The sequence below is a fragment of the Brevibacterium sp. W7.2 genome (assembly GCF_018137945.1).
Classification (GTDB): Bacteria; Actinomycetota; Actinomycetes; order Actinomycetales; family Brevibacteriaceae; genus Brevibacterium; species Brevibacterium sanguinis.
In genome coordinates this window covers 807402-1038087 of the sequence record NZ_CP073089.1, presented here as the reverse complement: position 1 = coordinate 1038087, position 230686 = coordinate 807402, and the positions used below count along the sequence as shown (strand labels likewise).

Sequence of the window (230686 nt, the reverse complement as noted above, 5' to 3'; positions counted from 1 at the left end):
TCCGATGAACTCGACGTGTCGGCGCTGGTCATCGGCCTGTTCCGCCGCGAGCACCTCCCCCGAGTCGGTGTCGACGAGCGCCACCGAGGCGGCCTGTGAGGTGTCGATTCCGAGAATGATCATGCGTGGTCCTCCTTACGACCCGTCGTCCCCGGGAGCATCGGCGACGTCGAATCCGGCGGTGCGGATCGCCGTGGCGAGGCCACCGAGGCGGCGCTCCCATCCGGGCCCGTGGCCGACGACGTCGACGGTGCGGTTCTCATCGACGAGGTAGTCGTCATCGGCGGGATCGTCGAGGTCGAAGTCGCCGGTCGCCTCGGCGCTGCCTGAGTCAGCGCTGCCCGCCCCGGCGTCCAACGAATCAGGGTCGTCCGCATCGGCGGTGCCGGGATGGGTGATCGTGAGATCGAGATAGTCGGCGCTCAGCTGCTCGGCCAGTCCCTCGCCCCACTCGACGACGGTCACCGACTCCTCGAGCTCCGAGTCGAGGTCGAGGTCGGAGAGCTCCTCGGCGGCACCGAGGCGGTAGGCATCGACGTGGACGAGCGCGGGCCCGCCGTGGGTCGACGGGTGCTCGCGCGCGATGACGAACGTCGGCGAGGTGATCCGCCCCGCGACTCCGAGGCCGGCGCCGAGGGACTGCGTGAACGTCGTCTTCCCCGCCCCGAGATCGCCGGTGAGGATGAGCAGGTCACCGGCGCGCAGCTGCCCGGCGACCGCCTCGGCGAGGGCGCGCATCCGCTCCAGGGAGGTGACGCGGATCCTCATGCCGCCCCCTCACGCCCGCCGGCGACGATGTCGACGCCGCTGCCGTCGACGTCGACATCGGCTCGGGTGACGTCGACGCCGAGGCGGTCGACGCGGGCGCTGATGCGCGTGACGATCTCGTAGTTGATCGTGTCCGCCCACGCACCCCACTCGTCGGCGCTCGGGCCGTCGGGGCCGAAGATGACGACCTCGTCGCCGACAGCCACCTCGGCGTCGCCGACGTCGACGATGAACTGGTCCATGGCGATGCGCCCGATGACGGGGAAGCGCTGCCCGCGGATCGTCACCGCGGCGCGGTTCGACGCCGACCGCGGCAGACCGTCGCCGTACCCGCCGGGGACGAGAGCGAACCGCGTGTCGGTCTCCGCGGTGTAGGTCAGCCCGTAGGAGGCCCCGTGACCTGCGGGGATGTCTTTGACGTTGACGACCTCCGAGACGAGGCGCATGACCGGGGTGAGCCCGAGATCCCGAGCCGACCGGTCCTCGAGCGGGGAGAGCCCGTAGAGGGCGAGCCCGACCCGGGCCGCGGTGCCGGGCACGGGCCGGAGGGTGAGCGCGGCCGGAGAGTTCGCGATGTGGATGTCGAGATCGTCGACTTCGCCGAGGCGACCGCCGGCGGCGTCGAGGACGGCGACGAGGTCGTCGCGCACGGCGTCGAAGACCTGCTGCTGCTGCGCGGTTTCGGGGCGGTCGGGTTCGTCGGCGACGGCGAAGTGGCTCATGACCCCGGCGACGACGAGGCGGGGGCGGTCCGCGGCGGCGCAGTCCCTGAGCTTCGCGAGCACGGCGGCGACATCGTCGGGCGTCAGCCCGTTGCGTCCGAGCCCGCTGTCGATCTTGAGGTGGATCCGCGCGGTCGTGCCCGTCCGCTCGGTCGCCTCGAGGATCCGGTCGAGGGCCCCGAGCGTGGACACACCGAGGGCGATGTCGGCGTGCAGCGGGGCGTCGAGGTCGGACTCGGGACCGTAGAGCCAGGCCATGATGTCCGCATCGGGACCGAGGAGGTCGCGCAGATGCAGCGCCTCGTCGAGGGTGGCGACGCAGAACTCCCGGTGTCCGGCGGCGTGGAGGGCGGTCGCGACGATGTCGACGCCGTGCCCATACGCATTGGCCTTGACGACGCATTTGAGTCTGGCCGGCGCGATTCCCGCAGCGAGGACGGCGGCATTGGCGCGCAGGGCGGCCGCATCGATCTCAGCTCTGACGACAGAGCCCTGGGATTCGCGAGAAGTCACTGGACAAGGATACCGTCCCCGTGGACGAGGGCGGTCGTCACCGTGCCGGTCGCGGTGACGAGCTGTTCGGCGTTGATCGACAGCTCCCCGGCCGCATTGTGGAGCAGCACGCCGAGGCCGGCCGTGTGCGCGGCGGCGCGCGCAGGCATCGGTCCGTCCTCGCCACGGGTACGCCGCTCGGCCTGCGCCGCGGCGAGCAGGGTGCCGATGATGCCGGTGAGGACGTCGCCGGACCCGGCCGTCGCGAGGCTCGCCGGCCCCGGCGACGGGAGCACCGCGAAGCCGTCGGGACACGCGATGACCGTCTGCGCGCCTTTGAGGAGGACGACGTGCCCGGTCACCGCTGCGGCCTTCCGCGCCCAGTGCAGGGGGTCCGCCGCGACCCGTCGGGAGGTGATGATCTCGCCGAGGAGGCGGCTGAGGAGGCGGGAGAGCTCACCGGCGTGCGGCGTGAGGACGACCGGTCGGTTCGCATCGGGCTCGTCGTGTCCGACGAGGTCGAGGGCTCCGGCGTCGAGGACGAGCGGCACCGTCGTCTCGGCGATCGCGCCGAGCGCGGCCTCGACGAACCCCTGCTCGGGATCCCCCGACCCGACGACGAGGGCATCGATGCGACCGGCGGCGAGGACCACCTCGGCGTGCCGGTCGAGGATCCGATCCCCGACCTCGCCGTCGCCGAGGTAGCGGACCATACCGGCCGCCGTGTTCACCGCCGCACCCGAGGTGAGCACGCCCGCGCCCGGGTACATCGCGGACCCCGCGACGACGCCGAGGACCCCACGGGAGTACTTGTGATCGGCGGCGACGGGGCGGGGGAACTCGGCGATGAGGTCGCCGATGTCGAGGACCTCGGCGACCGCCTCGGCGGGGTCGAGATCGAGCCCGATGTCGACGACATCGACGGCCCCGGTGAAGGCGGCGGCCCGGGGGTCGACGAGATCGGCCTTGAGACCGCCGAACGTCAGCGTGGCATCGGCGTGGATGCGGGAATCGGGCGCGGAGTCGGCAGAGGTGTCGAGGTCGGAGGGGACGTCGACGGCGATGACCGAGCCGGTCGGGTCGCCGGCCCGCCAGTTGCGGATGAGCGCGGTGACGGAGTCCGGCAGTCCGCGGCGGCCGCCCGTGCCGAGGATGCCGTCGAGGACGAGGTCGGCGCGATCGAGTGCCGTGAGCGCCTCCGCGTGGGCGGTCTCACCGGCGGCGAGGACAGCTGCTCCCGCACGCTGTGCGGCGGTCAGTCCCTCGGCATGGGTGCGGTCGAAGAGGGTGATGACATCGACGAGGGCACCGCGGCGGGCCAGGGAGGCGGCGGCGAAGAGCGCGTCGCCGGCGTTGTTGCCGGGGCCGGCGAGCACGCACACCCGCGATCCGGCGATCTGTCCGCGCGTCGAGCGCAGGGTCTGCGCGGCATACCGAGCGAGAGCACCGGCGGCCCGCGCCATGAGCGGGACGCCTGCCTCGAGGAGGGGCACCTCGGCGTCCCTGATCACCTGACTCGGATACGCGAACGTGCTCATCGTCGACTCACTCCCCCGCCAGCTGCTTGAGCTTCCGCCCGGCGAGGTGGGCGAGGAAGAGCGCCTGGTCGGCCAGGCCCTCGTCGCTGTGCCGGGCACGCGGTGAGTGGTTGGCTTCGCGCTCGGCGACGGGCAGGGTGGGCAGGGCGACGCCGAAGTGCCCGTAGGCGCCGGGCACCTCGGCGAGCACACGGGAGAAGTCCTCGGACCCCGGCAGCGGGTTCGCCCTGGTGACGGTACGGTCGGCGCCGAAGAGGTCGGCGAAGGTCGCGAGGAAGAAGTCCGCCTCGGCGTCGTCGTTGATCGTCGGCGGGAGGATCCGCTCGTAGTCGACGTCGGCTTCGAGCCCGTGCGCAGCGACGAGCGTGGTGACGAGGTGGGGCAGCTCCGCCTCGGCGCGGGTCGTCACCTCGTCGGAGAACGTGCGCACGCTGACGACGAGGGTGGCGTAGTCGGGGATGACGTTGGGGGCGGTGCCGCCGTTGAACTGGCCGACGGTGACGACTATGGGGTCGAAGATGTCGAAGCGGCGGGTGACGTACTCCTGGAGCTGGCCGACGAGCATCGCCCCGACTTCGATGGGATCGCGGCCGCTGGCCGGGCGGGAGGCGTGCGTGCCCAATCCGCGGACGGTGATCGTCATCTTCGCGAACGCGGCCATGTACGACCCTCGCCGGGAGGAGCCGACGCCGAGGTCCTGATCAGCGGAGACGTGGATGCCGTAGGCGGCTCTGACCCGCGGTCCGGCCGCGTCGAGGACGCCTTCGTCGAGCATCCGCCCGGCACCGTCGTAGCCCTCTTCGCCGGGTTGGAACATGACGACGACGTCGCCGGGCAGCTCGGCGCGCGTGTCGTGGAGGAGGCGCAGCGCCCCGACGAGTCCGGCGGTGTGGAGGTCGTGGCCGCACGCGTGCATGTTCCCGTTCGTCGCGGCGAAGTCGAAGCCGGTCGCCTCGGTGATGGGGAGGGCGTCCATGTCACCGCGGAGGAGGACCGCGGGCACGACGCCGGTCGAGTCCGCGGTGCGCTTGCCGCCGCGGAGGACGGCGACGAAGGAGGACAGCGCGTGGCCCGCGGTGAGCTCGACGTCGAGATCGGCGATGGCGTCCCTGACGAGGGCCTGCGTCGCGGGCAGGTCGAGGCCGACCTCCGGATTCGCGTGGAGGGCCCGGCGCAGGGCGACGAGGTCGCCGGCGATGGCCGCGGCGTCGGCGGGGGTGGGGAGGCCGGCTGCGGCTGTGTCCGAGAGGGGCTCCGCCGAGGTGTTCGGGAAGGCCGCCGAGGTGGTGGACGCGGGGGTGTCCGGGAAGGCCGCCGCGGGGGTGGACGCGGCGGAGGAGTCGGCGGACGCGGCTTCGGTGGCGGACGCAGGGGATTCGGGGTCGCGGGAGTCGGCGGCGGAGGTCATGGGATGAGTCTATTCCTCCCCGCGGCGAGCTCCGGGACCGATTTCAAGGACGCAGAGTGTCGATGTGCGAGTCGGAGATCGACACTTTGCGACCTCGATTCGGTGGCACCGGCCGGACGCCGGGGCGCAGGGGCCCGGGGCGCGGGCGCCGGCGACTGCGGGCGCCGGGCCGAGCGTCTAGCCGAAGTGCTTCGCGTCCCACTCGACGCCGGGGCTAAGCGACGGCCCCTCACCCTCGGCGATGACGAAGGTCATCGTCACGTTCGCGTCGTGGGTGATCGAGAGGTGGAGGTTCGTGCCGCCGATGAGGCGGAAGTGCTCGAGGACGAGCCCGCGCAGGCGGAACGAGGGGGCACCGGAGCGGGCGGGAACCACCTCGGCGGACTGCCATGGCAGCCAGCCGGGGAACCCGATCGCCTTCTTCAGCGCCTCCTTCGCGGAGAACCGCGCCGCCAGGGATGCGTCCGTGCGGCGCTTCCCGTTGCGCTTGAGCTGTTCGGCAGGGGTGAGGAGGCGGTCGAGGAGTTCCGGCACGCGTTCGATGTGCTCGGCGAAGCGCGGCACATCGGCGATGTCGGTGCCGATTCCCAGAATGGCCATGGCCTCCCCTGTTCTCCAGAGTGACAGTTCTTCGATCCGACGTTCTCCGGTCCGACGTTCTCCAGTGCGGATGTTCTCCAGTGCGGCCCGGATGCGGGCCGTCCTGCACGAATGCGTGCCGTGCGACTGATCAGCGTGCGCCCGGTCAGTGTGCGACTCGAGCCCGGGCCGCATCATGCGCGGCCCGGGCTCGAGGATGCGTCATTCGACGGTGACGGACTTCGCGAGGTTGCGGGGCTGGTCGACGTCGAGTCCCTTCGCCGTCGCGAGCTCCATCGCGAAGATCTGCAGCGGCACGGTGGTCAGCAGCGGCGCCATGAGCGTCGTCGTCTCGGGGACGTAGATGACCTCGGACGCGAACTCGCGCACCTCCTCGTCACCCTCCTCGGCGATGACCACGGTGTTCGCACCGCGGGCGCGGACCTCCTGGATGTTCGAGATCACCTTCGCGTGGAGCGAGTCGCGGCCGCGCTTCGACGGCACGACGATGATGACGAGCTGGCCGTCGTCGATGAGCGCGATCGGGCCGTGCTTGAGCTCACCGGCGGCGAAGCCCTCGGCGTGGATGTAGGCGAGCTCCTTGAGCTTGAGCGCGCCCTCCATCGCGACCGGGTAGCCGACGTGGCGGCCGAGGAAGAGCACCGAGCCGACGTCCTCGTTGCGCCGCGCGAGCTCGAGGACCTGGTCCTTGCCCTCGTCGAGGATCCGCTGGATCTTCTCCGGGATCGTCTGCAGCTCCTTGAGGATGAGCGAGATCTCGTCGCGGAACTTGTTCCCGCGCAGCTGCGCGAGGTAGAGGCCGAGCAGGTAGCAGGCGACGACCTGCGAGAGGAACGCCTTCGTCGAGGCCACGGCGATCTCCGGTCCGGCGTGCGTGTAGAGCACGGCGTCGGATTCGCGCGGGATCGTCGAGCCGAAGGTGTTGCAGATCGCGATGACCTTCGCGCCCTGCTGGCGGGCGTGGCGGACGGCCATGATCGTGTCCATCGTCTCGCCCGACTGGGAGATCGCGACGATGAGCGTCTTCTCGTTGACGACGGGATCCCGGTAGCGGAACTCGTGGGCGAGTTCGACCTCGACGGGGATCCGGCACCAGTGCTCGATCGCGTACTTCGCGACCTGACCGGCGTAGGCGGCGGTGCCGCACGCGACGACGACGATTTTGTCGATCGTCTTGAGCACGGCCTCGTCGATGTTCATCTCGTCGAGGGAGAGCTTGCCGTCGGTGTCGAAGCGCCCGAGCAGGGTGTCGCCGACGGCCTGCGGCTGATCGTGGATCTCCTTGTCCATGAAGGAGGAGAATCCGCCCTTCTCCGCCGAGGCGGTGTCCCAGTCGACCTCGAACTGCTCACCGGGCACGACCTTGCCGGCGAGGTCGGTGATGACGACCGAGTCGGGCGTGATCGTCACGACCTCGTCCTGGCCGATCTCCACGGCTGTGCGCGTGTAGTCGATGAATGCGGCGACGTCGGAGCCGAGGAAGTTCTCCCCCTCGCCGAGGCCGATGACCAGCGGCGAGTTGCGGCGCGCGGCGACGACGGTGCCGGGCAGGTCGGCGTGGACGGCGAGCAGGGTGAACGCGCCCTCGAGCTGCTGCGCGGTCTCGCGCATCGCGGCGGTGAGGTCGCCGGTGGCGCGGTAGTTCTTCGCGAGTTGCGCGGCGGCCACCTCGGTGTCGGTCTCCGAGGTGAACTCGAAGCCCTCGGCGACGAGCGGAGCCTTGAGCTGCGCGAAGTTCTCGATGATGCCGTTGTGGATGAGCGCGAGGCGCCCTCCGTCGGCGACATGGGGGTGGGCATTGACGTCGGTCGGTCCGCCGTGGGTCGCCCACCGGGTGTGTCCGATGCCCGTCTGCGCGAGCGGCAGCTCGTTCGCCTCGAGGTCATCGGTCAGGTTGGAGAGCTTGCCTGCCTTCTTCGCCGTGGCGAGTTCGCCATCGGGGGTGACGAGGGCGACTCCAGCGGAGTCATATCCTCGGTATTCGAGCCGTTTGAGACCGGCGAGCACAACGTCGAGCGCAGTATGGTCGACATCGGCGACCGGCGCACTGGAGACATAACCTACGATTCCACACATGAGCAGAATTTTACTGGGCCGCGTCAAGCCCACCGCTCACCGGGTCCCCCGCTCTCCCGCCGAGGTGACCGGCCCCACTGCGCGGCCGTGACCGGGGGCACTGCGGGGGCGTGACCAGGGGCACGACGCGGGTGTGAACGGGGGCATCCCACCGAGGCGACCGCCCGACCGCACGGCCGTGACGACCGCCTCCCCCGCCTCGGCGAGGACGCTGCCGATGACCGGGTGCGCACGGCACCTCACATGACGCATGACACAATTGTCCCCATGCCTCATGTCGACCCCCAGCTGGACCGTGCGCGCCGCCTCGCCGGACTCAACACCGCGAAGAAGATCGAGGACCAGCCGAGCTCGCCGTTCTGGGAGTTCGACCGCGAGGTGTGGGGGAAGCTCGCGCAGTCGACGCCGCTGCCGCTGACCCAGCGCGACATCGAGCGGCTGCGCGGCCTCGGCGACCGCATCGACCTCGACGAGGTGGCTCAGGTCTACCTGCCGCTCTCCCGCCTGCTCAACCTCTACGTCTCCGCCCGGCAGGGCAAGCACCAGATGACGCGGGAGTTCTTCTCCCCCCTCCACGAGCTCGGGCTCGAACCGCAGGACGCCAAGCGCACCCCGTTCGTCATCGGCGTCGCCGGGTCGGTCGCGGTCGGCAAGTCGACGACGGCGCGCGTGCTCCGCGAGCTCCTCGCCCGGTGGCCCGACACCCCGCGCGTCGAGCTCATCACCACCGACGGCTTCCTCTACCCCAACGCCGAGCTCGAACGCCGTCACCTGGGCGGACGCAAGGGCTTCCCCGAGTCGTACGATCGCCGCAGGCTCCTCCGGTTCCTCTCGGCCGTGAAGTCCGGTGCCCCCGAGGTCCGCGCGCCCGTGTACTCCCATCACACGTACGACATCGTTCCCGGCGCCGAGGTGGTCGTCCGCTCCCCCGATGTCCTCATCGTCGAGGGCCTCAACGTCCTCCAGCCGGCCCGGCCCCGCCCCGATGGCACCGTGGGCCTGTCGACGAGCGACTACTTCGACTTCACCGTCTACGTCGATGCTCGTTCCCGCGACATCCGCGAGTGGTACGTCTCCCGCTTCCTCAAGCTCAAGCACGGCGCGTTCCAGGACCCCGACTCCTACTTCCACCGGTACTCGAAGCTCAGCGACGACGAGGCGGTGACGCTGGCGACGGAGATCTGGGACTCGATCAACTTCCCCAACCTCCGGGAGAACGTCCTGCCCAGCCGCGGCCGCGCCGACCTCGTCCTCCACAAGTCCGCCGACCACACGATCCGCAAGGTGCAGCTGCGCAAGCTCTGACCGCCTCGGCGGGGCATCTCCTGCGATTCTCGGAAATAGAATCGCCGCGCAAATAGTTGCACAGGGTGCACAGTTTGAGATCTCCGAGGAGGCGATGCGCCTTCGCCCGGGCCGCTGCGCGATCACGAGCACGCGACGCCGAGGGGCGAGAAGAGGAAATGAGGCCACGATGAGCATGCAGTCAGCCCACCGACTGATGTACACCTCGGTGAAGAACAAGCGCACCCCGGACACGAAGATCCAGCCGGGCACCTACCGGCGGATCGTCGGCTTCGCCAAGCGGCACAAGAAGAAGCTCGCCGTCTTCCTCACCCTCTCCGTCGGATCGGCGATCATCGGCGTGCTCAACCCCGTCCTCGCCGGTGACGTCGTCAATGCGATCACCGGGGGCGGCCCCGTCGCCACGGTCGTGTGGATCGCCGTGGCCATCGGGGCCCTGGCGATCGCCGATGCCGCGATCAGCATCTCCAACCGCTACCTGTCCTCGCAGATCGGCGAGGGCCTCATCTTCGACCTGCGCACGGCCGTCTACGAACACGTGCAGTCGATGCCGATCGCGTTCTTCAACCGCACCCGCACCGGCGCACTCGTCTCCCGCCTCAACACCGATGTCATCGGTGCGCAGCGGGCGTTCTCGAACACCCTGTCGGGGATCGTGTCGAACATCGTCTCGCTCATCCTCACCGTCGGCGTGATGGTGACGATCTCCTGGCAGGTCACCGCCCTGTCGATCCTCCTGCTCCCGCTCTTCATCATTCCCACCAGGCTGCTCAGCGGGAAGCTCGCGTCCCTGCAGTTCCAGGCCGCGGAGAACAGCGCGGACATGTCGACGCGGATGACCGAGCGGTTCTCCGCGGGCGGCGCCACCCTCATCAAGCTCTTCGGCAATCCGGCCACGGAGAACCGAGAGTTCGCCGATCGCGCCGGTCAGGTCCGCGACATCGGCGTCAAGGTCGCGATGCTCCAGTCGACGTTCGTCTCCTCGCTCACCCTCGTCTCCGCCCTCGCCCTCGCTCTCGTCTACGGCATCGGCGGCGCCCAGGCCGTCCTCGGCAATCTCAACGCCGGTCAGGTCGTCACCCTCGCGCTCCTGCTCACCCGGCTCTACACGCCGCTGACGATGCTCGCGAACGCCCGACTCGACATCATGAGCGCGGTCGTCAGCTTCCAGCGGGTCTTCGAGATCCTCGACCTCGTGCCCTTCATCAAGCAGCCGACCCAGCCCAAGGAGCTGCCGGCGACCGGCCTCGACATCCGCTTCGACGATGTCAGCTTCGCGTACCCGAGCGCGCAGCAGGTCAGCCTCGCGAGCCTCGAGGACGTCTCCGTCCTCGACTCCCGCGGCGGGCAGGAGGTCCTCCACGACCTCGACTTCACGATCCCGGCCGGGCACACCGTCGCCCTCGTCGGGTCCTCGGGGGCCGGCAAGTCGACGATCGCCTCCCTCCTGCCGCGCCTCTACGACGTGACGAAGGGGGCGATCACGATCGGCGGCGTCGATGTCCGCGAGCTCTCCGCCGAGACGCTGCGCCGCACCGTCGGCGTCGTCACCCAGGACGGTCACGTCTTCCACGAGTCGATCCGCTCGAACCTGCTCCTCGCGAAGCCCGATGCCACCGAGGCGGAACTCGCCGACGCCCTCGACCGGGCGCAGCTGCACACCGTCATCGCGAGCCTGCCCGACGGCCTCGACACCGTCGTCGGCGAACGCGGCTACCGCCTCTCCGGCGGCGAGCGCCAGCGCCTGACGATCGCGCGGATGCTGCTCGCAGCCCCGGAGATCGTCGTGCTCGACGAGGCCACCTCGGCGCTCGATTCGACGAACGAGGCGGCCGTCCAGCAGGCGCTGACGCAGGCGATGTCGGGGCGCACCGCGCTCGTCATCGCCCACCGGCTCTCGACGATCCGGCAGGCCGACACGATCCTCGTCGTCGAAGACGGTCGCATCGTCGAATCCGGCTCGCACTCCGAACTGCTCTCCCGCGGCGGCCGCTACGCGGAGCTCTACGCGACGCAGTTCTCCGCCAGCTGAGGCCCGGGAAGGGGCCCGAGCGGTTAGCAGAGCGAGGGGTGCCCGGACGAGTTAAAGAGTGCGGAGTTGCGGAGCGGGGAGCCCGGGCAGGTTGCGCGGCGCGCTGTCGCTCAACATTTCGCGTGAATATCAGCGCTTCCCCGAGCCCGAACTCCCTCGCTCAGCAGTTGGCGCGAAAATGTGGCCTTTGGAGACCACATTTTCGCGTTAACTGTTGATTGAGCAGAGCACGGGCAGCGGCACTCAGCCTGCGGTTGAGCGTACAGGCCGCGGTGGTGTCCGTCGTTCGATCGCCGCTTTGATTCGGAGAAACTGGGTCGCGGCGAAGAGGTCCTGCCACGTCAGTCGAAATACCTCGTATCCGAGATTGCGGAGGGCGTACTCTCTGCGCCGCTCCTGCTCGAATGCCTTCTTCGGGTCCACACCTTTGAGGTGGTACTTCCCTGCGCCATCGAACTCGGCAACCACCTTGGCCTGCCTGTTCGCGAAGTCGGTGCGTGCGACGAACCGGCCGTTCTCGTCGACGATGACGACCTGCGGTTCGACCCCCGGAACGGAGAACTCCACGAAGCGGACTGCGGTGATCGACTCTCCCACCGATTCGCGACGCCCGTCGACGTTCTCCATCACTGTGTCGATCCGTCGCTGCCGGGTGCGCACGGGATGGTCGGCGACGTAGGTCTGGAGCTGTGCCTCGGTGATGACCGATCGATGCAGAGCGTCGTCGATCGCAGCGACAGCGAGGGCGAGCGGATAGTCCCGCGCGAGATCGAACAGAGTGCGGAGGACTGAGGTGACCGGAATCCCGTCGACACGGACGATGTCTCGCTCGTCGAGCGAGCGGCGCCTCACCTGCATCGACGGCCTGCGCAGACCACACCGTTGATGGACTGACTCGGCGAACACATCACGCTCATGCTCGATGTAGGGGACAGCGAGTCCGTGGATGATGAGCGCACTGCGGTGGGAGAACACCGCGTGCGGCAGAATCTTGCCGACGTACGACCGGACCAGGATGCGCAGATCTTCGTTGCGCTTGAGCTGCCCTTCTGTCTCGCGAGGGAGGTCGGTGGCGTCATCCGCAGCGACGTTCGAGACGAACCGGTGAGCATCCACCGCACATGACTTGGTGACGACGTAGATTCCCCGGCGGACGCGCCGCAGGCAGCACTTCTCGGCTCTGAGAATGTCGTACTCGCTCAGGCCTGCCGTTCTCAGCTCCGCAGCGCTCATGCATATGAACATGCATCAAGAGTGATCAAAAGACAGCACTGTGACAATACCTCTGGATCAATCTGTGGATAACTTGTCACTTGAGTGCACAGGTCGCGCAATTTTCAGGGCTGGTAGTGGGCTTCGGTGCAGGCTGTCGCTCAACACTTCGCGTGAATGTCAGCGCTTCGCCGAACCCGAAGTCCCTCGTTCAACAGTTGGCGCGAAAAAGCGGCCTTTGGGGACCATTTATTCGCGCCAACTGTTGAACGAGCAGAAGAACCCGGGAGGAGGTGTGCGGAGCTGAAGGCACCGGGCGGCGGGGTACGGCGCGGACGGCCCCACGCGGGAAGCCCGGCCGGGCTGCGGCGCCGGCGGCCGGGCTGCGGCGCGTTGGGAGCCCCTCAGTCGCGGAGGCCGAGGTACTGCGGGATCTCGGCGACCGAGGGCAGGGACTGCGCCCCGTCCTGCGCCGCGAAGTCGGCGGCGGTGAGTTTGCCGGTCTCGACCCCGAGGACGACACCGGCGCCGGCGGCGGCTCCGGCCTCGACGTCGACGACGGTGTCACCGGCGACGAGCACCGCGGCCACGTCCTTCGTGCCGGTGCGCTCCATCGCGCGCTGGATCATGTACGGGTAGGGGCGCCCGGCGGCGACCTCATCGGAGCAGACGACCGCGTCGAGGTTGCCGTCCTCCCCCGTCGCCCAGCCGAGTCCCTCGAGCAGAGGCCCGGCGACATCGGTCGAGAACCCCGTCGTCAGCGCCACCTTGACGCCGTTGCAGCGGAGTTCGGCGAGCGCCTCGGGGATGCCGGGCAGCGGCTCGGGCGGGGTCGCTGCATAGAAGTCGCGGAGTAGCGCGCGGAAGCGGTCGAACGAGGCCGCCACCGTCGCCTCGTCGCCGGCGTGCCCGCCGAGGCGGAGCAGGCTGCGGATCGCCTCGACCTTGTCCGCGCCCATCCACGTCTGGAGGTTCTCGTCGGAGACCTCGACGCCGTTCTCCTCGACGCTCTGGCGCAGTGCGCGGTAGACGTCGCCGTGTTCGTTGAGGGTGGTGCCGGCCATGTCGAAGACGGCGAGTTCGATGGTGGTCATGGGTGTGCTCCTTGAGTGAGTGTCAGGTGTCGGGAATGAGGCGGACGACGGAGTTCGCCGCCCCCGCGGTGTTGTTGATCGTGAACGTGACCTGGTCGGGCAGATAGTGGTCGTCGGAGTACTCGACGGGCACGCCCGACCCGGTCGAGGTGATGCGCCGTTCGCGCAGCAGCGGCGAACCGACGGGGACGTCGAGAAGTTCGGCGTCGACGTCGCCTGCGGCGATCGCGTCGAAGGTGTGCCGGGCGGCGACGAGTTCGACGTCGTTGGCTTTGAGGTGGGCGAAGATCGACCCGCTGTCGGTGTCGAAGTCGAAGAGGTGGCGTCCCGCGTCGAGGGTGAACGCCGTGCGCTCGACCATGACGGGCACCTCGTCGAGGAGGCGGAGGCGGATGATCTCGACGACGAGCTCTCCGACCGGGACGCCGAGGTTGAGCGCGACGTCCTGGTTCGCCGCGCGCTTGGCGAGTTCGACCGTGCGCTGGCCCGGGGTCCGGTTCGTCGAATGCGCCCACTCGGAGAACGAGAGGAAGCTCGTCATCGACTGCGTCGGGATCGAGCCGACGACGTGCGCGACCGCCCCCTGTCCGCCGGCGATGATCCCCTCGGCCCGCAGCGCCGACAGCGCCTGGCGCACCGGGCCGCGGGAGACGGAGAACTCACGACACAGCTCGGCTTCGCTCGGGACTGCGGCTCCGATCGGCAGGCGGCCATCGGTGATCCGCGCGCGGAGTTCGTCGCCGATGACCCGGTGCAGCGCGGTGCGCGGCTCCATAGGTGAACGAGAACTTGTCATCATAGGTTCGACCCTAACCCACTCCCCACGTCCCGACCGGCATCTCGTTTGAACGCCGGGTGAACAGATTCTGACTCTGCGGGATCGTATATGAACGGCTCAACAACTTATATATACATGCCCCGAATCGGCTTGTCCCAGACGTTCCCGACACGGCAGTCTCGAGGCATGAACCATTCTCACATCATCGTCGTCGGGGCCGGCATCGTCGGTCTCGCCCACGCTCGGGCCGCTGCCCGGCGGGGGCATTCGGTGACGATCCTCGACGTCGACACCGCCCCGCGCGGTGCCTCGGTGCGCAATTTCGGACATGCCTGCATCACCGGTCAGACCGACGAGTTCGCCGAGCTCGCCTCCGCCGGCCGCGACCAGTGGATCGCCGCGGCCGCCGAGTCCGGCTTCTGGGCCGCGGAGACCGGGGCGTACGTCGTCGCCACCTCCCACGCGCAGATGGCCGTGCTCGAACAGGCACGACTGTCCAAGGCGCCCGGCGCCATCGACCTCCTCACCCCCGAACGGCTCGCCACCGCCGTCACCGGTGACCCGCACGCTCGCCTGCGCGGCGCCGTCGGCGGCGCCCACCTCACGGCCGACCTCCGGGTCGACCCGCGCACCGCGGCACCGCGGATCGCGCAGACCCTGGCGGCCGCCTCGGCGATCGAGCTCCGCACCGGAGTCCGGGTCGGTCGGGTGGGCGACGGCGTCGTCGAGACCAACCGGGGCACGTTCACCGCCGACCACGTCATCGTCTGCACGGGGCACCAGCTGCCCGCGCTCTTCCCCGAGCTCGCCGCCGAGGCGGGCCTCGTCGAATGCGCGCTGTCGATGGCCCTGGCCGCGACCCCGGAGCACATCCGCACCGATGCCGCGATCCTCTCCCGCACCTCGCTGCTGCGCTACGACGCGTTCGCCACGATGCCCGCCGCCGAGGCGGTCCGCGACGAGGTCGCCCGCAGCGCTCCCGAACTCCTCGCGGTCGGCGCGAACGTCATGTTCGGACCCCGGCCCGACGGGACGATCATCATCGGCGACTCCCACGTCTACGGGGAGAACGTCGACCCGTTCCTGCCCGAATCGACGACGGAGGTCCTGCTCGCCGAGGCGGCCGCCGTCCTCGATCAGCCCACCGGGTTCTCGATCCGCCAGCGCTGGCAGGGGGTCTACGCCTCGAGCGAGTCCCGCCCGCTCATCGTCGAGTCCGTCGATGAGCGGACCACGGTCGCGACCGTGGCGACCGGGATCGGGATGACCATCGCCTTCGGACTCGCCGAGCGCACCCTCGCCGGCATCCGCCGCGCCGACCGCCCCGCCGCCTGAGGAGGCAGGGCACGGCAGAGACTGCCGCGCCCTGCCCGCCCGTGCCCACAGACCTGACCTGACCGAACTCCGTCCTGACCAGACCCTGTCCGTCCACACCACAGTCCTGTCCACAACTCCGTCCTGCCCGCAATCGACCCCGTCACCACGCACCGATCACCAGACACCAACCACCACACACCAGAAGGATCGCCATGAAACGCTCTCATATCGCCCTTGCCACCGCCGCTCTCGTCCTCGCCCCCGTCGTCCTCGCCGGCTGCACTCCGGCCGCGGAGGCCGAATCGGCCACGTGCCCCGACGGCAAGATCACGTTCGGCATCGAGCCGTTCGAGGATCCGCAGAAGCTCGAACCCGCCTACCAGGCTGTCGGCGCCTCCCTCGGTGAGGCCCTCGACTGCGAGGTCGAGGTCCAGGTCCTCGAGGACTACTCCGCCGAGGTGCTCGCCATGGAGAACGGCAAGCTCGACATCGGCCAGTTCGGCCCGCTCGGCTACGTCTTCGCCTCCGAGCGCGCCGGCGCCGAACCGCTCGTGTCCTTCGGCACCGCCGACGGTGAGCTCAGCTCCTACACCGGCGGCATCTGGGTCGCCAAGGACTCCGACATCGAGACGCTCGAAGACCTGCGCGGCAAGGACCTCGCGCTCGGCAGCGTGGGCTCGACCTCGGGTGACGCCCTCCCCCGCTTCGCGCTCGCCGAGGCGAACATCGCCGAATCCGACATCAACCTCAACTACGCCGGCGGCCACCCCGAGTCGCTGCTCGCCCTGACCAACGGCGCCGTCGACGCCGCGCAGATCAACTCGCAGACGATGGGCACCGCGATCAAGGAGGGCACCTTCAACGAAGAGGACTTCCGTCAGATCTGGCAGTCCGATCCCATCCCGAACGACCCGATGACCGTCCGCGCCGACGCCGACCCCGAGTTCAAGGCCGCCGTCAAGGACGCCCTGCTCAACATGCCCGCCGATGACCTCGAAGAGGTTGCCGGCTACCTCGGTGTCACCCCGGCCGGCCAGCTCATCGAGGTCGACAAGTCGACCTACCAGCCGCTGTTCGACCTCGCGGAGACGATGAACCTCACCGAAGAGGACGTGTGAGCATGGCGACGAAGACCGTGAAGCCCGCGTCCGCCGAGGAGGCGGCCGGGTCAGCGGGAAGCGACGACTCGGCGCCTCCCCTGCTCCGGGTGGACGGCCTCGCGGTGTCCTTCGGGTCGAAGCGGGTGCTCGACGATGTCAGCTTCAGCGTCGCCCCCGGTGAGCTGCTCGCGTTCCTCGGCGCCAACGGCTCGGGCAAGTCGACGACGCTGCGTGCCGTCGCCGGTCTCACTCCCTACCAGAGCGGGGACATCGAGGTCGGCGGCAGCCACGGCCGCCCGGCCATGGTGTTCCAGAAGATCCACCTCGTCGCCCGCCGCTCGGTGCTCGACAACGTGTGCGCGGGAGCGCTGGGCCGGATGTCGAGCCTCGCCTCGCTCCATCCGTGGCTCTTCCCGGCGGCGATCCGCCGGGAGGCCATGGTCGCCCTCGACCGCGTCGGTCTCGCCGACCGGGCGACCGACCGGGCCGGCACGCTCTCGGGCGGTCAGCAGCAGCGTGTGGCAGTCGCCCGGGCATTGTGCCAGGGCGCCGAGGTGCTGCTGGCCGACGAACCCGTCGCCGCCCTCGACCCGCAGGCCGCGCGCACGGTGATGTCCCTGCTGCGCGATCTCGCGCACAACGAGGGCCTCGCCGTCGCCGCCGTCCTCCATCAGCCGGATCTCGCCCGGGAGTTCGCCGATACGATCATCGGCCTGCAGTCCGGGGAGATCGTGCTGCGGGGCACCTCCGAGGAGGTCTCCGCCGAGGCGATCACCTCCCTCTACACGACCGCCCCGATCGCGGAGGACGAGTAGATGAAGACGATTCCCGACACCCGCGGCACCACCCTGCGGACCGTGCCGCTGAGGAACACGACCTCAGCGCTCCAGCCGCCTATCCGCCGCTTCGGCGGGTGGCAGCTGGCGACGGCGATCGTCGTCATCGTCCTCCTCCACGTCGTCGCGATCCGGGAGACGGACTTCTCGTTCGTCACCCTCCTCGACGGTCGCCAAGGGATGATCAACTTCCTCTCCGAGGCATTCCCGCCGAACCTCAGCTGGGAGGACACGCTGTGGCCCGGCATCGAGGCCACGGGCATCACCCTGTGGATCGGCCTGCTCGGCACAACCCTGTCGATCCCCACCTCGGCGCTGCTCGCGGTGCTCGGATCGCGCACGACGTCACCGAACCGGTTCGTCTACCAGATCGCGCGCTCGATCATGTCGTTCCTCCGCGCGGTGCCCGACATCGTCTTCGCGCTCGTCTTCGTCACCGCGGTCGGCCTCGGGCCCTTCCCCGGCGTGCTCGCGCTCATCTTCCACAACACGGGAGTCATGGGCAAGCTGTGGTCGGAGGCGATCGAGGAGATCGATCCGGGGCCGTCGGAGGCGCTGAAGACCGCCGGGGCCTCCCGTGGACAGATCGTCGCGAACGCGACGTTCCCGCAGGTCGTCCCCCAGCTCTTCGGGCTGCTCCTCTACCGGTTCGACGTCAATGTCCGGTCCTCGCTCGTCCTCGGCCTCGTCGGGGCCGGCGGCATCGGACTGCTCATCAACCAGGCGATCAAGTCGTTCCAGTTCGACTCGATGCTCACCTACATCCTCATCGTGCTCGTGCTCATCATCGCCGTCGACCTCTTCTCCGCCGGCGTGCGCAAGAAGCTCGCCCTGTGAGGGGATGATCCCACCGAGGCGATCGCTGAGACAGGTCGCCCGCCGAGGCGGTGCGACCGTCCAGCGTGAATGATTGAGGGGCCCTGCAGCAGAGATCTGCTGCAGGGCCCCTCGTCGTCATTGTGCGCTCAGAGCGCGAGGTGCTCCTTGACGACGGCGGCGAGGCGCTCGGCCTGGACCTGGGAGACCTCTTCGGTCTCGGCCTCGACCATGACGCGGATGAGGGGTTCGGTGCCCGAGGCGCGCAGCAGCACCCGGCCGGTGCCGTTGAGTTCAGTCTCCACGGCGGCCACCTCGGCGGCGACCTCCGGGATGTCGACACGGTGCTTGTCGACGCCCTTGACGTTGACGAGCGCCTGCGGCAGCTGTGGGATCTCGGCGGCGAGATCGGCCAGGGTCCGCTTCGCGTCGGCCATCCGCTTCATCAGGTGCAGGGCTGTCTGCACGCCGTCACCGGTCGTGCCGTGATCGAGCATGAGGACGTGACCGGACTGCTCTCCGCCGAGCGCGAAGTCATCGGCGAGCATCCGCTCGAGGACGTAGCGGTCGCCGACGGCCGTCTGCACCGTGCTGATGCCGTGCTTGTCCATCGCCAGGCGCAGTCCGAGGTTCGACATCACTGTGGTGACGAGCGTGTTCCCCCGCAGTTCGCCGAGCTCCTTGAGTCCGATCGCGAGGATGCCCATGAGCTGGTCGCCGTTGACGACGCGGCCGAGGGAGTCGACGGCGAGGCAGCGGTCGGCGTCACCGTCGAAGGCGACGCCGAGGTCGGACTGGGTCTCGACGACGAGGCGCTGGAGGGATTCGAGGTGGGTCGACCCGACACCGTCGTTGATGTTGAGGCCGTCGGGTTCGGCGGCGGAGACGATGACCTCGGCCCCGGCCTGACGGAGTGCGGCGGGACCGACGATCGACGCGGCGCCGTGAGCGCAGTCGGCGACGACCTTGAGGCCCGAGAGGGGGCGCACGCCGTCGGGCGCGATCGAGCGGACGAGCTTCTCGGTGTATTCGTCGGCGGCGGCCGGGTATCGGGAGATGCGGCCGACGTCGGAGCCGATGGGGCGCTCCCACTCCTGGTCGAGGATGTCGAGGATCGCGTCCTCGACGGCATCGTCGAGCTTCGTGCCGCCGGCGGCGAAGAACTTGATGCCGTTGTCGGGCATGGGGTTGTGGGAGGCGGAGATGACGACGCCGAAGGCCGCTCCGGTGTCCTTGACGACGCTGGCGATGCCCGGGGTGGGCAGCATGCCCGCGTCGAGGACGTCCACACCTGCCGAGGCGATGCCCGCACTCGTGGCCGCGGAGAGGAACTCTCCCGAGACGCGGGTGTCGCGTCCGATCACGGCGAAGGGGCGGCGGTCGCCGTCCCAGGAGCGGGTGAGCACGCGGGAGGCGGCGACGGAGAGCTGGAGCGCGAGCTTCGCGGTGATGTCGCGATTGGCGAGTCCGCGCACTCCGTCGGTACCGAAGAGTCTGGCCATGGGCAAGTCCTTTCCTCAAGGTTCGTTTCGATGTTAGTCGATGGTCATCTGCGCGTTGAGGAGCGCGCGGTGACCATTCGGCGGTGAATGCACGAAGTGCGGCCCCGAACGGGTTCGGGGCCGCACGTGCGCCGCCGACTGCGCATCAGTGGCAGACCATGCGCAGACGGTGCGAGCGGATCAGCGCTTCGAGAACTGCGGAGCCTTGCGGGCCTTCTTGAGACCGGCCTTCTTGCGTTCCTTGACGCGAGCGTCGCGGCGCAGGAAGCCTGCCTTCTTCAGTTCGGGGCGGTTCGACTCAGCGTCGATCTGGTTGAGCGAACGAGCGATGCCCAGACGGACGGCACCGGCCTGTCCGGAGGGTCCGCCGCCCGAGATGCGCACGACGACGTCGAAGCGGCCTTCGAGGTCGAGCAGGCGGAATGGCTCGTTGACGAGCTGCTGGTGCAGCTTGTTCGGGAAGTACTCCTCGAGAGTGCGTCCGTTGATCGTCCACTCGCCGGAGCCCGGGATGAGGCGGACGCGGGCGATCGCCTGCTTGCGGCGGCCCACTCCGTTGCCGGGGGCGGTGAGGGACTGTCCGCGTCCACCGGCGGTCTGGTCGCCCAGGCCGGCGTCTGCGGGGGTCTCGGAGGTGTATTCGGTCAGTTCTTCGACTTCGGTCGCGTTGGCGGTGTCAGCCACGGTTCTCCTCGGTATCTCTGTGACTCAAGCGCGCTTACTGCGCGACCTGGTTGAGTTCGTACGGCTGCGGGTTCTGCGAGGCGTGCGGGTGCTCGGCGCCCGCGTAGACCTTGAGTTTCCGCATCTGGGCGCGTCCGAGGCGAGTCTTCGGAACCATGCCGGCGACAGCCTTCTCGACTGCGCGCTCGGGGTTCGACGCGAGCAGCTCGGCGTAGTTGACGCTCTTGAGGCCGCCCGGGTAGCCCGAGTGGTGGTAAGCGCGCTTCTGCTCGAGCTTCGCGCCGGTCAGCGCGACCTTGTCGGCGTTGATGATGATGACGAAGTCACCGGAATCGATGTGCGGGGCGAACGTGGTCTTGTGCTTGCCGCGCAGCAGGCGTGCAACCTGGGTGGCAAGACGACCGAGCACAACGTCAGTGGCGTCGATGACGTGCCACTGGCGCTCGACATCGCCGGGCTTGGGGGTGTACGTACGCAAAAGTAGCCTTCTTTTCGTATCTCATGGGGCCAGTGCCTGGGCGGACTCATCGGGTCGTGAGGCTGATGCGTCCGAACACTGTCTGTCTTCAATCGGGTCCGTTCGTCGAGTGCTTCCCCACCTACGGGCCTGCAACGCAAGAGGCTATGCAAGGGAGCACGACGAGCGCACACAACGACAATCAAATATACATGCCCCGCGGCCCGGTGAGCAAACGTCCAGGTCGGGGTCAGGAGGGGGAAATGCCGCACCCGATACCATTGTCCTGTGCCGCCTCAATCCGTCCTGCCCCGCCGCCTTCCCTCCCACCGGCTCCTGGTGCTGGGGATCATCGTCGGGCTCGTGGCACTCTTCGTCTCCCCCGCGTCATCTCCCGCGTGGGCGCAGTCGACTCCGACACCCCCCGCCGAGGCGCCGGCCGACTCCGGTGACAGCGCTGCCGCTGCCGCCGAAAGCAAGACGGTTGTCTTCGGCATACCGGGTCTGACCATAGGAGACATCGATCCGGAGCGGACTCCGAATCTCTTCGAGGTCTTCCGCACCGGGGCGGCGGCGAACCTCAACGTCCGCACGATCGGGTCCGCGACGTGCCCGGCATCGGGCTGGCTGTCCTTCGGATCCGGTGCCCGCGCCGAGGCGGGTCCCCCTCACGAACCCGACGTCGACAACCCTGCCCGCTGCCCTGCCCTCATCGCCCCGTCGACGAGCACCGATCCGGCCGCCGACGACGAGGTCGAGGTCGCCGAAGGGCCTGAGGGTGATGAAAGTCTCCTCACCCGTCCCGGAGAGACGGTGCCTGCGACGATTCCCGACTTCGACGCCGTCAGGGAGCCGAACCAGGGCACCGGCTACACCGTCGACTACGGAATGCTCTCCCGCCTCGTCGGTGAGGCAGGCGCGCCTGCCGGCCTCGACGCCTGCGTCGCCGCCGAGGGTCCGGGTGCGGCGTACGCCGTCGCCGATGAGAACGGGCAGATCGGCAATTACACCGAGGACGCGATCGCGGCGAACTGCCGCCTCGCACTCGTCGATCTCGGATCGATCGGCTCCCGTTCGTGGCTGTTCGACCCGATCCCCAACTACTCCTACACCGTGCCCACCGACTACGACCGGCGCGCCTCCGTCGAGGAGGCCGACCGCCGCCTCGGCGATCGGCTCGAGCAGCTGCGCTCCCAGTCGGAGGCGGAGCCGACTGTCATCATCGCCGGTCTCGGTGACAGTTCGAGTTCTCCCCGGCTGCGGGCCTTCCTCGCCTCGGGACCCGGTTTCGTTCCGGGCACGCTCTCCTCGGCGTCGACGCGGACGGAGGGTCTGCTCCAGATCACCGACCTCGCCCCGGGCATCCTCGAGCGCCTCGGCATCGACTCCCCGAGCGGGATCTCCCTCGACGTCACCCCGTCATCGGCGTCACCGGAGGACCGTCGCCTCGACCTCGAGACCGAGGCGACGAAATCGGAGTTCGTCTACGAGAACCTCTCGACGTTCTCCCTCTTCCTCGACATCGCCTTCTACGTCCTCGTCATCCTCTGCGGGCTTCTGCTCAGCACGATCTTCATCGACCGCTGGGCCCCAGGCCTCCGCGGCGCCATCGCCCGTCGCGCCGACCTGACCGGTCACCCGGACCGGAGCGGTCGCGCGATCACAGCGCCCACCGCGGAGGCCCCGGACACCGGCAGTGCCGGACTCGCCGCCGCTGCGCCGGCCCCGACCACCGGCGCCTGGGTCCACCGCACGCTGGCGTGGATCGCCTTCGTCCTCGCGACGATTCCCATGGGGGCGTTCCTCGCGGGACTGCTGCCGTGGGCGCGGTTCCCGCACCCGCAGTTCGGTCTCTTCCTCTCCGTGGCTCTCGGGGCCGCCGCGATGCTCCTCCTCTCCCTGCTCCCGCCGTGGGGTCGGACGTGGCGGGGACGCGTCGCCGCGCTCTCCCTCCTCACCGTCGTCATCATCGCCGTCGACCTGGCGACCGGGTCGCGGCTGCAGGCGAATTCGCTGCTCGGCTACAACCCGATCGTCGGCGGCCGCTACTACGGTCTCGGCAATCAGGGCGCTGCGATCTTCATCGCGAGCCTCTTCGTCTTCCTCGGCCTCCTCGTCTCCCGCCTGCGTGCCGCAGGCCACCAGCGGCTCGTCCTCATCGTCCCTGCCGTCATCGGCCTGGCTGCGGTGTTCGTCTCCGGGAACCCGTCGTGGGGAGCGAAGTTCGGCGGCACGATCGCCACCCTCGCCGGTCTCCTCGTCCTCCTCGCCCTCGTCAGCCGCATCCGGCTCTCGCTGCTGCGGCTCGGACTCATCGGCGTCGCGTCACTGGCGGCGCTCATCGGCATCGCGTTCCTCGACTGGCTGCGACCGGCCGGCAGCCGCTCTCATTTCGGGAACTTCTTCGACCAGCTCGTCACCGGAGAGGCGCTGCAGGTCGTCGGTCGCAAGCTCAGCGCGAACCTCCACATCATCCAGGTGAATCCGGCGCTGTCGATCGTCACCCCTCTCGCGATCATCGCGATCCTCGTCTTCCTCCGCTACCTCCTCCACTTCCCCCGGTTCCAGGGGCCGACCCGGACCGCGCGGTTCCTCGACCACTGGCGGGGACGCCTGCCCGAGGTCTTCACCGACGAGGACGTCCACTTCGGCTTCCTCGCCGCCGTCACCGGGCTCACCGTCGGCCTCGTGCTCACGGACTCCGGCATCGCCGTGCCCTCCACCGGCGCCATGGTCCTCCTGCCCTACCTCCTCGCCCTCTGCGCCGATGACCTCACCGTCCCACACGGCACTGACACGACACGCGGTGCCGCCGCCCTCCTCACGTCCGCCGCCGACGCGACCCGGGAACCGGGCCGATGAGCGCTGCCGTGCGTCCGTGGCTGCTGCGCGTCCTCCTCGGGGCGCTGGCCGCCCTCGTCCTCATCACCGGCCTGCCGCAGGCCGGGCAGGCTGTCGGTACAGGGCAGGCTGCCGGTGCCGGCCACTCCGCGCACACCGCGAGCACCGCGAGCGCCGCGCAGGCGGCAGGTTCCGGCCGGAGCGCCGACGCCCCCCGCCCCGCGGAGAACGCCCCGATCCTCATCGGCACCTCGGGGTTCACGTTCGAGGACCTCGACCCGCAGACGACTCCGAACCTCTGGGCGATGATGCAGTCCTCGCAGATCGGGACGATGACCCCGCGCAGCGTCCGCTCCGTCAGCTGCCCCGTCGACGGGTGGCTCGCCGTGGGATCGGGCCGCCGTGCAGCCGACGAACCGCGGCAGCAGTGCCGCAAGCCCCAACCGCCCCTCGACGGCTGGGTCGCCGACTGGGACGTCTTTCAGCAGGTCGCACGCGGGGACAACTACGATGCCGCCCTCGGCGGTCTCGCCGAAGCCGTCCCGGCGATCTCCGCCTACGGTCCGGGAGCTGCGATCGCCGCGGCCGATCCGAGCGGTCGCATCGGCCAGTGGGAGCCGATCGCCGACGACATCGGCCTCCGGGCCGCCTCGGCGTCGGAATCCGGCGAGCTCGCCATCGTCGACCTCGGCAATTCGGAGGCCGACGGCTACTCGCTCAAAGACCTCGACCGTCGGGTCGGGGCGATCCTCACCGCGACCGGCTGGCTCGGCGCCGACCCGGCGGCCGGCATCGGCGAGGGCACCTCGCCGATCATCTTCGCCTCGATCGCCGACGGCACCCACGACGGGTCCTCGATGCAGGCGACGATGATGCTCGAACCCGGGGCCGAGCCCGGACTCCTCACCTCCTCGTCGACACGGCAGCCGGGGCTCATCCAGGTGCCCGACATCGCGCCCACGCTCGTCCAGCTGAGCGGCGGGGAGACGATGGGCAACGTCGCCGGGGCGCCGATGACATCGAACCCCGGCGGGTCGTGGGAGTCGCGCTTCCAGTCGGTGCTCGACCGGCAGGTCGCGGTGACGACGCAGAACGAGATCTCGACGTGGTTCTTCCCCGTCGTCGCCTCGCTCATGGCCGGGCTGCTCGCCCTCGCGTGGTTCCTCCGTCGCCGCCATCGCGAGCTCGTCCACTCCACGGCGTACCGCCTCGGCGTCGTCTTCGCGGCGATGCCCGTGTCGACGTACCTCGTCAACGTCCTCCCGTGGGAGCGGGCGACGAACCCGGACATCGCGATGCTCGGTGCGCTCGTCGGGTGGTCCGTCGTGCTCGGAGCACTCGCCCTCCTCGGGCCGTGGCGCCGTTCGCAGCTCGGCCCCGTCCTCTTCGTCTCCGCCGTCACGGTGGGCGTGCTCGCCTACGACGTCATCACCGGCTCGCAGCTGCAGATGTCGACCCTCCTCGGCGAGCCCCTCCTCATCGCCTCCCGGTTCTACGGGATCGGCAACTCCGCGCTCGCGCTCTACTGCTGCGCCCTGCTGCTCGCCGTCGCCGGCTTCGCCTCCCTCGCAAGACGACCGCTGACGCGACTGGCGATCGTCCTCGTGCCCGTCCTCCTCTCCTGCGTGCTGCTCGCCGCTCCGGGGCTCGGCACTAAGTTCGGGTCGGTGCCCACGCTCATCATCGGCGTCGCCTACCTCGCCCTCGCCTCGGCGGGCATCCGCTTCTCGGTCAAACGTCTCGGCCTCACGGTCGGCATCGCCGGCTTCGTCATGCTCCTCGTCCTCTTCCTCGACTGGCTGCGCCCGGCTGCCCAGCGCACGCACTTCGGCCGCTTCTTCGACTCGCTCATCAACGGTGAGGCCCTCGGGGTGCTCGCGCGCAAGATCGACATGAACATCGACATCCTCACGCAGTCGTGGATGACGGTCATCCTGCCGCTCATCATCATCGCCGTGTTCTGGGTCGCGCTCACCCCCGCGCGCTTCTCGATGCACGGACTCACCGACCTCTACGCGCGCTTCCCGCTGCTGCGCGCGGCGATGATCAGCCTCGCGATCCTCCTCGGCGTCGGCACCTTCATCAACGACTCCGGAATCGTCGTCCCCGCCGTCGGCATCCTCTTCCTCGTCCCCGTCCTCGCCCATCTCGAGACGCACCCCCGCGCCGAGGCGACCGCGGGCTCCGGGCGCGCAACGCCGGGTCTCGGTGGGGCGTCCGGTGGCGCTGACGGGGTCTCCGCTGACGGTGACGCGTCGGATGGCGCTGACGCTCGTGCGAGGTCGGCGACGCACCGCGGTGCGTCGGTCGGCGCCGAAGCGCCGGCCGGTCGCGAGGACGCCGGAACCTCCGGCGACCGTCAGTCGTCCAACTGACCCTGCCGCGAACGCAGAATGATGACGACGGCAATGCCCTGTCACCGGCGATCACATCCTGGCACCGGCGGCCACGTCTCGTCCGGACGGTCCCGACGACTGCGACGTCTGGACGAGTCCCGATGTCAGCGGCGTCTGCCTGTGGCGACGGGGCGTCCTGCGGCGGAGCAGTCCGGACACCAGTGACGACGTCCGGAGAACAACGACGCACTCCGGCGTACAGCGGCTGCGTCGGGGCAACAGCAACAATCGGGATGAGATAGTCAGTCGAGAGGACAGCGAGGGGCCGGGGAGATCACTCCCCGGCCCCTCATCCAAGCGCTGCGCTCAGTCCTGGTCACGGCTCACGTCGCGCCAGCGGCGACGGCGCCCGGCGTAAACCAGCGGCGCTCACCGCGCCCCCGCAGCACTCGTGTCACGGGCTGAGCGCTCTCATTCTCAGATGCTGATGTTCGCCTTCCTGCGCCGCACCACGGCGATGGCAGCGCCGCCGGCGACGATGAGTGCAAGTGCGGTGGCGACGAGATTGAGGGCCTCGAAACCGGTGCGCGGCAGGTCACCGCCATCCTTCGAGCCGGACGCGTTCGACGCCGAGTCCGAACCGGCACCCGAGCCCGCTCCCCCGCCGTTCGACGAGGCGTTCGCACCGTCTGCGGAAGCGTTCGCACCGTTCGCATCCGAGGCGCCCTGGTCCGAGCTGTCGGCGCTGCCGCCGTTCGACGACGCGTCCGAACCGCCCTGATCCGAGCCATCGGCACTGCCGCCATCAGCATCCGCACTGCCGCCGTCGGCGTCGGCTCCGGCATCGGAACCGGACCCGCCGACGATCTGCGCCGTCGCCTCGAACGGGTGCGGCAGCGGCATCGGGTTGTTGTCCCACCAGTCGGCCTCGCCCGCCTGCAGCGTCGTCGTCACGGTGACTTCACCGGAGGCGTCCTCGGGTGCGGTGACGGTGATCGGAACCTCGCTCGTCCCGGCCGGGATCCCGTCGAGCGTGATCGTCGCGGCAGCGGCCTGGGCCCCCGCCTCGGCGGCAGACGCCTTGGCCGTCGCCGACTGCGGGGTCCCCGCCTCGACGCTGTAGCCCTCGGGCACGTCGACGGTGACGTCGATGGGTCCGGGCACCTCGCCCTTCGAATCCGACTTCAGGACGAAGTCTCCGCTGGCACCTGGGGCGATGCCGTCGGCCGGGGCGGTCAGCTCGGCGGTGACGTCACCGGTGCTGATGACGTCCTGGGCCGCGTCGGCCTGCCGTTCGGACTTGTCGGGCGCCACCGGCGAGTTCTTCTGGAAGTAGTTCGTCCACGTCTCGAAGTCCGTGAGGCCCGAGAGCTCGAACGACCCCTTCGCGAAGGAGGAGAAGTTGTCACCGCCGGCGGCGAGGAAGCTCAGGGTCGCGACGCGGTAGTCCCGGTTCGGATCGATCTCCTCACCGTTGACCTTGACCGACTTCACGCGTTCGCCGCGGGCCGCGGTCGAATCGTAGACGACGTCGAGCTCCTTGGAGATGCCGAGGTGGAGGAACGGGCGCGAGGCGCCGTCGGGCTGCCACTGCTCTTCGAAGAGACCGATGACGTCGGCGCCCTTCATCGTCACGACGCCGTGGTCGTTGGCGAACGGCAGCACCGCGTTGAGTTCGGCGGCCGTGACCTCGCACGGCTGCTCGTTGTTGTAGATGTCGTCGCACTTGAGATCCGTGCGCAGTCCGCCGGGGTTGGTGATGCCGAAGTCCGCGGGCGCGAGCTGGGAGTCCTCGACCCCGTCCTTGAGGGAGTCGGCGACGAGGTTGCCGAGCGTCGACTCCGCCCCGCGGTCCTCCGCACCGTCCTCGGTGAACGCGCGCGTGATGTCCTCGGTGATCGTGCCCTCGACGACGGAGCCCGGACCCTTCGCCTGCTCCTCGGCGTCGGCGACGATCTGCTTCACCTCGTCGACGACCGGCGAGGCGTAGTCCTTGTCCTCGGTCGACAGCAGATCCGAACTCGATGTCGTCCAATTGCCCGCACCGTCGGATTCGAGCTTGATCTGCCCGACATAGGAGCCGTAGTTCCCCGCCTGGAGAACCGGCCGCGTGCGCTCGGGGTCGCCGGGGACGGGGGCGTTGAAGTTCGATGCGAGGTGCGTATGACCGGTGAGCAGGGCGTCGACGGAGGCATCGGCCTCGGTGACGAGCTTCTTGAACTCCGCGTTCGAGGCCTCCGCGGCCTCGAGGCTGTCGGTGGCAGAGGCGCCGAGGTGGGCCTCGACGACCGTCATGTCCGGCTGCTGATCCTCCGGCAGGGCCTCGATCTCACCGACGACGCGGTTGACGGCGTCCGTCGGGTCGCCGAAGTCGACGTTGGCGATGCCCGCCGGGGAGACGAGTGAGGTGGTGTCCTGGGTGACGACCCCGATGACGGCGATCTTCACACCTCCGACGTCGAGCGTCGTGTAGTCCTCGAGACCGTCGACGACGTCGGTCGTGCCCTTGTCGTAGACGTTCGCGGCGAGGTACGGGAAGTCGGCTTCCGAGACGACGCGGCCGGTGAGGTCGTCGATGCCCCTGTCGTATTCGTGGTTGCCCGTGGCCGAGCCCTGGAGTCCGATCGCGTTGAGGACGTCGATCGTCGGCGAATCCTCCTGCGAGGACGACACGTAGGTCGAGGCGCCGATGCTGTCACCGGCGGCGATGAAGGCGGTACCGGCGGCGTTGTCCTCGGCTGCGAACTTCGCGCGCTCCTCTTCGACCACCGAGGCGACCTGGGCTCCGGCTTCGGAGATCCGACCGTGGAAGTCGGTGATCCCCATGAGCTGGACCTTCGTGCCGGCCGAAGCGGCATTGGGATCGGCGGTCGGGGCAGTCGTCGGGGCAGGCGAGGCGTCACCGGGATCCGATGCACCGGTCTCTGCCGGTGCGCTGTCGTCGGTCGGCTCCTGGGTCGAGGTCGTTGAGGACTCTCCGAGTCCGGCCGCGGCGACCGGCGCGGTTCCGGGCAGCGTCAGCAGCGAGACGGCGGCGCCGGCGGCGAGCACCTTGGGAAGAAGCTTCGACATAGATTCGCATCCTTGTGGTCGTGGCGTCCGCCGCCGGGCGGCGGGAGGAGAAGAGGAACGAGCGTGATCATCGTGTCGCAGCGAAGCGAACGATGAGTGACGTGTACGTGAATCTACACAGGATTCTCACACCTGGGAAGAGGATTCCTCTCAAAATCGCGACCGATGACGACAAGGACAGCAGTCGGAAACCGCGCTGTCGGGCCGCCGCCCTGGGCACGGAGAGCGGCGCACGACCCGGCGTTCGGGCCGTGCGCCGCCGTCTGAGCTCAGCGCGAGTCGGGCCCAGCGCGAGCCAGACTCAGTGCGAGTCCGGCTCTGCGCGAGCCAGGCTCAGCATAAGTCGGGCTCAGAGCTTCGCCTTGATCTTGTCGATGCGCTCCTGGCGCTTCTCCTTGCGTTCGGCCTTCTTCTCCTCCTTGACCTTCTGACGCGCGGCTTCGGCGGCGGCGTAGGCGGCGTCCTCGGCCGCGGCGACCTCGTCGAGCACTTCGTCCTCGGGACGGCGCAGCAGCGTCGCACCGGTCGACTTCGCGAAGTCGTCGAGGACGGTGGGATCGGATTCGACGACCTCGGCGATCACACCGGTCTTCCCCGCCGGCAGAGCCGCACTGAACACGGAGAGCGCGTCCTCGGCGTCGAAGGAGCGCTCCGCGTCGACCGTCGAGCCGATGAGCGCACCGGCGGCGAAGCCGAGGAGCATCCCGAGCGGTCCGCCGAGGACGCCGATGAGCGCGCCGATGCCGCCCCCGCCGAGGGTCGAGAGGCCGAGGTCGTTGTCCTGACCGTCGGTGACCCGCAGCTGGCCCTTGTCATTGCGTTCGACGACCGCCGAGGCGACGATCGAGAGCGCCTCGGAGTCGAGGTCGCGGAACTTGCTGAAGGCTTCATAGGCGGATCCTGAGTTGTCCCAGGTGAGGAGAATGATGTTGGTTTCTGACATGACACGCACCTGCTTTCTCCACGCGGCTCGGTCAGCCGCGAGGGTGGGGATGGAACGCCCCATCGGGGTCGGTGGGGTACTGAGAACTCCACCATCCCTGTAGTAAAGGGTCAATGACGGGTCATCAAGACGGATTGTTTTCCCAGGGGGCGGTCAGAGTCGCTCGACCGACCCGGCCGCTGCTCAGCCGACCCGGTCGTTGCTCGACCGACCCGGCTCCTGCTCAGCCGAGGTCGCGGCGGGCCATCGTCTGCGCGGCCCGGGCCGCGTAGTCGGCCGGATCCGGGTAGCCGACCCCGGTGAGGACGAGACCGTGGGCCGGGGTGACGTGCATCGGTCCGGTCGCGGTGATCCCGGCGTCCGCCTCGGCGAGGAGTTCCGCGGGCCGGGTCACCGGCCACGCCCCCGACCCGACGCGGATGAGGCCGCCGACGAGCGCGCGGACCATGTGATGGCAGAACGCGTCGGCGCGGAGGTCGATCGTGATGACGGCGTCTTGGTCGCGGGCGACATCGAGGTCGTGGAGGGTGCGGATCGTCGTCGCCCCGTCCCGGGGCTTGCAGAACGGGAGGAAGTCGTGGAGTCCGCGCGCCTCGTGCGCGGCCTCGGCCATCGCCTCGGCATCGAGCTCCCCCTTGTGCCGGGGCGTCATCGCGGTGAGCAGCGGGTCGAGGAACGACCGGTGGTCGGCGAGACGGTACTGGTAGGAGCGCCACAGTGCGGAGAAGCGGGCGTCGAAGTCGGCGGGCACCTCGGTCACGGCGTGGATGACGAGGTCGTCGGAGCCGTCGACGGTGAGCACCCCGCGCAGGCGCGAGAGCAGGGCCTGCTCCGGTGAGCGCCCCGACCGTCCGATGAGCTTGGCCAGGCCGGCCTCGTCGACGTCGATGTGGACGACCTGACGCCGGGCGTGGACGCCGGCGTCGGTGCGGCCGGCGACGACGGTGGCCACCTCGGTGCCGGTGACCCGGGCGAGCCCGTCCTCAAGGCTGCCCTGCACGGTGCGCAGGCCCGGCTGCTTCGCCCAGCCGTGGAAGTCCGTGCCCCGGTAGCCGAGGTCGAGGCGGAAGCGGGTCACGCCTCGACCACTCCCCGTTCCGGTCCCTGGTCGGCGCTGTCCGCATCGCGCGCCGAGGTGGTCGTCCCCGGTCCGCGGGTCACTGTCCTGTCCGTTGTGCGGGGCACGGCGGAGTCCGCGAGCGCCTCGGTGAAGTGCTCCCGCGGGGTGAAGACCCGACCGAAGAGGCGCGAGAGCGTGCGGCGGCGCTGGTGGTGGTAGCGGTCGACGTTGGCGTTGTAGAGCCGGGAGACGGCGATGATGCGCTCGGAGAGGACGCTGAGCTGACCGTGGAGCAGCTGGACGGTCATGTCGAGTTCGTCGCGCATCCCCGTTGAGGCGTCGGGTCCGCCGGTCGCCTCGGCGCGGCGTCCCGGGAGGGCGGCGGCATCGTTGATCTCCGCCGTCAGGGCGTTCTCCGCGGCCGCGCCGCGGGGGCCGAACGGGGCGCGTTCGGCGGAGGCGAGCGCGAGTTCGAGCGGGGCGAGATCGCGCGTCGTCACCTGCTGGAGGGTCCCGAGATAGGCGGGGACAAGGGCATGACGGGCGCGGAGTTCGACGACGAGCTGACGTTTCGCCTCGTCGCAGAGGGAGCGGGCCATCGAGAGCTGGTTGAACCGGAGGATGATGAGCATGACCGCGGCGACGACGAGAACCGAGACCGCACCGGCGGTGACGATGGTCCAGAACACCCGGGCTCCTCTCACGTGCGGTCGACCGAGGTGCCGGCCACCGCCTCGGCGGTTCAAGTTTACGCAGGGTTCACCCTCGTCGCGAACGCGTCGACCCCCGGTCACCTGGCCGGGTCGATTTCCGACAGTGGTCGCCGACACGTCGCCTGTCCGTCGCCGTGTCTTCACTCTGGCGGCGTGGACTGAGTGCTGTGAGAGTAGCGATCATTGCAGAATCCTTCCTCCCCAACATGAACGGGGTCACCCACTCACTCCTGCGGGTCCTCGAGCATCTGTCCGATCGCGGCGACGAGGTCCTCGTCATCGCTCCGGGCACTCGCCGCGACGGCCCCAAGGAGGTGTCGGGGGCGAGGATCGTGCGCGTCCCCTCGATCGCCCTGCCGAAGTATCGGCGCATCCGCGTCGCTCCCGGCGGCGTCACCCGCATCCGGCGTCTGCTCGAGAAGTTCGCCCCCGACGTCGTCCATCTCGCCAGTCCCTTCGTCCTCGGCTGGCGCGGGGTGCTCGCCGCGCAGAGCCTCGACCTGCCGACCGTGGCGATCTACCAGACCGAGGTGCCCGCCTACGCCGCGCGCTACGGGATGCACGGCATCGAGGCGATGCTGTGGACCCACGTGCGCAACATCCACCAGCACGCCTCCCTCACGCTCGCACCGTCGTCGTACACGATCGCGCAGCTCCAGGGCCTCGGCGTCGCCGAGGTCGATCACTGGGCCCGCGGAGTCGACTCGAGCCGCTTCGACCCCAGCCACCGCTCCGAGCAGTGGCGGCGCTCGGTGGCTCCGAACGGGGAGCGGATCATCGGCTTCGTCGGTCGCCTCGCCGCGGAGAAGCAGGTCGAGGACCTCAGCGTGCTCGCCGATGTGCCCGATGCCAAGCTCGTCATCGTCGGCGACGGTCCGTGGCGGTCGAAGCTCGAGCGTCTGCTGCCGAAGGCGCACTTCGCGGGCTTCCTCGGCGGGGACGCCCTCGCCCAGGCGGTCGCGAGCTTCGATCTCATGGTCGCTCCCGGTGAGCTCGAGACGTTCTGCCAGACGATCCAGGAGGCTATGGCCTCGGAAGTGCCGGTCATCGCTCCCGCCCGCGGCGGTCCCCTCGACCTCGTCGACTCCTCGCACACCGGGTGGCTGTATGCGCCGAAGGACCTCGCCGCGATGCGCCAGCACGTCGTCGATCTCCTCGGCGACGAGGCCAAGCGCCGGGCCTTCGGCGTCGCCGGACGCCAGCAGGTGCTGTCCCGCTCGTGGAAGAGCGTGTGCTCCCAGCTCGTCGGCCACTACTCCCGCGCGATCGAGAATCCCACCCCGCAGGTGATGGGCCGCAGCTTCAACGTCCTCGCCTGGGCGGGCGCGGAGGGCACCTCGACCCGCTGACGATCCGGCCGCCAGTGCCGGTGGCAGGCTGCGCACCCGGCCAACGCACCCGGCTGCGGCTCACTCCGTGCCGTCAGCGTTCGCGCCCTGCGCACGGGTGACCAGCCACGCGACGTAGAACGAAAGGGGCAGCGCAGTGGCGTAGATCGCGATCGGCGAGACGATGCCGCTGCTGAGGGTCATCATGACGACGAGACAGACGAGAGCCCCGAGGAGCGCGAACCGGTCGGCCGGGACTGCTCGAACCTTCCGCCGCAGGCTCACCCACAGTCCCGCACCAGCGAGGATTGCGGCGATGACCTGGACGGATGACAATGCGCTCGCGGTCTCGGGCACGCTCTGTCCGTTGCGGCCGACGCTGATGACGGAGAGGAACAGAGCGGCGATGATGACCAAGGGCATGCGATCCTCTCTTCGGTTGCGGTCCGCTTCCACCGTAACAGGACCACGCACACACGGATTCGCGTGCTCGCGGCGGCTCAACCCGCAGGTCATGGGCCGCAGCTTGGGTCTCCCTGAAATCGAGACGGACACTTCGCGTCGAGACCGACAGTTGTCAGTGCCGGTCTCGACGCGAAGTGTCCGTCTCGATGGCAGGGGCGTTACTTCCCGATCCACTCGTCGACGGTGACGACATCGGCCTGCCACGGCAGCACCTTCTCGATGAGGACCCGGTGGACCTCCTCGTCGCGGTCGGCGCAGGCGTCGGCGAGGATCGTCACGGGATAGTCGAGGTCGGCGGCCTGCCGCATCGTGGCGAGGATGACGCCGCGGGTGGCGATCCCGGAGAGGACGAGCTCGGTGGCTCCCAGTCCCCGGAGCACCTCGGCGAGGTCGCTGCCGCTGAATGCCCCGACGCGGCGCTTCGTCACGAGCAGCTCATCGTCTCGGCGTCCCATGGCATCGAGGATCTGCGTCGCCGCGCTCTCCTCGGACAGGTCGCCGTGGGAGGCGATGCGCATGAACGGTGAGGTCTCGGGCAGCTCCGGATAGCCGGGTCGCAGCGCCACGTGCACCCAGACGACGGGAATCCCGACCTGCCTGGCGTGGGCGATCGCGTCCTTGGCACGGGCGACGACCTCGGCCTCGGCGAAGGGCCCGGCGATGCCGTTCTGGAAGTCCATGGCCAGCAGGACGGTGCCGGTGTGGTCGCTCATGTGCATCTCCCCTCTGCGCGGGGTCACTCGCCCCGCTGGTTCCGACGGTACTCCGGAGGACACGTCAGCGCGGTGGCGTCTCTGCTGGCGATCAGTCGACGATGCCGCGGGCGTCGAGGGCGCGACCTGTGTCCTGCGCGTATTTCACCGATCGGAGGATCGCGGGCACGACTCGGGCCTTGAGGCTCGTCTCGAGTCCGCGGGCGCGGGCGGCCCGATCGGCATCGGTCAGCAGCCCCGAGATGTGCGAGATGGCGCGGACCATGAGTCCGGCGGTCAGGGCGATGACCTCGGTGTCGACGCCGAGGCGGCGCAGCGGGGAGACGATCGCCGCGAACGCGTCGAGGAGCTGGCCGACGGTCGTCGTCAGGGTGAGCAGCAGCGCCGCCTGGACGCAGGCGAAGACGGTTCCGGCCACGGCCAGACCGGCCTGCAGGGTCCCGAAGAAGAACTGGAGGACCATGACGATGATGACGAGAACCGCCGCATACGCCCAGGTCAGGGCGAATCGCCGGAGGGGCAGGCGGGCGTTGAAGCCGACGAGGACGAGGACGGCGAAGATCGACCAGTTGATGATCGGGTCGCGGAAGATCAGCGCGACGAGACCGATGACGGCGATCGCTGCGAGCTTCCACCCCGTCGGCACCCCGTGCAGCCAGCCCCGCTGTCGGCTCACCGTTCCGAAGAGCTGGGGGCGGCGCCGGACCCCGGCCCGGGTGCGGCCAGCCCGGACTCGGTCGGCCTGTTCACGGCCAGAACGAGCCTGCCCTCCCTGGGTCTGCCCTCCCTGGGTCTGCCTTCCCTGGGTCTGCCCAGTTCCAGTCTGCCGGGCCTCAGTCATGGGTCTCGCTCATGACGATGTCCCGGTAGGCTGCGACCGCCTCGGCGGGGGTGCCGTCGTGGGCGATGCGCCCGGCTTCGACGACGATGGCACGGTCGGCGATCCCGGCGAATTCGAGGTCGTGAGTGGAGACGATGATGCGGACGCCGCGCCGGGCCACGAGGTCGTTCAGCCGCGCGCGCAGCCGCTCCCGATTGCGCAGGTCGAGCAGGGTCGTCGGTTCGTCGAGGACGAGGATCTGCGGGTCGACGGCGAGGACGGCGGCGAGGGCGACGAGCTGCCGCTGCCCGCCGGAGAGCTCGTAGACGCTGCGGTCGGCGAGGTCGGCGATCCCGAGTTCGTCGAGCACGGCGAGAGCAGCCGCCCGGCGTTCGCGCTTGGGTACGCGGCGGCGCAGGGAGAGCTCGATGTCCTCGAGCGGGGTCGGCATGACGAGCTGTGCGGCCGGGTCGGTGAAGACGAAGCCGACGTGGGAGCGCACTTCGCCCGGCCGCCGGGCGGGATCGATGCCGTCGATGAGGACCTGTCCGGCGTTCGCGGTGACGAGTCCGTTGAGCAGCTGGAGCAGGGTCGACTTGCCCGACCCGTTCGCCCCGATGACGGCGACCGCGGGCTCGGTGAGCCGCAGGTCGATGTCGGTGAGGATCGGCCGGAAGGCATCCCCGGTGGGGGTGTCGTCGACGACCCCGACCGTCACCCCGGACAGGGAGATCTCCCGGCGGTCCCCCGCCGGGGCAGGGGTGGATCCGGCCGGCACCGAGGCGGTGGATCCGGCCGGCACCGAGGCGGCCGACCGCGGATCATCCGAGCCCGAGGCGGACCCGGGGTCTGCGGCGGACCCGGGCACCGCCTCGGCGGGCGGTGGGGCGTTCGATGATGAGCAGCGGCGGAAGATCACACGGCGTCCGGGATCTGGGGGCGGACGCCTCGGCGGCGGAGGATGTCGGGGAAGGCCCGGTGAATGAGGAGGGCCACGGACACCGCGAGGATGTTCTTGATGATGTCACCGGGCCAGTAGATGAGGTCAGCGGCGAAGGCGACGCCGAGCGGGAGGTCGCCGTTGATCGACATGCCGAGGATGCCGAGCGGGTGGTTGAGCAGGAAGCTCGCGCCAAGGGAGCCGAGGAACATCGCGACCCACAGGGCCACGCCCCGGTAGCGGCGCAGCGCCCAGCGGGCGACGAATCCGGCGGCCAGCGCGTAGAGGGTGAAGGAGATGATGTAGCCGGCGATCGGGCCGGCGAGCACGGCGATGCCGCCGCGCATCCCCGAGAAGATCGGCAGTCCGAGCAGCCCGAGGACGACGTAGAGTCCGACGGCGGCGGCGCCGCGCCACGGGCCGAGGACGAGGCCGCACAGCGCCACGGCGAAGGTCTGCAGGGTGATCGGCACGCCCACCGGACCGACGGGGATCGGGGGCAGCATCGCGAACGCCGCGAGCAGGGCGGCGAAGACGGCGATGAGCGCGATGTCGCCGGCCCGGCTCGGGGTCTTGAGCGAAGCGGTGCCCGCGGCGGCGGTGCTGTCTGCGTGGGTCATGGGTTCTCCAACGGTCGGGTCGTCCCGGGCCTCACCCGGGCTGACCCCACTGTAGCTGAACACCGTTCAGGAGTTGTCGGCAGGGCACAGATCGCGCTCCGCTTCTTGGCACTGCCCGACTCAGAGCCCGACCCAGCGCTCGACTCAGCGCTTGACTCGGCACCCGTGGACGCCCGAGGTCACCCCACACGGACGGCGCTCACTCCCATTCGATCGTGCCCGGAGGCTTCGAGGTGACGTCGAGGACGACGCGGTTGATGTCATCGACCTCGTTGGTGATCCGGTTCGAGATCACCGAGAGCGTGTCATAGGGGATCCGAGTCCAGTCGGCGGTCATCGCATCCTCGCTCGAGACCGGTCGGAGGACGACGGGGTGGCCGTACGTGCGGCCGTCACCCTGGACGCCGACCGAGCGGACATCGGCGAGGAGGACGACCGGGCACTGCCAGATCTCACCGTCGAGGCCGGCCTTCGTCAGCTCCTCACGGGCGATCGCATCGGCCCGGCGGAGGATCGCAAGCCGCTCCTCGGTGACCTCGCCGATGATGCGGATGCCCAGGCCCGGTCCCGGGAAGGGCTGGCGGGAGACGATGACCTCGGGCACGCCGAGCTCACGGCCGATCGCGCGCACCTCGTCCTTGAACAGGGCGCGCAGGGGCTCGATGAGCTGGAACTGGATGTCCTCGGGCAGCCCGCCGACGTTGTGGTGGCTCTTGATGTTCGCCGTGCCCGACCCGCCGCCGGATTCGACGACGTCGGGGTAGAGCGTGCCCTGGACGAGGAAGCCGATCTCCTCGCCTTCGTCCTTGGCCTCGAGGACGAGGTCGGCGGCGGCGGTCTCGAAGGTGCGGATGAATTCGCGCCCGATGATCTTGCGCTTCTCCTCCGGGTCGGTGACCCCGGCGAGCTCCTTGAGGAACCGCTCACGGGCGTCGACGGTGACGAGGCGGACGCCGATCGAGTTGACGTAGTCGTTCTCGACCTGTTCCCGTTCGCCTTCGCGCAGCAGTCCGTGGTCGACGAAGACGCAGGTGAGCTGATCGCCGATCGCCTTGTGGACGAGCGCGGCGGCGACCGAGGAGTCGACACCGCCGGAGAGCGCGCAGATGACCTGCTTGTCCCCGACCTGCTGGCGGATGAGGTCGACCTGTTCGTCGATGACGGACTCGTTCGTCCAGTCGGCTTCGAGACCGGCGACCCGGTAGAGGAAGTTCTCGAGGATCTTCTGCCCGTTCTCGGAGTGGAGGACCTCCGGGTGCCACTGGACGCCGGCGAACTTCCGCTCGGGGTGCTCGAAGGCCGCGACCGGGGTGTCAGGGGTCGAGGCGAGGACGGTGAAGTCCGCGGGCGCCTCGGCGACGGAGTCCCCGTGGGACATCCACACGGTGTAGGCGTCGGGGGTCTCGGCGAGCAGCGCCCCCTGGTCGGCGACGGCGACCGGGGTCGAGCCGTACTCGCGCTTGTCGGTCTTTGCAACGCGACCGCCGAGGCTCGTCGACATGAGCTGGAACCCGTAGCAGATGCCCATCGTCGGGACACCGAGGTCGAAGACCGCCTCGTCGAAGGGCGGCGCCGCTTCGTCGTTGACGCTCGAGGGTCCGCCGGAGAGCACGATGGCCACGGGGTTCTTGGCCGCGAACTCGGCCGCCGGGGCGTCATGGGCGATGATCTCGGAATACAGTCCCGCCTCACGGATCCGGCGGGCGATGAGCTGCGCGTACTGCGCGCCGAAATCGACCACGAGAACAGGAGGCACCTGTGTGCTCTGGGGGTTCGTCATGCCCCCAAGTCTAATCAACGGCGGGACGCACCGGATCGCCGGCTCCGGACGGAACCCGGCGACCGCCTCGGCGGGGGTCCTCAGCTCCTGGGAGCGACGACGACGGCGGCGGCGAGCTCGGCTTCGACCTGGCGGTGGATGCGGCGTTCGAGGATGAACGACATCACCGGGACGACGCCGGCGAGGGCGAGGATGAGGTAGCGGCCGAGGCTCCAGCGCATCTGCTGATTGAGCCAGAAGCAGCCGATGAGGTAGACGACATAGCACCAGCCGTGGCTGATCGCGATCGCCGCGGCGAGATTGAAGTCACCGAACATCAGCGCCGTCGACGGGTCCGGGGCGATGAGGTACTTGTAGATCATCTCGACCGTGAGGATCATCAGCATCGTGCCGGTGATGATCGCCATGACACGGTAGAACTTCAGGGCATTGCGCGCCGAGGTGAAGCGCTTGACGCTCCACAGGTTCGACTCGTCGACCTCGGGGCGGGAATCGAGGTTCTCGGGGTGGTCGCTCACGCTTCGGGTCCTTCGGTCGTGGTGCTGGCAGTCGGGGAGGGCTGGGTCTGGCTGTCGGCTCTGCGCGGTTTCGCTCCACCGTGCCGGTGGGCGGGCAGTCCGGTCAGCCCGGACATCACCTCGGGGTCGATCCGGGCTTGGCCTGCGGGTTTGACGATGACGTAGTCGCCGCCGGCCTGCGGATCCTTCGCACTGCCCCCGGCCTCGCCGAGGCGGGTCCTGACATAGTCGTCACGCAGCAGCTGCCACCACATGTAGAGGGCCATGCCGGCGAAGATCAGCCATTCGATCGCGTAGACCGCGGACTGGACGTCGAAGCCGCCCTCGTCACGGGTCGTCGTCGTGTCGACCTGGGTCAGTCCTCCGGTGCCCACCGAGGCGGCCGCCCCGGTCGCGGTCTCGGGCATGAGGAAGCCGGAGTACGTGAGCAGGTCGGGGAAGAGGTTGATGAGCTGGGAGGTCGAGACGGTCTTCACCTGTCCATCGGGCAGACCGGTGCCGGGTTCAGGTCCCTCGACGGGGCCGATGCGCGCTTCGAGGGCGACCGGACCCTCGAGGGCCCGCGAGTTCATCGCCGTCTCCTCGTCGGTGGTGAAGCCGCGGAGGACGGGGATCGCGATCGTCTTGCCGGTCGTGTCCGCGACGGCTCCCTCGCCGAGGCGGGCGTCGTCGGGGGCGAACATCGTGACCACCCAGAAGCCCTCCTCGCCGTCGTTGATCCGCCCCGGGACGACGACCTGGTCGTCGGGCAGCCACCGGCCGGTGAGGCTGACGCGCTGGTCGGCGAGGATGCCGGGCATCGGAGCCTGAGCGCCCATCACCTCGTTGAAGTCCTTCGTCTCATCGATGTCGGTCGCCGAGACGACGTCGTTCTTGTGCTGGGCACGGTCGACCTGCCAGGCCGACAGGCCGACGAAGCAGCTGACGAGCACGAGGACGAAGACCAGGGACCCCAGCCATTTGGGAGTCAGTGCCAGACGGAACAGATCAGACCACCGATCCAGGCTGGTACGGGGACACGGTGACGTCGACGCGCTGGAACTCCTTGAGGTCGACGTAACCGGTCGTGGCGAGCGCCCGGCGCAGGGCACCGGCGAGGTTGAGTTCGCCGATCGCGGTGCGACCGGGGCCGAAGAGGACCTGCTCGAGGCTGCCGACCGTGCCGAGTTCGACGCGGTGGCCGCGGGGCAGCTCGGGGTGGTGGGCTTCGGCACCCCAGTGCATGCCGCGGCCGGGGGCTTCGGTGGCGCGGGCGAGCGCGGTGCCGAGCATGACGGCGTCGGCGCCGACGCCGAAGGCCTTGACGATCTCGCCGCTCGTGCCCAGACCGCCGTCGGCGATGACGTGGACGTAGCGGCCGCCGGATTCGTCCATGTAGTCGCGGCGGGCGGCGTGGACGTCGGCGATCGCGGTGGCCATCGGGGCGTGGATGCCGAGCGTGCGCCGCGTCGTCGCCGCCGCTCCCCCGCCGAAGCCGACGAGGACGCCGGCAGCGCCCGTGCGCATGAGGTGGAGGGCGGCGGTGTACGTGGCGGCCCCGCCGACGATGACGGGGACGTCGAGTTCGTAGATGAACTGCTTGAGGTTGAGCGGCTCGGCCTGGGAGGAGACGTGTTCGGCCGAGACGGTCGTGCCGCGGATGACGAAGATGTCGACACCGGCATCGACGACCGTCTTGTAGAACTGCTGCGTGCGCTGCGGGGTCAGGGCCCCGGCGACGGTGACGCCGGCGTCGCGGATCTCCGCGAGGCGGGCGGTGATGAGGTCGGCGCGGATCGGGGCGGAGTAGAGCTCCTGCATCCGGGAGGTCGCCATGTCCGAGGGCAGCTGGGCGATCTCGGCGAGCAGCGGGGCGGGATCGTCGTAGCGGGTCCACAGGCCCTCGAGGTCGAGGACGCCGAGACCGCCGAGGCGCCCGAGCGCGATGGCGGTGTCCGGTGACATCGCCGAGTCCATGGGCGCGCCGATGAACGGCAGCTCGAAGTGGTAGGCGTCGATCTGCCAGGACAGGGAGACATCCTCGGGATCGCGGGTGCGACGTGCGGGGATGATGGCGATGTCGTCGAGCGAATAGCCCCGACGACCGCGCTTGCCTTTGCCGATCTCGATTTCAGAACTCACGCGCACAGCCTATCCCACCGGACTCTCAGGAGGTCTCAGCCGACTGTGAGGGAGGCAGCGGCTGCCGAGGCGGGTCGGTGCCGGGGCGCGGCCGTGGGAATTGCCTCCCGGAGGTGGATCCCGCTCGATTTTCGCCGCGAAGTCGAGCGGGATCCACCTCGGGGAGCGCCCCAACCGCAGTCCGGGGTGCGGTGTCCGGGGGAAGCCGGACGACTGTTCAGGGGAAGCGGTCGGCGGCGACCGCCTCGGCGGCGGAGGCGAAGGCCCGCACGTGCGGCAGGTGGGCTTCACGGTCACGGACGTGCATGACGACGCGGCGCACCGGGGTGGGGTCGGTGAGGTCGACGGCGACGAGGCCGGGCGGCAGGTGCTCGGTCGAGAGCCGGGGCAGCACGGTCACGGCGAGGTTCGCCGCGACGAGGGCGAGTGCGGCGTAGTCGTCCTCGGAGGCGGCGAACATCGTCGGCTCGAATCCTGCGGCAGCGCACGCGAGATCGACGACGCGGCTCGTCGGACCGTTCCACAGGTCGTAGTTGACCCAGCGTTCGTCGGCGAGCTCCTTGAACGGCACGAAGTCGCGGCCGGCGAAGGGATGGCGTTCGGAGACGACGACCCGGTAGTCGTCGTCGAAGAGCACGGTCCGCGACATCCCCGGCAGGCTGCCCTCCTCGTCCTGGGGGACCTCGTTGCGGATCTCGATCGTGCAGTGGCTGCGGCGGACCTTCGCCGGTTCGTTGAGCTGGATGTCGAAGCGCAGGTCCTCGTGTTCGAGGGCGACGGGGCCGATGATGTCGGGCAGGAGGACGGCGTTGAAGGAGGTGAACGCCGCGATGCGCATCCGCGGGCGGTGGACGGCGCTAAAGCTCTCGACGAGGCCGTCGAGGCGGCCGAGGCCGGTGAAGACGTCGGAGGACTCCTCGGCGAGGCGGCGCCCGAGTTCGGTGATCTCGATCCCGCGTCCCGACCGGCGGTAGAGCTCGGCGCCGACCGCCTTCTGCAGAGTCGTGATGTGCTGGCTCACAGTGGCCGGGGTGTAGTTGAGGCTGCGCGCGGCGGCGACGACCGAGCCGGTCGCGACGACGGCCCGCCACACGCGCAGGCGCTGGAGGTCCCACATCCGTCCAGGGTAGCCGAGATCGTTCGGTGCCGCCTGATGATCGTTTGAGAATGATTGCTTTTCGCAACGCTTTTTCTGCGGCAGACTGGTCATCGGCGTGATTCGCGCCGCCGCGTCTCGGCCGCAATCGGCCGGCATCCGGCTCGTTCGTCCTCGCCAGCACTCGCACCACCACCCCGACAGGAGTCCCATGACCGGTCCTGAGCTCATCACCATCGCCGGCGCCGCCACCGTTCTCGCGGTCACCCCCGGACCCGAGACGATCCTCACCGTGCGTCTCTCGGCACTGCGCCGCAAGGCCGGGCTCATCTACTCCCTCGGTTCGGCGACCGGCATGACGATCTGGATGATCGCCGCGCTCACCGGGATCTCCGCACTCCTCACCGCCTACCCCTCGGCGCTCCTCGTGCTCAAGATCGTCGGCGGTGCCTACCTCTGCTTCCTCGGCGTCCTCGCTGCCCGGCAGGCGCTGAAGATCCGCAGCGAACTGCGCGGCACCGCCCCGCTCGGCCCCGTCGGCGAGATCGCGGCGGCCACCGATGACATCGTCGCCGATGACCTCGTCGCCGAGGTGGCCCCGGCCAAGGGCGCCCACCCGTGGGGCCAGCTCGCCTCGATCATCTCCTACCGCCGCGGCCTGCTCTCCTCCCTGTCCAACCCCAAGGCGGGCCTCTTCTTCCTCGCCGTCATGCCGACGCTCGTCCCCGCCTCCCCCGCGGGCACCGACTACGTGCTCCTCGTCGCGATCGTCGTCGGCCTGCTGCTCGCCTACCAGATCCTGCTCGCCCTCATCGCCGGATACGCCGCCGCTGCCCTCCAGCGCCGCAGCACCGACTTCTGGATCGAAGCCGTCTCCGCCGGCATCCTCGCCGTCATGGGCATCACGGTCGCCGCCATCCCCATGTGACGCCCCCGCTGGGGTTGTGGCGCAGGTGGTGCGCCGCGGTCGGTGCGACATGGCCGGACAACGTCGTGTCTGCCGCTACACAGTCGGCGCTGCGGCCCGCGGCTGCCGCGACACTGCCCGTGCGGCGCGGCGCAGCCCCCACCGCACGGTCCGCCGCGGCGACACACCTTCTCCACGGCCCCTGTCGGCCAAAAGTAAAACTGCAGGGAACTAAACGCCCGCAGTTCTACTTTTGGCCCGCAGAACACGCGCACCCCGAACTTCTCGCCAGCAGAACAACTTCTCGCCAGCGCCACATCCGGCGCGCCATTGCCGATCGGTGCGACGCGGCGGGCGACAGCGAGCCAGTCATTACACAATCGGCGCTGCGGCCCGCGTCTACCGCGCGAGACACCGCCCGTGCGGCGCGGCCTCGCAACACGATCGGTGCGACGACACACCTTCGCCACAGCCCATGTCGGCCAAAAGTAGAACTGCGGACGACTGAAAGCCCGCAGTTCTACTTTTGGCCCGCAGAACCTGCGCGCCCCGAACTTTTCGCCTGCCGAACACCTTTTCGCCATCGCCACATGCGGCGCGCCATTGCCGATCGGTGCGACGCGGCGGGGCGACAGCGAGCCAGTCACTACACAGTCGGTGCTGCGGCCCGCGGCTACCGCGACACTGCCCGTACGGCGCAGCTCCTCGCCACACGATCAGTGCGACGACACGCCTTCGCCACGGCCCATGTCGGCCAAAAGTAGATTTGTGGACGACTGATCGCCCGCAGTTCTACTTTTGGCCCGCAGAACCCGCGCGCCCCGAACTTCTCGCCTGCAGAACAACTTTTCGCAAGCGCCACATCCGGCGCGCCATCGCGCGAAACGGCGCCGGTGCCCGAGATCGCTCTCGGACACCGGCGCCGCTGACTGCCATTCCGGCCGAGCTGCCCCCGCGGAGAATGCGGCGAGCGGCTCGAGCCGGACGAGGTTCAGTCGCTGTGGTTGGGGCCGTCGCTGCGGGGGCCGTCACCGACCGAGCCCGTACCAGGGCCGGCACCGGGAGCCGCACCGCCGCCGACTGGGCCGGCACCGCCGACCGGACCGGCACCGGGAGCGCGGCCGGTCGCACCGCCGAGGCGGTCGCCGGTCGGATCGCCGACCGAGGACTCGACGACGTCGGCCGCCTCATCCTCGACCTTGCCGAGCAGCCGTGCTGCGGCCTCTCGACCGCCGAGGCCGAAGGCGAGTGCCGCGGCGGCGGCTCCACCGATGACAACGGCACCGAACGCGAGGTTGATGATCGAGTCCGCGATGCCCATGTAGCGCAGGCCCATCGCAATGAACAGAGCGATCGCCGAATAGCGCAGCACCTTGCTCGCGATGTTGTTCGTGATGAACTTTCCGATGAGCGCCGCGATGAGGAAGCCGGCCGCGATGATCACCGCACCGAAGAGGACGCTGCCGCCCAGCGCGAGGATCTCATTGAGGATGTTGGTGATCTCGGGGAAGCCGAGCATCCTCGTGGCCATGATCGCGAAGAAGATCATGATGGCGACTTGGACGATCTTCGTGATCACCGACGACGCGCTCGTGCCCGCGGGGAAGATGCCGATCGAGTCGATCGCCTTATCGGTGCCGACACCGCGGAGGATCTCCTCGAGCAGGTTGCCGAGGAACTTCGCGATCACCCAGCCGATGGTGAGCAGGATCGCCGCGGCGATGATGAGCGGGATCGCCTGGAGGAACATCTCGAGCATCTGCTGCGCGGGATCGGAGATAGCTGCGATGCCGAGCACCTGAAGCGCCGCGATCGAGACGACGATGATGATGATTCCGAAGACGAGATTGCCGACGAGGTTGACCACCCGAGCGTTCGCATCGGCCTGCGCGTTCGGCTGACCGTAGCCCTGCTGGCCAGGGTGTCCCTGCTGGCCGGGGTGCCCCTGCTGACCGGGATGCCCCGGCTGACCGTAGCCCTGCTGGCCCGGATGGCCCTGGCCGGGATGGCCCTGACCCGGATGACCCTGGCCGGGCTGACCCTGCGGCGGCATCGGCTGATCCTGCGGCGGCTGACCACCGGGCTGGCCCGGTCCCGCCGGTCCGCCCTGACCCATGGGCGCGCCCTGAGGATTGACCTGGTCGAGGTTCGCCGTCGGCTGCGATGTGCCACCGGGACGACGGAAGCCTCCATCGGAGTCCGCGACGCTGACCGCGCGATCACCGATCGACCGGAACTTCGAGGTCAGCCGGCTGAGATCGACGGTGCCGAGGGCGGTGACGACGAGCTGTTTGGCGATCTTCGCGAACACGTAGCCGATGAGGAAGATGAAACCGGCGCCGATGATGTTCGGCAGGAACCCGAAGATTCCGTTCGCCAGTCCCTGCAGCGGCGTGAGCACCTGATCGAGGGCGAACAGCTGGAGTACCGCGATGAGACCGAGGATCCAGATGACGAGGCCCGCGATCTGCCCGACCGAGCGGCCGATCTGCTGGCCGTTGTGCCCGTCTCTCTGCAGAGCCGGGATCTTGGCCACGAGCTTGCCGATCGCCCATTTGACGATCGAGGCGACGATCCACGTGACGATGAGAATGAGAATTGCAAGGCCCACATTGATGAGGACCGGCCATATGTCTTGCATTTCCGTTGTCTCCTTCGGATTCTGCGGACTAACAAGGCGTCATTGCCGCTTGTTGATTCGGAGCCTATTCGAATGGAGCACACCGGACAAGGGTGTGTCAGCTTTCATCTCGGATTTCGGCCGAAATGGCAATTGACGGCGGCGGCATTCATGCGTTTATTTCAATGCCTTAACAAGACGTTCATATGGCGATCACAATTGCGCATCGAGATCGCTTTCCAGCACCCCGAGGACGGGCCTCGCGCACCGCTCTGACCTGAGACGGAAGACGCCGGTGGCGAATAGGAGACGGCCCGAGATCGATCTGCGAAATGCCGGGCACTGAGACCGTGCCGGCTCATCGTCGCGCACCGGCGGGAATCGCACACGTGCCACCGGAATAACCTCGGCGGAAACGTCAGACAATCATCTCGTGATCGTCGGGAATGATCCGGCAATTACTCTGCGGCGAATTCCAAGGGCACGTTGTCGATGAGCCGGGTCGTACCAACGGTGACTGCGGCGAGCAGCAGCGCCGAACCGCGGAAATGGTCGGAGACCGGCTGCAGGGTCGCCGCGTCGACGAGGCTGAGGTAGTGGACCCTGACGTCGGGTCCGCCCTCCGCCCGGGCCGTCGCGAGGCCGATGCCGAGCGTCCGGCGGGCGACGTCGAGGGTGTCGGGCGGCAGCGCATGGTCGATGCGCACCGCCTTCTCCGCTGCCGCCAGTGCGCGGGGAATCGCGAGCGCCGCGGCCCTCTCCCCCGGGCTGAGGTATTCGTTCCGGCTCGAGGTCGCCAGGCCGTCGCGGTCACGGACGACGGGCAGACCGATGAGCTCGATGTCGAAGTCGAGGTCGGCGATGAGCCGCCTGACCAGGGAGAACTGCTGAATGTCCTTGAGTCCGAAGACGGTGACATCGGGGTCGATGAGAGTGAAGAGCTTCGACACGACCGTGAGCACACCATCGAAGTGGCCCGGCCGGTCGGCGCCTTCGAACACCGCGCCCATGCGTCCGCCGGTGACGGTGACCTCGGGAGCCGACGGGTACATCTCGATGAACGCCGGGGCGAAGACGAAGTCGGCTCCGGCCTCCTCGCACGCGGCGATGTCCTCGGCGAAGGGCCGCGGGTAGCGCGTGAAGTCCTCGCCGGGGCCGAACTGGAGCGGATTGACGAAGATCGACACGACGAGGTGGTCGGCCGTCTGCCGGGCACGCTCCATGAGCGCGCGGTGCCCGGAGTGGAGGGCGCCCATCGTCGGCACGAGCGCGACCGTCCCCGTCTGCCGTTTGCGCCATGCGCGCAGCGCGGGAATCCCGCCGATCTCCAGGCCGCCCGCCCGGCTCTCCGTCCCCGATGCCGCCTGCGCCGACGACATCACTCGAAGCTCCGCTCGGGTTCGGGGAACTGCCCGCCGGCCACCTCGGCGACATAGGTCTCGACCGCCTCGGTGAGGACGGACCGGACATCGGCGTAGCGCTTGACGAAGCGAGGCGCCTTCCCGGGCCGCAGCCCGGCCATGTCCTGCCACACGAGGACCTGCGCGTCGCAGTCCGCGCCGGCCCCGATGCCGACGGTCGGGATGGTCAGCTCGGCGGTGACCTGGGCGGCCAGCGGGGCGGGCACCATCTCCATGACCACGGAGAACGCTCCCGCCTCGGCGACGGCACGGGCATCGGCGAGCAGGGCGTCGGCGGCGTCACCGCGGCCCTGCACGCGATATCCGCCGAGGTTGTGCTCGGCCTGCGGGGTGAAGCCGATGTGCGCCATGACGGGGATCCCGGCCGCGGTGATCGCGCGGATCCGGGAGGCGACCTGCTGTCCGCCTTCGAGCTTGACGGCGTGGACCTCGGCCTCCTTCATGAATCGCACGGCCGTGGCGACGGCCTGTTCGTCGGAGATCTCGTAGCTGCCGAAGGGCAGGTCGGCGACGATGAGCGCGCGCGAGGTCGCGCGGGCGACGGCGCGGGCGAGCGGGATGAGCTCGTCGACGGTCACCGGCAGCGTCGTGTCGTAGCCGAAGACGTTGTTCGCCGCGGAGTCGCCGACGAGGAGCGCCTCGACTCCCGCCTCCTCGAAGAGCGCGGCCGTGTACTGGTCGTAGCTGGTCAGCATCGCCCAGCGCCGCCCCGCGGCCTTCGCCTTGAGCAGGTCGATGGTGCGCACCCGCCGAGGCGGTGGACCCGCCGCGTACACGGGTGTCGTCTCTGCCTGCCTGCTGTCGTCTGCCGCATCGGGCATGGGAATCCTCTGTGGTTGGCTGTCTCGGTATGCGCGGTGGGCCGGGGCATCCGCGCGGTCGCGCACTGCCCGCCTGCACCGGTCGCAAGCACCGTCGTCATGGAGCCGGCCCGGATCGCGAGCCTGCCACCAGCGTACCCGGGTCCGCGTCGGTTGCACTTTCCCTCCACAGGTGATTAAGCTCAAAAGTGCGTAAATAAGGCGCCGAACCCCGAAGGACGACGATGACCACGACAGCCTCGATCGAGCTCACCCTCAAAGACATCTCCGCCGGCACCGCCGCCGGGTCGATGTGCGGCGACGAGCTCATCACCGCCCCCTGGGACGTCGACGCCGCCCCCGGCTACGGCCCCGGCGCCTCGACCGCCGACCCGATCCCCGCCTCCGCCCCGCGCCAGGGTGAGATCCCGCAGGAGTACCGGGACGCCTCGGCGGAGGAGCTGCGGGACCGGATCATCGCCGCCAAGGCCGCGCTCGGTGACCGCGTCGTCCTCCTCGGCCACCACTACCAGCGCGTCGAGGTCGTCGAGCACGCCGACTACATCGGCGACTCGTTCATGCTCGCCGGGGCCGCCCAGAACCATCCCGACGCCGAGGCGATCGTCTTCTGCGGCGTCCACTTCATGGCCGAGACCGCCGACCTCCTCTCCACCCCCGACCAGGCCGTCATCCTCCCCAACCTCGCCGCCGGGTGCTCGATGGCCGACATGGCGACGATCGATGAGGTCGAGGACTGCTGGGAGCAGCTGGCCGAGCTGTGGGGCACCGCGCCCGACGCATCCGGCAAGGTGCCCGTCATCCCCGTGACGTACATGAACTCCTCGGCCGCGATCAAGGGCTTCTGCGGCCGCAACGGCGGGATCGTGTGCACGTCATCGAACGCCGAGGTGGTGCTCGACTGGGCGTTCGAACGCGGGCACCGCGTCCTCTTCTTCCCCGACCAGCACCTCGGTCGCAACACCGCCATCGACATGGGCATCGACCCGGACCGGATGCCGCTGTGGAACCCCCGCCGGCCGCTCGGCAACAACACCGCCGACGTCCTCGATGACGCCCGGGTCATCCTCTGGCAGGGCTTCTGCTCCGTCCACAAGCGCTTCACTCCCGCCCAGATCGCGGCGGCCCGCGCCGCGAACCCGGACGTCCGGGTCATCGTCCACCCCGAGTGCCCGCGCGAGACCGTCGCCGCAGCCGACGAATCCGGGTCGACGGCCTACATCACCAAGGCCATCGAATCCGCTGCCGAACCGACCGCGTTCGCCATCGGCACGGAGATCAACCTCGTCCAACGGCTCGCCGCCGACCATCCCCAGCACACGATCACATGCCTCGATCCCGTCGTGTGCCCGTGCTCGACGATGTACCGCATCCACCCCGGTTACCTCGCGTGGGTCCTCGAATCCCTCCTCGACGGCCGGATCGTCAACCGGATCACTGTCGACGCCGAGGTGGCCGACCCCGCCCGCACGGCACTGGACCGGATGCTCGCCGCGAAGCCGAGGATCTGACGTGCGCCACGTCGTCGTCATCGGCACGGGCATCGCGGGCCTGACCACGGCCCTGCGCCTGGCCGGTTCCCAGGCCGTCACGCTCGTGACGAAGGACCGCCTCGGCGACTCGAACACGGCGCTCGCCCAAGGTGGGATCGCCGGGGTGCTCAGCCCCGATGACTCCGTTGCCGCCCACATCGCCGACACGCTGGCCGCCGGTGCCGGGCAGGCTGACCCAGAGGCCGTCCGTGTGCTGTGCATGGAGGGCCCCGAGCGGATCCGCGAGCTCGCGGAGACCGGGGTGCGCTTCGATCGCCGAGGCGGGGCGGCCGCCGATCCGCTCGATCCCGACCACTGGGAGCGCGGCATCGAGGGGGCGCATTCCGCGGCCCGGATCTATCACTCCGGTGGGGATGCGACGGGGAGAGCGATCGTCGATGCCCTCGTCGCCGCGGTCCGCGCCGAGGCGGCTGCGGGCCGGATCACGGTGCGGACGGAGACGATGCTCGTCGACCTCGTCACCGAACCCCGCGGCGCGGCGTGCGACCCTGCGGCGGCTGCCGGTGCGCAGGCGGTGACAGGGGTCCGAGTGCGCGGGTGCGACGGCGTCGTCGAGTGCATCGCCGCCGCTGCCGTCGTCCTCGCGACCGGCGGGGCCGGACAGCTCTTCGCCCACACGACGAATCCGCCGGCGGCGACCGGTGACGGTCTTGCCGCGGCGATCCGCGCAGGTACTGCCGTCAGCGACCTCGAGTTCGTCCAGTTCCATCCCACGGCGTTCGCCGGATCGGGCTTCCTCGTCTCCGAGGCGGTGCGCGGGGCCGGGGCGCTCCTCCTCGACGCCCGCGGCAGACGGATCATGCCGGCGATCGATCCGCGCGCCGAGCTCGCACCCCGCAGTGTCGTCGCGCTCGCCCTCCACCGGACGATGGCCGGACAGAACGGTCTGCCGTGCCACCTCGATGCGCGGGCGATCCCCGACGTCGATGCCCGGTTCCCGAGCATCGCCGCGCACCTGTCCACCCACGGGCTCTCGCTCGCCGACGACCTCATTCCCGTCACCCCCGCCGCGCACTACGTCATGGGCGGCATCACCACCGACCTCGAGGGACGCACCTCGATCAAGGGGCTCTTCGCCGTCGGCGAGGCAGCCTGCACGGGCGTCCACGGGGCCAACCGTCTCGCCTCGAACTCCCTGCTCGAAGGCGCGGTCTTCGGGGCGCGGGCCGCCGATGCGATCGCGGCCGACCTGGACGGGGCGACGACCGGCACCGCGACAGCGTCTGGCTACGCGGCCGTGTCCGACGTCGCGGCCGTGTCCGGCCCCGCGGCTGTGTCTGACTCCGCGGCAGCGTCCGGCCCCAGCGTCGGAAAGACCACGACGGCCGCGGCGCACGCCGTGCGCTCGTCGCCGCTGTCGCGCACGGCCCTGCAGGCGCTGACGTGGGAGCACCTCGGCCTCGAACGCACCGCTGCGGGCCTCACCGAACTCCTCGACCGCCTCGGCGCCGGATCGAACGACCACCCCGACTTGGGAGCAGGAGACGACCTCCGCCCGGGTGACGACGCTCCACTCGAGCGGCACGACATCGAAACGGCGAACCTCGCCCTCATCGCACGGACGATGGCCGTGCGCGCTCTGGCTCGCCCCGAGAGCGTCGGCGCTCATGTCCGCACCGACGCACCCCACCGGTCCGACGCGACCCGCGCCGAGGCGGCCACTGCGGTCGGGACGCCTGTGACCACCGGGTCCGGGGGCCGGACGACGCTCCACCCACACACCGAGGAGGCGGCCTCATGCTGACGACGGCGACGATCGAGGCGGCGGTGCGGAATGCGCTGACCGAGGACGCCCCGTGGGGTGACATCACCGGCGACGTGTTCGTTCCCGCGGAGGCCACGGCCGCCGCCGAGCTGCGCGCCCGGGAGGACGGGGTCTTCGCCGGCGGTGAGGTCTTCGCCGCCGCGTTCGCCCTCACCGATCCGACGATCGACGTCGACGTGTACGTCACCGACGGGGAGTCCTTCTCCGCCGGACAGGTGCTCGCGACTGTGTCGGGTCCGGCGCGCGGGGTGCTGCGCGCCGAGCGGATCGCCCTCAACTTCACCCAGCGGATGAGCGGTATCGCGACTCTGACCAGGGCGTTCGTCGACGCCGCCGGGGGCAGGACACGGATCGCCGACACTCGGAAGACCACTCCTGGCCTGCGCGCGTTCGAGAAGCATGCGGTGCGCTGCGGGGGCGGGCACAGTCATCGGTTCGGGCTCTCGGACGCGGTCATGGTCAAGGACAACCACCTCGGCGTGCTCACCGGCACCGGCGGCGACGTCACCGCCGCTCTGCTCGCGGCCAGGGAGCGGCTCGGGCACACGACGATGATCGAGGTCGAGGTCGACCGACTCGAGCAGATCCCCGCAGTCCTCGACGGCGGGGCCGACATCATCATGCTCGACAACTTCTCACTGGCCGACCTGCGCCGTGGGGTCGCCCTCATCGGCGATGCCGCCATCGTCGAGGCCAGTGGCAACGTCTCGCTCGAGACCGTCGAGGCGATCGCCGCCACCGGCGTCGATGTCATCTCCTCCGGTGCGCTCACGCACAGTGTCCGGTCGATCGACCTCGGGCTCGACCTCGCGCTCACAGCCGCGGCGACGGCGAGCCCGGTCATCCGGACGGCGGCGGACTGAGATGGATCCGCTCTATCTCGACACCGCCTCCGCCGCGCCCGTCCGCCGGGAGGCGCTCGAGGCGGCCTGGCCGCACCTCGCGGGAGCCTTCGGCAATCCGTCGAGCCACCATGAGATCGGGCGGCGCTCCGCGGAGGCCCTCGACGACGCCCGGGCGCGGGTCGCCCGGGTCCTCGGGAGGCGGAGCACGGACATCGTCTTCACCGGTGGGGGCACCGAGGCGGCGAATCTCGCGGTCATCGGGATGGCGCTCGGACGACTGCCCGAGGACGGCGGCACAACCGGCCGGCGCCACCTCGTGACCTCACCGCTCGAGCATGAGGCGGTGCTCGCCTCGGCGGACCATCTGCGCCGACGTCACGGCTTCACCGTCTCATTCATCGACGTCGAGCCCGACGGCACGGTCACTGCCGATGCTCTGCGGGCAGTGCTGCGGGAGGACACCGCCGTCGTCAGCCTCGGGTATGCGAACAACGAGATCGGCACGGTCGCCGCGGTCGCCGAACTCTCCGCGCTCGCTCGCGAGGTCGGTGCGCTCACGCACACCGATGCCGTCCAGGCTGCCGGGTGGCTGCCGCTGACCGACCTCGGCGTCGATGCCCTCACGCTCGCCGGGCACAAGATCGGTGCGCCGAAGGGCATCGGGGTGGCCGCGATCCGCGCCCGGGTCCCGGTCGAACCGATCATCCACGGCGGGGGTCAGGAATCGGGGCGCCGGTCGGGCACGGAGAACGTCGCCCTGGCCGTCGCGTTCGCCACGGCCCTCGAACTCGCCGAGGCGGAACGGGTCGAGGCCGCGGCACGCGTGGCGGGCATTCGGGATGCCTTCATCGCCGAGGTGGTCGGGGCGGTCGACGGTGCGCTGCTCACGGGCAGTGCCGCGGCGCGGACTCCGAACCATGCTTCGTTCTGCTTCTCGCGCACGAGTGGGGAGGCGGTGCTCCTCGAGCTCGAGCGGCTCGGTGTCACGGCATCGAGTGGGTCGGCGTGCGCGGTCGGCTCCGATGAGCCCTCGCATGTCCTGCTCGCTCTCGGCATCGACGCCGAGGTCGCGAAGACGAGCGTGCGCTTCACCTTCCCCGCCTCGATCACTCCCGACCAGGGGGCGGGAGCCGCGGCGGCCGTCATCGAGGCGGCGAAGCGTCTGAGCCTCGCATTCTCCTGAGCCTCGTAGTCTCCTGAGCCCCGCGGTCTCCTGAGGGCTCGGGTCCCGGTTGCGATCTCACGTCGCGCAGCTGTCCCGCAGGCGCTCTCACCTGCCGCGAAGAGTCCAGTGATGTGCGATTGGACTCTTTCCAAGCTCTGGATGCGGAGAGACACTGGAATCACAGAATCCGCTTCGGCTGTGAGGAGGGACCGACATGGATCTCGTGGCACTGCTCTTCATCGCAGCGAGCTTCACGGGCATCGTCTTCCTCATCGGGCGCCTGACGTGTCCGCGCCGCGATCGGGTGCCGCTGACCGAGGTCGACGGCGTCATCCTGTGGACCACGCTGTGCCGCGGATGGCTGGCGCTGAGCGCGATCGCTCCGCTCACCCTCATCATCGACGACCGCCCCGACAACGCCGCCGCGTAGTCCGCGCAAAGTGCCGTCTGCTGATACCCGGCGCTAAGCCTGCGCACACCGCATACAACATCTGTCATGACCGCTGATGTGCGCTGTTAGTGTGAATGTATGGACCACAGCCCTCTCGATCGACCGGGATTCGCCGCACGCATCTTTGCTGTGTCAGCCATTCTCATCTACGCCGCAGTCTTATTGTGGTTCACCGTGACAGCACCGGCCGAGGTGCCGACCCACTTCGACGCCACAGGACGCGCGGACGACTGGGATTCGAAGGCCTCCCTTGTGGCCATCTTCGTGCCACTCGGACTCGGAATTCCGATCCTCTTCTCCATCCGCGCGATCTGGGTGCGCGTACCCCGGGCACTCATCAACGCTCCGCACAAGAACTACTGGTTCGACCACGACAAGACGACGTACTTCTACGACTGCCTCATGGAGTTCATGCGCATCAACGCCGGAGCGCTTGCGCTGCTCTTCGCGGTGATTCTCAGTTCGATCTCCGCAACGGCGGCGAGCTCCACGCCCGGCGACACGGGCGTCCAAGTCCCGATCATCGTCGCGCCGATCGGATTCCTCATCGCCGCCGCCGCCTCGGTGTGGCTGCTCTACCGGCGTTTGGAACCACGGCGCTGAGCTTCGGCCGTCTTGCGCCGGTCCTCGCCGAACGACCGCCCGGACAGCACCGCCCCGTAGTCCGCCGGTCGCTCACCTCGCGAAGACGGAGACGTCCCAGCTCTGCATCGCATGCGCCGAGGCCCAGAAGTGGAGTTCGTAGACGCAGGCGCGCTCGAACGCCGCACGCATCCGTGCGGCTTCATCGGCGGGCACCCGATCGAACTCGCGCTCGAGGATCGCCACGGCCTGCCGGGTCGATTCGTCGAACTCCGGGGAATCATAGGTCTGCACCCACGTCCGGTACGGGTGGGCCTCGTTCATCGCACCGGCCTTCTCGACGAGCACCTTGCCCATGTGGGCGTAGACCCAGAAGCACGGCAGGACACCGGCCACGCCTTCCCCGTACGACCGGCTCGCCGCGGTGGCGACGAGGAACGACACATACCCGAGCGTCGTCGGCGACGGCCCCAGATGATCGGTGGCCTCGAGTTCGGCGTGAGCCACCGCAAGCCGTTCATCGGAGAGCAGCTGAGCGTGCATCTCCTCCTCCACCGTGATCGCCTCCGCCGCCGAGGTCGACCAGAACCGTGACTCACCGCGGTCCGCCGTCTTCCCGGCGAGGAACGACATCGCCTTCGCATACCCGCTCAGGTAGATGCTGTCCTGCGTGATGTAGTTCGTGAACGCGAGCGGGGCGAGAGTGCCCTCGCCGAGCTGGGTGAGGAACGGCAGCGCTTCGATCTCGTCGATGATCGGGCGCACGTCCTCCCACAGCGCGGTGGTGTGCGGTCCGGCGGCGAAGTTCGTGCTCATGAGTGGTCTCTCCTCGGGGTCGGAATCGGACTGGAATCGGGATGGAATCGGACTGACCGGAATCAGCCGGGCGGGAAGCGGACGGGTCGGCTGGACATCAGCGGCGACGGACGTCGACCTGGTGGTCGACGGGCCCGTGCGCACCGGCGGCATCGAGGCTGACCTGCCAGTCCGCGGCCGAGGCGAGCGCGCGGGCGAGGAAGTCGAGTCCCCGCTCGACGGCTCCGTGCACCTCCTCGGTGCTCAATGCCTCTCCGCCGTTGGCACGCCTGAGCACGGCCGCCTCGGCGGTGATCGCCGCCGACAGGGTGCACCCGGTGCCGTGCGTGTTCGGGGTGGAGATCCGAGGGTGGGAGAACTCGGCGATCTCCCCATCGGCGGTGACGAGGATGTCGGCGACGTCCCCGTCGGCGGCGTGACCGCCCTTGAGGAGCACGGCACGGGCACCCCGGGCGATGAGCTCGCGTGCCTGGTCACGCATCTGGGCCGGCGTCTGCGCCTCAGCGACATCATCGCCGAGGAGAAGGGCCGCCTCGGGGAGGTTCGGGGTGATGAGATCGGCGACGGGCAGGAGACGCTCCCGCACCGCGGCGACCGCATCGACCTCGAGGAGGCGGTGCCCGGACGTCGACACCATGACCGGGTCGACGGTTAAGAACCCGAAATCGGAGGTGCGCGCCCGGTCGACGACGAGGTCGACGAGCGAGGTCGACCCGAGCATCCCGGTCTTCGTCGCATCGACGGGCATGTCGCCCAGGACACTGTCGAGCTCGGCGACGACGAAGTCCTCGTCGATCGGGTAGACGCGGGAGACCCCGTGCGTGTTCTGCGCGACGAGCGCGGTGATCGCCGTGGTCCCCAGCACCCCGAGGGCGGTGAACGTCTTGAGGTCGGCGTGGATGCCCGCCCCGCCCGAGGGGTCGGTGCCGGCGATCGACAGGGTGATCGGGGGCCGCGTGCTCATGCCGCTCCCCCGCCCTCACCTGTGGCTGGCGCGGTCCCGTCACCGTATGCGGTGAGCAGCTCACGGGCCGCCCGCTCGGGGTCGGAGGCGCGGCAGATCGCGGAGACGACGCAGAAGCCGAGCAGTCTGCGACCGCGCAGCTGCGGAACCCGTCCGGCGTCGATGCCGCCGATCGCGACCGCGGGCAGTCCCGCCTCGGCTGTCAGATCGCCGAGGCGGTCGGGGCCGATCCCGGCCGGCGCGTCGGTCTTCGTCGTCGTGTCGAAGACGGGCCCGATGCCGACGAGGTCGACGGCGCCGGTGGCCCGGGCCGCCGCGAATTCGGCGGCGCTGGCGGCGGAGAGACCGATGAGCGGGTCGGGACCGACGAGGTCGCGCACCTCGGTGACGGGAGTGTCGGTCTGTCCGACATGGATGTGGACGTCGGCGCCCTCATCGAGGAGGTGCCGGGTGACGGCGACCCGGTCGTTGAGGAAGAGCGGGACGCGGCGGTCGGTGCCGGCCACCGCCTCGCCGACGGCGGCGATGACCTCCCTGGTCAGGGTCAGGAACTCGGTGTCGTCGATGTCCTTGTCCCGGACCTGGACGATGCCGGCTCCCCCGCGCACGGCGGCGAGCACGGTCTCGGCGACGGTGCGTCCGGCCTCTCGGCACTGCGCGGAATCGGTGACGAGGTAGAGGCGGGCGTCGACGCCGGCGAGGCGCTCACTCGTCGCGCTCATGCTCTCGTCACCTCGACCCGGGCCTCACCGATGCGGGCATCGTCGGTGGTGTGGAGGGCATCGAGGAAGTTGACCGCGTAGCTGCCCGGTCCGGCGGCGCCGGTCGCCGCGGCCTCGCCGGCGACGGCGAAGTGGGCGTGGGCGGCGACGACGGCGGTGAACCGATCGAACGCCGCGAGTCCGGCCGGACCCGCACCCGGGCTCGAGTCGACCGGCGGGACGGCGGCGAGGTAGGCGGCGGTGACGGCGCCGAGCGAGCACCCGGTGCCGATGACGAGCGGCATGAACGCATGTCCGCCGTCGACGCGGGCGGTGTGGTCGACGCCGTCGATGTGGGCGACGATGGCGTCCCGCTTGCCCGAGACGGCGACGATCGCCCCGCTGGTCCGCGCGAGCTCGGCCGCCGCCGGGAGGACGGCGTCGACCTCGTCGGTCGATTCGACACCGCGCCCGCCGGCCCCGGCGCCTGCCAGGGCCGCGATCTCCGAGGCGTTGCCGCGGATCGCGGTCGGGCGATCGGCGGCGGCCCGACGGATGCGGGTGGTGCGGAAGTCCACGGCGCCGATGCTCACGGGGTCGAGCACCCACGGAGTCGAATCCGCGGTGACCGCGCCGATCGCGGCGTCGGCGGCGAGGAACTGCTGGTTCGTCGCGGTTCCGAAGTTGACGAGCAGACCGCCGGCCAGGTGCGCGAACTGCCCGGCGTCGGCCTCGTGGTCGAGCATCGCCGGGGACGCGCCGACAGCGAGCAGCACGTTCGCGCTGAACTGCTGGACGACCGTGTTCGTGATGCATTGGATGAGCGGATTCGCCGCGCGCAGACGTGCGTGCGCCGACGACAGATCGATGTCAGTCATGACGATCCCTTCGCTAGCATGGCCCAGATCAGGTTCGATGGGTGTCCTCTCAGCCCGGCGCGACTGCCGCCGGGCACCCCATGTCATTGCCCATGACTGTACCAAAATCGCCGAGGCGGGGGTGAGGTGGGGTCACCCCCTGACCTCGCCCCCGCCTCGGCGCCGGTGGAGGAGAACTCACCCCCTGCCGACGTACCGCTGTCCGCGCCGACTGACGGCGTCGATGACGACGGCGGTGAGGAGGACGAGGGCGGTGATGATCTGCTGCATATCGGAGTTGAAGCCGATGAGGTAGAGACCGTTGTTGATCGCGCCGACGACGAACGCCCCGAGGACCGCAGCCCACGCCGAACCCCGCCCGCCGAAGAGGGAGGTGCCGCCGATGACGGCAGCGGCGATCGCGTTGAGGAGGTCCTGGGTGCCCACGAGCGTCGACCCGGCGTTCGTCGTCACGCCGGCCTTGACGAAGCCGAAGAGGGCGGCGAGGACGCCGGCGGTCATGAACACGCTGATGCGCACCCACGTCACCCGGATGCCGGCGCGCCGGGCGGCTTCGACCTTGCCGCCGACAGCGTAGATCGAGCGCCCGTACCGGGTCTTGCGCAGCACGAGGTCGATGATGATCGCGATGACCATCATGAGGAAGAACGGCAGCGCGAGTCCGAAGTCCTGGTTGACGAGGATGAGGAAGCCGAAGACGATCGCTACGAGGAGGACGATGCGCACGCTGACGGCCGTCCAGCTCGGACTGTCGAGGCCCGCGGAATGCCGCCGCAGCTTCGCGTGGATGATGCCGCCGGCGAAGCCGATGACCGCGATCGCCCCGAAGACGTACGCCCAGAACGCCGGGAAGTAGTAGCTGGCGAAGTCGAAGACGAACGTGTCGGCCATCGAGAGGTTCTTCTGCGTGCCGAGCACCGTGAGCGTGAGCCCCGTGAACGCGAGCAGACCCGCAAGGGTGACGACGAACGCGGGAATCCCGACGACGGCGAAGAACCAGCCCTGGATCGCTCCGATGACGAGGCCGAGCAGGAGGATGATCGTCACCGCGACGACAGGCGGAACCCCCTGTCGGACGACGAGGACACCGAGCACCGAGGCGGCGAGACCGCCGAGCTGGGCGAGCGAGAGGTCGATCTCGCCGAGAAGGAGGATGAGGTTGATCCCGAGCGCGAGGATCGCCAGGTAGGCGACCTGGGTCGAGAGGTTGACGAGGTTCGCCGGGGAGAGGAAGTTGCTGTTCGCCGACTGGAAGACGATGACGATGACGACGAGGGCGAGGATGACGGGGAACGACCCGAGCTGGCCCTCCCGGATCCGGCGGACGAACGTCCGCACGAGCCCCTCGTCGGAGATCCGCTCGTCGGTGATGAGGGAATTGCGGGTCATCGGCGCTCACCCCTCCGCGCGGCCCGCTGGGTCACGACGTTGTCATTGGCTCCGGTGATCGCGGCGACGAGGACGTCGGTGCGCTCATCTCCCGGGAAGTCCCCGGCGTCCTTGCCCAGCCGCAGCACGTGGACACGGTCGCACACGGCTTGGACATCGGCCATGTTGTGGCTGACGAGGAGCACCCCGAGGTCACGGTCGCGGAGGCGTTCGATGAGGTTGAGCACCTCGGCGGTCTGAGCGACGCCGAGGGCGGCCGTCGGTTCGTCGAGCATGACGAGCGAGGGTTCGCCGAGGAGGGACCGGGCGATCGCCACCGTCTGGCGCTGGCCGCCGGACAGCGCGGCGATCGGCACGCGCACGCTCGGGATCTTCGCCGACAGGCTGCGCAGCAGCTCCCACGACTTCGCCTCCATCGCGACTTCGTCGAGGACGCCGCCGCGGGTGTGCTCATGACCGAGGAAGAGGTTGGCGACGACGTCGAGGTTCTCGCACAGCGCAAGGTCCTGGAACACCGTGGCCACCCCGGCCCGCTGCGCATCCTTCGGGGAGGAGAACTTCTGGGGGCGCCCGCCCATGATGAGCTCGCCGCCGTCGGCGGAGTGGACGCCGGCGATGATCTTGATGAGCGTCGACTTGCCGGCGCCGTTGTCGCCGACGAGGCCGACGACCTCGCCGCGGCCGATCGTGAGGTTGATGTCGGTGAGCGCCTGGACGGCGCCGAACCGCTTGTCGATCCCGCGCAGCTGGAGCACGGGCTGGGAAGGAGTGGACTCGGTCGTCTCCGACGCCCGCCCGGAGGCGGGCGTCGGATCGTTCGTCGCTGAGGTCATCGGGCTGGTCGGACCGTCCTACTTGATCCCGGCATCCGTGCAGAGCTTCTCATCGATGCCCGCACAGATGTCGGAGGCCTTGATCTGGTCCCCGACGATGTCCTTGATCGTGTCCTTCGTCACGACCTTCGCCTCGACGAAGTCCGTCGGGGTGTCCTTGTACGTCGCGCCGGCCTCGGGCTCCTCCCCGTTGGCCAGTGCCACCGCGGCCTTCGCGGCGTATTCGGCCTGGGGCGGGATCGACTTGTAGATCGTCGCGTACTGCTCGCCCTTGAGGATGTTCTGCAGTCCGTCGACCTCGGCGTCCTGTCCGGTGACGACGGGATCCTGCTTCGCCTTCGTCGTCGCCGCGAGCACTCCGCCGGCGGTGCCGTCGTTGGCCGCGTAGATCGCGATCGGCTTCTCACCCCCGCCCTGCAGCTGGCCCTCGACCCACTGGCGGGCGTCGTCGGGGTTCCAGTCGAGCGTGTCGTGGTTGGCGGCGATGTCGACGCCGGCGCCCTTGAGGGTCTCCTCGGCACCGGCCTTGAAGTCCGCGGCGTTGGGGTCCTTCGGATCGCCGTTGACCATCCACACAGGTCCGGACGTCGGGTCGACGCCCTTGGCCTCGAGTCCGTCGAGGAGGGCCTGGCCCTGGAGGTTGCCGATCTTCTTGTTGTCGAACGACGTGTAGTAGTCGGCTCCCTCGAAGAACCGGTCGTAGGAGACGACGGGGATCTGCTTCGCTTCGGCCTTCGCCAAGGAGGAGGAGACCGCCGAGGCGTCGACGGGGTCGAGGACGATGACGTCGACGCCCTCGGTGACCGCGGCTTCGAACTGCTGTTGCTGCTGGGTCGCGTCCTGGTTGGCGTTGCGGTACTCGACCTTTGCATCGGGGCTCGCCTCGGCGACGTACTTCTCGAAGTTCGGCTTGTCGAGGGATTCGTAGCGCGTCGTCTTCGACTCCGGCAGGAGGAGGGCGATCGTCACCGGGCCGTCACCGCCGCCGGAATCGGCGGCCTCGTTGCCCTGGCCCTTCTGATTGCCGCAGCCGCTGAGCGCGAGGGCGGAGATCGCGACTGCGGCGCCGAGCACCGCGAGCCGGCGCGGCTTCCTCAGCGAGGAGGGCACGGCGGTGAGAGACGATTTCTGTGCGTGTGACTGGGGGCGGAACCTGCGCATTCGCGAAACCTTTCATCATTCTGACAACGTTGTCAGGTTGGTCAACATATTTCGCCCACCGGTGTCGTTTGTCAACCATCTGTGCGGCGATTCCTCTGTCGCGTCGACTCAGCGCTCGGTGACCTGGCGGGGTGACTCCTCACCGCTGCCGCGGCGGATGAGGTGGACGCGGGCGAATGCAGCGGTGTCGCCTCGCGCCTCGGTGCCCCGCCCGGCCCCACGCTCCGGCACGCCCCCGTCGAGGAGCCGGACCGCCTCGGCGGACATCGCATCGATGTCGGCGTCGACGACGGTGACGTCGAGCAGATCCGCGCCGGGGAAGTCGTCGATCCCGACGACGGCCGGCCACTGGTCGAGGCGGCGACTGGCGTCGATCGCGCCCTTCGTCACGGTCGCCGAGAGCGTGATGAGCGCAGTCGGAGCGGCCCGGGAGCCGAGGAGGGCGGCGACGACGTTCTTCGCGCTCGCCTGGTCGTGCGCATCCTCGTCGAGGAAGGCCCGCCACCCGATGTCGCCGCGATCGCCGAGGACCTCACGGATGCCGGCGAGCCGGCGCTTCTGCGATTCGAGGTGGGCCCGGTCTCCGATGACGCCGATGCTGATGTGACCGTGGCGCACGAGCTGTTCGGCAGCGCGCCGTCCGGCGTCGACATCGTCGGCGGCGAGCGTGACGATTCCCGGCCCCGTGACCGCCGGGTCGAGGGAGACGACGGCCATCTCACCGGTCTTCGCCGCGGCGGGACCCCGGGAGATCGTCGCGTAGATGCTCGCCGACTCCGGCTGGGAGCAGACGACGCAGATGCCCGACATGTCACCGCTGAGGCATTCGTCGACGAAGGTGCGTTCGAGCTCCGCGTCTCCCCCGGTGACGGTGACGACGGTCCGCAGCCCCCGCTCGGCCAGGTCGGCTTCGAGCCGCGCGAGGAGGCGGACCTGGAGGGGGTCGTCCATGTCGGAGAGGACGACCCCGATGTAGGGCGAGCGGCTGCCTTCGCGCAGGCGCCGGGCCGCGGAGTTGAGGCGGAAGCCGAGCTCCTCGGCGGCCGTCTCGACCTTCGCGGCCGTGGCGCTGGCGACGTGCTTCTCCCCGTTGAGCACCCGGGACGCGGTCTTGATGCTCACACCGGCGCGTTCGGCGACCGTGGCCAGTGTCGGCCGGTCGTTCTGCTTGCCCATGTGTGCGCCTTCGAAACGGTCCGGTGCCTCGACCCCGGCGACCGCCCCGGAATGGGCGGCCGTGGGATCGATATTAGCGGCACCGCCGAACCCCGCCCAGCGTCACCGCGCGGGATCAGCGTACGGGTCCCCGCGCGGGATCAGCGCCCCACCGGGTTGCGCATGGTGCCGGCGAAGATCAGCGAGTCGGCTTGGTTGCCGATGTCGACCATCTCCTTCGTGTTGCGCAGCTGCAGCCGGTTGAGGCACGAATGCTTGAACCGCGGCGCCCGCAGATCGATGTCGCCGGCGATGCCGCGTGCCGCCTCGGCCTTCTCTCCCTGATAGGCGTCGAGCACCTCGGCGACGAGCGCCCAGAACCGGGAGGCCTCGAGCAGTCCGTCGACGTCGAGGATCCCCGCCAGGTGCCGCAGCACCCCGTCGAAGACATCGGTGAAGATCGCGAGCGCTTTCTCCTCACCGGGAACGACCGCGCGGATCCGCTCGACGGCGGGCGGCAGCTTCCCCTCGCCGAGGTAGGCGACCTCCTCGCCGATGTCCTTCATGAAGACCCCGGTGACGACATCGGCGTCGAGGATGAGGATGAGATTCTCCCCGTGCGGCATGAACACGAGATCATGAGCGAGCAGCCCGTGGACGAGCGGCTGCAGATACGCCCCCAGGTAGGCCCGCACCCAGTCCTCCGCACCCAGACCCGACCGGCGGATGAGGTGGGAGACGAGGGATTCGCCGAGGTGGTCGCGGTGAAGCAGGGCCGCCATCGTCATCGTCCGCTGGCCGTCGGTGAGCAGCGGCAGCGGGTTCTCCCGCCACAGCCCGGCGAGCATCTTCCGGTGCGGGTTCGTCGCACGGGTGCGGTGGTAGACGTCGCCGGTGTAGCCGATCGCGCTGCGTTCGCGCAGCAGACGGAACCCGGAGGCGGCGAACGCGGGGTCACCGTCGACGAGGCGAGCGACCCAGTCGTTGATCGCGGGGGTGTCGCGCATATAGGTCGGCGAGAGTCCGCGGAGGAACCCCATGTTCTGCACCGCGAGCGCGACCTTGACATACGGCGCGCCCGGTCGCGAATGGTTGAAGAACGTCCGCAGCGACTGCTGCGCCTGGTGTTCGTCGAGGCCGGGCCCGAGCGGGATGAGTCCGCCGCGGGCGATGTCGGCGGCGAACGTGATCGCCAGCCGGTGGTCGGCCTGCCACGGATGGATCGGCATGAGGTGCACGTCCTCGAGGCGCCTGCCGGCGGCGGCGAGGCGGCTGCCGAAGAGCTCGCGTTCGTCGTCGCTGAGCGCCCACCTGAGGTGGTCGTCCTCATCGAGTCCGTCGCTGAGCGCCAGGTGCGACTGCTCCCGGTCGACGGCGACCCATTCGAGGCGGTTGCGTGTGCCGGTCTCCGGCGCCCACCTGCGGTAGTCGCGCAGTCCGAATCCGATGCGCCCGTTGTTCGCGATGAAGCCGGGGTGGCCTTCGGTCATCGCCGCCTCGATCGTCTGGAAGTCGGCATCGGCGAGCGCCGCGGAATCCGGGCGCTCACCCCTGCGCGCCGCGGTGAGCTTGAACGCGCTGCCGGCCACCGTCGAGGCGAGTTCCTCGAGGTACGTCGAGATGAGGTCCTCGGGCACGCCGAGGCTGTCCTGGAGTTCGAGGACGAACTCCTGCGCATCGAGGTTGACCGCCCGCCCGTCCCGGAACCGCGTGATGCTCGCTTCGTCGATGACCCAGTGCTCGAGCGGGAGGACGCGCGCCTCGAACGTGTAGTGGATGACGGGGGCACCCGAGTGGTCATCCAGCTCGCTTCCCGGGTCGTCGGGGTCGGCCGGGATCACCAGCATCCAGGCGTGCTCGCCGGCCTCAGCGTTCTGGCTGGGGGCGATGAGCCGTTCGTGGGCGAACTCGGCGATCGCCTTCGCGACGAGATAGCGGCTCACCACGGCGAACGTCTCAGGAGTGAGGTGGGCATAGTCGTCCTGCGTGAGATGCTCGGGGTCGCTCCCGCCCTTCCCGGTGCCACCGGCTCCGGCGAGGAGCCGCCCGAGGCGGCTGGTCGCGAAGTCAGAGCGGGTGCACGTGCTCACGAGCGCGGTCTTCGTCGCCTCCCCCAGCGGCACCTCCGCCTCGGCGATGACGCGGAAGCCGGCGGCCGCGTTCTTCGCGTGGATCGCCGCATTCCCGACGTCGGGTTCGACGACGACGCGGCTGGCCCCGCGTCCGCCCTGCGCATGCGGGCGCAGGCAGAAGTCGATGACGCGCGCCATGACGGCGTCGGTGAGGCCGCGGCGGGGCCGGCCCTGCGGTGGGGCGATGAGGAGGTGCATCCCGATGTCGCCGGGCTCCTCGGCGACGACAGCGGTGGGGATGAGCAGCGACGGCGCATAGGTTTCGACGTAGAAGGCAGGCTCCCCGTCGATGAGCCCGATCCAGCCGTTCTCATCCGGTGAGGAGCGGATCGCCTCGAGGTAGGACCGCACGGCCTGCCGGTCGAAGTCGGTCATCTGCCAGAAGTGCGAACGCGGGTGGGTCAGCCAGGCGTGGACCTCCTCGGCGTGGCCCTTCGGGTCGAGCGGAACGATCGAGATCGACCGGGCGATCTCGGCGGCTCCGGCATCCCCTGCCGCGGGCAGCGTGGTCGCGGCAGGTCCGCTCGCCGCAGTTCCGGTCGTGCGGCTGGTGTCGGTCGTCGGGCAGGTGTCGAGGTCAGTGCCTGCACCGGCATCGTCCATCGTGTCGGTCGTCGTCGCGGTGCTCATGCGTGGGTCATCTCCTTCGTGGGGACGGATGCGTCGGCGGCGTGCGCGGTCTCCTCGGTGGGGCGGCCTGGCTCGGCGGCCGCCTCGGTGCCGGGTACCCCGAAGGTCTGGAATGCGATCGACCGCTCGATGGGATAGGGTTCACGGCCTGTGACCCGGGAGAGCACCACGGAGGCCCGCCACGGTCCGAAACCGAGGTCGGGCCCGGTGACGCCGTGAGTGTGCTCCTCGATGCCGAGGGCGTGGATCGTGCCGGCCGCATTGACGGTGTAGTCGCGGCTGATGTCGAGGCGCCCCTCCCGGTCGCGGCGGATCTCCGAGCCCAGCGGACCGAGGAACGCCGGGACACCGGCGCGGTACCCGGTGGCGGCGACGACGGCGCCGGCCGCCCGGGTGAAGGTCTGCCCGAGCACAGGGCTGCGGAAGGTCAGCGCGTACCCGGCGGCCGCCTCGGCGGGACGGGCGGAGATGAGCTCCGCATCGGTGACGAGGGTCGTCAGGAGTCGCCGACCGCCGCGGCTGAGCCGGTAGAGCGTGTCGTGGATGTCGTCGATGAGGTCCGCGCTGATGCCCTTGTAGAGGCTGCGCTGCTCGCGTCCGATGCGTCCGCGCAGGTCATCGGGCAGGGCGCGGAAGTGGTCGGTGTACTCCGGTGACGTCATCTCCAGGGTGAGCTTCGTGTACTCCATCGGAAAGAACCGGGGCGAGCGGGTGATCCAGTCGACGCTCACCCCGCGGTCCTCGGCGTCCTCGATGAGGTCCCGGTAGATCTCCGCGGCGGACTGTCCGCTGCCGACGATCGTCACCGACCCCGCCGCGAGCAGCCGCTCACGGTTGGCCAGGTAGTCCGCGGTGTGGATGACGGGGCCGTTGCCGGCCGCTTCGGCGTCACCGCTGGTCAGGGCCTGCAGCGCCGGGGGAAGGACCGGTGCGGTGCCGACGCCGAGAACGACGTGCTTCGCGCGGTAGGTCTCGGTGTCGACGATCCGACCGGAGGCGTCGGTCACCTCGGCGATGATCCGGTAGATGCCGCCGTCATTGGTCACCGAGGTGACCGTGCGGTTCCAGCGCAGCGTCCTCAGCTGGGCGGCCACCCACCGGCAGTACTCGTCGTATTCGGCACGCAGCGGGTAGAAGGATTCGCGGATGAAGAACGGGTAGAGGCGCTCGCGGTCCTTGAGGAACTGGAGGAACGAGTACGGCGATGTGGGATCGGCCATGGTCACGAGGTCGGCGAGGAAGGGCACCTGGATGGTCGCGCCTTCGATCATCATGCCCGGATGCCAGCGGAACTCCGCGCGCTGGTCGAGGAAGACGGCGTCGACGTCGGGCAGCGGATCGGACAGGGCGGCGAGCCCGAGTCCGAAGGGCCCGATGCCGATGCCGACGATGTCGTGGATGTGGGTGTCGTCGTCGTGTGCGCCAGGGCTGTGCGCGTCGTCGTGCACGCCAAGGTTATGCGCGTCGTGGACGTGCACGCCAGGGTCGTGCGGGTCGTAGTCGTGTGAGTAGTCGTCGCGTGTGGGGGACGGCGGTGCGGGTGTCACTGAGTGCTGAGCAGTCATGAGCGTTCGTTGCCTCCTTCGTCTGCGTCCCGGGTCAACCCGGATGCATTAGGGAAACCTACCCTAAGTAAGACGAAAAGTGCTGAGCGAAAGCCCAGGTCAGAGGACTACAGGCGTGACTGCCGGGTGCCGGAGAGGTGCCATCGGGCGCGAGCGCGCGCGGATCGCGACGGTCACGGCCACGTCGAGAACCGCCCGAGAATTCGTCGTGTGATGCTCATCACAGACAACGGCTGCGACCCCCGAACCCGGGGGGCGCAGCCGTTCGTCGATGTCGTCGCGTGGACCGCGAAGCAGGGCGCATCCGCACCGTGAGTCGGACCGCGGCCCCACCTCGGTGAGGGCCGCTCACAAGCTCACTGTGCTCAGCCGCTCACTGTGCTCAGCCGCTCACTGCGACCAGACGCTCACTTCGAGACGTAGTTCGGTGCCTCGACGGTCATCTGGATGTCGTGCGGGTGGCTCTCCTTGAGCCCAGCAGTCGTCAGGCGGACGAACTTGCCCTTGGCCTTGAGCTCGTCGATCGTGCGGGCGCCGACGTAGAACATCGTCTGGCGCAGTCCGCCGGTGAGCTGGTGGGCGACCTGCTTGAGGTGTCCGCGGTAGGCGACGCGGCCTTCGATGCCCTCGGGGATGAGCTCGGTGTCGGTGGCGATGTCGGCCTGGAAGTAGCGGTCCTTCGAGTACGACTTGCCCTTGCGGGGGGCCATCGCGCCGAGCGAGCCCATGCCGCGGTAGGCCTTGTACTGCTTGCCGTTGACGAAGATCAGCTCGCCCGGGGACTCGTCGCAGCCGGCGAGAAGCGAGCCGAGCATGACGGTGTCGGCACCGGCGACGAGCGCCTTGCCGATGTCACCGGAGTACTGGAGGCCGCCGTCGCCGATGACCGGGACGCCGGCGGCGCGGGCGGCCTGGGCGGCGAGGTGGATGGCGGTGACCTGCGGGACGCCGACACCGGCGACGACGCGGGTCGTGCAGATCGATCCCGGTCCGACGCCGACCTTGACGGCGTCGACTCCGGCGTCGATGAGTGCCTGCGCGCCCTCCTGCGTGGCGACGTTGCCGCCGATGATCTGGACGTGGGAGAACGCCGGGTCGGCCTTGATCGTCTTGATCATGTCGGTCACGCCGCGGGCGTGGCCGTTCGCGGTGTCGACGACGAGGACGTCGACGCCCGCCTCGGCGAGGAGACCGGCGCGATCGTAGGCGTCACCGTAGAAGCCGACGGCCGCGCCGACGCGCAGACGGCCCTCGGCGTCCTTCGTCGCGAGCGGGTACTCCTCGGTCTTGACGAAGTCCTTGACGGTGATGAGGCCCTTGATGACGTTGTTCTCGTCGACGAGCGGGAGCTTCTCGACCTTGTTGTCGGCGAGGAGTTCGAACGCCTTCTCGGGTGCGACGCCGACGGGGGCAGTGACGATCGGCATCGGGGTCATCGTCTCGGCGACGGTGCGCGTGGGGAATTCGCTGCGGGAGACGAAGCGGAGGTCGCGGTTGGTGACGATGCCGAGCAGCACATCGTTCTCGTCGACGACGGGCAGACCGGAGATGCGGTAGCGACCGCAGAGTTCGTCGAGCTCCTCGAGCGTCTTCTCCGGCGTGATCGTCAGGGGGTCGTTGATCATCCCGGACTCGGACCGCTTGACGTAGTCGACCTGGTCGGCCTGGTCTTCCTTCGACAGGTTGCGGTGGATGATGCCGAGTCCTCCGATGCGGGCCATGGCGATGGCCATCCGCGATTCGGTGACGGTGTCCATGGCCGCGGAGACGAGCGGGATGTTGAGCTCGATCTCCTTGGTCAGGCGCGTCGTCGTCGAGGCTTCCGAGGGAATGACGTCGGTGTCGCCGGGCAGGAGCAGAACGTCGTCATACGTGAGCCCAGTGAGAGAGAACGGATCGTTTGCGGGCTCGAGGTTCCCCATGAGACCAGCCTTTCGACGCGGAGAGATCAGTTGATCAATGGTATCGAAGCGGCATGTGGACGATCCACAGTTTCAACTGCCGCGGGCTGTGAGAATGGACACCCCGCCGAGGCGGTCGGACGGGTGCCCTGGTCAGCCCGCCGAGGCGGTCGGACGGGTGTCCTGGTCAGCTCACCGAGGCGGTCGGGACGGTGCCCGCCCCAGCCTCAGCGGCCGGCGCCGACGGAGCGGGCGAGGTCGAGCGTCGAGGCCTCGGAGTCGTCGAGGTGGATGCGCAGCAGCCCTTCGGCGCCCTGTCGGTCGCCCGATTTGATCTTCTCGAGGATGTCGCGGTGCGGGTTCGCCCAGTGCGAATGGTATTTGCCCGGCTCCGGGGAGCGGGAGAACGTCGTCGACAGCCGCGCCATGAGGTTGAGGTAGAACTCGTCGAGCAGCGGCGAGCCGAGCAGACCGACGATCGCCCGGTGGAACGAGGCCGAGTGCTCCTGGGCATCGGCCCAGCTCTCGTTCTCCGGGGCGGTCTCGGCGCGGACGACGGAGGCCTCGACAGCGGCCATCGCCTCGTCGGAGGCGTCCTGGGATTCCTGGACGGCGCGGATCTCGAAGACCCGGCGGGCCCGGTAGAGATCCTTGAGCTCGTCGATGCCGAAGGTGCGGACGAAGAAGCCGCGGTTGGGCTCCTGGGTGAGCAGGCCGGCGTGACGGAGCAGGCTGAGGGACTCGCGGGCGGTATTGCGCGAGACGTTGAATTCCTTCGCGAGCGCACCATCGCGCACCGGTGACCCCGCAGGGTACTCACCGTTCGTGATTCGGGTCCGGACCAGGGCGACGATCGCCTCAGAGGTGCATCCGGGGGCGTTGGGACTCATACCTCCAGGCTACCGTGTCCGTCTCATTTCCGCGTCGCCGACCCACTACGCCTGCCGCATCCCCTGTCCCGTGCGGTCGAGGTCGAGCCCGGTCTCGAAGTGCCGGAGGCTGCCGGTCAGCGGGTCGGTGAAGTCGATCATCGCGGCGAGCAGCTGGAGCGGTGCGGAGAAGTCGTAGGGGTCGGGGCTGCGATCGACCGGGTAGACCGGATCGCCGAGCAGCGGCAGCCCGAGGGCGTTCATGTGCACGCGCAGCTGATGGGTCTTGCCGGTGAGGGGTGCGAGCCGGTATTCGCTCACCCGTCCGGTCCCGCGGCCGTGGGATTCGATCTCGCCGAGGTGGTCGATCCGGCTGATCGCATTGACCTCCCCGGGCACCTCGATGACCTGCCGGCCCCCGGCGGGCTTGTGGAGGCGGGTGCGCCGTTCGAGGGGGAAGGACAGGTCGGCGGGCGGGGTGGGCGCGAGCGCCCGGTACGTCTTCGTCACCTGCCGGTCCTGGAAGAGCCGCTGGTAGCGGCCGCGGGTCGCCGGCCGCTTCGAGAGGATGAGGAGGCCGGCGGTGATGCGGTCGAGGCGGTGGATGGCGACGAGGTCGGGCTGGTCGAGGTCGACGCGGAGTCGGGTGACGACGCATTCGCGGACGAAGCGGCCGTTGGGAGTGCTCGCGAGGAAGTGCGGCTTGTCGACGACGAGGAGGTCCTCGTCCTCGAAGACGATCGCCACCTCGTAGGGAATCCGCGCCTCGGCGGGCACCGGTCGGTGGAAGAAGTAGAAGCCGCCGGGATCGACGGGATCACCCCAGGCCACCGGCCTGCCGGCGGCATCGCTGAGCTGACCGGGAATGAGGTCGCCCCCGTCACGCGGGGCAGAGTGGTGGCGTTCGTCGGCCGCGGCGCGCAGACCCTCGAGCTCGGTCGTCGACCGGGCGACCAGGCTGCGGAGCTCGAGGTCGGTGGCGTGAGGGAATTCGGATACCAGCCAGGCGCCGATCGAGGTGGGCACGGGCAGGTGGGCCTTGTCATGGGTGGCCAGACCCCCGGGCGCCCGCAGCGACGTTGCCGAGATGCCGTCTCGGGGCGGAAGGGGGCTGCGGGGCATGGTGCCCAGTCTACGAGGCGGAGATACCCGGGCGCCCTGCGGAGGCCTGCGGGGTCACGGTGAGGGCACCGTCGCGGGGCACTGCGGTCAGCGCTGCCCGGGAGAACGCGGAGACGCGGTCGACGATCCATTCGACTTCGAGCGGGTTCGGGGTGCTCCGGGCCGGATCGAGGAGGTCGACGACGTTCTCGCTGACGGCTCCGACAAGCGATCGGGCGAAGAGCTCGGTGGGGAATTCGGGGCCGAGGCAGCGCATGAGCGCCGTGGAGATCGCGGCGACGAATCCGCGGCGCAGGGCACGGCGCTGGGCTTGGATGGGTTCGGGAACCTCTTCGAGGAGGAGAGCGTAGGCCAGCCCGCGGCCGGCGACCGCTCGGCGGATGAAGACGTCGACGACGGCCCCGACGACGGCCTCGGGCGTCGAGCACGCGTCGACCGCCTCGGTGATGACCGTGAGCTCACGTCCGGCGGCAGCGGCGAACACCGACGCCAGGAGCTCGTCGCGGTCGTCGAAGCAGCTGTCGATGACCCCCGTGGTGCACGACGCGGCGTGGGCGACGGCGGGGACGGTCGCGGCGGCGAACCCGCCGTCGGCGACGACGAAGCGCGCCGCATGTTCGATGCGTGCGCGCCGCTGCGCGGTGTTGGCACGACTTCGGGCAGTCTCCAGGTGGGCCACAGCGCCCCTCTCTCGCAAAGGTGAATGAATATTCAACCGTTGACGAGTATGGCACCCCTCACATGATGAATCAACGGAGGGCCTGTGACCTCGGGGTTTGCCCGCGGCCGACCCTGCCCCGCCTTCCTGGAGCGCGAATTCACGTTGCCGGAGGCCGATCTCGCGCTCCTGTGGTCTACTGGGGCCATGGATGATGCGACGCGCACGATCTCCCGACTCATCGACCGCTCCCCCGCCGCGGTGGCCGCGTACGCCGGCGACCCGGCGAACCTGCCGGCGTGGGCGGCGGGGCTGAGCTCGGGAATCCGGCTTGAGGGAGGGCGCTGGATCACCGACTCCCCGATGGGCACGGTCGAAGTCCGGTTCACCGGCGATCGGAGTGCCGGCGTCCTCGACCACGACGTCGTGTTCCCCGACGGCACGGTCAATCACAATCCCTTCCGGGTCCTCCCCCACGGCGAGGTCAGCGAGGTCGCCTTCACCGTCGTCCACCGCGCGGGGATGAGCGCTGCGGACGTCGACCGCGACGCGGCGGCGGTGGCCGCCGACCTCGATCGGCTCGCCGCGATCCTCGAAGCGGACTGAAACGCACGAATGGCCCGGAACGCAGTGTTCCGGGCCATTCGCGGTGTCCTCGGGCCGACCGGGCCGTCAGGCTGCTCGAGCCTGCGGTGATCCGATCAGCCCGTGAGGGGACGGGTCGGGGAGGTCAGTCCTCGTCCTCGTCGTCCTTCTTCTCGACGACCAGGGTCTCGGTGGTGAGCACCAGGGCCGCGATCGACGCTGCGTTGCGCAGAGCCGAACGGGTGACCTTGACCGGGTCGATGATGCCTGCGGAGATGAGGTCGCCGTAGGAGTCGGTGGCGGCGTTGTATCCCTGGCCGGACTCGAGGTCCTGCACCTTGGAGACGACGACGTAGCCGTCCTGGCCGGCGTTCTCGGCGATCCAGCGCAGGGGCTGGACGATTCCGCGCTTGACGATCTCCACACCGGTGGCACCGTCGTAGTCGAGACCGAAGTCCTTGCCGTCGAGCACCTTGGCGGCGTGGATGAGTGCCGAACCGCCACCGGCGACGACACCTTCCTCGATGGCCGCACGGGTCGCGGACACGGCGTCTTCGACGCGGTGCTTGCGCTCCTTGAGCTCCACCTCGGTGGCGGCGCCGACCTTGATGACCGCAACGCCACCGGAGAGCTTGGCCAAGCGCTCCTGCAGCTTCTCACGATCCCAGTCGGAGTCGGTGTTCTCGATCTCGGAGCGGATCTGGGCGACGCGCCCGGCCACTGCGTCATCGGCACCGGCACCATCGACGATGGTGGTGGTGTCCTTGGTGACGGTGATCGTGCGGGCGTTGCCGAGCTCGTCGAGGGTGACCTGGTCGAGCTTCATGCCCATGTCCGGGGTGACGACCTGACCACCGGTGAGGACGGCGAGGTCCTCGAGGATGGCCTTGCGGCGGTCACCGAAACCGGGAGCCTTGACGGCGCAGACGTTGAGGATGCCGCGCAGCTTGTTGACCACCAGCGTCGACAGCGCTTCGCCCTCGATGTCCTCGGCGATGATGAACAGCGGCTTGCCGGCCTGCTGCACCTTCTCGAGGACGGGCAGGAGCTCCTGGATGTTGGAGATCTTGCCCTGGTTGATGAGGATGAGCGCATCGGACAGGATGGCTTCCTGGCGGTCGGCGTCGGTGACGAAGTGCGGGGACAGGTAGCCCTTGTCGAACTGCATGCCCTCGGTGATCTCCAGCTCCACGTCGGAAGCCTGGGATTCGTCGATGGTGATGACGCCGTCCTTGCCGACCTTGTCGAAGGCATCGGCGATGAGCGAGCCGATCTCCTCGGACTGGGCGGACAGACCGGCCACGTGGGCGATCTCCTCGGAACCGGCGACATCGCGGGAGATGGAGCCGAGTTCGTCCGAGACGGCCTCGACGGCGGTCTCGATGCCGCGCTTGAGCGCGCCGGGGGCGGCACCTGCGGCGACATTGCGCAGACCTTCGTTGACGAAGGCCTGAGCCAGGACGGTCGCGGTGGTGGTTCCGTCACCGGCGATGTCGTTGGTCTTGGTGGCGACTTCCTTGGCCAGCTGTGCGCCGAGGTTCTCGTAGGGATCGTCGAGCTCGACCTCACGCGCGATGGTGACACCATCGTTCGTGATCGTGGGGGCGCCCCACTTCTTGTCGAGAACGACGTTGCGTCCGCGGGGTCCCAGGGTCACCTTGACGGTGTCAGCGAGAGTGTTGACACCCTTTTCGAGTGAACGACGGGCCTCGTCGTTGAATTCCAGATTCTTAGGCATTCGTCCTCCTGTTCTCTAAGCGTTGTTCAGGTGGATTCAGCCGATGACGGCGAGCACGTCGCGCGCCGAGAGAACGAGGTACTCTTCGCCGGCGTACTTGACTTCGGTGCCGCCGTACTTCGAGTAGATGACCTTGTCGCCGACAGCGACGTCGACGGGAACGCGGTTGCCGTTGTCAGCAACGCGGCCGGGGCCCACTGCGACGACTTCGCCTTCCTGCGGCTTCTCCTTGGCGGTATCGGGAATGACCAGACCGCTGGCAGTGGTCTGCTCGGCTTCGACCTGACGGATGACGATCCGATCTTCGAGTGGCTTGATGGAGACCGACATATCGGGCTCTCTCCCTTCGCTGGGTGAATAACTTGCGTGAAGTCAGACGGCGGCGGCTGCCTGAGGAACCTCTCGTCGTCGCGGGTGCCGAGGAGTTCGACCGTCTTCATGAAACTGGCACTCACTGAGCGTCAGTGCTAATTCGACTCTATGACTCCTTTAGCACTCGGTCAACTCGAGTGCCAAAGAATTGTCACGCTCTCGGCGAAAGCTCAGGGTGAGGGGAAGGCCGCTTGGCGTCGGGGCGGGGAGGCCGCCTCGGCGAGGGTGCCGACGCAGGCGGAACGGGCACGCCCGGTGGCCGCGGTGGACCGCCTCGGCGAGGGCCCGGACGGACACGCTTCGGCGGGGATGCGGAAGAGGGACCCCGGAATCTTCCGGAGTCCCTCTTCTGCCATTCAGCTGTTCTGCTCGCGCAACCGCCCTGCTCAGGCCGCCGCGCTCAGCGCGTTACTGCTCAGACGAGGCAGGTCACGCGCAGGCCCACTGGCCCCAGCCGGCCTTCGCCTGCAGCTTCTTCGCACGGTCGAACTGCTCCTGCGGGCTGGCGTCGATCGGGTTGCCCGATCCGCCGACGCTGCGCCAGGTGGCGAGCTTGAACTGGAAGAGTCCGAAGTGCGCGTTGTTCTGCTTGTTGACCGCGCGGGGGTTGAAGTTCGATTCGCACTTGGCGACCTGGTACCACTTCGAGCCGGGTCCGCCGAGCATCGCCTTGATCTCCTCGGTCGACATCGAACCGCCGCCACTGGAGCCCGAACCCGAGTCGCCGGAGTCGCTGCCGCCGGAGCCGGAGTCACCGGAGTCGCTGCCACCGGAGCCGGAACCGGAGTCGTCCTTCGGCGCCGGGGCTTCCTTCTTCTTCGTGCCCTCGACGACGACCTTGGCCTGCGGTTCGGAGAGGACCTTCTCGCCCTTCTTCTCCTTCTCGACCTCGTCGCCGTTGATGGTCTTGACCGCGTACTCGACTTCCTTCTCACCGGCCTTGCCCTTGTCCTCGACCTTCGTCTCGCCGACGTAGAGCGAGTCCGACTTCTTGGTCTGGGTCTCGGGCTTGATGTCTTCCTTCTCCTTGACGGTCTTGTTCTCCACCCGGTTGACGGTGAGAACCTGGCCGTCGGTGACCGATGCGCTCATCGGCACGGAGAGGAAGTCGTCCTTGCCGAGTTCGACCTTCGCCTCGCTGAGGGCGTCCTCTGCGGTCTCGACCGGAGCCGTGACCTTGACGTCCTTGCCGTCGGCGACGACGGTGAGCGCCTTGGCGGTCGTCACCGCGATGTCGGTCGGGCTCTCGACCTCGAGCTTGTCGTTGGCATCGGCGCTGAGGTCGGCGTCCTTGGCGTCGACGCCGAGGTCGGCGAGCGCCTGACCCACGGTGTTCGCGTTCGTCCACTCGTCGGTCTTCTTGCCGTCGACGGTGAGCGAGATGTCCTTGGCGGTGTTGACCGTGACCGTCATATCGCGGTCGATCTTCGTGTCGATGCCGGGCTTGACCTCATCGTTCTTCTCGAGGTCGATGTCCTGGCTGTCGAGAATCTGGCCGACGGTTCCGCCGAACGTGCGGATCTCCTTCGGCTCGCCGTTCACCTCGAGGGTGACGGGCTTGTTCATGGTGAGTACGGCGCCGGTGCCACCGACGAGACCGGTGATGACGACCGCCTGTGCGGCGATCTGCACCTTGCGGTTCTTGAGAAAATCAATCACAGAAATATCCCCGAGCAGAGTTGATCAGCTGTTTGCAACTCGTCCACTGTAACCGATTCGTTACATGTAACGCAAAAGATCACGAATCCGTAACAGGAAGTTCCCAGACTCCCGGATTCTCGGCGATCGCGGCCGTTGCCATCGTCGCAGGTCACGTGCCGTCAGGACCGTTTCCCGGGTTCTCAGGGTGAGACGGACACCACCGCCGAGGCGGCCGTGACCTCACCGTCGTGACCCGTCGTCTCCGCGTGGTCGGCGCCGCCGTTCGATGCAGCCATTCGGCGTCACCTAGCCCCGGCCGGTCACACGTGGCTGGTCAGCTGTGGCCGCGATGCCGGTCCGCCCCGGTCGCCATACCGGCTGACTCGCAGGCTCCCCGTCATCAGTCCCAGCTGCCGAGCGCGGTCTCCGCGTTCGTCCAGACCGCCTCGGCGAGGTCACCGGCGTCCATCCCGCGCACCTCGGCGAGCTTTCTCGCGGTGATCGGGGTGAGGTACGGACCGCCGGGCTTGCCGCGGTAGGGGTGCGGGGTGAGGAATGGGGCGTCGGTCTCGGTGAGGAGCAGCTCGAGCGGGGCGCTCGCGGCGGCCCTGCGCAGCTCATCGGCGTTCTTGAACGTGATGTTGCCGGCGAACGACATGAAGTAACCGGCCTCGGCGCATTCGCGGGCCATCGCCTCGTCGCCGGAGAAGCAGTGGAAGATCGTCACCTCGGGGGCGCCCTCCTCGCGGAGGATGCGCAGCACATCGGCGTGGGCCTCGCGGTCGTGGATCTGCAGGGCGCGGCCGGTGCGCTTGGCGATCTCGATGTGGGCGCGGAAGGACCGCTGCTGCTCGGCGATCCCGTCCTCGCCGGTGCGGAAGTAGTCGAGGCCGGTCTCCCCCACGACACGCATCCGGTCAGTGCTCGTCACAAGGGCTTCGATCTCGGTGAGCGCATCATCGAGCAGACCGGCCTCGGCCAGCCGCGGAGCCTCGTTCGGGTGGAGGGCCGCGCCGCCGAGCATCCACGTGCGCGGGCTCTCAGGCGGGGCCGGCACTGTCGCGACGACGCTCGGGTCGATGAGGGCGGACGCCGCGCTTCGACCATTCGCGTCGGTCTGGCTGCCGTTCGCATCGGCCTGACTGCCGCCAGTTCCGGCATGGCTCCCGTTCACATCGGCGACACCGGCACGGCCGGCGAACTGGGAGGCCACGAGCGCCGTCGTCCACCGGGCGGCCGGCAGGTCGCAGCCGATCTGCACGATCCGCCGCACCCCGGCCTGCTCGGCGGTGTCGAAGAAGAAGTCGAGGTCGGGGAACTCCTCTTCCTCGTCCGGAGTCACCTCGGGGGCCGGTTCGCCCGCACCCAGGGGCAGTCGCATTCCCGTGCCGATGTCGAGGTGAGTGTGGGTGTCGACGATCGGGTGGGGCAGGGGTTCGGGCACCGGAGGATACGTTCCGGCGGCGCGCGAGGCCATTACTCCGTCTCCTCCACGAACTTCGGGAACACCGGTTCGGGCTTCGGCAGCGATGTGCCGGGCACGAGCGGGTAGTCGATCGCGGCGAACGACCGGGGATCGATATCGGCGGCGGCCACGGAGCCTTCGGCCTCCTCGGCGAACGACGGGGCGATGCCGGCGGCAGCGACACCCGCCCCGGCGACGACGCCGACGGCGGCACCCGCGGACACGGTGTCCATGACTTCGGCACCCGACCCCGATTCGACGGCGGTCGGCAGGACCTTCGCCCCCGCCTCGGCGACACCGGCGGGCACCCCGAGGAGATCGAGGATCCGGCCCGCGGATTCGGGCATCACCGGCTGGATGAGGATCGAGATGATGCGCACGACCTCGATCGTCACCCACAGCACGGTGGCCATGCGCTCGGGATCGGTCTTCTTCAGCTTCCACGGCTCCTGCGCGGAGAAGTAGCGGTTGGCCTCGGAGAGGACCTTCCAGCACGCGTCGACATACTGATGCAGCGACTGGGTGTCGACGTGGGCTCGGGCGGTCGCCAGCGTGCCGCGGGCCAGCGCCAGCAGGGTCTCGTCCGCCTCGGTGAGCTCACCGGGCTGCGGAACCTGGCCGTCGCAGTTCTTCGCGATCATCGACAGTGAGCGCTGGGCGAGGTTGCCGTACTCGTTGGCGAGGTCGGCGTTCTTGCGGGTGATGATCGAGTCCTTCGTGTACGAGCCGTCCTGGCCGTAGGAGAACTCGCGGAAGAGGAAGAAGCGGACGGTGTCGAGACCGAACGCATCGACGAGGTCGATGGGATCGACGACGTTGCCGACGGACTTCGACATCTTCTCCCCGGCGTTGAAGAGGAAGCCGTGGGCGTGGACGCGGCGGGGCAGCTCGATGCCCGCAGACATGAGGAACGCCGGCCAGTAGACGCTGTGGAAGCGGATGATGTCCTTGCCGATGATATGGACGTCGGCCGGCCACCACTTCGCCAGGGCCTCCTCGTCGTCGGGGTAGCCGGCGGCGGTGAGGTAGTTCGTCAGGGCGTCGATCCACACGTACATCACGTGCTTGTCGTTGCCGGGCACGGGCACGCCCCAGTCGAAGGTCGTGCGCGAGATCGAGAGGTCCTTGAGTCCGGAGGCGACGAACGAGGCGACCTCGTTGCGGCGGGAGTCGGGCCCGATGAACTCCGGGTGGTCGCGGTAGAGCTCGAGGAGCCGGTCCTGGTACTTCGAGAGACGGAAGAAGTAGGACTCCTCCTCCGTCCAGGTCACCTCGGTGCGGGTCTCCTTGGACAGGCGCACGCCATCGACGACCTCGGTCTCGTCCTCGGTGTAGAACGCTTCGTCGCGCACCGAGTACCAGCCGGAGTACGAGTCGAGGTAGATGTCGCCGGCCTCCTCGAGCCGGCGCCAGATCGCCTGCGAGGCCGCGTAGTGGTCGGGGTCGGTCGTGCGGATGAACCGATCGAACGTCGAGCCGAGGGCCAGCTGGGTGTCGCGGAAGTTCTTCGCGTTGTCGTCAGCGAGTTCCTTGGGAGTGATGCCGAGCTTGTTCGCCGCCTGGAGCATCTTCAGACCGTGCTCATCGGTGCCGGTGGCGAAGAACACCTCGTGGTTGTCGAGGCGCTTGAACCGCGCGATGGTGTCGGCGGCGATGTACTCGTATGCATGCCCGATGTGGATGGCCCCATTGGGGTAGGCGATCGCTGTTGTCACGTAGTAACCCATAGGTCAATCAGTCTAAAGGACGCGCAGCGGCGGGACGGACGGCGTCCGCGGGGGTGGGTGCGTTGGTGGCCGACGGGGCGGGGCGGGCCTCGGCGGGGCGGGTCTGGGCGCGGTGAGTTCCCGCGCACAGGGCCGGCGGGAAGGCGCGCCTGCAGCCCCACGGCATTAGAGCTCACCCTGGTTTGGAGGGCTCGGTTCTTGGCATGAGCTCTGGAAACCAGGGTGAGCTGTGGCAAGAACTCCCGACCGGCACCCCCTCCCGGTCGACGCAGGGCGGGTCAGAACAGGCTCAGAGCCGGAGGGGCTTGCCCCTGAACTTCAGCAGCTCGGGCGCCTGTTGGAAGAGCTTCGCCCCGAACACCTGCGGATTGAGAATGTCTCTGAAGGCGAAGTGGACGACCTTGTACCCCATCGTCAGCAGCATGTTGTGCTGGTAGCTCTCCCGCTTCAGGCGACTGCGTCCGAACTCCTCGTACTTGCCGGAACCGTCGACGGCCAGCGCCGTCATCGTCTGCCGGTGGAGAAAGTCCAGCCGCGTGAGGAAGTCCCCGTCGTGGGCGACATTCCACTGCTGGTCGAAATCGTGCAGGCCGAGGAGATGGAGATTGAACGAGCTTCGACTTTCCGCGTAGCTTTCCGACAGCGGAGAGATGTGCTCAAGCAGGGTGAGAGCTCGTCTACGTCCACGCGCCAGTCGGAGAGCAGCAGGAGCGAAGTCCTGGGCGACGAGGTTGCGGCCGATGTCCGCGAGCACACGGGGATTGGCGAACCCCAGACGCTTTTTGAGTCCGTACCGCTGGTGGACGCCTCTTCGCAGGGTGGCCTCCAAGGCGGCGAATCCCGCAACCGGGCCGCCGTACTCGATGAGGTCCAGGCTGGTGCGGATCGAGCTCGTCACTTCCACGTCAGACAGGATCGCTCGATCAGCACTGGGCACCGCGCGCCGGAAGCGGCGGATGGCTGGGCTCAGTGTGCTCGCAGTCGGATGCATGACCGTCAGCGGGCTCAATGGCAGGTCGAACATCGGCAGGTCGTGAAGAAGCGCTGCGGACACACCGGAGACGACATCGCCCCGGCGATAATGCGGGTAGTGCATGACCTCGAGACGCGCCAACTTGGCGCGAATCGCACGATCCTCGATCCGTTCGGCCATCGAAGAGTCCTGGAACTGCTCAGTCCACGCTGTGTCCGTGATCAGCTCGTGGATGCGCGCATGACGAGGAACGGTGCAGGCGACGGCGATCGAATACACCCCTCGGCAGACGCGGATGAGACAGCAGTCGACAGCTCGACTGATCTCCACGCTGGTCACCCCGGCTGCACGCAGGGTCTGAGAGGTCACCACATTGCACGTCTGCTGTTCCCTGTGATCGTCCATGCGCACACTCTGGCGCCGGCAGTCGGCCGCCGCATCTGCCGGCGGGTGCCCTGTGGAAACGCGATGAGCGTCCACAGGCTATGCGAGCACAAGTGCCCACAGTGTCCCCAGGGGGCTCGACGGCACCGCACCCGCGTCGGCGTTCCTGACATCGCCGTTCTTCCATGTCGCTAGCCGTCGCAGTTCCTCACAGACGCATCACCGCAGGCGAGAGTGCCAGGATTCGAGTACTCATCGACACTGTCAGGCACATCGGAAGCGTGAGACCACGCAGCTGAACGGACCGCAGACCTCGCCCGCGCCGCTTGAGCTCTGTCGAGTACGAGCGGCTCACGTTGTTAACAGAGCCGCCCAAACGAAGGTGAGCCCAAACCGTCCACAGCCGATCGCACACGAGTGGGACCGTCCGGCGGGCCCGACAGTCCGACCGCGCACGACCCGCAGCACGGCCCCGGGTCACTCGCGGTGGAGCCAGGCCTCGTAGATCTCCCGCTTGGACAGGCCGAAGCGCTTCGCGATCTGGCCGGCCGCGTCCTTCGCGCGCACACCCGAATCGATGAGCGCCTCCATCTCGCCGAGGTGGTCCTCCGGAGCCGTCTCCACTGCGGTGGCGCCGGCGAGGACGAGGGTGAGTTCCCCGCGCAGCCCACCGGCGGCGAGCTCGCGCAGCGACCCGACGGTGCCGCGCAGCGTCTCCTCGTACGTCTTCGTCAGTTCCCGGCTGATGCTCATCGGCCGGTCGGGGCTGATGACCGACGCGAGGTCGTCCATCGCCTCGGCGATCCGGTGCGGGCTTTCGAAGAAGACCATCGTCCGCTTCTCCGACTTGAGCTCCTCGAAGAGCGTCCTGCGAGCCCCGGACTTCCGGGGCAGGAAGCCCTCGAAGCTGAAACGGTCGCTCGGCAGACCGGAGACGGCGAGCGCCATGAGCACCGCCGACGGCCCCGGCGTCGCGGTTACCGGCAGATCGGCCTCGGCGCACGCCCTGACGACGCGATATCCGGGGTCGGAGACCGCCGGCATCCCAGCATCGCTGAGCTGCACGACGGTCTGCCCGCCGCGGACGAGGTCGACGATCTCGTGCGCGCGGGACTGTTCGTTGTGGTCGAAGACGCTGAGCACGCGCTTCGTGTGCGCGATGCCCAAACGCTGAGCGAGGGAGAGGAAACGGCGGGTGTCCTCGGCGGCGATGACGTCAGCAGTCGAGATGGCCTCCCGCATCCGCGGGCTCGCATCGCCGAGGTTGCCGATCGGAGTCCCGACGAGGATGAGTCGTCCGCCGGTGAGGTCAGGTCCGTGTTCGCTCAGGTCGGAACTGTGTTCGGAGGAGTCGGCGTCGCCGGCGAGAGGCTCAGAAATACCGGGCTCCTGCGTCACGAAGCGCTTGCTCCGGTGGCGAAGATCAGGGCGAACACACCGAAGTAGATGAAGATGATGAACAGTCCGATGAGGATCCAGATTCCGGTGCCGATGTAGCCGACCCAGAGGGCGGCGATCGCCATGCCGTCGCCGCGCTCGCCGCGCTCTCTGATCTGTTTGCGGGCGATGTGGCCCATGACGATCCCGGCGATGCTCGCGAGGAAGAAGCCCGAGACGGTGCCGAAGATCGAGGCGACCAGGGCGATGATCGCCAAGGTGTTGGTGGGTGCCAGCTGCTGGTAGCCGACTCCGGCGCTGCCGTAGCTCGCGGGACCGTACGTGCTTCCGTAGTTCGCGACCTGCTGGTTGTTCGCGGCCTGGTAGCCGCTGGGATCGTAGCTGTTCGACGGCTGCCCGGACTGCGGCTGCTGGTAGTACATATCGGGATTGTTCCAGTTGTTCTGACTGCTCATGACTTCTCTCCTCGGGGATTCTCCCTCAACCGTACCGAGCACGGCACCGAGACCAAAGGCGAACGTGTTGCAATCCTGCATCGTCGGCCGTCGGAGACCTCCTCTGCGACCGATGCCAGGCGGATCGCAGCGGAGCAGCGTGCCGCCGGAGAAAGGGGTGCGCCCCAGACTCCGCTCGTCAGAGACGTGCTGAGTTCGCCCCGCAGACACAGGGCGAGCCCGCCCCTCAGGCCGTCACGGCGAACATCGCGAACAGGCTCGCGCCGACGATCGCGATGATGACGATGGCCAGGAGCGCCAGGCCGATGCTGATGTAGCCCATGATGAGGCCCGCTGTTGCCTGACCGCGGCCGTCTTCGCCGGTGCGTTTGATCTGGCCGCGCGCCACGTGTCCGAAGATCACCGCGAGGATCGGAGCCAGCCACAGGAGCATCGCGAGGAAGCTGAAGAGCCACCCGATGACCGGTATCATCGCAAGCAGCCAGCAGACGAAACCGCCGGCGAGGCCGATGATGCCCATCCACATCGACCACCCGGCCAACGCGTTCGGCTTGCGGTAGACGACCATCGGCGCGCCGTACGTTCCGTAGGTGACCGGTTGGCTGAAACCGCCGGGCTGGCTCATCGAGGGCTGCCCGCCCGACGGTCCCACCGAGTCGAGGTACTGACCGTAGTCCGTGTACTGGCCGCCACCGTAGCTGACCTGGTCATATCCGTTCTGGCCTGAACCGTAGCCGGTCTGGCCCGATCCGTAGCCGGGCTGACCGGAACCGTAACCGGGCGATGGCTGGGACGCTCCGTATCCGGAGCCGAACTGCTGGGAGCCGACCTGGGGCGGGTCGCTCGGGCGGTAGTTCGGGTTGTTCGACACTCTCATCACCGTCTTCGCTCGTACACGGAACTTCTCGCACAGCACGTCATGCAATGCCTGTAGTGATCAGCCTAACCGCCATCCCCCGCGTGCGATACCGCCAGCTTCACGTCAGTTCCCCACAGCTGTGCAATTCAATTCAGCAGCGACCGTTCTCGTCAGTCAGCGGCGTCTGACCTCAGCCACCGTCAAGACGCAACGGCCCCCGACGAGGCGCGGCAGGCAGGTGCGAACCGCGCCGAGGCGGGCCGACGTCCGAGACACGACCGTGCGAACGCTGAACGGCTTCACCGACACCGCGCCCTAGACTTGGCCGTGATGACAGCTCCCCATGATCCCCCATCGCCGAGGCGGCGCGCCGAACCGACAGGCGCCCCTGAACCGACGACCGACCCCGGTTCGACCGCAGCGACCACACCGGCGACTCCGGCGACCTCTGCAGCGACCGCAGCGCTGCGCGACACAATCTCGTCGACGTCCCCCGACTCCGAGAAGTCTGCAAGCAACGACAAGGCAGGGGGCACTGACCGTGGCCCGACCGCGCGGCCATCGCGCCGCGTCGCGCGCGAGACCCGAGCCCGCCGGCGCGAAGCCGTCCTCGCCGGAGCCGCGGCCCTGCGCAGGGAGACCTTCTCCGCCGGCATGTGGGCGACCCGGGCACCGGTCTGGATGTGGCCTGCGCTCATCGTCATCACGCTCATCAGCGGCGCCCTGCGCCTCTTCCGCCTCGACTTCCCGCCGCGGCTGATCTTCGACGAGACCTACTACGTCAAGGATGCCTACTCGGTCGTCACCTTCGGCTACGAGCGCGCCTGGCCGGAGAACGCCGACGATTCCTTCAACGCCGGCGACCCGAGCGTCATCGAGTCCGGCCCCGAGTACGTCGTCCATCCGCCGCTGGGCAAATGGGTCATCGGATGGGGCATCGACCTCTTCGGTGCCGACGACTCCTTCGGCTGGCGCTTCTCCGTCGCCATCGTCGGCACCCTGACGATCTTCCTCATCGGCCTCGTCGCCTGGAAGCTGTTCCGGTCGGCCTTCTTCGCATGCGTGGCCGCAGGCCTGCTCGCTGTCGACGGCGAGCACTTCGTCCACTCCCGCACGAGCCTGCTCGACATCGTGCTCATGGCCTTCATCCTGCTCGCCTTCTACTTCATCCTCCTCGACCGCGAGCAGGTGACGAAGCGGCTCGCCCGCTGGACCGCGGGACTCGACGGCGCTCCCCCACCGACGGGCGATCCCGCAACGGACCCCGCCGGTCCTGCAGCCAACGCCGCCGCAGAAGCCCAGAGCCCCGCCGCGAAGTCCGCCCGCGCCAAGTTCGCCGACGCGATCAACTTCGGCCCCCGCCTCGGCGCCCGGCCCTGGCTCATCGCCGCGGGCATCAGCCTGGGGCTCGCCACCGGCGTGAAATGGTCGGGCCTCTACGCCCTGGCCGCGTTCGGCATCCTCGTCGTCGCCTGGGACGTTCATTCCCGCTTCCGCGCCGGCGTCGTCCATCCGTGGCTCGGCGCCCTCATCCGCGACAGCATCCCGGCGTTCCTCTCCCTCGTGCCCGTCGCCCTCATCACCTACATCGCGACGTGGACGGGCTGGATCCTCTCCGACGACGGCTGGGACCGGCAGTGGGCGGCCGAGACGCCCGGCTGGTGGCAGTCCCTCCCGTCGTGGCTGTACTGGCTGCCCTCGCTCGCGCGCTACCACTACACGGCGTACTCGTTCCACGTCGGCCTCGACGCCGAGCACCCCTACATGTCCAACCCGTGGGGCTGGATCGTCCAGTGGCGGCCGACGTCGTTCTACTACGAATCCCTCAACCAGGGCGACCTCGGATGCGAGGCGATCCGGTGCTCCTCGGCGATCACCTCGGTGGGCAACCCCGTCATCTGGGGCCTGGCGCCGGTCGCCCTCCTCATCGTCCTCGCCGCGTGGATCATCCGCCGCGACGTCCGCTGCGGGGTCATCCTCGCCGGGCTCGCCGCGACGTGGCTGCCGTGGTTCGCCTACCAGGAGCGGACGATCTTCACGTTCTACACGATCGTCATGGTTCCCTTCGTCGTCCTCGCGCTCACGTACTGCCTTGCGCTGCTGTGGGGGCGGCGGAATCCCGCTCCCCCATTCGCCGAGGCGGTCCGACCGTCCCCGGCGACGCCGGGTTCCGCTCCCGAACCGCAGACCACCCCCGGTCAGTCCCCGGACACCGGCACCCCGACGACCCCCGAAACCGCCCGCGCCCCCCGCCGCCGAGGCCGCCGACCGTCGTGGACGCTCCTGGCCCGCCGCCTCGGCGTCGGTCTCATCCTCGCCGCCGCGGTGCTCGCGTTCGCGTACTTCTGGCCGATCTACACCGGCGAGGTCATCCCGTTCGAAGCGTGGAACAACAGGATGTGGAACGTCACCTGGCGCTGACCTGAACTCGACATGACGGGGTCGCCTCGGCGACACCGGCTGTTCACCTGCGCGTCACGGCCCGTCGTTAGGTTCGGGGCATTGTGACTGACACCGCCATACCGAACCACCCAGCTCCCGCCTCGGCGACACCCGCTCCCACCTCGGTGGACACGAGGACATCAGAGCCGGACACATCGCGAACCGTCGCCATCATCCCCGCCCGCGGCGGATCGAAGGGCATCCCCCTGAAGAACCTCCAGAAGGTCGCGGGCGTCTCGCTGCTCGCTCGGGCGATCAACGCGGCGAAGGCCACCCCGAGCATCGACCGGGTCATCGTCTCGACCGACCACGACGGCATCGCCGCAGAGGCGATCCGGGCCGGCGCCGAGGTGTCCCACCGTCCCGCGGAGATCGCCGGGGACACGGCGACGAGCGAATCGGCGATCATCCACACCCTGAACACCCTTGACGAGGACTTCGACGTCACCGTGTTCATGCAGTGCACGTCGCCGTTCATCGACTCCGCCTCGATCGACAATGCCGTGTGCCGGGTCGCCGACGGGCAGGACGACGTCGTGTTCTCCGCCGTCGAGGACCATTCGTTCCTCTGGCGCCTCGATGACGACGCCGAGGCGGTCGCCGTGGGCCATGACAAGGCATTCCGTCCGCGGCGCCAGGACCGAGCCAAGCACTTCAACGAGACCGGGGCGTTCTACGTCATGCGCACGGCCGGGCTGCTCGAGAGCGGACACCGCTTCTTCGGCCGGGTCGGCATCGAGGAGGTCCCGCCCGAGCACGCCCGCGAGATCGACGACATGTCCGACCTCACGCTGGTCCGTGCGATCGCCTCGACGCAGGAGACGGCTCAGGTCATCGACGTCGATGCGCTCGTCACGGACTTCGACGGCGTCCACACCGACGACGGCGCCTATGTCGATGAGGACGGAAACGAGCAGGTCAGGATCCACCGCGGCGACGGAATGGGAATCTCACGCTTGGTGAAAACAGGTTTCCCTGTCATGATTCTCTCAAAGGAACGCAACCCTGTGGTCACCCGCAGGGCGGAGAAACTTCATATTGACGTAACCCAGGGTGTGGACAATAAGTCGGAGGTTCTGCGGTCGTGGATCGACGCGCAGGGCCTCGACGCCACCCGCGTCGCCTATGTCGGCAACGACATCAATGACCTCGAAGCCTTCGAAGTCGTCGGGTGGCCGATCGCCGTCGCGGACGCCCACCCCAAGGTGCTCGCCGCCGCTCGAGTCGTTCTCGACCGGCCGGGCGGACGGGGCGCGGTCCGCGAGGTCTGCGACCTCATCCCCACCCGCAACTGAGTCAGGCACCGGATCGCGGCCGACCGGCGGCCCCACCGACAACTCCACACCGCAGTTCATCCACAGACACAACTCCACATGGAATCGCACCACCCACCCCGCGCGGAGGCACCCACCGCGTACGAACGAAAGCAGGATTCATGACTGATCACATCGCCCCCGTGGCCATCGGCGACCAGCTCGTCGGACCCGGCCAGCCCGTGTACATGATCGGTGAGATCGGCATCAACCACAACGGTGACGTCGAGATCGCCAAGCAGCTCATGGATGCCGCAGCGACCGCAGGCGCGCAGGCCGTGAAGTTCCAGAAGCGCAACCCCGACGTCGCCGTGCCCGAACACCAGAAGTCGAAGATGCGCTCGACCCCGTGGGGCGAGATGACGTACCTCGACTACAAGTTCCGCGTCGAGTTCGAGCGCGAGGAGTACACCGAGATCGATCGCTACGCGAAGGAACTCGGCCTGCAGTGGTTCGCCTCCCCGTGGGACGTCGACTCCGTCGAGTTCCTCGAGGACCAGTTCGATGCGCTCACCTACAAGGTCGCCTCGGCGTCGCTGACCGACTTCGAGCTGCTCCGCGAGATCGCCGAGACCGGCAAGCCGGTGCTCTGCTCGTCCGGCATGTCCGACTGGGAGACCCTCGATGCCGCCGTCGAGGTCTTCGACCGCGACAAGCTCGTCCTCATGCACGCCACCTCGACGTATCCGCTGCCGCCGGAGGAGGTCAACCTCCTCGCGATCCCCGCGATGCGGGAGCGCTACGGGGTGCCCGTGGGCTACTCGGGTCACGAGCTCGGCCTCGAGATCTCCTTCGCCGCCGCCGCGCTCGGCGCGGTGACGATCGAACGTCACATCACCCTCGACTCCTCGATGTGGGGATCGGACCAGTCGGCTTCGATGGAGCCTCGCGAGTTCGCCTCGCTCGTCAAGGGCGTGCGCGTCCTCGAGCAGGCGATGGGTGACGGCGTCAAGCGCGTCATGCCCGGCGAAGAGTCGAAGATCGACTCCCTCCGCAAGGTCACCGCTTGATCGCGACCCCCTGAGGTCGCCAGCGCACCGCCCCGCCGGACTGCAGTCCGGCGGGGCGGTTTCCGCATGCGCACAGGACCATCGAGGCCAACCTTCGGTGAACTCCTCGGACCGCGTCGTTAACCCTGTCGTCACCTGCTGTTACTCAGTCATGTCTACCATCGTCTGAGCCCATGCACGTGCGGCACTCCCCTGCGGCCGTGCTCAGCAGCGAAAGGACCCCATGACCACTCCCCTGACCAGCGTCATCATCGCGGCGAAGAACGCCGAACAGACCATTGGGAGCAGTCTCAAGAGCTTGACCATGCAGGGGTTCACCCCCGATGAACTCGAAGTCCTCGTCGTCAACGACGGATCGGACGACCATTCGGCCGAGGTCATCGCCGAATACGAGGACAAGCTCAATATGGTGACGATCGAGAACCCCACCTCGCTCGGCGTCTCGGCATCGCGCAACCTCGCGCTCGAGGCCTCCACCGGCCAGACCATCACCTACCTCGACGGTGACGACTGGTACGCGCCGGGTCACCTGCGGAAGATGACGGATGCGATCACCGGGCTCGGCGTCGACTTCGTCAAGATCGACTACGTGCTCGTCGAAGGCACCAAGCGCAGCCTCAATCAGGCGCCCTGTGCTCTCCGGAACCGTCCGCTGAATCCGCGCGACTACATCATGCCCGCGAACATGCCGACGATGGTCGACTACCCGGCGTGCTGGACAGGCATCTTCACCCGCAGCATGGCCGATCGCGGCCTGCTCACCTTCGATCCCGCCCTGCGAACCTGCGAGGACCGCCCCTGGACGTGGCGACAGCACCTCGAGTCGGATTCGTTCGCCGTCATCAACTCCGCGGGCCTGTGCTATCGCAAGGGAATGTCGACGTCGCTGACCTCGATCTACGACGAACGGCAGCTCGACTTCATCCCGGCCTTCCGGACTGTCTTCGCGATGCTCGAGAGCGATCCGGAGATCGACGAGTTCGAAACGAAGGCCGTGCGGAACTTCCTGTCGATCCTCTACCACCAGCTCGTCAAACGGTCGGACCAGATGACCGCCGAGGTGAAGCAGAAGCTGTTCGCCGGTGCGACGACGAACGTCAAGATGATCAAACCCGAACTCGTCGATCGGGTGGTCGAGAAGTTCGGCGACGACCGCGTTCCGGTCATCGCCCCGGTTCTGAGGAGGGCACAGGCATGACACAGCTCATCCAGGTCTCCACCCTGTATCAGCTCGCCAACGTGGCCGCGAACATCGACGCCGGTCACTTCGGGCCGGCGGACGAGCGCCGCATCCTCGTGGTCGCCAACAACGCCTACGCGCCTGAGATCACCCCGTCGGCGATCGACCTGCTCGGCGCCGCAACCCTGCTCAGTCGGTTCGATTCGGTCGTCGATTGGAATGCCGCCATCTGGCCGAGCCACCCCAAGCAGTTCGGCATCTCACCGACGCGGGCACCGATCATGCGCACGCTGCTCGAACACCTGTGGTCGCTCTCCCCCGACGAGGACATCTCGCTTGTCGTCGAGTCGCTGCCCGGTCACCCGGCCCACGCGCTCACCCAGGTCTTCGCCGACGCGCCGATCTCCGTGCACTCCGACGGCCTGATGAGCTACGGACCGGTCCGCAATCCGCTCGGACGTCCGCTCTGGCAGCGCCTCGAGAACGTCCACTACACCGACTTGCTGCCCGGAGTCATGCCCCGACAGCTCGCCGAACACGCTCCGAATCGGATCGCTCTGACCGTCGACGAACTTCGTCCGGTCATCGAGGAGATGGCCCGGGAATCCGACGACGCCCTGACCGCCGCTGGCCTGTCGGCCCCGATCGACGACAGCGCCCTGGTCCTCGGCCAGTACCTTGCGGAGATCGAGCTCATCACCGAGGAGGAGGAGATCCAGCTCCACCTCGACATGCTCGACGAGGTGAAGAAGCGCGGAGTGGGCACGGTGATCTTCAAGCCCCACCCGACATCCGCCCGGACCGTCGCCGAACCGCTGAGGCGGCGCGCGGAGGCCCTCGGCCTGCGCTTCGTCCTCGCCGATGTGCCCGTCCTCGCCGAGGTGGTGGCATCGCGGACGCAGCCGCGGCTCGTCGTCTCGTGCTTCTCCACCGGGCTAGTGACCACCCAGGCACTGTACGGAACCGCGACCGCTGTCGTCGGCACGGAGCTGCTCCTCGAGCGGATCGCCCCGTATCAGAACAGCAACCGCATCCCGCTGACGATCGTCGATGCGCTCAATCGCGGCGGCTATGTCCTCGAGGACCGCCCGGGCGGCCGCGGACTCAGGGACTTCAACGCCCTTATCGACGCCGTCACCTACTGCATGCAGTCGACCATCATGACTCACCTGCGGGAACCCGCCGAGCGTTTCCTCACGGCGGCTGTCGGTACGGGCGACATGGTGTACTTCAAGCGCAAGCGCCTCACCCGCCTCGATCTGCCGGGCAGCCTCGAGGCGTCGAACCGCGGACGAGTGCTGCGCACGGGGAAGCGGATCCTGCGCAAGAATGCGAAGTCCGCGCTGTCGAAGCTCGACCGCCGTGGGATCAAGATCGACGTCGCCAAGCTGACCGGACGCCGCTGACATGGCTCGCACGGCGATCGCTTTCGCAGAATCGCCTCTCCAGTTCCTCTCCGCGCTCGAAGCGCACGAACCGCACGAGGAGCTGCTCATCCGAGCTCGCGCGAATGCCAAGGGGATGACCTCGTTCCTCGACGCCTTCGACCCTGCCTGGCTGCCCAAGCGCGTTCGCCTCGAACGTGAGGGAGCCAAGCCGGGCATCCTGAGGAAGATGTCGCCGACCAGGATCTACATCGGTGACGCCTGCTCGGGCCAGGTGCACAAAGCGCTGTCGATGGCGTATCTGGAGAGGCGGATGCCGGAGATCGTCATCCTCGATGACGGGCTGGCGACGTATTCGACGATCGAGACCCTCGCCGCCAAGCGGGGTCCGCTCGTGCGCCCGCGTCAGAAGCTCAAACCGTCCCGGGAGGTCATGGCCGCCTATGTCGCCGACCGGCTGCGCGGCCTGGCGTCCGGGGGCAAGCTCCGCTGGCACACCGCACTTCCCGTGCCGAAGGCGCTGCGCAACGCCTTTCTGCGCACCGGGGCGGAGATCACCCGGCATCGCTTCGAACACCTCCAGTCGCTGCCCACCGGCGGCAGCCATTCGCGCGACACTCCGGTCATCGGGTCCTCGCTGGCCGCTGACGGACTCATCCGCGAAGAGGCCTACCTCGCCTGGCTCGACGGTCTGCTCGCCGCCGGTCCGATCACCTACTACCCGCACCGTCGGGAGTCCGCGGAGTTCCTCACGAAGCTCGGAGCTGACGAGCGGGTGCGGATCAAACACGTCGGACTGCCGATCGAACTGCGTCTGATCAACCTGCCGGCCGAATCGGTGATCCGCAGCCTCCCGAGCACGGCGGCAGTCTCCCTCGCGGTGCTCAACCCCGATGTCCGCATCGATGTCACGGAGATTCCCGGCGAATGGTGGACCGGGACGTCTCCCGATAGTCTGCGTACGTCCCTCAATGCGCAGACTGTGGCCGGTGATCTCGATTCCTGATTCCCCTCACGCCTCCGAGCACGAGACTCCGGTGGCCGACACCGTCATGCCGCATCCTGCCGGCACCCCGGCGACTCCCGCTGACACTGTTCGCCCCGTCGGTGCCGAGAACTCCGCGTCCGCCCGCACGGATCGGGAGACGATCAGCGTCGTCTCCGTCTCCGACAGCGAGTCGTACCTCAAATGGGCGACTCAGCTGCTGAGCACACTGCCCGATGTCGAAGCCCACGTCTACCTCATCGACAATCCGATCCTGCCCACGAACGAGCAGATCACCCATGCGATCGCCGGTACCGCGTGGGAGGGCCATGAGGTTCCGATCATCAGCCGCAGCGAACTCGGCGAGGTCATCGCCAATCACGCCCCCGACATCGTCCTCGGTGCGGCCACCGGTCCCATCGTCGCCCAGCTGTTCCTCACGGCCAGTGCACTCGAACCGCGTCCCGCGCTCGTCTCGGGACTGCCCGGGATGGGACTGCCGGCCAGCGGCAAGGGGATGAACTACCGCAGGCTCATGGATGCGTTCCTCGCCCACTCGTTCACCGAGGTGGACGAGTACCGGGCCGTGAGCGCGCTGCGACGGGTGCCCGCCGACATCCTCCTCGCCCGCCTCCCGATGCTGCGGTCGCCGGGGGTACCGGAGCGCCCGGTCGCCGGGTCACCGACAACAGCGCCGACGACCCTGGTCTTCGCCCCACAGGCGAAGGTGCCGGATTCAGCCGCCGAGCGGGAGTCGATCATCGCCGCCCTCGCGGAGTTCGCCCTCCGGCACCCGGATTCCCGCACTGTCGTGAAGATGCGGTCCCGGCCGGGCGAGCACGAAACGCACCGCGAGCAGCACTCGTACTTCGAGATCATCGACGAGCTCAAGGCTCGCGAGGTGCCCGGAGCCGATCGACTCGAGATCGGCTACGGTCCGCTCACGGCGTTCCTCACCCCCGGTTCGGCGCTCGTCACGCTCTCGTCCACGGCGGCACTCGAATCGATCGACCGCGGCATTCCCACTCTGCTCATCGCGGATTTCGGCTTCGACCGGGCACTGCTCAACGAGGTCTTCGCGGATTCGGGCGCGACCGGCAGTCTCGCCGATGTCGCGGCGGGCAGGATCGGCTTTCCCAGCGAGGAGTGGCTGGCGAGAAACTACTTCCACATCGATGACGGAAGTCTGAGACGCAGTCTCGGCCTGCTCGCCACCCGGTCCCGCACCGGTCAGCTGCCGAATCGCCGGAAGGCCGTGCTCAAGCAGAAGCGGATGCTGCTGCGCGCCGAAGCCCGCATCTTCACCCCGCCTGTCATCGTCAGGGCCTACCGCCGCATCCGGTACGGCCGCTGAGCACGCCGCATCGGGACGCAAAACGACGTTCGACAGCTCCAGGAGCGGGGCGTGACTCTCAGTTGCGGTCGTCGGTGACCGAGCTCGATTCGTCGAGTTCGACGACCACCTCGGCGGCAGGGGATGCCTCTTTGAACACCCACGTCCGGTACGCATAGAACCGGAAGGCCATGGCCAGGGCGATGCCGATGACGTTCGTCGAGATGTTGTACGTGAGCTGGTCGCGCATGTTGAGCAGGTACCACGTGACGCCGAGCGGGATGACGGAGATCGCCATGCCGGCGAGGTTGACGGCGATGAAGAGGATGATGCCGCGGACATTGGAGTCCGTGGTGCGATCACCGTAGGTCCACAGCTTGTTGCCGATCCACACGACGATCATCGCGGCGATCGTCGAGATGATCTTCGCCTTGATGGGGCTGCCCTCGAGAAGCGCGGGGACTGGGCCGAGCCCGTAGGTGAGGAGGTTCGAGAGTCCGACGTCGACGATGAAACCGACGCCGCCGACGGTGAGGAATTTGAAGGCTTCCACCGCGAGGTGCCGAAGCCGGATCGAGACAGACTCTTGCATGACAGCTCTACTCTAAGTCGTCCGCTTCCGGACTCGCTGAACGTGCTCGTGCGATTCGACGTCGCGCTGACCACATTCCCAGGGCGAGGACCACGCCGACCGTCACCGCAAGTGCAGGCCAGAAGGTGTATCGGAAGTGGTTGGCCGGCACGATCGGGAAGTAACCGGCGACATAGCACAGCGCCGAGGTGGCGAGCATCACGATCTCCGGGACGACGCTGGGGGCCGGTCGAGGGCCTCCGGAGCAAGCCACCCCGGCGCGATCGGTTGGTCTCAGGTGACGCGCGGCGACGACGAGGAGCACCGCCAGCAGACACCAGAACCACGGCTTGAACACCATCGGGAACGTGGCCAGGGCGAAGTCCTCGACATACGGGCGGAAGAGGTAGTCGGCCTTCTCATCGCCCTGTGCGATGCCGACCTTCGTCCCCTCCCCATGCCATTCCGCGGGCCAGTACTCGAGGCTGGAGGAGAAGAAGTAATAGGAGAACACGGTCGCCCGATACTCGGCGTAGCGCAGCGGGTGGGTGATGACGGTGTCCAGCCAGAGCTGCCTGAGTGCGTCCTGGTCGGCGATCGGGCTGAAGTTCTCACCGGTCGCGCCCTTGCCGTAGCAGTTCCAGTACGCATCCCAGATCTCCCCCATCTGCAGACACTTCGGACGGGCTTGACCGATCTTCGCTTTGAGCTCCGGGGGCGCGTCGGAGGCCATGAGCTCCTTGTCGGGCACTGAGAACATCACATCGTCGAGGAGGACCTGTGAGATCTGCCCGGTGGGCTGGACATCGTAGCGGGCGGCGATGATCGCGTCACTGGCCTTCACCCCGCCGACCAGGATGATGAGGACGACGACTCCCGCCGAGGCGGTGGCGAGCACCGAGCGCACCCGTGTCCGGCGAGACGGGGGCGCCTCGAAACCGGGCGTCTCGCGACGTCGACTCCGCCGCGCAGCGAGTGCCGTGACGAGGCACCACCCGAGGTAGACGGCGATCGGGATGATCGCGAACACGGCGTTCTTGCGCAGTCCGACCGCGTAGATGAGCAGACCGAGCGCCGGCACCCACAGCAGCCACGTCTTCGGCACGAGGCGGGCGACGGTGAGCAGCATGACGGTGGCGAGCAGCGCCGCGGCCATCTGCGTGTCCTTCCACAGCATCGACATCTGCGACAGCGTCCACGGGGTCGCCATGACGGCGGGACCAAGAAGGCTGACCCACCTCGGCGCGCCGCAGCGGTGGATGATGACACCGAGCACCCAGCACGACGCGGCGATGAGACCGGTCTGGAGGACGAACAGGCTCGCCTGCTCACCGGTGAGGTCGATGAGGCCGCGCCACACGACGGCCATGACGGGCGGGTGCCAGTCGGAGAACGGGATCGCGCCCGTCGCCTGGGCGTACTGGTTGGCGATGTCGACGTTGACGCGACCGGGGGCGTAGAGGCGCACGAAGACGACAGCCCACCCGATGCTCAGGCCACCGAGGACGACGTCCCACACCCAGCCCGAACGGGCTATCGATCGCGCAGAGTTCATGGGGGCTCCTCAGCGACTGATGTCGAGGTCGGGGATCGGGCCGCGCAGTCGCCGGGCCCGGTGACTCAGTCAAGCGACCACCGTAACCGCGCCGACCGCGCGCAGCGCCGGAATCCGCACGACTTCACAGATGCTTCCTCGACACTTCACCTGTTCGCCATGCAGCACCGATCGGGTGAGAGCGACGTCGTCGTCCGGCACCGCCGAAGACGGCTGTCCGCCGCCCGCGCCTGTGCGCTTCACCACAGGTGGAGTTCGCCCGCGGGCCGCCGCCCCTGGTGACGCCCACGAGGAAGCTGAGCGTCCGGTGTGTCGATCCTGGCAACTGGCTATAATTGCCGGAGCCCTGTGCACCCTCGCACGCACTCACGGCATCCCCAAGGAGCTTCATATGACCGACCGTCCCACCGGACTGCGCATCGCGGCGATCGTGCCGTGCCACAACGAGGAGATCACGATCGGCAAGGTCGTGCGTGATCTCTCGGCCGCAGTTCCCGAGATGACGGTCTACGTCTACGACAACAACAGCACCGATCGCACCGTCGAGGAGGCCCTCGCCGCCGGTGCGGTCGTCCGCCACGAGTACTTCACCGGCAAGGGCAACGTGATCCGCCGGGCGTTCTCCGACATCGAAGCCGACATCTACGTCACCATCGACGGCGATGACACGTACGAGGCCGCCGATCTGCCGGCGATGATCGATCTGCTCCTCGAGGGACCCTACGATCATGTGCTCGGGGTCCGGCAGGACACCCAGGAGACCTCGTCGTACCGGCCCGGTCACGAGTCGGGCAACAAGATGTTCAACCGGCTCACCAGCCGCCTGTTCAAGTCGCATGTCACCGACATGCTCTCGGGCTACCGGGTCTTCTCCCGTCGTTTCGTCAAGTCGTTCCCGGCGATCAGCAAGCGCTTCGAGATCGAGACCGAGCTCACCGTCCACATGATGGCCCTGCGCCTGCCGAGCGCCGAATACCCCGTCGGCTTCCGCGACCGCCCCGACGGCAGCGAGTCGAAGCTCTCGACCTTCGGAGACGGCTTCCGCATCCTCGGCCTCATCACCCAGCTCGTCCAGCACGAGAGGCCCCGGCTCTACTACGGCCTGCTCACGCTGATCTTCGGCGCGCTCTCGCTCATCCTCGGCATCCCGGTGATCGTCGAATACTTCAACACCGGCCTCGTCCCCCGCTTCCCGACGGCGTTCCTCGCAGCGATCCTCATGCTCCTGGCGATCCTCATGGGCAGCATCGGACTCATCCTCGACGGCATCCGCCGTGGTCGTCGAGAGCTCGCGCGCCTCCACTACCTCGGCCTGCAGGCAGTCGCCCCGGTCATCCCGGAACTCAAGTCCGCCACGCCGGTATCGGACGACCGGGACGAGCGCGACGCGCCCATCGAGCGCCCGGCCCAGGAGTCGAGCGAGACGTCCCCGAAGCCGCAGTCGGCGTCGGAGTCAGGGTCGAGCAGCACCGCACCGCGGAACCGGCTGCACGTCACCCGCCCCTGAGTCGACCGCCCGACAATCCGGCTCCGCTCCACAGCTCCAGCGATACGGCGCCGGTCCCAGCGACTAGGGCCAGTCCCAGCCCCCGCATCACAGAACGCCCCGTCCATCAGGAAGGGGCGTTCTCTGCTCTCGGACGACCGCTTGCCTCGGCCGCCTCACCTCACGGGCCGTCAGACGTCGTCGTTCCCTCGCCCCGCCTCGGCGCCTGCGTCGACCTTCACGGTCCTCCGACGCTTCGCCCTCCACGCCATCTGTGCGGCGGCAGCGATCATGATCGCGCACATCGTCATCACCATGGCCGGCCAGTAGACGTACCGGTAGTGGTTGGCCGGCACGATCGGGAAGTAGCCGACGACGTAGATCAGCGTCGACAGGCTCATCGCCGTCACCGCCGTCGACAGGTGCCCCCAGCCAGCGGCCTCCCCCAGGCGGCGAATCCGCCGGTGGGCGACAAGGGCGACGACGGACAGCAGCGTCCAGAACCAGCCGGTGAACAGCCACGGCAGGTCCTCCATGCCGAACTTCTCGACATAGGTCTGCGCGGCATCGTTGAGCTGCTTGTACTTCACCTCCCAGCCCATCGGGTTCTCCACGATCGTTCCGCCCCACTCGGCGTAGTTGTCGAAGAGGAAATGCGAGAACGTCTGCGTGCGATAGATGAGGTAGCGATCGGGACGGGTGACGACCTCGGACAGCCAGACGTCCTGGAGCTCCTCGGTGTGGTCGATGGCCGTGTAGATGCCGTCGGCCCCCTGCCCGTAGCAGCGCCAGTACGCGTCCTCGTACGACCCCGCCTCACGGCACTTGGCCTGCGCGGTGACGAGCCGGTCCCGCAGATCCGGGTCGGTGTCGAGGGTCTTGAGCTCGGCAGCCGGAATGGTGAAGAGGACGTCGTCGAGCATCACCTGTGACACCTGATGCGTCTTGAGCGGCTGATACACCGCATTGAGGATCGCCCCCGAACCGATGACGAGGACGAGCACCGCTCCCGTGAGGACGACGAACGGCAGAGCGAGGATCCGCCTCCACAGCGGCCGCCCCGCCTCGGCGCGCTGTCCGGACTCGGCGGCGGCCACCTCTGCGACAGCCGGAGACGGTCCCGAGGTCGCCGTCGCCTCCGCCTCGGCGCGCTGCGACGAGCGCGCGATCCGGGCCGACCAGATCGTCCACGTCGAGAACGCCAGCAGCCAGATGAGCGGCAGCACGGCGAAGAACGCGTTCTTGCGCACCGCGGTGCCGTAAGTCAGCGCCACAAGACCGACAGCCAGGAGCAGCCAGCGCAGGCGCCTGAACCGCTGCGCGAGCAGCGCGCAGACGACGGCGGCGAAGAACGCCTCCGCCATCTGCGTGTCCTTCCACAGCACACCGATGTAGGTGAAGATGTTCGGCAGCAGCAGGAATCCCAACCCCGCAAACGACCAGGCACGGGACCGCGTGACGTCGTAGAGGTAGAGCGCGAAGCCCAGGCCGATGCCGAACATGAGGAACACCTGGGCGTAGAGGATCGCCGAGGCGTGTCCGGTGAGGTCGAACAGCCACGTCCACGTGATCGTCATGATCGCCGGATGCCAATCCGAGAGCTGTTCGTTGCCGAGCACCTGATGCAGCTGCCAGCGCGTGTCCGCATACATGCCGCCCGGCGCGAAGGCGAGACTGGTGCCGATCGCGAGCACGAGCGCGACGATGCCGAGGACAGCCAGATGGATCCGGGCCGAGGCAGAGCGGTAGTCGGGTCGCAGCGCCGCGGCAGGCCGGTCGGACGTCGGGTGGTCGGCAGAGTGCATGTGGGGATCCTTCAGGGGGTTGGCTCAGCCGGGTCGGCTCCGGCACCCGGCTCGGATCGGCGCTTCGCCTTCCACGCCAGCGAGCCGGCGGCGGCGAGCATGATGGCGGCCATGCTCATCGCCAGCGCGGGCCAGTAGATGTAGCGGAAGTGGTTGGCCGGCACGATCGGGAAGTACCCGACGATGTAGATGAGCGAGGACAGACTCAGGGTTGTCACCGTCGTCGTCAGGTGGGCGAGACCGGATGAGGCCTCGAGGCGCCGGACATGACGGAGGCAGACGAGGCCGAGCACCGCGGCCAGCAGCCAGAACCACCCGGTGAACAGCCACGAGAGATCCCGCGCCCCGAACTTCTCGACGTAGGTCTCCGCGGCATCGTTGGCCTGTTTGTACTTCGTCTCCCAGCCCAGGTCGTTCTCGACCGTCGTGCCGTCCCAGTCGGTGTAGTTGTCGAAGAGGAGATGGGAGAAGGTCTGCGTGCGGTAGAGGAGGTAGCGGTCGGGTCGCGTGAGCACCGTCCGCATCCACAGGTCCTGCAGCTCGTCGACATGTTCGATCGCGGTGTAGATCCCGTCGGCCCCGCGCCCGTAGCAGCGCCAGTAGGAGTCCTCATAGGCGTCCTTCTCCCGGCAGACCTTCTGGGCGGCCAGGAGGTTCTCCCGCAGCTGCGGGTCCATCTCGGTGGTCCTCAGCTCCGAGCCGGGCACCGTGAAGACGACGTCGTCGAGCATCACCTGGGACACCTGGTGGGTCTTGAGCGGCTGATAGATCGCGTTGAGGATCGCCCCCGACCCGAGGACGAGGACGAGCACCGCAGCCGTCGTCGCCGCGAACGCCGGGGAGAGCAGCCGCTTCCGCCACGTCGTCCGCGGACGCGCGGAGCGGATCGCGAAGACGGAGAAGGAGAGCAGATAGATGAGCGGCAGCACGGCGAAGAACGCGTTCTTGCGCACCGCGGTCCCATACGTCAGGGCAAGGAGACCGATGATGAGCAGAATCCACCGCAGACGCTTGAACCGCTGCGCGAGCAGCGCGCAGACGACGGCAGCGAAGAACATCTCCGCCATCTGCGTGTCCTTCCACAGCACGCCGATGTACGTGAAGAGGTGCGGGGCGAGGAGGAAGAGCAGACCGACCCAGGACCAGGCCCGCGACCGGGTGACATCGAAGAGGTAGAGGGCGAACCCGAACCCGGTGACGAACATGAGCAGCACCTGGACGTAGAGCACCGCCGAGGCGTGCCCGGTCAGCTCCGCCAGCCACATCCAGGTGATCGTCATGATCGCCGGATGCCAGTCCGAGAGCGGCTCGTTGCCGAGGACCTGAAGCAGCTGCCATCGGGTGTCCGGGTTCATTCCGCCCGGTGCGAAGACCACGGAGGTGCCGATGGCGAGCAGACCGGTGACGACGATGAGCAGCGCAAGGTGGATCCGCGCCCGGGTCGACCGATAGTCAGGACGCGTCGTCGAATCGACGTGCGTCGGAGCAGAGAGGATTTCGGGCGAGGGCATGAGCAGGTCCTTCGAGGAATCAGCGCCCGGGTCACCGCGCGCAGAAAAACAACCTCATCGACTCTATCCCATCGGCGCCGCCGGCCCGGCCCATCACGGCGCCCACCTGGCGATCCCGTGCTCGTCTGTGACGAAACTCGCCGAGGCGGTCCGACCTCTGCGCGGCGCGATGGCACTTGACCGATCGCCTGGCGTGCTATTTCATCGAACAAGGAAGATTGCACCCTGAGACGAGACGAAACCGCGCGGGAGAGACGGGAGCAGAGATGACGACCACCCCCATCGAGCCGGCAGCAGACCCAACTGCGGCGACAACACTGCCAGGAGGCGTCCCCGAACCGCGAGGGCCGCTGAGTGCGGCGCTGCTCGCAGTGCTCGCCCACGAGGAGAGCGAGGAAGCCGCCCCGCTGTGGCAGCGCCTTGACGAAGCGGCCACGGTGGCGCTGCGGGAGACGCCGGACATCGTCGGCGACGAGGACCTCCAGCTGTCGCTGTTCCTCCTCCACCTGCTCCACATCGGACCCGCCCCCTTCGTCCGCGGGGACTTCGAGTGGGATCCGCGTCTGATCGCGCTGCGCCGGAGCGTCGAGGAGCCCTTCGAAGCCGCCCTGCGAGAGCGCACCGCCACGGCGGACCCGTTGCCGAACAGCGGAGAGGAAGTCTCAGAGGTCCTCTTCGCGATGACTGCCGAGGTCACGCAGCCGACGCTGGCGACCTGGGCGTCGCGTCATGCGACCGCAGAACAGCTGCGGGAGTTACTCATCCACAAATCGATCTACACGCTCCGGGAGGCCGACGCCCATTCGTGGGCGATCCCTCGCCTGCGGGGACGCGCCAAGGCAGCACTCGTCGAGATCCAGGCCGACGAGTACGGCGGCGGCTCCCCCGACCGGGTCCACGCGGAGATCTTCGCCCGCACGATGCGCGGCTACGGCCTCAGCGATGAACCCGACCACTACCTCGACGAGGTTCCCGCACTCACTCTCGCGGCCTTCAACGCGATGAACCTCTTCGGGCTCAACCGGCGCCTGCGGGGAGCGACCATCGGTCATCTCGCAGCGTTCGAGATGACCTCGTCGATTCCCAACCGGCTCTACTCGCGCGCGTTCAGTCGGCACGGGTGCGGCGCGGACGTCACGGAGTACTTCGACGAACATGTCGAAGCCGACGCCGTGCACGAGCAGATCGCCGGCAGAGACCTCGCCGGCGGTGCCGCCGACGACGATCCGAGCCTCATCGCCGACATCCTCTTCGGGGCGCGGGCCTGCCTCCACCTCGACGATCTGACGGGAGCCCACATGCTCGAGAGCTGGCAGAACGACCGCACCTCTCTCCGGACACCGACGGCGCCTGAGAAAGGGTGACTCCCGTGGACGACAGCGAACCCGCAGCGACCATCACCCCCTGCCCCGACGGTCCGCTCCTCGTGCGCGGCAGCTTTGAGATCCTCGCCGGGCCCGGTCGCGAGGACACCGTGACCGACCGCGGAGTCGTCGCCCTGTGCCGCTGCGGCAAGAGCGGAATCCCGCCCCTCTGCGATGGCAGCCACCGCCTCGTGGGCTTCCGGGCACCGGCTCCCCCGCCACCCGAGTGACGCAGGGCCGAGGCGGCACCTCTGCCGGGAGGGACCGGGCCAGGAGCTGACGGCGAAGGCGGGACCGCGAACACGCCGCCTCATCGGCGACGGCGCAGTCCCGCCAGCTCACGGGGTCAGCTCACTTCACGTAGGAGGGGAACTCCGCGGGCTCGCCCGGCTGGTTGCCCGAGCTCGTGTCGATGCCGTAGTCACGGGCGAACTTGATCTCCGACCCCGTGTAGACGCCCTCGGCCCCCTCGTCGAGGGTGAACACGCGGGCACCGCGCATCCGGTTCTTCTCCGCCCCGGGCAGACCGTAGGGCTGGAAGCCGGTGCCCGGCGAGTAGCCGAGTTCGATGCCGTAGTAGTTGCCGCTGTAGCTGTTGATGTGATCGTGACCGACGAAGAGCCCGCGGACGTCGCCGCGGCCGAGCATCGCGTTGAACATCCCCAAGTTGAACGGTCCCGGGCATTCGGCCTCGTTGCGCTCCCCGACGATGCTGTGCTTCTTCACGGCGCGCTCGTGGTCGCCGGCGGTGCGCGAGTCGATGCTCGAGAACCACATCGCCCGGTGCTCGTGAAGGGCGATGTGCTGGAACACGAGGCCCGGCACCTTGCGCTTGGCCTTCTTCTCCAGTCCCCGGGAGGTCTCCGCGTACCATTCGACCTGGTCGTAGCGCAGCCAGTCCCAGTCGGGGTAGCCGTCGAAGTTCTGCCCGGCGATCTCCTTGGGCGCGTAGCGACCGGAGTCGAGGAGCCAGATCGCGAACGCGTCGGCGTTGCCGTTCGAGGCCGCGACCGTGACGACCTGGTTCGAGGTGCCGGTGACGTCGGCACCGGTCGTGTTGAGGTTGTACTCGTACTGGTCGATGAAGGCGATCATGTCGGCTTCGTCGAAGCCGGTCTTGCCGGTGCTGTCCTCATCGTGGTTGCCGAAGGTCAGCGCCCACGGGATCTTCCGCTGCTCCATCGGCAGGACGACGTTGTTGATCGCCTGCTTGACCTCCGTCACCGATCCGGGTCCGCCGTTGATGACGTCACCGTTGATGACGACGAAGTTCGGCTTCACATCGTCGAGCACAGCGTTCTGGAGTTCGGTGGTGCGCACGTCGGTCCGGTGCGAGTCCTGCGTGTCGTTGAACTGGACGATCGTGAACGCCCCGGAGGAGGAGAACTTCAGCTCCTTGCGCACGATTCCCTCCTGCGCCGAGTTCCCCGCACCCTTGCCGTTGGACTTGCCGGGCTTCGCGGCCGCGGGCATCGCCCCGAGGCCGGCCAGTCCGGCACCGAGGGCCGTGGCACCGGCGGCCTGGAGCATGCCGCGCCGGTTCCAGCCGCTGCGTCCGCCGTGTCCGGCCGCCTCGGCGCTGTGGGGGTTCTCGTCGTTCATCGTCCACCTCTCTGAGAAGTCTTCGCCTCCGCACGGGTCCGCGGGAGGCCACGGGCAGACACGCTATGGACGGACAATGACCCACGTCTGAACCGCGGGGTAACTCTCGCCGACGAAATCACGACCCCATCTGTTCACTGAGGCGTTCGTCACGTTGGCCGGCCAATGCGACGTTTTATGTCCTGGGGGTCCCCTCGGGAGTCGGACAATTTGACATGCTGAACTGCCCGCCCCTGCCCCACCGTCGCAGGCGGCGGGCCGACGACGAGATCCGGCCACGGCCGGGTCCTGCGCTCATGAGCACTGAGCACCCCCATGAACCATGAAGCACTCCGGACCCCTGCCGCTCCACCGAGCCGGGGAGCCGGAGACGACAACGAGGAGTTGAGCCTGTGATCGAACTGCGCGGCCTGCGGAAGGTGTTCGGAGACACCGTCGCGCTCGAGGAGATCGACCTCAGCGTCCCCGCAGGCGAGATCCACGGCATCGTCGGACGCTCCGGCGCCGGAAAGTCGACCCTCATCCGCTGCCTCACCGGGCTCGACCGCCCCACCTCGGGGACCGTGTCCATCGACGGCACCGACCTGACCCAGCAGACCGGCAGCGGGCTGCGCCGGGCACGGCGGAACATCGGGATGGTCTTCCAGCACGTCAACCTCCTCGACTCGCGCACGGCGCTCGACAACGTCGCCCATCCGCTCCAGATCGCCGGAGTCGGCAAGGCCGATCGTCACGCGAAGGCCCGCGAACTCCTCGAGTTCGTCGGCCTGGGCGACCGTGTCGACAACTATCCCGCGCAGCTCTCCGGCGGACAGCGCCAGCGCGTCGGCATCGCCCGGGCGCTCGCCGCCGAACCCAAGGTCCTCCTCTGCGACGAACCCACCTCGGCCCTCGACGCCTCGACGACCGAGCAGATCCTCGGCCTCATCCGCTCCCTGCGCGACCGGCTGGGCATCACCGTCCTCATCATCACCCACGAGATGTCCGTCGTCCGCGAGATCTGCGACTCCGTGACGCTGCTCGCCGACGGTCGGGTCGCGAAGACCGGGAAGCTCGCCGAGGTGATCTCCGAGCCCGGTTCGACCCTGGCCAAGGATCTCGTCCCCCTGCCCCCGGTCGGACTCGGCGACGGTGACGCCGGCATCGTCGAGGTGGCGCTTGCCGGCACGACCCTGCCGGCCGTGCTCCGCAGTGCGGGCACCGTCGGCCTCGACGCCGAGGCGATCCTCGCCGGTGCCGTCGAGACCGTCGAGAACCGTCAGGTCGGCCGCATCCGCTTCTCCGTGGCGAGCGCCGCGCAGGCCAGGGAGCTCGTCATCGCCTTCGCCTCCGAGGGCATCCACGCCGAGGAGGTGGCAGCCCAGTGAACGATCCGATGTGGTTCGACAATCCCGCGATCACCGACCAGATGTGGCCGGCGACGATCGAGACCCTGCTCATGACCGTGTGGTCGACGGGCCTCGCGGTCCTCTTCGGCCTGCCGCTGGGGATCTGGCTGTTCACGACGTCGAAGGGCGGGCTGAGTCCGCACCCGATCGTCTACCGGGTGCTCTCGCTCATCGTCGACATCACCCGGTCGATCCCGTTCATCATCCTCATGATCGCGCTCATCCCGTTCACGCGGTTCATGGTCGGCACCGCTCTCGGCTGGCAGGCCACGGTCGTGGCGCTCACCGTCGGGGCGATCCCGTTCTACGCCCGCCTCGTCGAGAACGCCCTGCGGGAGGTCTCCGACGGCAAGGTCGAGGCGGCCCTGATGATGGGAGCCTCGAACGGCCAGGTGATCCGGCAGGTCTTCATCCCCGAAGCGCTGCCCGGTCTCATCGGTGCGGCCACGGTCACCTCGGTGACGCTCGTGTCGTACACGGCGATGGCCGGAGCCGTCGGCGGAGGCGGGCTCGGCGCGCTGGCGATCTCCTACGGATACCAGCGCTACCAGTCGGACACGATGATCGCGTGCATCATCGTCCTCGTCGTCATCGTCGCCCTCATCCAGTTCGTCGGGGACCGCATCGCCCGCCTCGTCGACCACCGCTGAGGCACCACCGGCACCACCTCAGCCGGGGCCCGAGCGGTCCCGGCCCCACCGACCTTCACCAGCACACGACACACATCCAGGAGAATCATGAAGACCAAGCTCATCGCCGTCGCCGCATCCGCGTCCCTGCTGCTCTCGGGCTGCGGGCTCATGGGCGGCGGGACCGACACCGTCGGCCAGCAGGACGGGGACGTCACGACGCTCACCGTCGGGGCGACCCCGGTGCCGCAGGGCGACATCCTCCGATTCGTCGACGAGAACCTCGCCGCCGATGCCGGCCTCGACATCGAGGTCAAGGAGTACACCGACTACACGCTGCCGAACAAGGCGCTCGCCGACGGCGACATCGACGCGAACTACTTCCAGCACAAGCCGTACCTCGACTCCGAGATCGCGGGCCAGGGGTATGAGATCACCGGCTTCGAACCGATCAACCTCGAGCCCTTCGCCCTGTTCTCGAACACGGTCGAGGACGTCAACGATCTGCCCGACGGCGCGAAGATCGGCATCAACAACGATCCCGCGAACCAGGGTCGAGCCCTGAAGATGCTCGAAGAGGCCCAGCTCATCACCCTCAACGACGGGGTCGACGCGGTCAGCGCGAAGCTCTCCGATGTGCGCGACAACCCGAAGAACATCGAGTTCGTCGAGGCCGATGCCGCGCAGCTGGCACGGACCCTCCAGGACGTCGACGCCTCGGTCATCAACGGCAACAACGCCCTCGAGGCCGGTCTCAGCCCCGCCGAGGACGGAATCCTCCTCGAATCGGCGGAGAACAACCCCTACGGCAACTTCCTCGCCGCCCGCACGGAGAACAAGGACGACGAGAACATCACCAAGCTCAACGACCTGCTCCACTCCCCCGAGGTCAAGCAGTTCATCGAGGAGAAGTGGGCGGACGGATCGGTCCTCCCGAGCTTCTGATCACCTGCGGTCCGCTGACCCGCACCCGCCGCTGCCGGGCGGGTGCGGGAGCTTGACAGACGGCCCCGCCGGATGACCTACTGGCGGGAGACGACGCGGGCAGCACACGCGCATGAGGGCACCGAGGAGGTCAGTTGTCCGCTTTCGGCATCGAGGAGGAGTACCTCCTCGTCGACCGCGCCACTCTGCTGCCCGCTGCCCCGACGAGCGAGCAGCTGAGGGCATTGACGGCGATCCCGCCGACCGGTGGGCAGATCACCACCGAGTGGCTCGCCTGCCAGGTCGAGTATGCGTCCCCCGTGCTGCGCACCGCCGCGGAGGGGTTCGACGCACTCATCGGCTTCCGCGAGGCGCTCACGGCCGCAGCCGACCGGCTGGGGCTGAGTGCCGCGGCGCTGGGCACCGCGCCTCAGCTCGCGGAGGTGCCTGCGGCGATCAGCGACGGCGAGCGCTATCGGGAGATGACGGCGCTGGCCCCGGCGATCGCCGCGGAACAGCTCATCAACGGCATGCACGTCCATGTCGGTGTCCCCGACCAGGAGACCGGCGTGCGCGCGCTCAATGGGATTCGCCGGTGGCTGCCGGTGCTCACCGCCCTGAGCGCGAACTCTCCGGTGTGGCGAGGCGTCGACAGCGGCTTCGCCAGCTGGCGATCGATCCACTACCGCCGCTGGGTCGTCAACGGCACTCCTCCCCACTTCGCCGACGCCGCCGACTACGACTCCCACATCGCAGCGCTCCGGCGCACCGACGTGATCGGCGAGGAGGCCATGGTGGGCTGGCTGGCGCGCCTGTCACCGCGGCACGGCACCGTGGAGATCAGGACCTGCGATGTGCAGCTGAGCGCCGACGATGCGCTCACCCTCGCGCTCCTCATCCGCTCCCTCGTCGAGGTCGAGATCGAGGACCCGGTGGCCGAAGCGATCCCGACTGCCCTGCTCGACGTCGCCCACTGGCAGGCCGCGCGGTTCGGCACCGCAGGGACCCTCATGGATGCCGACGTGCAGAGGTCAGTGCCCGCGGCCGCCGCGGTGTGGGCCGCGGTCGACCGGGCGCAGCCGACCCTGGCGGCCCACGGCGATGACGAACGCGTGCGCGCCGGCGTCCGCCGCCTGCTGGACGCCGGGACCGGTGCTCACCGGCAGCGGGACGCCTTGGCGCGCGGAGGCGTGTCGGGGCTCCTCGCCTTCGCCGGCGAGCAGATGACGTCGCGCGAGCCTCACTCCTGACCCCGGCGCCTGGTTCCCGCTGACCGGCGGTGAATCGAGGCGGGCTCCTCAGTGCCGGGCGAGCCAGTGGGGACTGTGCATGAGTCCGAGCACGTTGCCGAAGGGGTCGGTCACCGAGGCGGTGACGAACTCCTCACCCCGCGGGGTCACGGGCGCATGGACCGTCGCCCCGCACGCGACGAGGTCAGCGAGCACCGCCGCGACGTCATCGACGAACCAGTACGTCACCGAACTGCTGCCTGTCGGGGTGCCGTCGGGAGCATAGCTTCTGCTCATGATCCCGAGTTCGTCCTCGTCGGGGCCGATGCGGAACTCGATGTAGGCGGGGTCGCCGTCGGGCGGCTGCCGGAAGTACGGCGCGATGCCGAGGACCCCGGAGTACCAGGCGGCGGCCTCCTCGACGTCGTCGGCGGTCAGCACCATGGTCGTCAGTCCTCTGAGAGTGCTCATGTCGGCTCCTTGTGCGGTTCGGCGGCACCCCCGATGGCTGCCGTTGGGAGCAACTCTTCCAGGCAAAGTGCTCACGTTATGATCACTTTTAGGCGCATACTTGTCCTATGCGCGCAGATCGACTTCTCGCCCTGCTTCTCCTCCTCCAGAGACGGGGGAAGGTCACCGCCGCCGAGGTGGCGGCCGAGCTCGAGATCTCCGTGGCCACCGCGCGACGAGACCTCGAGGCACTCTCGGCGGCCGGAGTTCCGGTGAGCGTTCAGCCCGGTCGCGGCGGCGGGTGGCAGCTGCTCGGCGGGGCCCGCACCGACCTCACGGGCCTGCGCTCCCCCGAGGCCCATGCCCTGTTCTGGATGCTCGGCACCGCAGGCCTCGCCTCCCCGCAGACGCGCCTCGCCACCCGCAAGCTCCTCCGCGCCCTCCCGGAGAGCCAGCGGGCAGAGGCCGAGATCCTCGCCACGACCGTCCACTACGACCACTCCCCGTGGGGGCGTGCGAGTAAGGGTGACGATTCCGCGGACATGAGCGGACGCCTCGGCGAGCTCCGCTCTGCGCTGCTGTCGCGCACCCACCTGCGCATGCGCTATCGCTCCAGGGACGGCCGCGGACGCACGGTGACCATCTGTCCCGTCGGCCTCGTCGCCAAGGCCGGAGTCTGGTACCTCGTCGCCCACGAGGTCACCACCGAGGCGCCCGCCCACGGACCGGGATGGGAGGCCACGGTGCGCACCTTCGCCGTCGACCGGATCGATGCCGTCACCGACGCTGATGTCACCGTCGGGCCAGAGGCACCGTCACGGTCCGGCCCGGCTGAGGACCTCCACCGACAGATCGATCTCGTCGATTTCTGGACGGCTCACGTCGACGAGGTCGAAGCCCTGCGATCGGCAGTGACGGCGCGGGTGCGATGTCCCCGCTGGGTGCTGCCGATCCTCATGCACCAGTTCGGACGGCAGATCACCGTGATCTCCACCGATGAGGACACGGCCATCGCCGAGGTGGGGGCCAACCTCACGGCGGCACTGGCCGAACAGCTCGCGGGGTGGGGGTCGACGATCGAGGTCGTCGGCCCACCCGCGGTGCGCGCGGAACTCGCCCGCATCGGCACCGAACTCGTCACTCGCTACGGCGACTCCGCCCCGGCGATGACACAATGCAGGAGACGTCACCGCTGACCGGAGGAGGACCAAGCATGGGCACGACGCTCGGCATCATCGGAGTCGGGGAGATCGCCTCGGCGATCGTCGACGGACTCTGCACACAGTCAGCGCAGGCGCGGACAGCACAGGCCCTGACCGCGGACGCACCCGCCATCGTCCTCTCCCCGCGCGGAGCGGAGCGCTCGGCTCGACTCGCCGCGGCCTATCCTCACGTCGAGGTCGCCGCGACCAACCAGGAGGTCATCGACCGCAGCGACCCCGTTCTCCTCGCCGTCCTTCCCCAGCAGGTCGATGAGGTCCTCACCGAGCTCGACGTTCCCGAGGCGACGACCCTCGTCAGTGCCGTCGCCGGAGTCTCGGTCGCCGCCCTCGAGGCTCTGCTCCCCCACCGCCCACGGGTCGTGCGTGTCATCCCGCTGCCGGCGGTCCGCGAACGCCGCGGAATCACAGCCGTCCACCCGGGGCACGCGCCCGTCGAAGCGCTCTTCGATCGCCTCGGCGGCACGGTGGTCGCCGAGACCGAAGCGATGTTCAGCACGCTGTCGGCGACGACGGCGACGATGTCCGCGCACTTCGCCTACCTCGAGACGATCACCGAATGGCTCATCGCCCAGGGCTGGGGCAGGACCGACGCCGAGGCGGTCGTCCGCGGTCAGTTCGTCGGCCTCGGCACGACGCTCGCCGACACCGACACCCCGATCGCCGATCTCGTCGCCGCCCACGAGACGCCCGGCGGACTCAACGCGCAGGTGCGCAGCGAGTGGATGGACGAAGGCAACCGGCAGCGCCTCTCAGCCGCCCTCGACGCTGTGTTCGCCCGGGTGACAGGCGCCCCGCGACCCTGAGCCGGACTGTGTCAGGGCACACGCACCCCGCACGGCCGGGGCCGCCTCGGTGATCCCTATTATCGCAATCATGCCTCAGCCGTCTGCCATCACCGTCGCGATCACCCGCACCGTCCAGCCCGCACACCACCGCCGTTTCAACGCATGGGTGCAGGCCGGACAGGAGCTCGCCCGCGAACGTCCCGGCTACCTCGGATCCGGGTGGGTGCGGACCGCACCGGACTCGAACGAATGGCACGTCCTCTACCGGTTCGCCGATGCGAAGTCGCTGCGCGCCTGGGACGAGTCCGATGACCGCAAGTGGTGGATCGACAGCGGCGCCGAACTCATCGAGGACACGAAGGTCGAACACCGCACGGGCATCGAAGGCTGGTTCGAACCGCAGGGCGAGACGGCGCTGACCATTCCCGAAACGGTCGTCCCACCGCGGTGGAAGCAGGCGGTGAGCATCTTCCTGCCGTTCTTCCCGCTCAGCCTGCTCTCGACCTACCTGCTGCTGCCCCACCTGTCGGCGTGGCCGCCGGTGCTCGCCGTGCTGCTCAACATCTGCCTGCTCACCCCGCTGATGACGTACATCTTCCTGCCGGTGAGCACGCGTCTGCTGCGCCCGTGGCTCCAGAAGCCGCGCAGGCCCAAGCGCCAGCGGTAGTCCGCGCACCCCCGAGTCGATGCGCACCGATCCGACGGCGGATGTGAGCCGCATTCATGGCGGAATCGGCTGAGAATCCACCCTGGACGTGGCGCAGAATCCAGGCACCGCGCCTCAGAACAGACCGGTGATGTTCCCGTCCTCGGTGACGTCGATCTTCAGCGCGGACGGTTCCTTCGGCAGTCCGGGCATCGTCATGATGTCGCCGGCGATGACGACGACGAACCCGGCCCCGGCGGACAGGCGCACGTCCCGGACCTCGATGATGTGGCCCTCCGGGGCGCCGCGCAGGCTCGGGTCCGTGCTCAGCGAGTACTGGGTCTTCGCCACGCAGATCGGCGCATCGCCGTAGCCTTCGTCGGTGAACTGCTTCAGCTTCCGCTTGACCTTCGCGGGGATCTCGACGTCGGCGGCGCCGTAGATGCGCTGGGCGATCGCGCGGATCTTGTCCTCGAGCGGCTGGTCGAGGTCGTAGCTGTACTGCGCACGGGCCGCCGCGTCCCCGTCCCCGGCGTTCTCGACGGCGGCGACGACCGCTTCGGCCAGCGGCACGGCACCCTTGCCGCCGTCGGCCCAGTGCGTCGATTCCACCGCCGCGATGCCGAGCGAGTCGAGATGGTCGATCGCGGCGGCCATCTCCTCGTCGGTGTCCGAAGGGAACCGGTTGAAGCACACGACCGGGGTGAGACCGAAGATGTCGCGGAGGTTCGAGCAGTGGAGTTCGAGATTGCTCATCCCCGCCAGAACCGCCTCGGTGTTCGGGGTCTCGACGTCGCCCACGTCGATGCCGCCGTGGTACTTGAGCGCCCGGAGAGTGGCGACGACGACGACTGCGGAGGGCCAGATGCCGGCGGCCCGGCATTTGATGTCGAGGAACTTCTCAGCGCCGAGGTCGGCGCCGAATCCGGCCTCGGTGACGACCCAGTCGCCGAGCGTCATCGCCGCCTTCGTCGCGAGCAGGCTGTTGCAGCCGTGGGCGATGTTGGCGAACGGTCCGCCGTGGATGAACGCGGGCGAGTGCTCGAGGCTCTGGACGAGGTTCGGGGAGAGCGCATTGCGCAGCAGCGCGGTCATCGCCCCCGCGGCACCGAGGTCGGCGACGGTGACCGGCTGACGGTCGCGGGTGTGGGCGACGACGATGCGCCCCAGCCGTTCCTTGAGGTCCGCCACCGAGGTGGCCAGGCAGAACACCGCCATGACCTCCGAGGCGACGACGATGTCGAAGTGATCCTCCCGCGGCACTCCTCCATTGAGGCCGCCGAGGCCGATCGTGACGTTGCGCAGAGCCCGATCGTTGAGGTCGACGACCCGGCGGATGTGGATGCGGCGCGGATCGATGTCGAGGTCGTTGCCGTGGTGGATGTGGTTGTCGAGCATCGTCGCGGCGAGGTTGTTCGCCGCCGCGATCGCCGCGAAGTCGCCGGTGAAGTGGAGGTTGATGTCCTCCATCGGCACGACCTGCGCGTACCCGCCGCCGGCGGCCCCGCCCTTCATGCCGAAGACCGGGCCCATGCTCGGCTCCCGCAGCGCCAGCACGGCCTTCCCGATCTCCGGGTTCGTCTTCGCGAGCTCGTTGAGCCCGTCGGTGAGGCCGATGCTCGTTGTCGTCTTGCCCTCCCCGGCCGGGGTCGGGCTCATCGCGGTGACGAGGATGAGCGCGCCGTTCGTCGCCGACTCGGCGGCTGCGTCGAGGACGTCGATGGGCACCTTCGCCTTCGTCCATCCGAACGGAATGATGTCCTTGGGGTCGAGACCGAGGTCAGCGGCGACATCGACGATGGGATCGAGCTCGGCGGCGAGTGCAATGTCAAGATCAATGCTCATAGGGCCATCTTGCCTGCCATGGCGCGTTTTGTGACCACTGACACCCGATGAATTTCGTCCGAGCTCTCACCGCGCCGAGGCGGTGCCCCGGTGTGTCGGTGTCGCCGCGTACTCGGCGCAGTCGGGGCACCGGGTCATGAGGTCGTGACGACAGTCGGCGACGTGGACGAGGAAGCGCTCGGCCGCCTCGAGGGCGACCGTCTGGCGACGGATGGCAGCGATCCGTTCGGTGATCACCGCCGCCCTCCCCACCGCGCTCCGGTGGAGGACCTGCCGGATCTCCGCGAGGCTCATCCCCACCCCTTGGCAGGCGATGACGATCCGACACCGGCTGAGGTGCTCGTCGTCGTAGCTGCGATGTCCGGCGGGTGTGCGGTCGGGCACGACGACACCGCACTCCTCCCAATGCCGCAGCACATGCGCGGCGACGCCGAGATCCGCGGCGGCCTCTCCGATCCTCATCTCCCCATCATCGCACCTTGACTTCAGGTCGACCTGAAGTTCTACCGTCGACGCATGAGCACCCCACCCACAGAGTTCCCGGCACCCGAATGCGTCGCCGTCCCGATTCCCTGCGGTCCCGACGCCTCGTCGACGGCACGGATCGGGACGTACGTTCTCGATGCGACCGGCGGCGACAGCCTCGGCGATGTCGTCATCTGCCACGGCACGCCCTGGTCGTCGAGGATGTGGCTGCCGCTGGCCCGCCGGCTGAGCAGCCGGTGGCGCGTGCACCAGTGGGACATGCCCGGGTACGGCACTTCGATCGAGGCGAATGCCGCCTCGCCGGTCGATCTCGTCGCTCAGCGCACACGGTTCGCCCGCCTCCTGCGCCACTGGGACCTCGCCGCGCCCCATGTCATCGCCCATGACATCGGCGGCGCCACAGCTCTCGGCGCACACCTGTTCGAGGGCAGCCGCTTCGGCTCGCTCCATCTCAGCGACATCGTCACCCTGTCGCCGTGGGGGTCGCCGTTCTTCCGTCTCGTCGCGGAGAGTCAGGGGGTCTTCGCGGCACTCCCGCCGGCGCTGCATCGGGCCCTGGTCACCGAGTACATCGCAGGAGCGGGCGGCCCCGGTCTGTCACGGGAGTGGATCACCGAGCTTGCGCGGCCGTGGACGACCCCGGCCGGTCAGTCGGCGTTCTACCGGCAGATCGCGGCACTGCGACCCGAGCACACAGCCCCGATCGCCGCTCGTCTCGCGAAGGTGCGGTGCCCCGTGCGGATCGCGTGGGGTGAGTCCGATCTGTGGATCCCCGTCGCCCACGCCGAGGCACTCGCCGCGGCGCTGCCCGGAGGTCCCGAAGTCACACGGTTCCCGACCGTCGGACATCTCGCTGTCCTCGAGGCGCCGGAGGCCTTCGCCGCCGAGGTGGTCACGTGGCTCTCGACGCAGGTGTGATCACCGCCGGGACAGATGCGCGTGGTGGGCGGCGCGGAACTCCTCGGGCACGCCCCCGCCGAGCTGGTCGCGGACTCCGCCGCCGGTCGCCAGCGCTGCGGCGAACTCGCCGAGCAGCGGAGCGAACTTCGCCCCATGCCCCGAGCACGCGGAGACGATGGTGACCCCGCCGGCGGAATCGATGAGGAAGTCCTCGCTCGGGGTGTTCGTGAACAGACAGGTCGTCTCGGCGAAGGGCTCCGGCACGAGGCCCGGCAGATGCGCCCGTGCGTAGGCGATCATCCGCTGCCGCATCGTCTCGGTGATCTGCCCGTCCTGGTCGAGGGCGGAGCCGATGACGCGTCCGCCGTTGAACTGTGCGAGCTTCTGCCCGGCGAATCCGGCGTCGCGTCCGCCGGGCAGCCCGTAGGTGAAGATCTCCGCACTCTTGTGGATGAACGTCGGCCACGCCTGTGCCGGGCGGCCATCGGCGGTGGTGTCGCGGTAGGGCAGGTGGAACGCCTGTTCCTCGCGCACCTCGAACGTCGGCAGGGAGGAGAGGAACCCGGCCGGCAGGTCGAGGTTCCCCAGCAGCGCCGGCAGCCACCCGCCTGCCGCGACGATGACGGAATCCGCGGCGATGGCGTCCTCTCCCGCCGAGGTGACCCGCAGGCTTCCCGTCGACCGCCGGTCCACCGCGGCCGCGGTCCAGTCCTCGAGGATCCGGGCACGGCCGGTGGCGACGGCGAGGTCGAGCAGCGTCCGCACCGACCGCTCGGCGTCGATGACCCCGGCGTCGGGATGCCAGAGCACCTCGGTGTCGAAGGCGAACTGCGGCCACCGGGCCCGGGCGGCCTCGGCGTCGAGGACCTCGTGGTCGATCCCGAGCTCGTCGAAGACAGCGGTCAGCTGGGCGGTGTGCCTGGCCTCCCCGTGGTCGAGGGCACCGGTGGGGGTGATGAGCTCGATGCCCGCGGACTCCTCGACGGCCGTCCACAGGTCGCGGGCGCGGACGACGAGCTCGGCGTAGAGGCGTTCGGGGTAGGCATAGCGGAAGATCCGCGCGGACCCGTGCGAGCTGCCGCGCGCATTCGCCGGCGTGAGCCGGTCGACGACGGTGACGTTCTCTCCGCGGGCGGTCAGCGCCCACGCCGCGGCGGCACCGGCGAGCCCGGCACCGATGACGATGTGCTCGGTCATTGGTGCTCCTCCCCCTGCGACGGCATCGTTCCGTGTCCGAGCCTATGCCGTCGCAGCCAGATGCCGCGAGGCACTGCCGGGATGGGTTCATCCGGCAGTGCCTCGCAGCGTTGAGCGCGGGTGCGGTCAGCCGACGGGCACGAGCTCGCGGCGGTTGGCGGCCATGATGTAGAGCGCCACCGCGAGCGCGCCGACGGCGATCGCACCCCAGATCCCGACGACCGCCCACGCGGCCCCGCCGAGGACGAGCAGCGGCGCGAAGGTCACGGCGGCGACCTCGACGGGGATGACCGGGAGGTACGCGAGCGAGAAGTCCTCGAGCGTGCGGGAGTTGAGCTTCGGATCGACGATGCGCAGCAAGGCGATGCCCGTGGCCACGGCGCCGGTCGCCCACCCCCACGTGAAGAGCTGGCGTTCGAACCAGCCGTCGCTCATCACCCGCGGGGCGACCCAGAGGCCGAGGAAGAGGCAGAGTGCGAGTCCGACGATGAAGAGGATGAGCAGCGACAGCCACTGGTCGGCGACGAAGGACGGGACGACCGAGGCGATGCCGCAGACGATGAGGACGTCGGTGGCGAGACCGGAGATCGAGTTCTGCGTCTCCTTGTCGATGAACTTCGTCGTCTTCGTGCCCGCGAGGATGCTGCGGAGGATGAGGCCGACGATGAACGCGATCGAGAAGAGCGGGAACGTCACCGACGGCATGAGCTCGCCGAGGATGAGGTTGACTCCGTACGCGGCAGCGGAGACGGTGGCGACGATTCCGGCCTGGAAGGTCAGGGATTCGATCGCGCTGCCGGAGAACATGTGGGTGCCGATGGGCGGCTTCTCCTGCTCGTGGTCGAGCACGCCGGTGCGCAGTTCGGCGGGGACCTCGCTCAGTCCCACGAACTCTTTGGCATGGCCCTTCGCGGCGCCGATCTTCGCCTGGATGATGCCGCCGATGATGCCGGTGAGCATGCCGACGGTCGCGGCGGTGAAGGCCAGCGACTGCACCGCCGGGTCACCCGCCTCGGTGAAGACCGTGCCGATCGCGGCGGCCGAGCCGAACCCGCCGGCCCACCCGGCGAAGAGGAGGAGTCCGACGGAGTCGGGAGCGCCGAGGAGGGGGCCGAGGAGGACGAGGACGAGCCCCATGCCGAGCGCCGTCTGGGTCGCATAGATGAGGACGCCGTAGCTGGCGAATCCGGCGACGGAACGGCCGATCTTGAAGATGTTGAAGTCGCTCGTCAGCGACAGGCACGCGAAGACGACGACGATGAGCAGCGAGGAGTACGTGCCCAGCTGGTCGGAGAACGGCAGCCAGCCGAGGCCGTTGGGGCCCATGAGCAGTCCGAGGAATCCGGCGATCACTCCGGCCGGGACCATCATCGTCTGCAGGACGCGGATCCGGGCGCGCAGGATGGTGCCGACGACGAGCAGCGCGCCGAGGAGGCCCGAGTCGATGAGCAGGGCGTACGGGCTGAAGGGTGTGGGATCCACGACGGGGTCTCCTTGATCAGGTCAGGACGGCACCGAGAACCGGCGCCGGGGACCCGGCGCTGGGAGCACGGTGCGGATTACTTGGCCGCGGGCAGCATCCCTGCGGCGGCGACGGCGCTGCGGACGATCTCGTCGAGTCCGTACTCGGCCTTCCAGCTCAGCTGGGCCGAGATCCGGGAGACGTCGGCGACCAGGGCGGGAGGATCCCCTGCCCGCCGCTCGCCCATCTCCGGGACGATGTCACGGCCGGTCACCTCGGCGATGGTGTCGATGACCTCCTTGACCGAGGCTCCGGTGCCCGTGCCGACGTTGAACACGGTCTCCGAGGTGTCCCCGGACTTCATGTAGTCGAGCGCGGCGATGTGGGCCTCGGCGAGGTCCTTGACGTGGACGTAGTCGCGGATGCACGTGCCGTCGGGGGTGTCGTAGTCATCGCCGAAGACGATCGGGGCCTTGCCGGCGGCGACCCGGCCGAGGACGATCGGGATGAGGTTCATCACCGCGGTGTCGGCGAGTTCGGGCCAGCCGGCGCCGGCGACGTTGAAGTAGCGCAGCTTGACGGCGTTGAACGGGACTCCGCGCATCTGCGCCGCGGTGATGGCGTTGTCGATCATCCATTCGCCGATGAGCTTCGTCTCCCCGTAGGGGTTGATCGGCCGGCACTCGAGGTCCTCAGCGACGAGGTCGACGTCGGGCATGCCGTAGGTGGCGGCGGAGGAGGAGAAGACGAGGGAGGCGATGCCGGTGCGCTCGACGGCGGCGAGGATGTTCGTCAGGCCGCCGATGTTCTGGCGGTAGTAGTGGACGGGCTGTTCGACGGATTCGCCGACCTGCTTCTTCGCCGCGAAGTGGATGATCGAGTCGATCCCGTGCTCGTCGATGGCGGCGACGAGGCGGTCCTCGGCGTCGGGGGCGGCGAGGTCGAGGTCGAGGACGGGCAGTCCGGCGACGCGATCGGCGATTCCCGTCGAGAAGTCATCGACGACGAGGACGTCGTCACCGCGTTCGGTGAGCAGGCGCACCACGTGCGAACCGATGTAGCCTGCTCCTCCGGTGACCAGTACAGCCATGAAACTCCCTCATTCGTCCCTCACCGCGGTCTCGATCTCGCGGCGATGCCGGATTAAGCTTAGTCGAGGGCACCGCCGGGACACGAAGTGCGCCTCTGACCAGTGAGGATGCTCGCTACTCAGGAGTCAGCAAGGGCTCGGTCGACGAGGTGCTCGGCGATGGCCAGCGCCGAGGTGGCACCGGGCGAGGGAGCATTGCGGACGAACATCGCCGGTCCGGCGCGATCGATGACGAAGTCGTCGACGAGCGAGCCGTCCCGGTTCATCGCCTGGGCGCGGATGCCGCGGGTGGCCCGCTGCCCGGTCGCCCCGGCCAGCTGCGGCACGTAGCGGGCCGCCTCGGCGACGAACCGCTCGGTCGAGAGCACCCCGCCGATCTCCCGGACAGCGGTGGGCAGATTGCCCGCGGCGAATCTCCAGAATCCGGCATCGGCGGCGATCGACAGCGCATCGCGCACGTTGAGGCCGAGCCCTGAGTATCCCTCCCGGGAGAACGAGAGGAACGCGTTGGGGCCGATCATCACGCCGCCGTCGATGCGGCGCGTGACGTGCACGCCGAGGAAGGGGTACTTCGGGTCGGGCACGGGGTAGATGAGCCCGTTGACGACCGCGTCGAACGCGGGATCGAGGATGAAGTACTGCCCGAAGAACGGCACCACCGACGGCTGTGCGCTCTCTCCGGACCGGGCGGCGAGGCGATCGGACTGGAGCCCGGCACACGCGATGACGGCGTCGAATTCGAGCGCGTCCTTGTCCGAGTGGACGATCGCGCGCTCTCCGGCCGGTCCGCCTCGGCGTTCGACGCGGGACACCGGGGTCGAGAACCGCACACGACCGCCGCGACGACGGAAGTCGACGACGAGCGCGTCGGTGAGGCCCGGGTAGTCGATGATCGCCGTGTGCGGGGAATGGAGCGCGGCCACACCGACGGCCTGCGGTTCGACTTCGGCCAGACCGTCGCGATCGAGCATCACGACGTCGGGGACCCCGTTGGCGATGGCCCGTTCGTGGATGGCGTGCAGCCGGCCGACCTCGACGTCGTCGGTGGCGACGACGACCTTTCCGCACTCGTCGACGGCGACACCGTGCGCGGCGGCGAAATCGCGGATGAGCTCGACGCCGCGGCGGCACAGACGCGCTTTGAGGCTGCCCGGCTCGTAGTAGAGACCGGCATGGACGACACCGGAGTTGTGCCCGGTCTGGTGCACTGCGGGCCCGTCCTCCTTCTCATAGAGGGTGACGTCGGCGGACTCATCTCGCAGGAGGAGCTCGCGGGCGACCGCCGCTCCGATGATGCCGGCCCCGATGACGGCGATGCGCCTGACCTTGCTCATCTTTCGCTCCTTTGACATGGGGACCGGCTGCCGATGGTCCCGTCGTGTGAGAGGCCGTCTTGTCCAGTGGCCTGCTGCGGACTCTAGTTGACCGTTTCCGGTAACGCGAAGGCTCCATGACTGTCATATTCCCGCAGTCTCATTGAATAACACCTGAAGTTCGCTGTGAGTGCGATGCCATCGGGTCATTCACGAGAGTATGTGAAATCGACGATTCGTATACCTCCGCTGCGCAGCCGGCATCCATCCCTGCGCCTATATGACTCTTTGACCAGGGACAACGATGAGCTGATCGGGTTCTCCTCCGGCGCAAGGCAGCTTCTTTACGGAGTAAACCATTCTGCAATGAGCGCTCGATCAATCATCGGATCACAGCCGTAGAGCGCCTGCAATATCTACTGGAAAGTATTTATAACGGAGTCATAACGTTATTTATGACGTGATGATGACGGTTTAGTGTTTCCGTAATCTCGGTGATGAACTGCCAGCCGATTGCCTTCGAGCACTCAGGGTCTGTTCAGCATCAGCATCAGAGATGATCACTGCCGAAGTGGGGGCTATGAAGACATTCCGCAACCGGGTGCGTTCCCGATACCGTGCCTCGATCGGCGCCGTCGCCGCGGCGACAGCCGTGGGGCTGACCGTTCTCATCACGTCCCCGGGCACGGCGGTGCCGATCGATCCCGATGAACTCGCCGAGGCACACGGGCAGGTCATCGACACGGACCTCATCACTGCGGATCTCCTCGACGTCTCCTCGGCGCGCAGCACCTATCCGTCGAGCCCCGAGGCCGACCACACTCCCCTCGACGTGGCGGCCCTCCAGGCCCTGAGCATTCAGCTGCCCAACGTCTCCCTCCCGCTCATCAGCGGTGAGGACGGAAATGGTCTCCTCCACCTCGGCGAGGTCGGGGCGCTCAACGCCTTCGGTCACGCACCGTCCTTCGACAGCGCCGTCGCGAGTGCCGGCGCTGTGGGACAGGACGGAGCGATCAACGTCGATCCCGACAATCCCGGCGCCTACGGCAACGCCACGGTCAGCCTCACACCGCTGCTCGAACAGCTCGGCCTCAGCGACGTCACCGACGAGGTCGTCGACGAACTCAGTCTCGAGCTCGGGGCACTGGCCTCCCGGGCCGAGGCGGATGCGGATTCGGTGACCTCCGATTACGTCGTCGCCGACGGGAAGCTCACGATCTCGAGTCCTGCGGTCAGTCGGCTCTCCGACTCCCTCGAGGTCGCGGTCGACGGGACCGGGCAGGTGCTCGATGACGCCATCGGCGACGAAGGACTCGCGTCCGAACTCGCGACGATCGGGATCGATGCGAATGTGCTGCTCGGCCGGGTCAGTGTCGGCGGAGCGGACACGAAGGTCAGTGTCGAGACCCGCGACGCCCTCAACAGCGTCGTCGAGAACGTCATCCGGGAGAAGCTCGAGGACAGGTCGGGCATCGTCTCGATCGACATCGGCAGCGGAGACATCGTGGTCGATCTCGCGAAGATCGTCGAAGGTGGCAACGGCGAGGATCTCAATGGTCTGGCACCGAACACCGAGGTGCTCACCTCGGCGACGATCACGACGATCACCGATGCCGTGGCCGATGCGCTCGGCGCACTCACCGGACGCGTCAATGACACCCTCACCGAGGCTCTCGACAACGTCCATCTCATCATCAAGCTGCCGGCCACCATCTCGCTGCTCGGGCAGACGATCACCGGTGCGGTGACCGTCGATGCGACACTCGGTCAGCTGGCGGGCACGGATGCCACGCGTCCGACTGTCACCACCGATCTGCGGATCTCCGTGCTCGGTACGACGATCGACGCCGGAGCGATCCTCAACGTCATCACGACGCCGGTCATCGACGCCGTCCTCGGGATCACCGAGCCGATCATCGGGAACATCATCACCGCGACCGCCGACGAGGTGTCGAACTCGGTGCAGGGGATCGTCGATCCGCTGCTCACTTCCCTCGATCCCGTCTTCGAGGCGCTCAACCAGGTCATCGGCGTCACGATCAACGAGCAGGTCGAGACTCCCGTGCCGCAGCGGCAGGACGCGACTCGGGCGTTCGCCGCGGCCGCCGCACCGACGGACATGTTCACCGTCAGCGCCGTGAGCCTCGAGGTTCTGCCCGGCGTCGATGCCGTCGACGTCAATCTCGCCTCGTCCTCGGTGAGGACGAGTGCGCAGGATGAGGCCGACCCCGACGCGAACACGAATGCAGCCGCCTCGGCGTCGGCCTCTGCGAGTGCCGACGACGACGGCAACCCGGCCGCCGCGGCCGCATCGGAGGCGGCCGCCAACGACGACGCGACCACGACCGCCTCGGCAGCCGCGGATCCGGATGCCGTGGCAGCCGCGGAATCCGCGGCGACCGAGGATGCCTCGTCCCAGGCATCGACGGATTCGACGACGGACGCGAGCGCGTCCTCGACGGCCGCTTCGCAGGCGGCTGCTCAGGCCGACAGCACTGACGACACGAACGCCGGTGCATCCACAGCGGCCGACGCCGATCCGGCGGCCGCAGCCCAAGCGGCCTCGACGGCCGACTCGTCCTCCGAGGCCTCCGCCGAAGCCGCCGCTGCAGCCGATGCGTCGACCGATCCCGATAGCACCGCCGACCAGTCGACCGATCCCGATACTGCGGCCACTGCCGACGCATCGACCGATCCGGACGCGGCTGCCGACCCAGATGCCGCGACCGATCCGGACGCGGCGGCTGACCCCGATGCCGCGGCTGACCCTGACGCCTCTGCAGACCCTGACGCGGCGGCTGATCAGGACTCGTCGACAGACCCGGATGCCTCCACCGATCCAGACGCCTCGGCGGACCCCGACGCCTCGGCAGCTGCCGACGCCTCCACCGATCCTGACGCTGCGGCCGACCCCGACGCGGCTGCTGGCGCGGACTCGTCCGCCAACGTCAATGCCGCCGCTTCCGCCTCGGCTTCGGCCAACGCTGACGCCGACGGCAACCCAGCCGCCCAGGTCGCCGCACAGGCAGCCGCCGACGAGGACGCCACCACCACCGCCTCGGCAGCAGCCGACGCCAACGCCGAAGCAGCCGCGGAATCCGCCGCCACCGAAGAGGCCACCTCGGACACCACAGCCGATGCCTCGGCGGACCCGAACGCCGCCGCGAACGAAGCCGCCCAGGCCGCCGCCACCGCTGACAACACCGACGACACGAACGCCGATCAGTCAGCAGCGGCCAACGCCGACGCCTCTTCGGCGGCCCAAGCGGCCTCGACGGCCGACTCCTCCTCCGAGGCCAGTGTCGAAGCCGCCGCCACTGCCGACGCATCGACTGACCCGGACGGCACCGCCGACCAGTCGACCGACCCCGACGCCTCGGCAGCTGCCGACGCAGCGACCGATCCAGATGCGTCTGCTGGCGCGGACTCATCCGTCAATGTCAATGCCGCCGCTTCCGCCTCGGCTTCGGCCAACGCTGACGCCGACGGCAACCCCGCCGCTCAGGTCGCCGCGCAGGCAGCCGCCGACGAGGACGCCACCACCACCGCCTCGGCAGCAGCCGACGCCAACGCCGAAGCAGCCGCGGAATCCGCCGCCACCGAAGAGGCCACCTCGGACACCACAGCCGATGCCTCGGCGGACCCGAACGCCGCCGCGAACGAAGCCGCCCAGGCCGCCGCCACCGCTGACAACACCGACGACACGAACGCCGATCAGTCAGCAGCGGCCAACGCCGACGCCTCTTCGGCGGCCCAAGCGGCCTCGACGGCCGACTCGTCCTCCGAGGCCAGTGTCGAAGCCGCCGCAGCAGCCGATGCGTCGACCGACCCGGACGGCACCGCCGACCAGTCGACCGACCCCGATGCGTCAGCCGATCCGGAAGGATCTGCTGACCAATCAACGGACCCCGACGCGTCCACGGACCCGGATGCCTCCACTGATCCGGACGCCTCGGCGGATCCTGACACCGCGGCCGCTGCCGACGCATCGACCGACCCCGACGCGTCAACTGATCCGGATGCGTCTGCGGACCCCGAAGGATCTGCTGACCAGTCAACGGACCCCGACGCGGGATCGGATCCGGACTCGTCCGCCAACGTCAATGCCGCGGCCACGGCGTCGGCATCGGCGAGTGCCGACGACGACGGCAACCCCGCCGCTCAGGCAGCAGCCGAAGCCGCAGCCGACGAGGACGCCACCACCACCGCCTCGGCGGCGGCGAACGAGAACGCCGAAGCAGCCGCAGAGTCGGCGGCCACCGAGGATGCCTCCTCCGAAGCCTCGGCCGACGCCACCTCGGACCCGGATGCGTCGTCCGAAGCCGCCTCACAGGCAGCGGCAGAGGCCGACACGGCGGACGACGCCAACGCCGCTGCCACGGCAGCCGCCGACGCCGATCCCGCAGCCGCCGCCTCGGCGACAGCCACCGCGGACTCCGGCGCCGAAGCCTCGGCAGCAGCGGCCTCCGACGGGGACCCGAAGGGCTCATCCGAATCGGATAGCGGAGCTGCGGCCGATGCGGCACAGGCGACGTCGACCAGCACCGCCGATGCAGCGGCATCCGCGAACGCCGGTGGATCCGCTGCAGCGGAAGGAGCCGACGGAACATCCAGTGCCGGAGGATCCTCGACCTCAGGCGGTGCGAGCAGCTCAGCCGGCGGCGGGTCCTCCAGCAGCGCAGAAGCCTCGGCCGGCACCGGTGGTTCGTCGAGCGCGAGCTCGACGGCCTCCGGAGGCGGAGACCTGCCGCGGACGGGCGCCGACGGCCTGGCGGCGATGATCACCGTCGCAGCTCTGCTCGTCCTCGGCGGTGCCGCCGTCATCCTCGCCTCGCGCCGAGACAGGATATTCCGCGGCCGGCACTGATCACCGCATGAACGGTCAAGGGGTGGGTCCGACGCTCTCGCGTCGGACCCACCCCTTCCCCTCTGCCCCGATGCATCGGTGACGAACCGGCACACGGGTCGACCACCTCGGCGGATGATCCTTGAGACTCACGTCACACGGGGGTACGGTCAGAGTAACCAGAGGAGGCAGTGCCATGAGCGGAGTCAACGAGGACCACTACCAGCCGCAGACCCATGCCGGCGACATCATCGAAGTGCGTGACGAGGAGACCGGAGAGATGGTCAAGCGTCGCATCATCCTCGATGAGTTCGGCAACGGGACGAAGACGCGGCCTCTCGAAGAGGGCGAAGAGGACGAGCTGACCGAGAGCAGCTGAACCTCACCAGTGCGCGCGCACGGTCTCCGTCGGTCCGTCGACCTCGGTGAATCCTGCGTCGATGACGCTGATCGGACGGTCTGCATCAGCCCACTCGGCTTTCGTCGGCGTCACCACACGCAGGCTGAAGTCAGAGTCGCGCCAACGATCGCGCACCTCGGCGGGCATCTGCTCGAACGCGAGCTGAGCGCCGTGGGCGACCTGAGCTGCCGCCTTGCCCGTCGTCAGCGTGACCAGCGGTGAGAGTTCGATGGTGACGACCGCCTCGGCGGCGGGAATCGACGTCTCCCCATCAGCGGGGAACTCCGTGTCCCCCACCTGCAGCTTCGACAGCTCACGCGGCAGCGGTGAGACCGGACCGGGAGGGAAGACGTAGGCCTCGGCCGGGGCGAACTCCTCCGTGCCGCCGAAGCTCACGCCGACGCTGCCGAGGGCACGCGCGTCCTCGAGCTTCTTGCCGTCACCGCGCCGCACCACCTTGCGGATCGCCCCGTCGCGCCAGTACTCGACGGCGTCGAACCACTCCCCCTCCGGCTGGGTGCGCGGGTCGTCGAGGAACGTGACGACGGCGCGCGCCGTCGCCTCGAGGACGTCGATATGGCGGGCGAGCGCCGTCTTCGACTTGCGGACGACGATGGGCAGGGACCACGGCACGTCATGGTCGGCCTCGTGTCGCCGCATCTGCTCAGTCATTCGCTTCCTCCGTCGTCTCGGCTGCCGCAGTGGTCGCGGACACTCCCGCATCTGCCGCTTCGACAATGACAACGTCGGGCATCGCCGCTTATTCCCGTGCACCTCTTCTCACCTCAATGGATCGGTGCCCTGCGCGGGTAGGCTGGAGTGGTGCGCGCCGATCGAGAGCTGCTCGTGGTCCCGCGCGCCGTGATCTCCGAAGAAGGATCCGATGACGCCCTCCCGTTCCCCGCAGTGGTCCGAGTCGATGCCGACCGACATCCGCAACGCCCTGTCTGCGCAGATGCGCGACGTCCTCGACATCCAGGAGGCCCGCGCCGCCGAATGCCGTGCGGCCGCCGACCGGGTGATCGCCGCACGGGCCGGACAGGACGGTGGACAGTCCGGCACTCCCGGCACCGACCGTGACGCCGGGGCGCCGACGGAGTTCGCTGCGGCACGCGCCGAGTACCGCGCCGAGCGCACGCATTGGAACGAGGGCGGACCGACGATGGCGCGGACCGAGGACGCGCACCTGCGGGTCGGCGACGTCGAGGTGCCCATCCGCATTCACCGTCCGACCACCGAGGCGGTCCTGCCGGGAATCGTCTTCCTCCATGGTGGCGGCTTCTGCCTCGGTGATCTCGACACCCACGACCGGATCGCGCGGGTCGTCGCCGCGACCTCGGGTGCCGCCGTCATCGCCGTCGACTACTCCCTCTCCCCCGAGGCGGTCTTCCCGCAGGCCCTTCTCGAATGCGCCACCGTCATCGCCCACCTCGCCCGCGATGGCCAGGACTGGGGAATCGACGGCACTCGCCTCGCCGTCGCCGGGGATTCGGCCGGGGCGATGCTCGCGCTCGGATCGGCACTGCTGCTGCGCGACGAACCCGAGCGGGTCGGCGCCGACTCGTCCTTCGCCGCGCTCCGGGCTCTCCTCCTCGTCTACGGCTCGCACGGCCTCCGCGACTCTGCGAGTCGTCGCCTCTACGGCGGAGCCTGGGACGGGATGGGGCCCGAGGTGCTCGCCGGAATCGCGAACGTTCACTACACCTCACCGGCCGACGCCGAGAGCCCGTACATCGACCACCTCGGCGCCGATCTCCGCGGTCTGCCGCCGACGTTCATCGCCGCCGCGGGCCTCGACCCGCTGCGCGACGACAGCCGCGCCCTGGCCGCCCTTCTCCAGCGCGCCGGCACCGATGTCGAATTCATCGAATACCCCCACGTGCTCCACTCGTTCCTCCACTTCGGGCGGGTCCTCGACGAGGCGAACGCGGCGCTCACGACAGCCGCGGAGTTCGCCGCGGCGCGACTCGATGCGGAGAACTGACGGCGAACGATGTATCCTTGAAGATCTTGCGATTTCGCTCGGCGAAATCCCTGCGTCGTCAGGATCACGCGACTCTGCGCCCGCACACCCCAGCTGCGGCGCATGCTCGGCGAAACCCGTTCCTCTCGGCGAACGAGAACGCGGTCCCGCGTTCGGACACCCTGCCGGGTTGCACGATTGCCGCCACCACTGCGTGGTTTCGCAGCGCGCACCTGCGCGTCGAAAGGCCACCCCATCACTTCCACAACCGCTCCGGCCCAGTCGTTCTCCGCTCTCGGAGTCCCCTCCGCCCTCGTCGACCGTCTGGCCGCCGACGGCAAGACCGAGGCCTTCCCCATCCAGCAGGACACCCTGGCCGACACTCTCGCCGGCCGCGACGTGCTCGGCCGGGGGAAGACCGGCTCGGGAAAGACCCTGGCCTTCTCCATTCCGATGGTCGCCAACCTCGCGGACACCCAGCCGGCACGACCGGGCCGAGGCCGGGCTCCGCGTGGGCTCGTCCTCGCCCCCACCCGTGAGCTCGCCACGCAGATCACCGCCGTGCTCGATCCCCTCGCCCAGGCCGCCGGCCTGACGACCACGACGATCTTCGGCGGGGTCAAGCAGAAGAAGCAGGAAGCGGCACTCAACGCGGGCGTCGACATCGTCGTCGCGTGCCCCGGGCGCCTCGAAGACCTGCTCCAACAGGACCTCGTCTCCCTCGACGACATCGAGGTCACCGTCCTCGATGAGGCCGACCACATGGCCGACATGGGCTTCCTGCCCGGCGTCACCCGCCTCCTCGCGAAGACCCCGGCCACGGGCCAGCGGATGTTCTTCTCCGCAACGCTCGACAACGACGTGGACAAGCTCGTGCGCCGGTTCCTCCACAACCAGGTGCTCCACTCCGTCGACGACCCGAGCTCGCACGTCGATGCCATGACCCACCACCTGTTCGAGGTCACCCCCGAGGACAAGGGCGACCTTGTGCACCGACTGGCCTCCGGGGCCGGACGGCGCATCCTCTTCACCCGCACGAAGCATCGGGCCAAGCGGCTCGCCCGGCTGCTCACGAAGCAGGGCATTCCCGCCGTCGACATGCACGGCAACCTCTCGCAGTCCGCCCGCGAGCGCAACCTCGCGGCCTTCGCCGACGGCGGGGTCAAGGTGCTCGTGGCCACCGACGTCGCGGCTCGCGGCGTCCACGTCGACGCCGTCGAACTCGTCGTCCACGTCGACCCTCCCACCGAGCACAAGGCCTACCTCCACCGCTCCGGTCGCACCGCGCGGGCCGGCAGCACCGGCGACGTGGTCACCATCATGACCCCGGAGGAGCGCAAGGACACCCTCGCACTGCTGCGCAAGGCGAAGATCTCCGTCAAGCCGCAGAAGGTCTCCGCCGAGTCGCCCCAGGTCGGCGAGCTCGTCGGTGAGGTCGCTGCCTTCGTCGAGCCGCAGGAAGCGAACCCGGAACGGGTCCGCGGCACGGAACCGGTCGAGACGGTGGCGTCACCGGCGAAGAAGCGTTCGTCCCGGCGTCGCCGCGGACGCCGTGGGGGAAGCGGTGGCAGCGGACAGTCGGGCGCCGCTGCGTCCTCCGAGTCGGCAGGCAGAAACCAGTCACGTGCACAGGCGCCGGCCGGCGGCGCGAAGAACCGCGGGGGTTCGGGCTCCCGGAACCGCGGTCGGGGCCGCGGCGAGACGTCGGGCCGTGCTGAGACCTCGGGTCGCACGGAGTCCCGCCGCGGGGAGCAGTCCCGCCGCGGTGCCTCGGCGGGCTCCGGCCAGCGGCGGAGTGCCGCATCCCGGCGCGGGGAGTCTCAGGGCACTCGCGGGACCAGCGCTGAGACCCGCCGTCGCAATCGCTCACGCGCCGCGACCGGAGGTTCCCAGCAGGTCTACTCGACGAGCAGCTGACCCGCACCGGCCGCCACTCAGAACGTCGGCACGTCGTCGATGAGGGAGCGGGTGTACGCGTGCTGCGGGTTCTCGAGCACGGAGCCCGCGGGCCCGTAGTCGACGATCTTGCCCTTGTTGAGCACCGCGAGGTTGTCGGCGATGTGCCGCGAGAGCGCGATGTTGTGCGTGACGAAGAGCATCGCCAGCTGCCGTTCGGCGCGCAGGGAGCGCAGCAGGCCGATGATCGAGGCCTGCACGCTGACGTCGAGGGCTGAGGTGATCTCGTCGCAGACGAGCACATCGGGCGCATTGACAAGCGCTCGGGCGATCGCCGCCCGCTGCCGCTCACCACCGGAGAGGTCTCCGGGGCGCCGGTGGTAGAAGCTGCGACCCAGCCGCACCGCATCGAGTGCCTCCTCGACAGCGGCCTTCCGGCTCGCCGCCGTCCCGTCCCCGCTCATCTCCAAGGGCACCGTGAGCGACTGCCCGATCGAGCGCCTCGGATTGAGAGAGGAGAACGGGGACTGGAAGACGTACTGGATCCCGATCCGCTGCTCGTTCGTCCGCTTCCGCGTCGATTTCGCGAGTTCGACCCCGCGCAGACGCACCGCACCCGAGTAGTCGTCGTTGAGCCCGGCCACGCACCGCGACAGGGTCGTCTTGCCCGACCCCGACTCCCCCAGCAGCATCGTGCACTCCCCGGGTTCGAGGGTGAGATTGATGCCGTCGAGGATCTGCGCCTTCCCGTAGGCGAGTGCGACGTCGGCGACGTCGAGGAGCGGGGTGCTCGCCGAGGCGGCCCGCCCATCCCGGTCGACGGCCGTGACCGGGGCTGCCGCACTCGGCTCGTCGCCGATCTGCTTGTCCCCGGCGAGGTCGGGGACCGCGGCGAGCAGCATCTTCGTGTAGTCATGCGCCGGGTGTGAGAGCACTTCCTCGACCGGTCCCTCTTCGACGAGGTCGCCGCGGAGCATGACGGCCACCCGATCGGAGATGTCCTTGATGACGGCGAGGTCGTGGGTGATGTAGAGACCGGCGACATTGTTGGCCACCGTCATCTGCCGGATCGTGTCGAGGACGACGGCCTGCGTGGAGACGTCGAGGCCGGTCGTCGGCTCGTCGAGGATGAGGACGTCGGGGTACATCGCGAACGCCATGGCGATGCCGATGCGCTGCTGCTGACCGCCCGAGAGCTGGTGCGGCCACCGACTCTGATACGCCCGGTCGCCGGGCAGACCGACGTCGGTGAGCACCTCGGTGATCCGCGCCTCCCGCTCCGCCGAGGAGGACCCGAAGCCGTGGATCTCGAGGACCTCGCGGATCTGGTCGCCCACCCGCATCGCCGGGTTGAGGGAGAGAGCGGGATCCTGGGGGATGTAGGCGATCCGCGACCCCCGCAGGGCGCGGACGGCCTCCTCGCCGAGGTCGAGGACCTCGACGGCGGTGTCCTCCCCGCGCGGCCACAGACTCACCGAGCCCGAACCGTACTTCAGACCCGAGCGGAAGTGGCCCATGCAGGCGAGCCCCGCGGTCGTCTTGCCCGACCCGGACTCCCCCACCAGGCCGAGGATCTCTCCGCGGCTGAGGGCGAAGTCGACGCCGTGGAGGATCTCGTCACCGGCCATGGTGTCGATGCGCAGGTCGCTCACGCGCAGGACGATGCTCTCGTTCGGCGCGGAGTCGACGCCGGCAGCGGTGTCATTGGTCGTGGTCATCATTCCTCCACTGTCGTCGATGCGGTGGCCCGGGCGAACGAGTCCGCGAGCAGGTTGGTGCCGATGGTCAGCAGCGCGATCGCGATGACCGGCAGCAGCACGCCCCACGGCTGGATGCTCAGCGCGATGCGGTTCTCGTTGATCATCAGGCCCCAGTCGGCGGCCGGCGGCTGCAGGCCGAGTCCGAGGAAGGACAGTGAGGCGATCGCACCGATCGAATACGTCAGGCGCAGCCCCGCCTCAACGCTCAGCGGCCCGGTGATGTTGGGCAGGAGCTCACGGACGAGGAGCTTCGACCGCGGCATCGCGTACATCTCCGCGGCGAGGATGTAGTCCTCGTTGATGACATTGAGAGTGGCCGACCGGGCCACCCGGGCGATGCGCGGGGCGTGCGTGATGCCGATGACGGTGATGAGCACCCAGCCCTGCGGTCCGAGCACGGTGATCGCCAGCAGCGCGAACACGAGCTGCGGGATCGCCAGCAGGACGTCGTTGAGTCGCATGAGGATCGCGTCGAAGCGCCCGCCCACATACGCGGCGAGCATGCCGACGATCGCGCCGAGGACCATGCCGAGCGCCGTGGCGAGCACCGAGTAGATGATGAGCGTGAGCCCACCGGCGAGGAACCGGGAGAGCACGCTGCGGCCGAGGTTGTCGGTGCCGAAGAGCCCGTACGGGGAGAACGGCTTCGCGACGAACTCGGTCGCCGTCGACCCCGTCGCCCACGGCAGGAGAAGGGGACCGCAGAAGGCGAGGAGAACGATGAACGCCGTGAGCACGAGGCCGATGCGCCCCTGCTTCTGCGCGATGACGCGGCGGAAGAACGGCACATAGGTCGTCTGCGACTCCTTCGGCACCTCCGCGGCTTCGATGGCGTCGGACTTCATGTCGTCGAGGTTGCTGCTCATGCTGCGCTCCTCAGTTTCGGGTTGGTGAGGATGCCGACGATGTCTGCGGCGAGATTGACCACGACGTAGACGGCGGCGACGAGCATCGAGATCGCCTGGACGACCTGGACGTCGCGGTAGGTGACGGCGTCGATGAGCGCCTGCCCGATGCCGGGGTACCGGAAGAGGAACTCGACGACGACCACGCCGCCGGCCAGCCATGCGAGCTGGATCGCGACGACCTGGGCGACCGGACCGAGCGCATGGGGCACCGCGTGGCGGAAGATCACCCGGCGTTCGGGAACGCCCTTGAGGCGGGCCATCTCGACGAATCCGGAGTCGAGGACTTCGATCATCGTCGCCCGCATCATCCGCACGATGTAGGGGGTGACGACGAGGACGAGGGTGGCCGTGGGCAGGACGAGCTGCGCGGGAATCAGCCACACCGGCTGGCCCGGCGGGGCGAGTGTGACGGCGGGCAGGATCTGGAACACCGAGGTGGCGAAGATCGCGATGAGGCCGATGCCGATGACGAACTCGGGCATCGCGGCGAGCACGAGGCTGATGCCGGTCAGCGCCTGGTCGCGGCGGGTGCCGCGGTGCAGCGCCGAGTAGACGCCGAGGCCGATGCCCAAGGGCACGGAGATGATCGCGGCGAGCGCCATGAGGACGAAGGAGTTGCCGATCCGCGGTCCCAGCAGCTCCGAGACCGGTCCGCCGGTCGCCGTCGAGGTTCCGAAGTCGCCGACGAAGAGACCGCCGAGCCATTCGAGGTAGCGCTGCCAGGCCGGCAGGTTGAGACCGAGCTGTTCGTTGAGCGCCGCGATGCGCTCCGGGGTGGCCTGCTGGCCGAGGATCGCGCGGGCCGCATCGCCGGGCAGGAGGAGGGTGGCGCCGAAGACGATGAGGGAGACGGCGAGGAGGATGAAGGCGGAGAAGATCAGCCTGCGAATGATGACCTTGGCGAACATGTCACACCTTCCCGATCCACACGCGGTCGAAGCGCCAGCCGCCCAGGGGCCTGCCGGTCGCATTCGGTTCGAGGCCGCCGACGTACTTCTGGTAGGCGTCGACCTGGTTGGCGAAGCCCCAGATGATGTAGCCGCCGTTGTCGTAGAGGATCTTCTGCGCCTCGTGCTCGAGGTTGCGCCGCGAGGCCGGATCCGGCAGGGAGCGCGCCTCCTCGACGATCGAGGTGAAGTTCGGATCGTCCCAGTGGGTTTCGTTGAACGGCGATTCCGGCATCACACACGACACGCACTGCGGGAGGAAGTCACGCGTGTACCAGAAGTCCTGCGCGAAGTCCCACTGCAGGTAGTTCTCCCCGAAGAACGTCGTCGCATCGACCCGGCGGATGCTCACTCGGATGCCGGCGTCGGCGGCCTGCTGGGCGAAGACCTGCGCGGCTTCGACGACACCGGACTGGATCGGGGCGGTGACGAGCTCGACGTCGAGACCGTCGGGGTGCCCCGCCTCGGCGAGGAGCTGTCTGGCCTGCTCGACATCGCGCGTGCGCTGTGGGAAATCGGGGTAGTTCTCGCTGAGGGGACCGAACATGTCGTTGCCGATCGTGCCGTAGCCGGAGAGGACCTGCTCGATCATCTGCTCCCGGTCGACGACGAGGCGGAAGGCCTGCCGCACCCTGACGTCGTCGAAGGGCGGACGATCCACGCGCATCGTGAACGGCAGCCACATGCCGGTCTCGGAGTTGAGGATCGCCATCCGCTCGTCGGCGCCGATGACCTCGACGAGGGCGAGCGGGATCTGCGCGATCGCGTCGACCTGGCTCGAGAGGAGGGCGTTGATGAGAGCGTCGGAGTCGTTGAAGTTGAGCAGGTGGACGGCGTCGAGCCAGTTGCCGTCCGTGCGCCAGTAGTACTCGTTGCGTTCGAGCACGGTCGACACGGCCGCGGTGTGCGATCCGAGCTTGTACGGCCCAGAGCCGACGGGTGCGGCCGGGTCGTAGTCGCGGGGGACGATGCCGGTCGTGTACTCGGAGACGGAGTCGTCGAGGAGGCCGTTGGGTTCGCTGAGCCGGAACTCGACGGTGCGATCGCCGGTGGCGACGACCTCGTCGAGCATCGTGAAGCTCGCCGCCGCAGTCTTCGGATCATCGGGGTCGTTTATCCGCTCGAAGGTGAAGACGACGTCGTCGGGGGTGATGTCGCGCCCGTCGGAGAACTTGATCCCCTGCCGCAGCGTTGCCGTCCACACGGTCGCGTCGCCGTTGGGCTCGAAGGATTCGGCGAGCTCCGGCTGGATCTTGTAGTCGTCGGTGCGGGTGAGCAGGGAGTTGTAGAGGTTGACGGTGCGGGCGACGTCGCCGGAGTTGACGGGGATGTGCGCGTCGACGGTGTCGGCGGAGTTGCCGCCGGTGACCCCGACGCGCAGGGTGCCGCCGCGGACGGGATCGCCAGCGGAGATGTCGCCGGCCGCCGCGCCGCCTCCGCAGGCGCTGAGTCCGGCGAGCGCGGTGAGAGAGAGTCCCGCTCCCAGCGCTTGTCTTCGGTTCGGAGTGTTCATGGGCCTTCTTCCTGGAGTGGTTCGTCCTGGAGATGTTCCGCGGACCGCGGCCGCGCGGCCGGGTCCGGAGGTCGTGTCGCTGCCCGCATCGGCGCGGGCTCTGCGCCGGGGACGAGGATGTGGGCGCGGAGGAAGGTGTCGATCATCGCCAGCGCGTCGTCGTCGGTCAGGCTCATCTGGGCGGTGCTGCGAGCGACGCCGAGTCCGTCGATGAAGACGCTGAGGCTCTTGACCATGAGGTCGGTGTCGCCGTCGCGGACCTGGCCGACGCGCTGACCGGCGACGACGACGCCGCGGATGAGGTCCATCCATTTCGCGTAGACGGCGGCGAGGTTGAGGCGGGAGCGCTCATCGACGACGGCGCGGGCCCAGCTCTGGATCCAGATCGACCACACGCGGCGCACGGTGGGGTCGACTCCCGCATGGACGCGGGAGAACCGCAGGAGCACCTCGGCGGGGTCCTCGGGTTCGACGAGGTCACGGGCGGTCGCGATGATCTCGAGCGAATAGTGCAGGGCCGCCTCGAGCAGCGCGGTCTTCGTCCGGAAGTGGTAGTTGATCGCCGAGGCCGACAGGCCCGCGGCGGCGGCGATGTCGTGGACGCGCACGGCGTCGATGCCGCGGTCGGCGTAGAGCTCCCAGGCGGCGGCGACGATGCGGCGGCGATTGCGGGTGCCCTTCGACATCCACGTCGTCGACGCGTCCGGACGGGGGAGGTCATCGCCGGTGGCGGGCGGTGCGGACGCGCCCTCACCGGCCGCCTCGGTGAGCGAATGGGTGGGAGCCAGCGGTGCGGTCTGTCGCCGAGGTGCGCCCTCCTCACGCCCGAGCGTGAGCCAGTCCGTGGTGACGTCGGTGAGCTGGGCGATGCGCGTGATCTCCTCGACGCGGAACTTGCGGGTGCCGGCGAGGGACTTCGAGAGCTTGCTCGGTTCGAGACCGATGCTGCGGGCGACCTCGCTGTGGTTGATTCCCGCGTCCCGAATGGCATTGCGCACACGGGTGCCGAGGCCGGCGCGACCGCCGTGATCTGCTTCTCTGCCCTCGAACACCATCCCAGTGTGCACACCTGTTGCGATTATGGCAAGAGTTACTCTGGTTTCGCGCAGTTTTCGTGACCGGACCGCAATGTGACTTTCCCGAGAGAACCGGGCCGGACTCGCGCTCGAGCAGGGTCTTCGGCCGTCGTCCACTAGACTCTCCGGGGCAATCGGAATCGTCGGACGAACATGGAGCAGGCACGACATGCGTTCATCCCTGAAGTCACTGACCGCGAAGAAGCCTCCCATCAGCCGGTGGGTGCGCAAGGCGGGGCTGTCGGCTCTCAACTCGCGGCCGTGGCAGGCGACCAGTCGCTGGCTGCGGGGGGCGAAGGCGATCGAACGCCTCGAAGCGAAGTACGACGGTTCGGGCCTGAAGACCCCGGTCATCGCGTACTTCGGCGACGGACCGGCGAAGATCTACCAGATCCTCCAGTGGATCCCCATCTTCGAAGAGCTCGACCGGACGCATCCGGTGGCGATCGTCCTCCGATCCCCCGGCGCGCTGCAGGAGCTGCGCGCGGTGACGAAGCTGCCTCTCGTGCTCAAGCGCCAGTTCGATCCGCTCCAGGACTTCTACTACGACCTCGACCCGAAGGTCGCCCTCTACGTCAACAACGGCGTGCGCAACTTCCAGTCTCTCGGCTATGCACCGATGGTCCACGTGCACCTCAACCACGGTGAGAGCGACAAGATCTCGATGGTGTCGAACCAGGTCAAAGCCTACGATCGCGTCTTCGTCGCCGGTCCCGCCGCGATCGACCGGCACCGGAAGGCGCTCATCGAGTTCGACCTCGGCAAGCTCGTCGAGGTCGGCAGGCCGCAGCTCGACATCGATCAGACATCGACGCTGCCGCCGACGACGAAGCGCACCGTGATGTACGCCCCGACGTGGGAGGGCGAGAACGACGCGAACAACTACACCTCGCTCGATCTCTTCGGCGAGGCCATCGTCGCAGCGATCCTCAGCACCCCGAACACCCGCCTCGTCTACAAGCCGCACCCCCGGGTCGAACAGTCCGACGACCCCGGTGTCGTCGCAGCCGATGCGCGGATTCGGGAGCTCATCGCCGAGGCGGACCGCGCCGAGACCGCCGGCGCGGGACCAGGCGGCACCGGGGCAGGCGGTGGGCATCTCATCTCGATGCAGGGCGACATCCTGCCGATGTTCGCCGACGTCGACCTCATGGTCACCGACGTCTCGAGTGTCGGTCTCGACTTCCTCTACCTGCGGCCGGAGAAGCCGATCATCATCACCGATCGCCGGGACGATCTCGCGGCGATCAACGAGGATTCGCCGATCACCCGAGCCACTCCCGTCGTGTCGCAGTCGACGATCGCCGAGATCGCCGATACGATCGCCACCGAGCTCGACGCCGACACCACGGCGGCCCAGCGCGCGAAGCTGCGCGAGTACTATTTCGGGCGCCGTGCCGTCGGCGATTCGACCCGGGAGTTCGTCGCCACGATCTCCGGGCTCATCGCCTCACGGCAGCGGGAGATGCTCGCGAAGACCGACCTCGACTGAGAGCTCGGTCTCAGCGACCGAACCGTCGGTCGCAGCGACCTGACCCTCGGCCTCAGCGGGCCATCTCGCGGAAGAGGTCCTCCCACCGGTCGAGGATGCGCTCGGGGGCGTACTGCGCCATGTCGGCGCGGACCTCGTCCGACATCTGCGCCAGCGCCGCGGGATCGGCGGCCAGCGTCTGCAGCCGCTCGGCGAGGGCGGTGACGTTGTTCTGGGCGACGATGTACCCGGTGCGCCCGGAGTCGATGAGCATCTCGACACCCGGTGAGCAGTCGAAGGACACCGTGGGCACGCCGGAGAGTCCGGCCTCGACGATCGAGATCGGCAGACCCTCGTGCTGGGAGGAGATGACGTGGATCTTCGCGCTCGCGAGCACCTCGGCGACCGCGTCGGTCTTGCCCATGAGCGCGGCACGGGGAATCGCGCGGTCATCGATGAGGGCCTGCAGACTCTCGCGCAGTTCGCCCTCGCCGTAGAGCTCGACGCTCCAGTCGGGAAGGGCGGGGGCGATCTCGGCCCAGGCCGCCAGCAGGTAGTGCAGCGACTTGACCTCGTCGTAGCGCCCGAGCGCGACGATGGTGTTGCGGCGCGCGGGCCCGGTCTCCGCAACGGCACCGGTCTCCGCCCCGGCGAGGGTGACGGGGTTGGGGATCCACCCGGTGTTGTTCAGCCCGGCGAGGCGGAAGCGCTCGGCGTCCTCGGCCGTGAGGAACACGGTGCGGTCGACGTCGGCGTAGGCCTGCAGCACGCGGCTGGCGTCCCGCCCGGTGCGCGTGGCCCCGTCGTAGGACCCGTGGTACTGGCCGATGACCCGCGGCTGGCGGGGATCGGCGGCGTCGTAACGGGCTTCGAGCATGTGCTCCATGCCGTAGACCTGCGTGCAGATGATGAGCGTGCGCGGACCCCACTCGGGCAGGAGTGTCCGCAGCTTGTCGACGGCGATCTTGCGCAGGTCGAAACGCTTCCGGTACCGCCGCATGCGCTCCCGGTCCTTCTTGTCCGCGTCAGAGCGGATCGTCCAGTCCGGCGGCGGAGGCTCGGGCATGAGCGTGCGCACCGTGATGTCGGCGGAGCGCTCGACGACCTGACCGTGACCTTCCGGCGGGGGCGAGACCCCGACGAGCTCGGTGGCGTATCCCCGGGCGTGGAACCCGTCCGCCATCGTGCTGATGAAGCGTCCGACACCGCCGAGGCGGTCGACGTCGTTGGCCATGAGGACGATCCGATCGAACTGCGTCTGCGCCATCACTGAGCTCCCCAAATCATTGCGATCGTCGTCGCGGCGACATCACCGGGTTCGGTGCCGACGAAGTCCTCCCGGAAGCGGCGCCGCAGCGGCTCCGCCTCGTCGTCTCCTGCGGCCCTGATCGCCGCGACGAGTTCCTCCTGGTCGGTGACCAGCGGTCCCGGACGATGGTCGCGCAGGTCGAAGTAGGTGCCGCGTGCGGAGTTCGCGTAGTCGTCGAGGTCGTACGCATAGAGGATGATCGGTCGGTCGAGACTGAGGTAGTCGAAGATGATGCTCGAGTAGTCGGAGACGAGGATGTCCGCGGCCTGGAGCACCTGTGCGGTGTCGGCGATGCCGCTGACGTCGATGACCCGGCCGCGCAGGTGCGGCGGCACGGCGATGCGGTTGAGGTAGTGGGGCCGCAGCAGGATCTGATAGTCCTCACCGAGGTCGTCGACGAGTTCGGTGAGGTCGAGTTCGAGCGAGGCCTGCCCGCGGGTGCGGAACGTCGGGGCGTAGAGCACGCTCGTCTTCGCCGGGTCGAGGTCGAGGCGCTCCTTGGCCGCGGAGATCCCTGCGGTGTCGCTGACGAGAACGTCGTTGCGCGGCGATCCCACCGGCAGCTGCGCACGCTCATACCGGAACGCCGGCACGAAGGTGTCGCGGAAGTAGGCGCTGGGGATGCTGAGGAAGTCCCAGTAGCCGACTCTCCGTTCGAGATCGGCGATGTCCTCGCGCGCGCCGAACTCGAGGCTCGGCTCGTCGAAGCCCATCTTCTTGATGGGGATGCCGTGCCACGTCTGGATGTAGACCTGACCCGGTCGTTTGACGTAGCCGACGGGCAGGGTCTGGTTGTCGATGATGTACTTCGCCCGGGCGAGCGTGCGGTAGTAGTCGACGGTGTTGCGGATGACGACGTCCTCGCGGCCCGCCGCCCAGCGCTGGTTGGCCGCCGCCACGACGACGATCCTGAGGTCGGGTCGGGTGCGTCGCAGCTCCGCGGCGAGGACGTGGGGCGAGTCGGACTCGGTGGTGCCCATGTGGGATTCGACGACGACGAGGCGGTCGTCGAGCTGCTCACGAGCCTCCGCGGCGATCCGCTCCCCTTCGGCGACGAGCGCATGGGAGGGCAGGGGAACGTATCTGTCCCGCAGCGCGGTCTGACCGGTCGAGAGCAGCGGCTTGATCGCCCGGCGCAGTCGCCGGCGCTGCTTCCCGATCCGGGCGAGGCGGAAGGCCAGGGTACCGATCTCCGTGGCGTAGGGCTGATAGCGGATGTTGGCCAGCGACTCGGCGACCCCGTGAGGCTGGGTCTTCTGCTTGCTTCCGACGAATCCCTTCTTCACCCGCAGCGGGAGGAGCGTCGAGGCGGTGCCGTTCGTCAGCTCCATGCGGATGGAGATCTTCGGCCGCACGGCACGGTCGATGGCGGCGGGGAACTCGAACTCGGTGGTCCATTCCACCTCGCCGTCGGCGGTGCGCTCCCAGCGCACGGGTGCCACCCATTCCCGCTGGAAGCCCCAGCGCTCCCTGATGAGCATCCGCGCGGTGAGATCGGGCCGATCGAGCTTGGCGAACGAGTCGGGGATGCGCCCGGAGATCGTCACCCGGTTCTTCCCGTCGATGGCGACGGCGTCGACGGCGTTGTAGAACTTGAACGCGTACCACGGGATCGCGACGACCTCGGCGGCGTCGAAGGTCGCGAGCATGTGCTCACGGGAGTCGTCCGGGTAGGCGGCGAAGGTCTCCAGCTCCCACAGGCTGCGCTGCCCACCCGGCTCCCAGTCGCCGTAGAGATCCCACGTGCCCGAGGCGATGTGGGCCATCCGGGAGACGAGGTCGACATCCTCGGCGAGGGCCGACGCGACGAGCAGTCGATCGTCGCGGGGCACGTCGGCGTAGATCTCGGTGGGGATCGATTCGATGAGCGGCTTGAGTTCGGCGAGGAGCTCAGGCGCGAGGTTGGGCACCTGGCCGTGGGCGATGTCGTTGAGGTAGAGCCGGGCGTCGTGGCGGAGGATCTTCAGCTGCAGGCGGGCATGGAGCGCCGGCACGGTGGCCGGATCGGCGACCCGGAGGACTTCGGCGAGAGCGACCTTGCGGTGCTGGAGGTTCCTGATGTCGTCGCGCTGGTTCGTGATCGACTTGCGGACCTTGATGGGATAGAGGTTCCACTGATAGACGAATTCGGGGATGACGCGGATGCCGTCTGCCTTCGCGAACACCTCGGCGGTGAAGATGAGGTCCTCGTAGTGGAGTTCCTCCCGGAAGCGGATGCCGTTGGCCCGCAGCATCTCCATGCGGTAGAGCTTCGCCACGGCGATCGTGTCGATGCAGAGCTCCGGGTTCTCCTCGATCGTGTCGAAGTGCTGCTCTTCCCGGTAGAGGCGGTGGTGCCAGCCGCGGAACTTCTTCTTCGCGATGTCCCGGCGCCGCGTCTTGGCCATGACGATGTCGGCATCGCTGCGCTCCGCGGCCGTGAGCAGGTTGTAGGTCGCATGGCGCTCGAGGATGTCGTCGCTGTCGAGGAACGTCAGGTACGGGGCGCTCGCGTTCTCCATTCCGATGTTGCGCGGCGCCCCCGGCCCGCCGCTGTTCTTCGGCGTCTGGAACACCCGCAGCCGCGGTTCGTCCCGCGCCAGCTCGGAGACGTACTCGAAGGACCCGTCGGTGGAGCAGTCGTCGACGACGATGACCTCGGTGCCCTTGAGCGTCTGGTCGAGGGCGGAGCGGATCGCGGTGCCGACGTTCGCGATGTCGTTGAACATGATGATGACCACGGTGACCAACGGCCGTCCGTCGATGCCCCAGACGGTCTCCGGCGGGGTGTTTGCGGTCGTGTCGGCGGCGCGCACCGCTGGGTGAGTCAAAGTGTTCTCCGTCGTTGTCTTCTCTATCGGTCGGGCGCTGCCCTGGGGCGGCTCAGACGACCGGGGGCCGGCCGTGGCGCGCCATGCGCAGGACACCGCGCCCGGACAGCTTCCGGTGCTGCTCGTCGTCGCTCCACGGGTCGAGCTTCCACCCGTCGCGCCACCCCTCGAACCACGGGCGCAGCTGGTCGGGCTTGTTCGCCCATTTCAGGCACTGCATGAGCGTCCACGATCCAACGTACATCCAATTGAAGGGCCACGGCAGGTTCCGCCGGGCCAGCCACACGCGGTTGCGGGCGTTCATGTAGAAGTACTCGTCATGGCGGCTCGGGTCGATGACGGGGTGGGCGACGGCGAGGTCGCCCATGTACCACACGGAGTACCCGGCGTCCCAGACCCGCCAGGCGAGTTCGATGCCCTCATGGGCGTACCAGAACGGGGCCGGCCAGCCGCCGCATTCGTCGAAGGCCTTGCGCTGCATGCACACGGCACCCTCCCACACGGAGAAGACGTTCGAGGAATGGTCGGCCTCGCCCTTCTTCAGGCGCGGAATCCAGCGCTTCGGCGACGCCGGTCCGCCCGGCTCCTCGACGCGGGGCTGGACGAGCCCGATCTTCGGCTTCGTGCGCATCAGCTGGGCCATGCGCATGAGCGTGGTGTCATCGGGCAGCCAGGCATCGTCGTCGAGGAAGAAGAGGAACTCCCCCTTGACGTGCGGCACCCCGGCATTGCGCCCGGCGGGGATGCCGAGGTTCTCCGGCAGGGCGAGACGCTTGACGGCCGGCGGGATGCCCTGCGGTTCCCAGCCGTTGCCGACGCACACGATGTCGAGGTCAACGCCCTTCTGCGCGAGGAGCGAGTCGAAGCCGCGGTTGAGCTCCTCCAGTCGCTTGCCCTGGGTGAGCACGACGACGCCGAAGGTGTACTTCCGGTTCGCCTCGAAGCGCTGGGCGAGGACCCGTGAGGTGTTCGTCATGACAGCCTCTTCGACGCCATGATCGACATGAAGTGGCCGATGACCGAGAGCAGGCAGAGCGGCACGAGGATGAGCACGAGCCAGCGCTCACCGACGAGCGGGGCGGCGCCGAGCGGCACGACGACGGCGGTGACGATGCTCGAGAGCAGGGCGAGCAGCGAGAGTTCGACCGAATGGTAGATGCGGTGGAACGGGACGAAGCGGGCCGCGCGCTTGAGCTTCGCGGTGAAGCCGGGGTTGAGCGCGGTGGCGGCCTGCGAGTCGGCGAGCTTGTCGAGGCCGTTGAAGGCGCGGGACACGTGCACCATGTCGTTGAGCGCCTTGTTGAGCAGGACGAGGGAGGCGAGCATGGAGCCGGCGAGCAGGTACGGGTACGTGCCGCCGGGATCGGTGGTGAGGTTCGACCATTCGCCGACCGCGCGCGCTCCGAGTGCGAAGGCGACAAGGCCCTCGGTCGTGTAGTGGCCGACCTTGTCGAGGAAGACGCCCTTGGCGCCGCTCGTGCCGCGCCACCGCGCGACCTCTCCGTCGCAGCAGTCGATGTACATCTGCACCTGCGAGAAGAAGACGGCGAGGACGGCGCCCCAGATTCCGGGAATGAGCAGCGACGCGGCGATGCACCACCCGGCGACGATCATCATCCCGGTCACGCCGTTGGCGCTGATCCGGGTGCGCACGAGCAGCATCGTGAAGTAGATGGAGAAGTGCCGCAGGTAGAGCTGAGCCGTCCAGTGCTCGGCGTTCTTCCGCGTGCGGACTTCGATCGGCTGGGCCTTGGCGCGCAGTTCGGCCAGGGTCGGGTATCGTGACTGCTTCTCCGCGCTCACTCCCGACCTGCCTTTTGACTGCATCTGACCCCGACAATTCACGCCAAGTTTACCGACTGTCCAAACCCCTGGCCACTTCCGTGACCGCCGACACGACCGCGTGTTTCCCGCAGGGCATCCTGACCGACCCCGCCGCAGCGGTGGGCGGTTGCCGTTCAGCCCACCGTGAAGCTGAGGTTGTCCTTGACCGTGCGATACGCGGAGATCCGCCCGTCCGCGCCCTGTGCGTCCTCGGTCGCGACCGCGGCGGCATCCGAGCCGAAGGCGATCCTCGGGTGGTGGATTCCGTCCGTGCCCGTCCACTGCCACCACGCGTCGAGCGTCGCCCCTGCCGGCACGATCGACAGTTCCTCTCCGCTGAAGACGGCCCTGCCGTGCGCATCGACCGCCGAGGCGAACGCATAGCTCCCGTCGCGCGTGCCCAAGACGACCGCGAAGTCCTCACCGGGGGCGGTGCCTCCGACGGTGATCCGCACCCCGCCGTCGGCGGTCGTCTCGGGTGCCGCGGTGAGTGCGGGGGCGGTCGTCTTCGGCCGGTTCTTCGCGGTTGTCCGCAGCCGCGAGAAGAGCTCCGCCCAGCGTGCGGTGGCGCTGTCGTCGCTGAATGTTGCGGCCTTCGCCACGGCGGCGCGCCGCAGGGCGGCGATCGTGGCGGCGTCGGCGTCGAGGAGGCCGGTGATCGCGTCGGCCATGGCGTTGCTGTCGGCGACGAGGTACCCGTTCTCCCCGGAGTCGATGATGTCGGAGGGACCGTATCTGATGTCGTAGGCGAGCGGGATGCAGCCTCTGGCCATGGCTTCGATGAGCACGACGCCCATGCCCTCGAAGGAACTCGTGAGGAGGATGAAGGAGTGGTCGCGCAGCCTCTCGGCGGCCCCGTCGACGTGGCCGGAGAAGGCGACGCGGGAGCTGAGGACATCGCTGTCGGCGACGATCGCTTCGAGCTCGGCTCGCTTCTCCCCGTCGCCGATGATCTCGAGGGACATCTCGGGTCCGACCCGCGCGACGGCGGCCAGCGCCTCGCCGATGCGCTTCTGACCCGTCAGTCGGGCGAGCACGACACCGCGTCCCGGCGGCCGGGGATCGCTCTCCGGTGACGGGTGTCCGACCTCGTCGACGGCGGTCGAGTTGGGGATGACGACGAGCGTCGGCGCGCTGCCGAAGGCGGCGGCGAAGTCCGCCCGCTGCTTCTCGGTGAGGAAGACGAGGAAGTCGTAGTCGAACCAGTGCCTGAGGATCTCGATCCGGGAGCGGGTGAAGGGACCGTTGACCGACGCGGTTCCCGGGTGGAGGTGGGAATTGTGGAGGACCTGGCCGATGCGCAGGTGGTCGCGCTTGTAGCGGTGGAGGAACGTCGCGATGAACTTCGATTCGTTGATGAGGATCGACGGCTCGCCGCCGGTCGCGGCGTCGAGCCATGCGAAGTAGAAGTCTCTGGCGCGGGCGAACTCGGACACGCAGGCACCGTCGTGGTCGAGGAGCACGAGCCGCCGCGCACTCCCGGTGCGGTCGTCGATGAGGAACGTCGTGCCGTCTGGGCGCAGATGATCGACCCGTTCGATCGTGCCGTCGGCGGCGAAGTACTCGATGTAGCGGTCGGTGGCGTTCGTCGGCCCCGGTGCGTGCTGTGGGGGAACCCCGGCCTCGGCGGGGCGGCCGCCGAACCGGCGCAGGGCACGCCGATCGTACCCGGCGACCTCGTCCCAGGCGTTGCGCAGACGCATGCCGTCGATGAGTTCGCCCGTCTCCCGCAGTCGCTGCCTGGCCTCGGCGACGTCGAGGCGGTAGTCGAGGGTGAGGACATCGACGTCGATCCCGAGGAGGGTGACGAAGTTCCGTGACCGGCGCAGCATGACCTTGGTGAGACCGCCGAACTCCTGGGGGATCGACCAGGTGAGGTCGAAGATGCGGGTCGGTGGGGCCGAGTTGGAGGCGGTGGCGCGGCGGATTCGCCGGAGCAGGCGGTTGAGTGGCATAGATGGCGTTCCTTGGTGGTGGGGCTGGGGTGCGAAGCGCCGGCTGGGACGTGTCTGCGGAATGCTATCCCATCGATCTTCGGCCGAGCCTGGTCAGCCGCTTCGCGAAGGCGCGTGCCCCGCTCGAAACGTGGAGGTTCGCCCCGCCGAGGCTGGTGGGCGTGACCTCGACGCGCAGCCCCCAGCGGCGGGCGGAGAGCACACCGGTGTCGGCGAGTCCGACGCGGACCGCCTTCGTCTCTGCGGTGCCGGTGGCGGCGCGGGCGTAGACCTTGACCGTGCCGTGGGCGAGCAGCGCCTTGAGCGGGATCTCGACGCGGAACCGCCTCGCGGCGTTGGCAGCGGCGTCGGGTGAGTCGGCGGCGACGGGCAGAAGGTCCGCCGCGAACTCGGCGATGTCGTCATCGCCGCGGCGGAGGACGAACGTCAGCGCCGTGATGTCGGGGGCGGCGAGGAGAGCGGCAGCGCGGCCTGCGAGTGCGAGGCGGGCTCCGGTGAGCTCAGCCCGGTCGACCTCGGCGACGACGAGGCGGCTGCGATTCCCGCGCCGGCTCACGGCTTCGACGAGGGCGGGGATCCCCGTGGAGAGGCTCCACACCCGCGCCCGGTTGAGGGGGCTGTAGAAATCGAAGAGCCTGGAGGGCAGGAAGAACTCGTCGACGAGCTTCTTCGACTCGGCGATCCACGACAGGCGGAACTCCACGCGCCGACCGTCGAAGCTGTCGTTGAAGCGGTTGAGGGTGACCCGTCGGAACCAGTCGGCCATGGCCTCGCGGCGCAGTTCGGGCTCCCAGGGTCCCGAGGTCAGCGGGAGGAGGCTTTCGCGAATGCCCTGCGCGTGCAGCTCCGGAGCGGTGCCGGTCTGGCTGATGTGTCCCCCGCCGTGGTCGTAGACGAAGTAGTAGGTGCGGTCGGCGAGGATCGAGACCTTCGACGCCGCGGCGTAGGCGCGGAAGCAGAATTGGGCGTCTTCGAGCCTGATCTTGTGCGCGGGGAAGCGCAGATCGTGGTCGGCGAGGAAGGACCGGCGGAAGAGCTTGAAGGAGTAGTTCGACCGCACGAGGCGTCGGATGTCGCCCTCGTCCTGCGTCTCGGCGAAGACGTCGGCGTGGGTGTGGCGTCCTCCCCGTCCCTCGATCGTCACGAGCACGACGTCGCTGCCCTGCGCATCGGCGTAGGCGACGGCCGCTCCCAGGCAGTCGCCGTCGAGGCGGTCGTCGGCGTCGTGGAAGAACACGTAGTCTCCGCGGGCCGCGTCCAGGCCGGTGTTGCGGGGACCACCCGCCCAGCCGGAGTTCTCCTGGCGGATGACCCGCACATTCGGATGCCGGGCGGCCGCCTCGGCGAGGACCTGCGGTGTGTCGTCGGTCGACCCGTCGTCGACGACGATGACCTCCGTCAGTCCGTCGTCGCAGGTCTGAGCTGCAGCGATGTCGACGGCGGTGCGGACGTGGGAGGGGTTGTTGAAGACGGGGATGACGATCGAAAGGCGCACCGGGTCTGCTCCGGCCGTCTTCTCATTCACTTAGGGGGTTCTCCTCATGGCTGGGGATGAGATGAGGACTGAGGATCAGGAGTTGCTGAGCTCGGATTTGATCCTGGTCGTGGAGATCTCCGGGGTCCGCGAGAGGTAGACGACGTCGACCTTGTCCTTGAGGAAGTCGAATTCGCCTTCCCAGTCGTCACCCATGACGAAGGTGTCGATGTGGTACTTGTCGACGTCGGTGGCCTTCTGCTCCCAGTTGTCCTCGGGGATGACGAGGTCGACGTAGCGGATGGCTTCGAGCATGCGCTTGCGGTCCTCGTAGGTGAAGTACGACTTCTTGCCCTTGCCTGCGTTGAATTCGTCGCTCGAGAGCGCGACGACGAGGTAGTCGCCCTGTTCCTTGGCCCGCTGCAGGAGCCGGATGTGGCCGTAGTGCAGCAGGTCGAACGTGCCATAGGTGATGACTCGACGCATGCGCGGTGTTTCCCAACTGTCAAAGGACGCGCCGTCGAAGGCAGACACGTCCCGCAATATCGTAGAATTTCACGTCAAGTTTACCAGCCCGTTACCTGGGCGGGGAATCGAGAGACGGCGGTCACGCGCGTGTGCTCAGCTCCTCCGTGCGTGCGGCGATGACCTGTTCTGTGGCCGCGAGGAGGCGGGCGAGCTGCTGGCCCGCCTCGGTGGCTCCGAGGTAGTGGGCGCTCAGGGCCGGATCGGCCTGCGCGTGAGCGAGAGTCTCAGCGACGGCCGCGGGATCGTCGCGTGAGAGCGTCGGCGTCCGATCGAACAGGCCGCCGTCGAGGACCTCGGCGCCTCGGCCCCCGGGTTCGACCATGACGAGCGGCTTGCGCGTCGACAGCCAGTCGAAGGCGACGGACGACATCTCAGCGAGCGCGGCATCGGCGACGTCGAACTGCCAGCCCACCGTTCGCGTGCGGTCGACGAAGCCCCGCGGATGCGCGGTGAGGCGGCTCTCCACCTCGGCGAGGGCACGGGCGAACTCGGACTCGAGCACTCCGGTGCGCGGATGCGGCCGGAAGATCACCCGGTATCCGGCGGCGAGCAGGGACTCGGCCACGATGACACCGGTGTCCGGGAGCGTGCCGTAGGCCATGGCCGCGGAGTCGCCCTCCCAGGTCGGCGCCCAGAACACGGTGGGGCCGGCGGGAGCCGTGTCGGCGAAGTCCGTCCAGGCGGCCGGGGTCGTCCGGGGCCGATCGAGCGGGGGGCGCCCGACGTCGATCATCCGGTCCTCGGGCATCCCGATGAGGGCGCGGCGGATCCGTTCGCGCGCAGCGGGGCCGGCGGTGAAGACGTAGTCATAGGCCTTGAGCTGATTGGAGATCATCGAGACCTTCTCGCTCTCCCCGTGGCTGAGATGAACATGGGCCGGACGGGGGAAGCGGAGGGCTTGGAAGTTGCCCGTCGCCTGGTTGACGTAGAAGACCACGCGAAGCTCCGGGTCGGTCATGAACCGGTCGAGCCCTTTGGTCAGCCGGGAGAAGCGGACGGGCAGGCTCGTCAGGCCGGCGATGTGCACAGCCACCTGCGCGTCGCGGACAAAGATCGCCAAGGGCTCCGTGCCGTGGCCTGCCTCCCGCAGGCGCGCAGCGCACTGCTCGAAGGACCACAGCCACTGCTCGAGCTGATAGGCCGATGTCATGTCCGAAGCGAAGTACGCGCACACGACGAACCGATCGGTGTCCTGCGGGGCGAAATCGCGCGGCAGGCGCGATTCGGCCCAGCGGCCCTGCACGATCCGGGAACCGACCCGGAAAGCGGATCGGGCCAGCCTGGTTCCGCCGGCGATGCCGCTGCTCAGTCTCCTCGGCAGATTCGTCATTCCTCCATTGTGCCTGGCAGGACGCCCTCACCCCGCATCCGAGGAATGATGCCCGTCCTCCACCCCCGTCGAGTACCTTGGGGTGTGAGCCCAACCCAAGGAGATCCGATGGCCCCCTCACGCCGACTTCCCACTCCCCCGATCAACCGTCGACTCCGCGGGACCACGGGCGCGGGCCGGCCGGGGAACGCGAAACCGTCCGCCACCGGCAAGGGCGGGAACCGCGGACCGGAGGCGAGCACCTCGGCGCCGGTGCTGCTGAGCCGACAGATCGTCGACAGTCAGCCGCAGCCGGTCTCCGTGACGACCTCCTTCGCCGAGGCGCTCGCGGCCTGCGCACCGCAGGGTCCGACCCCGCCGGGGACGATCACGCAGGTCATCGTCCCGCATTCGACGCCGGAGCTGCTCGCGGAGATCGCGACGACATGGGATCTCCACCCGGTGCTCGTCGACGACCTCTTCCACGCCGATCAGCGGCCGAAGGTCGAACGCTACGACGACGTCCTCTTCGTCGTCCTCATCTCCGCGCTCTACGTCGACGCCGAGGAGGAGGTCGACTTCAGCGAGTTCCATCTCCTCATGAAGGGCGACGACCTCGTCATCATCTGCCAGGACGGCCGCTTCATCGACGGCATGCCGATTCCCTCGGACGTCCACGACCTCGAGGAGCACTTCTCCGACGCCGACCTCATCCGGAAGTCCGACAAGGCGCTGCTCTCGCTCGGTCCCGAGGCCCTCATCTACCGCCTGCTCGACGGTGTCGTCGACGGCTACTTTCCTGTCATCGACGGTCTGCAGGATGACAAGGACGGGATCGAACGCCAGGTCTTCAGCGGCGACCCGGCCGCAGCCGAGCGCATCTATCGCCTCAGCCAGGAGGTCATCGACGTCCTCCACGCCACGACCCACCTCAGTCGGCTCACTCAGGCGCTGAGCAACGGCGCGACGAAGTACGACATCCCCGAGGAGCTGCGCACCTACCTCAACGACGTCACCGACCACCTCACCCGGGTCCTCGCCGAGGCGGGGGAACTGCGCGAATCCCTCTCCCAGATCCTCAACGTCAACGCCACCCTCGTGGCCCAACGCCAGAACGAGGACATGAAGAAGATCTCCGGCTGGGCCGCGATCCTCTTCGCCCCCTCCCTCATCGGCGCGATCTACGGGATGAACTTCGCGAACATGCCCGAACTCAACTGGAGGTTCGGGTACCCGATGGCGCTGCTCCTCATGGTCGGTCTCAGCGTCACCCTCTACACGGTCTTCCGTGTGAAGAAGTGGATGTGACCGAATCGGTGCCAACGGATCTCAGCCGTCGCCTCCGGGCGGACTTAGACTGAAGTGGCACCATCCCTTGGCAAGTCCCCTTCATGAGGAGTTGAGATGACCACATCACCCGAATCCCAGAACTTCCCCGACCCGAACCCCGACCCGAACCCCGCCGCCGACACTCCGCCGAACGACGGCTACCGCAACCCGGTCGACTCGACGCGCTCCCTGCTCACCGAGCTCGGCAAGGGCGTGTTCTGGGTCGTCCTGCTCCGCGGCATCCTCGCGATCGTCTTCGGCATCCTCGTCTTCGCCGCCCCCGACGCCGTGGCCCTGGTCATCGGCATCTGGATCGGCGCGTGGCTCTTCGTCGACGGCATCCTCACCATCGTCAACGCGAACACCGCCCGCAAGGCCGGGCTGTCGTGGGGGTGGGAGCTGACCGCCGGCATCATCTACATCATCGTCGGCCTGCTCATCTTCATCGCCCCGCTCGCGTTCGCCATGCTCTCCGGCGTCCTGGTGCTGTGGTTCATGGCCTTCGGCATGCTGCTGCGCGGCATCTTCAGCCTCGCCTCGAAGGCTTACCGCGGCTGGTCGAAGCTCCTCGGCGTCATCGACATCATCTTCGCGATCATCCTCATGATCGTCGTCTTCACCTCACCGGCCGCCGCCGTGACCGCACTGCTCTGGGTGATCGGCGTCTACGCGATCCTCTTCGGCATCTTCCTCATCGTCATGGCGTTCATGGCCCGCTCCCAGGCCAAGCGCGTGATGCAGGGCTGAGGACCCCGGAAACCCACAGTCGTCTGCTGAGACAGAGAGAAGATGATCAGCACCAACAAATCACCACTGCGACGCTTCACCCTCACCGCGGCAGCGACGATGTTCACCCTCGTCGCTGCCGCGGGGTGCGCGACCTCCGCACCGGAGACAGCGGTTGACCCTGGTTCAACAGGAGACACCGCGACCAGTGACACCGCCTCCGTCGCCGACCTGTCCTCCCCGGTGACGATCTCCCACCGCGGTGGGGCCCTCGTCTACCCGGAGGAGTCGATGGAGGGCTTCACCGCCTCGGCGCAGGACGGATTCCTCCCCGAGATGGACATCCAGTTCCTGTCCGACGGCACTCCCGTGCTCATCCACGACGACACCGCGGACCGCACGCTCAACGGCGCCACCGGCCCGATCCGGGATCTCACCCTCGAGCAGTGGGACGCTGCGACGATCGCGAACCCGACGGGCGGGGCGCCCGCGGAGACGGTCACGCTGACCGAGCTGCTCGACGAACTCGGCGGCGAGGTCGTCCTCGTGCCCGAGATCAAGCCCGGGGCCACCTCGGCGGAGGTCGACTCCGTCCTCGACGAATTCACCGAGCGCGGACTCACCGCCTCCCTCATCGTCCAGTCCTTCGACTTCGACACGGCCGCGACGATCGCCGACCGCGGGTTCACCTCCCTCTACCTCTTCGACGGCACCCTGCCGGAACAGACTCCGGAGCAGATCGCCGCGGCGGGGATCACCTGGGTGGGACCGAACAGGTCCCTCCCGGCCGACGACGTCGCCGCCCTGACCACTGCGGGACTGCAGGTGGCCCCGTACGGCCTGACAAGCGCCGAGGATGTCGCCGCACTGCCCGACGGCGTCGCCGGCTGGTTCACCGACGACCCGTGGGACGAGTGAGCGCGGGCCGCCCGTTCCGCGAGGTGAGCTCCACGCTCCGGGCGACCTGAGCGGGAGTACAGTGTGGATTCGTGAGCCCCGAGACCGACCCTGCCGAGAATCCCCCGGAGAACCGCCCCTCCCCCACCCGGCCGCCGCTGGCGGTCTCCCTCGCAGCGTTCGTCAGCAGCTTCGACCGGTTCGCGATCAGTCCGCTGCTCGTCCTCGTCGCCGCCGACCTCGGCGTCACCCTCGCCCAGGCGCTCGCGGTGGCCAGCGCGTACTACCTCGCCTACGGGGTGAGTCAGCCGCTGTGGGGGATGCTCTCAGACCGCATCGGGCGGATCCGCCTCATGCGCGCCAGCCTCATCGCCGCGGCGCTCGTCGGCATCGTCGCAGCACTCGCGCCCAACCTCACCGTCCTCATCATCGCCCGCACCTTGGGCGGTGCGTTCTACGGCGCGATCGTCCCGACCTCGCTGACATACGTCGGCGACACCGTCGATGAACGGCACCGGCAGCCGGCACTGGCCGATCTCATGGCCGCGATCGCCGTCGGCACGGCGGTCGCCACGGCCCTGGCCGGGATCATCGCCGACCTCCTCGACTGGCGGGTCGTCTTCGTGATCACCTCGGTGCTCGCGCTCCTCTCCGTCCTCGGCCTCGCCCGCGCCCCTGAGGCGCCGCGGGCGCCGCGGGCCCCGCGGGCGGGCATGCTGACGACGATCGGGATGGCGCTGGGCAACCGGTGGGTGCTCGTCGTCATCGCCCTCGTCGTCGTCGAGGGCGCCGTCGTCCTCGGCGTCCTCACGCTCCTCGCCCCCGCCCTCCAGTCCCTCGGGGTCGGCGCGGCCATCGCCGGGCTCGCGACCGCCGCCTACGGGGTCGGCGTCATCCTCACCAGCCGCCTCATCAGACTCCTCGCCCCGCGCCTGGCGATGCCGCTGCTCATGGCCATCGGCGGCACCGCGGCGACCCTCGGCTTCGCCGTCCTCGCCCTCCACCTCTCCATCGTCACGGTCGTCATCGCCGCCCTCCTCCTCGGCACGACCTGGTCGTTCCTCCACTCGTCCCTGCAGACATGGTCGACGACGGTCCTCCCCCAGGCCCGCGGCACCGTCGTCTCCCTCTTCGCCGGCTTCCTCTTCGCCGGCAGCGCCTTCGGCGCCTGGGCCGGCGGCTACCTCGGCGAGCACGGGGAATGGACACTGCTCTTCACCCTCACCGCGGGCATCGCCCTCGTCCTCACCGCGGTCGTCGTCATCGCCCGCCGCACGTACGAAGGCCCCCGCCGAGTCTGAGACTCATGCAGGGGTCTCCGTGAGGGCAACCGGCGCCGAGGCGGTCCGTCCTCCCAGCTCAACCGGGCTGGGACTCGGGGTCCGTCATCGGTCGCGGACCACCTCGGCGAGGACGCGCCTGGCCGTGGTGATTCCGGTTTCGATGGCCCCGTCGACGACGACGCCGTTCCAGCCCTTCGCATAGTCGGCACCGGCGAAGTACATCGCCGTGTCGGTGTCGGCGAAGCGCGACCAGCCGTCGATGAACTGGCCGGACTTCAGCGTCGCCCACGTCTGCCCGCTCCACCGGTCGGCCACCCAGTCGTGGCCGTCGGCGGCGAGCACGACGATGTCGTCGCGCCACTGTCGCATGATCTCCTGCACCTGGTCCGTGTCCGTGAGGTCGATGGCGGTGTGGTCGTTGCCGAAGCCGACCATGATCGTCGTGCCGTCGTCGAGGAAGTACTCGCTCTTGATCATCGCCAGCGGACCGCCCTTCGGGGCCGTGGCGATGAACGAGTGGTGGCCGTCGATCTTGATCCAGATCTTCGATCCGACGCTGTTCGTCTTCTCGTCGGCGATCTCCTGCAGCGGGGCCGGCAGGGCGGGTGAGAACTCGATCGTGTTGATCGCCCCGATCGGGGTGGTGACGATGACGGCGTCGCCCTCGACGGTCGAACCGTCGGCAAGCGTGAGCCGGGCGCCGTTCTCATGCTCGACCTTCGTCACCGGCGTCGAGAGGTGGATGGGGCACGTGAGGTCGGCGGCGAGCGCCTCATAGAGTCCGCGCATGCCGTTCTTCAGCTTGAACTCGAGCGTCTGCTCGTCGAGGAGGTCGAGCCGGTGGTCCGACAGCGCGGCCCAGTGCTTGGCCATGAGCGGCGAGCCGGTCTCGAGCGGACCCTGATACGCCGCAGACCAGTAGGCGTCGCAGAGGTCGATCTCCTCCTGCGAGAAGTCCCCGTCGCGCAGGACGTCGAGGACGCCTCCCCCATCGGCGGCCCGGAACTGCTCGACCACCTCGGCGGGGCCGTCGTAGCGGTCGCTGAGGACGTAGAGCGGGTCGTGCGGGAAGGGGAAGAGCTCACGGGAGCCCTCGAAGATCTTCTTCTGCGGCCGGTCGAGGACCTCGTTCATCCGCTCCTTCGGGCCCTCGACGAGGTTGCCCTCGGTGATCCAGAACGCGCGGTCGTAGTCGGGGCTGGGGTGGATCTCCTGACCGTAGCGGGCGATCTCCGACCACACGAACGGCTGCATCCAGTGCACCCATGTGGCCCCGAGTTCGAGCGGCCGCCCGAGCCGCTCGTCGGTCCACGCGCGGCCGCCGATCCGGTCGCGGGCTTCGAAGATCTCCACCTCCACACCTGCGGTCTGCAGTTCGCGCGCTGCGATGAGGCCGGAGAAACCGGCACCGACGATGAGAATCTTCTTTGACATACCCGGGGCACTCCTTGTCTGCAGCCGACCGAGACGCCTGCCGTCATCTGGTGACCGGCACGTCCGCGCTCGGCGGATCGTCGGCAGCTGTCGCTGCCTGAGTCCATCCTCGCCGAGGCGAGGGCACCGGTCCTTGTGCGCGCGTGCACGATCCTTGGCTGAGCGTGCACGGTGGGACGGCGGACAGTGCCTGGTGGCCGGTGAGACGGTGGCCGGTGTCGGTGCTCGGTGGCTGGGCCCGGTGGCTGCGCCTGGTGCCGACGCGAGCCCTCAGTGCGGGGCGGCGAGGCCGGCGACGAGGGTGGAGAAGGCCGCGAGTTCCTCGGCGGGATCGGCCTCCCCGGTGGCGATGGCGATCGCGGCCTCCCGAATGGCGCCGACGAGGAGGGTGGCCACAGCCTCGGGCACGATGGCCTCCCGCAGCCGACCCGCGGCCTGGGCCTGGGCCAGGGTGTCGGCGATCATCGCCCGACTGGCCCCGGAGCCGATGCCGCGGGACTCCCCGGCAGAGATGAAGGCCGGTCCGGAGACGTTGTAGAAGTGGCCGCAGCCGGAGCTCGCGGCGAAGTCGAACATCGCCCGGGCGTGAGCAGTGAGCTCCTCGGTCCACACGCTCACCGCTGCGATCTCCGCGGTCGTGCGGGCGACGATCGTCCGCCCGATCTCCGCATACGCAGCGGAGACTAGCTCGGTGAGCCCGCCGGGGAAATGCGCGTAGACGGTTCCCCTCGACACTCCGGCCGCCGTCGCGATCCTCTCGATCGTCAGACGGTCGAAGCCCTGCGCGTCGATGACCGCGAGCACCCCGGCCACGAGGTCCTCGCGGGTCTGCGCCCGGCGCCGCTCCCGCAGACTGGGGGCGGCGTCACCGGTGTCGGTCGCACTGTTCACGCCTCGATCCTCTCACAGCGGACGGATCGTGACCGACCCCTGGATGGATTGCCAGTTCATGTTCTATACTCCGAGTATAACTTTGCAATCGGCCCGGGGGTCGCCGCAGCGCGACACCTGACAGAGCGACCGAAGGAGACAGCGATGTCGAGGACGGCCCAGCCCGAACCGCAGCGCACCACCGGCCCCGCAGCCGCGGACGCCGGCGATTCCGCGGCGACCGACGCCGATTCCGCGGCCGTCGCGGGGGCGGCGGAGCTCGCCGCGGAGTCCCTGGCCGCGTTCGGCCTGCCGGAGTCGACGGCACTGCGCCTGCTCAAGCACCGGGAGAACAGCGTCTTCGGACTCGAGCACGCGGGCACCTCCTACGTCCTGAGGGTCCACCGGCGGGGCTATCACAGCGATGCCGAGCTCGCGCGGGAACTCGAGTTCGTCGGCAGCCTCGCCGGTCGCGGCGTCCCGGTGCCGCGGTTCGTGCCGGTCTCCGATGCACGGAGCTTCGTCCACGTCGGTCACGGCCACCGCCTCGGCGTCCATCAGGTCGACCTCCAGCTCCACATCGCCAACGAGGGGAGCTTCGGTGACGAGCAGACGGCCTTCGACGGGACCGCTGCGCACGAACCGAAGGACTTCGACCGCCTCGGCGAGCTCATCGGAGACGTCCACGACGCCACCGTGGCCTCCGGGTTCGCCGTCGACGACGATCGCCCGTGCTGGGATGCCGAGGGACTCGTCGGGGAGTCCGCTCTGTGGGGCGCCCCGCTGCGGGTGCGCGAACTCCACGCGCCGGAGAACTCCGCGGCGCTGACCACGCTCACCGAGGCGATCGCCGACATCCGCACGGTCCTCGCCGACTACGGCGTCGGGCCGCAGCGGTTCGGACCGATCCACGCCGACCTCACCCCGGAGAACGTGCTGCGCACGAGCGCGGGTCTCGTCCTCATCGACTTCGACGACTTCGCCGCCGGCTGGCACCTCTTCGACCTCGCGACCGCCCTCTACTTCTTCACCCGCCATCCGCGGTCCGCGGAGTACCAGGCCGCGCTCTTCGCCGGCTACCAGCGCCGACGCCCGCTCGACGACGCGGATCTCGCGGCGTTCCCGGCCCTCCTCGTCGCTCGCGGGCTCACCTACCTCGGGTGGGCCGCCGATCGTCGCGGCGAGCCGGCAGCGGAGTTCCACGTCCACACCGTCCTCCCCCACCTCGTCGACCTCGCCGCCGCGTTCGTCGCCGACCGACGCTCCGGAGCCCACCGATGACCGACCTTCTCATCCGCCGTCACGCCACCCTGGGGCCCTATTCACCGCTGTTCTACGACGAACCGCTCGAGTTCGTCTCGGCCAAGGGGGTGTGGTTCACCGATGTCCACGGTCAGCGGTACCTCGACGGGTACAACAACGTCCCCCATGTCGGGCACGCCAACGATCGCGTCGTCGATGCGCTGTGTGAGCAGGCGCGCACGCTCAACGTCCACACGCGCTATCTCAACGCCCGCGTCGTCGACTACGCGGAGGCGCTGCTGGGGACCTTCGAGGATCGGCTCGAGCGGGTGTTCTTCGGCAATTCGGGGTCCGAGGCCAACGAGCTGGCCCTGCGGATCAGTCGCCAGCTGACCGGGGCGACGGGCCTCATCGTCTCCGATTTCAGCTACCACGGGACGACGATCGCGCTGGCGGAGATGACGACGGGATTGAAGACGCAGGAGGGCCTCGGCCCGCACGTGCGCACGCTGCGCATCCCCGACCTCGACACCGATGAGCGCAGCGCCGACGAGGTGCTCGCCGCCACGCTCGACGACCTCGACGCTGCGATCGCCTCGCTTCAGGAGGCCGGATTCGGGGTGTCCGCGTGTCTCTTCGACTGGCTGTTCTCGACCGAGGGAATGCCGCGTCTGCCCGAGGGGCTCGTGACCGGGATCGCCGACCGGGTGCGGGCCGCGGGCGGAATGGTCATCGCCGACGAGGTGCAGTCCGGGTTCGGGCGCACCGGCACCCACATGTGGGGGTATCAGCGGGTCGGTCTCGTCCCCGACCTCGTCACCCTGGGCAAGCCGATCGGCAACGGCCATCCGATGTCGGCCGTCATCACCACCGCCGAGGTGATGGATGCGTTCGGTCCCCGCAATGAGTTCTTCAACACCTTCGCCGGCAATCCCGTGTCCGCGGCCGTCGGGCAGGCCGTGCTCGAGGAGATGGCGGAGAAGGAGCTCATGGAGCGCGCCCGCGACCTCGGCACCGAGGCGAAGGTCCGGCTCGAGGAGTACGCCGACCGCTTCGACTTCATCCGCACCGCGCGGGGCGCGGGCATGTTCCTCGGCCTCGACTTCGCCGTCGATGGCACCCCCGCCCCCGACCTGACGAAGCAGGTCGTCGAGGCGATGAAGGCCAAGCACGTCGTCATCTCCCGGATCGGTCGGGACGACAACGTCCTCAAGGTCCGGCCGCCGCTCGCCTTCAGCGCAGCCGAGCTGCCCCTGCTCCTCGACGCCCTCGGGGAATCCCTCGATGAGGTCGAGGTGTGAGCGCCCCTCACCACGGGTTGGCCAGCTGCCACTGCTTCCGCCAATAGCTGTCGCCGACGTAGTGCGACTTCCCCGGCCGACAGCCGCGCAGACTCGCGTTCGCGCCGAGCCACGCACGCACGGTCGGAGCCGCCTCGTCCATCCGCTCTGCCCAGTCGTCGAGGACGAGGAGCAGCGTCGCCCCGTCGTCGGCGGTGAGCAGACACGAATAGCGCGGCAGTCCGGACGTGTTCTGCGAATGCGTGTAGGCGACGGCGTCGCACCCGGTCGTGAGGGAGAAGCGGATGTACTCCCCCGACACCGCTGAGCACAGCGCCTTGAAGTCCTGGTAGTCAGTGAGCCACTCCGGCACCCGATATTCGTTCATGCGTTCTATTATGCGCTCAGGGACTGACATCGGCCAGAGCGCTTCCGACCGCGCCCGGCGACCGGGTGCCGGCGGGCGACAGATGGCGGACGACGGCCGGGAAATCCGCCGCATTCGGCGGTTGTCGCCCCCGGGCTCGTCCGTGGATCGTGGAGAGTGAGACCGTCACCGAACACGAAGAGAGGCACTGATGAAGACTGCGCGACTCCACGGACGCGAAGATCTGCGCATCGAGGACATCCCCGAACCGACCGTCGGCCCCGGACAGGTCAAGCTCCGCAACGCCTACGTCGGGGTGTGCGGCAGCGACGTCCACCTCTACCTCAACCCCGAGGCCTCTCCGATCGACCTCTTCTCCCCGCACCCGGTCACCGGCGCCCACCTACCCCAGCCGATGGGCCATGAGTTCTCCGGGACCGTCGTCGAGGTGGGTCCCGACGTCGAGGGCATCGCCGTCGGCGATCGCGGGGCGGTGTTCCCCATCGCCTACAGTTGCGGGGAATGCGTCGCGTGCCGGCGCGGCGCACCGACGAGCTGCCGCCTCATGGCCTCGCTCGGGGCCAACGCCGACGGCGGCGGCATGGCCGAGTACGTCACCGTCTCCGCCTCGCAGTTCCACCGCGTGCCCGAGTCCGTCGACCTGCAGACGGCGGCGCTCGTCGAACCGATGGCCGTGGCGTGGCACGGTGCCGCCCGGAGTCGGGCCGGTGCCGACGACGTCGTCCTCATCGCCGGGGCCGGACCGATCGGGATCGGGGCGTGGTACGCCTTCCGCGCGCGTGGGGTGAGGGACGTGCTCGTCTCCGAGCCGAGCCCCGAGCGTCGGCAGAAGATCGCCGCCCTCGGGGCCACCGTCATCGACCCGACGACGGAGGACCTCCACGCCATCGTCGCCGACCGCACCGACGGCGACGGAGTCGATGTCTTCTACGACGCCGCCGGTGTTCCCGCAGCACTGGCGACCGGACTGGCCGAACTCGCCCCGGGCGGCCGCGTCGTCCTCCAGTCGCCGCACGAGCACGGGTTCGAGATCCAGCCGAGCGCATTGATGATGGGCGAGACCGAACTCATCGGCGCCGTCGGCTACACCGCCGAGGAGTTCGACGAGGTCATCGCGCGCATGGAGGCAGGCGACTACGACACGACCGGCTGGGTCGAGGAGATGGCCCTCGACGACGTCGTCACCGCGATCGACACCCTGCGCTCGGGCGCGGGCACGAAGATCACTCTCCGGGTGGGTGACGCCTAATCCTGACTCACGCGTTGTCACTCAGGCGAGGTCCGTGACCTCGCCGAGCAGCGGCTCCTTCCCGCTCTTCGCCGCCTCGACGAGCAGCGCATGATCGGCGGTGACCACCTCGGCGTACTTCTCCGCCCATGCGGCCACGGCGGTCGCGAACGAATCCGAGGTCCCGAGGTACCCGTCGACGAGGCGGGCCTGCGGGGACTGGGAATGCGCGCGGGCGAGCACCTCACCGCACAGCCGGGAGTAGCCGTCGAACTGGGTCGCATCGAGTTCGGCGAGGTCGTAGCTGCCCTTCATGTCGCGGAACTGCCGCCAGTAGTAGTCGCGTCCCCCGTACGTCGTCCAGCCGAGGAACGGATCGGAGACGGACTGGAGCACGAGCTGCGAGCGGACGACGCGTTCCCCCTCCGATGACAGCCGCCGCCCCTCCGGGTGGGAGGAGAACTTCGGCAGACCGCCGAACGCCGAGACCACGGATTCCTGGGCCTCCTTGACCTGGAGCAGCAGCGACTCGCCGTCGGGGCCGGTGAGGAGGACGAGGAAGCAGCGGGTGCCGACGCTGCCCACGCCCACGACCCTGAGCACCGAATCGGCCACCCCGTACTGCCTGAGCAGCACGGCCACATCGGTGCGCGCCGTCTGCCGGTACTCCGCGAAGATCCCGGCGACGTCGATGCCCTGTTCGTCGAAGTGCCTCGTCAGCGGGGGTTGGTCGACGATCCGCAGACCCGAGGACGACGTCTCCGTCGCGAACTTCTGCAGCGCCTTCTCACCGGTGCGGCTGCGGGCCTTCTTCATCGCCTTCGTCGTCGCCTTGCGATGCCCCTTGCCGCTGATCGCCTTGAGCATCGTGTCCGAATCGACGATCGCGTAGAAGCGGTCGAGCGCGGTCACCGCCATGAGCGCAGCCAGCCGGTCCTGGTATCCCCGCACCGCCGCGAAGGCCGCCGATCGCCCGACGTCATCACCGAGCCCGTGGACCTGAGCACTGAGGAACGCCGAGGCGGCGAGGCGCTTGACGTCCCATTCGAACGGGGCGAACTCCGCCTCGTCGAAATCGTTGAGATCGAAGACGAGGGAGCGCTCCCGGGACGCGAAGAAGCCGAAGTTCCCGACATGCGCGTCGGCGCTCGAGAGCACGACGGGACCGGTCGTCGTCCCGGCGGCGAGATCGATGGCCATCTGCGCTGCCGCCCCGCGATAGTAGCTGAACGGCGATTCGGCGAGCCGCTGGGTGCGGATGCCGAGGAGTTCGGGCAGCCGCGACTCGTTCTGCCGGCAGATCACCCCGACCGGGTCGCGGTCGGCGGGCAGCAGCAGCTCGGCATGGCGTGAGCGCGGGGTGTCCTTGCGCAGGGCTCGGCCGTCGGACTGGTCCATCTCATCACCCTCGCTCTCACCGCCTCGGCCCGTCGCCGATGCGTCCCCTCATCGTAGTGCGGGAGAACGGATTGCCGAGGCGGCGAATCCGCCTATTCAGCGCCTTTCTCAGGCGATGCGCTCGGGGTGGGAGTAGACGTTGAAGCGGCCCTTGCGGTTGAAGCCGATGACGGTGACACCGCTCGTCTTCCCGAAGTCGACGGCGAGCGCCGAGGGGGCACTGACGGCCGACATCATCGGAATGCCCGCCATCGCGGACTTCTGGACGAGTTCGAACGACGCCCGGGCCGAGACCTGGAGAACGGTGCGCGAGAGCGGCAGTCCGCGCTCAGCCATCGCCCAGCCGATGACCTTGTCGACGGCGTTGTGCCGGCCGACGTCCTCCCGGATGACGAGGAGTTCGGGTTCGGCCCCGGGATCGTCACCGACGGCGAAGAGCGCGGCGGCGTGGACTCCCCCGGTCTTGTCGAAGACCGCCTGTCCGGCGCGCAGCCGGTCAGGCAGCTCACCGACGCGGGCAGGGGTGAGCAGCGGAGGGAAGACGATCTCCCCGTCCTCGTCGAGACGCGGGGCGTCGATCCCGCCGAGGCCGTCGGCGGGCACGAGCGGATATGCCGACTCCTTCGTCACCGCGTCGATCGCGGCCGTGCCGCAGATCCCGCAGGAGGACGAGGTGTAGACCGACCGTGCAGGCGCCGTGGCGGCATCCCAGACCCCGGGTCGCAGGCGCACCCCGGCGACGTTGTAGTTCCGGGAGCCGTCGGGGGCGAGCCCTGTTGAGAAGTCGATCTCGGCGATGTCGTCCATCGACTCGACGATGCCCTCGGAGAGCAGGTAGCCGGAGACGAGTTCGACGTCGTTGCCCGGGGTGCGCATCGTCACGGAGAACTGCTCGCCGTTGAGGTTGACCTCGAGCGGCTCCTCCCCGGCGAGCGAGTCCGGTCCGGCTTTGATCTCACCGGTCGCGTCGAAGCGGTGGACGCGGGCGCGGACGGCCTTGCGCTGCTGCACGGCTCAGACCCGCGGACCGTGGTCGGTCGTGTCCTCGACCGAGGTCTGGATGTGTTCGAGGAGGTCGTCGATGACGGTGATGCCGTCCCTGACCCCGCCCTTCGAGCCGGGGAGGTTGATGACAAAGCTGCGTCCGCGCACCCCGGCCACGCCGCGGCTCATCACTGCCGACGACGTCGATTCGAGGCCCTTGCGCCACATCGCGTAGATGAGCCCCGGCGACTGCCGCTCGAGGAGTTCGGCGGTGAACTCGGGAGTTCGGTCATCGGGCGCGAGACCGGTGCCGCCGCTGGTGACGATGATGCGCGGCCGCTTGTCCTCAGGCGTGTCGATGAGGAGGCCTCGCAGGGTCTGCCCGACGGGTTCGCCGTCGCGGACGACGATCGCGTCGGGACAGTCGTAGCCGCGTCCGCGCAGCCACTCGACGAGGAGCGGGCCGGTCGTATCCGGTGCCTCTCCCCTGGCCGCCGAGGTGGAGGCGATGATGACAGCGGCAGAGCGTCCCGCGCCGAGGCGGTCGGTCGTGGTCTCGCTCGTCGTCATTGCGCGTCTCCTCACTGGTCCATCGCTGGGGTCGCCACCATTCTTCCACGCCGCCCTGCCGTGCGCGCGTGCCCCGGTCGCCCTCGACCTGCCGCGCGCCCGTCCCTCCGGCGACAGGCCGGCATGATGGTCAGTAGAGTGAGAGTGAGTCGCCGCGGCAGCCGAGGCCCGGTGTGTCGAACGAGGAGCCGCGATGGACGACCTGACGCTGAGCACGCTCACCTGGCTGCGCATGGTGCGCTTCGTCCAGAACAGCAATCAGCTCTCCAACGACCACCTCAAGCAGTTCGATCTCACGGTCGGACAGTTCGAGGCGCTCGCGAACATCCGCGCCTATCAGCCGATCACCCAGTCCGACCTCGCCGAGCGGCTCACGGTCAGCGGCGGCGGGATCTCCCGGATGCTCACCCGCCTCGAACGCGACGGCCTGATCGCCCGCCGTCAGGACTGGAAGACGAAGTACATCTCGCTCACCGACAAGGGACGAGCCCTGCTCGAAGAGGCCTTCCCCAGCCAGCTCGCCCTCCAGTCCTCGATGTTCGACGACGCCCTGAGCGAATCCGAGCGCATCGAGCTCCACGCGCTGATGAAGAAGCTCTACGAGCGCAGCGCCGCACGCCGCAGCGCACTGCCTGGGACCAACGGGGAATAATCCTCCGGACTCCTCAGTTGACATGACAAACGAGAACGTCATCGTCACCCAAGGAGACACCGTGCCCGAGTCCCAGAACCTCATGAAGGAGCTGAACTTCGACCCCAGCCAGGGCCTGCAGTTCGGCATGTACACCCTCGGCGACCACCTGCCGAACCCCGCCGACGGCTCACGCGTGAGCGCCGGCGAGCGCATCCGCGAGTTCGTCGCCTACGCCAAGGCCGCGGAGGAGGCCGGCTTCGACTTCTTCAGCGTCGGCGAGAGCCACCAGGAGTACTTCGCCTCGCAGGCCCACGCCGTCATCCTCGGCGCGATCGCCCAGGCGACGTCGTCGATCCGCGTCGGCAGCACCTCGACGATCCTCTCGACCTCGGACCCGGTCCGCGTGTTCGAGAACTTCGCGACGATCGACCATCTCTCCGGCGGCCGTGCCGAACTCGTCGCCGGCCGTGCCTCACGGGTCGGCCTCTTCGAGCTCCTCGGCTACGATCTGCGCGACTACGAGGAGCTCTTCGAGGAGAAGTTCGACCTTCTCCTCGAGATCGCCCGCGAGGAGTCGCTGACGTGGAACGGGCAGTATCGCGCCCCGCTCACCGATGCCGCGGTCATCCCCCGCCCCGCGCAGGAGACGTTCCCGATCTGGCGAGCCGTCGGCGGTGCGCCGACGAGCGCGATCAAGGCCGGACTCGCGGGCGTCCCCATGGTCATGGCCCACCTCGGCGGGACCACCTCGGTGTTCAAGACGACCGTCGACGCCTACCGCGAAGGCGCCCGCCATGCCGGATACGACCCGGCGACCATGCCGATCGCCACGGCCGGGTTCCTCTACACGGCACCGTCGTCGCAGGATGCCCTCAAGGAGCTCTACCCGCACGTCAACGAGGGGATGCGCCGGGTCAACGGGCAGGGCATGCCCAAGCAGCTCTTCGCCCAGAGCGTCGACCCGCGCAGCATCGTCAACATCGGCAGCCCCCAGGAGATCATCGAGAAGATCCTCCACCAGCACGAGGTCTTCGGCCACCAGCGCTTCCTCGGCCAGATCGACTTCGGCGGGATCCCGTTCGACCGGGTGATGAAGCAGATCGAGACGATCGGCTCGGAGATCATCCCCGCCGTGAAGAAGTACACCGCGCAGCCGACCGCCGCCGATTCCGACGGCTCCGACGCCCCTGCCGAGGCGGCCTCGGGTGACGGCGAGACCGCGGGCACGAAGAGTGAGGAGCTCGTCTGATGAGAATCGTCGTCCTCTCCGGCTCGAACGTCGGGACGAAGACCCGCACGGTCATGGAGTACGTCGCGCAGGCGGTGATGAGCTTCGACCCGGACGTCGAGGTCACGCTCATCGACCTCGCCGAGGCGGACATGGTCTTCAGCGACGGCCGGAACTTCACGGAGTACTCCGGGGACACCGGGCGGATCACCCGGACGCTCATGGACGCCGATGCGATCATCATCGGCACCCCGATCTTCCAGGCCTCGATCCCGGCGACGCTGAAGAACGTCTTCGATCTGCTGCCGACGAACGCCTTCCGCGACAAGGTCGTGGGCATGGTTGCGACCGCCGGTTCGGCGAAGCACTTCCTCATTCCCGCCCAGCAGCTCACCCCGATCCTCACGTACATGAAGGCGCAGGTCGTCCATCCCTACGTGTTCGTCGAGGAGAAGGATCTCCACCGCAATCAGATCGTCAGCAGCGACATCACCCAGCGCCTCGACCGCCTCGTCGAGGACACCATCGTGCTCACCCGCACGTACACCGCGATCCGCGAGGAGAGGGAAGCCGCCTACGGCTTCTGAGCCGGCCACGCCGCCAGGTGCATTGCGACAATGAGGCTGGTTCGTCAAGCGAATCCCGGAGAGCAGAATCCGCTCTCCGGGATTCGCCGCATCTGCCCGCATCAATGCTGGTGAGAGCCGAGATTCACGGAGGTTTGCCGAAGTCCGCCCAGGGTCCTGCCAAGCTCCGTGAATAGGGTTCTGGTTGTCATTTCAACTCACCTGGAGGACAACATGTACGCCACCACCGGACTGCCGACACTTGCCCGCGACGTCATTGCCCTCATTGCCCGCATCGGGCTCGGAGTCATCCTCATGGCCCACGGCTGGCAGAAGTTCAGCGAATGGACCATCGCCGGAACAACCGATTCGTTCTCGCAGATGGGAGTGCCCCTCCCCGAGGTGGCCGCCCCGTTCGCGACCTTCGTCGAACTCATCGGCGGCGCCCTGCTCATCCTCGGCGCCTTCACTCCGATCGTCGCCGTGCTCATCGCCGCGAACCTCCTCGGAGCCCTCGTCATCGTCCACTTCATCCCCGCCCCGTTCGTCAGCGAGGGCGGTTGGGAGCTCGTCGCCGCACTGTCCGCCGGAGCGCTCCTCATCGCCGCGATGGGACCCGGCCGCTTCAGCGTCGACCGCTTCCTCTTCACCGGTTCGAAGAAGTCGAAGTCGGCATCGCGTGCTGCCCGCACCAGCGGTGCGCACTCGGTCGCGACGGCCTGACGTGTCGTGACGGCCTGACTGAGAGCAGCTCCGAGGGCCGCTCGTCCCCACTGGGGCGAGCGGCTCTCGTCGCATTCCCCGGAAGGGGCAGCCTTTGTCGCATCCCCAGCTCACCCTCCTCCGGTCGGACCACCTCGGCGCCGATGCCCCTCCTCTGCCAAACGGCGCGATCTTCGCTAGACTGGAGGTGACGCGGCGATCGGGACGACCCGGTCGCTGTCCTACGCGATGAGGACGGCCTCGTAGAACTGGATCAGACCGTCATGAATGCCGCACTCCGCAGCATCATCACCCCCGCAGCCGTCATCCGGCTCATCCTCGGCTGGGGCGCTGTCGTCGCCCTCGCCGTCTTCGGCTCCTCCCTCGAGGCTCCTGCCCCGGCGCCGCTGCTCATCACCGCGCTCGTCGTCATCATCGGCGTCATCCTGCTCTGCGCCTTCGGAGTCGTCCACGAAGCCGAGCATCTGGCGCACCGCCTCGGCGATCCCTACGGTTCGCTCGTCCTCACCCTCTCGATCGTCCTCATCGAGGTCATCCTCATCGCAGCGGTCCTCCTCGGTCCAGGCGACCATGCGACGATCGCCCGCGACTCCGTCATGGCCGTGGCGATGATCATCCTCGGCGCCGTCGTCGGCATCTGCCTGCTCGTCGGCGGCCTGCGGCACGGGGACATGGAGCACAACCGCACGGGCACCTCGGCGTACCTCAGCCTCCTCGTCGTCCTCTCCGCGCTCGCATTCGGCCTGCCCGCCGTCATCGGCGAGGACGGCAGCTATCTGCCGTGGCAGGAGATCCCGATCATCGTGCTGACGATCGCGATCTACGTCTTCTTCCTCGTCCGCCAGATGGGTGCGCAGGCCGATGACTTCCGCGAGGTCGACCCGCGCCTCGTGCGCTCAGGCGCGGCGCAGGTCGAGACGGCGGAGGCCGACGCCTCAGCGGGCTCAGGGCGCGCCGGCACAGCGCAAGCTGGCACCGTTCACACCGGCCCGGCGGAGGCCACCGCACGGCCCGGCGTCCTCGAGATCATCGCGACCCACCGCGTCGAGATCGTCGCTCGCCTCACCCTCCTCGTCATCACCGTCCTGCCCATCGTCCTCCTCTCCCATGACATGGCCGCGCTGCTCGATGACGGGCTCAGCCGCCTCGGCGCCCCGACCGCCCTGTCGGGCATCGTCATCGCGATGATCGTCTTCCTGCCCGAGACGATCACCGCCATCCGCGCCGCCTGGCAGGGTGAGGTGCAGCGGGTGAGCAACCTCTGCCACGGTGCGCTCGTGTCGACCGTCGGACTGACCATCCCCGTCGTCCTCGTCATCGGCCTCCTCACCGGCCAGCAGATCGTCCTCGCCGAGGGTCCGGCGAACCTCCTCCTGCTCGGCGTCATCATCCTCCTGTCGGTGGCGACATTCGCCGCCAGGAGGGTCACCGCCGTCCACGGGGCGGCGCTGCTCATCGTCTTCGCCGCCTACGGGATCAGCGTGTTCTCGTAAGCGACCTCGCCGAGGCGGCGGGTCCCTCGCGGCCCGACGACGCAGTCTGTCCCAGCCCATCCGCAAAATCGCCGACCCGTCGCCGTGACCGGCCGATCCGTGGCAGGCTGAAGACACCTCGTGCGGTGCGACCCCACCGCCGATCGAGGGAGAGAGGAGGAGTGAAGATGCGCCACGACGCCGAGCGCTCGGTCACGCACGCCTTCCTCGAGGCTCCCGTGCCCGCACATTGGCAGGTCGTCGTCAGGCAGCTGAACGCCAGTCCGTTCACGCGCCTGAACAGGGACGACATCCTCGTCGAGGCAACCGGCCTCCTCCTCGTCGCACCGTCGGCGGAGGTGGTCGCCGCCTGCCTCGGCAGCCTCCTCGACGCACTCGAACAGGTGCCCTCCGGATTCGTCACGGTCCGCACCGCCGAGGAGGTCGTTGCCGCCGACGTCCCCGCGGGGGCGTGGGTCCTCCTCCCCCATCGTGCGGACGGATGGGTTGAAGCCGAGACCGCCTCGGCGCAGCTCCACAGAGAGTTCGTCGCGGAGAACACTGCGCGGACCCGCGCCGGCAGCGCAGGTGACGACACTTCCGACGAATCCCCGCGCACCCCGAGCATCACCGTCATCGAGTACGGGATCAACCTGTGGTTCTGGGCCGAACCGCCGTCGTCCGGGGGCGATCCCGTCTGCCACGCTGGGGAGCTCATCAGCTGGGAGAGCGCGTGGACGCTCAGCGACGCCGCGACCACCGCAGCGGTGCGGCCGCCGATCCTCTTCGGGCTGCCGCCGGTGCTGCGCCGACGGCGAACAGCCGGCTGAGCTCGCGGTTCACCGGGCAGCCGCGACGGTCACCGCAGGGTCGATCCTCTCGTCACCGCGGACCGTGCGTGCCCACGACCGACCTGACCTCCTCGACGAAGGCGAGCGCGGCCGGGCTCGGATTGAAATCACTCCACGCGAGGTATTCGGTGCGAGTCGGACCGCTGGTGACCGCCACCGTCGTCAGGCCCCGTCCCGCAGGCACCACCGCCGGGGGCAGGAGCGCGATCGCGAGGTCCGCGCTGACGAGATCGAGGATCATCTCTGCGGTCATCACCTCGAACGCGACGGTGCGCGCCAGCCCGGCGGCGGCGAACGCCCGGTCGGTCTGCTCCCGACCGGGACTGCCGACGGGGAAATCGACGTAGGTCTCGTTCGCGATGTCGGCGAGACTGAGGCGACGTCGTCCGCCGAGGCAGTGCCCGGGACCGAGGACGGCGACGTGACGTTCCTCGGCGAGGACGAGATGGTCCGTTCCCGCAGGGCTCACCGTGGCCGGCAGTCCGAGCACGGCGGCGTCGAGCTCGCCGGCGCGAATCTCCGCGATGAAGCGTCGGCTGTCTCCGGCTCGCATCGTGATCCGCACATGGGGATGTCTGGCGTGCAGTGCGGCGAGCACGGCCGAGAGGTCGAGGGCGGTGACCGTGGGAATGACGCCGATCGACAGCGTCCCGCGGATCTCACCGGCCGCTGCCGCAGCGACGGCCCCGGCCCGATCGGCGGCCTCGAGGGCGGCGCGGGCGGCGGGAATGAACGCGGCACCGGCATCGGTGAGGTCGACGCGCCGGCTCGTGCGCGCGAAGAGCGTGACGCCGAGTTCACGTTCGAGGACTTTGATCTGATGGCTGAGCGCCGACTGGACGACGTGACACCGCGCGGCGGCTCGCGTGAAGTTCCGCTCCTCGGCGACGGCGATCGCATAGCGCATCTGCTGAAGCTCCATGCATTTATCGTCGTACACGATCGCTGAGATGAAAAGCATGTGTTGGACTCATTGCTGATTCGGGCGGACTCTGGAGACATGACTTCGACGATCTCACCTCCGCATCCCTCGCCCACCCGGTCCCGCCTCGGCGCGACTCTCGCCACCGCTCTCGCTCCTGCCGTCTGGGGCACGACCTACCTCGTCACGACGGCTTTCCTGCCCGCCGACCATCCGCTGTTCGCCGCGCTCATGCGCTCCCTGCCGGCGGGCCTCATCGGCCTGCTCATCGCCCGTCGGCTGCCGCAGGGTTCGTGGTGGTGGAAGGCGCTGGTCCTCGGGACCCTCAACATCGGCGTCTTCTTCCCGCTCCTCTTCGTCGCCGCCGGTCGCCTGCCGGGCGGAGTCGCGGCAACCTTGGGGGCCACGCAGCCGATCCTCGTCACAGTCCTCGCCGTCGTCATCCTCGGCGAACGGCTCTCACGGTGGCGACTGGCGTGGGGCATCGTCGGCGTCATCGGTGTCGGCATGGTCGTCCTCGGGCCCGGGGCCGGCTTCGACCCCATCGGTCTCCTCGCCGGCATCGGCGGGGCGGCGTCGATGGGCGTCGGTGTCGTCCTCGTCAAGCGCTGGGGCCGCCCGCCGGGGTTGAGTGCGGTCGGCTTCGCCGGTTGGCAGCTGACCGCGGGCGGGCTCGTCCTCCTCGTTCCCACACTGGCCGTCGAGGGCGTGCCGGAGCGCATCGATGCGGCGGGAGTCGCCGGCTATCTCTGGCTCGGCATCGTCGGCGGCATCCTCGCCTACACCCTGTGGTTCCGCGGGTTGGGCCGCCTGCCAGTGACCGCGACGGCCCTCCTCGGGCTGCTCTCACCGCTCGTGGCAGCGGGCCTCGGCGCGCTCTTCGCCGGTGAACGCCTCACCCTGCTCCAGATCGCCGGCTTCGGTCTCGCGCTGGCCGCGCTGGCCTGCGGACAGCTCGCCCCACCTCGGCGGGGACAGCCCACGTGACGACGGACCGCCTCGGCGATGACGATCTGAAGCCCCTTGACTCACGGTCGTAGGCTGAGGATATGGAGTTCAGGTATCTCGGAAACAGCGGATTGAAGATCTCGGAGATCACGTACGGCAATTGGCTCACCCACGGTTCGCAGGTCGAGAACGACATCGCGACGAAGAGCGTCCATGCCGCCCTCGACGCCGGCATCTCGACGTTCGACACCGCCGACGTCTACGCCAACACCGCCGCCGAACAGGTCCTCGGCGACGCGCTGGCCGGGCAGCGACGGGAGTCGGTCGAGATCTTCACGAAGGTCTACTTCCCGACCGGCCCGAAGGGGCACAACGACACCGGACTGTCGCGCAAGCACATCATGGAGTCGATCAACGGGTCGCTCACCCGCCTGGGCACCGACTACGTCGACCTCTACCAGGCGCACCGCTACGACTACGAGACGCCGCTCGAGGAGACGATGCAGGCCTTCGCCGACATCGTCCGGGCCGGCAAGGCGCTCTACATCGGTGTGAGCGAATGGAACGCCGACCAGCTGCGCGCCGGTCACTACCTCGCCCGGGACCTCGGCATCCAGCTGATCTCGAACCAGCCGCAGTACAACATGCTGTGGCGGGTCATCGAACCGCAGGTGGTGCCGACGTCGAAGGAGCTCGGCATCTCGCAGATCGTCTGGTCGCCGATCGCCCAGGGTGTCCTCACCGGCAAGTACAAGGTCGGTCAGCCGGCCCCTGCCGGGTCGCGCGCCACTGATGACAAGGGCGGGGCGGACATGATCTCCCGCTACCTCAATGATGAGACGCTCACGGCGGTCGCGAAGCTCGAGCCGATCGCCGCCGACCTCGACCTGACGATGGCCCAGCTGGCGATCGCGTGGGTGCTCGCCAATGACAACGTCGCCACCGCTCTCGTCGGGGCGTCGCGTCCCGAGCAGATCGCCTCGAATGTCGCCGCAGCCGGGGTCAAGCTCGACGCCGAGGTGCTCGATCGCATCGATGAGGCGCTCGGTGATCTCCCGGAGACGGATCCCGCGAAGACGAAGTCCCCGGAGACCCGCATCGTCTGACGCGCATCTCGGGTCGCGCCGGCGGGTCCCGGGCAGGAAGCGGAGCGATCACTCCCGACAGGCAGTGGCTCGAGCGCCTGGCGCTGGGTGGCTCGAGCGATCCGGCGCGGGGTGGACGCTCCGGCGCGTATCCCCCGAGGTGGATCTGCTAATCCCCCGAGGTGGATCCGAGCTGAAGATCAGCGGATTGTCGAGCTCGATCCACCTCGGAGAGCCGAGTCGGCAGGATCAGCGCGGAGCGTTCATGCGGTGGAGCAGCGGATTGGGCTGTCGTCGGTGTGGATCGTCAGACGGGCCCGTTGCCGCCGCGCCGCACCGAATCTAGGGCACGGTTCTCGTGCGCGCCGGTGTCTCGGCCGGTGCGAAGATGAGGGGCGACGCCAATGCAGTGAGGATGCCGGCGGGCAGGCTGAGACTGGCCAGTGAAAGCACATACTCCCAGACCGCGATCGGCGGGGGCCGGACGAAGCTGCCCGAGGCCAGGCTGACGAGCATCACTGGGGTCAGAGCCGCGGCGAATCCGAGAACGAAGCAGAAGACCACCGCGCTCAGACGACCATGCAGCCGTGGCGCCGTCCTCCGAACGACGAAACTGCACGGAATGCCCATGACCACGCCCAATCCGATGCCGATGCCAAGGGCCCACCGTGTGGCGACGAGGAAGCCGTCCACAGGCCCGATCGACATACCGTCCCCCGTGACTATCTGCGGAACCAGCAGGAGGAGCACCATGGTGACCACCCCACCGAGTCCGCCGATTCCCCCAGCGAGAACGACGAATCGCCAGACTGTTCCCCATTTGCCGAGCACCATGCATCCAACCTAACTGATCACCGTCAGGGACGCCGGTGGTCGTGGCGTGCGGCCATGAAGGCGCGCTTGAGGTTGGTCGAGGGCGCGTGGTCGCCGCGATGTTGTGGCCGATCAACGCCCGCCACTGGCCACGGCCTACTTGTAGAAGCCCTCGCGGAGGTTGATGCCGTATTCGACCCACGCCTTGAGCGCGGCGAGCATACCGGTCCAGCCCATCGAGTTGCCGAAGGCACCCTCGGCTCCGCCGACGGTCGTCTTCCACGCCTTCTCCGTGATCGTCACGAGCGTGCGGGTTCCATTGTCGACCGGCGCGAACTCGAAGGTCGTCGTCGTCTTCGGGGTCGTCGTGTGCTCCGAGCCCTCCCACGCGATGACGATCTTCTCATCGGGGATGGTCTCGATGACATCGACCGGGAAGCGCCCAGGGAAGTCAGCGAAGTCCCAGGTCACCTCGGCGCCGGGGTCGAGTCGACCGCGGGCGCCGCCGGTCGTGAAGTACTTCGAGAGCTGCTCGGGGTCGGCCACCGCCTCATAGGTCTCATGGGGCGTCTTCGAGATGTAGCCGGTGACCGTGAAGGAGAGCTCCTCCAGCGGGGCCTGCTTGTCGTTCTGCTCATCATTCATGTGATATTTTTACCACATGTCTGAGGAGAAGGGAACAGGTTCGCGCCGAGGCGACCGCGCGGAAAGCGGATCCGCCGACTCTCGCGACGACGCGGTGTTCAAGGCGCTGGCGAATCCGACCCGGCGTCGCATCCTCGACCTCCTCCGCGCCGAACCGCGGACGACCGGCGCCGTCGCCGCCGAGTTTCCCGACCTCGATCGCACGACGGTCCTCCAGCACATCCGTGTGCTCGAACACGCCGAGTTGCTCACCGGTCGCAGGGTCGGCCGGACCCGGGTGCTCGCCCTGGCTCCGTTGCCGATCAAGCGGATCCACGACCGGTGGATCGGCGACTATGCTCATGCCGCCGTCGAACTCCTCGCCTCCCTCGACACCGAGGCTGAGTGACCCGGCCACTGCGCGCACTCATCTTGGCCAGTCTCGGAGTCTGCGCCGGGTCCAGGGTGAAATCCGCGGTCTGCTCCCTCTAGTCCCGGCCACCCGATGTGCCGGCTCGCCGCGCGGCGACGATCCATGACACGAGTCCCGCGAGCAGGAGGATCCCGGCGCACAGCAGGAAGGTCACGGTGTCGCCGAGGTAGGTGAACCCCACCCCGCCGATGACCCCGGCGATGCCGAGGCCGATGTCGAAGCTCATGTTCCACGCGACGCTCGCCCGCGCCGGAGTGCTCACGGCGGTGAACGCCATGACGAGGCTCGCCGACTGGAGGGTGCCCAGCCCCAGCCCGACCACCGCCATCGCCAGCCCGAGGACGACTCCCCCGCCGGTGATCGCCGTGACGATGAAGCCGCAGGCGGCCAGGCCGACACCGGCGAGGTTGAGCCCGAGCGGCGAGCGCGCATCGGCGACGGCTCCGGCGGCGAAGCGCCCGATGACGGAGAACACCTGCATGATCCCGATGTAGATCGCCGGAGTGGCGATCCCCTCCCCTGGACCGAAGCCGACGATGAGTCCGAAGGTGACCATGCCGATGAGGAACGGCGCGAGCATGGTGAGCAGAGGAAGGATCTCGCCGAGGCGGTGCCGGCCCTGCGAGGACACCTCGCGGCCGGCATCAGGGCCCGAACCCCGGGCACCGACGTCGGCGCCCGACCCCCGGGCACCAGCGTCATGGCCTGAAGCCTGAGCATCAGCGTCAACGGCGCGGTGTGTGCCCGGCAGCCCGTCGCGCTCGGCGCCGGGCGGCGGGACCGGCACACGCCCGGGCAGGAAGCGGATGATCGTCGGTGCGGCGAGCAGCAGGGTTCCGCACGCGATGAGGCGGAACGACCACACGGGGACGACGCCGATGAGCCACAGGCCGAACGGCGCACCGAGGGCCGCCGCGAGCGAGGTGATGCCGCCGAAGATGCCGAGCGCCTTCCCCAACCGGCGCGGTGCCACCGTCCCCGGGACCGCGGCGTTGGCGAGGACGACGAAGAGGCCGAACCCCATGCCGCCGAACACCCCGGCGAGGACGAGGCTGAGCAGCGGCTGCGTCACGATGAGGCCGCACACCTGCCCGAGCACCTGGAGTCCGAGGGCGACGAGCAGGGCCGAGCGCAGGCCGAGCCGCGCGCCCAGCCACGGGGCGAAGGGCTGGACGGCGATGACGCCGATCATCATCGTCGTCAGCACCGCGCCGCCGGTCACGGTCGCGAGCCCGCCGATCGCCCCGATCGAGACCATCGTCGAATAGCTGAGGAAGAACCCGGAGAAGCCGAACATCGCCGACCACACGAGCCCGAGCAGGGCCGGGGTCAGAGTGCGACGATCATCCATACTCGCACGTTACGTCATCGCATCGCCGAGGCGGCTGCGGATCTCGCAATCGACCATGTCCGTGCGCTCCCCAACCGCAGGTCTCCGCTGGTCGGACGTGCCGTCTCCCATGGAGAGAGCTGTCATCTGGTGTTCCTCGACGTTCTGTAGAATCGCGGCATGACCTCGTCGCAGCTTCCCGACAGCCCGTCCTCCGGCCTCATCGACACGGCTTTCGTCCTCCGCTACGAGCCCCTGTACGAACTCACCGAGCTCGAGGCTGAGATCTTCGATTCGATCGCCCCGAAGGTCGTGCGCCGCGAGGGCTACAAGCGCAAGAACTTCCTCAAGGTCGTCGAGTGGAAGGCCGTCGCGGTGTTGCCGATGGCCGAGAAGCTCTCCGGCGACGACATCGACTACGTCACCGCCGTCGCCCTCGACGATGACACCCCGAACCATCTGCGCCTGCCCTTCCTCAAGGTCCTGCCGGGAGTCGGCAACCCTCTGGCCAGTGCCCTGCTCACGGTCTTCGATCCGAAGAAGTACGCGATCCTCGACGCCCGCGCCGTCGGCGTCCTCCACGACCATGGGCTGCTCGAATCCGCCAACCCGTCGCATGTCGACTACACCGCCTACCGGAAGCTCGTGAAGTCCCTGGCCAAGGGCGCGAACTGCGCACCCCTCGACCTCTACCGCGCCCTCGTCGCGTACTCCCGCCAGCCGCAGGGCTGAGCGTCGCCGACCTCCGGCGGCCTCAGAGCGCGCCGGCCGCCGCCAGCGCCGGCACCACCCGATCCCGGGTGAGCGGGGCGAACTGGCGCTCGACGGTGTCGGCGGGCATCGGAGCGCACGGGAACCATCCGGCCGCGGCGATCTCGGCCTGATGCCTGATATCGGTGAGGTCGAGCCCGGCCGGCACACCGTCGTAGACGAAGACGTCGCCGATGACCCGATGGTCGGCCTCATTGGCGGCCGCCGCGGTGAACTCCCCGAGCGACGAGAGCCGGGCGGGATCGAGGTCGAGTCCGAGCTCCTCGGCGATCTCCCGGATGATCGTGTCCTCCGGGGTCTCACCCGCCTCCGGTTTGCCTCCGGGCAGCATGAACGACGTCGTCCCGGTCTTGCGGACCATGAGGAGCTCCGGGCGGTCGGGGTGGATGACGACGAGCGCGCTCACGCGGATGTCCCTCATGGTGTCCTTTCGCCGAGGCGGTGGTGTCCGGTTCAGTCCGACCAGAGGCCGGAGGCGCCTCGGCGATGGGAGCCGACGAGGTGCGTGTCCACCATACCGACGGCCTCCATGAGCGCATACATCGTGGTCGGACCGACGAAGCGGAACCCCTCGCGCTTGAGCGCCTTCGACAGTGCCGCCGATTCCGAGGAGGTCGTGGGCACCTCGGCGATCGTCTGCGGTGTCGGGGTCTGCGCGGGCCGGAAGCTCCAGATGAACTCGGCGATGCCGCCGGAGTCCCGCAGCGCGATGATCGCCCGGGCGTTGCCGATGCATGCCTCGATCTTCCCGCGATGGCGGATGATGCCGGGATCGGCGAGGAGGGCTGCCACCTCGGCGTCACCGTAGCCGGCGACGGTGTCGACATCGAAGTGGGCGAAGACCTCGCGGAACCGTTCGCGCTTCTTGAGGATCGTCAGCCACGACAGTCCCGCCTGGAAGCCCTCGAGGCTGAGGCGCTCGAAGAGCCCGGACTCATCGCGCACGGGCAGACCCCACTCGGTGTCGTAGTACTCGAGCAGGAGCGGATCCCCGTAGGCCCACGGGGTGCGCGCGAGACCGTCCTCACCGACGACCGGGCCGCCTGCCATCGTCTCCGCTGCGCTGGACTCCACGGCGCTCGTCTCCTCCCTCATGGTGCCGCTGCCTCCTTGAGAGTCTCCCACAGCGCTGCGACGTCGCTGCGCTCCGTCGTCAGGGAGCCGATCGAGATCCGCACCATCCACCGCCCGTCGAGCGTCGACGGGGACACGTACGCGCGCCCGGAGTCGTTGACCGCCCGCGCCCACTCCCGGGTGTGCGCGTCGAGGTCCTCCCCGGTCAGGCCCGGCGGCTCATGGCGGATGCACACGGTCTGCAGGGGCACGGGGGCGACGACGGTCCAGTCCGGTTCGGCCTCGACCTGCGCGGCGAACCAGCGGGCGTTCTCAAGGTCGCGGCGCAGGCGGGCGCGGATCGCCTCGGCGCCTTCGATGCGGAGCATGAACCACAGTTTGAGCGCCCGGAACCGGCGTCCCAAGGGCACGCCCCAGTCGCGGAGGTTGGTCACCTCGGCGTCCCGATCGGACTGCAGGTACGAGGGGTTCGTCGACATCACCGCCTCGAGATGGGCGGGATCGCGGACGAAGAACAGGGAGCAGTCGAAGGCGACCCCGAACCACTTGTGGACGTTGATGACGAGCGAATCGGCGCGATCGATGCCGTCTGCCATGCCCCGCATCTCCGGGAGGATGAGGGCGGAGCCGGCCATCGCGGCATCGACGTGGAACCACAGTCCGTGCGCGGCGGCGACCTCCCCGATCGCCGCGAGCGGGTCGAGTCCCGTGGTCGTCGTCGTTCCGCACGTCGCGACGACCGCGGCGGGGACGGCACCGGCCGCACGGTCCGCCGCGACCGCTTCGGCGAGGGATTCCGGATCCATCGCGAAGTCCTCGTCGACGTCGACCCAGCGGATCTGGTCCTCCCCGAACCCGGCGAGGAGCACGGCCTTGCGCACCGAGGAGTGCGCGTACGGGCTGAGGTAGACCGTCAGCGGAGCGCTCGCCTGGGTGAGCCCGGGTCCCATCATCGCGAAGTCCGAGGCGCGCTCCCTGGCCTCGAGCATCGCGAGCAGCGTCGCCGTCGAGGCCGTGTCCTGGATGACCCCGCGGAAGTCCGCGGGCAGCCCGAAGAGGTCGCGGGCCCACCCGAGGACGACCTGCTCGACCTCCGACAGCGCCGGGGAGGCCTCCCAGGACAGCCCGAGCACTCCGAGCCCCGAACTCGCGATGTCCCCGAGCACCGAGGAGAGCTCGCTGTTGGCGGGGAAGAAGTTGAAGAACCGCGGATGCTGCCAGTGCGTGAGCCCGGGCATGACGATGTCATCGAGATCCCCGAGCACCGCGGTCGGGTCCTCCCCGTCCTCCGGCGCCGAGGCGGCCAGCTGAGCGGCGATGTCACCGGGGGCGACACTCGCGCGCACGGGCCGCTGCGGCAGGGAGGCGCGGTAGTCGGCGATCCAGTCGATGAGGTCGTGGCCGTGCCGCCGGAACTCCTCGGGCGTCACCGACGCACCGCCCGGCGACGCGCGCCGGATCCGCGGCCCGACTCCCTCACCATCACTCGGTGCCGCCGGCGATGTTCTCCTGCATGTGGAGGAACTCGACGTGGCGCTCGTACTTGTCGAGGACGTCATCGATGAGCTGGTCCTTCGTGTAGCCCATGATGTCGTAGCCCTGACCGGCTCCGCCGTCGAGGTAGACCTCCATCCGGTAGTAGTCCTCGGTGCCGCGCGGGACGCGGCCGCCGAACGACGGCACACTGACCTTGTGCGGCCACACCTGGTAGCGGAACGGGTACTGGCCCTCGCCGTCGACCTCGAGTTCGACGAGGTCTCCGTTCTCGTCGAAGCGCCCCTCGGAGTCGACCCGCCCGCAGCGGGCGGAGATGCCGCGTGAGCGCATCTCCTCGGCGATCTCCTGCATCGTCGGCAGGAGCACGTTCTGCTCGTAGTCGCGGACCTTGCTCCCGCTGGGGAACGCGAGCACCCGGGAGAGCTGCTTCTTCCACGTCTCCGATCCCCGGCCCGACCGGCGGGCGAGCGAGCCCGAGAGGCTCTGCTCGACGCTGTCGACGCGGTTGCCTTCGACGCGCAGGGCTCTGTAGAGGCCGATCATCACGAGGATGATGACGAAGGCGAAGGGCAGACCCATGATGACCGTCGCGCTCTGCAGCGCGCCGATCCCGCCGACGATGAGCATCGCCACGGTCAGCGCACCGGTGAGCACGGCCCAGAAGATCCGCAGCCCCGCCCGTCCGTCGTCCTGCGGGGTGGGCAGGAACGAGGAGAGGTTCGCCATGACGAGGGCCGCGGAGTCCGCCGAGGTGACGTAGAAGAGGAGGGCAGTGAGGGTTGCCAGAGCCGCGACGACGGTGAAGGCCGGGTACTGGGCGAGCAGCTCGTAGAAGCCGCCCTCGGGATTGAGCATCGTCTGCTCCCCGAACTCCAGGTTGCCGCTGCGGATGATGTCGAGTGCGGAGTTCCCGTAGATCGAGATCCACATGAAGATGTAGATGAAGGGGATCGTCAGGGTGCCGATGACGAACTGGCGGATCGTGCGGCCCCGCGAGATGCGGGCGAGGAAGAGTCCGACGAAGGATGCCCAGGCGATCCACCAGGCCCAGAAGAACAGCGTCCAGTCCGTCATCCACGTGCCCGTGTCCTCGAAGGCGAAGGTCTGGCCCACCATGTTCGGGAAGAGGCGGACGAAGTCGGTGACGTTGAGGACGAATGCGTTGAGGAGGAACTGCGTGTTGCCGGCCACGAGCACCCAGATGCTCAGGGCGATCGCGGCGAAGACGTTGAGCAGGGAGAGGAACTTGATGCCCTTGTCGACGCCGGAGACCGCTGAGAGCGTGGCCACGCCCACGCCGATGACGACGATGGCGACCTGGGACGCCACGGACACAGGCAGGCCGAAGACGACGTTGAGGCCGACGTTGACCATGACGACGCCGATGCCGAGCGAGGTGGCCACACCGAAGATCGTGCCGAGGAGGGCCGCGAAGTCGACGGTGTCGCCGAGCGTCCCCTGGACCCGCTTGCCGAAGAGCGGGGCGAGTGCCGAGCGGATCGCCAGCGGCATGTTCATCCGGTAGGCGAAGTAGGCGAGCGCGATGCCCATGAGGGCGTAGAGGCCCCAGCCGCTGAGCCCGTAGTGGAAGAGCGTCCACACGGTCGCCTCACGGGCGGCGTCGACGGTCCCGGGTTCCGTGCTCGGCGGCTGCAGGTACTGCGTAACGGGTTCGGCCACGGCGAAGAACATGAGGTCGGTGCTGATGCCGGCGGCGAAGAGCATCGACGCCCACGACAGGAGACCGAATTCGGGCTTCGAATGCTCGGGGCCGAGCTTCGTCGACCCGTACCGGGAGGCGGCGAGGTAGATGACGAAGACGAGGACGATCGCGACGAGGAGGACGTAGAACCACCCGAACCAGTCCGAGGTCCACCCGACCACAGCACCGAGGACGGCCTGGGCGTTGACGGGGGCGAGGAACGCCCACAGTGTGATCGCGAGCGTGCCGACGGCCGCCGCGATGAAGACGCGCTTGTTGACCGGTGGCAGGTTCTTCTTCGACCTGCCCGCCGCGTCCTCGTTGGATTGCTTTGCCTGGAGTGTCATCTCTTCGCTCCCTCGTCCGGCGACCGACCGCCGCGATGTCATGGGCAACTGGGGGTTCATGGGGCAACTAGGGGTACATGGGCAACACGAGATTGGGGATTGGGGGTCTTGGAGAGCCGTGTCCCGGACTCGATGATCACAGGCCGCCGCACTTCCGGCAACCGACGATGGAGGCTACCATATCCGAATTTTCGGTAGCGCACCCCTGAATTCTTGGCAAAATGAGACGCGGGCCACACTCCGCGGGTCCCGCCGAGGGCCTGTGGTCCGCTGACCAGCCCAGGCGCAGCCCGAGCGGACGCTCGGGCCACCGCCTGGACGGATCTCCTCAGAGTGAGACGAGGAGGAGGACCGTCGCCATGACGACTCCCGAGCCGAGGAACGTGATGAACGTGTAGCCGAGGATGTCGCGCATCTTCAGGCCCGCGATCGCGAGCACCGGCAGCGCCCAGAACGGCTGGAGCATGTTCGTCCACTGGTCGCCGTAGGACACCGCCATGATCGCGATCGACGGGTCGACGCCGAGCTGGTTGGCCGCGTCGAGCATGATCGGACCCTGCACGGCGAACTGGCCGCCGCCGGAGGGGACGAAGAAGTTGACGAGGCCCGCCGAGAGCAGCGCGAGGACGCCGAAGGAGACGGGGTTGGCGATCGAGACGAACGCATCGGAGAACACTGCGATGAGTCCGGTGCCGGACATGATGCCGAGGATGCCGGCGTAGAGCGGGAATTGGAGGAGGATCTCCCCGACGTTCGATGCCGCGTCCTTGGTCAGGGCGATGAGTTCGAACGGGTTCCGCACGAGGAGGAAGATGAGGGCGAGGAAGGACCAGTTGACGATGTCGAGGGTCAGTCCCCCGCCCTGGGCGAAGTGGATGATGAGGTAGGCGACGAGGGCGAAGCCGATGACGAGGGTGAGGATGCGGGAGGCGTCGATGCGGTCAGCGGGTGTGACGATCTCCTCGACGAGGGGGCCGCGCTCCCCCGAGGACATCGATTCGGGCATCTCGTAGACCGTGGCGCCCTGCTTCGGGGCGATGAGGTAGAAGAGGACGCTGCACACGACGATGACGCCGAGGATGGCGAGCAGATTCCACGTCGAGAAGATCGTCTCGCTCACGGGCACGATCTCACCGCCGAGGGAGTCGGCGAGGAACGAGTCCGGGGTTGCGGCGGTCAGCGGACCCGACCCCGAATAGCCCATGTGCCAGACGACCATTCCGGAGTAGCCGGCGGCGACGAGGAGCGGGAAATGGACCTTGATGCCGCGCCGGCGCGCCTGGACGGCGACCTCCCTGGCCAGGAGTGCACCGACGACGAGGCCGAGTCCCCACGTGATGAGGCTCGCGACGGCGGCGACGAGGAAGACGAAGACGTAGGCGAATGCCGGGGATCCCGGCACCTGTGCGAGCCGGGAGAGCAGCGCCTGGACGGGGCCGGTGTTGGCGAGGATGTGGCCGAGGAGCAGGATGAGGCACATCTGCGTCATGAACTCGAGCAGCCCGGAGAGGCCGACGCCCCAACTCGTGACGACCTCGACCGGGCTCGCCCCGGTGAGGATGAAGGCGAGGACGGCGACGATGAGGGTGAGCACGATCGCGAAGGTCAGGGCCGAGGGGATCCACTGCTCGAGGACCCGGTTGATCGGTCGCATCACCCCTTTCGAGGCCGCGACGTTCTTGTGGGCAGACGGCGTCGGTGCCGACATGAGGACCTCCTGCTGGGAAAGTGCTGTGTATCACTTCAGGATACAGTGAGCGCCGTCACCGCCTGCGGGGACCCGCACACGGCGAAGGCGCCGTCCGCGGATGCGGACGACGCCTTCTGCGCCGGGTCGGACTCAGCGGCGGCGAGCGCTCACGCCCTCCCGCCGTGCTGAGTCCTCGGCCCTCACTTGTCGCTCTTGAACACGAGCTGCTTGTTGACGAACTCGTCCATCGCCAGCGGGCCGAGCTCACGCCCGACGCCGGAGCGCTTGACGCCGCCGAAGGGCAGGTACTCGCGTGAGCCCTCGGGCGCATTGATGAAGACCATGCCCGAGTCGATCTGCGCGCCGACGCGCTCGGCGCGCTCGACGTCGCCGGAGAACACGGCGGCCCCGAGGCCGAAGGGGGTGTCGTTGGCGAGTTCGACGGCCTCGTCCTCACTGCTCACCTTGTAGACGATGACGGCGGGGCCGAAGAGCTCCTCGTAGTAGCCGCGCATGCCCTTCTCGACGTCGGCGAGGACGACGGGTTCGACGTAGGCGCCTCCGCCCTCGTACTTCTTCCCGCCGGCGAGCAGGGTCGCGCCCTGGCTCACGGTGTCCTGCACCTGTTCGACGAAGCGGTCGGCGGCGGCGACCGAGGACAGCGGAGACAGGCGCGAGCCCTCCTCCCCGGGAACCTCGGGGGTGGCCTTCTTCGCGGCGGCGGTGATCGATTCGAGGAACTCGTCGTAGACGTCGTCCATGACGATCATCCGCTTGGGCGAGTTGCAGGCCTGGCCGGTGTTGCCCATCCGGGTGTTGAAGAACGTCTTCGCGCTCTTCGCGACATCCTCGGTGTCGAGGAGGATGTACGGGTCGGAGCCGCCCAGTTCGAGGACGACCTTCTTGAGGTTCTTGCCCGCCTCCGCGGCGACGGCGGCTCCGGCACGTTCGGATCCGGTCAGGGACACGCCCTGGTTGCGGGGGTCGGGGAGGATGAGGTCGGCGACCTGCTCGTTGCTCGCGTAGATGTTGATGTACGCGCCCTCGGGCAGACCCGCCTCGGTGAAGATCTCCTCCATGATCGCCGCCGACCGCGGGCACTGCGGGGCATGCTTGAGCAGGATCGTGTTGCCGAGCGCGAGGTTCGGGGCGGCGAAGCGGGCGACCTGGTAGTACGGGAAGTTCCACGGCATGATGCCGAGCAGCGAGCCGACGGGCTTGCGGCGGATCCATGCGGTGCCGTCCTCGGGACCGCGCAGCGGCTCATCGGCGAGGAACGCCTCGGCGTTGTCGGCGAAGTAGCGGTAGATCGCCGAGCTCAGCGCGACCTCGCCCTTGCCCTCGGGCACGGACTTGCCCATCTCGAGCCTGATGACCTCGGCGAGCTCTTCGGCGCGTGCGGCGTAGATCTCCGCGACCCGCGTGAGCAGGGCCGCGCGTTCGGCGACCGGGGTCTGGCTCCACTCGGTGAACGTCGTCGCCGACCGGTCGATGGCGGCCATGATCTCCGCGTCCGTGGCCGTCGGGAACTCCTCGACGACGTCGCCGGTGGCGGGGTTGGTGACGCGATACAGGGTGGACATGATGGACCTCTTCTCTGCTTCGATGCCGGGAATCGTCGGTGACCGCAGGCCCTCGCCGAGGTGGTCACCGCGTGTACGTCCCACGCTATGGCCGATCCGGGTCCGCGGCAATTCCCCTTCCCACCGAATTCCCTGGATGCTTGCTCGTGCCGGCATGCTCGCCTCGCTCGCCCGCGGATGCCCGGGGATCGATGCCTCGACCCCCGGGCACCGGCGGCGACTGCTAAGTTGGCGCTATGACCTCAGTCACAGATCTCGTCAAGCGCTACTACACGACCGTCGACGCCGGGGATCCCGTGGCCACCGCCGCGCTCTTCGCCGCCGACGCCACCTACGACCGTCCCGGCTACCCGACGATGGTCGGGCAGCAGATCACGGACTTCTACCTCGGCGAGCGCGTCATCGAATCCGGTGCCCACGAACTCGCCGAGATCCTCGTCGACGGTGAGGCCGCCGCCAGCCGCGGCACCTTCGCCGGTCGTCTCAAGGACGGCTCGGAGACGACGGTGGGCTTCGCCGACTTCTTCCGCTTCGACGCCGAGGGCCTCATCAGCACCCGCACCTCGTACTTCTACGTCGGCGCCGTCTGAGCTGGTCTCAGGGCTGGGCGTGACCCCGCACTGCTGCGCGTGCCCGCGCGCTACTGCGCCTGCCCGCGCGCTCTGAGCACGGCGCGCTGGATCCGGTCGCGCTCGGCAGCCGCGGCCGGACTCGGCGTCGCCCCATAGGCGTCCTCGACCTGCGCGAACACCGTCTCCATCGCCTCATCGCCGAGGTCGAGCGGCAGGTCGTCGATCGCGGCGAACGCCGGGCCGATGTGGTGCATGAACCCGCGGATCCCGGCCTCTCCCCCGCCGTGGTGCATGCCCTCGAACTGGCCGACGGCCGCCCACCGCAGGCCCAGTGAGTTCCGCATCACCGCATCGAGGTCGGCGGCGGTGACGACCCCGTTCTCGACGAGCGCGATCGCCTCCTTGAGCAGCGCGTTCTGCAGGCGATTGCCGACGAATCCGCGGACCTCGCGGGCGAGGACGACGGGTTCGCGTCCGCAGCTGCGGTAGAACTCGACGGCGCGGGTGAGCGTCTCGGAGCTCGTGACCGGGGAGGGGACGACTTCGACGAGCGGCATGAGGTGCGGCGGGTTGAACGGGTGGCCGACGATGACCCGGGCGGCCGCCTCGGCGGGCAGGGCACCGACGAGGTGGGAGGCGGGGATCGTCGACGACGAGGTCGCGAGCACCGCCCCAGCCGGTGCCGCCGCGGCGATCCGGGCGAAGAGCCGGGGCTTCTCGTCCGGGTCCTCGGGGCCGGACTCCTGGACGAATCCCGCCGAGGCGACCGCCTCCTCGAGCGAGTCCGCGAGGTCGACGGTGCCGGTCCGTGCCCGCGCGGCCGTCTCGTCGAGGTCCGAGCCGACGAGGTCGGGGTCGCGCTCCTCCACGGCTGCGGCACGGGCGGCGGCATCGGTGCGAACGTCGGCACGGATGCCTGCGACTACCTCGGCGAGGTCGTCCCGGGGATCGACGACGGCGACGTCGTATCCCGAACCGGCGAAGAGACGGGCGAAGGAGCGGCCGATGGTGCCGGCCCCGATGACGGCGACTGTGAACGACATGCACCCAGGCTATACCGGCACGGCAGGGGCCCTTGAGAGCGACGAAAATCTTCGCCCGTGACGGCTCTCACCGGGGCGTTCAGTGGCACAATGACACCATGGCAGCGCACCCCGGACTCAGACCCGTCGACTCCGAGACCCTGGCTGTGGCCGAGGACGAGTTCGCGGCCGCCGCCGAGATGGCGAACGTCGAGGTCCGGGAACTCCACACCGCCGCCGAGGCGGCCGAGGCCTCACTGCTCCTCGACGAGGTGTGGAACGTCGACCAGACCGGCACGAACGTCCTCGAACCCGGGCTCATCGTCGCCTTCGCCCATGCCGGCAACTACGTCTCGGCGGCGTACAGCCGTGACGACCCTGCGGAGATGATCGGGGTGACGATCGGATTCTTCGGCCAGCCGCTCGGCACCGTCATGCACTCCCACATCGCCGGGGTTCGGCACGAGCACATCGGGCACGGCGCGGGATCGGCGATGAAGCTCCACCAGCGGCTGTGGTGTCTGCGGCTGGGGATCACGGAGATGACGTGGACGTTCGATCCGCTCATCGCCCGCAACGCGTACTTCAACTTCCAGCGCCTCGGCGTGAGCATGGTCGAATACCTCGAGGACTTCTACGGGCAGATGCGCGACGGCGTCAACGCCGGTCAGGCCAGCGACCGGATGATGGTGTCGTGGCCGCTCGACCGGCCGGCCCGGGTGCCCGCGGTCTCCGCCGACGCCGCGTTCGCGTGCCTGCGCGCCGACGAGTCGGGTGCCCCGCTCGTCGCCGAGGTGCCGCGGGAGGCCGCCGTCGTCTCCCTCGACTTCCCCTCCGACATCGAGAACCTCCGCCGCCACGACCCCGAACTCGCGACAAGGTGGCGCTTGGCCCTGCGCGAGTCGCTCACCGCCCTCGTCGCCGACGGCTGGGTCCTCGACACGTGCCTCAAGGGCGGCACATACCTCCTCCACCATCCGTGAGCCGGGGGCGGTCTCGTCCGCGGCACGACGCTCCCGGGTCTCGACGCTCTCGGGGCCGAGTTCACCTGTCCGTCATGTTCACGCCGTTGACTGGGCCGCGGGCGCGGCCCGCACACGGCGGTCGGTGCGCGAGTCGATGAACGAGGAGAGCGGATGAGCACAACGGTCACGCGGCACCCGGGCACGGTGGGCGAGGTCTTCCGCGTCTTCCTGCGCCTCGGTCTCACCTCCTTCGGCGGCCCCGTCGCGCACCTCGGCTACTTCCGCGAGACCTTCGTCGTCCGCCGCCGGTGGCTGACCGACTCCGCCTACGCCGATGTCGTCGCGCTCTGCCAGTTTCTTCCCGGGCCGGCATCATCGCAGGTCGGCATGGCCATCGGTCTGCAGCGCGCCGGGTTCGGCGGCCTGCTCGCGGCGTGGTTCGCGTTCACCATGCCCTCGGCGATCGTGCTCGTCGCCTTCGCCTACGGATTCGACGCGTTCGGGGACGCGCTCGGCACTGGATGGCTCGACGGCGTCAAGGCCGCTGCCGTCGCCATCGTCGCCGGCGCCGTCCTCGGGATGGGGAAGTCGCTGGCCCCGGATGCCAAACGCGCGACGATCGCCGGCCTCGCCGCGGTCATCGTCCTCCTCATCCCCTTCCCCATCGTGCAGGTGCTCGCGATCATCGTCGGAGCCGGTCTCGGCCTCACCTGGCTGCGACCGGAGGAGGCGACAATCCGCGCCGAGGCGGCCGCCGCGGCCGCGGAGGAGACGTCGGCCTCCGCGGAGGAGACAGAGTCCTCGGACGGGACCGAGTCGGGCCGGTCAGCGGAGTCGGAGGCGAGCGCGCCGACGGGGTTCCGGGTCTCCGTGTCGAAGAGGGTCGGAGCCGCCGCTCTCCTCGTCTTCGCGGCCCTCCTCGTCCTCCTGCCGATCGCGACGGCGCTCACCGGTGATCCGACGCTGCGGCTGACCGACATCTTCTACCGCGCCGGTTCGCTCGTCTTCGGCGGAGGCCATGTCGTCCTGCCGCTGCTCGATGCGGAGACGGTGCGGGCCGGCCTCGTCGACAGTGAGACCTTCCTCGCCGGCTACGGTGCGGCGCAGGCGGTGCCCGGACCGCTCTTCACCTTCGCGGCCTTCCTCGGAGCGTCGATGACGACGGAGCCGACGGGCCTCCTCGGTGCGACGATCGCGCTGCTCGCGATCTTCCTCCCCGCCGGGCTGCTCACCGTCGGGGCCCTGCCGTTCTGGCAGAGCCTCCACGGCTCGGTCCACGCCCGCCGCGCCCTGCTCGGGGTCAACGCCGCCGTCGTCGGCCTCCTCGGCGCCGCACTCTTCGACCCGGTGTTCGTCGAGGGCATCACCAGCCCGGCGACGCTGGCGATCGCACTCGCCGCGTTCATCGCCCTGACCCGCTGGAACCTGCCGGCCTGGGCCGTCGTCCTCATCGCCGCGGCGATCGGCGCGATCGCGCTCTGAGCGCACTCGCCCCCGATCGGCTGGGATCGGGGGCGGGATTCGGGCCTCAGCCCTGGGTGAGCGCGAGGGAGAATTCGACGACGCCGGCATCCTCGACGGAGACGAAGCCGAGGTTCGGCGGTTCCACTCCGTAGTCCTGCCAGGTCACGTCGATCGCACCGACGACGGAGAGGCCGGTGTCGGCGCGGGTCGCCGTCGTCTGCGCCGTCGCCTCCTGGGTCTGCCCGTTGATCTCGAGGGTGCCCGGGATGTCGATCTCGGCGCTGCCGGAGTCGCTCAGCGCTGTGAGATCGACCGGTCCGGTCGCGGTGAACGTCGCCTCCGGGTTCGCATTCGTATCGATGGCCTGCCCGGAGAAGTAGTTGTCGCGCCGGGAGCTGTCGGTCGTCACGGTCCGCAGATCGACGCTCACCGTCCCGGCCGTGAGCTCGCTGCCGTCGATCGTGATGTCGCCCGTGACGTCGGGAGTGCGACCGACGACGGTGACGTCCTCGCCGTTGAGGACCTCGTCGACCCGGTATCCGGCCTCCGATCCCTCCCCGATCGTCCACTGCCCGGCGATGCTCCCTGCCGCACCGTCGGCGCCTCCTGAGCCTGAGGCGATGTCCTCGTTGGCGAACTCCGTGGGAGCCGCGGTGTTCTGTGATGAGGTGTAGAGCTTCGTGCCGACCAGCGCGCCCGCGACGAGCACAGCGATGGCGATGAGAGCGATGATCCACACGAGCGGACGGGAGTAGAAGGGCCGGCGAGCTGCAGTTGAGTTCGTCATACTGTCACCGTACAAACTTCAACTACAGCTCGACCAGGCCCTTCACCTGGAGAGGGACTGGACAGTCCCTGGGAGCGGATCAGGCCTCGGCGTCCTCCCAGGTCTTGCGCAGGAGCTTCTTGTCGAGCTTGCCCACCGAGGTGCGCGGCAGTTCGTCGGTGACGATGATCTCGTCGGGCAGCTGCCACTTCGCGAACCTGTCGCCGAGGACCTCGACGATCGTCTCCCGGGTCACCTCGGCGCCGTCCTCGGCGACGACGTAGGCGACGGGCCGCTCCTGCCATTTCTCGTCCGGGACGCCGATGACGGCGGCCTCCTTGACGCTCGGGCTGTCGAGGATCGCGTTCTCCATGTCGATCGAGGAGATCCACTCGCCGCCGGACTTGATGACGTCCTTGAGACGGTCGGTGAGCTTGAGGTAGCCGTTGGGGAAGATGACCCCGACGTCGCCCGAGCGCCACCAGCCGTCGAGGAAGCGCTCGGAGTTGTCCGGCAGCTGGAAGTAGGACTCGGTGATCCACGGGCCGCGCATGAGGACCTCGCCCATCGACTTGCCGTCGCGGGGCAGCTCCTCACCGGTGGGGTCGACGACCTTGACCTCGACGCCGATGACCGGCAGACCCTGGTAGCGCTTGAAGTCCCAGCGCTCCTCCTCGTCCATGTCGAGTCCGGGTTTGATGTGCCAGTTCGTCGTCGCCAGCGGCGTCGTCTCCGTCGCCCCGTAGCCGTGGATGACATCGGCCCCGGTGATCTCCTTGAACCCGCGCATCATCGACAGCGGCGGCTCGGAGGAGCCGGAGACGAGGCGCACACCGCTGAGATCAGGCGGCTGCGGCATGTCCTTCATCATCGCGAGCATCGGCGCGAAGATCGCCGGTGCGCCGTTGGCGAGCGTGACCTTCTCGGCGATGAACGCCTTGGCGATCGCCCCGAACTCCTCGGCGGCGAACTTGCCGGGCAGGACGAGTTTGGCCCCGGCGGCGACGGCGTTCTGCGGGAATCCCCAGGACAGAACGTGGAACATCGGGGTGATCGGCATGATCGTGTCGTCGAACGAAGCGCCCAGCGCCGCGAGGCCGCCCATCGTGTGGAGGTAGATCGACCGGTGCGAGTAGTAGACGCCCTTGGGCCTGCCCGTGGTGCCGGTCGTGTAGCCGGCGTAGGCGGCGGTCTTCTCATCGACGACTGGCCAGTCGTAGGTGTCGGGCTTGTCCTTGATGAGGTCCTCGTAGAAGACGACGTTCTCCAGCGTCGTCTCGATCTCATCGGCAGGCTTGTCGGTCATGACCACCCAGCCCTTGACGTCGAGCTTCGGGGCGAGCGCCTCGGCGACGGGCAGGAGGGATTCGTCGACGAAGATCCAGTCGGACTTCGAGTGGCTGACGACGTAGGCGAGGTCCTCGGGGGCGAGCCGGAGGTTGAGCTGGAGCATCGTGGCCGCGAGTCCGGGGACGGCGAAGTAGAGCTCGAAGTGGCGGCGGGAGTTCCAGTCGAGGACGCCGACCATCGAACCGGCACCGACGCCGAGTTCGGTGAGGCCGTGGGCGAGCTGCGCCATCCGCTTGAACTCGTCGGCGTAGTTCGATCGTCCCCACGATCCGTCCGAGTTGCGGTAGACGACCTCCTGTTCGCCGAAGACCGTGGCCGCGTGCCTGATCATCGACGTGGTGTTGAGCTGGTAGCTGTCGCCGAGGGTCGACGGGATGCCAGTGAGCATGAGACTCCTTTGTTCGTTCACTCGTGGTGGGGCTTGTGGTGCGGGTGAGCTCGCCGAGGCGGGGGCGGGTGCCGCGGCGAGTCGGCGTCACCGGCCGACGAAGCGGGGGACGCGTTTCTCGATGAAGGCCGACACCCCCTCGGCGAAGTCGCGGGTGCCGCGCAGGTAGGTCTGATCGGCCGATTCCCGGCTGAAGGCGTCGTCGAGGGAGGTCAGGCTCGCTTCGTTGATCGCCGACTTCGAGCGGGAGAAGGCCAGCGGTGCGCCCTGGGCCCAGGCGGTGCCGAGTGCACGGGCGCGGGTGAGCTGCTCCCCGGCGGGCACGACCTCGCTCGCCAGTCCCCAGTTGAGGGCCTCCGGTGCCCACACCTTCTCGGCCGTCAGCGCCATCTTCATCGCGCGGTGGCGACCCGCCGAGGCGGCGACGAGGGCGGTGGCCCCGCCGTCGGGCATGAGGCCGATCTTCGCGAAGGCGAGCATGAGGTAGGAGTCCTCGCTCATCACGACGTAGTCGCAGGCCAGCGCCAGCGAGCAGCCGATCCCGGCGGCCGGCCCAGACACCGCGGCGATGGTGGGAACGGGCACATCGATGAGCGCGCGGATGATCGCGTTGGCCTCGTCGAGATCGAGGGTGACGTCGTCGTTGCCGCTCTGGAGGTCAGCACCCGAGCTGAAGGATCGGTCACTGCCGGTGAGGATGATGACGCGGGCATCGGCCGCCGCCTCGGCGATGGCCTCCCCGAGGCGGCGGAACGCTTCGGCATTGAGCGCGTTGAGGGTGTCGGGGCGGTTGATCGCGATGGTCGCGACACCGTCACGGTGATCGACGAGGACACTTGAGCTCAAGACGGCTCCTTCGCTGACGGAGATGGGTTTCCCTGCGCCAAGCTTAACGCACGTTAAGTTGTCGTGGGTCACACTTCTGCAACGCGAGGAGGAATTCTCGAGTCACGGGCGGGTCACCTCACACGAGGGTCGCCGCTCACACGCCGTCTCCGGTCTCCCCCGTGGCCGCGGTGATCGCGGCGTCGAGGTCGGCCCAGAGGTCGTCGACGTGTTCGATGCCGACGCTCAGGCGCAGCAGGCCTTCGGGCACCGAGGTCGGCTCCGAGGCATGGCGGCGCCGGCGTTCGATGAGGGACTCGACCCCGCCGAGCGAGGTCGCCGGCGTCCACAGCCGGACCGCCTCGGCGATCGCGGTGGCCTGCTCCGCTGTGTCGACGGTGAAGGCGACGATCGCGCCGAACCCGGCCATCTGTGCGCTCGCCCGTGCGTGACCGGGGTCGGCGGGCAGTCCCGGGTAGCGGACCTCGGCGACACCGGCACGGCGGCTCAGGCGCTCGGAGAGGATCTGGGCATTGTCCTGCGCGCGCTCGAGCCGGACCGACAGCGTGCGCATCCCGCGCAATGCCAGCCACACCTCGAAGGGCCCGGCGATCGCCCCGCGCATCGACCGCTCGGTCAGCAGCAGCTCCCGGAGTGCCGGGTCGCCGGTGATCACGGCGCCGAGGACGACGTCGGAGTGTCCGGCGAGGTACTTCGTCACCGAGTGGACGACAATGTCGGCGCCGAGGTCGAGCGGCGTCTGGAGCAGGGGCGTGGCGAAGGTGTTGTCGACGGCGACGCGGATGCCGCGCTCACGTGCGGCGGCGATGAGGGCGGGCATGTCGGCGACCTCGAGCATCGGGTTCGTCGGGGATTCGATCCACAGCAGCGCCGAGGCGGTGCCGGGGTCAGATTTCTCGCCCCCGGCGTTGTCCCCGGCGGCGACGTCCCCGGCGTCGTTCCCGGCAGAGGCATCGTCCGTGACAATGTCGTCGAGAGCGGCGACGACGGCGTCGGTGTCGGCGATGTCGACGCTGACGACGGAGAATCCGGCGCGCGCGGAGAGCTCCTGTGCCGATTGGAGCGATCCCTGGTAGGCGTGCGTGGGCATGACGAGGGTGCCGCCGCGGGGCACGAGGGCGAGCACCGCGGCGATCGCGGCGAGCCCCGATCCGAAGACGAGTGCCGGCAGCGCCGAGTGTTCGAGTTCGCCGAGCGCGGCCTCGAACGGTGTCCAGGCGGGAGTCGCGAACCGTCCGTAGGCGTACGCGGAGTCATTCACCTCGGTGGTGCCGATGAATGTCGAGGACAGTTCGATCGGCGGGTTGACCGAGGCGCCGGTCGCGCGCGGCGGTCGGGCCGCCTCGACGAGGACGGTCTCGGGTGCGAAGGCAGGGGTCGGGCGTGCGGGGTCACGAGTCGTCATGGCCTCAATATAGGCAGAGCGGAGGCCGCGCCGCTTTGACGTCTCGCCCGCGCGGTCAGCCCAAGCCTGTGCGAGCCAGTCCGCCGCGGCTCAGTCCACCGCGGCCGGTCCGGCACGGCTCAGTCGTCTGCGGCACGGCCTGCCCTGCGCGACTGCCTACTGTGCCGCGACCGACTACTGTGCGGCGATCATATGGTCGAGAAGCGCCCGCGCCCCCTGCGACAGCCTGCGCTTCGGCGACCACAGCGCATGGAGGGCCCGGTCGAGGTCGACGTCGTCGGCGACCGGCAGCGGGGCCAGTCGCATCGCCCGGAAGTCGTCGCGCAGGGCGAGATCGGAGAGGACGACGGGTGCGACGCCCGTGGCTGCGGCGACCCTCAACGCCGAGTTCGACCGGTACTCCCCGGCGATCGTCGCCCCGCCGAACTCGGCGAGCGCGGTGTCGATGACCTCCCGCGTTCCCGACCCGACCTCACGGACGAGGAGAGGGATCCCGGCGAGCGCCTCGGCGGTGATCGGCTCCGTCCACGTCTGCCCATAGGACGGGGCGGCGGCGATCATCAGGCGGTCGTGGCCGATGACGGCGGCGGGGAACCCCGGCGGCAGGGACACGGATTCGACAAGGCCGATGTCGCAGCGCTGCGCGCGGACCTCGGCGACGACGGCCGCGGAGTTCTCGACCCCGAGGCCGACGTCGATGCCCGGATGCGCCGAGGTGAAGGTCGCGAGATAGCTCGGCAGGAGGTATTCGGCGACGGTCAGGGACGCGCAGACGCGCACGTTCCCCGCCCGCGCCTCCTGGATGGCGCGGGTGCCGGCGTTGAGGGCACTGTAGGCGTCGATGACCTGCGCGGCCCATTCGGCCACGGCCTGGCCCTCGGCGGTGAGTTCGGTGCCGCGCGGCGAGCGCGTGAGGAGGGGGACTCCGAGTTCGCGTTCGAGGCCGGTGAGGCTGCGGGAGGCGTTGGGCTGGGCGATGCCGACCGCCTCGGCGGCCTGACCGATCGACTGCGCGCCCCCGCTCAGGGCGACGAGCAGCCCGAGGGCCCGCAGCTCCGGCCACCGCTGCATATCCGACACATCGCGCATACCGCCATCATGGCATATCAATTCGATATGGGTCGACGCGAAATCACCGTCTACCGGACCTCCCGGCCGCGGGGAAGACTGGAGTCCATGAACACAGTCCGCCGACTCCTCCCCGGTCTCGGCCTCGCTGCGGCAGCCGCCGCGATCGCGTGGCCGATCTCGACCCTCGCCCCCGTCATCTCCCCGCTGCTCGTCGCGATCATCCTCGGTGTCATCCTCGGCAACGTCGCCCCGAATCTCCCCGACTCCCTCAAGCCGGGACTCGACTTCGCCGCCAAGCCGCTGTTGCGCCTGGGCATCGTCGCCCTCGGCGCGCAGGTCGTCTTCGGGGACATCCTCGATCTCGGCTGGCCCGTCCTCGTCCTCGCCGCCGTCGTCGTCGCCGTCGGCATCGTCACGAGCGTCGGACTCGCCCGCGCCACCCGCGTCGACGGCGACCTCGCACTCCTCATCGGCTGCGGCTTCGGCATCTGCGGGGCCGCGGCCGTCGCCGGCATCGAATCGACGATGAAGGCGAAGAAGGAGGACGTCGCCGCCGCGATCGGCCTCGTCGTCCTCTTCGGCACCGTGATGATCGCCGCGATCCCCCTGGCCAGCGGCGCCCTCGGCCTGCCTGCGGTGACCGCGGGCATGTGGGCGGGCGCCTCGACCCATGAGGTCGCCCAGGTCGTCGCGATCGGCGGGATCATCGGCCCTGCCGCCCTCGAGGTGGCCGTGCTCGTCAAGCTCGCCCGCGTCATCATGCTCGCCCCGACCGTCGCGGTCCTCGAGCTCGCGATGCGCCGGTCGGAGGCGAAGGTGAGGGCCTCGACCGCCGAGGCGGGCCCCGCGGACGCGGAGAACACTGTCGTTCCCGCGCCGGCCGGCAAGCGCCCGCCGATCGTTCCCCTCTTCGTCCTCGGGTTCCTCGCGATGGCCGCGCTGCGCACCTTCGGGCTCCTCCCCGAGGTCGCCGTCACCGGCCTGGGGTGGCTGCAGACGGTGTGCCTGTCGATGGCGATGTTCGCCCTCGGCCGCGGTGTGCAGTGGCGCGCGCTCAAGAGCCTCGGCGGCGGCCCGATCGCCCTGGCCACGATCACGACGGTCGTCGTCGCCCTCGTCGCCCTCGGCGGTGCGCTCCTCCTGACCTGAGTCGAGGCCGCCTGACTTCCCGACCGGCTGTGCCGATAGTCGGGAAGTTCGCGCGTTCCACCTCGGCGCTCCATCCCTGCGTCCGTACCGGCTGGTAGTCTCACAGCAGATCACCCGATTGCCCACAGAGACTGCTCAGCTACCTCGAGGACGACATGCTTGCTCAGCTCATCGCATTAGGCATCTTCATCGCACTCTTCGCCGTCGGAGCGATCCGCGGCGTCCACATCGGCGTGCTCATGCTCGTCGGCGCCGCCGGCACCGGACTGCTGCTCACGGACATGACCGTCGAGGACATCATCGCCGAGTTCCCGCTCTCGATCATGGTCCTCCTCGCCGGGGTGACGTACTTCTTCGCGATCGCCCAGGAGAACGGCACCGTCGACAAGATCATCGACTGGGCGCTGGAGAAGGTGGGGTCATCGGCGGTGCTCCTGCCCGTCGTCTTCTTCGTCATCACCGCCGGCATCGCGTCGATGGGCGCGCCCCTGGCCGGACTCGTCATGATGCCGGTGGGCATGCAGGTGGCCCGCAAGTACCACGTCGACTACGCGCTCATGGGCCTGGCGATCTGCTTCGCGATCGGCGCCGGCGGATTCGCCCCGACGAGCCTCTACGGCATCGTCACCTACAGCACCGCCGAAGGTGCGGGCATCGGGCTCAACCCGTTCCTCCTCTTCCTCATCGCCGTCGTCGTCTACCTGCTCATGCTCACCGTCGCCTACGTCATGTTCGGCCGTTCCCTCTTCTCCCGGAAGTCCGCGGCCGCCGGAGCCGGCGCGGCCGCGGCCGACTCGGGCACCGCCTCGGCACAGGCGACCGGCACTGCCGCGCGGATCTCCCGCGGTGGGGCCTCGGCGACGAAGGTCGCCTTCGGGGAGGACGACGAGGACGAAGCGCTCTTCGACTCCTCGACCGCCTCGGCGGGCTCCACGACATCGGAGCCATTCACGGGCGTGCAGATCCTCACGGTCGTGCTCATGGTCGCCCTCATCGGCACCGTCGTCGTCCTCGCAGCCCTCGGTCAGGAGCCGGACATCGGGCTGCTGTGCTTCCTCTTCGGGGCGATCCTCGCACTCGTCGATCCGGCCACCGGCAAGGCGGCGATCCCGAAGATCGACTGGTCGACGGTGCTCCTCGTCGGCGGCATCATCACCTTCGTCGGGGTGCTCCAGACGATGGGCGCCGTCGACCTCCTCGGTGAGGGCGCCGAGGCGATCGGCTCCCCGCTCATCGCCGCGTTCGTCCTCTGCGTCGTCGGCGGTCTCGTCTCGGCGTTCGCGTCGACGACGGGCATCCTCGCCGCCCTCGTCCCCCTCGCCCTGCCGCTCATCGAGGCCGGCGGGGTGCCGGGCTGGGCGCTCATCGCAGCGCTCGGCATCTGCTCGGCGGTCGTCGACGTCTCACCGTTCTCGACCCTCGGGGCCACGGTCGTCGCGACGGCACCGGGTGATCAGAAGCAGCGGCTGACGGCGATCCTCGTCAAGTTCGGCATGTCGATGGTCATCATCGGGCCCATCGTCCTCGTCGGCGGTCTCGTCGTGCCGGCGATGATGTTCTGACCGGCTGAAATTCGCCGGTCGCGGAATTCACCCGTATCAACCGGCGACGATGGTCCCTGCGGTTCACGTCGTGCTTCCGCGACAACGGTGCCGGCAGGCAGTTCGTTTCCCGAGTGGGCGCAGTAGTGGGCACGCGGCACGGCGTCATCGTCGGTTGGCGGCCCGGGTCAGCCTGGCTCCCCACGCAGCCGCGTGGTCGATGGCCTCTTCCGGGGAGTGAACGATGAACGGCACATCGAGCGCGGCGAGCGCGAAGTTGGCCCAATCCAGGTTGCTGACAGAGATGCGAACGATACAGTTCTCGGCATCGATGGGATCGGCCGCACCCCATTCTCCGAGTCGCTCCCGCGCAGCATCGGCGGAGCACTCGGCGCTCGCAGTCACCTCGTACACGGTTCGCGCCGACTCAATGCCCTGGCGGACGTACTCAGCGGCGTCGGCCGTGGGCAACTTCCGCGGCGCGAACGTCTGCCCTGTTCGTTCGGGGTCAGCGGCTCGGTCGATTCGCAAGGTTCGCCAGTCTGAGGCCATAAGGTCGAAGGCAACCAGATAGAGCCGTTGATGCAGCGAGACGACGACGTGCGGTTGGACAGTCCGATGTGTGCGATTCCCGCTGACATCGGTGTAGTCGAGAGCGACGACCTCATGGTCGCGTGCGGCCAGCGCCAACGCAGTCAGGACGCCGGTGTCGACGGCAGCCGCGTGTCCGAACGGGCCTGGCAGAGTAGCGAGATGCTGGAGTGAGTCAATTCGTCGACGGATCTTCGCGGGCAGAACCTGCACGATCTTGGCCAGCGCTGTGACGGCTGCGGACGGGTCTGCCGGGTAAGCGCCGGTAGCGGCGTCCTTCAAGGCCAGGACGACTGTCGCGGCTTCGTCTTCGCCCAGCACCAGGGGCGGAAGAGACCCGCCGGGAGCGAGCTGGTAGCCGCCGCCTGTACCGCGCACTGTGGTGATCGGATAGCCGAGGTCCTGCAGGCTTCGGACGTCGCGGCGCAGCGTGCGAGGACTCACCTCCAGGCGTCGCGCCAGTTCCTCACCACCCCAGTGGCGACGGTTCTGCAGCAGCGCAAGCAGTTCGAGGACCCGAACACTGATCGTGGACATGTCACCGTTCCCTCACGGATCACCGACCGGCCTTTCGGCCCTGTTCCGGCCATATTATGTCCGGAAGAATTCCTAACGTGAGGGCCATGGAAAACATTCAGCCTTTCACCCTCCACATCGATGACACCGAACTCGAGGAGCTGCGTCAGCGTCTGCGCAGGACGCGCTGGCCCGACGAGCGCTCGGACGCCGGATGGTCCGACGGCTTGCCGTTGTCATACGCCCGGGACCTCACCGAGTACTGGATACGAGATTTCGACTGGAGGCGACAGGAATCTCGGATCAACGCCTTCCCGCAGTACACCACTCTCGTCGACGACCACAGTGTTCATTTCCATCACGTCCGCTCGACCCACCCCGGGGCCAAACCCCTGCTGCTGATCCACGGGTGGCCCACCGGCCCGACGGACTTTCTTGGGATGATTCCGCTGCTGACGGAACCGCGGAGCGGTGGACAGCCGTTCGACGTGGTCATCCCTACGATCCCGGGGTTCGGAGTCTCTGGACCCGTCGAGGGATGGACTCTTGTGCGGGCAGCCGATGCGTTCGCTCGCGTGATGGGCCGGCTGGGCTACGATCGCTACCTCGTGCACGGCTATGACACCGGGGCGGGGATTGCTCGGGAGCTGGGACTGCGGCACCCGGGCCATGTTGCCGGGATCCACACCACCGGGCTGCTCGGCGGCGAGAGTCTCACCGCGGAGACGGCCGACATGACGGACCCCGAAGAAGCCCGTGCAGTTGCCGATGGACTTCGCTACACCTACGACGTGGGTGCATACGCGATGCTCCAGTCGACCCGCCCACAGTCACTCGCGTATGCCCTGACCGACTCCCCTGTCGGCTTGATGTCGTGGCTGATCGAAAGGTACCGAGACTGGTCGGGGGCCCGCAGCGCGCCCGAGGAGGCACTCGCGCGCGACGAGATGCTGACAGTGGTCAGCATCTACTGGTTCTTCCGCACGGCCGGCTCCTCGGCCCGCTACTACAAGTACGGATTTCCCAGCTGGGCTGAACCTTTGGAGCCGTCCACGACCCCCACAGCCATCCTGGTCATGCCGGACGACATCGGACGCCCGGTCCGTCGGCTGGTTGAGCAGACCGATGCTCTCATCCACTGGACATATGCTGAGCGCGGAGGGCACTTCGCCGCGTGGGAGCAACCCGAACTCGTCGCCGAGGACATCCGGATCTCGATCGGATCCCTGACCTGAGCGATGAGCAGAAGTCACGATGCCATCCGCAGCGATACTGCGGTTCCCATCCATTCGCTCGCCGACGAGCAGCCGTCGGTGCCACCGCTGTCGTACTCCCGAGTGACCGACACTCACCGGCGGAGCACCTCAACCCAGCTGTTTGACGAGGACGACGAATTCGAGATCGTCGACCTTGGGCACCCCGAAGCGCTCGTCGCCGTAGGGGAAGGGCTCGGTCTCACCGGTGCGGACGTAGCCGCGGCGCTCGTAGTAGGCGATGAGTTCGCAGCGCTTGTTGATGACGCTCATCTGCAGCGCGGTCGCACCCCAGCGTTCGGCCACCCACGCCTCGGCGAGGTTGATGAGCGCGGACCCGACGCCCTGCCCCTGGCCGAGCGGGGACACCGCGAGCACGCCGAGGTAGGCGACGCCGTCGACGGGCTGCCGCAGGTAGACGCTGCCGACGGCCTGACCGTCGCGGGCGCGCACGAGGAGCATCGTCGAATCCGCCTCGGCGAGCATCTCCCTGGCCATCGCGGCGTCGAGGCGCTGGCCGCTGAGGAGATCGGCTTCGGACGTCCACCCCTGTTTCGAGGCCTCCCCACGGTAGGCGGAGGCGACGAGCGCGACGTAGTCGTCGATGTCGGCCTCGCCGAGGAATCCGACGGTGAATCCCGATTCGCTGAGGATGAGCTCGTAGCCATCGATGAGGGTGGCCGGGGTCTGCGAGGTCATGTGGGGACTGCTCCTTGCTGCGGCGGCGAGCGGGGAGCATCGCCGGGGTGTCGACTGCGCTTCCCAGGTTAGTCGGTAGGCTCGGGTTGAGGACACAGCGCCCTCCCCTCACCGCGGCCCACCCGCGGAGGGGTCCACCGCAGAGAGCAGGAGCAGCCATGGACGTCGACATCGACGGCGAGACCTACACCATCGCCCATGACCCCGACCAGTCGCGCTTCACCGTCACCCATGACGGCACGGTCATCGGCACCGCGGACTATGTCGACACCGATGCCACCGAGGCGGGGGTGCCCACCGTGCGGACCTTCACCCACACGATCGTCGACCCCGCGTACGGCGGGCGGGGCATCGCCGCGAAGCTCGTGCGGTTCGCCCTCGAATCCACCACCGAGGCGGACCTGCGGTTCCGCACGACGTGCTCGTACGTCATGGGCTTCCTCGAGAAGAACCACGAGTTCGACGCTTCGCTCGCGTAAGCTCGTTCAGCTCTCGTCGAGGCGACCTGACTCCGCGTTGCCCCGAGGTGCGGGGCGAGGAACTCCGCGGCCCGCACATCCTGCGGGCGCGCCGTCCCGCGCTCAGGCAACCGGTGACGCGACCGCCTCGGCGGGACGGCGCACCGGGACGAAGCGCAGCACATAGGCGACCCAGAGGGTGGCGGCGACGATGACCCCCATGAGGATCGTCCAGAACACCAGGGGCTCGGCGACGACGAGCCGGGGGATCTCCCGGGTGGGGATGATGACGGCGAACAGCCCTGCTGTGACCGCGCCCAGCCACGAGCCGATCATGTTGAACGCGTGGGTGCGGACATGGCCGCGGCGGATCATGATGACCCCGAGGGTCGTGGTGAAGAACGTGAAGATCGCCAGGGCGTGGAAGAACGTGAACCCGCCGGTGATCGAGTAGATGAACATCCCGCTCACGCACACGAAGTACATGAGGACGACCCACGAGCGGCCGATGGCCTTGTGGCGCTGATCCTTCGGTCGCCGCAGCACCTGCACCGGTGCGAGCAGGACGACACCCGTGGCGGCAATGGCATGGATGGCGATGAGCAGCGTGTCCATGGACTTAAGATAGTGCCGCTATCCAAAGTGTGGCAACGTGGATAGTGCCGGGGCTCTCAGCTATCCGAGGGCGTCGGCTGTCCGGGGCTCTGGTTCTCCGCGCCTCGACGGCCCGGGCCCGCAACTCGGGCCCGCAACTCGAGCATGACGGCTCAGGCGTGACGGCCCGGGAAGTTCCGGCCGTGGATATCGAAGGAGCGCGATGAAGCTGAGCGAACTCGCCCGACGCACCGAGGTGTCGCCGGCGAGCATCAAGTACTACCTCCGCCTCGGCGTGCTCAATCCCGGACTCAAGCGCAACGCGACGACGGCGACCTACACCGAGGCCCACGTCCACCGGCTCGCCCTGATCACGTGGCTGCGACGCGAGCTCGACCTCCCGCTGGCCGCGATCACCGACCTGACCTCGGCGATCGACGATGAGACGGTGAGCAACCTCGAACTCATGGGTCTCTGCCAGCGCACGGCCAACCACCCCGGCGTCGCGGACACCGTCGGAACCGACGCCGCTGACCCACCCGTCTCCGACACTCGATCAAGCTCCGAGCAGCCGCCTCGGGGAGACGCTGACGACAGCGACGCCGCTGTCCGCAGCGCTCTTGCCGCGCTCGACTGGCCGGACGTCTCCCCCACCTCGCGCACCGCCGTCGCCACGGCGCTGGCCGACCTCGCCGCTGCCGGATACACCGTCGATGCCGACACCGTGCTCCTCCACGCGCGGGCGCTCGAGGAGATCGCCCGGACCAATACGCTGCCGATCAGCGACGACCTGACCCGCGACGAGATCGCCCTGGCGGTCATCCGCGGCATCACCCTCCACAATCGCCTGCTCGTCTCGATGAGCGGACTCGTCCATGCGGCGATGTCCGCACAGGCGCGGAGGCAGGGCGGCTGACGCTCTCACTCTGCGAAATCCGCATCGATTCCACGGTGGGCGACCCGTACACTGAACGAGGCATCGGGCGCTCCCGTGCCCGGAAGTCTCGAGACAACAACCAAGGGAGGATCAGTCGTGGACATCACGCCGATCATCGACAAGCTCAACACCGGACTGTTCATCAACGGACAGTGGCGTGATGCCGAGGACGGAAAGACCATCGACGTCATCAATCCCGCGACCGGTGACGTCATCACCACCGTGGCCGACGGTTCGGCCGCTGACGCCGAGGCGGCCATCAAGGCAGCCGGCGACGCGCAGGCTGATTGGGCGGCCACCGCCCCGCGCGAGCGCGCCGAGATCCTGCGCCGCGCCTTCGAACTCCTCATCGAGCGCTCCGACGACATCGCCGCCGTCATGACCGCCGAGATGGGCAAGCCGTTCGCCGAGTCGAAGGGCGAAGTCGCCTACGGCGCGGAGTTCTTCCGCTGGTTCTCCGAGGAGGCTGTGCGCATCTCGGGTGACTTCACGCTCTCGACCGACGGCAAGAACCGTCTGATGATCTCGCGTGAGCCGGTCGGACCGTGCGTGCTCATCACGCCGTGGAACTTCCCGCTGGCCATGGGCACGCGCAAGATCGGTCCGGCGATCGCCGCCGGCTGCACGATGGTCTTCAAGCCCGCGAAGCTCACCCCGCTGACCTCGCTCATGCTCGTCGACGTCCTCAAGGAAGCCGGTCTGCCCGACGGCGTCCTCAACGTCGTCACCTCGGAGTCGGCGCGTCGCGTCGTCACCCCGTGGATGGAGTCCGGCATCGCCCGCAAGGTCACCTTCACCGGGTCGACCGAGGTCGGCATCGGTCTGCTCAAGCAGGCCGCCGACAATGTCATGAAGTCCTCGATGGAGCTCGGCGGCAACGCCCCGTTCGTCGTCCTCGAGGACGCCGATCTCGACAAGGCCGTCGAAGGCGCGGTGCTCGCGAAGATGCGCAACGGCGGCGAGGCCTGCACGGCCGCCAACCGCCTCTTCGTCCACTCCTCGATCGCCGATGAGTTCTCGACGAAGCTCGCCGAGCGCATCGGGTCGATGAAGGTCGGCAACGGCCTCGAGGACGGCACCGAGGTGGGCCCGCTTGTCGACCAGGAGTCCCTGGACAAGGTCGCCGCCCTCGTCGACGACGCCGTGTCGAATGGTGCCACGGTCATCTCCGGCGGTGCGAAGATCGACGGCCCCGGCTTCTTCTTCGATCCGACGGTCATCACGAACGTTCCGGAGAACGCGGAGATCCGCACGACGGAGATCTTCGGACCTGTCGCCCCGATCGTCACGTTCGACACCGACGAGCAGGCCGTGGCGCTGGCCAATGAGACCGAGTACGGCCTCGCCGGCTACCTGTTCAGCGAGAACATCAACCGTGCCCTGAGCATGGCCGAGAAGCTCGAGGTCGGCATGATCGGCCTCAACACCGGTCTCGTCTCGAACCCGGCCGCACCCTTCGGCGGCGTGAAGATGTCGGGTCTCGGTCGCGAGGGCGGCCGCGTCGGCATCGACGAGTACCTCGAGCTCAAGTACGTCGCCACTCCGCGTTCCTGAGCGCATCGCACCGTCCGGGGTCCCGTGACGGTGCGAAGGACCGTCACCGAGGCGGCCGGCACTTCCCGTGTCGGCCGCCTCTGTGATTTCGGCTGGGGTCGCCCTAGACTCGGTGACCGTGAGCACTGCGAGGAAGCCCGACGGTCAGACGAGGAGCGGATCGGCGCTCACCACCGCCACCAGCAGGCACGGCCCAGCACGATGATCCTCTCCAAGGACCGCGACCCGCGGCTCATCACGGTTCGTCGCGGCGGCACCCTCACCGACGACGACCATCGCCTCCTCGCCCTCTGGGCGGCCGACTGCGCTGAGCACGCCCTCCCGCTCTTCGAGGCGGCCGTCGTCGATGATCGGCGTCCGCGCGACGCGATCGCCGCCGCACGGGCATGGGCAAGCGGAGAGATGCCGATGATGACGGCACGCGCCCTCGGCGGTCACGCGATGGGGGCGGCCCGCCCGCTCACCGGCGCACCCCGATTCGCCGCCTACGCCGCCGGTCAGGCCGCCTGCGTGGGACACGTCGCCGAGCACGATCTCGGCGCGGCCGCCTATGCGATCAAGGCCGTCGCCGCGGCAGCCCCGAATGATCCGGCCGCCGGCAGCAAGGAGCGGGAATGGCAGCGCAGCCGACTGCCGGTCGCCGTCCGCGACCTCGTCCTCGAGGACCAGGAGCGCCGCAATGCCCTCTGCTGGGGCGTCTTCTCCGACTGACTCAGCCCCCAGCGCCAGGCGACCCCGCAAGCAACGGCGGTGCCGCCGCGGGGACCTGCCTGCCGTCAGGCCGAACACTGCTCCAGTTTCGCTTGACCGTTTCGAGCTTCGTCGACAGCCGAACGTCCGATATTCCCTCGAGCTTCCCGAGGTCCTCTGTGACGAACTCATAGAGTGCGGTCTCATTGGCGACATTGGCTTGGACCGCGACAGCGACTGCTCCGGCCGTCATTGACGCCGTCCGCACGTTCGGGTGCTGTCCGAGCACTGCAACGAGGTCAGCGACCGCAGAGGGTGCACAGCTGATCTGCGCAAAGACCTCAACCGGATACCCGAGAAGGCCAGGCTCGACGTCGATCCGCGGTCGCACGAGGCCGCTGCTCAACATCGTCTCAAGTGCACGGGCAGCGGTGACCCGGGTGATATCGAGTTCGTCGGCGATCTGGACGGCAGTGATACGACCGTTGGCGACGAGCTGATCGACGACTCCCAGCTCGGTGCGCCGAAGCTGTCCCTCCTGCTCACCGCTGCCGGCAGCATCCCACCGTCCTCCGAGGAGATCGATCTGCCCATCGCTGAGGATGCCCGGCACTGTCCAGTCAGCACTGCGCGAGGAGCTGGCGAGGATCCCGTGTGAGGAGATGCGCTCGACTCCCGGAATCTGCGGGATGACATCGAGCACGAGCTCGGAGATGTCACCGTCGGCCCGGGGATGGAGCAAGCACCTGATGTTCGCCTCACCCGTGACGATGTAGACCGATTGCGCCTCAGGCAGCTCGGCCAGCGCGGATGCCGCGTCGCGGATCTGCGCGGGAGCCACCTGCACCCAGAGCACACTGGGATGGCCGGATCCGCGGATCGACCAGCTCACGGACGCCGTGACACGGATGAGCGCGTCGTCGATGAGGCGAGACAGACGTCGACTCACCGTGCTCGGTGAGATCGTCAGCACGTCGGAAAGCGTGTTGAGCGACGCCCGGGGCGAATGCTGCAGGGCGGCGACGAGGGAGATGTCGAGAGCATCGAGTGGTTGCACTGAACCACTATATCCTTTGCCATGATCCAATACGGCATTGCCAAAAATGTTACACATCATGCACACTGTTCCTGTCAGATGAACATAATCACAATTCGGAGAATCGAATGTCCACACTTTCACCGGCGAGCGTGACGAAGGAGTCGCGGTTCTCGACGGGAGTTCTCAAGGTCCTCGAAACCGTCGATCGGATCGGCAATAAGCTTCCGCATCCATTCTGGATCTTCGTCGGACTTGCCGTCATCGTCGCCGTCCTCAGCGCAGTCCTCTCCGCCCTCGGGGTCACCGCAGAGAATCCGGCGGACGGTGAGACGCTCGCCGTGCAGAACCTGCTGTCCTTCGCCGGCGTGCAGATGATGCTCGGCGACGCCATCAGCAACTTCGTCACCTTCCCGCCTCTCGGCCTCATCATCGTCGTCGCACTCGGCGTGTCCATCGCCGATGCCTCCGGACTGCTGCAGGCGATGATGCGCGGAATGCTCGCTCGAGTCTCCCCGCGCTACGTCACCTTCACCATCGCCATCACCGCCATGGTCGCTCAGGTCGCCTCAGATGCGGCATTCGCCGTGATGATCCCCTTGGCGATGATCGCGTACCGCGCCGTTGGTCGCAGTCCCATCATCGGTGCGGTCGTCGCGTACGTGTCCGTGGGCGGCGCCAGCAGCATCGGCCTGCTCCCCACAGGCAGCGATGCCGTCTTCGCCGGAATCTCGACCGCAGCAGCGCAGACGATCGACCCCGGCTATTCGGTGAGCCCTCTCGCCAACTACTACTTCTCAGCCGCATCATCCCTCGTCCTCGCGGTCTCGATCACCGTCGTCGTCGAACTCGTCGTCTCCAAGCGGGTCGCTGCGATGGAGGCCGAGGAGCCCTCGGTCGATGCCGAACCGCTGCCGAACATGAAGCTCAACTCGTCCGAACGTCGCGGTCTCGTCACTGCCGGCATCGGTGCTCTGATCTTCTTCACACTTGTGGTCCTCGCAGTCCTCCCCTCAGGCTCGCCGCTGCGCGGCGAGAACGGTTCGGTCCTCGACTCTCCCCTCATGGACAATATGGCCGTCTTCATGATGCTCTTCTTCGCAACCGTCGGCATCTGCTACGGCGTCGCCGAAGGGTCGATCACCTCGGTGAGCCAGATTCCCGCGCTGATGGTTCCTGGCGTGCGCGAACTCGTGCCGGTGATGGTCCTCTTCTTCGCCGCAGCCCAGTTCCTTGCGTACTTCAAATGGACGAACATCGGAGCGATCCTGTCGATCAAGGGGGCCGGCCTGCTCGATTCACTCGGCGCATCCCCCATCCCCATCTTCATCGCCGCAGTCCTGCTCATCAGCTGCATGAACCTCGTCCTCACCAGCGGATCGGCGATGTACGCGTTCGTCGCTCCGGTTCTCGTTCCGATGCTCATGCTGCTCGACATCGCTCCGGAGACGACACAGGCTGTCTTCCGCATCGCCGATGCTCCGACGAACAGTCTCACCCCGATGAGTCCGTACTTCGTCATGGCACTGGGATTCCTGCGGACCCACCGACCCAAGGCAGGCATCGGGACGCTGATGTCACTGGTTCTGCCCATCGCAGTGGTCAATCTCTTCGTCTGGCTGGGGCTGTTCATCATCTGGTACCTGCTCGGTCTGCCTCTTGGACCGGGGGTGGGAGTCCAGTGACCGCATTCGCAGACCGCCTTCCTCTGCTGCGCGCCGAGGCAGCCGCCGAGCACGCCGCGACACTGACCGATCTGCAGCGCTTGGTCGAACGGGAGTCTCCGAGCTCTGACCTGCCGTCGCTGCGCGCCTTCGCCGATCAGCTTCTCGAATGGGTGAGTGAAGTGCTCGGCCCTCTCGGTCGCGCCGAACGTGTGGATCACTCTGAGCACGGTCCGACCCTCGTCATCGAGGTGCCCGGTTCGATTCCCGGCCGAGTGGTCGTCGTCGGCCACTACGACACCGTGTGGCCGCTCGGGACCCTCGATTCCATCCCGTTCTCCGTCGATGAGGGCATCGTGCGAGGGCCCGGAGTACTCGATATGAAAGCCGGCCTTGTCACAGGAGTCCGCGCGCTCAGATTCGCCCAACGACATGGCTTGCCGCATCCGACCGTCACCTTCGTCTTCAACGGGGATGAGGAGCTCGGCAGCCGAGCATCCCGACCGATCATCGAGCGCGAAGCGGCGGGAGCGCTAGCAGGCCTGGTTCTCGAGCCCGGCGTCGATTGGGACCTCAAAGTCGAACGCAAGGGGGTGGGTGTCTTCACGATCCGCGCGACCGGCGTCGAATCCCATTCGGGCAATGACCCAGCCGGCGGAGCCAGCGCCATCAATGCTCTTGCCGAGGTCATCCTCCAATTGAGTGCGGGTTCGGACTACGAAGCCGGCACAAGTCTCAATGTCGGTCTGATCCGCGGCGGCAGTGCGCGCAATGTCATCGCGGGATCTGCCGAAGCCGAGGTGGACGTGCGAGTGACGACGGCCGCCGAAGCCGAACGCATCGACGCGCTGCTCTCGTCGCTCATCATCACGGATGAGCGGGTGGCATTGAGCGTGGACGGTGGGTGGAACCGCCCGCCGATGACCGTCACCAGCGCCAGCACCGAACTCATCGCAGGCGTTCAGCACGCGGCGGAGAAGGTGCGATCACGGCTGGGTCTGCGCGCGGTCGGAGGAGGCAGCGACGCCAACTTCATCTCGGCGATGGGCATTCCTGTGCTCGATGGCCTTGGTGCCAGTGGCAACGGGCCACACGCGCGATCCGAACACGTCATCGAAGATGACATCGACGACCGGATTCTCCTCCTGACTGGGATCCTCACGACAGCGTTCACCCCCTCGGACCTGGACGTGGGAGATCTCGATCGCCGCTCTGACAGCGAGTCCGCGCGTCTCGCTGGTGTCAGGGCAGCGACCACCCCACCGCTCTGACATACCGCGACAGACGCGAACAGCCCCACCGATCGGTGGGGCTGTTCGTGCGTCGGCGCCGGTCGGTCAGCCGACTCGCTGCATCATCCTCGGCTCAGGCGCGGCGGCGGGCGAGCACGTCGTTGACGGCGTCGAGCGCCGGAGCCTTCGTGGCCCTGATCGCCTTGCGGCCGTGCTCGAGCGGGCTGTCATCCCGTGCGGAGTCGCTGAGCTCGTTGCGGTAGCCGAGCTCTTCGGCGAACTGCGCGGCGATGTCCTCGCGGCTGCGGGCCTCGGTCTCGTACGAACTCGCGTCCGCGGCCTTCGCCGCGGGCACAGTGTGCTCGGCTTCGGGGGCATCGACATAGCTCGGCACGGGCAGCGGCGTCGGCGACCATCCGCCGCGGGCCATGAGGCGCTGCTGGAACGGGTCGGTGACCGCCGGAGCCGCCTCCTTCGCCTGCGGGGCGCGTGCCGGTTCGGGAGCCGCCTCGGCGAGGTCATCGGCCACCCCGGTCGCGGTCACCGCATCGGACTCTGCAGACGTTCCGGTCGACGCGGAATCCGCCTTCGCTTCCTCCTGCTCGGCGGGAGCTGCGGTGGCCTCGTCGATGACGGGGATCGGTCCGGTGAGGAGGATCTGGCGGGTCGTGTGCCCCTCGGCGGCCTCGCTGCGGATGTGGACGATCGGGATCTCCCCGGTGACGGCTTCCTCACGGGCGTACTTCGCCGTGGCGCTGCGCTGCATGACCGCACGGGCGCGAGCGGCCTTCGCGGCAGCGGCCGGCGCGCTCGACTCGGCGGAATCCGAGACCGCCTGGGCGGGGGCTTCCGCGACCGCAATGGACTCGCCACCGCGAGCCGATGTCGTGCCGAGGCTGCGGAGCTGGCGCTTGATGTCGCGCTTGCGCAGATTGAGGGTCCGCACGATGAAGAGCGAGACGACCGCGAGGCCTGCGAACACTCCGATGAGAGCCGGGTGGACGACGGAGACGAGAGCGAGGACACCGGTGACGAGAATGCCGAGCACGGAGGCGAGGAAGACGAGCGCGAATCCGCGGACCATCGTTCCGGTCGACCGCAGGGATTCGCGCAGTCGGGCAGCACTCTCAGTCATCGCAGGGTCCTCTGTGTCTCGGGCGGTCGGTTCGGGTGTCGCAGGACCGGGCGCGGGCGTCTGTGCGCGCGCCGCGGTCGTCGCGGGCCGGTCAGCCTCTCCCCCGCGAGAGCGAGGCGGCTGGGTTCGGCCCGCGGAAGTCGGTGGCTGCGGACCTCGGGGCGTCTCGCCGAGGCGGCCCGTGCCACCGCTCACCGAGTTCGTCGGTCCCGACGCTGCCTGGTTGAAGACGGCGCGCACCGCGGGGTGCAGCGGACGGATGTCGGCGTCGTGCGCGGGAGCGTGCCCGGCGGCGACGAACGTCGACGCGGACTCGCCGACGGCGACGGGCAGCTGCCGGGGCTCTGCGCTCTGGTCGTCGGGCGCGACCACCTCGGGGCGGGACTCACCCTCTCCGTCGATGACGGCGAGTTCCGGGGTCTGCGCGGACAGCCGCAGGCTGGGAACCGTGTCGGCGGGGGTGTGACCGATGCGCGGCACGGATGGCTGGGCCGCCTCGGTGCGGAAGACGGTGACGCGTTCTGCCTGGTCACGGCAGGGATTCTGGGACTCGGCAGGGACCACCCGGGCATCATCGGGGACACGGTCGAGGTCGACGCGGGAGATCTCGGTGGCCGAGCGGCGGATCAGTGCGGGCACGACGACGACGAAGACCACGGCGATGGCGATGACGACGATGATGCTGGTGTCCACACTGCAAACCCTAGAGGTCACGATTGGACAACGTCGTGAACGAGAGTGGTGTGTCGGTCAATCCGCCAGGAAGTTCACACGATTCGGTTCAGGCCCTGCTCACACCGGGTCCGCCGTGGCCTCCGCCGGTGCCGTGTCGGAAGGCTGCGAGGATGCCGTGGGGGACGTCCTCGACGGTGAGCGCGAACGTCCGGTGATCGCTCCACCGCCCGTCGATGTGCATGTAGTTGCGCCGCAGGCCCTCGTCGCGGAAGCCGAGCTTCTCGACGACGCGCAGGCTCGCCGCGTTCTCCGGGCGGATGTTGATCTCGATGCGATGGAGGCCGAGGGAAAAGAGGCAGTGGTCGGTGGCCATCGCCACCGCGAGCGGGGTGATTCCGCGGCCGGCGACGCGGGAGTCGATCCAGTAGCCGATCTGCCCGCTGAGGATCGACCCCCACGTGATCCCGGAGACGGTGAGCTGCCCGCGGAACTCACCGGCGACCTCGATGGCGAAGGGGACGGACTGACCGCGCTTGGCCTGCTTGTCATACATCCGCACCATCGACCGGAAGCTCGGCGTCTCCTGGCCGGGCACCGGCAGCGTCGCATCCCAGGGGCGCAGCCAGTCGCGGTTGAAGGCGCGGACCTCACGCCATGCGGACTCGTCGCCGCGACGCAGGGGTCGCAGCGTCACCGCGGCCGTGGTGTCGCGCAGCTCGATCGGCCACACCGGGCCGTCACCGATCACCAGGGCCTCCGGGAGCCGCCGGATTCACCGCGACCTCTGCGGTCACAGCGACCACTGCGGTCACCGGGACCTGCAGGGTCACCGGGAGGCCGGCCCGCGGCGCGGCACGCTGTCGCATCGGTGGTCAGTCGAGATCCGCCACGTACTCTTTGAGCCAGCCCTTGAGGTCGTCGCCGAGATCGTCGCGCGAGCACGCGATCTGCACAACTGCCTTGAGGTAGTCGAGCTTGTCACCGGTGTCGTAGCGGTCACCGCTGAAGACGACGCCGTAGACGCCGTGGCTCGCGGGGTCCCCGGCCAGGGTCTGAAGGGCGTCGGTGAGCTGGATCTCGTTGCCACGGCCGGGCTCCGTCGTCTCGAGGACGTCGAAGATCTCCGGCGCGAGGACGTAGCGCCCGATGATCGCGAGGTTCGACGGCGCCTCCTCCCGGGCGGGCTTCTCGACGAGGCCGGTGATCTTGACGACCTCGTCGTCATCGGTCTGTTCGACGGCGGCGCAGCCGTAGAGGTGGATGAGCTCCGGCGGGACCTCCATGAGGGCGACGACGCTGCCGCCGGTCGATTCGGCGACGTCGATCATCTTCGGCAGGATCGGGCTGCGCTCGTCGATGAGGTCGTCACCGAGGAGGACGGCGAACGGCTCGTCGCCGACATGCTGGCGTCCCTTGAGCACGGCGTGGCCGAGTCCCTTGGGGTCGCCCTGGCGCACGTAGTGGATGTCGGCGAGCTCCGAGGAGTGGCGAACGGCGGCGAGCTTCTTGTCGTCGCCCTTCTTCGCCAGCGCGGCTTCGAGTCCGTCGACCCGGTCGAAGTGGTCCTCGAGGGGCCGCTTGTTGCGTCCGGTGATCATGAGGACGTCCTCGAGGCCGGCGGACACGGCTTCTTCGACGACGTACTGGATCGCCGGCTTGTCGACGACGGGCAGCATCTCCTTGGGGGTGGCCTTGGTGGCGGGGAGGAATCGAGTTCCGAGGCCGGCGACGGGGATGACGGCCTTGCGAACTGTGCTGTGGGATTGATCGCTCATGACGTTCATCTTAACCAGTCCTCACCCACCGGTTACGCTGAAGGGCGTGGATCCTGAGACATCGAAGGCGCGTCTGCGCGCGCTCGTGCGGGCGCGCCGGGCCGAGCGAGCAGAGCTGTCCCGCGCGTCGTCCCGGCCGGATGAGCCGACGATCGCAGCGGCCCTCACCGAGGCGGTCGCCCGCATGTGGCCCGGTGATGACCTCACCGGGCGCACCGTCGTCGCCTATGCGGGCCTGCCCGGCGAACCCGATCTCGATCCGGCGCTCGATGACCTGTTGCGCCGAGGGGCGCGCGTCGTCCTGCCCATCGTCACCCGCCTCGGTGAGCCACTGCGGTTCGGTGAGGTGAGCGCAGCGATGAGCACGCTGCGGCCGCAGGGCCGCTGGGGGATCCGGGAACCGGCCGCCCAGTGGAGCGCCACCGCTCTCCTCGCCGAGGCGGTCCCCGACCTCATCCTCGTCCCCGCCCTCGGATTCGGGCCCGGCGGAGCCCGCCTCGGCAACGGCGGAGGATTCTACGACCGGACGTTCGGGCCGTTCGGGGAAGCGCCCCTCGACCACGGGCAGAGCCCCCGTACCGCACGGGGCCCGCGGGTCGTCGGCGTCTGCTTCGCCGACGAGACGGATCTGCCCGGGCTCACCGTCGAACCGTGGGATCTGCGCATCGGCGAGATCCTCACCGAGGACGGACTGGAGTGGCTCTCCGCGGAGAAATAAACGCCCACTTATACGTGTTGACCTGTGGACAGCCCGTGCGCACCGCGGCGCGACACCGCCGATGCCCGGCCCCGTGGACTATAATCCTTACGTCGAAGAAAGGTTCCGAATGCCCGTCTATTCCTACGCATGCAAGAGCTGCGGTCACAAGTTCGATATCCACCAGGACTTCAGCGATGACTCGCTCACGATCTGCCCCGAATGCCAGGGACAGCTGAAGAAGGTCTTCGGCACCGTGGGAATCAGCTTCAAGGGCTCGGGATTCTACGCCACCGACTCCCGCAACAGCTCCTCGAGCTCGCTCTCCCCCTCGCACAAGGATTCCTCGGCAGGCGGCTCCTCCGACTCCTCGAAGACCGCGTCGTCGACAGCAGGCTCCTCGACGTCCGATTCGACTTCTGCGAAGAAGGTGGGCGCGAGCTCCTCGTCGGGTACCTGATCCCGCCCACTCGCGTGCAGTCCCCTGGGGACGCCGCCATCACTCATGTTCAACTCCCCTGTGGATGCCCACCGCGCATCCACAGGGGAGTCGTCGTCTGTTGACCTCACCGATGCCGCAGGCGCATCGTGGCCACCATGACGCTCATCGAACGCATCAGGCGGCGACTGCCCTCGCCGGCAGCCGGGACGAGGGTTCGGCCGCGCCGACTCCTCGCGGCCGCCTGCATCGCCGGTGCGTGCGCACTGCTCGCCTGGCTCCTCACTCCGGCACAGGGTGACACCCCGGTCGTTGTGGCCGCCGCGGACCTCGCGCCGGGGACTCAGCTCACCGCCGCCGATCTCACTCTCGTCGACTATCCCCGCGACTTCGTCCCGAGCAAGGCGTTCTCCTCGATCGAAAAGGCCGTGGACAAACGGACCTCGGCCGGCGTGTCCGAAGGGTCCCCGCTCACCGCCTCGGCGGTGCTCGACCAACAGGCGCTGCCGGCGGGGAGCACCGATCTCATCATGCCCATCCGCCTCGCCGATGATGAGTCCGCGGGCCTGCTGCAACCGGGGCAGCGCATCCGCCTCTTCAGCTCACTCCCCGAGGGCGGATCGGAGGTCGTCGTCGAGGAGGTGACGATCGCGCGCCTCATCCGGAAGGAGAACGGCATCGCCGCGGAATCAGGCCAACTTGTCTCCGTAATACTGTCGCCCGACGACGCCGGACGGATAGCGGAATTCGCCGGTCTGCCGATCAGCTTTGCAATCCTCCCTCAGTGAATCGCGATTCTTCCGGCCGCGAACGCCTTTGTTGCACCGGTCACATTCATCGCCGACACCGGGATGTCGCGATTTGTTCGCATGTCTGCGCTGTTGGGATTCCTTGCTGGTGTGTACTACGTAACCGTCATTGAAAGATTAGAGTTGCATTAATGCTCACACCACTGAAAGGGTGCCGCTAATGCTTAAGGGTTTCAGAGACTTCATTCTCCAGGGGAATGTCGTCGAGTTGGCAACTGCCGTTATCATCGGCAGCGCCTTCACTGCGATCGTCACGGCGTTCTCCGACAAGATCATCAACCCGCTCATTGCGGCGGTCGGCGGCGCTGAGGGACCAGCGCTCGCGTTCCGCATCAAGCCGAACGTGCCGGAGACGACCATCGACATCGGTGCGGTCATCACTGCGGCGATCAACTTCCTCATCGTTGCCGCCATCGTGTACTTCATCATCATCGTCCCGATGAACAAGCTCAATGAGCTGCGCAAGCGCGGTGTGCCCGAGTCCGAGGTGCCCCCGACCGCTGAGGACCTGCTCGGCGACATCCGCGATCTGCTGCGCAACCAGGCTGCGGCCAACGCCGGACCTGCCGGTGGCGCCCAGGGCCAGGGCGGCGGATACATCGACCCGAACGAGCCTCCGCGCCACTGATTCCCCGACGTGGTCACGAAGGGCCGTCTCCCCTGCCGGGAGGCGGCCCTTCGTCATGTCCGCGGTGAGGGTCAGCGCCGTCACCAGTGCGGGGGCTTCTGCGACCGGTAGTGCTCGGCGCTGAAGCCCTCATTGCCGGATTCGGCTTCGTTGCGCAGGGTCGCGCGATACTTCCGCAGCGCCCTCTCCAGGCGCTCTTTCCTCACGGCATCCTCGTCTGAGGTCGGGCGATCGTCGGCTGGGGTGGGGCGGTCTTCGGCTGGAGTGGGGCTGTTCTCGGTTGCGTGACCCTCGGCTGAGCCCTCCCCGGCCCCGCGCTTCCCGTCCGACGCGGCAGAGCGATCCGCAGAACCCGAATCCTCACTCGCCTCCGTGGCTGGGTCGTTCGCGGGTGTCGAGGAGTCGTCAGGACTGCTCATCGGGGCGGTCTCGCTCACCGCTGCGGGAGTCTGCTTCCGCGTCCTCCGCCGAGGCGGTCGTCGACTCAGCGTCCGACCTGGGCTCAGCAGTGACATCCGACCCCGAGTCGGCAGGGGCATCCGCCTCGGCGTCGATGAGTCCGGCATCGCGCAGCGACTCGGCGCGGATCTGCCCGGTGTCGAAGCTCGGGATGACCTCGCCTTCCTCGGGACCGCGCGCATCAGCGGTCGGGATGAACACCTCGGCGCCGGTGACCTTCTTCGCCTGCGCATGGCGCTGACGGTAGCGGTCGACCGCCGCCTGCAGCTGCGTCTCCCCGCGGGGGCTGTTGCCCTTCTGCGCAAGCGCGGTCCGCAGGAGTTCCTTGATCTCCCCGTCGCCGCGCACCACCGCATCCGACTGGATCCAGTCGATCATCGCGTCGAGACCCTCATCGGAGTACTTGTGCATCGGCAGCCCGGGAACGAGCTTCGGACGGCTGCCCGTGCGCCCGACGACGACGGACGCGGCCCGGGCGGCATTGAGCACGGCCTGCGGGCTCATCGTCTCGACCGTCGCCTTCCATGCGTCGAAGACCTTCTCCGTCTCGGCCTGCGGATCGACGAAGGCATCCGTCGACCACACCCGCATGAACTTCCACCCGCGGCGCTCGAGCTGTTCGGGCACGACCCGATCGCGCTGGCGGAGGCTGCGGATCGAGGCGTAGTCGGGGCCGTCGCCGGAGACGGCGATGATCATCCCGTGCTCGTCCTCGGCGGAGTTCGCGACCGCGAGATCGATGCCGTTGTAGTGTTCGTGGGCGACGACGCCGAGCTGGAGGAGGCGATCGGCGATGTCGTTGAACAGCGGATCGTAGATCTCCCCGTGCGGACCCGGCTGACGGACACCGCCGGCGGCGATCTCCTCGAACAGCTTCGGCAGCAGGGTCGCTCCCCCGGTGAGCTTCGCTTCGTCGAAGTCGTCGGACTCGATGCTCGAGACCACGGTGAGGCGCTTGCGGGCCCGGGTGACGACGGCGGCGAGGATCCGATCGCCGTCGGGACCCGAGAGCGGACCGAAGTCCGGGATGACCCGGCCGTGCACGGTGCGTCCGTAGCCGAGGGAGAAGATCACCGCATCCCGGGACATGCCCTGCACGCGTTCGGCGTCGGTGACGACGAACGGCTCCTTGCCGGGGTCGTTGAAGAACGCCGCGACGTAGGGCAGGTCCTTCATCGCCCGGGAGATCGCCGTGGCGATCCGCTGCGCGTGGTGGGGTGTGAGCGCGACGACGGCGAGGGACTCCCGCGACCGCGTGCGAGCGTGCTTGAGCACGAGTTCGACGACGCGCTTGACCTCGGCATCGGGGCTCTCGACGCGACCGGTGCCGATGTCGGTGGGGCCGCGCCCCTCGGAGACATAGGAGAATTCGAGGCCGGTGCCCTCCCCGGTGTGCGCAGTCGGCAGCGTCGAGATCGTCGAATCGTAGAAGTGGCGATTCGCGAGATCGATGAGGCCGACGGGAGAGAGCCGGTAGGAGTTCGAGAGGTTCATCCGCGGCAGGAACTCGCCGAGGCGGTCCTGCACCGAGTCCGGATGGTCCCCGTCATCGGCGCCCCACCGGTCGACGGCGATCGAGAACGACCGGGGCCCGAGCAGACGCGAGTCGCCGAGCGAGATGACCTGACGGGCGCGCGTGATGCCGGGCACGACATCGGCGACCGAGAGCCGACCGCCGTCGGCGATGACGACGGCGTCGAAGAGCGGAAGGGCGGCGAAGAGCTCCGGCACGGTGTAGGGGCTGGCCATCCACACCGGGGCGAGCGTCGTGAGGAGGTCCGGGGCCTTCGTCGACATCCGCTGCACCGAGGTGTGCGGTGAGAGCAGCTCCTGCTTGATGACGCCGGCGGCGATCGGGTCGGCGTCGATCGCGCGCTTCCACGCCTGGGCATGGTTGAACCGCAGGCGTCCGGCACCGGCGGCGACGAAGGCGCGATCATTGTCGCGGAAGCCTTCGGCGACACGGTGGAGAGCGGCCCCGTCATGGCGGCCGATCTGCGGATCCTCGCTCGCCATCGTCTGCAGCACCGACGCCCAGTAGGCGAGGTCGAACTCCGGACCGACGAGGTGGTTCTCGACCTTCCGGCGGCGCAGGTCGGTCATGAGGTCGGACATGCCCTCGGCGCTGAGCTCGCGTTGGAGTCGGGAGCGTTCGGGCAGGTCGGCAAGGTTCTCGGAATCTCCGCCCATCGCCTCGGCGCGGGCCTGCAGCTCCTCGATGAGCATGCCGCCGAGGTCGCCGCCGTCGGGGGTGGTCTCGAGGACCGGGGCGAGCTTCGCGACGTCGGCTTCGACGCCCTGGAGGATCTCATCGGCTTCGAGGACGCCGCGCGGGATCTGCGGACGTCCGTCATGGCCTGCGAGGTCGCGGAGGATGACCCGCTGGGCGCGGACGTCGATGAGGGCCGCGTGGAGGTCGGGCACCTCGGCGCCGGGACGGAGGAACTCCTGTGCGGACTTCTTCAGGCGCTTGCGCTGGAGCATGCCCATCTCGATGCCGCGCTCGCTCCGGTACTCCGAGGATCCGGTGGCGGCGATGAGGTCGTCGAGCCGGTGGTCGTAGACGTCGGGGGCGAACCGGTCGAGTGTCGTGCGGACCCGGAGGAGGACCTTGATCGCCCGCGACCAGTCGTCGAGGTTGCGCCGCGGGTTGAGCTTGGCCTTCGCGAGCACGGGTTCGACGGCGGCGACGAGGTCGGGCAGGGTGCGGCCGAGGCGTTCGGCGACGGTGCGCGCGGCTTCGGCTTCGTCGACGGATTTGAGGTCGGCGCCGAACCACACGGTGTCCTCGACGTCGAGGGTGAAGGCGCCGAGGGAGGCGAGTTCGCCGAGTTTGCCGCGCAGCGCCGTGCGCCGGTCGTCGCTGGCTTCGAGGATGTCGTCACCGAACCGCACTCCGGTCTGCGGCGAGTCATCGCCCGAGGTGAGCTCCGCGAGATGCTGCATCGTCTCGTAGACGGAGACGTCCCACGGCGCGCGCCGACGGTGGAGGGAGGCGACATGGTCGCTCAGTGTCGCACGCTGCTCGTTGAGCTCGCCGAGCAGACCCGCGAGGTCGGGGCGCTCGGCCCGCTCAGCCGAGCCGATGAGCCCGATGAGCTGACGTTTGATGTGGTCGGCGCCCTCACGGGTGTCGACGGCGAAGTCACTGAGTCCGACCTCGCCGAGGCGGGCGGAGAAATCGTCGAGCGCATCGGAGGTCTGGGCGAGGAAGAGGACGCTCTTGCCCGTGTGCGCGAGTGTCGTGGCAACCGCGACGGCGACCTGGGTCGCGCCGGTGCCCGGCGGAGTGTCGACGACGACGGACCGTCCCGAGACTGCGGCGTCGACGACGGCCTGCTGGTCACCGTCGACGTCGATGACGAGGAACTCCTCCTGCGGCTTGCGATCGGGCAGGGGCGTGACCGGTTCCTGGAGCGCCGCGGGCACGAACTCCTCGCCCGCCGGCATCCCCGTATCGGACGCACGCGATGCCAAGCCGGGCCGTGCCGTCGAACCGGCTGGTGCCGAACCGGCGGCTGGCGTCGAGCCGGCCTGCGCAGCAGAACCGACGGCGCGTGGCGCGGAGCCGGCGGCCTGCGTGGCGGCGCCGGTCGAGTCCGCCGAGCTGATCGGCACGGTCGGCTCGCCGGTGTCGTCCCCAGCCTCGGAGGCTTTGTCGGCCCCGGCACTGGCGCCGGGCGCGGCTGTGCCTGTCGCGGCTGCATCGGACCGGTCCGTCGCGGTGTCCGCGCCCGTCGCAGCGTCCGTGCCAGTCGCGGTCTTCTTGGGAGTTCCGGTCGTCTCAGCCGGCGTCGCGGCGCTGCCGGAGGTGTCCGAGTCTGCGGTCGTCGAGTCCGCAGTTGTCGAATCCGCGGTCGTCGACCCTGAGGTCGTTGCGGCACCGGATGCCCGGTCACCGGTGGTCGTGTCGGCGGCAGCGCGGTCGTCGGCCGCACGATCACTGCGCGCGGCGCTGTCGTCTTCGCCGCTCGCCGACGTCGGTGCACCGTCCGCGACGGACGTCTCGCCAGCGGTCGCTGTCGACTCAGTCGCGCCCGCTTCGTCTGCGGCCGTGATGTCGGAGCTCGGCTTCTGGCCTGTGTCCTGGTTGCGAGCACCCGGCTTGTCTGCGTCCTGCTTGCCAGTGCCCGGCTTGCCGGCGCCGGCGTCGGCGCCGGTGGACGATGCTGCGTCGTCGCCGTCAGACTTTCCCGCGGTCGTGCGCGATGCGGAGGCAACACCCTCTTCGGTGTTCGCTGCCGTTGTCGCGTCAGCGTTCGTCACCGTTGTCGAGTCGGTCCCCGTCGCCGGGCTCGCGTCGGAAGGAGCCGGTCCTGTGGTCGGTGACTTCTCGTCGGCGTGATCAGCGGTCGCCGAGGAAACTGCCGCCGCGGAAGCAGCACTAGTCGCCGCAGCGCCCGTGGCATCGTCGCCGGTGGCAGACGCATCGACGCTGCCTGGCGCGGCCGTGGATGCGGCGGACGTCGCGCCACTCGTGTCCTGTCCGGACGGTGCCGCCGATCGCGGTGTCCGGCACGGCACGGTGACGCCCCCGCCGAACTGTCCGCGCACCTCGGCGTCGCCGGCGAGTGCCCGCAGGATCGGATGCTGAGTGGGCAGGTAATCGCCGGTGAAGGAACTCGCGATGTTCGCGAACGTCGAGACGATGAAGCGGTGGTTGATCCGCAGACCGGGCACCGACTGGGCAAGTTCGCCGAGGCGGTCGAGTGCGGGCCCCGGATCGAAGCCGTGCGGTCCCCCGGTGGCGTCGACCCAGTCGTCGACAGGCACGTCGAGGTCGTACACCTCGGCGAGGTGCCGGACGAGGGCCGGGTTGATCGTGATCTCATTGCCGAGGACGATCTCGTAGTCCTCGACACGGGAGCCCCGCGGCACGAGCGTGATGTGGCGCAGCACGACGGGGGCGTTGAACTTGTATTTGGAGTCCTTCTCCGTCCACGAAGCGAAGCCGATCGCGAGGTGGGCGGTGCGGATGCCGCGTTCGTTGTCGAGCTGCTCGGCCTTCGAGCGGATCGACCGGGCACGACGGCGGGCGTCGGCGAGGATCTCGTGGTCGCGGATCAGGCTCGACAGGCGCGTGGGGCGACCGGCGAGCAGCTGAGCGAGGCCCGACGGGTGGGCTCCCGAGAGGTCGATGCTGCCGTCGCGAGAGTCCCGGAAATGAAGCATGGTGTCGCGACCGCCGAGGTGGGCGGCCTGCTGCTTCCACTCGGCGAACGCGCCCCCGAGCTCTGGGTACTGATCGTCAACAACGGAATCTGGCACAGTTCGACCCTAACGAGAAACTTCCCATAACACGTGCTGGCGCACCGTGAATCATCGAGGTTTCTTCTACGCTACACTGGGTGATCGTGGTTGACGACAGCCACACGGCCCCCGTAGCTCAGGGGATAGAGCACCGCTCTCCTAAAGCGGGTGTCGGCAGTTCGAATCTGCCCGGGGGCGCCTTCACGCCGCTTCTCAGCAGGCCGCCTCACGTCAGGGCGAGCAGTCCGAGTCCGGCCAGCATCGACCCGATCATCACGGCAAGACCCATTGCCAGCGTCGCCTTCCATCCCATCGCCTTGCCGACCATGACCATCGACGGAATGCTCAGCGCGGGCAGTGCGATGAGCAGCGCCCCGGTCGTTCCCGCCCCGACCCCCGCGGCCAGCAGCGTGATGATGATGGGGATCTCACCGCCGGTCGGAATGACGAGCAGCGTGCCGACGCACGCGGCGACGATGATGGCGAGTGCTCCCAGCTGACTCTCGAGGCCGTAGAGCCCGGTCAGCCAGGGAGCGACGAGCCCGATGACGAAGACGAGGGCGAGGTGTTCGGGGATGAGGACGAGCGCGAACCGCGACAGCGAGCGCAGATAGCGCAAGGGCATCGATGAGAGTCGGACGGGCTCGCTCACGGCCGATGTCGGAACGTCCTTGACCCGACCGGCCAGCCACGTGCCGATGAGGGCACTGGCCCCGACGGCGATGAGGAGTCCGATGCCGATGCGCGTGCCCACGTACTGCCATGGTAGGACGAGAGCGAGGAAGATGAGCACGGCCGGGTTGAGGAGCGGATTGCCGACCCAGTAGGCCAGGGCGGCGCTGCGGGTGACACCGCTGACCCGCAGGCCCGCCGCCACCGGCGCCGCGCAGCAGGTGCACATCATGCTCGGCAGCGACAGCGTCGCACCGACGAGCGACTGGGTCGCGGTGTGCCGCCGGTTCATCACCCGCAGCAGCCAGTCGCGCGGCACGAGCGCATCGATCGCCGCAGCGACGAGGAGCGCGACGACGAGCGCCTTCCACACCGCGAGGAAGTACGCGAGTGTGAAGTCCCAGGCTCCCGTCAGTGACATCGCGTCCCCGGCGACGGCGAACAGTGAGCTGCCGTCCCACACCGACGTCTCGCTCAGCGTCCAGGCCCGGTCCCAGTACGGCAGCCATTTCGACCAGGTGAGACCGCCGACGAGGAGGACGACGAGGAATCCCAGACCGATCCAGTCCGCGGCACCGAGGCGACGGCGCCGCCCGGTCGGGGTCGGCGCCGTCTGTGCTGGAGCATCCACCGCGTCAGAGGCTCGGCTCGGGGATCTCTCCCTCTTCCCGACGCTTGTCCGCGTCACGGGAGACCCGCACGACCATCGTCGGGCACTGCGAGTACGGCAGCACCGACTGCGAGGTCGACCCGAGCAGCAGGCCGGCGAACCCGCCGCGCCCGCGGGACCCGATGACGAGGACCTCTGCGGTGTCGGAGGCGCGCACGAGCACCTCGGCGGGCTGCCCGTCGAAGAGGGTCCACGTGACGTCGAGGTCGGGGAACTCGTCCTTGATCCGCTGCTTGGCGACGACGAGCTTGTCGGCGCCTTCGTTGATGAGGCGTTCGAGGTCGGCGGTGCTCGGCAGCCATTCGGGACCGATGACGGTCGTCGTGATGACCGCGACGATGTGCAGCGGAGACCCGCGCCGCACGGCAAGCCGCGCCGCCTTCCACAGGGCCGGCGACTCGGCACCGAGCGAATCGACGCCGACGACGACCTTGCCGTCGAAGCGCAGGCCCGCGATCGCCTCGGCGTCGGGATCCGTCTCCTCGATCTCTCCGCGGTCCTGGCGGATCGGGCGTGACGACGTCGGATGGGCGGCCTTGTCCGTCTCGGCCTGCCATGCCGCCGGAACGACGACCGTCGGGCAGGCGGAGTGCGCGGGCAGTGCGCTCGAGACGGTGCCGAGCAGACGGCCGGCGAACCCGCCGCGACCGCGCGAACCGACGACGGTCAGTCCCCCGGTCTTCGACTCCTCGATGAGCACGCCGGCGGCATCGCCGATCTCGATGACGGCTTCGACGGGCACGCCGGCGGCCTTGACCTCCGCCGCTGCCTCCTTGAGCGTGTTCGTCACCGACTGGCGGATCGCCGAGTCGTCGATCGGCACATACGACACGTCGATCGCCGCGGCGGCGACGCTGGGGATCGTGTAGGCCCCGACGAGCCGAATCGGCTTGCCGAGCGACCGTGCTTCCTGGATCGCCCAGTTGAGCGCGTTCCTGCTCGGCGGGGATCCGTCGATGCCGACGATCACCGCGTCGGACTCACCGACCGGCGGCGATCCGGCACCCTGGGTGCGGTCCTGCTCTGACATCGCACGCTCCTTATGTCGCAGCGAACTTCTCACAATCAACACTAGAGCACATTGCGTCGAACACTGCCGTCTATGTCACATCGTTATCCGGTGGCGATCACAGTGCGGACATCATCGTCACCGGTCAGACCCTCTGTCGAGTCATCGGCGGGGGTGCCGGCGGTGCGGTCGGCCGGCGGCGGACGCCGGTGACTGCACCGGGCCCAGAACGATCACGTCAACGGTCAGGCCGCATGACCCATGTCGAGGAACGGACGCCACTGCTCGACGGGCTTGTCGATGCCGCGCATCCAGAACTGACCGACTCGGGGCTCCTTGGGGCGGAAGCTCAGCTTCCACCCGATCTCCCCGAGCGTGCGGTCGCCTTTGCGGTTGTTGCAGTCCCGGCAGCAGGCGACGAGGTTCTCCCACGTGTTGCCGCCGCCGCGCGAGCGCGGCATGACATGGTCGACCGTGCTCGCCGGTCGGGTGCAGTAGGCGCAGCGGTGGTTGTCGCGGCGGAGCACCCCGCGGCGGGAGAGCGAGACCCGGCGGTCCCGCGGCGGTCTGACGTACCGGGTGAGCAGGATGACCGAGGGCTGGTCGAGGCTCACGTGCTGCGATCTCACCGGAGCGTCCTCCGCTGCGAGCACCGTCGCTTTGCCCGTGAGCACCAGCACGACAGCTCTGGTGAACGGCACGACCGACAGCGGTTCGTATCCGGCATTGAGCACGAGAGTCTTCATTTCTCGCCCCTCATCGTCATGTGCGGAGGTGTCCCACTGCTCCGGTCGCTCAGGCTCGCTCGCTGCCGCACCGGCGGCGCACCTGTCCCAGGGAACACAAAAGGCGTCGTGCACCAGCACAACGCCTTGGAAACGGACATAGACACAGATATGTACTCCGCGCCAGAACCTGGAGCGGCTATCCGGAATATTCGACTATGCCCCATCCGATTTCCCATCGCTTACGGAACTCAATCTTCTCAAGAGTAACGCCGATTGCCGTTGTGATCGAATTCATACCGTCCGCGTCATGAATTCTTCCCTCGTCGTTCACTTCGAACGGCCGTCCACGCCGATCTCGGACGGCCGCCGGTGCCCGCGCACGGCCCGGGAGGCCTGCCGGTCGCACCGCGTCGGGGATGCAGAAACTCCCCGCCTCACTCGAGGACCGTCGAGTGAAGCGGGGAGTGTCCGGCGAATCGAATCAGAGAACGCGAATGAACTTCGCGCCGCCGTCGATCATCCAGTCGATGCTGCGGTAGCTGGTGTCGACACGCGGGTTGCCGGCGTCGTACATCATGCCGTTGCCGGCGTAGATGCCGATGTGTCCCGGCTTCCAGATGAGGTCGCCCGGCTGAGCTTCGGACTTCGACACGGTCGTGCCTGCGCTGCCCTGGGCACCGGAGGTGCGGGGCAGGTTGACGCCGACCTTGCCGTAGACGTAGGAGGTGTAGCCCGAGCAGTCCCAACCGCTGGGCGAGGTGCCGCCGGAGACGTAGGGGGTGCCGACGTACTGCTTGGCGATGGCGAGGACCTGCTGGGCCTTCGAGCCATCGGGCATCTTGAAGTCGGAACCGGAGTCCTTCGAGTCGCCCTTGTCGCTGTCGGACTTGGACGAGGACTTCTTGTCCGAGGACGAGGAGGAGTCGGACGAGCTGGAGCTCGCGCTCGAAGCCGGCTTCGGCTCGGGCTTCGGCTCAGGCTTGGGAGCGGGCTTCGCGGTGACGGTCTGGACGTCGGCGCTGAAGGAGGAGCCTTCGGCCTTCTTGTCCTTGTCGTCGGTGTTGCCCTTGGCAACGACCGTGGCGGCCTGGTTCTGGAATTCGGCGACCTCAGTGGTCTGCGATTCGGCGGAGACAGCGACGCTGTCGTCTCCGGCCTGACCGGCTGCCGGGAGAACGGCTGCGGTGAGAAGGCCACCGCTGGCAGCGACGACGGCTGCGCGACGTCCGAAGACGGCGGAGTTGGCATTCAGGAGTTCGGTCAGTTCGGTCAGCGGGGTCTTGACCTTGGTCTCTGCGGCGCGGCGGCCATGGTGCTTAGTTGCCACGTTTTCCTCTCGTCACCTATCGGATTCCTCCGACCGCCACTCTCGGTCCTGGTGTGTGTCACAGCGGGCGTGGCGTGCGGCTCCCGGCGTGAAGTCGCCTGCTTGCGCGGGCGACCTCCACAACTGTAACCAATCAGTGATCAATTGTCACGTTTCTGTCACGACCAGGGTGGGGAAACCCCGCGGTTAACCCTAAATGCCGAGGTGAGAGGCTTGAATGAGATTCATGTCTCCGTAACATTCGCTGTTACAGACACCGGCCCGGGGAGCGGATCTCCGCTCCCCGGGCCGGGTTGTGCAACGTTTCGTTACACACTCTGAGCACTGTGCGTCGACTCCGTCACGGAGCGCGACCGATGCGTGATGTCGCGACCGGTGACCGCCCTGTGGTGCCGACAGCGACGCCGGGACCTCAGGCGGGCAGTGCCGATCAGCGCTTGTGGGCGAACACGTGCGAGGCGGTCTCGACGGGAAGGTCGAGGACGTCCTCGGCGCCGGGGACCTGCACGGTGATGTATTCGCCGTTGCGGGTGATCTCGACGTCGGTGCCGGGCATCACCCCGGCGACCTGGAACTGCTGGAGGAGGTGGATGTCGACCTGCAGCGGTTCGGCCAGCCACGCGATCGTCAGCTGTGTGGCGCCGTCGCGGGCGACCGCGGTCGCGAGGTCGACCACCTCGGCGCCGTTGCTCGCTTCGGCACCGATGACTTCGAGACCCGGGATCGGGTTGCCGTAGGGACCGGACTTCGTGTCAGGCAGCAGGCTGACGAGCTTGCGCTCGACCTGCTCGCTCATCACATGCTCCCACCGGCACGCTTCGTCGTGGACGAGCTCCCACTCGAGACCGACGACGTCGGCGAGGAGCCGTTCGGCCAGACGGTGCTTGCGCATCACCTCGGTGGCGATGCGACGTCCCTCCGGGGTGAGTTCGAGGTGCCGATCATTGCTCACATGGAGCAGGCCGTCGCGCTCCATCCGGGCCACGGTCTGGGAGACGGTGGGTCCCGAATGGTCGAGGCGCTCGGCGATCCGGGCCCGCAGGGGCACGATCGACTGCTCCTCGAGCTCGATGATCGACTTGAGGTACATCTCGGTTGTATCGACGAGGTCGTTCACTTAAGACCAGCCACTCCACTCTTCGTCTTCAGGTCTGGGGAGACCATGTCAGGCGTTCACACATTTCAGGGGGCGTGCGACCGTGCCCCGGCTGCGATGTCTCGCGGCCCCCTGAGATTCACATCGATTCTATCGTGGCCGCGGGGTCGCTGCGGGTCTCAGCCCGCGTTGACGTACGCCGTCTTGTGGACGGTGTAGAACTCGCGTGCCGCTCGGGCCTGTTCGCGGGGTCCGTAGCTCGAGCCCTTCCGACCTCCGAACGACACGTGGTAGTCCACCCCTGCCGTCGGCGCATTCACCATCACCATTCCTGCCTGGGCATAACGCTTGAAGTGGCTCGAATATTTCAGCGAGGACGTGAAGATGCCCGCGGACAAGCCGAACGCGGTGTCGTTGGCCACCGCGAGCGCCTCGTCGTAGTCGGCGACCTCGATCACCGAGGCGACCGGACCGAAGACCTCATCGACGTTGATCGTGTCGGTCGGCTTCGTGCCCGTGACGAGAGCCGGTGCGAGGAAGTACCCTTCCGTGTCCGCCTCAATGCGGTCACCGCCGGTGACCTCACCGCCTTCGTCCCGGGCGATGTCGATGTAGCGCAGGTCCTGGGCGAGCTGGTCGTCGGAGACGACGGGGCCGATGTCGACGCCCTCGGCGCGGGCATCGCCGACGGACAGGCCCTGCATCCGCTCGGTGACGAGCCGGACGAACTCGTCGTGGACGTCGGCGGTGACGATGAGCCGCGACGAGGCGGTGCAGCGCTGACCGGTGGAGAAGAAGGCGCCGTTGACCGCGGCATCGGCGGCGGCGTCGAGGTCGGCGTCGCCGAGGACGACGAGCGGGTTCTTCCCGCCCATCTCACACTGCACGCGGATCCCGTGTTCGCTGGCCGCGGTGATGACACCGCGCCCCACGGCGGCGGATCCGGTGAAGGTGATGGCGTCGACGTCCGCCGAGGCGGTGAGCACGTCCCCGACGACGCGACCGGGCCCCATGACGAGGTTGAGGACCCCGTCGGGCAGGCCCGCCTCGACGAGGATGTCGACGAGCGCCGAGGCGGAGCCGGGGACGAGTTCGGCCGGTTTGAACACGACGGTGTTGCCGTAGGCGAGCGCCGGGGCGATCTTCCAGGCGGGGATGGCGATGGGGAAGTTCCACGGCGTGATGACCCCGACGACGCCGATGGGCTCGTGGGTCATCTCGGCGACGAGGCCGGGGCGCACGGAGTCGATGATCTCCCCGGTGTTGCGGATCGTCTCACCGGCGAAGAACTTGAAGATCTGCGCGGCGCGCAGCACCTCGCCGCGGGCCTCGGTCAGCTGTTTGCCCTCTTCGCGGGCGAGGAGGTCGGCGAGGGCGTCGGCGCGTTCGGCGATGAGGGTGCCTGCGGTGTCGAGGATCGCGAAGCGCTGCTGCGCGGGGAAGTCGGCCCAGGCCGGTGCCGCGGCAGCCGCGGCGGCGATGGCGTCGGTGACGGTCTGGGCGTCGGCACGGGCGAAGCTGCCGATGACGTCGGCGGGATCGGACGGGTTGCGGTTGAGCACGCGGTCCTCGGATCCGCGGCGCTGTCCGCCGATGAGGTTGTCGAACCGGGCGACCGTGCCCTCACCCGTCCGGGCGGCGTTGCCCCGGTTGGCCTCCGGGGTCGGACGCTCCGGTGCTGCCTGGTCGCTGCCGGTCGTGGTGGTGTCCTGCGGTGTCTGTGCCATGGATGCTCCTTGAGGATTCGGGGTGGGGACGGGTCGTCCGGCTCACGACGCTGCGAGCCGGGAGACCCGGCGGGGGTGTCACTGTCAGGGTGGCTGCCTGCCCGGCAGAAAGTCGGTGCAGACAGACCTTTCGGTCAAGGATAGAGGCGGACGAGCTCCCATTGGTCGGCGGCCGCGAGATCGCCGGGGTCGTGACTGCCGTCGGCGCGTCGGAACACCCACCGGTCGTGGAAGCGGTTCTGCTGTCCCTGCCAGAACTCGATCTCGAACGGCCGAATGCGGAACCCGCCCCAGTGCGCAGGCCGCGGCACCTCACGCCCCTCGAATTCGGTGACGGCGGCGGCGTACTCGGCTTCCATCTGCTCGCGCCCGCTCACCGGCTGGGACTGCTTCGACACGTTCGCCGCGATCTGCGAGCCGCGGGGGCGCACCGCGAAGTACGCGTCGGACTCCGCGGCGGCGACCGCCTCGGCGAGGCCCCGGATCCGGATCTGCCGGTGCATGTCCTGCCACGGGAAACTCGCCGCGATGCGCGGATCGGCGGCGAGCTGCCGTCCCTTCGCCGAGTCGTAGTCGGTGAAGAAGACGAAGCCGGCGGTATCGACGGCCTTGAGCAGGACGATGCGGGCGACGGGACCCCAGTCGTCGAGCGTGGACACGGTCATGGCGTTGGGTTCGCGGACCTGGCCGGCGGCTTCGTCGTACCACGTGCGGAACAAGTCGAGCGGGGAGACCTCGGGGCGGTCGAACGAGGACGAGATATAGGAGGCCCGGGTCTGGGCCAGGCGGTCGACAGGCTCACTCATGGCTCCACTCTACGGGCGGTGACGGACACGGCCGGACCGTGCGGGGTGCGGGCACGATCCGCACGTGATGAGACGGCCTCCGGTCGCTGTGCGGCGAGACCTTAGAATGGCGTGCGTGACTGCGACGAACCTGACGATTCCAGACGAACTCCTGCCCGCCGACGGACGTTTCGGATCGGGCCCGGCCCGCATCCGGTCGGCACAGATCGATGCGCTGAGCGCGGCCGGGGCGACCGTGCTCGGCACGAGCCACCGCCAGGCGCCGGTGAAGAGCCTCGTGGGCCGGATCCGCACCGGACTGGCCGAGCTCTTCGACCTTCCCGAGGGCTACGAGGTCGTCCTCGGCAACGGCGGGTCCACCGTGTTCTGGGACGTCGCCGCCTTCGGTCTCGTCCGTGAGCGGGCCGCCCATGCGACGTTCGGTGAGTTCGGCCAGAAGTTCGCGAAGGCCACGGACACCGCCCCGCACCTCAAGGACTCCCTCATCCTCGCCGCCGAGCCGGGCACCGCGGCGATCCCCTCCCCCGCCGCCCTGGCCGACGCCGGACTCGACGGGACCGCCGACGTCTACGCGTGGCCCCACAACGAGACCTCGACGGGTGTGGCGACGACGATCGCGCGGCCTCAGGGCATCGACGACGATGCGCTCGTCGTCATCGACGCGACGTCCGGTGCCGGCGGCCTGCCCGTCGACATCGCCGAGACCGACGTCTACTACTTCGCGCCGCAGAAGAACATGGGCTCCGACGGCGGCCTGTGGGTGGCGATCCTCTCCCCGAAGGCGGTCGCCCGGGCGCAGGAGATCAAGGACTCCGGGCGCTGGATCCCCGCTTCGCTCGACCTCGTCACCGCGATCGACAACTCGCGCAAGGATCAGACCTACAACACCCCGGCCGTTGCGACTCTGCTCCTGCTCGCCGAGCAGATCGAGTGGATGAACGGCAACGGCGGTCTCGAGTGGGCCACCGAGCGCACGCGCGAGACCTCGGGGTACGTCTACGACTGGGCGGAGTCCGCCGAGGTGGCCCACCCCTACGTCGCCGATCCCGCGGACCGCTCATCGGTCGTCGTCACCGTCGACTTCGACGACTCCGTCGATGCTGCCCGCGTCGCCTCGGTGCTGCGCGCCAACGGCATCGTCGACGTCGAACCGTACCGCAAGCTCGGCCGCAATCAGCTGCGCATCGCGACGTTCGTCTCCGTCGACCCGGCCGACGTCAAGGCGCTGCTGGGCTGCCTCGACTTCGTCATCGACGCCCTCGCCTGACGGGCCTGGGGCCCGGGTAGGGGGCCGCTGGGACTCCGGGTAGTGGTTGGGGCTCCGAGTAGTCTTCGACGCCCACCGCGCCTTTCGCCGAACACCATTTCGGACCCCGCACCCGCAGCCGCACACACAACCCATGCACGCGGTGTGTGAGCGGCTCAAGGTGCCTCTCGAGAAGTAACGCCGACGCACAAGCCGCTCCGGGTAGTGGTTGGGGCTCCGGGTAGTGGTTGGGACTCCGGGTAGTCTTCGGCGCTCACCGTGCCTCTCGCCGAGCCTCATTTCGAACCCCGCACCCGCAGCCGCACACACAACCCGTGCACACGGAGTGTGAGCGGCTCAGAGTGCCTCTCGAGAAGTGACGCCGACGCACAAGCCGCTCCGGGTAGTGGTTGGGGCTCCGGGTAGTCTTCGACGCCCCACGTGCCTCTCGCCGAATACCATTTCGAACCCCGCACCCGCAGCCGCTCACACAACCCGTGCACGCGGTGTGTGAGCGGCTCAGAGTGCCTCTCGAGAAGTGACACCGACGCACAAGCCGCTCCGGGTAGTGCTCGATGTTCCGGATAGTGGTTGGGGCTCCGCATAGTTCTTGACGCCCACCGTGCCTTTCGCCGAACACCATTTCGGACCCCGCACCCGCAGCCGCAGACACAACCCGTGCACGCGGTGTGTGAGCGGCTCAGAGTGCCTCTCGAGAAGTGACACCGACGCACAAGCCGCTCCGGGTAGTGTTCGATGTTCCGGGTAGTGGTTGGGCTGCAGCAAGTGGTTGGGGCTCCGCGTAGTCTTCGACGCCCGGCGCGGCGGCTCGAGCGCCGTGAGTCAGCGCAATTGCTCGAGCTCGACGGATCGTTCAGCGCAGGCCGCGCGGTACCCCGCGGCGTCAGCCCGCAGCGCACCTGACGTCGCCGCGTCTTCTCACATGAAGTGGATGAGCAGTCCGATGCCGAAGGTGATGGCGGCGAGCAGGGCGAGACCGAGCTCGATGACGGTGCCGATGCCGATCGCCTTGATCGAGCCCCAGCTCGATCCCCACGCGACCTTCGGGTCCTTGAGTCGGGACAGCTCGGCGAGGTAGAGGCCGAGGACGAAGCCGACGGGCAGACCGACGACGGGGATGACGAAGAAGCCGACGATCGCGAGCACTCCGCCGAGCATGACCGACCGATTCGGCACGGACATCTCCTTGAGCTTGCGGCCCGTGAGAACGAGCGACGCGCTCATCCCGGCGGCGACGAGGACGGCGACGATCGCGAAGACGATCCACGCGGCGGGAGTGCCGATGACGATGGCCCAGATGAGCACCCCGATGCCGATGAGGATCGATCCGGGCAGCACCGGCACGATGATGCCGAGACAGCCGATGAGCACGGCGATGCCGACGAGCACGGACGTCAGAATGTCCGGATCCACCACGTGACGGGACCTTTCGAGTTCGGAGACGAGAGCGCAGGCTCGATCTTACGGGACGCGGGTGTGCGGCACCCGGCAGCCCTATGGGTGTCCGAGGTAGCTGACGTGGAGCCGGATGCGCGACTTCGGGTCGTAGGTCAGGCGGAGGTTCTTCGCGACGATCATCCAGACGAGCCCGACCGCGAACGCGAGCAGCCCCGAGGCCGCACCGACGGCCATCGACATGCGCGGACCGAACGCGTCGGCGACCCATCCCGCCAGCGGCGCGCCGAGCGGGGTGCCGCCCATGACGACGGCCGCATAGATCGCCATCACCCGGCCGCGGTAGGACGCCGGAGTCGTCGTCTGCACGTAGGCGTTCGCCGAGGTCAGCATCGTCAGCGACGCGAATCCGACGAGGATGAGCGCGGCGGCGAAGACGTAGTAGTTCGTGATGAGCGAGGCGAGTCCGACGGCGAGGCCGAACCCGCCGGCGGCGCCGAAGATGAAGCGCAGACGCGGTTTCTCCCGCTTCGCCGAGGCGAGGGCACCGGCCACCGACCCGATCGCCATGACGGAGTTGAGCAGGCCGAATCCGCTCGCATCCTTGCCGAACTCGATCCGCGCCATCGTCGCGGTGTAGATGTTGAAGTTGAATCCGAACGTCGCCACGATGAAGAGGACGACGAGCACGATGACGACGTCAGGGCGGGAGCGCAGGTAGCGGAACCCGCCGAGGACCCCGCCGCCGCCCCGGCGATTGGACGGGTGGAGGCGCGAGCGGTCGAGCCGGATGAGCACGGTGAGCGTCGCCGCGAACCCGAGCCCGCTGATGAGGAACACCGGTCCGGCGCCGACGAGCGCGGTGATGACTCCGGCGACCGCGGGCCCGATCATCCGCGCCCCGTTGAACGACGCGGAATTGAGGCTGACCGCGTTGGGCAGGAGCTTCTCGCCGACGAGCTCGGAGACGAAGGCCTGGCGGGCGGGAGTGTCGAGGGTGGCGAGGATGCCGAGGACGAGCGCGAGCACATAGACCTGCCACAGCTCGATCGTGTCGGTGATGACGAGGACGAAGAGCAGCAGTCCGACGGCGCCGAGGAGGGCCTGCGTGACCATGAGCAGCGCGCGCTTGGAGAACCGGTCGGCGAGCGCCCCCGCGAAGGGGAACATGATGAGCTGGGGACCCATCTGCAGCGCCATCGTGATGCCGAGCGCCGAGGCGTTGTTGTTCGTCAGATAGGTGAGGACGAGCCAGTCCTGGGCCGTCCTCTGCATCCACGTTCCGGTGTTCGAGATGAGCGCGCCGGCGAACCAGTGTCGGTAGTTCGGTTCGGCGAGCGACCGGAACGTGTGGGCCATCGAGTGGTTCAGCCCTCCTGGAACTCGAGTTCGCCGCGGGCGTAGTCGTCGACGACGGCTTCGGCCGGTTCGGTGTCCGGGCGTCTGACGTCGGTCTCCGAATGCGCGCCGCAGCCCGAATCGAGTTGGACGACGCGGCCGTCGAAGGGCGACCAGGCGTTCGCGCAGACCCCGAACTGCTCCCGCAGCGAACCGGCGATCGGCATGAAGTACCCGCAGGTGCTGCAGTGCGCCGAGGCGCGGGTGGAGAATTCGCCTTCGGCGCCGGCATCGGAGTTCGCCCACCGGGTCGCGGCCGAGGAGATCCCCTCGGGTGAGAGCACCCGCTCGCGACCGATGCCGAACTCGAAGTTGGCGATCTGGTCGATGTTGTCGGCCGAGTTGTCCTCGGTCTGCTGGTAGCCCGGCTGCAGGTTGGGATCGGAGTCGACCTTCGGCAGGGTGTCGCGCGGGGTGAGATCCCCGGGTTCGAGGCGCTGATCCCACGGCACCCACTCGGGGGCGACGAGGGCGTCGGGTCCCGGCAACAGGGCGGTCTCGCAGACGGTGACCTTCTTCGACCGCGGTGCCCGGGCGAGGACGGCGACCCAGCGCCAGCCCCGGTAGCTCGGGTCGGTGCACACGAAGTAGTGGGTGACGAGCCGGGTGCCCTCGGCCAGCGCACCGAGGTGCTCGCCGATCACGGAGCTGCCGGCCACCTCGGCGATCGCCGACCGGGCGACGTCGATCGCCGCTGCCAGCTGGGCGTCGAGGACGACCTTCTCCGGAGTCGAGCGGGCCGGTTTCACGGCTGCGGTCTTCTTCGTCGACGGCGCATCCGATGTCGTCACGGGATCGCTGCTGGCCGTCTCGGCATCGACAGTGGCCGTCGCGGCATCGGTGGAATCGACCGGCGCCGAGGTGGTGGCGACGTCCGCGTCCTCAGGCGCCGAGGCGGCGGCCTGGGTGCCCGTGCGCTGGTCGTCCAGCCACGTCGTGAAGAGAGAGGACATCATGACTCCAAATCGTCGGCGATCGCCCGCAGCAGCGAGGCGACCTTGTTCCCGTGCTCGCGGTCGGGGTAACGGCCGTGCTGCAGGCCGTTGTTCAGGTCATCGAGAACTTTGATGACGTCTTCAACCATAACCGCCATGTCCTCGGTGGAGCGGCGGCGGGCCTTCGCGACCTTCGCGGGAATGCTGATCAGCCGTGCTTTGAGCACCTGGGCGCCGCGGCGGGAGTCGACGACGTCGTAGTCGAGGCGGGTGCCCTTCGTGACCTCTGTGCCTTCGGGCAGGACCGAGGAGTGGAGGAAGGCCTGCGAGCCGTCCTCGGCGACGACGAAGCCGTAGCCCTTGTCGGCGTCGAACCATTTCACGCGTCCGGTTGGCATGGTGTCCTTTCGTGCAGTGCTGCCGTGGTGCGCAGCCGTGCGGTGTCTCGGAGGACCCGGTCGGGTCCTGTGTCTCTGACCGGCGGTGCCGGTCTGTGTCAGTGGTGCCAGGTAATGTCCTGCGCACCCAGATGGAAGGAGGTGGTCAATGGTGGTTCGTCGATCCCGCGACGCCGACGTCGAGCGCCTCGCACTCGTGGCTTGGCAACCGAAGGGGGCTCCGGCGGCTGAGCGAGAGTCTCATCGCTCGCCTCACGTCTCACTGTCGCCCGGTGGCTGCCGCGTGCCGTTGCTCTGTCCGTGAGCGTCACGGTGAGCGTTCGTCAACTGGTCGCAACCTCTGCCTGCGCTGAGCTGGGTCCGGCTGAGCCAGCCGTCCTCAGCTGCTCGGTCCGAGCGGTTTCGGTGAGCTGGCGTGAACTGCGGTCCGACCGAATGGAACCACCAACCGACTGGGGGTGATCGCCTCGGAGAAGCGAGCCTGCGGAAGTGAGCCCACGGTTCGTCTCAGCTCTCATTCACCCCTGGCTGCCTGCGTCTGAGCGCCGAGCGGATGACGACCGCTGCGAGCAGAGCGAAGGCGATGGGCAGAAGGATCATCGGCAGGTATGTCAGCAAGTGCGAGGGGGTGTACCCCATCCACGCCTGACCCAGAACGCCGATGAGACCGGCTGCTCCGATGACGGCTGCTGCGACGGCTACGACGACGATGGCCGTATCGACACGCTTGGCTGACAATGCTCGTCCTTCCCGAGGTGATTGGGCGTTCCTGACCCGTCCATTGTACCCCTGGGGATACACTGAACGGCGATGTCAATGACCTTCAGCACATGGCTGGCCCAGAGCTCCGACGCGGACTTCGAGTCGTTCGTGCGGACTCGTCGCGACCTCCTCCGGCCCGAGTCGCCGACACTGTCCACCCTCGCGGCCGCGACGTCCTCGCGCATCGGCGTCTCCCGCGGCATCGAAGCGCTCGACGCCGACCAGCTCGACCTCCTCATCGGCCTCGCCACGGCCGCCCGCACCGGGCCCGACATCAGTCTCGACCGCCTCGGCGATGCCGTCCCCGCTGACGCCGACCTCACCCGGCTGCGCGACCTCGGCCTCGCATGGCCGACGGACGCCCCCGGCATCTGGCGGATCCAGTCCGAGGCGATCACCCTCCTGCCCACCTCGGCGGCGGATTCCGCCCGCCCCCGCCCATGGCACACCTACACGGACTCCGCCCAGCGTCCGGACGCCTCGGCGACGACGATCCCCCAAGCCCTCGTCCACAACAGCGAACAGGCAGCCGTCGCCGAGGTCGTGTCCTCCCTGCGCGGACTCGTCGACGAGATGGAGTCCTCCCCCGCCTCCCGCCTGACGAGCGGCGGCATCTCGAAACGCGACGTCAGCCGCCTTGCGCGCACCCTCGAACTCGACCTCGAACCGACGATCACCCTGCTGCTGGCGGCGAAGTCCCTCGGTCTCATCGGCGTCCTCGACGATCCGCTCGACCCGCAGTGGACGGCAAGCGATGACGCGGCGACGATGCTCGCCGGTGATCGCGCCGACCTCTGGGCGTCCCTCGTCTCCTCGTGGCTGCGCGAATCCCAGGACGTCACCCAGCTCGTGACCGGGGCGAGCGCGAACGAGCGCCTCACCGTCCTCGCCGCCCCGAAGAAGTCCCTGTTCAAGGGCTTCAGCCAGTCGGTTCCGGCGATGCCGCTGCTGCGCTCCACCGTGCTCTCCGTGCTCCACGGCATCGGGGTCGGATCGTCGCGTTCGGCCGAGTGGATCCACGCGCAGGTCCTGCGATCCCGGCCGCTGACCCCGGCCCACGATCCCGCGATCACCGAGGAGGTCCTGCAGTCGGCGGTGATGTTCGGGCTCGCGACGACCCCGCTCCAGCAGCCGGGCCATTTCGGACCGAGCCGGTTCGGGGTGATGCTCGCCGCCGGTCTCGAGCGGGCTGCGGCCGCCGCGGTCCGTGACAATCCGGCGCTCGCGCCGCTCGGTGTCAGCGTC

General features: G+C 68.7%; 199 protein-coding genes, 1 tRNA gene and 1 riboswitch (2 of these 201 only partly in view). Of the genes, 76 read left to right on the top strand and 124 right to left on the bottom strand.

Annotated features, from left to right (window positions below):
• The 8 genes from tsaB to J9315_RS04470 form a co-directional block, all read right to left on the bottom strand.
• Window positions 1-123 carry the 5' portion of a tRNA (adenosine(37)-N6)-threonylcarbamoyltransferase complex dimerization subunit type 1 TsaB gene (tsaB, locus tag J9315_RS04505; protein ID WP_198499390.1) on the bottom strand. The gene continues 606 nt to the left of window position 1, outside the view, so 123 of the gene's 729 nt are visible here — the first part of the coding sequence; it begins with the start codon at window positions 121-123; its stop codon lies beyond the left edge, outside the window.
• Between the two features lie 12 nt (window positions 124-135).
• The gene (gene tsaE, locus J9315_RS04500; RefSeq protein ID WP_198499391.1) at window positions 136-768 is read right to left on the bottom strand and encodes a tRNA (adenosine(37)-N6)-threonylcarbamoyltransferase complex ATPase subunit type 1 TsaE; all 633 of its coding nucleotides are present in this window, start codon (window positions 766-768) and stop codon (window positions 136-138) included.
• Window positions 765-2003 carry an alanine racemase gene (gene alr / locus J9315_RS04495; protein ID WP_198499392.1) on the bottom strand — a complete coding sequence of 413 codons (1239 nt, stop codon included), beginning with the start codon at window positions 2001-2003 and terminating at the stop codon, window positions 765-767. The genes tsaE and alr overlap by 4 nt, the downstream gene beginning before the upstream one ends.
• A complete protein-coding gene (locus J9315_RS04490; protein WP_198499393.1) occupies window positions 2000-3520 on the bottom strand; it encodes a bifunctional ADP-dependent NAD(P)H-hydrate dehydratase/NAD(P)H-hydrate epimerase in 1521 nt (506 codons plus the stop codon). Before J9315_RS04490 ends, alr begins: the two co-directional genes overlap by 4 nt.
• A 7-nt stretch (window positions 3521-3527) precedes the next feature.
• Window positions 3528-4928 (bottom strand): M20 family metallopeptidase, encoded by a 1401-nt coding sequence (locus tag J9315_RS04485; protein ID WP_232623663.1) that lies wholly within the window; start codon window positions 4926-4928, stop codon window positions 3528-3530.
• Window positions 4929-5105: 177 nt separating this feature from the next.
• Window positions 5106-5528, bottom strand: coding sequence for a holo-ACP synthase (locus J9315_RS04480; RefSeq protein ID WP_198499394.1), 423 nt, complete (start codon window positions 5526-5528; stop codon window positions 5106-5108).
• A gap of 201 nt (window positions 5529-5729) precedes the next feature.
• A complete protein-coding gene (gene glmS / locus J9315_RS04475) occupies window positions 5730-7604 on the bottom strand; it encodes a glutamine--fructose-6-phosphate transaminase (isomerizing) (protein ID WP_198499395.1) in 1875 nt (624 codons plus the stop codon).
• 36 nt (window positions 7605-7640) lie between these two features.
• A complete protein-coding gene (locus tag J9315_RS04470; RefSeq protein WP_198499396.1) occupies window positions 7641-7856 on the bottom strand; it encodes a hypothetical protein in 216 nt (71 codons plus the stop codon).
• 15 nt (window positions 7857-7871) lie between these two features.
• On the opposite strand from J9315_RS04470, the gene coaA reads away from it, so the two are divergent.
• Window positions 7872-8909 (top strand): type I pantothenate kinase, encoded by a 1038-nt coding sequence (coaA, locus tag J9315_RS04465; protein WP_137827057.1) that lies wholly within the window; start codon window positions 7872-7874, stop codon window positions 8907-8909.
• Between the two features lie 169 nt (window positions 8910-9078).
• Complete coding sequence (locus J9315_RS04460) at window positions 9079-10941, top strand: ABC transporter ATP-binding protein (protein ID WP_198499397.1); 1863 nt, start codon at window positions 9079-9081, stop codon at window positions 10939-10941.
• A 243-nt stretch (window positions 10942-11184) separates the two neighbouring features.
• Here the strand turns inward: J9315_RS04460 and J9315_RS04455 are convergent, their stop codons facing one another.
• The 3 genes from J9315_RS04455 to J9315_RS04445 form a co-directional block, all read right to left on the bottom strand.
• Window positions 11185-12174 carry a hypothetical protein gene (locus tag J9315_RS04455; protein ID WP_198499398.1) on the bottom strand — a complete coding sequence of 330 codons (990 nt, stop codon included), beginning with the start codon at window positions 12172-12174 and terminating at the stop codon, window positions 11185-11187.
• 383 nt (window positions 12175-12557) lie between these two features.
• Window positions 12558-13247: a phosphonatase-like hydrolase gene (locus J9315_RS04450; protein WP_198499399.1), complete on the bottom strand. Its 690-nt coding sequence runs from the start codon at window positions 13245-13247 to the stop codon at window positions 12558-12560.
• Window positions 13248-13269: 22 nt separating this feature from the next.
• Window positions 13270-14022 carry a GntR family transcriptional regulator gene (locus J9315_RS04445; RefSeq protein WP_249121027.1) on the bottom strand — a complete coding sequence of 251 codons (753 nt, stop codon included), beginning with the start codon at window positions 14020-14022 and terminating at the stop codon, window positions 13270-13272.
• 189 nt (window positions 14023-14211) lie between these two features.
• Here J9315_RS04445 and J9315_RS04440 point away from each other — a divergent pair, with 189 nt between their 5' ends.
• From J9315_RS04440 to phnE, 4 genes are all read left to right on the top strand, one after another.
• Window positions 14212-15360, top strand: coding sequence for a TIGR03364 family FAD-dependent oxidoreductase (locus tag J9315_RS04440; protein ID WP_211978883.1), 1149 nt, complete (start codon window positions 14212-14214; stop codon window positions 15358-15360).
• A 194-nt stretch (window positions 15361-15554) separates the two neighbouring features.
• The gene (locus J9315_RS04435; protein ID WP_198499402.1) at window positions 15555-16460 is read left to right on the top strand and encodes a phosphate/phosphite/phosphonate ABC transporter substrate-binding protein; all 906 of its coding nucleotides are present in this window, start codon (window positions 15555-15557) and stop codon (window positions 16458-16460) included.
• 2 nt (window positions 16461-16462) lie between these two features.
• On the top strand, window positions 16463-17257 hold the full coding sequence (locus J9315_RS04430; protein WP_211978882.1) for an ATP-binding cassette domain-containing protein: 795 nt from the start codon (window positions 16463-16465) through the stop codon (window positions 17255-17257).
• Window positions 17258-18115, top strand: a complete 858-nt coding sequence (phnE, locus tag J9315_RS04425; RefSeq protein WP_198499404.1) for a phosphonate ABC transporter, permease protein PhnE — start codon at window positions 17258-17260, stop codon at window positions 18113-18115.
• A gap of 128 nt (window positions 18116-18243) precedes the next feature.
• Here phnE and glmM read toward each other — a convergent pair whose 3' ends face one another.
• The 3 genes from glmM to rplM all read right to left on the bottom strand — a co-directional run bounded on the left by glmM (window position 18244) and on the right by rplM (window position 20758).
• Window positions 18244-19596 (bottom strand): phosphoglucosamine mutase, encoded by a 1353-nt coding sequence (gene glmM / locus J9315_RS04420; protein WP_198499405.1) that lies wholly within the window; start codon window positions 19594-19596, stop codon window positions 18244-18246.
• Window positions 19597-19776: 180 nt separating this feature from the next.
• Window positions 19777-20205 (bottom strand): 30S ribosomal protein S9, encoded by a 429-nt coding sequence (gene rpsI / locus J9315_RS04415; RefSeq protein ID WP_171007042.1) that lies wholly within the window; start codon window positions 20203-20205, stop codon window positions 19777-19779.
• Between the two features lie 109 nt (window positions 20206-20314).
• The gene (gene rplM, locus J9315_RS04410) at window positions 20315-20758 is read right to left on the bottom strand and encodes a 50S ribosomal protein L13 (protein ID WP_137825630.1); all 444 of its coding nucleotides are present in this window, start codon (window positions 20756-20758) and stop codon (window positions 20315-20317) included.
• A gap of 267 nt (window positions 20759-21025) precedes the next feature.
• On the opposite strand from rplM, the gene J9315_RS04405 reads away from it, so the two are divergent.
• Both J9315_RS04405 and J9315_RS04400 read left to right on the top strand, forming a co-directional pair.
• A complete protein-coding gene (locus tag J9315_RS04405) occupies window positions 21026-23599 on the top strand; it encodes a hypothetical protein (protein WP_249121026.1) in 2574 nt (857 codons plus the stop codon).
• Window positions 23596-25953: a hypothetical protein gene (locus J9315_RS04400; RefSeq protein WP_249121025.1), complete on the top strand. Its 2358-nt coding sequence runs from the start codon at window positions 23596-23598 to the stop codon at window positions 25951-25953. Before J9315_RS04405 ends, J9315_RS04400 begins: the two co-directional genes overlap by 4 nt.
• Before the next feature lie 438 nt (window positions 25954-26391).
• Here J9315_RS04400 and J9315_RS04395 read toward each other — a convergent pair whose 3' ends face one another.
• The 4 genes from J9315_RS04395 to J9315_RS04380 all read right to left on the bottom strand — a co-directional run bounded on the left by J9315_RS04395 (window position 26392) and on the right by J9315_RS04380 (window position 31678).
• Window positions 26392-28986: a 5'-nucleotidase C-terminal domain-containing protein gene (locus J9315_RS04395; protein WP_211978881.1), complete on the bottom strand. Its 2595-nt coding sequence runs from the start codon at window positions 28984-28986 to the stop codon at window positions 26392-26394.
• A 349-nt stretch (window positions 28987-29335) separates the two neighbouring features.
• Complete coding sequence (locus J9315_RS04390; protein WP_198499408.1) at window positions 29336-29929, bottom strand: DUF1269 domain-containing protein; 594 nt, start codon at window positions 29927-29929, stop codon at window positions 29336-29338.
• Window positions 29930-30152: 223 nt separating this feature from the next.
• Window positions 30153-31007: a tRNA pseudouridine(38-40) synthase TruA gene (truA, locus tag J9315_RS04385; protein WP_211978880.1), complete on the bottom strand. Its 855-nt coding sequence runs from the start codon at window positions 31005-31007 to the stop codon at window positions 30153-30155.
• Entirely contained in the window at window positions 31004-31678 is a 675-nt protein-coding gene (locus J9315_RS04380) for a LemA family protein (RefSeq protein ID WP_211978879.1), read from the bottom strand. Before J9315_RS04380 ends, truA begins: the two co-directional genes overlap by 4 nt.
• Window positions 31679-31908: 230 nt before the next feature.
• Here J9315_RS04380 and J9315_RS04375 point away from each other — a divergent pair, with 230 nt between their 5' ends.
• Window positions 31909-33051, top strand: a complete 1143-nt coding sequence (locus J9315_RS04375; protein ID WP_211978878.1) for a glycosyltransferase family 1 protein — start codon at window positions 31909-31911, stop codon at window positions 33049-33051.
• A gap of 60 nt (window positions 33052-33111) precedes the next feature.
• On the opposite strand, the gene J9315_RS04370 is transcribed toward J9315_RS04375, so the two are convergent.
• The 10 genes from J9315_RS04370 to J9315_RS04325 form a co-directional block, all read right to left on the bottom strand.
• Window positions 33112-33453, bottom strand: coding sequence for a hypothetical protein (locus tag J9315_RS04370; RefSeq protein ID WP_211978877.1), 342 nt, complete (start codon window positions 33451-33453; stop codon window positions 33112-33114).
• 200 nt (window positions 33454-33653) lie between these two features.
• Window positions 33654-34208 (bottom strand): cysteine hydrolase, encoded by a 555-nt coding sequence (locus J9315_RS04365; protein WP_211978876.1) that lies wholly within the window; start codon window positions 34206-34208, stop codon window positions 33654-33656.
• 91 nt (window positions 34209-34299) lie between these two features.
• The gene (locus J9315_RS04360; RefSeq protein WP_249121024.1) at window positions 34300-34884 is read right to left on the bottom strand and encodes a CbiQ family ECF transporter T component; all 585 of its coding nucleotides are present in this window, start codon (window positions 34882-34884) and stop codon (window positions 34300-34302) included.
• 157 nt (window positions 34885-35041) lie between these two features.
• Window positions 35042-35761 (bottom strand): ABC transporter ATP-binding protein, encoded by a 720-nt coding sequence (locus J9315_RS04355; protein WP_211979253.1) that lies wholly within the window; start codon window positions 35759-35761, stop codon window positions 35042-35044.
• Window positions 35762-35943: 182 nt separating this feature from the next.
• A complete protein-coding gene (locus J9315_RS04350; RefSeq protein WP_211978874.1) occupies window positions 35944-36588 on the bottom strand; it encodes a biotin transporter BioY in 645 nt (214 codons plus the stop codon).
• A 199-nt stretch (window positions 36589-36787) separates the two neighbouring features.
• Window positions 36788-38368 (bottom strand): glutamine-hydrolyzing GMP synthase, encoded by a 1581-nt coding sequence (guaA, locus tag J9315_RS04345; RefSeq protein ID WP_211978873.1) that lies wholly within the window; start codon window positions 38366-38368, stop codon window positions 36788-36790.
• An 80-nt stretch (window positions 38369-38448) separates the two neighbouring features.
• Entirely contained in the window at window positions 38449-38886 is a 438-nt protein-coding gene (locus J9315_RS04340; RefSeq protein WP_137825641.1) for a DUF3817 domain-containing protein, read from the bottom strand.
• A complete protein-coding gene (locus J9315_RS04335) occupies window positions 38883-39818 on the bottom strand; it encodes an SURF1 family protein (protein WP_249121023.1) in 936 nt (311 codons plus the stop codon). The genes J9315_RS04340 and J9315_RS04335 overlap by 4 nt, the downstream gene beginning before the upstream one ends.
• 55 nt (window positions 39819-39873) lie before the next feature.
• On the bottom strand, window positions 39874-41007 hold the full coding sequence (locus J9315_RS04330; protein ID WP_198499416.1) for a GuaB3 family IMP dehydrogenase-related protein: 1134 nt from the start codon (window positions 41005-41007) through the stop codon (window positions 39874-39876).
• Between the two features lie 217 nt (window positions 41008-41224).
• Complete coding sequence (locus tag J9315_RS04325) at window positions 41225-42124, bottom strand: LysR family transcriptional regulator (protein ID WP_211978872.1); 900 nt, start codon at window positions 42122-42124, stop codon at window positions 41225-41227.
• A 190-nt stretch (window positions 42125-42314) separates the two neighbouring features.
• On the opposite strand from J9315_RS04325, the gene J9315_RS04320 reads away from it, so the two are divergent.
• Entirely contained in the window at window positions 42315-43031 is a 717-nt protein-coding gene (locus tag J9315_RS04320) for a LysE family translocator (protein WP_211978871.1), read from the top strand.
• A 970-nt stretch (window positions 43032-44001) separates the two neighbouring features.
• On the opposite strand, the gene J9315_RS04315 is transcribed toward J9315_RS04320, so the two are convergent.
• The 3 genes from J9315_RS04315 to panB form a co-directional block, all read right to left on the bottom strand.
• Window positions 44002-45651: a mechanosensitive ion channel gene (locus J9315_RS04315; protein ID WP_211978870.1), complete on the bottom strand. Its 1650-nt coding sequence runs from the start codon at window positions 45649-45651 to the stop codon at window positions 44002-44004.
• Window positions 45652-46088: 437 nt separating this feature from the next.
• Window positions 46089-47009, bottom strand: coding sequence for a pantoate--beta-alanine ligase (panC, locus tag J9315_RS04310; protein ID WP_249121022.1), 921 nt, complete (start codon window positions 47007-47009; stop codon window positions 46089-46091).
• Complete coding sequence (gene panB / locus J9315_RS04305; protein WP_211978869.1) at window positions 47009-47872, bottom strand: 3-methyl-2-oxobutanoate hydroxymethyltransferase; 864 nt, start codon at window positions 47870-47872, stop codon at window positions 47009-47011. Before panB ends, panC begins: the two co-directional genes overlap by 1 nt.
• Window positions 47873-48096: 224 nt before the next feature.
• On the opposite strand from panB, the gene nadA reads away from it, so the two are divergent.
• From nadA to J9315_RS04275, 6 genes are all read left to right on the top strand, one after another.
• A complete protein-coding gene (nadA, locus tag J9315_RS04300; RefSeq protein WP_211978868.1) occupies window positions 48097-49380 on the top strand; it encodes a quinolinate synthase NadA in 1284 nt (427 codons plus the stop codon).
• A gap of 1 nt (window position 49381) precedes the next feature.
• Window positions 49382-51166, top strand: a complete 1785-nt coding sequence (gene nadB, locus J9315_RS04295; RefSeq protein WP_211978867.1) for an L-aspartate oxidase — start codon at window positions 49382-49384, stop codon at window positions 51164-51166.
• Complete coding sequence (gene nadC, locus J9315_RS04290) at window positions 51160-52050, top strand: carboxylating nicotinate-nucleotide diphosphorylase (protein WP_211978866.1); 891 nt, start codon at window positions 51160-51162, stop codon at window positions 52048-52050. The genes nadB and nadC overlap by 7 nt, the downstream gene beginning before the upstream one ends.
• Before the next feature lies 1 nt (window position 52051).
• The gene (locus J9315_RS04285) at window positions 52052-53215 is read left to right on the top strand and encodes a cysteine desulfurase family protein (protein ID WP_211978865.1); all 1164 of its coding nucleotides are present in this window, start codon (window positions 52052-52054) and stop codon (window positions 53213-53215) included.
• A gap of 196 nt (window positions 53216-53411) precedes the next feature.
• Window positions 53412-53627: a hypothetical protein gene (locus J9315_RS04280; protein ID WP_211978864.1), complete on the top strand. Its 216-nt coding sequence runs from the start codon at window positions 53412-53414 to the stop codon at window positions 53625-53627.
• A 150-nt stretch (window positions 53628-53777) separates the two neighbouring features.
• Complete coding sequence (locus J9315_RS04275) at window positions 53778-54251, top strand: DUF1648 domain-containing protein (RefSeq protein WP_211978863.1); 474 nt, start codon at window positions 53778-53780, stop codon at window positions 54249-54251.
• Between the two features lie 72 nt (window positions 54252-54323).
• Here the strand turns inward: J9315_RS04275 and J9315_RS04270 are convergent, their stop codons facing one another.
• The 14 genes from J9315_RS04270 to J9315_RS04205 form a co-directional block, all read right to left on the bottom strand.
• On the bottom strand, window positions 54324-55046 hold the full coding sequence (locus J9315_RS04270; protein ID WP_211978862.1) for a TenA family protein: 723 nt from the start codon (window positions 55044-55046) through the stop codon (window positions 54324-54326).
• Between the two features lie 97 nt (window positions 55047-55143).
• Complete coding sequence (gene thiD / locus J9315_RS04265) at window positions 55144-56010, bottom strand: bifunctional hydroxymethylpyrimidine kinase/phosphomethylpyrimidine kinase (RefSeq protein WP_211978861.1); 867 nt, start codon at window positions 56008-56010, stop codon at window positions 55144-55146.
• A complete protein-coding gene (thiE, locus tag J9315_RS04260; protein WP_211978860.1) occupies window positions 56007-56732 on the bottom strand; it encodes a thiamine phosphate synthase in 726 nt (241 codons plus the stop codon). The genes thiD and thiE overlap by 4 nt, the downstream gene beginning before the upstream one ends.
• Entirely contained in the window at window positions 56729-57589 is an 861-nt protein-coding gene (gene thiM, locus J9315_RS04255) for a hydroxyethylthiazole kinase (protein ID WP_211978859.1), read from the bottom strand. Before thiM ends, thiE begins: the two co-directional genes overlap by 4 nt.
• Window positions 57577-57680, bottom strand: a riboswitch (TPP riboswitch). Its footprint overlaps the gene before it by 13 nt.
• Window positions 57681-57766: 86 nt before the next feature.
• Complete coding sequence (locus J9315_RS04250) at window positions 57767-58978, bottom strand: ABC transporter permease (RefSeq protein ID WP_211978858.1); 1212 nt, start codon at window positions 58976-58978, stop codon at window positions 57767-57769.
• On the bottom strand, window positions 58975-59811 hold the full coding sequence (locus tag J9315_RS04245; protein WP_211978857.1) for an ATP-binding cassette domain-containing protein: 837 nt from the start codon (window positions 59809-59811) through the stop codon (window positions 58975-58977). Before J9315_RS04245 ends, J9315_RS04250 begins: the two co-directional genes overlap by 4 nt.
• 18 nt (window positions 59812-59829) lie before the next feature.
• Window positions 59830-60972, bottom strand: a complete 1143-nt coding sequence (locus J9315_RS04240; RefSeq protein WP_211978856.1) for a substrate-binding domain-containing protein — start codon at window positions 60970-60972, stop codon at window positions 59830-59832.
• Window positions 60973-61080: 108 nt separating this feature from the next.
• Window positions 61081-62148 carry a LacI family DNA-binding transcriptional regulator gene (locus J9315_RS04235; protein WP_211978855.1) on the bottom strand — a complete coding sequence of 356 codons (1068 nt, stop codon included), beginning with the start codon at window positions 62146-62148 and terminating at the stop codon, window positions 61081-61083.
• A gap of 140 nt (window positions 62149-62288) precedes the next feature.
• Window positions 62289-64889, bottom strand: a complete 2601-nt coding sequence (locus J9315_RS04230; protein WP_249121021.1) for a GNAT family N-acetyltransferase — start codon at window positions 64887-64889, stop codon at window positions 62289-62291.
• Window positions 64886-66454: a SidA/IucD/PvdA family monooxygenase gene (locus J9315_RS04225; protein WP_211978854.1), complete on the bottom strand. Its 1569-nt coding sequence runs from the start codon at window positions 66452-66454 to the stop codon at window positions 64886-64888. Before J9315_RS04225 ends, J9315_RS04230 begins: the two co-directional genes overlap by 4 nt.
• Window positions 66455-66861: 407 nt before the next feature.
• Window positions 66862-68376, bottom strand: coding sequence for an IMP dehydrogenase (gene guaB, locus J9315_RS04220; protein ID WP_211978853.1), 1515 nt, complete (start codon window positions 68374-68376; stop codon window positions 66862-66864).
• Between the two features lie 206 nt (window positions 68377-68582).
• Complete coding sequence (locus tag J9315_RS04215) at window positions 68583-69245, bottom strand: GntR family transcriptional regulator (protein ID WP_198499441.1); 663 nt, start codon at window positions 69243-69245, stop codon at window positions 68583-68585.
• 45 nt (window positions 69246-69290) lie between these two features.
• Window positions 69291-70346, bottom strand: a complete 1056-nt coding sequence (locus J9315_RS04210) for a pseudouridine synthase (RefSeq protein WP_198499442.1) — start codon at window positions 70344-70346, stop codon at window positions 69291-69293.
• A gap of 10 nt (window positions 70347-70356) precedes the next feature.
• Window positions 70357-71025 carry a TetR/AcrR family transcriptional regulator gene (locus J9315_RS04205; RefSeq protein WP_198499443.1) on the bottom strand — a complete coding sequence of 223 codons (669 nt, stop codon included), beginning with the start codon at window positions 71023-71025 and terminating at the stop codon, window positions 70357-70359.
• Between the two features lie 186 nt (window positions 71026-71211).
• On the opposite strand from J9315_RS04205, the gene J9315_RS04200 reads away from it, so the two are divergent.
• Window positions 71212-71610: an SRPBCC family protein gene (locus J9315_RS04200; protein WP_198499444.1), complete on the top strand. Its 399-nt coding sequence runs from the start codon at window positions 71212-71214 to the stop codon at window positions 71608-71610.
• A 124-nt stretch (window positions 71611-71734) separates the two neighbouring features.
• Here J9315_RS04200 and groL read toward each other — a convergent pair whose 3' ends face one another.
• The 9 genes from groL to J9315_RS04155 all read right to left on the bottom strand — a co-directional run bounded on the left by groL (window position 71735) and on the right by J9315_RS04155 (window position 82619).
• Window positions 71735-73327, bottom strand: a complete 1593-nt coding sequence (gene groL / locus J9315_RS04195) for a chaperonin GroEL (RefSeq protein WP_137827000.1) — start codon at window positions 73325-73327, stop codon at window positions 71735-71737.
• 36 nt (window positions 73328-73363) lie between these two features.
• Complete coding sequence (groES, locus tag J9315_RS04190) at window positions 73364-73657, bottom strand: co-chaperone GroES (RefSeq protein WP_009376237.1); 294 nt, start codon at window positions 73655-73657, stop codon at window positions 73364-73366.
• Window positions 73658-74128: 471 nt separating this feature from the next.
• On the bottom strand, window positions 74129-75358 hold the full coding sequence (locus J9315_RS04185) for a resuscitation-promoting factor (protein WP_198499445.1): 1230 nt from the start codon (window positions 75356-75358) through the stop codon (window positions 74129-74131).
• Window positions 75359-75740: 382 nt separating this feature from the next.
• Window positions 75741-76817: a TatD family hydrolase gene (locus J9315_RS04180; RefSeq protein ID WP_198499446.1), complete on the bottom strand. Its 1077-nt coding sequence runs from the start codon at window positions 76815-76817 to the stop codon at window positions 75741-75743.
• On the bottom strand, window positions 76817-78532 hold the full coding sequence (metG, locus tag J9315_RS04175) for a methionine--tRNA ligase (RefSeq protein WP_198499447.1): 1716 nt from the start codon (window positions 78530-78532) through the stop codon (window positions 76817-76819). The genes J9315_RS04180 and metG overlap by 1 nt, the downstream gene beginning before the upstream one ends.
• Before the next feature lie 289 nt (window positions 78533-78821).
• Window positions 78822-79910, bottom strand: a complete 1089-nt coding sequence (locus J9315_RS04170) for a hypothetical protein (protein ID WP_198499448.1) — start codon at window positions 79908-79910, stop codon at window positions 78822-78824.
• Between the two features lie 456 nt (window positions 79911-80366).
• On the bottom strand, window positions 80367-81218 hold the full coding sequence (rsmI, locus tag J9315_RS04165; RefSeq protein ID WP_232623922.1) for a 16S rRNA (cytidine(1402)-2'-O)-methyltransferase: 852 nt from the start codon (window positions 81216-81218) through the stop codon (window positions 80367-80369).
• A 65-nt stretch (window positions 81219-81283) separates the two neighbouring features.
• On the bottom strand, window positions 81284-81742 hold the full coding sequence (locus J9315_RS04160; protein ID WP_198499450.1) for a DUF4190 domain-containing protein: 459 nt from the start codon (window positions 81740-81742) through the stop codon (window positions 81284-81286).
• A 226-nt stretch (window positions 81743-81968) separates the two neighbouring features.
• Window positions 81969-82619 (bottom strand): DUF4190 domain-containing protein, encoded by a 651-nt coding sequence (locus J9315_RS04155; protein ID WP_232623672.1) that lies wholly within the window; start codon window positions 82617-82619, stop codon window positions 81969-81971.
• A 312-nt stretch (window positions 82620-82931) separates the two neighbouring features.
• Here J9315_RS04155 and J9315_RS04150 point away from each other — a divergent pair, with 312 nt between their 5' ends.
• The 7 genes from J9315_RS04150 to J9315_RS04120 all read left to right on the top strand — a co-directional run bounded on the left by J9315_RS04150 (window position 82932) and on the right by J9315_RS04120 (window position 92270).
• A complete protein-coding gene (locus J9315_RS04150) occupies window positions 82932-85022 on the top strand; it encodes a phospholipid carrier-dependent glycosyltransferase (RefSeq protein WP_198499452.1) in 2091 nt (696 codons plus the stop codon).
• An 83-nt stretch (window positions 85023-85105) separates the two neighbouring features.
• A complete protein-coding gene (locus J9315_RS04145; protein WP_232623673.1) occupies window positions 85106-86338 on the top strand; it encodes an acylneuraminate cytidylyltransferase in 1233 nt (410 codons plus the stop codon).
• A gap of 140 nt (window positions 86339-86478) precedes the next feature.
• Entirely contained in the window at window positions 86479-87366 is an 888-nt protein-coding gene (locus tag J9315_RS04140; RefSeq protein ID WP_198499453.1) for an N-acetylneuraminate synthase family protein, read from the top strand.
• Between the two features lie 223 nt (window positions 87367-87589).
• Window positions 87590-88564 (top strand): glycosyltransferase family 2 protein, encoded by a 975-nt coding sequence (locus J9315_RS04135; protein WP_198499454.1) that lies wholly within the window; start codon window positions 87590-87592, stop codon window positions 88562-88564.
• On the top strand, window positions 88561-89952 hold the full coding sequence (locus J9315_RS04130) for a polysialyltransferase family glycosyltransferase (protein WP_198499455.1): 1392 nt from the start codon (window positions 88561-88563) through the stop codon (window positions 89950-89952). Before J9315_RS04135 ends, J9315_RS04130 begins: the two co-directional genes overlap by 4 nt.
• A 1-nt stretch (window position 89953) precedes the next feature.
• Window positions 89954-90937 (top strand): hypothetical protein, encoded by a 984-nt coding sequence (locus tag J9315_RS04125; RefSeq protein ID WP_198499456.1) that lies wholly within the window; start codon window positions 89954-89956, stop codon window positions 90935-90937.
• Window positions 90921-92270 (top strand): DUF6716 putative glycosyltransferase, encoded by a 1350-nt coding sequence (locus J9315_RS04120; protein WP_232623674.1) that lies wholly within the window; start codon window positions 90921-90923, stop codon window positions 92268-92270. Before J9315_RS04125 ends, J9315_RS04120 begins: the two co-directional genes overlap by 17 nt.
• A 58-nt stretch (window positions 92271-92328) precedes the next feature.
• On the opposite strand, the gene J9315_RS04115 is transcribed toward J9315_RS04120, so the two are convergent.
• The 3 genes from J9315_RS04115 to J9315_RS04105 all read right to left on the bottom strand — a co-directional run bounded on the left by J9315_RS04115 (window position 92329) and on the right by J9315_RS04105 (window position 94621).
• Window positions 92329-92802, bottom strand: coding sequence for a GtrA family protein (locus tag J9315_RS04115; RefSeq protein WP_249121020.1), 474 nt, complete (start codon window positions 92800-92802; stop codon window positions 92329-92331).
• A 46-nt stretch (window positions 92803-92848) separates the two neighbouring features.
• Window positions 92849-94375, bottom strand: a complete 1527-nt coding sequence (locus J9315_RS04110; RefSeq protein WP_198499458.1) for a hypothetical protein — start codon at window positions 94373-94375, stop codon at window positions 92849-92851.
• Between the two features lie 69 nt (window positions 94376-94444).
• A complete protein-coding gene (locus J9315_RS04105) occupies window positions 94445-94621 on the bottom strand; it encodes a hypothetical protein (RefSeq protein WP_198499459.1) in 177 nt (58 codons plus the stop codon).
• A gap of 145 nt (window positions 94622-94766) precedes the next feature.
• Here J9315_RS04105 and J9315_RS04100 point away from each other — a divergent pair, with 145 nt between their 5' ends.
• Window positions 94767-95882, top strand: coding sequence for a glycosyltransferase (locus tag J9315_RS04100; protein WP_211978852.1), 1116 nt, complete (start codon window positions 94767-94769; stop codon window positions 95880-95882).
• Window positions 95883-96052: 170 nt separating this feature from the next.
• Here J9315_RS04100 and J9315_RS04095 read toward each other — a convergent pair whose 3' ends face one another.
• Window positions 96053-97666: a hypothetical protein gene (locus J9315_RS04095; protein ID WP_211978851.1), complete on the bottom strand. Its 1614-nt coding sequence runs from the start codon at window positions 97664-97666 to the stop codon at window positions 96053-96055.
• Window positions 97667-97677: 11 nt separating this feature from the next.
• The gene (locus tag J9315_RS04090; protein WP_211978850.1) at window positions 97678-99177 is read right to left on the bottom strand and encodes a hypothetical protein; all 1500 of its coding nucleotides are present in this window, start codon (window positions 99175-99177) and stop codon (window positions 97678-97680) included.
• Between the two features lie 266 nt (window positions 99178-99443).
• Here J9315_RS04090 and J9315_RS04085 point away from each other — a divergent pair, with 266 nt between their 5' ends.
• Together J9315_RS04085 and J9315_RS04080 are read left to right on the top strand one after the other, a co-directional pair.
• Window positions 99444-100541: an iron-containing redox enzyme family protein gene (locus tag J9315_RS04085; RefSeq protein WP_211978849.1), complete on the top strand. Its 1098-nt coding sequence runs from the start codon at window positions 99444-99446 to the stop codon at window positions 100539-100541.
• A 5-nt stretch (window positions 100542-100546) separates the two neighbouring features.
• A complete protein-coding gene (locus J9315_RS04080; RefSeq protein ID WP_198499465.1) occupies window positions 100547-100771 on the top strand; it encodes a CDGSH iron-sulfur domain-containing protein in 225 nt (74 codons plus the stop codon).
• Window positions 100772-100892: 121 nt separating this feature from the next.
• Here J9315_RS04080 and J9315_RS04075 read toward each other — a convergent pair whose 3' ends face one another.
• Entirely contained in the window at window positions 100893-102143 is a 1251-nt protein-coding gene (locus tag J9315_RS04075; RefSeq protein WP_249121019.1) for a metallophosphoesterase family protein, read from the bottom strand.
• Between the two features lie 392 nt (window positions 102144-102535).
• Here J9315_RS04075 and J9315_RS04070 point away from each other — a divergent pair, with 392 nt between their 5' ends.
• The 4 genes from J9315_RS04070 (at window position 102536) to J9315_RS04055 (ending at window position 106334) form a co-directional block, all read left to right on the top strand.
• Window positions 102536-103510: a methionine ABC transporter ATP-binding protein gene (locus J9315_RS04070; protein ID WP_211978848.1), complete on the top strand. Its 975-nt coding sequence runs from the start codon at window positions 102536-102538 to the stop codon at window positions 103508-103510.
• Window positions 103507-104181, top strand: a complete 675-nt coding sequence (locus J9315_RS04065; RefSeq protein WP_249121018.1) for a methionine ABC transporter permease — start codon at window positions 103507-103509, stop codon at window positions 104179-104181. The genes J9315_RS04070 and J9315_RS04065 overlap by 4 nt, the downstream gene beginning before the upstream one ends.
• An 87-nt stretch (window positions 104182-104268) precedes the next feature.
• Window positions 104269-105105, top strand: coding sequence for a MetQ/NlpA family ABC transporter substrate-binding protein (locus J9315_RS04060; RefSeq protein WP_211978847.1), 837 nt, complete (start codon window positions 104269-104271; stop codon window positions 105103-105105).
• Window positions 105106-105239: 134 nt separating this feature from the next.
• Window positions 105240-106334: a YbdK family carboxylate-amine ligase gene (locus tag J9315_RS04055; RefSeq protein ID WP_211978846.1), complete on the top strand. Its 1095-nt coding sequence runs from the start codon at window positions 105240-105242 to the stop codon at window positions 106332-106334.
• 48 nt (window positions 106335-106382) lie between these two features.
• On the opposite strand, the gene J9315_RS04050 is transcribed toward J9315_RS04055, so the two are convergent.
• Window positions 106383-106784: a VOC family protein gene (locus J9315_RS04050; RefSeq protein WP_211978845.1), complete on the bottom strand. Its 402-nt coding sequence runs from the start codon at window positions 106782-106784 to the stop codon at window positions 106383-106385.
• Window positions 106785-106891: 107 nt separating this feature from the next.
• Between J9315_RS04050 and J9315_RS04045 the strand changes: the two genes are divergently transcribed.
• From J9315_RS04045 to J9315_RS04035, 3 genes are all read left to right on the top strand, one after another.
• A complete protein-coding gene (locus J9315_RS04045; RefSeq protein WP_211978844.1) occupies window positions 106892-107959 on the top strand; it encodes a WYL domain-containing protein in 1068 nt (355 codons plus the stop codon).
• A 17-nt stretch (window positions 107960-107976) separates the two neighbouring features.
• The gene (locus J9315_RS04040) at window positions 107977-108789 is read left to right on the top strand and encodes an NAD(P)-binding domain-containing protein (protein WP_211978843.1); all 813 of its coding nucleotides are present in this window, start codon (window positions 107977-107979) and stop codon (window positions 108787-108789) included.
• 70 nt (window positions 108790-108859) lie between these two features.
• Window positions 108860-109438 carry an antibiotic biosynthesis monooxygenase gene (locus J9315_RS04035; RefSeq protein WP_198499476.1) on the top strand — a complete coding sequence of 193 codons (579 nt, stop codon included), beginning with the start codon at window positions 108860-108862 and terminating at the stop codon, window positions 109436-109438.
• Window positions 109439-109552: 114 nt separating this feature from the next.
• On the opposite strand, the gene J9315_RS04030 is transcribed toward J9315_RS04035, so the two are convergent.
• On the bottom strand, window positions 109553-111262 hold the full coding sequence (locus J9315_RS04030) for a formate--tetrahydrofolate ligase (protein WP_198499477.1): 1710 nt from the start codon (window positions 111260-111262) through the stop codon (window positions 109553-109555).
• A gap of 66 nt (window positions 111263-111328) precedes the next feature.
• Window positions 111329-111724, bottom strand: a complete 396-nt coding sequence (locus J9315_RS04025; protein WP_198499478.1) for a MerR family transcriptional regulator — start codon at window positions 111722-111724, stop codon at window positions 111329-111331.
• 54 nt (window positions 111725-111778) lie between these two features.
• Between J9315_RS04025 and J9315_RS04020 the strand changes: the two genes are divergently transcribed.
• Window positions 111779-112666 carry an alpha/beta hydrolase gene (locus tag J9315_RS04020; RefSeq protein WP_198499479.1) on the top strand — a complete coding sequence of 296 codons (888 nt, stop codon included), beginning with the start codon at window positions 111779-111781 and terminating at the stop codon, window positions 112664-112666.
• On the opposite strand, the gene J9315_RS04015 is transcribed toward J9315_RS04020, so the two are convergent.
• The 4 genes from J9315_RS04015 to lhgO form a co-directional block, all read right to left on the bottom strand.
• Window positions 112667-113845 carry an FAD-dependent oxidoreductase gene (locus J9315_RS04015; protein WP_198499480.1) on the bottom strand — a complete coding sequence of 393 codons (1179 nt, stop codon included), beginning with the start codon at window positions 113843-113845 and terminating at the stop codon, window positions 112667-112669. It lies immediately after the preceding gene.
• Between the two features lie 126 nt (window positions 113846-113971).
• Window positions 113972-115327, bottom strand: a complete 1356-nt coding sequence (locus J9315_RS04010; RefSeq protein WP_198499481.1) for a sodium:glutamate symporter — start codon at window positions 115325-115327, stop codon at window positions 113972-113974.
• Between the two features lie 77 nt (window positions 115328-115404).
• The gene (gene galE / locus J9315_RS04005; RefSeq protein ID WP_198499482.1) at window positions 115405-116397 is read right to left on the bottom strand and encodes a UDP-glucose 4-epimerase GalE; all 993 of its coding nucleotides are present in this window, start codon (window positions 116395-116397) and stop codon (window positions 115405-115407) included.
• 119 nt (window positions 116398-116516) lie between these two features.
• The gene (gene lhgO / locus J9315_RS04000) at window positions 116517-117731 is read right to left on the bottom strand and encodes an L-2-hydroxyglutarate oxidase (protein ID WP_198499483.1); all 1215 of its coding nucleotides are present in this window, start codon (window positions 117729-117731) and stop codon (window positions 116517-116519) included.
• Between the two features lie 559 nt (window positions 117732-118290).
• On the opposite strand from lhgO, the gene J9315_RS03995 reads away from it, so the two are divergent.
• Window positions 118291-122577, top strand: coding sequence for a choice-of-anchor G family protein (locus J9315_RS03995; protein ID WP_198499484.1), 4287 nt, complete (start codon window positions 118291-118293; stop codon window positions 122575-122577).
• Window positions 122578-122752: 175 nt separating this feature from the next.
• Window positions 122753-122935, top strand: a complete 183-nt coding sequence (locus J9315_RS03990) for a hypothetical protein (RefSeq protein ID WP_198499485.1) — start codon at window positions 122753-122755, stop codon at window positions 122933-122935.
• 3 nt (window positions 122936-122938) lie between these two features.
• Here the strand turns inward: J9315_RS03990 and J9315_RS03985 are convergent, their stop codons facing one another.
• Complete coding sequence (locus tag J9315_RS03985; protein ID WP_198499486.1) at window positions 122939-123628, bottom strand: peptidyl-tRNA hydrolase; 690 nt, start codon at window positions 123626-123628, stop codon at window positions 122939-122941.
• A 211-nt stretch (window positions 123629-123839) separates the two neighbouring features.
• Between J9315_RS03985 and J9315_RS03980 the strand changes: the two genes are divergently transcribed.
• Both J9315_RS03980 and J9315_RS03975 read left to right on the top strand, forming a co-directional pair.
• Window positions 123840-124940, top strand: a complete 1101-nt coding sequence (locus tag J9315_RS03980) for an alpha/beta hydrolase fold domain-containing protein (protein ID WP_198499487.1) — start codon at window positions 123840-123842, stop codon at window positions 124938-124940.
• A gap of 234 nt (window positions 124941-125174) precedes the next feature.
• On the top strand, window positions 125175-126836 hold the full coding sequence (locus J9315_RS03975; RefSeq protein ID WP_232623923.1) for a DEAD/DEAH box helicase: 1662 nt from the start codon (window positions 125175-125177) through the stop codon (window positions 126834-126836).
• Window positions 126837-126853: 17 nt separating this feature from the next.
• Here J9315_RS03975 and J9315_RS03970 read toward each other — a convergent pair whose 3' ends face one another.
• From J9315_RS03970 to J9315_RS03950, 5 genes are read right to left on the bottom strand one after another with little or no spacing between them, the layout of a single operon-like run.
• Complete coding sequence (locus J9315_RS03970) at window positions 126854-128533, bottom strand: ABC transporter ATP-binding protein (protein ID WP_198501036.1); 1680 nt, start codon at window positions 128531-128533, stop codon at window positions 126854-126856.
• On the bottom strand, window positions 128533-129441 hold the full coding sequence (locus tag J9315_RS03965; protein ID WP_198499489.1) for an ABC transporter permease: 909 nt from the start codon (window positions 129439-129441) through the stop codon (window positions 128533-128535). Before J9315_RS03965 ends, J9315_RS03970 begins: the two co-directional genes overlap by 1 nt.
• Window positions 129438-130391, bottom strand: coding sequence for an ABC transporter permease (locus J9315_RS03960; RefSeq protein ID WP_198499490.1), 954 nt, complete (start codon window positions 130389-130391; stop codon window positions 129438-129440). The genes J9315_RS03965 and J9315_RS03960 overlap by 4 nt, the downstream gene beginning before the upstream one ends.
• 1 nt (window position 130392) lies before the next feature.
• A complete protein-coding gene (locus J9315_RS03955) occupies window positions 130393-131943 on the bottom strand; it encodes an ABC transporter substrate-binding protein (protein WP_198499491.1) in 1551 nt (516 codons plus the stop codon).
• Window positions 131940-132995, bottom strand: coding sequence for a TetR/AcrR family transcriptional regulator (locus tag J9315_RS03950; protein WP_198501037.1), 1056 nt, complete (start codon window positions 132993-132995; stop codon window positions 131940-131942). The genes J9315_RS03955 and J9315_RS03950 overlap by 4 nt, the downstream gene beginning before the upstream one ends.
• A gap of 193 nt (window positions 132996-133188) precedes the next feature.
• Between J9315_RS03950 and J9315_RS03945 the strand changes: the two genes are divergently transcribed.
• Complete coding sequence (locus tag J9315_RS03945) at window positions 133189-134511, top strand: CDP-glycerol glycerophosphotransferase family protein (protein ID WP_211978842.1); 1323 nt, start codon at window positions 133189-133191, stop codon at window positions 134509-134511.
• A 52-nt stretch (window positions 134512-134563) separates the two neighbouring features.
• On the opposite strand, the gene J9315_RS03940 is transcribed toward J9315_RS03945, so the two are convergent.
• The 8 genes from J9315_RS03940 to J9315_RS03905 form a co-directional block, all read right to left on the bottom strand.
• The gene (locus tag J9315_RS03940; RefSeq protein WP_198499493.1) at window positions 134564-135757 is read right to left on the bottom strand and encodes a glycosyltransferase; all 1194 of its coding nucleotides are present in this window, start codon (window positions 135755-135757) and stop codon (window positions 134564-134566) included.
• Window positions 135757-138609, bottom strand: a complete 2853-nt coding sequence (locus J9315_RS03935) for a CDP-glycerol glycerophosphotransferase family protein (RefSeq protein WP_198499494.1) — start codon at window positions 138607-138609, stop codon at window positions 135757-135759. Before J9315_RS03935 ends, J9315_RS03940 begins: the two co-directional genes overlap by 1 nt.
• Before the next feature lie 52 nt (window positions 138610-138661).
• On the bottom strand, window positions 138662-139585 hold the full coding sequence (locus J9315_RS03930) for a glycosyltransferase (RefSeq protein ID WP_198499495.1): 924 nt from the start codon (window positions 139583-139585) through the stop codon (window positions 138662-138664).
• Window positions 139582-140412, bottom strand: a complete 831-nt coding sequence (locus J9315_RS03925) for a CDP-alcohol phosphatidyltransferase family protein (protein ID WP_232623676.1) — start codon at window positions 140410-140412, stop codon at window positions 139582-139584. Before J9315_RS03925 ends, J9315_RS03930 begins: the two co-directional genes overlap by 4 nt.
• A gap of 155 nt (window positions 140413-140567) precedes the next feature.
• Complete coding sequence (locus tag J9315_RS03920) at window positions 140568-142388, bottom strand: glycosyltransferase (RefSeq protein WP_198499497.1); 1821 nt, start codon at window positions 142386-142388, stop codon at window positions 140568-140570.
• A 64-nt stretch (window positions 142389-142452) separates the two neighbouring features.
• Window positions 142453-143913: a glycosyltransferase family 2 protein gene (locus J9315_RS03915; RefSeq protein ID WP_211978841.1), complete on the bottom strand. Its 1461-nt coding sequence runs from the start codon at window positions 143911-143913 to the stop codon at window positions 142453-142455.
• 45 nt (window positions 143914-143958) lie between these two features.
• Window positions 143959-144348, bottom strand: a complete 390-nt coding sequence (gene tagD / locus J9315_RS03910) for a glycerol-3-phosphate cytidylyltransferase (protein ID WP_137824328.1) — start codon at window positions 144346-144348, stop codon at window positions 143959-143961.
• Between the two features lie 121 nt (window positions 144349-144469).
• Window positions 144470-145720 carry a CDP-glycerol glycerophosphotransferase family protein gene (locus tag J9315_RS03905; RefSeq protein WP_198499499.1) on the bottom strand — a complete coding sequence of 417 codons (1251 nt, stop codon included), beginning with the start codon at window positions 145718-145720 and terminating at the stop codon, window positions 144470-144472.
• Window positions 145721-145828: 108 nt separating this feature from the next.
• Between J9315_RS03905 and J9315_RS03900 the strand changes: the two genes are divergently transcribed.
• The 4 genes from J9315_RS03900 to J9315_RS03885 all read left to right on the top strand — a co-directional run bounded on the left by J9315_RS03900 (window position 145829) and on the right by J9315_RS03885 (window position 149952).
• Window positions 145829-147007, top strand: coding sequence for a magnesium and cobalt transport protein CorA (locus J9315_RS03900; RefSeq protein ID WP_232623677.1), 1179 nt, complete (start codon window positions 145829-145831; stop codon window positions 147005-147007).
• Between the two features lie 96 nt (window positions 147008-147103).
• On the top strand, window positions 147104-147775 hold the full coding sequence (locus J9315_RS03895; RefSeq protein WP_198499500.1) for a DUF308 domain-containing protein: 672 nt from the start codon (window positions 147104-147106) through the stop codon (window positions 147773-147775).
• A gap of 42 nt (window positions 147776-147817) precedes the next feature.
• The gene (locus J9315_RS03890) at window positions 147818-148672 is read left to right on the top strand and encodes a glycerophosphodiester phosphodiesterase (RefSeq protein WP_198499501.1); all 855 of its coding nucleotides are present in this window, start codon (window positions 147818-147820) and stop codon (window positions 148670-148672) included.
• Window positions 148673-148743: 71 nt separating this feature from the next.
• Entirely contained in the window at window positions 148744-149952 is a 1209-nt protein-coding gene (locus J9315_RS03885) for an MFS transporter (RefSeq protein WP_198499502.1), read from the top strand.
• An 84-nt stretch (window positions 149953-150036) separates the two neighbouring features.
• Here the strand turns inward: J9315_RS03885 and J9315_RS03880 are convergent, their stop codons facing one another.
• Window positions 150037-151392 (bottom strand): NAD(P)/FAD-dependent oxidoreductase, encoded by a 1356-nt coding sequence (locus tag J9315_RS03880; protein ID WP_344258736.1) that lies wholly within the window; start codon window positions 151390-151392, stop codon window positions 150037-150039.
• 246 nt (window positions 151393-151638) lie between these two features.
• Window positions 151639-152259, bottom strand: a complete 621-nt coding sequence (locus tag J9315_RS03875; protein WP_198499504.1) for a TetR/AcrR family transcriptional regulator — start codon at window positions 152257-152259, stop codon at window positions 151639-151641.
• A gap of 144 nt (window positions 152260-152403) precedes the next feature.
• Here J9315_RS03875 and J9315_RS03870 point away from each other — a divergent pair, with 144 nt between their 5' ends.
• Window positions 152404-153519 (top strand): phosphotransferase, encoded by a 1116-nt coding sequence (locus J9315_RS03870; RefSeq protein ID WP_198499505.1) that lies wholly within the window; start codon window positions 152404-152406, stop codon window positions 153517-153519.
• Window positions 153516-154781: an aminotransferase class III-fold pyridoxal phosphate-dependent enzyme gene (locus J9315_RS03865; protein WP_198499506.1), complete on the top strand. Its 1266-nt coding sequence runs from the start codon at window positions 153516-153518 to the stop codon at window positions 154779-154781. Before J9315_RS03870 ends, J9315_RS03865 begins: the two co-directional genes overlap by 4 nt.
• Before the next feature lie 7 nt (window positions 154782-154788).
• On the opposite strand, the gene J9315_RS03860 is transcribed toward J9315_RS03865, so the two are convergent.
• Window positions 154789-155148 carry a hypothetical protein gene (locus tag J9315_RS03860; protein ID WP_198499507.1) on the bottom strand — a complete coding sequence of 120 codons (360 nt, stop codon included), beginning with the start codon at window positions 155146-155148 and terminating at the stop codon, window positions 154789-154791.
• A 190-nt stretch (window positions 155149-155338) separates the two neighbouring features.
• Here J9315_RS03860 and J9315_RS03855 point away from each other — a divergent pair, with 190 nt between their 5' ends.
• Window positions 155339-156397: an alcohol dehydrogenase catalytic domain-containing protein gene (locus J9315_RS03855; RefSeq protein ID WP_198499508.1), complete on the top strand. Its 1059-nt coding sequence runs from the start codon at window positions 155339-155341 to the stop codon at window positions 156395-156397.
• Between the two features lie 21 nt (window positions 156398-156418).
• On the opposite strand, the gene J9315_RS03850 is transcribed toward J9315_RS03855, so the two are convergent.
• The 3 genes from J9315_RS03850 to J9315_RS03840 all read right to left on the bottom strand — a co-directional run bounded on the left by J9315_RS03850 (window position 156419) and on the right by J9315_RS03840 (window position 159328).
• Window positions 156419-157774: a DUF2252 domain-containing protein gene (locus tag J9315_RS03850; RefSeq protein WP_198499509.1), complete on the bottom strand. Its 1356-nt coding sequence runs from the start codon at window positions 157772-157774 to the stop codon at window positions 156419-156421.
• A 108-nt stretch (window positions 157775-157882) separates the two neighbouring features.
• The gene (fdhD, locus tag J9315_RS03845) at window positions 157883-158785 is read right to left on the bottom strand and encodes a formate dehydrogenase accessory sulfurtransferase FdhD (protein WP_198499510.1); all 903 of its coding nucleotides are present in this window, start codon (window positions 158783-158785) and stop codon (window positions 157883-157885) included.
• A 3-nt stretch (window positions 158786-158788) separates the two neighbouring features.
• On the bottom strand, window positions 158789-159328 hold the full coding sequence (locus tag J9315_RS03840; protein ID WP_198499511.1) for a MogA/MoaB family molybdenum cofactor biosynthesis protein: 540 nt from the start codon (window positions 159326-159328) through the stop codon (window positions 158789-158791).
• A gap of 193 nt (window positions 159329-159521) precedes the next feature.
• Here J9315_RS03840 and J9315_RS03835 point away from each other — a divergent pair, with 193 nt between their 5' ends.
• The 6 genes from J9315_RS03835 to J9315_RS03810 all read left to right on the top strand — a co-directional run bounded on the left by J9315_RS03835 (window position 159522) and on the right by J9315_RS03810 (window position 164781).
• Window positions 159522-159980: a MarR family transcriptional regulator gene (locus tag J9315_RS03835; RefSeq protein ID WP_198499512.1), complete on the top strand. Its 459-nt coding sequence runs from the start codon at window positions 159522-159524 to the stop codon at window positions 159978-159980.
• Window positions 159981-160002: 22 nt separating this feature from the next.
• On the top strand, window positions 160003-161211 hold the full coding sequence (locus J9315_RS03830; RefSeq protein ID WP_232623678.1) for an LLM class flavin-dependent oxidoreductase: 1209 nt from the start codon (window positions 160003-160005) through the stop codon (window positions 161209-161211).
• Window positions 161211-161777, top strand: coding sequence for an NADPH-dependent FMN reductase (locus J9315_RS03825; protein WP_211978840.1), 567 nt, complete (start codon window positions 161211-161213; stop codon window positions 161775-161777). The genes J9315_RS03830 and J9315_RS03825 overlap by 1 nt, the downstream gene beginning before the upstream one ends.
• 213 nt (window positions 161778-161990) lie before the next feature.
• Window positions 161991-162479, top strand: coding sequence for a DoxX family protein (locus J9315_RS03820; RefSeq protein WP_198499514.1), 489 nt, complete (start codon window positions 161991-161993; stop codon window positions 162477-162479).
• A 263-nt stretch (window positions 162480-162742) separates the two neighbouring features.
• On the top strand, window positions 162743-163972 hold the full coding sequence (locus J9315_RS03815; protein ID WP_198499515.1) for a calcium:proton antiporter: 1230 nt from the start codon (window positions 162743-162745) through the stop codon (window positions 163970-163972).
• 167 nt (window positions 163973-164139) lie between these two features.
• Window positions 164140-164781, top strand: a complete 642-nt coding sequence (locus J9315_RS03810; protein ID WP_198499516.1) for a hypothetical protein — start codon at window positions 164140-164142, stop codon at window positions 164779-164781.
• 52 nt (window positions 164782-164833) lie between these two features.
• Here J9315_RS03810 and J9315_RS03805 read toward each other — a convergent pair whose 3' ends face one another.
• The gene (locus J9315_RS03805) at window positions 164834-165763 is read right to left on the bottom strand and encodes a LysR family transcriptional regulator (protein ID WP_232623679.1); all 930 of its coding nucleotides are present in this window, start codon (window positions 165761-165763) and stop codon (window positions 164834-164836) included.
• A 39-nt stretch (window positions 165764-165802) separates the two neighbouring features.
• Here J9315_RS03805 and J9315_RS03800 point away from each other — a divergent pair, with 39 nt between their 5' ends.
• Both J9315_RS03800 and J9315_RS03795 read left to right on the top strand, forming a co-directional pair.
• Window positions 165803-166711, top strand: coding sequence for an EamA family transporter (locus tag J9315_RS03800; protein ID WP_198499517.1), 909 nt, complete (start codon window positions 165803-165805; stop codon window positions 166709-166711).
• A gap of 62 nt (window positions 166712-166773) precedes the next feature.
• Entirely contained in the window at window positions 166774-167778 is a 1005-nt protein-coding gene (locus J9315_RS03795; RefSeq protein ID WP_198499518.1) for an aldo/keto reductase family protein, read from the top strand.
• 321 nt (window positions 167779-168099) lie between these two features.
• Here the strand turns inward: J9315_RS03795 and J9315_RS03790 are convergent, their stop codons facing one another.
• Both J9315_RS03790 and J9315_RS03785 read right to left on the bottom strand, forming a co-directional pair.
• On the bottom strand, window positions 168100-168591 hold the full coding sequence (locus J9315_RS03790; RefSeq protein WP_198499519.1) for a hypothetical protein: 492 nt from the start codon (window positions 168589-168591) through the stop codon (window positions 168100-168102).
• Between the two features lie 135 nt (window positions 168592-168726).
• Entirely contained in the window at window positions 168727-169215 is a 489-nt protein-coding gene (locus tag J9315_RS03785) for an SRPBCC domain-containing protein (RefSeq protein ID WP_198499520.1), read from the bottom strand.
• A gap of 16 nt (window positions 169216-169231) precedes the next feature.
• Here J9315_RS03785 and J9315_RS03780 point away from each other — a divergent pair, with 16 nt between their 5' ends.
• Window positions 169232-169603: a metalloregulator ArsR/SmtB family transcription factor gene (locus J9315_RS03780; protein ID WP_198499521.1), complete on the top strand. Its 372-nt coding sequence runs from the start codon at window positions 169232-169234 to the stop codon at window positions 169601-169603.
• 79 nt (window positions 169604-169682) lie between these two features.
• On the opposite strand, the gene J9315_RS03775 is transcribed toward J9315_RS03780, so the two are convergent.
• Window positions 169683-170978 carry an MFS transporter gene (locus J9315_RS03775; protein ID WP_211978839.1) on the bottom strand — a complete coding sequence of 432 codons (1296 nt, stop codon included), beginning with the start codon at window positions 170976-170978 and terminating at the stop codon, window positions 169683-169685.
• 159 nt (window positions 170979-171137) lie between these two features.
• Between J9315_RS03775 and J9315_RS03770 the strand changes: the two genes are divergently transcribed.
• On the top strand, window positions 171138-171689 hold the full coding sequence (locus tag J9315_RS03770) for a hypothetical protein (RefSeq protein WP_198499523.1): 552 nt from the start codon (window positions 171138-171140) through the stop codon (window positions 171687-171689).
• Between the two features lie 22 nt (window positions 171690-171711).
• Here the strand turns inward: J9315_RS03770 and J9315_RS03765 are convergent, their stop codons facing one another.
• The 6 genes from J9315_RS03765 to J9315_RS03740 all read right to left on the bottom strand — a co-directional run bounded on the left by J9315_RS03765 (window position 171712) and on the right by J9315_RS03740 (window position 179621).
• Complete coding sequence (locus J9315_RS03765; RefSeq protein ID WP_198499524.1) at window positions 171712-172149, bottom strand: NUDIX domain-containing protein; 438 nt, start codon at window positions 172147-172149, stop codon at window positions 171712-171714.
• A gap of 32 nt (window positions 172150-172181) precedes the next feature.
• Window positions 172182-172823 carry a DNA-3-methyladenine glycosylase I gene (locus J9315_RS03760; RefSeq protein ID WP_232623680.1) on the bottom strand — a complete coding sequence of 214 codons (642 nt, stop codon included), beginning with the start codon at window positions 172821-172823 and terminating at the stop codon, window positions 172182-172184.
• On the bottom strand, window positions 172820-174232 hold the full coding sequence (locus tag J9315_RS03755; RefSeq protein ID WP_198499525.1) for a pyridoxal-dependent decarboxylase: 1413 nt from the start codon (window positions 174230-174232) through the stop codon (window positions 172820-172822). Before J9315_RS03755 ends, J9315_RS03760 begins: the two co-directional genes overlap by 4 nt.
• 52 nt (window positions 174233-174284) lie before the next feature.
• The gene (betT, locus tag J9315_RS03750; RefSeq protein ID WP_232623681.1) at window positions 174285-176348 is read right to left on the bottom strand and encodes a choline BCCT transporter BetT; all 2064 of its coding nucleotides are present in this window, start codon (window positions 176346-176348) and stop codon (window positions 174285-174287) included.
• Between the two features lie 328 nt (window positions 176349-176676).
• Entirely contained in the window at window positions 176677-178056 is a 1380-nt protein-coding gene (locus J9315_RS03745; protein WP_198499527.1) for a TIGR00366 family protein, read from the bottom strand.
• A 182-nt stretch (window positions 178057-178238) separates the two neighbouring features.
• The gene (locus J9315_RS03740) at window positions 178239-179621 is read right to left on the bottom strand and encodes an NAD-dependent succinate-semialdehyde dehydrogenase (protein WP_198499528.1); all 1383 of its coding nucleotides are present in this window, start codon (window positions 179619-179621) and stop codon (window positions 178239-178241) included.
• Window positions 179622-179857: 236 nt separating this feature from the next.
• Between J9315_RS03740 and J9315_RS03735 the strand changes: the two genes are divergently transcribed.
• The gene (locus J9315_RS03735; protein ID WP_137824361.1) at window positions 179858-180211 is read left to right on the top strand and encodes a nuclear transport factor 2 family protein; all 354 of its coding nucleotides are present in this window, start codon (window positions 179858-179860) and stop codon (window positions 180209-180211) included.
• 50 nt (window positions 180212-180261) lie between these two features.
• Here the strand turns inward: J9315_RS03735 and J9315_RS03730 are convergent, their stop codons facing one another.
• Window positions 180262-181236 carry a 3-hydroxyacyl-CoA dehydrogenase NAD-binding domain-containing protein gene (locus tag J9315_RS03730; RefSeq protein ID WP_211978838.1) on the bottom strand — a complete coding sequence of 325 codons (975 nt, stop codon included), beginning with the start codon at window positions 181234-181236 and terminating at the stop codon, window positions 180262-180264.
• Between the two features lie 98 nt (window positions 181237-181334).
• Between J9315_RS03730 and J9315_RS03725 the strand changes: the two genes are divergently transcribed.
• Both J9315_RS03725 and chrA read left to right on the top strand, forming a co-directional pair.
• Window positions 181335-182198, top strand: a complete 864-nt coding sequence (locus J9315_RS03725; protein WP_198499530.1) for a hypothetical protein — start codon at window positions 181335-181337, stop codon at window positions 182196-182198.
• Between the two features lie 153 nt (window positions 182199-182351).
• Window positions 182352-183662 carry a chromate efflux transporter gene (gene chrA, locus J9315_RS03720; protein WP_198499531.1) on the top strand — a complete coding sequence of 437 codons (1311 nt, stop codon included), beginning with the start codon at window positions 182352-182354 and terminating at the stop codon, window positions 183660-183662.
• Window positions 183663-183708: 46 nt separating this feature from the next.
• On the opposite strand, the gene J9315_RS03715 is transcribed toward chrA, so the two are convergent.
• The 5 genes from J9315_RS03715 to J9315_RS03695 form a co-directional block, all read right to left on the bottom strand.
• Window positions 183709-184431 (bottom strand): YceI family protein, encoded by a 723-nt coding sequence (locus J9315_RS03715; RefSeq protein WP_198499532.1) that lies wholly within the window; start codon window positions 184429-184431, stop codon window positions 183709-183711.
• Between the two features lie 79 nt (window positions 184432-184510).
• The gene (locus J9315_RS03710) at window positions 184511-186148 is read right to left on the bottom strand and encodes a long-chain-fatty-acid--CoA ligase (RefSeq protein WP_198499533.1); all 1638 of its coding nucleotides are present in this window, start codon (window positions 186146-186148) and stop codon (window positions 184511-184513) included.
• 87 nt (window positions 186149-186235) lie between these two features.
• A complete protein-coding gene (locus tag J9315_RS03705) occupies window positions 186236-186994 on the bottom strand; it encodes an enoyl-CoA hydratase-related protein (RefSeq protein WP_198499534.1) in 759 nt (252 codons plus the stop codon).
• A 136-nt stretch (window positions 186995-187130) separates the two neighbouring features.
• Window positions 187131-188399 carry a PLP-dependent aspartate aminotransferase family protein gene (locus J9315_RS03700; RefSeq protein ID WP_211978837.1) on the bottom strand — a complete coding sequence of 423 codons (1269 nt, stop codon included), beginning with the start codon at window positions 188397-188399 and terminating at the stop codon, window positions 187131-187133.
• A gap of 174 nt (window positions 188400-188573) precedes the next feature.
• On the bottom strand, window positions 188574-189488 hold the full coding sequence (locus tag J9315_RS03695; RefSeq protein WP_211978836.1) for a LysR family transcriptional regulator: 915 nt from the start codon (window positions 189486-189488) through the stop codon (window positions 188574-188576).
• A gap of 87 nt (window positions 189489-189575) precedes the next feature.
• On the opposite strand from J9315_RS03695, the gene J9315_RS03690 reads away from it, so the two are divergent.
• Both J9315_RS03690 and J9315_RS03685 read left to right on the top strand, forming a co-directional pair.
• Window positions 189576-190619, top strand: coding sequence for a putative sulfate exporter family transporter (locus tag J9315_RS03690; protein ID WP_211978835.1), 1044 nt, complete (start codon window positions 189576-189578; stop codon window positions 190617-190619).
• A gap of 155 nt (window positions 190620-190774) precedes the next feature.
• Window positions 190775-192181 carry an SLC13 family permease gene (locus J9315_RS03685; RefSeq protein WP_211978834.1) on the top strand — a complete coding sequence of 469 codons (1407 nt, stop codon included), beginning with the start codon at window positions 190775-190777 and terminating at the stop codon, window positions 192179-192181.
• Between the two features lie 144 nt (window positions 192182-192325).
• Here the strand turns inward: J9315_RS03685 and J9315_RS03680 are convergent, their stop codons facing one another.
• On the bottom strand, window positions 192326-193288 hold the full coding sequence (locus J9315_RS03680) for a YafY family protein (RefSeq protein WP_211978833.1): 963 nt from the start codon (window positions 193286-193288) through the stop codon (window positions 192326-192328).
• A gap of 86 nt (window positions 193289-193374) precedes the next feature.
• Between J9315_RS03680 and J9315_RS03675 the strand changes: the two genes are divergently transcribed.
• Complete coding sequence (locus J9315_RS03675; RefSeq protein WP_211978832.1) at window positions 193375-194502, top strand: epoxide hydrolase family protein; 1128 nt, start codon at window positions 193375-193377, stop codon at window positions 194500-194502.
• A gap of 129 nt (window positions 194503-194631) precedes the next feature.
• On the opposite strand, the gene J9315_RS03670 is transcribed toward J9315_RS03675, so the two are convergent.
• Window positions 194632-195219, bottom strand: coding sequence for a GNAT family N-acetyltransferase (locus J9315_RS03670; protein ID WP_211978831.1), 588 nt, complete (start codon window positions 195217-195219; stop codon window positions 194632-194634).
• A 158-nt stretch (window positions 195220-195377) separates the two neighbouring features.
• Here J9315_RS03670 and J9315_RS03665 point away from each other — a divergent pair, with 158 nt between their 5' ends.
• The gene (locus J9315_RS03665) at window positions 195378-195698 is read left to right on the top strand and encodes a GNAT family N-acetyltransferase (RefSeq protein ID WP_211978830.1); all 321 of its coding nucleotides are present in this window, start codon (window positions 195378-195380) and stop codon (window positions 195696-195698) included.
• A 102-nt stretch (window positions 195699-195800) separates the two neighbouring features.
• Here the strand turns inward: J9315_RS03665 and J9315_RS03660 are convergent, their stop codons facing one another.
• The gene (locus J9315_RS03660) at window positions 195801-196292 is read right to left on the bottom strand and encodes a DUF2306 domain-containing protein (RefSeq protein WP_211978829.1); all 492 of its coding nucleotides are present in this window, start codon (window positions 196290-196292) and stop codon (window positions 195801-195803) included.
• Between the two features lie 202 nt (window positions 196293-196494).
• Here J9315_RS03660 and J9315_RS03655 point away from each other — a divergent pair, with 202 nt between their 5' ends.
• The 3 genes from J9315_RS03655 (at window position 196495) to J9315_RS03645 (ending at window position 199473) form a co-directional block, all read left to right on the top strand.
• Window positions 196495-197187, top strand: a complete 693-nt coding sequence (locus J9315_RS03655; RefSeq protein ID WP_211978828.1) for a MerR family transcriptional regulator — start codon at window positions 196495-196497, stop codon at window positions 197185-197187.
• A 117-nt stretch (window positions 197188-197304) separates the two neighbouring features.
• On the top strand, window positions 197305-198762 hold the full coding sequence (locus J9315_RS03650; protein ID WP_198499543.1) for an NAD-dependent succinate-semialdehyde dehydrogenase: 1458 nt from the start codon (window positions 197305-197307) through the stop codon (window positions 198760-198762).
• Between the two features lie 201 nt (window positions 198763-198963).
• A complete protein-coding gene (locus tag J9315_RS03645; RefSeq protein WP_211978827.1) occupies window positions 198964-199473 on the top strand; it encodes a putative immunity protein in 510 nt (169 codons plus the stop codon).
• Between the two features lies 1 nt (window position 199474).
• Here the strand turns inward: J9315_RS03645 and J9315_RS03640 are convergent, their stop codons facing one another.
• On the bottom strand, window positions 199475-200539 hold the full coding sequence (locus tag J9315_RS03640; RefSeq protein ID WP_211978826.1) for an Lrp/AsnC family transcriptional regulator: 1065 nt from the start codon (window positions 200537-200539) through the stop codon (window positions 199475-199477).
• Between the two features lie 77 nt (window positions 200540-200616).
• Between J9315_RS03640 and J9315_RS03635 the strand changes: the two genes are divergently transcribed.
• Complete coding sequence (locus J9315_RS03635) at window positions 200617-202173, top strand: AbgT family transporter (RefSeq protein WP_211978825.1); 1557 nt, start codon at window positions 200617-200619, stop codon at window positions 202171-202173.
• Window positions 202174-202253: 80 nt separating this feature from the next.
• Window positions 202254-203423 (top strand): M20 family metallopeptidase, encoded by a 1170-nt coding sequence (locus tag J9315_RS03630; protein WP_249121017.1) that lies wholly within the window; start codon window positions 202254-202256, stop codon window positions 203421-203423.
• A gap of 94 nt (window positions 203424-203517) precedes the next feature.
• On the opposite strand, the gene J9315_RS03625 is transcribed toward J9315_RS03630, so the two are convergent.
• The 3 genes from J9315_RS03625 to galU all read right to left on the bottom strand — a co-directional run bounded on the left by J9315_RS03625 (window position 203518) and on the right by galU (window position 206969).
• Window positions 203518-205212, bottom strand: a complete 1695-nt coding sequence (locus tag J9315_RS03625; protein WP_211978823.1) for a hypothetical protein — start codon at window positions 205210-205212, stop codon at window positions 203518-203520.
• An 88-nt stretch (window positions 205213-205300) separates the two neighbouring features.
• Window positions 205301-205942, bottom strand: coding sequence for a GNAT family protein (locus tag J9315_RS03620; RefSeq protein ID WP_211978822.1), 642 nt, complete (start codon window positions 205940-205942; stop codon window positions 205301-205303).
• Between the two features lie 124 nt (window positions 205943-206066).
• Window positions 206067-206969, bottom strand: coding sequence for a UTP--glucose-1-phosphate uridylyltransferase GalU (gene galU, locus J9315_RS03615; protein ID WP_211978821.1), 903 nt, complete (start codon window positions 206967-206969; stop codon window positions 206067-206069).
• Window positions 206970-207015: 46 nt separating this feature from the next.
• Here galU and J9315_RS03610 point away from each other — a divergent pair, with 46 nt between their 5' ends.
• From J9315_RS03610 to mscL, 4 genes are all read left to right on the top strand, one after another.
• Window positions 207016-207687 (top strand): 5-formyltetrahydrofolate cyclo-ligase, encoded by a 672-nt coding sequence (locus tag J9315_RS03610; protein WP_249121016.1) that lies wholly within the window; start codon window positions 207016-207018, stop codon window positions 207685-207687.
• Between the two features lie 109 nt (window positions 207688-207796).
• Window positions 207797-208126, top strand: a complete 330-nt coding sequence (locus J9315_RS03605) for an FmdB family zinc ribbon protein (RefSeq protein ID WP_211978819.1) — start codon at window positions 207797-207799, stop codon at window positions 208124-208126.
• Window positions 208127-208263: 137 nt separating this feature from the next.
• Window positions 208264-208893 carry an SAF domain-containing protein gene (locus tag J9315_RS03600; RefSeq protein ID WP_211978818.1) on the top strand — a complete coding sequence of 210 codons (630 nt, stop codon included), beginning with the start codon at window positions 208264-208266 and terminating at the stop codon, window positions 208891-208893.
• 181 nt (window positions 208894-209074) lie between these two features.
• Window positions 209075-209542 carry a large conductance mechanosensitive channel protein MscL gene (mscL, locus tag J9315_RS03595; RefSeq protein WP_137824384.1) on the top strand — a complete coding sequence of 156 codons (468 nt, stop codon included), beginning with the start codon at window positions 209075-209077 and terminating at the stop codon, window positions 209540-209542.
• A gap of 80 nt (window positions 209543-209622) precedes the next feature.
• Here the strand turns inward: mscL and J9315_RS17560 are convergent, their stop codons facing one another.
• Together J9315_RS17560 and J9315_RS03590 are read right to left on the bottom strand one after the other, a co-directional pair.
• Window positions 209623-209748: a hypothetical protein gene (locus J9315_RS17560; protein ID WP_269780025.1), complete on the bottom strand. Its 126-nt coding sequence runs from the start codon at window positions 209746-209748 to the stop codon at window positions 209623-209625.
• 199 nt (window positions 209749-209947) lie between these two features.
• Entirely contained in the window at window positions 209948-215269 is a 5322-nt protein-coding gene (locus J9315_RS03590) for a DUF4011 domain-containing protein (RefSeq protein WP_211978817.1), read from the bottom strand.
• Window positions 215270-215376: 107 nt separating this feature from the next.
• On the opposite strand from J9315_RS03590, the gene J9315_RS03585 reads away from it, so the two are divergent.
• A tRNA-Arg gene (locus J9315_RS03585) sits at window positions 215377-215449 on the top strand.
• Window positions 215450-215477: 28 nt separating this feature from the next.
• Here J9315_RS03585 and J9315_RS03580 read toward each other — a convergent pair.
• The 7 genes from J9315_RS03580 to pdxH form a co-directional block, all read right to left on the bottom strand.
• Window positions 215478-216554, bottom strand: coding sequence for a permease (locus tag J9315_RS03580; RefSeq protein ID WP_198499552.1), 1077 nt, complete (start codon window positions 216552-216554; stop codon window positions 215478-215480).
• Window positions 216555-216558: 4 nt separating this feature from the next.
• Entirely contained in the window at window positions 216559-217623 is a 1065-nt protein-coding gene (locus J9315_RS03575; RefSeq protein WP_198499553.1) for a universal stress protein, read from the bottom strand.
• Window positions 217624-217847: 224 nt separating this feature from the next.
• A complete protein-coding gene (locus J9315_RS03570; RefSeq protein ID WP_137824388.1) occupies window positions 217848-218348 on the bottom strand; it encodes an HNH endonuclease in 501 nt (166 codons plus the stop codon).
• A gap of 463 nt (window positions 218349-218811) precedes the next feature.
• Window positions 218812-219657: a C40 family peptidase gene (locus J9315_RS03565; RefSeq protein ID WP_198499554.1), complete on the bottom strand. Its 846-nt coding sequence runs from the start codon at window positions 219655-219657 to the stop codon at window positions 218812-218814.
• Between the two features lie 430 nt (window positions 219658-220087).
• Window positions 220088-220774, bottom strand: a complete 687-nt coding sequence (locus J9315_RS03560) for a metal-dependent transcriptional regulator (RefSeq protein WP_198499555.1) — start codon at window positions 220772-220774, stop codon at window positions 220088-220090.
• 158 nt (window positions 220775-220932) lie between these two features.
• Window positions 220933-222480, bottom strand: coding sequence for an aldehyde dehydrogenase family protein (locus tag J9315_RS03555; RefSeq protein ID WP_198499556.1), 1548 nt, complete (start codon window positions 222478-222480; stop codon window positions 220933-220935).
• 134 nt (window positions 222481-222614) lie between these two features.
• Window positions 222615-223286 carry a pyridoxamine 5'-phosphate oxidase gene (pdxH, locus tag J9315_RS03550; protein WP_198499557.1) on the bottom strand — a complete coding sequence of 224 codons (672 nt, stop codon included), beginning with the start codon at window positions 223284-223286 and terminating at the stop codon, window positions 222615-222617.
• 115 nt (window positions 223287-223401) lie between these two features.
• Here pdxH and serC point away from each other — a divergent pair, with 115 nt between their 5' ends.
• Window positions 223402-224553, top strand: coding sequence for a phosphoserine transaminase (serC, locus tag J9315_RS03545; protein WP_249121015.1), 1152 nt, complete (start codon window positions 223402-223404; stop codon window positions 224551-224553).
• Between the two features lie 918 nt (window positions 224554-225471).
• Here the strand turns inward: serC and J9315_RS03540 are convergent.
• The 5 genes from J9315_RS03540 to J9315_RS03520 form a co-directional block, all read right to left on the bottom strand.
• Window positions 225472-225966, bottom strand: a complete 495-nt coding sequence (locus J9315_RS03540; protein ID WP_198499559.1) for a DUF456 domain-containing protein — start codon at window positions 225964-225966, stop codon at window positions 225472-225474.
• Between the two features lie 81 nt (window positions 225967-226047).
• On the bottom strand, window positions 226048-227307 hold the full coding sequence (locus J9315_RS03535; protein WP_198499560.1) for an MFS transporter: 1260 nt from the start codon (window positions 227305-227307) through the stop codon (window positions 226048-226050).
• A gap of 8 nt (window positions 227308-227315) precedes the next feature.
• On the bottom strand, window positions 227316-228299 hold the full coding sequence (locus J9315_RS03530; RefSeq protein ID WP_249121014.1) for a DUF3027 domain-containing protein: 984 nt from the start codon (window positions 228297-228299) through the stop codon (window positions 227316-227318).
• A complete protein-coding gene (locus J9315_RS03525; RefSeq protein ID WP_198499562.1) occupies window positions 228299-228679 on the bottom strand; it encodes a cold shock domain-containing protein in 381 nt (126 codons plus the stop codon). The genes J9315_RS03530 and J9315_RS03525 overlap by 1 nt, the downstream gene beginning before the upstream one ends.
• A gap of 507 nt (window positions 228680-229186) precedes the next feature.
• Window positions 229187-229417 (bottom strand): hypothetical protein, encoded by a 231-nt coding sequence (locus tag J9315_RS03520; RefSeq protein ID WP_198499563.1) that lies wholly within the window; start codon window positions 229415-229417, stop codon window positions 229187-229189.
• 78 nt (window positions 229418-229495) lie between these two features.
• On the opposite strand from J9315_RS03520, the gene J9315_RS03515 reads away from it, so the two are divergent.
• Window positions 229496-230686, top strand: partial view of a helicase-associated domain-containing protein gene (locus J9315_RS03515; RefSeq protein WP_232623683.1) — the 5' portion only. Its footprint extends 900 nt past the window's final position; only the first 1191 of its 2091 coding nucleotides appear in the window; its start codon is at window positions 229496-229498; its stop codon lies beyond the right edge, outside the window.

Bases quoted from the DNA above. Each gene is read 5' to 3' on its own strand.
- J9315_RS04435 (WP_198499402.1), top strand. From the start codon at position 15,555: ATGAAACGCTCTCATATCGCCCTTGCCACCGCCGCTCTCGTCCTCGCC.
- J9315_RS03690 (WP_211978835.1), top strand. From the start codon at position 189,576: ATGAACACAGTCCGCCGACTCCTCCCCGGTCTCGGCCTCGCTGCGGCA.
- J9315_RS04250 (WP_211978858.1), bottom strand. From the start codon at position 58,978: ATGACCCGCAATTCCCTCATCACCGACGAGCGGATCTCCGACGAGGGG.
- metG (WP_198499447.1), bottom strand. From the start codon at position 78,532: ATGGGTTACTACGTGACAACAGCGATCGCCTACCCCAATGGGGCCATC.
- J9315_RS03685 (WP_211978834.1), top strand. From the start codon at position 190,775: ATGCTTGCTCAGCTCATCGCATTAGGCATCTTCATCGCACTCTTCGCC.
- J9315_RS04085 (WP_211978849.1), top strand. From the start codon at position 99,444: ATGACGACCACCCCCATCGAGCCGGCAGCAGACCCAACTGCGGCGACA.
- J9315_RS04090 (WP_211978850.1), bottom strand. From the start codon at position 99,177: ATGCCCTCGCCCGAAATCCTCTCTGCTCCGACGCACGTCGATTCGACG.
- chrA (WP_198499531.1), top strand. From the start codon at position 182,352: ATGAGCACAACGGTCACGCGGCACCCGGGCACGGTGGGCGAGGTCTTC.
- J9315_RS03920 (WP_198499497.1), bottom strand. From the start codon at position 142,388: ATGCCACTCAACCGCCTGCTCCGGCGAATCCGCCGCGCCACCGCCTCC.
- tagD (WP_137824328.1), bottom strand. From the start codon at position 144,348: ATGCGTCGAGTCATCACCTATGGCACGTTCGACCTGCTGCACTACGGC.
- J9315_RS04130 (WP_198499455.1), top strand. From the start codon at position 88,561: ATGACACAGCTCATCCAGGTCTCCACCCTGTATCAGCTCGCCAACGTG.
- J9315_RS04030 (WP_198499477.1), bottom strand. From the start codon at position 111,262: ATGAGCATTGATCTTGACATTGCACTCGCCGCCGAGCTCGATCCCATC.
- J9315_RS03535 (WP_198499560.1), bottom strand. From the start codon at position 227,307: ATGGCCCACACGTTCCGGTCGCTCGCCGAACCGAACTACCGACACTGG.
- J9315_RS03960 (WP_198499490.1), bottom strand. From the start codon at position 130,391: ATGTTCGCCAAGGTCATCATTCGCAGGCTGATCTTCTCCGCCTTCATC.
- J9315_RS03675 (WP_211978832.1), top strand. From the start codon at position 193,375: ATGGAAAACATTCAGCCTTTCACCCTCCACATCGATGACACCGAACTC.
- J9315_RS03760 (WP_232623680.1), bottom strand. From the start codon at position 172,823: ATGAGGGAGGAGACGAGCGCCGTGGAGTCCAGCGCAGCGGAGACGATG.
- lhgO (WP_198499483.1), bottom strand. From the start codon at position 117,731: ATGAGCAAGGTCAGGCGCATCGCCGTCATCGGGGCCGGCATCATCGGA.
- J9315_RS04155 (WP_232623672.1), bottom strand. From the start codon at position 82,619: ATGAGAGTGTCGAACAACCCGAACTACCGCCCGAGCGACCCGCCCCAG.
- J9315_RS04320 (WP_211978871.1), top strand. From the start codon at position 42,315: ATGACCGGTCCTGAGCTCATCACCATCGCCGGCGCCGCCACCGTTCTC.
- J9315_RS03810 (WP_198499516.1), top strand. From the start codon at position 164,140: ATGCGCCACGACGCCGAGCGCTCGGTCACGCACGCCTTCCTCGAGGCT.
- J9315_RS03795 (WP_198499518.1), top strand. From the start codon at position 166,774: ATGGAGTTCAGGTATCTCGGAAACAGCGGATTGAAGATCTCGGAGATC.
- guaB (WP_211978853.1), bottom strand. From the start codon at position 68,376: ATGGGGAACCTCGAGCCCGCAAACGATCCGTTCTCTCTCACTGGGCTC.
- J9315_RS03790 (WP_198499519.1), bottom strand. From the start codon at position 168,591: ATGGTGCTCGGCAAATGGGGAACAGTCTGGCGATTCGTCGTTCTCGCT.
- J9315_RS03665 (WP_211978830.1), top strand. From the start codon at position 195,378: ATGGACGTCGACATCGACGGCGAGACCTACACCATCGCCCATGACCCC.
- J9315_RS03670 (WP_211978831.1), bottom strand. From the start codon at position 195,219: ATGACCTCGCAGACCCCGGCCACCCTCATCGATGGCTACGAGCTCATC.
- J9315_RS03765 (WP_198499524.1), bottom strand. From the start codon at position 172,149: ATGAGGGACATCCGCGTGAGCGCGCTCGTCGTCATCCACCCCGACCGC.
- J9315_RS03995 (WP_198499484.1), top strand. From the start codon at position 118,291: ATGAAGACATTCCGCAACCGGGTGCGTTCCCGATACCGTGCCTCGATC.
- tsaE (WP_198499391.1), bottom strand. From the start codon at position 768: ATGAGGATCCGCGTCACCTCCCTGGAGCGGATGCGCGCCCTCGCCGAG.
- J9315_RS03955 (WP_198499491.1), bottom strand. From the start codon at position 131,943: ATGAACACTCCGAACCGAAGACAAGCGCTGGGAGCGGGACTCTCTCTC.
- phnE (WP_198499404.1), top strand. From the start codon at position 17,258: ATGAAGACGATTCCCGACACCCGCGGCACCACCCTGCGGACCGTGCCG.
- J9315_RS03710 (WP_198499533.1), bottom strand. From the start codon at position 186,148: ATGCTCACTGGCATCCCGTCGACCCTCGGCGACAGCTACCAGCTCAAC.
- J9315_RS04245 (WP_211978857.1), bottom strand. From the start codon at position 59,811: ATGACCTCAGCGACGAACGATCCGACGCCCGCCTCCGGGCGGGCGTCG.
- galU (WP_211978821.1), bottom strand. From the start codon at position 206,969: ATGAGCGATCAATCCCACAGCACAGTTCGCAAGGCCGTCATCCCCGTC.
- J9315_RS03525 (WP_198499562.1), bottom strand. From the start codon at position 228,679: ATGCCAACCGGACGCGTGAAATGGTTCGACGCCGACAAGGGCTACGGC.
- J9315_RS03895 (WP_198499500.1), top strand. From the start codon at position 147,104: ATGACCACATCACCCGAATCCCAGAACTTCCCCGACCCGAACCCCGAC.
- J9315_RS04215 (WP_198499441.1), bottom strand. From the start codon at position 69,245: ATGAGTCCCAACGCCCCCGGATGCACCTCTGAGGCGATCGTCGCCCTG.
- J9315_RS04050 (WP_211978845.1), bottom strand. From the start codon at position 106,784: ATGAGCACTCTCAGAGGACTGACGACCATGGTGCTGACCGCCGACGAC.
- J9315_RS04150 (WP_198499452.1), top strand. From the start codon at position 82,932: ATGACAGCTCCCCATGATCCCCCATCGCCGAGGCGGCGCGCCGAACCG.
- J9315_RS03660 (WP_211978829.1), bottom strand. From the start codon at position 196,292: ATGGACACGCTGCTCATCGCCATCCATGCCATTGCCGCCACGGGTGTC.
- J9315_RS03775 (WP_211978839.1), bottom strand. From the start codon at position 170,978: ATGGATGATCGTCGCACTCTGACCCCGGCCCTGCTCGGGCTCGTGTGG.
- J9315_RS04020 (WP_198499479.1), top strand. From the start codon at position 111,779: ATGAGCACCCCACCCACAGAGTTCCCGGCACCCGAATGCGTCGCCGTC.
- coaA (WP_137827057.1), top strand. From the start codon at position 7,872: ATGCCTCATGTCGACCCCCAGCTGGACCGTGCGCGCCGCCTCGCCGGA.
- J9315_RS04040 (WP_211978843.1), top strand. From the start codon at position 107,977: ATGGGCACGACGCTCGGCATCATCGGAGTCGGGGAGATCGCCTCGGCG.
- J9315_RS03800 (WP_198499517.1), top strand. From the start codon at position 165,803: ATGACTTCGACGATCTCACCTCCGCATCCCTCGCCCACCCGGTCCCGC.
- J9315_RS03905 (WP_198499499.1), bottom strand. From the start codon at position 145,720: ATGACGAATCTGCCGAGGAGACTGAGCAGCGGCATCGCCGGCGGAACC.
- J9315_RS04325 (WP_211978872.1), bottom strand. From the start codon at position 42,124: ATGTGGGACCTCCAGCGCCTGCGCGTGTGGCGGGCCGTCGTCGCGACC.
- J9315_RS03785 (WP_198499520.1), bottom strand. From the start codon at position 169,215: ATGAATGATGAGCAGAACGACAAGCAGGCCCCGCTGGAGGAGCTCTCC.
- panC (WP_249121022.1), bottom strand. From the start codon at position 47,009: ATGTCGTCGGCGCAGGCGGCATCGGGGACGGAGAGCCGGGCGGGCGGC.
- J9315_RS04240 (WP_211978856.1), bottom strand. From the start codon at position 60,972: ATGCGCAGGTTCCGCCCCCAGTCACACGCACAGAAATCGTCTCTCACC.
- J9315_RS03805 (WP_232623679.1), bottom strand. From the start codon at position 165,763: ATGCTTTTCATCTCAGCGATCGTGTACGACGATAAATGCATGGAGCTT.
- J9315_RS03735 (WP_137824361.1), top strand. From the start codon at position 179,858: ATGACCTCAGTCACAGATCTCGTCAAGCGCTACTACACGACCGTCGAC.
- J9315_RS03835 (WP_198499512.1), top strand. From the start codon at position 159,522: ATGGACGACCTGACGCTGAGCACGCTCACCTGGCTGCGCATGGTGCGC.
- thiD (WP_211978861.1), bottom strand. From the start codon at position 56,010: ATGAGCACGCGGCCCCCGATCACCCTGTCGATCGCCGGCACCGACCCC.
- J9315_RS03870 (WP_198499505.1), top strand. From the start codon at position 152,404: ATGTCGAGGACGGCCCAGCCCGAACCGCAGCGCACCACCGGCCCCGCA.
- J9315_RS03970 (WP_198501036.1), bottom strand. From the start codon at position 128,533: ATGACCACGACCAATGACACCGCTGCCGGCGTCGACTCCGCGCCGAAC.
- J9315_RS03930 (WP_198499495.1), bottom strand. From the start codon at position 139,585: ATGACGAACACCTCACGGGTCCTCGCCCAGCGCTTCGAGGCGAACCGG.
- glmS (WP_198499395.1), bottom strand. From the start codon at position 7,604: ATGTGTGGAATCGTAGGTTATGTCTCCAGTGCGCCGGTCGCCGATGTC.
- J9315_RS03700 (WP_211978837.1), bottom strand. From the start codon at position 188,399: ATGACGACTCGTGACCCCGCACGCCCGACCCCTGCCTTCGCACCCGAG.
- J9315_RS04200 (WP_198499444.1), top strand. From the start codon at position 71,212: ATGGATGATGCGACGCGCACGATCTCCCGACTCATCGACCGCTCCCCC.
- betT (WP_232623681.1), bottom strand. From the start codon at position 176,348: ATGACACTCCAGGCAAAGCAATCCAACGAGGACGCGGCGGGCAGGTCG.
- J9315_RS04125 (WP_198499456.1), top strand. From the start codon at position 89,954: ATGGCTCGCACGGCGATCGCTTTCGCAGAATCGCCTCTCCAGTTCCTC.
- J9315_RS04025 (WP_198499478.1), bottom strand. From the start codon at position 111,724: ATGAGGATCGGAGAGGCCGCCGCGGATCTCGGCGTCGCCGCGCATGTG.
- J9315_RS04460 (WP_198499397.1), top strand. From the start codon at position 9,079: ATGAGCATGCAGTCAGCCCACCGACTGATGTACACCTCGGTGAAGAAC.
- J9315_RS03745 (WP_198499527.1), bottom strand. From the start codon at position 178,056: ATGTCGGCACCGACGCCGTCTGCCCACAAGAACGTCGCGGCCTCGAAA.
- nadC (WP_211978866.1), top strand. From the start codon at position 51,160: ATGCTGACGACGGCGACGATCGAGGCGGCGGTGCGGAATGCGCTGACC.
- galE (WP_198499482.1), bottom strand. From the start codon at position 116,397: ATGGCTGTACTGGTCACCGGAGGAGCAGGCTACATCGGTTCGCACGTG.
- nadA (WP_211978868.1), top strand. From the start codon at position 48,097: ATGACCACGACAGCCTCGATCGAGCTCACCCTCAAAGACATCTCCGCC.
- J9315_RS03575 (WP_198499553.1), bottom strand. From the start codon at position 217,623: ATGTCAGAGCAGGACCGCACCCAGGGTGCCGGATCGCCGCCGGTCGGT.
- J9315_RS04365 (WP_211978876.1), bottom strand. From the start codon at position 34,208: ATGAGCGACCACACCGGCACCGTCCTGCTGGCCATGGACTTCCAGAAC.
- J9315_RS04395 (WP_211978881.1), bottom strand. From the start codon at position 28,986: ATGTCGAAGCTTCTTCCCAAGGTGCTCGCCGCCGGCGCCGCCGTCTCG.
- J9315_RS03840 (WP_198499511.1), bottom strand. From the start codon at position 159,328: ATGACGACGAGCGAGACCACGACCGACCGCCTCGGCGCGGGACGCTCT.
- J9315_RS03715 (WP_198499532.1), bottom strand. From the start codon at position 184,431: ATGACGAACTCAACTGCAGCTCGCCGGCCCTTCTACTCCCGTCCGCTC.
- J9315_RS04135 (WP_198499454.1), top strand. From the start codon at position 87,590: ATGACCACTCCCCTGACCAGCGTCATCATCGCGGCGAAGAACGCCGAA.
- J9315_RS03985 (WP_198499486.1), bottom strand. From the start codon at position 123,628: ATGACTGAGCAGATGCGGCGACACGAGGCCGACCATGACGTGCCGTGG.
- J9315_RS03570 (WP_137824388.1), bottom strand. From the start codon at position 218,348: ATGAAGACTCTCGTGCTCAATGCCGGATACGAACCGCTGTCGGTCGTG.
- thiE (WP_211978860.1), bottom strand. From the start codon at position 56,732: ATGAGCGCGACGAGTGAGCGCCTCGCCGGCGTCGACGCCCGCCTCTAC.
- guaA (WP_211978873.1), bottom strand. From the start codon at position 38,368: ATGACGAACCCCCAGAGCACACAGGTGCCTCCTGTTCTCGTGGTCGAT.
- J9315_RS04485 (WP_232623663.1), bottom strand. From the start codon at position 4,928: ATGACCTCCGCCGCCGACTCCCGCGACCCCGAATCCCCTGCGTCCGCC.
- J9315_RS04160 (WP_198499450.1), bottom strand. From the start codon at position 81,742: ATGAGCAGTCAGAACAACTGGAACAATCCCGATATGTACTACCAGCAG.
- J9315_RS04230 (WP_249121021.1), bottom strand. From the start codon at position 64,889: ATGAGCACCGCGACGACGACCGACACGATGGACGATGCCGGTGCAGGC.
- J9315_RS04225 (WP_211978854.1), bottom strand. From the start codon at position 66,454: ATGACTGCTCAGCACTCAGTGACACCCGCACCGCCGTCCCCCACACGC.
- J9315_RS04400 (WP_249121025.1), top strand. From the start codon at position 23,596: ATGAGCGCTGCCGTGCGTCCGTGGCTGCTGCGCGTCCTCCTCGGGGCG.
- J9315_RS04430 (WP_211978882.1), top strand. From the start codon at position 16,463: ATGGCGACGAAGACCGTGAAGCCCGCGTCCGCCGAGGAGGCGGCCGGG.
- J9315_RS03860 (WP_198499507.1), bottom strand. From the start codon at position 155,148: ATGAACGAATATCGGGTGCCGGAGTGGCTCACTGACTACCAGGACTTC.
- J9315_RS04470 (WP_198499396.1), bottom strand. From the start codon at position 7,856: ATGCGTCATGTGAGGTGCCGTGCGCACCCGGTCATCGGCAGCGTCCTC.
- J9315_RS04375 (WP_211978878.1), top strand. From the start codon at position 31,909: ATGAACGGGGTCACCCACTCACTCCTGCGGGTCCTCGAGCATCTGTCC.
- J9315_RS03680 (WP_211978833.1), bottom strand. From the start codon at position 193,288: ATGTCCACGATCAGTGTTCGGGTCCTCGAACTGCTTGCGCTGCTGCAG.
- groL (WP_137827000.1), bottom strand. From the start codon at position 73,327: ATGCCTAAGAATCTGGAATTCAACGACGAGGCCCGTCGTTCACTCGAA.
- J9315_RS03820 (WP_198499514.1), top strand. From the start codon at position 161,991: ATGTACGCCACCACCGGACTGCCGACACTTGCCCGCGACGTCATTGCC.
- J9315_RS04285 (WP_211978865.1), top strand. From the start codon at position 52,052: ATGGATCCGCTCTATCTCGACACCGCCTCCGCCGCGCCCGTCCGCCGG.
- J9315_RS03655 (WP_211978828.1), top strand. From the start codon at position 196,495: ATGAAGCTGAGCGAACTCGCCCGACGCACCGAGGTGTCGCCGGCGAGC.
- J9315_RS03865 (WP_198499506.1), top strand. From the start codon at position 153,516: ATGACCGACCTTCTCATCCGCCGTCACGCCACCCTGGGGCCCTATTCA.
- J9315_RS03555 (WP_198499556.1), bottom strand. From the start codon at position 222,480: ATGGCACAGACACCGCAGGACACCACCACGACCGGCAGCGACCAGGCA.
- J9315_RS03990 (WP_198499485.1), top strand. From the start codon at position 122,753: ATGAGCGGAGTCAACGAGGACCACTACCAGCCGCAGACCCATGCCGGC.
- J9315_RS03695 (WP_211978836.1), bottom strand. From the start codon at position 189,488: ATGCGCGATGTGTCGGATATGCAGCGGTGGCCGGAGCTGCGGGCCCTC.
- J9315_RS03890 (WP_198499501.1), top strand. From the start codon at position 147,818: ATGATCAGCACCAACAAATCACCACTGCGACGCTTCACCCTCACCGCG.
- groES (WP_009376237.1), bottom strand. From the start codon at position 73,657: ATGTCGGTCTCCATCAAGCCACTCGAAGATCGGATCGTCATCCGTCAG.
- J9315_RS04455 (WP_198499398.1), bottom strand. From the start codon at position 12,174: ATGAGCGCTGCGGAGCTGAGAACGGCAGGCCTGAGCGAGTACGACATT.
- J9315_RS04490 (WP_198499393.1), bottom strand. From the start codon at position 3,520: ATGAGCACGTTCGCGTATCCGAGTCAGGTGATCAGGGACGCCGAGGTG.
- J9315_RS03770 (WP_198499523.1), top strand. From the start codon at position 171,138: ATGACCTCGTCGCAGCTTCCCGACAGCCCGTCCTCCGGCCTCATCGAC.
- J9315_RS04450 (WP_198499399.1), bottom strand. From the start codon at position 13,247: ATGACCACCATCGAACTCGCCGTCTTCGACATGGCCGGCACCACCCTC.
- J9315_RS03945 (WP_211978842.1), top strand. From the start codon at position 133,189: ATGCGTTCATCCCTGAAGTCACTGACCGCGAAGAAGCCTCCCATCAGC.
- J9315_RS04480 (WP_198499394.1), bottom strand. From the start codon at position 5,528: ATGGCCATTCTGGGAATCGGCACCGACATCGCCGATGTGCCGCGCTTC.
- pdxH (WP_198499557.1), bottom strand. From the start codon at position 223,286: ATGAGTGAGCCTGTCGACCGCCTGGCCCAGACCCGGGCCTCCTATATC.
- J9315_RS03825 (WP_211978840.1), top strand. From the start codon at position 161,211: ATGAGAATCGTCGTCCTCTCCGGCTCGAACGTCGGGACGAAGACCCGC.
- J9315_RS04235 (WP_211978855.1), bottom strand. From the start codon at position 62,148: ATGGGCAAGCAGAACGACCGGCCGACACTGGCCACGGTCGCCGAACGC.
- J9315_RS04170 (WP_198499448.1), bottom strand. From the start codon at position 79,910: ATGGACGATCACAGGGAACAGCAGACGTGCAATGTGGTGACCTCTCAG.
- J9315_RS03830 (WP_232623678.1), top strand. From the start codon at position 160,003: ATGACAAACGAGAACGTCATCGTCACCCAAGGAGACACCGTGCCCGAG.
- J9315_RS04075 (WP_249121019.1), bottom strand. From the start codon at position 102,143: ATGAACGACGAGAACCCCCACAGCGCCGAGGCGGCCGGACACGGCGGA.
- thiM (WP_211978859.1), bottom strand. From the start codon at position 57,589: ATGACTGACATCGATCTGTCGTCGGCGCACGCACGTCTGCGCGCGGCG.
- J9315_RS03940 (WP_198499493.1), bottom strand. From the start codon at position 135,757: ATGGCGCAGACGCAGTTCGATCGGATCGTCCTCATGGCCAACGACGTC.
- J9315_RS04440 (WP_211978883.1), top strand. From the start codon at position 14,212: ATGAACCATTCTCACATCATCGTCGTCGGGGCCGGCATCGTCGGTCTC.
- J9315_RS03850 (WP_198499509.1), bottom strand. From the start codon at position 157,774: ATGGACCAGTCCGACGGCCGAGCCCTGCGCAAGGACACCCCGCGCTCA.
- J9315_RS04270 (WP_211978862.1), bottom strand. From the start codon at position 55,046: ATGAGCACGAACTTCGCCGCCGGACCGCACACCACCGCGCTGTGGGAG.
- J9315_RS04110 (WP_198499458.1), bottom strand. From the start codon at position 94,375: ATGAACTCTGCGCGATCGATAGCCCGTTCGGGCTGGGTGTGGGACGTC.
- J9315_RS04035 (WP_198499476.1), top strand. From the start codon at position 108,860: ATGCCTCAGCCGTCTGCCATCACCGTCGCGATCACCCGCACCGTCCAG.
- J9315_RS03730 (WP_211978838.1), bottom strand. From the start codon at position 181,236: ATGTCGTTCACAGTCGCCGTCATCGGGGCCGGCACCATCGGCCGCTCC.
- J9315_RS04315 (WP_211978870.1), bottom strand. From the start codon at position 45,651: ATGCAAGACATATGGCCGGTCCTCATCAATGTGGGCCTTGCAATTCTC.
- J9315_RS04180 (WP_198499446.1), bottom strand. From the start codon at position 76,817: ATGGCCTCGCGCGCCGCCGGAACGTATCCTCCGGTGCCCGAACCCCTG.
- J9315_RS03605 (WP_211978819.1), top strand. From the start codon at position 207,797: ATGCCCGTCTATTCCTACGCATGCAAGAGCTGCGGTCACAAGTTCGAT.
- J9315_RS03635 (WP_211978825.1), top strand. From the start codon at position 200,617: ATGTCCACACTTTCACCGGCGAGCGTGACGAAGGAGTCGCGGTTCTCG.
- J9315_RS04210 (WP_198499442.1), bottom strand. From the start codon at position 70,346: ATGCCCCGCAGCCCCCTTCCGCCCCGAGACGGCATCTCGGCAACGTCG.
- J9315_RS04045 (WP_211978844.1), top strand. From the start codon at position 106,892: ATGCGCGCAGATCGACTTCTCGCCCTGCTTCTCCTCCTCCAGAGACGG.
- J9315_RS04390 (WP_198499408.1), bottom strand. From the start codon at position 29,929: ATGTCAGAAACCAACATCATTCTCCTCACCTGGGACAACTCAGGATCC.
- J9315_RS04095 (WP_211978851.1), bottom strand. From the start codon at position 97,666: ATGCACTCTGCCGACCACCCGACGTCCGACCGGCCTGCCGCGGCGCTG.
- J9315_RS04015 (WP_198499480.1), bottom strand. From the start codon at position 113,845: ATGACCGAGCACATCGTCATCGGTGCCGGGCTCGCCGGTGCCGCCGCG.
- J9315_RS04350 (WP_211978874.1), bottom strand. From the start codon at position 36,588: ATGACCCACGCAGACAGCACCGCCGCCGCGGGCACCGCTTCGCTCAAG.
- panB (WP_211978869.1), bottom strand. From the start codon at position 47,872: ATGCCCGATGCGGCAGACGACAGCAGGCAGGCAGAGACGACACCCGTG.
- J9315_RS03965 (WP_198499489.1), bottom strand. From the start codon at position 129,441: ATGAGCAGCAACCTCGACGACATGAAGTCCGACGCCATCGAAGCCGCG.
- J9315_RS03530 (WP_249121014.1), bottom strand. From the start codon at position 228,299: ATGTCCTCTCTCTTCACGACGTGGCTGGACGACCAGCGCACGGGCACC.
- J9315_RS04280 (WP_211978864.1), top strand. From the start codon at position 53,412: ATGGATCTCGTGGCACTGCTCTTCATCGCAGCGAGCTTCACGGGCATC.
- J9315_RS03980 (WP_198499487.1), top strand. From the start codon at position 123,840: ATGACGCCCTCCCGTTCCCCGCAGTGGTCCGAGTCGATGCCGACCGAC.
- J9315_RS04100 (WP_211978852.1), top strand. From the start codon at position 94,767: ATGACCGACCGTCCCACCGGACTGCGCATCGCGGCGATCGTGCCGTGC.
- J9315_RS03780 (WP_198499521.1), top strand. From the start codon at position 169,232: ATGTCTGAGGAGAAGGGAACAGGTTCGCGCCGAGGCGACCGCGCGGAA.
- J9315_RS03900 (WP_232623677.1), top strand. From the start codon at position 145,829: ATGGCCCCCTCACGCCGACTTCCCACTCCCCCGATCAACCGTCGACTC.
- J9315_RS03600 (WP_211978818.1), top strand. From the start codon at position 208,264: ATGACGCTCATCGAACGCATCAGGCGGCGACTGCCCTCGCCGGCAGCC.
- J9315_RS03855 (WP_198499508.1), top strand. From the start codon at position 155,339: ATGAAGACTGCGCGACTCCACGGACGCGAAGATCTGCGCATCGAGGAC.
- J9315_RS04445 (WP_249121027.1), bottom strand. From the start codon at position 14,022: ATGGAGCCGCGCACCGCGCTGCACCGGGTCATCGGCGACGAACTCCGC.
- J9315_RS03740 (WP_198499528.1), bottom strand. From the start codon at position 179,621: ATGTCCACCCTGTATCGCGTCACCAACCCCGCCACCGGCGACGTCGTC.
- J9315_RS04370 (WP_211978877.1), bottom strand. From the start codon at position 33,453: ATGCCCTTGGTCATCATCGCCGCTCTGTTCCTCTCCGTCATCAGCGTC.
- J9315_RS03645 (WP_211978827.1), top strand. From the start codon at position 198,964: ATGATCCTCTCCAAGGACCGCGACCCGCGGCTCATCACGGTTCGTCGC.
- J9315_RS04140 (WP_198499453.1), top strand. From the start codon at position 86,479: ATGACTGATCACATCGCCCCCGTGGCCATCGGCGACCAGCTCGTCGGA.
- glmM (WP_198499405.1), bottom strand. From the start codon at position 19,596: ATGGCCAGACTCTTCGGTACCGACGGAGTGCGCGGACTCGCCAATCGC.
- J9315_RS03815 (WP_198499515.1), top strand. From the start codon at position 162,743: ATGAATGCCGCACTCCGCAGCATCATCACCCCCGCAGCCGTCATCCGG.
- J9315_RS04060 (WP_211978847.1), top strand. From the start codon at position 104,269: ATGAAGACCAAGCTCATCGCCGTCGCCGCATCCGCGTCCCTGCTGCTC.
- J9315_RS03725 (WP_198499530.1), top strand. From the start codon at position 181,335: ATGGCAGCGCACCCCGGACTCAGACCCGTCGACTCCGAGACCCTGGCT.
- mscL (WP_137824384.1), top strand. From the start codon at position 209,075: ATGCTTAAGGGTTTCAGAGACTTCATTCTCCAGGGGAATGTCGTCGAG.